This window comes from Rudanella paleaurantiibacter (assembly GCF_009184635.1).
Classification (GTDB): domain Bacteria; phylum Bacteroidota; class Bacteroidia; order Cytophagales; family Spirosomataceae; genus Rudanella; species Rudanella paleaurantiibacter.
In genome coordinates this window covers 1-182,834 of the sequence record NZ_WELI01000012.1, presented here as the reverse complement: position 1 = coordinate 182,834, position 182,834 = coordinate 1, and the positions used below count along the sequence as shown (strand labels likewise).

Sequence of the window (182,834 nt, the reverse complement as noted above, 5' to 3'; positions counted from 1 at the left end):
TGAAGGGCAGGTTCCTTACGCGTTACGCACCCGTTCGCCACTGCCATTGCTGGCCGTTCGACTTGCATGTATTAGGCCTGCCGCTAGCGTTCATCCTGAGCCAGGATCAAACTCTCCATCGTAAATAATTGTGTGGTAAGTAAACTTACCACGATGTGTTCAACTGGTCCTAAAAGACGCAGCCTATCACACGTTGTTTGCTGCTTGAACCGATCTGTCAAAGAACTCATCTGCCGTGCGAGTTGCCCCGGTTGGCATGGAAGAAAAACCCGTTGGTTTGTCTCGTGAAAGGCAGGCTGTCAGGCCGTTGCACTTTCTTTATGTTGTGTTCCCGTTGAATGGGAGTGCAAAATTAGTATTTCCGAGTGGCCTTGTCAAGTAATTTCGAAAATTTATTTTCATTTTATTTTCGAAGGCCGCTTCCCGCCTGAAGACTCGAAAACCCCGGTGGCAAGTGCCAGCCGGTGTGTTTTCCCTCATTTGGGACTGCAAAGGTACGCCATAAATTCACCCTTTGTCAAGGCCCGCTTAAAAGAATTTGTTGAACAAAATGAGTAGAAACGGGTAAGTCATAGCTATTCAATAACTTACCCGTTCAAAAAAGTTTAAACTTTTTTCAGAAGGTGGTTCTTCTTGCCCTTCGAAATAAGCAAATAGCGTCCCTGAAGCCACTCTATGGGCACGGGAGCCGCCGGATCGCTCACTTTATTTTTATTAATACTGACCGCATTTTGTGAGATAGCCCGCCGGGCCTCCCCTTTTGAAGCGTACACTTCGCCCCGCGTAGCCACCGATAGCAAGTCGGTCAGGTTCTGCGCCTGTTCCAGATCTTCGGCCGACAGTTCGGTTTGGGGAACTCCTTCAAAGATTACCTCGAACTCATCAGCCTGAATCTGCTGGAGCGTTTCGAGCGTTGCTTTACCATATAATACTTCCGACGCTTTCACCGCCAGGTCAAAACCAGCTTGCCCATGCACGCGAATGGTGACGTCTTGGGCTAAGGCTTTCTGAAGTATCCGCAAATGAGGTGCCTCGGCATGTTGACGCTCCAGTTCTTCGATCTCTTCCCTCGATAGTAAGGTAAATACCCGAATCAAACGGGGGGAGTCTTCGTCCGTTGCATTGAGCCAGAACTGATAGAACTGGTACGGGGACGTCATTTTAGAGTCCAGCCAAACATTACCCCCAGCCGATTTACCAAACTTGGTACCATCGGACTTCGTGATGAGGGGTGTAGTAAGGGCAAATGCCAGGTGTTCCTCCTGCGGGTCGGTTTGTCCGCTGTCTTTACGCCGGATCAGCTCAGTACCTGTTGTGATATTCCCCCACTGATCGGAACCGCCCATTTGCAGCCGAACCCCCTTGTTCTTGTATAACCAGTAAAAATCGTAGCCCTGAAGTAACTGGTACGAGAATTCCATGAACGACAATCCGGTTTCGAGCCGTTTCTTGACCGAATCTTTAGCCACCATATAATTGACGGTAAGATGCTGCCCAGCCTCGCGCAGAAAGTCGAGAAAAGTCATGTTCTTAAACCAGTCGTAATTATTGACCATCTCGGCAGCGTTAGCCCCTGACTCAAAGTCAAGGAAACGGGTCAACTGTGCCCGGATTCCTTCCTGATTACGACGCAGCGTTTCTTCGGACAGATAATCACGTTCGGTTGAACGGCCTGAAGGGTCACCAATCATACCCGTAGCGCCACCTACCAGCGCAAAAGGCTTGTGGCCTGCCCGTTGAAAATGAACCAGCAGCATGATGGTGGCTAAATTGCCAATATGCAACGACGATGCCGTAGGGTCGAAGCCGATATACCCAGCCGTCATCTCTTTGGTCAGCTGCTCTTCGGTTCCGGGAGTCATGTCGTGCAGCATGCCCCGCCAACGGAGTTCTTCAATGAAATTCATAAATAACATGGAGAGGGGAAACCGGAGACGGAAAAAAGGGAGGTAGTCTATTTACTTTCTCCCTTTTTCCGTCTCCTTACTCCTTTTTGCAAAATTAGGATTTATGGCAACAAGAGCGACGAATCGCCGTAGCTGAGAAAACGATACTCATTGTCGAGCGCTTCCTTATATATAGTACGCCAGTTATTACCCACCAGAGCGGCAATGAGCAGAATAAGCGTAGAGCCCGGCTGATGAAAATTGGTGATGATTCCCCGGCACATCTTCATCTGGTACCCCGGCGTGATATAAATAGCGGTATGGGCCACTACGGTATCGGTGCGGTGCGTATCCATATATTGAAGCATAGCCCCAACGGCCTCGGCAGCCGAGGGTTGCTCGTCGGGCGGAATGGCATACGCCATCTGCTGATCGAGCTGGAATGGGTTGGGCTCCTGCCGAAGCAGCTTCACCCCAAACCAGTACAAACTTTCGAGGCTCCGCATAGACGTAGTACCTACCGGCAACAGTCGGTCCAGATGCCGACGGATATTTTCCAGATTCTGACGGGTGTACACCACCTGCTCGGCGTGCATGGTGTGCTGCCGGGGATCGTCGGTTTTGATGGGCTGGAATGTACCGGCCCCTACATGCAGCGTCAGGTAATCGTGACCAATACCCCGTTCGGCGAGAGAGGCAAACACCGCATCGGTAAAGTGCAGGCCCGCTGTAGGAGCAGCTACGGCTCCTTCGTTACGGCTGTAGATGGTCTGGTACGTGTCGCGGTCAGCCTCTGTAACCTCACGCTTGAGATAGGGCGGTAACGGAATCTGCCCCGCCAGATGGATAATATGGGCAAATGCCTCGGAAGCCGGTTGCCAGCTGAACTCCACCACAGAGCGCTCATAATCGACATAAGCAACCGAGAGTGTCACGGGGCCATCGGGCGATTGGAGCGTAGTTTGCAGGGTTTCTTCAGGCTTCCAGCGTTTGCGGTTCCCGATCATACACTGCCATACCGACGAGCCCGTTTGCTCCATGGCTTCGAGCATGGGCGGGGGTGTGTCGCGCCCGTCGGTGGCTACGGGGTTCAACAGAAACAGCTCGATCAGGGCGCCCGTGCTCTTGTGAAACAACAGCCGGGCCGGTATAACCTTGGTGTTGTTAAAAATCAGGAAGCTGTCGGCGGGTACAAACTGAGCCAGTTGACGAAAGCCGGCGTGCCGAATCTGCCCCTGCTGGTACACCAGCAACCGCGAAGCATCGCGCTGCGCCAACGGAAACCGGGCAATCCGATCGTCGGGCAGGTCGTACTGAAATTCCTGTAGTGATAACGGAAGGTTCGAAGCCAAATCAGGCAAACTCATTGTTGCTGGAGGGTTTCATGAGAATGAGTCGAATCGGCAAGGCGATAATCACACTCGCCAGGATAAACACACTCAGGGGCAACAACCAGCCGTAGGTGTACCCGTCGACCTGAAAATCGGAGCGGTTGAGCATCGACAAAACGAACAGCGACAACGCCAGGATGGTATTCACAGCCGCCATAAGCGCGTGAAACCAGTTGACCAGCACCTCATTGAGGCCGTCGCGGTGTTGCGCCCATGCCGCTGCCACCGGAATTTTATCGGTAGGCAATTTCGGGATAAGCCGAGCTACGGAATTCATCAGGACGTTGTTGATCAGGAAAATAGCCACCGCTGCGTAAAACAGGGTTTCCCGGTCGAGGTACTGCGTAGCCAATCCTGCAGAGTTGAACATAACGGCTACCTGCGATGGATATGATATATAGCTGTTGATCAGAAGAAAAACTAATCCGAGGACGGAGATGATCCGCCACGCCCGGACGAAAAAAGTGCCAGTTCGCATGGTTACATTGGTCAATTGGGGTGCAAAGTTACGGCCGGTGGCGCGTGTTTAGACAGTATCTGCTTTATTAACTCCAATTTCGGAGCGGTCGTTTCGTTTTTTTCCGAGAGAAATGGCGCTCGCGTGGGCTTTATTGCCCATTTTTGGGAACACGAACAAAATGGGACAGAAACAACCCTCGTTATGAAGATTTATACCAAGACCGGCGATACGGGCCAAACATCGCTTATTAGTGGTCGCCGGGTGAGCAAGGCCGATATACGAATTGATGCCTACGGTACCGTCGACGAACTGAATGCCTGGATTGGGTTGGTGCGCGATCAGGCGATTAATGCGAGTCGGCGCGATTTGCTCAAAGAAGTTCAGGACCGCCTGTTTACGGTAGGTGCTACACTGGCAAGTGACCCAGAAAAAACGGTGCGGAAGCCGATACCGGATATTGACGAAGCCGACATCACGTTATTAGAGCAAGCGATGGACGGTATGGATGCCGAGCTACCCGAACTACGCGCTTTTGTGTTGCCGGGTGGTCACGAATCGGTATCGTATGCACACCTGGCTCGTACGGTATGCCGCCGGGCAGAGCGCCTGGTCATTGCTCTCAACGATGAGACTCCCGTAGACCCGCTCGTAATTCAATACCTGAACCGGCTGTCAGATTACCTGTTTGTCCTGAGTCGGAAAATGGCCCACGAACTCCAGGCCGAGGAGGTTGCCTGGAAACCGAGGGTCTAAACCCTCGCTCAGGCAGGTTTAGGGGTTTCTGGTTTATAGTTTGTAAGTGAATGAACATTGTAAAATGCATAATGAGTAATTGGGCTATCTACTGACAGTCAACTCTTTCCTTGTACATTTTACATTGTTCATTATACATTTAGTTCTACTTGACTACTTAGTTCATGGTTTTGAGTTTATGGTTTTAATTCAAAAGGAAACGCCAAAATGCCAGCTAGTTATGACTTATTAGGCTAACCAGAAACGATAAACCAAAAACCAAAAACTCTACATAATCACAGTTCAGACATTGAGCTTCGTAAATCCTTCTTTCCTGTTTGGTTTGGCGGCCCTGGCGGTACCTATTGCCATTCACCTGTTCAACTTTCGCCGGACGCGCCGGGTGTATTTCACCAATGTAGCGCTCCTGAAGACAGTACAGACCGAAACCAAATCGTTTCGGCGGCTCAAACACTGGCTTATTTTGCTGGCCCGGTGTCTGTTTCTGGCTTGTCTGGTGTTGGCATTTGCCCAACCGTTTATACCCAGCCAGAATAAACTGGGGCTGTCACGGCAGGGCGTAACGAGCCTTTACCTCGACAATTCGTACAGTATGCAGAACGAGCTGAACGAAAAGCGGTATCTGGACATCGCAACGGGTAAACTCGATGAGCTACTCACCTTGTTTCGGAACGCTACATCGCTCCAACTGCTCACCAACGACTTTTCGGCCGAGGAGCAACGGGCTGGTACGGCCGAGGCCGTGCGCGACCGGGTGACCAGTGTACGGTTTGCGCATACGCCCCGGACGCTCGAAGCCGTGTACCGGCGGCAACGCAACCTGTTGTCGTCCATGAATCCGGGAGGGCGCAATCAGCTGTTCTGGTTTTCCGATTTCCAGAAAAGCACCGTTGGCGACCTCAACAGGCTGCAAATTGACACGACCGACCGGGTTTTTATTGTACCGCTCGACGCCCAGCCTACCAAAAACATCTACGTGGATTCGGTGTGGTTGAGCACGCCCTTTATCCGGGAGATGCAGAATAACAGCGTAAACGTGACCCTCCGCAACGGCGGTCGCGAAACGGTACGCAACCTGCCCGTGCGGCTCTACCTCGACGATACCCAAACCTCAACGGCCTCGGCGAATGTAGAACCCGGTGGGGCCGCTACCGTATCGCTCAACTTCAACGTAACGTCGAAAGGGTTTCACCGGGGCCGGATTGTGTTTGAAGACTACCCGATCACGTTCGACAACGAATATTTCTTTGTGATAGAAGCGTCGCCCTCCATTCGGGTGATGCACCTGACCGGCCCCAGCCTGACCGCTGCCCGCCCGGTCGATTATATCCGAACGGTGTATTCGAACGACAGTCTGTTTCAGTTCAGGAGTTTCAGCGCCCAAAATTTTGATGTTGGATTGCTAAAAGAAACCGACCTCGTTGTGCTGGAGGGGGTTCCGGCCGTAAACGGCACGCTCCGTAGCGAACTGGACCGGTTTATACGGCAGGGGGGCAGCATCACGGTTATTCCCGATGCCAACCCGGATGCCACCTCGTATGCTTCGTTTCTGGGCGGTTTGGGCGTCAACGGCCTACAGGCTACTCCGCCAGCCCCCGGCAATACCCCCACCACCTTAGCCGACCCCGACCGCAACAGTCCATTCTTTAGCGATGTGTTTCAACGCAGTTTCCAGTCAGAGCCGCTCAACCTGCCAGGAGCAGTGCCGGTTTGGCGCTGGAGCGGTGGCAATCGGTTGCTGGCCCTTCGCGACGGACAAACGCTGTTGAGCCAGAACCGGGTTGGTAGCGGGTACGTGTACGTATTGGCAAACCCGCTCACGCCCAGCTACGGCAACCTGGCCGAGCACGCTCTGTTTGTGCCGGTCATGTACAAAATGGCGGCTCTGAGCGTACGTGCTCAACGCACGGCGTATTCGTTCGACGATAATTTGATTACGGTTCCGGTGTACAATCCGTCGGAGAAAACGGTGTACAAGCTAAAGCGCGACAAGCTCGATATTATTCCGGTGCAGCGCGTGGTGGGTAATCAGTTGCTGCTCGAAATGCCCAAAAGTAATGAACTGGCCAACGGGCAGAATGTAGAAGCGGGGTATTACGAGTTGCAGCTTTCTGACGGTGATGGCGGGGGCAAAACCGAGAGGCTGCTGGCCTTTAACCACGGCAACCGCGAATCGGCTATGGACTTTTACTCAGCTACGGAATTACGCCGGGCATTTGCCAATCAGCCTAACGTGGAGGTTTTCGACAGTATTCAGGACGGTGATTTTGTGCAGGTACTCGAACAGCAAAACTTAGGCAAGAGCCTCTGGAAGTATTTTCTGCTGGCGGCCTTGGGCTTTCTGCTGCTCGAAATTGGCCTGGTGCGGTTTATGAAAGGGGTTTAGGCACGTTGTAAATAACGTGAATTATGCATGATGGCTGACGCAAGGGCCTTCGACAGGCTCAGGCTGACAGTCCCGATAGGATAAAAATAAAGGGCTGACATCAAGCGATGATGTCAGCCCTTTATTTTTGGCTTCACCCCTACTCAACCCGAACCTTACCAGCGCCTGAGTAGCTACGCAACTCAGCATTGTACATGGCATCGGCCGAAGCAGGGCCCACCGTGAACGTACCCCGAGTAACGGCCCGCACGAGGTAATAGTACGTTTGGGTTTCGCCGGTAGCCGTTACGTAAAAGTTAATCCGGTCGTCGCGCACGTCGAAATGGTCGGGCGTAGCGGGTTTGGCCGCCCCCTCCATCCACTTCATATCGCGTTGCTCGCCCACCAACCGGGGGTTTTCAATCTCGAAACCAGCGGGCAGCAAGTCGGTCAGCACCACGTTGGGCACCTCCAGCCCGTTGGTACTGGCAAGGGTCAGTTTCACCACAATCAGGTCGTTCTGCCGGATGCTACCCACCCGATTGCCGTTTCGGTCGCGGTACTCCCGGCGCACCGTCAGCCCATTGTCTTCATCGGGCGTAGTGCCATCGGCCGGAATCCCTTCCGACTGGAGCAGATAATACAGGCTCCCGCTTCCGGCCGTACGGAGGCTGACCGACGTTTGGGGGACTCGTTTCAACAGCAGATCAGCACCGGTAAAATTGCCCAGCGACTTACCCCCGGCCGAAACCGTGGCTGTAACGGTAGCGCCGGCATTTTGGCGAGCCAGTTTACCCAAGGCCAAAAACGCAAAGGCCGACTCCTGCGTGTTCAGGTACGAAGCCTGCCGTACTGCACCCGACAATTGGCGGGCGAGGGTCGGAATCTGGAGATTGTCGCGGTCGGTAGCGATGAGGGCTTCGAGCACCAACGCCAGATTCCGAATGGGCGACGCGTAACTACCACCCGACAAACGGCCCCGCGAGGAATCAATAAACCGTTTAGGCAGCAAAGCCCCGTAACTGCGGGTATCACCCAGCCGGAAAAACGCAGCCGCCAGCAGGTAGCGGGCGTCGGTTGTAAGCACCGCCGAATTTTTGTAGTAGTTCATGCTCGGGCGGTTGGGCTTACCCGCCAACGCCAGCGCGTAGAGGGCGTAAATGTGCGTTCGGCTGGCTACTTTGCGCACCGAGTAAGACCCTGTCTCGTCGTACACAGCCTCGTCTTCGGTAGCGGGCGTGCTGGTGAGGGCCGTCAGATAGTCAAGGGCTTTACTCAGCGTAGCCCCACGCACCTCATAACCAGCCCGGTCGGCTTCGGTCAGGAAGTGCACCGCGTAGGCCGTCACCCAATCGTCGGGTTTAGCGGCATCGGTACCGCCGGGCCACATGCCAAAACCACCGTTGAACTGCTGACTCCCTTCGATTCGCTCCACGGCCGCCCGAACGTTGAAAGCCGGGTTGAGGTCCGAATCGCCGTTGCGCACAAAATACACATTGGCCGTTTGCCCGATGGTACGGGTCAGGTCGGCAAAATAAAGTTGCGGGAACGCTTTCGAGATGGTTTGTTCCAGGCAGCCGTGCGGGTACCCTAACAGGTACGACAGCTCACGGCCGTATTGCAGGACGGGCGAGCGGCTCAACACTAGGCTGGTACGAGCTGTGCCGGGCAGATAGGCCGTTGATGCCCCCCCGAGCGTTTGGGTACTCCCGCCAGCGACCACACCCGACTGCGACTGTTTAACCAACGAAGCCGCCGGGCGAATGGTAATGTCGGTTTGGTCGGTGAACGTCTCGCCCGAACGACCGTCGGTCAGGCTTTGCACCGCCACCCGAATGGCTCCCGCACCGGTAGCCTGCCGGGCCCGCACCCGAAACATAACCCGTCCCTCGCGGCCCGGTTGCAGAGTAAGCCGGGTGGCCGACGCCGATGCACTGTCCTGCACAATATCGAGCGGCCCATTAACCGCCAACCGAACCGATACGGGCATGGCTTTGCCCGTAGTATTGCTGAGGGTTACAGGCAAATTCAGCTCATCACCGGGCGACAGGAATCGGGGTACACCGGCACTAATCACAACCGGGTCGGCTACTTTCAGATTATGACTGGCCGAACCAAAAGCCTCACCTTTGTAGGCCACCGCCATCACCCGTAAATCGCCGGAAAACTGCGGAATATCAACCGTAAACTCGGCCTCCCCATCGAAGCCGGTTTCCAGAATACCGCTCCACTGCGCTACGAGTTTGGCCCGGCTGTTGGCGAGCGGATTCACCCGTTTTTCGAGGTTGTACCCATCCCCCCCGAAGCTCGACCGGTTGCTTTTGAGCGACAGTTCGGGGAAAAGCTGTGCGTATAAATCGTGGCTACTGACCTCCAACGCCCGCTTTTGGTAGAAAAAGCCGTGCGGGTTGGGCGTCTGGAAGTTTTTGAGCTGCAAAATCCCCTCATCAACCACGGCAATGGTCACTTGCGCGTTGGCCTTCGTTTTCACCCGAATGGTTTGTTTGGTCTTAGACCGCGACCCACTGACAGCCGCTATCTCGACGGGCAACTGCGTGCTTTTGTCCGACACCGTTACGGGCGCAAAACCATGCGCTACCGTCAACGGCAGGTTGGCCTCTACCCCATCCGGCGACTCCATGGCCCGGATGAGGGTAGCCGTCACGTACACATTAGGCAGATGGTCGTCGCCCAGCGGGAAGCTCCACTCGGCCGATTTATCGATAATATCGAGCCAGCGATGTTCGAGCACCCGATTGCGTTCAATCGTGACGAGCAACTTACCGTTGAACGGGCATTTAAACAGCACCTTAGCCCGGTCGCCGGTTTCATACGTTGCCTTGTCGAAGGTCATCAGTACCTGCCCTTCCTGGCTTACTTCAAACGACGAAGCCGTGGTACTGTTGAAGCCATATGCGTAGAATTTGGTTGTGGTGTAGCCGGTGGTAGTGGCTCCAGCCCGACGGATGCGAACCTCATACTCACCCGATACGGTGGGCACATACCGGAACGAAGCCCGCCCGCCATTGTACGTCAGGGCATTGGTGTACACCGGTTTTTCGCGACGGCTGGTGCGGTACTGAAGCACGCCGTTGGTATTTTTTTCAACCACGGTCTGGTAATCGTACCGGACAATCTGCACCGTCGACTGAGCACCCGGCCGCAACCGTCCTTCGCGGTCGAGGGCTACCGACTCAAACGCCAGCGGGGCATTGGTGGTCACGTAGGTGTCGGCGGCACGAACACCGAAAAAGACATCCTGCGTAAACACATCGAACCGCCGAAGCCGATTGACGGGCCGCCCGTTTTCGTCGAATACCGTGGTAAACAGCTTTCCTTCGAGCACGCCCATATCGGCAAATGTAGCGGCCACCGGAAACCGCTCAGTGGCCTGTCCGTTGGCGTTGGTTCGGCCCTGCCGGAGTTCTTTCACGATGGTACCGGCCGAGGCCCCCTCAGGCTTTTCAAGGGCATCCATACCGCCAATGGTGAATCCATACTCCTCAAACCCTTTGGCCACAAATGCCTTACGCTTGAGTTGAAGCTCCAATTCGTAAGCCCGGTCGGCAGCGGGTGGCCCAAACAAGTTGGTAGCCGTAGCCGACACCGTGATGGTTTGACCGCTTCGGTACACAGTGCGGTCGGTGAGCACGTCGACTTTGATGCGGTCGGGAATAAACTCCTCCACACTAATCGACTCGGAGGTAAGCAGCACGTTGTTGGCGTTGAGTACCTCCACGGTGTATGTGCCCGTAACGGCCGCCGGGTCGAGCGGAATATCCGTGGCTACAGCCCCCTCGCTATTGGTTTGCTTACGCAGGCTGCGGAACTCACGCCCATTGGGCAACAGCACCCGCACCGTAAGCGGAATAGCCCCCACGCTCTCCCAGCGAGCGTTGCGCACCACCGTGTTCATATGCATGGTTTCGCCGGGCCGGTAAATGTTACGGTCGCCGTACACGAAGGCTTCAAAGCCGGAGGTATTATCACGCTTGCCCTCCACTTCAAACCGCGACGTTTCGACTTCGGTATCGGCCAACGACAGAAAGTTGAAATCGCCATCGCCGTTGGTTGTTTCAAGAGTAGCGGTCACCATCGCCATGGTGAAGCCGGGCGCCCGCTCGTGTACATTTTCGAACCGGGCCAAGCCATCACCGTCGGTTTTGATGGTCATCACCGACTGGTTGTTGCTACTAATAAGCGACACCGACACGCCTTGTAGATTTTCGGCCGTTCGGATCGACTTGGCCCACACCAGCACGTCGGTTTTGGTCCGGCGGGCAATCAGGCCAATGTCCGACACCGAAACCAGCTGGCTCGCACTCAGGTACGCTTCATCGGCCGACCCCACCGAGATCAGGTACACCCCGCGCATGGGCCGCTCGCGGGTGCTGCCGGGGCTATCGGGTACGGCGATGTTGAGGGCCGAAACACCCCGCACTTTGGGCAGGTCGGTGGTTTCGACTGTCTTGTTAACGAGCACACTGCTATACTGCCCCTCTTCGTCGTTGACGTAAGTATAGGCCCCCGTGGGCGACCAGTTTCCGTCGGCTGTTTCGCCGTACTCCTCATAGCGCCCGCCTTTGAGGTAGTGCAGGATGTTGTTTTCGTACAGTTTGGCAATCTTGACCTGTACTTTCGGCACGTTGACAATCGACAGACCCACGTTGCGCGCACCCTTCGACGACAGGTACATGGCCTTTTTGTTGGCAAACTGAATACTGGCGGGCATTTTCCCGAAAAACAGATCACGGCTTACCGGCTCGGCCAGCTGCGTATTGAGTACCCCCCGAATCTGATCGGTGAGGGTGAGTACATAGGTATCGGTTTCGTTGAAATCGCCCCGGATAATGAAGCCGTTTTCGGTCAGTTCGGCCGTTGTTTCCACGGCGGGCTGAATCGTGTAATACTCCGACAAACGACCCGGTTGCAGCTCCTGCGTTGTAATAACGCGGGCAAATCCCTGCACACCGGCGGCTCCTTTCTTATCGAAGCCCGTTTGCACATCCACTACTTCTACGGCACGGCGGCTGGGCAGCGAAGCCCCCTGTTCAATCACCTCCTGGCTGGTGTAGCCAGTATTGGGCACCTTGATACCTTTGTCAATTTTGAGCGTTAGCGGCTGCTCGTTGTTCGATGCCGGTGCGTCGGGCAGGGTGAGGGCTACGGCGGTTTGCCCCTCTACAGCGGTTGGAGCCTGGGTGGTGAGGGCTTTGTCGGTTTCGGCGGTGATGTTCACTTTGCCAGCCACTTCACCCGCCGACACGGGATAGTTGAAATTGAGCCGAAGCTTGGCCACGGGCTGCCCCGTTTCGCGCGAGCGGGTCCACCAGCTTTCGGTGCCGGAGAGCTGAAGGTAGGGTGTATGAAACGCAATCTCCTCACCCGAAAGCGTCAGGTCTTTATCGGTTGCGTGGGTCAGCAGTTTGTCGGTTAATTCGGCGCGGTAATCGGTGGCAGGGTCGAAGGCCACGGCCGGAGAGAAAATCAGCTCATTTTCGGACACCCATTTGAACTTACCCCGCACGGCCGGCTTAAACCGCACGTACTCGGTAGAGTCCCACTCCTGAAGCCGACCGGCCGGAGCCACATTTTTATTGAAGGCAAAACTCAGATTTTGGGTTTGCTCCACTTCGTCCTCAAAATTTCGCCCCACCACCGACACCTCGTTGAACGATAGCCGAGAGCAATTGATAAGCAGAAGCGGAATAAAGAAAACGAAATAGGCAATGTAGTTACGTGTACGCTGGGGGGTAAGCATAGCTGATATGAAATCGTGACGATTAACGCGGAAATATGCCGAATTGGCAGCCAGCTTGCAAGAAGCGATGAGGGAAAGGTAAAATGTTCGAGGCTTTTTCGGCCTACTTTCAGAAGAAAATAACGGCATAGCTAAAGCCACAAAAATGGGCCTGCACAACTGGGTAGCAGGCAACGCTTCCGGGAGCTATCCAGTTGGTTCCAATACGCTATAAGCAACTGATAATGACATAATTTGAACTTGTTTTACAGAATTGGTGGATTAACTAAAATTTTTAGTGGACTATTCACTTGATATATCATAAAAAAATCTAGTTTTATCTACCCGATCATTCACTATCACACTCTTTCCTATGCCTTCTTTCTTTACCTGTTCCGCTACCCGAATCCAACAGCATCCGAATCTACAGATTGGTTTTCTTCGGCTTGTCAACTAGCCGTTCAATCGTACTGTCAGGCTGTCTCTGCCCCTGATTCTCATTCTCCAATGCTCTTCCTGTACCAGACACCAGACCCTGAACTCGGTTCGGTGTACTCGTTCCTGCTTTACCAATACTGGTCATCCGGCAAATCCTCAAGTAGCTTGTAGTAGCCCGGTCATGTACCCCATCCAGTACATTGGTTTTATGCCAAACATTGAATCTCCATTCTATTCACTATAAAACTTCTACCATGCACCTCAAACTTCTGCTATTCTCGCTGCTGATAGCCATCTTGCCACCTACTCTATCCTCAGCCCAAACCGTTAATTGGGCTACCCTCTTCAAGAACTCAAACGAGCAACAGCCAACAGCTATCGCTCGGGATGCAGGCGGAAACATTTATGTTAGTGGTTATTACAGGGATAACCTAACCTTCGGAGCTACCACCCTCCGTGGCAACACCTCCTCTTTTTACTCATTTGTTTGCAAAATGGCCTCTAACGGCACCGTGACCTGGGCTAAAAGTTTTACCTCAACATCGGGCGCAAATTTTACCAACGCTATTGCTGTCGACAATAATGGTGCAGTTTATGTAACAGGTTATTTCTCGAATACTATTGATCTGGACCCTGGGACACCTAGTGTACCCGCTACCACAGCAGGCAACAACGATGTGTTCGTGGTTAAACTGGATACCGACGGGAATTACGCGTGGAGTAAACAGTTTGGAAGTAGCCGGGCTGAAACCGGTACGGCAATAGCCGTCGATAATTCGGGCAATGTTTACGTAGGGGGCTCGTTCACAGGGGCTAACACAACCCCCGGTAGCAACATTATCACATTTGCACCCGGTATCACCACATTAAGCAATGACCAGCCGAGTAATGACATTTTTACGGTAAAGCTCAATGGTAGCGATGGCACGCCCCAATGGGCTATATCACTTGGCAAGTCGGTTGCCGGGCAAGGGGAGGCATTGGGAGGTATTGCCCTTGCGCCTGATGGATCAGCCATTTACCTAACAGGCTTGTTCATTGGTGAACTCGATTTTGATCCGAGCCAGAGTGGCGTAACCATGTTAACTGCTACTGCCACCAATGCCTCTCAGGTGGGGCAGGATGCCTTTGTGCTTAAGCTAGGTACGTCAAATGGCAGCTTTATCTGGGCGGCCGGTACCAGTGGGCAACCCGGCAACTTTGTTCAGATTTCGTATAGCACAGGTATAAAGGTGGCCCCCAGTGGAAATATATACGCTATCGGAAACTTCAACGGCATATTTGATTTCGACCCCAGTCCATCCGGCGTAACCAGTGTTTCATCGTCAATGAATGCTGCCGCAACTGCCCGCAGTATTGATAGTTACGTTTGGAAACTAAATCCCTCCGGTGGGTTGGTCTGGGTTAAAACCTACGGGGGTACCGGGGCAGAGGGTACCGATGGCATAGGCTTGGATGCCGACGAGAACGTGTACATCACGGGTTCTTTTTCGGGTGTCGTTGACTTTAACCCCAACCCTTCAGTTTCGAACACGCTGACATCTGCAGGCAACAACGATCCTTATGCCCTCAAGCTCAACGTCAACGGCGATTACGTACAAGCGATTCGATTCGGGGGCAGCACCCTTTTCGACCTGGGCGCGGGTATTGCCCCGGGCAGCACTACCGAAGCGACGATTGCTGGCTATGTTAACGGCACTTCAAGTGTTAGTTTTGGAACAATCAACCAAACACCCAGCGGGAGTCGCGATGTCTTTGTTACAAGCTTCAACTTTCCTAACCCGTGTGTTCCACCCGCCATCACCCAGGAGCCACCAGCTTCCGGAACGGTTTGTGCTGGAGGATCGGTCAATACACCCGTTACGGTTACAGGGGCAGTAACAAGTTATCAGTGGTTCAAAGACGGCGTATCGCTGGGAGCCTCCCAAAACACCTCTACGCTTTCTCTGACGAATACGCAGCCAGGCGATGCAGGCAGCTACGTGCTGGTGGCTACCGGCTCATGCAACAGCGCTACCTCCACAGCCTTCAGCCTGTCAGTGAATCAACCAGCATTTGCAGGAGCACCAGTGTTGTCGCAGAGCCTCGTTGCGGCCGGCCAGGCAATGACTGTAAACTTTCAGGCTAGCCAAATTAACTGCGGGTTTCCGCCCAGCGGACCTTTTGTGATAGAACTAGCTACGAGCCCAACCCCAACCACGTTGACGGTGAGTGGGATCAGCAGTCAATCATTGATTACAGTAACCCCCACTAGTTTACCGGCAGGATCGTACCAGCTTCGTATTGGATATAATAATCAGGTTTATAGCCCTTATACAACGTTGATTATTGATTCACCCCTGTCTATTTCAACCGTCCAGACTACCTTGTGCGTAGGGGGCACAGTCCGGCTGGAGGCCATCGGCTGCGAGGCTGGCGTGGTAGAGTGGAGCACGGGGCAAACCGGGCGTAGCATAGATGTTGCCCCCCAATCAACAACAACCATTTCGGCCTCGTGCGTCATTACGTCTGGCGTACAGGGTCAGTCGGCACTAGGTTTACAAAAGAAGACGGGCAAAGTTGATGGGTTTATAAACCGACCTAATCAGGATGCCTTAAAGCCCGACTGAACACCCGGTTCGTTTTACGCACACGTACTTCGAACGTTAAACTACAGCGGGAAAAGCTTTTCCCGCTGTAGTTATTTAACCCCTCAGCGCACCCTGAACAGGTCCACCAGTTTGGGTACGTAATCATCGTGGGTGTCGAGGGCGAGGTAATTAGCCTTGTACTGTTTGCACAAACGCTCAAGCCGGGCGCGGTTATCGTTAAACGTATTCTGAAGCCCCGCCCGAAACGCCCGCGACGAGGTATTCACCCAGTTAGTACGGCCCGTTTCGGCATCGTACACCGGAATAATGCCCAAAGGTGGCAGGTTGACTTCGCGCTGATCGTAAAAATGAATCACGACCAGATCGTGCTTGCGCGCCAGCGCTTTCAGACTCTGCTCGTACTGGGTGTCGATAAAATCAGACAGCAGAATAACCACGCTCCGCCGTTTGAGCACATTGAGGGTAAACAACAGAGCGTCGGACAGGCGTGTGCGAATCGACTGTGGCTGGAGCTTAAACAGGCTCATAATAAGCTGGTAGCCACTTTTCATACTATTGGCAGGCTTACTATACAGTTCTTTCTGGTCCGAAAAGCAGTACAGACCCACGTGGCTGGCCTCCCGAATAGCCGACATCGCCAGCACCCCGCACACCTCTTTGGTCACGTCGAGTTTGGTGCGTTCCTGCGAGCCTACCCGTTGCGAGGCACTCACATCGACCACGAAGAAAACGGTCTGATCTTTTTCTTCCCGGAAGACCTTCACAAACGTACCGTGCCCTTTCGACGACACGTTCCAGTCGATAGCCCGCACGTCGTCGCCGTACTGGTAGGTTCGCAGGTCGGCAAACTCAAGCCCCGACCCCTTGAATACCGACCGAAAGCTACCCCGCATCTGGCTATTCACCGCTTTACGGATACGGATTTCGATGTGTCGGAGCCGGGTAAGAAATTCATCCATGCGTTCGTTGCAGACAATGGGTGGTTATGGATATCCCAGGGCGCACCTATTGATGTTAATGTATGTTAGTAACTGATAATACTCAGTATTTGGTACGCATCCGAATTGTAGTTTCGCACCCGAAAGTTAATCGAAAATGAGTACGCACCGTATCGCCGGGGTCTTCCTGGCTCTTTTACTGTTGGTCACTGGCTGTTCGGACACCGACGGCGTTGAAAAACCCGACAAGCTGGTCGAAGCCGACAAAATGGCCCAGATTCTGACGCAGGTTCACCTGGCCGAAGCGCAGGTGGGTCGGTACACCCTCCGGTCGACCGATTCGTCGACCATTATTTTCAAGCGACTTCAAACGGGTATTCTCAAAAAATATGGGGTCGATACGTCGGCGTACCGCAAGAGTTATATCTATTACTCGGCACACCCCGACAAGCTGGAGGCTATTTACGCCAATGTAACAAAAGAGCTGCAAAAACTGAGCAACGTCTCTTCGGCATCGGCTACCGCACCCAGCACCGCTACAGCCACCCGCGCCACCGTTGGCTCGGGCACCCTTCAGCGACCCCAGTAAAACCACCAAGCCATGCATGTAGGCATTATCGGAGCGGGCATTTCGGGCCTGACGTTAGCATACGAACTCCAAAAGCGGGGAATTCCGTACCGGCTTTTCGAAGCCACCGACCGGGTTGGCGGCTATATCCAATCGGAGCGCGAGGGTGCCTACCTACGCGAAATTGGCCCGAACTCCCTGTTGGGCGGCTCCGAACTGCTCAACTGGCTCGACGAGCTGGGCCTGACCGGGCAAATCGAGATGGCCAAGCCCGTGAGCAAAGCCCGGTATATATTCCGTAACGGCCAATACCGCGAACTTCCTTCGGGCCCGCCCGCGCTTCTGCTGGGTTCGTATTTCAGCTGGAAAACGAAATGGGCCATTTTCAACGAGCGGAACAACAAAACAACGTCTCCGCCGGGCGAAACGCTGGGGCAGTTTTTCCGCCGTCGGTTTTCGAGCGAGATTGTCGACTACGCACTGGCTCCGTTTGTAGCGGGTATCTACGCCGGTGACCCTGAGCGGCTACTCGTATCCGAAACCTTTCCGGTATTGCTTCAGTACGAACGGGAATACGGCTCGGTACTCCGGGGCTTCATCAAAAACCGCTCGGGCGAACGGCGGCAGTCGTTCAGTTTTCACGACGGGATGCAGACCCTGCCCTACACACTGGCTACCAAACTGAGCCACCTGGCCTTGAACGATGCCGTAAGCCAGCTACAACCCCTCCCCGACGGGCGTTGGCAGGTTACGGCCACTTCGGGTACGTACTCGTTCGACAAGCTGGTTCTGTCGACACCCACCGGCCCGGCAGCTCACCTGCTGGCCGCTATTCAACCAGACTTGTCGGCGGCTCTGCGCCAGATTGAATACCCGCCCATGACGGCCGTGCATTCGGCCTACAAACGCGCTGATGTGGGCCACCCGCTTGATGGCTTTGGGGGGCTCAACCCCGCCAAAGAAGGTCGGTTTTGCGCGGGACATATCTGGAGTAGCTCGATTTTTGGGTGGCGCTGCCCCGACGACGAAGTGATGCTGACTACGTTTGTGGGTGGAAAGCAAGCCCCTGACAATGCCCGCAAGCCTGAGTCTGAGATTTTTGAGCAGGTGCACCGCGAACTGTCCGAAAGTCTGAACATTCGGGCGCAGGCACCGGTATGGCGTAAGCTGGTGCGTTGGGAACACGCCATTCCGCAGTACGACGCCAGTCTGGCGGCTGCCAAACCGCTCATTGCCGCTCTCGAAACAGACAACCTGTATGTGAGTGCTAACTGGTACGGCGGCATCTCCTTGCCCGACTGTATTCGGAAAAGTCAGGCATTAGCCGAGCAATTTGGCGTGCCGGTTTTGGGCGACTGATGTTCCGGTTTTTAGTGTATCGTTTTGGGTTCTTGTTGGTTGTATTGGAGAACAGGGTTGTTACCTAAAACACCACCGCCAGGGTCTTTCAGACTATACTTCTATTCAATAACAACCTTATCACTCAATATATATAGCAACTAACACTCCGGTTTTTCCGTATCGTTTTTGGGCGACCGGGGGGTACTATCAGGTCAAAATTGATCCGGCAAATAAGGTGTAAGACAAGTTTGCCAACCGTCCTTTTAACCACCCCCCGCCCCCTCCTTGAACTAAGGAGGGGGAGCAGAAAAGGTGCCTTTATTGGCTCCCCCTCCTGTTTTTAGGAGGGGGCCGGGGGGTGGTTGAAAACGCTAAACCGGCAGCGGATGGCTGGTAGGCACAAACTTGTCTTACACCTCGGCAAATTGGCCTGACAGCACTCTTTGCCGAACGCGGCCCACGCTCTTTATTCACCGTGACAATCTGTCAGATTGAACCGCTCTGGAACAACTTTTGGGGATAAACCGACATCACACGTATTCTCCAAACAGTTACCTAAATACTCATCCTTTATGGAAGCGGTACAGAACGAAAAAGAAGGGACCAAACGCGGGCAGATCTCGATCCATACCGAGAATATCTTCCCGATTATTAAGAAGTTTCTTTACTCAGACCACGAAATCTTCCTGCGCGAACTGGTTTCCAACGCGGTGGACGCGACGCAGAAACTCAAAAAACTGGCTTCGTACGGCGAATACAATGGCGAACTGGGCGACGACCTGAAGGTAACCGTGGCGTTCGACAAAGAAGCCAAAACGATCACGATCAGCGATCGGGGCATCGGGATGAGCGCCGACGAGATTCAGAAATACATCAATCAGATCGCGTTTTCGGGAGCCACCGAGTTTATCGAAAAATACAAGGATAAAAGCGGGCAGGTCGACGAGAAAGCCATTATCGGCCATTTCGGTTTAGGATTTTACTCGGCCTTCATGGTGGCTAAAGAGGTCGAAATTATTTCGAAATCATACCGCGACGAAGAGCCCATCAGCCGCTGGGTGTGCGACGGCTCGACCGAGTTTGAGATTGGCCCCGCCGAAAGCCGGGTGTCAGGCGGCACCGAACGCGGTACCGACGTGGTTCTGCACATTGCCGAAGATTCAGAAGAGTTTCTGGATGAGTACCGGTTGCGGGGTATTCTCGAAAAATACGGCAAGTTTCTGCCCATCCCGATTGAGTTTGACGGCAAAGTGGTGAATAATACCACGCCAATCTGGACCAAAGCACCCTCGGACCTCACCGACGACGATTACAAGAATTTCTACCGGGAGTTGTACCCCATGTCGGAGGAGCCCCTGTTCTGGATTCACCTCAACGTCGACTATCCGTTCAACCTGACGGGCGTTTTGTATTTCCCCAAACTGAAAGATGGTTTTCAGTTCAAGCGCGAAAAAATTCAGCTGTACAGCCGTCAGGTATTTATCACCGACGAGGTAAAAGACGTGGTGCCCGACTTCCTGATGCTGCTGCACGGGGTTATCGACTCGCCCGATATTCCGCTCAACGTGTCGCGCTCGTTCCTGCAGACCGACTCGAACGTGAAGAAGATCAACAGCTACATCACCCGCAAGGTAGCCGATAAGCTGAACGACCTTTTCAAAGCTGACCGGGCTGCCTACGAAGCCAAATTCGACGACATTGGTCTGTTTGTAAAGTACGGTATCCTGAGCGACGACAAGTTTTACGAGAAAGCCAAGGACTTTGTTCTGCTCAAAAATACCGAAGCGAATGGCACCCCCTCGCGCTACTTTACGCTCAACGAATACCGCGAGCACGTACAGGCCAACCAAACCGACAAGAGCGAAACGGTGGTAATGCTGTACGCAACCAACGCCCAGCAACAGCACGGCTACATTGAGTCGGCACACCGGCGCGGCTACGATGTACTGCTGATGGACACGCAAATTGACGCGCACTTCATCAATGCACTCGAATACAAGCTGGAGAAAACGTCGTTTAAGCGCGTAGATGCCGATACGCTCGATAAACTGATCGACAAGGGACTCAATACCGAAAGCGTACTGTCGGAAGAGGACCGGACGAAGCTGAAAGACCTGTTTGAGCAGACATTAGACAACAAATCACTGGCAATCAGTATAGAGTCGATGCCTGCCGATGAGCTTCCGGTAACGATTACGATGCCTGAGTTTATCCGCCGGATGAAAGATATGTCGGCGCTGTCGGGTGAGCAGTCGTTCTACGGCTCACTGCCCGTATCGTACAACGTGGCCGTAAATGCCAACCACCCGCTCACGAGCAAAATTCTGAGCACAACCGACGCTGAGGCCCAGAAAACCTTAGTGAAACAGGTGTACGACCTGGCGCTGTTGTCGCAAAATATGCTCACCGGCGCCGACCTCACGGCTTTTGTACGCCGGTCAGTAGCGCAGTTGTAAACAAAAGAGCCCTTTACCAAAAGGCGGCTGGTTTCCGAAACCAGCCGCCTTTTTTGCTTTAGCATTCAAGAAGTAGCAAAATGGCTTCCTCCGAAAGAGCTTCGAACTCGATTTGGGCATCTTGAACCCCTCGAAGAGCCAGGCCGTCTTTAGCTTCGAGCAGACGGTTAGCTACTTCAAAAGCGCCCTGCAACACCAAAACGAATACATTAGCCTGCGCATCGGTCAGGGAATACCGCCCCTCGGCACGCCCGTCGAACTGCCCGATCCAACAGGCCTGAGTTGCCGGGCTACCCAAAGGCAGCAGCTTGTTTCGGTGGCTTACATCAATCGCGAAGGGGCGAATTTTGGGCGTTCCCTGGGCCTCGTTAACCAGGCGCCAGCAGTGCAGTACGTTGATGTATTCGGTTTCGTAGGGATTCGTAACCGTGTACGATTCATCGGCCGCCAACGAGAGCCACGCGGCCCCACCCGGTTCCAGAAAATCAGATACAGCTCCGCAACCATACTCCAGCCCGCCAACGAGCGGCAACAGCAACACCTCGGTAGGCTGCTCAACCCGGAGCGACAGGCTCGCCCCCGGCCGTAGCACATCGTCGTTGAGCAATTGCAAGGCCCCAAACGGCTGACGGCCCTCCTGTCGGTAAGCCCCGAATTTGAAGGTATGGTAACTCCGAAACCCTTCGGATTCGGAACGGCCCCGTTCGGTAGCCAGAAAAATCTGTACGTCGGTTTGGGTATCCATGCATAGCCGCCCCATCGGGCGGGTTTCTCTATCAGGCTTTCACCACAATTGTATGCGTCAAAGTGTAGCCACCCGATACGCTCCCCGACACAGTAGCCAGTTCGGTAGTGAACCCATCGCTAAATACATTGTCGCGTTCATTGAGGGTATCCTGCGCACCTTTCGTGTAGCCATACGACTGCCCCGTTGTGTAGACCGTATTGGCAGAAGCATACGGGAACGCTATCTGAGTCACCAGCAGCGATTTTCCCGCCGAGTTATAAATGTGTACGTGAATATGCGGAGCCCGACCCGGATACCAGCCGGGAAAAATAGTGGTGAACCCTACGGCCCCGTTGGCGTCGGTCACCTGCCGCCCCCGCAAAAAATCGACCGTTGTGAAATTGGCACTCTGCATCCCCGTACCGCCGTACTCCGAATAGTAGCCATCTTTATCGCAATGCCACACATCAACCAGCGCCCCGGCCAGAGCTGCACAGCTCGCATTGGCATTTTTGATGGTGATATTCATCGTCATGGGGATACCCGTACGGCCATCCCGAATGTCTTTCCGTACAAAATTGGCCGGTACTTTCGTCGGGAACGGACCTTCTGTTTCAGTGGACGTTACGGTACAATCAGATGACGAACTACCGTTGGTGGAACCGCTTGCCGTGCTGCTGCCCGATGTCGACGTGGCCGCCGGGTCGACTTCGGTACCGCTACAGGCTGCCATCAGAGGCATAATGGCGCTCAGACTCAACAGACTACCAAAGCCGCGCGTCAAAAACTCTTTACGTTCCATACGAACGGGGTATTTTAAGGGGTTAAACGCTTTACCACCTTTACGGTATCAACCACCTTATTCGTTGCACAAACAGCCCGGACCATGCGTAAAAAAGCCAAATGTGCCGACGAACCCGCAAATCCTGACTACTTTCAATTGTATGAAACCATCGTTTGTTCAAAAGCTCCAGAGCGGTAAGCCCCTGCTCGGTACGCTTGTTTCGTTACCAACCCCTGAGATCGCCGAAATTCTGTCGTCGGTTGGGTTCGATTGGCTGTTTATCGACATGGAACACAGCACCCTGAGCCCGCTCGATGTACAACGTCAGCTACAGGCCATCCGGGGCGATTGCCACGGTCTAGTACGCGTTGCCGAAAACAATCCGGTCTGCCTCAAACAGGCACTCGACGTAGGAGCCGACGGTCTGATTATCCCCTCGGTCAACACCGCCGACGAGGCCCGGCAGGCCGTTGCCGGGGCAAAATACCCACCCGTGGGCACCCGTAGTGTGGGTATCGGGCGGGCGCATGGCTACGGAAGTCGCTTTGCCGAGTACGTACGCGAAGCCAACGCCCACACGGCGGTCATTATCCAGATTGAGCACATCCGGGCCGTCGAAAACCTCGACGCTATTCTGGCGGTCGAAGGAATTGATGGCGTTTTCATTGGCCCCTACGACTTATCGGGGAGTCTTAACCGCCTGGGCGAAGTGGGGCACTCGGATGTTCAGAATGCCATTCAGACCATAAAAAAAGGATGCCGACAACACGGCATCCCGGCAGGAATTTTCACACTACAGCCCGAATCGGTCAAAACCGAGCTTGAAAGTGGTACGCAGTTCGTAGCCGTTGGGACCGATGCCTCGTTTTTGTGGAAAAGTGGGCAGGTGCTTGTGGATACCTTTCGGGCCAGCCACGGGTGAAGTGAGTTTACGGTTTTTAGTTCTCCGTTTTGGGTTTATCGTTTGCCCTTGTTCTTTATCCTATTTTCAAGGAGGTAAACCCCGTTTTTGTTGGCTACCACGATGTCAGGTTTTCCGTCGCCGTTTATATCCTGTGCCACCACATTCAGGCCCGAGCCCGAGTCGTTGTCAATAATGTGTTCTTTGAAGTAGGGGGCTTTGCCGGGGGTAAACTCAAACCACATCAGAATAGCCGCGTCGCTATCGCCGGGGTCGCGGCCGTGGTGCGCCAGAAACCGCTTACCCGTAATGTAATCGGCCCGGCCATCACCGTTCAGGTCGGCCATAATCGACGAGTGTGTTTGGGCGGTGGTGTTGCTCATGAGGTGCGCCCGGAAATTGATTTTGCCCCCCTCATCCACTACCTGCTCGTGCCACCAAACCCCCAACGCATGGGCCGACGCGCTCACCACGTCGTTGCGCCCGTCGCCGTTCACGTCGAGCACCTGCATGTGCGAGCAGGGTTCGCCGAGGTTAGCGGGCCGAAATACCCAGTTGCCCGCCTGTTTGTCGGCCGTACCTTTGAACCAACCTTCGCGCACGACCACATCGTTCAAACCGTCGTTGTCAATATCGCCGTAGCCAATTCCGTGCGAAAACGGCTCAGTACCGGGCACATTTTCGGCCGTCAGGGCAAAGCGTTTCCAGGCGGTTTCGCCCGGCTTTGAGGGCGATTTGAGCCACACAATCTGCTTTTTGGCCCGGTCTCCGCACAAAATATCGAGCCGCCCGTCGCCGTCGATATCCACAAAATTGGGCGACTCATTGGCAATCCCAACCGAGTCGGCCAGGATGTGCTTCGTCCAGGCTACGGGCGTACCGGTCGACTTCTGTTTGGGATTCTCGAACCAGAAACCCGGTTTGCCCGGAAAGTCAACAATCACCACATCGTCCCAACCGTCCTGATTCACATCCATGCCCAGATTCAGAAACGAATTGCTGTACTCTTTGCGCGGGTCGAAGGTGCGCGAGGGGGCCATTTCGTGGCGGGTCCAGTTGGGAGCTTCAAACCAGTAATAACCCGCCACAATATCGAGCCGACCGTCTTTGTTCAGGTCGGCCACGGCTACCCCTTCCGACAGAAAATCGCCAGTCAGTTTGGTTTTTTTGAAGTTTCCGGCGGGTACTACCACCTTGGCCGGTGCCCGGTCGGGGGTATTGGCCGACTGCTGTTTCCGAACATCAAACAGCGTTTTCGATGGCTCCTGCGCGTGGGTGAGCGGGGCAGTCAGCAACAACAGCGCGGGCACCCAGTGGCATATATAGTTTCGGTTCATGCGTATTCGAGCGAAAAAAGGTTAGGCTTTTACTTCCGGGCTACTCATTCAGCACCTTGGCAATCAGGGTTTGTAACGCGTGTGCCTCGTGCGAATGCCCCATTTGCCCCACCCGGTCGTTTAGTTCTTTGAGGAGCTTTTTAGCGTCGTCGGTGCCGATAGCCGCAATTCGCTGCACCGTGTACGGCAGATGCTTCGGCATTTTCGACTTCTGCGCCAGGGCCAGGGCCCGCTTCATATCTACCTCCGCAAGCGGTTCCGACGCGTACCAGAGCATCAGCGGCAGGTTGTGGTCATCTTTGTCGGCCTCTTTCTGAACGAGGGCTTCGAGCACCTCCCACCGTTGCGTCGGGTCGAGCCGGAGCATGGCCGACGTGAGGTAAAGCCGCACCAGTGATGAGTTGTCCTGCTGTGCCAGTTGGACCATTCGTTTGAGGGTTTCGGGCGACACGGTCTTGTCTTCAGCCAGCAATTGAACGGCCCAACTACGGACGTATTCGTTTTCGTGGTCGAGCAACTGCGTCAGTTCGGTTTCGGTAAGGCCACCCGTCACGTGCAACGCCCAAAGAGCCCGGAGCTTGCGCGTAGGGTCGGGGTTCGTTTTCAGCATCTCTTTGAGCGCCTTGTGTACTTTCTTGTTGGGGCCGCGCTCCTGCAACAGCGTGCGGGCCTGCCGAACGTACCACTCGTTGGCGTGCAACTGATACCGCACCAGCTCGGCATCGGAGGCTTTCGCCAGGTCGAGCTGCACCCACTTATCGTTTTCGTGGGTGATTTTGAAAATCCGCCCCATCGTTTTGTCGTGCACGTCGGGGTTCGAGCTGTGGCACTGATTTTTATCGTACCAGTCAATCGCCCACACCGACCCGCTCGCGTCGTATTTCATATTGAGCCATTGCGACCAGGAGTCGTTCATGGCCAGAAAATCGGGCCGGTGATTCACCATGTAGCCCGAGCCCGCACGAGTGGGGTGGTCGCGGTTGAGCCGGGCACCGTTGATGTTGTTCATGAAAATATCATTGCGGTACTCCTGTGGCCAACTGCCGCCGAGGTAAATCATGGCCCCCGCGTGGGCATGACCGCCCCCGGCCGAGGCCGAGCGGAAATTGCCCGCGTGTGGCCCCCGCTCCCCTACCCAGTGCACATGGTCGGCATGGGTTTTAATATCGTCGTAGGTGTACGGGTTGAAATGCTTACCCGCCTGCCGCACATACCGCCCACCCTGAATCATGTGGTACATGTGCGGAATCACGCAGGCCGTGATAAAAGCATGGCCGTAATCGTTGAAATCAATACCCCAGGGGTTGCTTGTTCCCTCGGCAAACAGCTCAAACTGACCTGTTTTGGGGTGAAACCGCCAAACACCCGCATTCAACTTGGTCCGCTCCGAATCGGGCGTTCCGGGCTTACCAACCTTAGAATGCGTAAACACGCCATGATTGCCGTAGAGCCAGCCGTCGGGCCCCCAGCGCAGACTGTTGAGGGTTTCGTGGGTATCCTGCGTGCCCCAGCCATCAAGGAGTTTCTGCGGTGGGCCAGCCGGTTTGTCGGCTTTGAAATCGGCCGGGATAAATAACAGGTACGGAGCCGCCCCCAGCCACACGCCCCCCATACCTACCTCAATACCACTTACAAGGTTGAGCCCTTCCATAAACACCTTGCGGCTATCGAGGGTACCATCACCGTTGGTATCTTCTAAAATCAGGATGCGGTCGCGGCCCTGTCCTTCGGGAGCAGGCACCGGGTAGGTGTGCCCCTCTACCACCCACAAACGACCCCGCCAGTCGACGGTGAAGCAGATGGGCCGCACCACATCGGGCTCGGCAGCCGCCAGCGTCACCTTGAAGCCCTTGGGCAGGGTCATGGCTTTGGCTGCTTCTACGCCCGACAGGCCCGCGTTGAGAACGGGGTCGAGCGGGGGCAGAATAATGATGTCCTGCGGTTTCAACTCATTCGGAAACGAAGGCCGGGTCGGGTAAAACAGAAACTCATCGAAGTTGATGTGCGCCCACTTGTCGTTCGGAATGTAGGGAATTTGCGAAATGCCCGTCTCATTGTCGATGATTCGGATAAAGATTTCCTTGTTCAGATAGGATTGTAACGCCACCACAACCGGCTGCAAGGTGGCCCGCCCCTGCCCCGTACTGTGAAAAATAACCTTGTTCGTAGCGGCTTCTACCAGCTCGACGCGGGTATCCTGCAAGGCCCCGCCCGATACCCGAAATGCGGCAAACGGCTGTGTCACCAGAAAGGGCACCGATGTGAGGGTTCCGGTACGTTTGTAATTGGCCGTGCCGCCACTGCTCAAAAAGTACTTCCCGGCAAAATTGATGGCCATGTCTTTCTCGTGCACGGGTGAGGGGTCAGCATCGACAAGTGGGTTTGCGAAGGCATCACCCGTAGCGGTCCAGTCACCGAGCGACCCCGATTCAAAACCAAGGTTGAGCGGTTGACCGTTGCGGGTGGGCACCTGACCGGCAACAGTGGCCGTGTTGATAGCTCCCTCAACTACTTCAAACGCCCCTACCATGCCGGCAGTACGGTGTCCCGGCACGGTGCAATAGTAAGTATCGCTTTGGTCGGCCCGGAACGTGATACTCGTTTGGCTGCCTTTCTCCTGCAAGGTTTTACTCTTGAGACCGAGCTTCTCGAGGGCAATGTCGTGCGTCATCAACTCCCCGTTGGTGATTGTAATGCGCACCCGGTCGCCTTTGTTGGCCTTCAGGGTCGGGTTGCGCGAGCCATCTTTGGCAAAATAGCCCAGCATAGTGGCTTCGAGGGCGTAGTCTCGGTCAATTTTGGCGGTGTCGGCAGTAGGCCGGGCTTTGGCGGTTTGTGCCAGTGCCCCATCGGGCGATACCAGCAGCAACCCCGCCCAGAGCAGAGAGATGCGTACACAAAAACGGTTCATGGTTAAGGGGGTAATCGTTCAGGAACAAACGTGAATTAGGAGCTGGAAGTAAAAGGTGCCTATGCCCGGAATATACGGACTCCGCCCATAGCTATACGCTAAACTGACGGATTGGGCCACCGGGCGTTTACAACTCGGTGATGGTCAGGTCGCGAAACTCAACCTGAGCGATACCTCCGCTATGGATCTGCACGGCAATAACGCCACGGGCCGGTATCGTTGGGTCGGTTTCGGTGTAGTCGCAGGTTTTTACCCCGTTGATGTACAGCTCATGCCGGTTGCCCCGACAGCGGACAATATAGCTATTCCAGCCCTGCTTGTTCAGCACGTGCCGGAGCGTACGCAAATCGCCCCCGGCCAGCTTCCCTCGCCGGTGCTCATCGTAAATATCACCCCAGTAACCGTCGCCAATATCGGCCTGATACCCAATAATCTGCCCGTCTTTAAGCACCGACCGGTACTGAATACCACTGTTAATCATGCCCGTAGCCGGGTCGCCAGTGAGCCGGAACAGGCAGCGAAACTCAAAATCACCGTATTCTTTCTCGGTACGCAGGTAGGTATTTTCGGGGATCTTTTTCTGACCGTCGCCACTCCGGATGGCACTATCGGCCACAAACCAGAGCTTCGCATGGGCCGGATGGACCGGTTGCCAGCCCTTCAGGGTTTTTCCATCAAAAAGCGACACCGTTTTTTCGGGCGATTGGGCGCGCAAAACCGATGTGCAGAGCCAAAGCCCTAACAACAAAAGTTGCCCCGGCAGCAAGCGGGCCAACGGTTGATTCCAGTTCATACAGGAAGGGCACAATCGGCCCGGTTAAGGTGATTAGTAGTGAGTAAAGAGCCCCCACCTACTCCGGTTACTCACCTCAGCGCCACCGGTATGCCCATAAAAAACCCATTGCCGCCCCGGCTTCGGAACGGCAATGGGTTGATCATATTCAGCCAGTAAATTTAGCTCAGGCCACCGGGCTGCCGGCCACCGAACTGCCGGCCACCATCTTTTCAATGAGCAGGATAAACAGGTGAATCACTTTAATGTGGATTTCCTGAATCCGGTCGGCATAGCCGAAGTGGGGTACCCGGATTTCAACATCGGCCTGCCCCGCCAATTTGCCACCGTCTTTGCCCGTGAGCAGCACCACGCGCATCCCTTTGGCACGGGCCGCTTCGACCGCCTGAATCACGTTGCCCGAGTTGCCACTCGTACTGATACCCATCAGCACATCGCCCGCCTGACCGAGGCCCTCAATAAAGCGCGAGAACACAAAATCGTAGCCATAGTCATTGCCTACACAGGTGATGTGGCTTGAGTCAGAAATAGCAATAGCGGCCATTGAGGGGCGGTTTTCGCGGTAACGACCCGACAGCTCTTCGGCAAAGTGCATGGCGTCGCAGTGAGAACCGCCGTTGCCGCACGAGATAATTTTCCGGCCATCGTTCAGCGCATCGGCCATGAGCCGGGCCGCCTGCTCAATCTGCTGCAGGTGCAGCGGGTTATTCATAAACGACTCCAGCACAGCCTGTGCTTCGGCCAGTTCCTGTTTGATTAAATCAAGCATATTTTCAGAATCGTCGGGCCAGGGCCCCGACACGTTTAAAACAGTAAATTCCGGTATGCGTAATTCCAGCGAATACCAATCGACGCAAACTGATTGGTGTACTCCAGAGGCCGGAACTGACTCGACTGAAGCCGGTACGCATAGCGCCCTTCGATAAAGAAGTTGTGCCGCAGCATGTACGACGCCCGTGCATCCACGAAGGTCGTGATGGTGGTGCGGCCCTGCCCGATAAAGTTACCGTCTGTGCGGAAACGCGTCTCGTAATTTTTGGTGATGTTGCTGCCGTAGTTACGGCCCGGCGGGTCGGCACCGTACTCGGCTACCCGGAAAATACCCGTCAGAAACAGCTTGTTGTACTGATAGCGGGCAATGCCGATTGCCTCTTTAAAGTTGCCGCCCAGCGGGTGCGCCAACGGCTGATTGTAATGGGTATAGTTGGTTTGACCGCCTAAGTGCGCGTACATGTACGGGCGAGCCAGGTTGTACTCACCCTGCAAATCCAGGTTTGGCACTCCAAATGCGTCGATGTATTTGAGACCCAACTGCACGGCGTACTTGTTTGTCCAGGAGCCCCCGTTGTTCAGCAGGTCGTTGATCCGAAACTCATCGAACATGATCTGCCCGTAGGCCATGAAATGCTTCAGGAAGTTTGCTTTTGCGTCGAGACCGGCAAAGCTATTGTCGGCACTTCCCCGGTACGACTCTACAAACCGGTACAGAATCAGGGGGTTCATGTAGCCAATTTCGAGCCGGTCGCGGCTGTACACAATGGACTCAAAAATCCCGACGTTAACATGCTTCCCAATATTCACGCTCAGGTGGTGCATGGTCGAGTACTTGTTCGGAATCAGCTGCTCATTGCTGGTCAGTTCCACATTCTGTAGCTCCGTAAACAGGTTGGTGTACTGAATGTGCTTGCCGAAGCGGGTAGTCAGTTTCAGGAACAGGTACGGTGAGGCATTGTCGGACAGGAACATGGACCGGAAACCGTTGCCGAAAAAGTTACGGTCGTGCCCAAACTGTACGTTGATAATCTTGAGCAGATTGAAATTGAAACTCCCCCGTGCCGATATAAAGTCGGCCCCGATTCCGCCACCGGCCGGAAACCGCTTGGTGAAGCCTTCGCCGGGGGCAAACCCGTTGGCATCCGACAGGTCGGGTTTGCCGTACAACTGAGCGTATTCGCGCACGTACTTCGGGTAAAAAACCTGATTATCGGCGAAATACGAGTAAAAGCCCAACTTTTTACCGATAGTGCCGCGCACCTCCACCCCGCGTGTATTGGCATAGGTACTGGTGCGCTCAGGGTCGCTGCTGTCCAGATCAAAACTCAGGTTGATAACCGGATTCACGTGCAGGTCGAACTCGGGCGTCTGCACGCTGTAGAAGTCGGCTTTTTTCTTGTAGAAAACCTTCAGAAACGGTCGTCGGCTATCGCCGGGCGACATAGTGCCGTACTGCATATTGCGGATAATGGCGTTATCCGACGGAATTGAGTCGGTTCGGGGCATAACCCACTCCCAGCTATCGTTGCGCAGGTAAGCCAGATTGAAACGGTCGGCACTGGAGAGCCGATAATCCAGATTGGCCAGTACGCTGTCGGTCAGTTGCACAACGGCCTGCCGGGTGTACGGTTTGGTGGAGCTATGAAACCCCTCGGCCCAGCGACCCTGCCGGATTTCCATCCGGTCGATCAGGTGGTGATAATCGGCATTATACGGTAGATGTGGACTTTGCGCTTTCGCTAATAACGTTGATAAAAAAACCAGCAGTAATCCGTAAAGAACGTGTTTCATAAAAAGCATCGTACAACAAATGCTGGGCCAACCCCTCATTCCTGTTCATTTTGTGGGCAAAGTAAGTCAATCCGGGCGGAATACGTACCTGTTTTTACCGTAAACTTGCAAACCCAAACGGAAGCCCTCTTATGTTTGTTTTCGCCGATTTCAACTCCATAGCCAATCAATACATCGCCGAACTGCGCGACGTGACTATTCAGAAGGATCGGATGCGGTTCCGACGCAACCTCGAACGAATTGGCGAATTGATGGCCTACGAAATTTCCAAAACGCTGGCGTATCAGAACACAAACGTGCAGACACCCCTCGGCACGGCCAATGCTCCTCTGTTGCTACGTCAGCCCGTGATTGCTACCATCATGCGGGCCGGGTTGCCGTTCCATCAGGGATTTATGAACTACTTCGATCAGGCCGATAACGCCTTCGCGGGTGCGTACCGGGGTCATGTGCTGGGCACCGACGTAAACGAGTTCGAAGTAGCCCTCGACTATATTTCATCGCCCGATTTGGCGGGTCGTACGCTCATCATTGCCGACCCGATGCTGGCTACCGGGCGCTCTCTCGAAAAAGTGTATCATTCACTACTTCGGTACGGGATTCCGGCCCAAACGCATATTGCGGCCGTTATTGCCAGCCCCGAGGGCGTCGGCTATATGCAGGACCGGCTCCCGCAGTGCCACCTGTGGCTGGGTGCCGTGGATGCTTACCTCAACGACCACTACTACATTGTACCCGGCCTCGGCGACGCGGGCGACCTGGCTTTTGGCGAGAAAGTATAGCCATTTAGTAAATCACGTGCAGGGCACCTTCCTGCGGCTGGCGGCCCGGAGCCTTCACCAGATAACGGTACACACCGGCAGGCACTTTCTGGTTTTCATAGGTGCCATCCCAGGGGCGGCCGTCTTTGTCGGCATAGTACACAAGCCCCCCGTTTCGGTTGAACACAAACACCTCGGCCCCATCGAGGCTCGTCAGGTTTATTACCTGCCAGGTATCGTTGGTACCGTCGCCATTGGGTGTAAAGGCCGAGGGCATGAACAGTTTAATGTCGCGCACAATGTCAATCTCGTCTTCGGCCGGGCAGCGGCCGTCGGAGGTAGTAACGCGTAGTTTGTAGGTTCCCTCCCGCGCGGCAATCAGGCTACTACTACCGGGCGAAGTAGCCCCCCCGAACGTCCAGGCAAACCGATAGGTAGCCGGTTGCGGAACCGACCGCAGGGTAATTTGATCCCCCTCGAACAGGAGTTGGGTACGCTCCGTCAGGATTTTGGCGGAGGGCGGCACCGGGGGCAGCACCTTCAGCGGGTCTGAACTCGACTCATCGCCACAGCCGTACGGAAACTGTTTTTTTACGGTGTACGTCCCCTCGTCCGTCACCGATAGCGTCGAGCTGGTGGCCCCGGCAATATCTTTTCCATTGAGTTGCCACTGGTAGTTAAAGCCCGTTGCCGTGGCCGACGTGGCCAGCGTTACCGGCGATGCGTCGCAGCGTTCGAGGGCGGTAGTACTGCTGCCGTTGGTGGTAATCAGGGGTTTGTCGGACTTGTTCAGCTCGCAGTCGACCACCGGAATCTGGTACTCGCGCCGGGTTTGGCTAATGATGGTCCCGTTGCGTTTTTCGGTCACCATCACGGCAAACAGGTACAGGCCCACCCGCGAGGGCGTGAGCGTGAGCAAGCCGTTGCCATTGATCTGAAGCGGAAACACGCCCGGAATTGGGTTTTTTGTACCCGACCCTTGGGCCCATTGCACCGTTGGTACGTTGCTTACGGTCAAATCACCGGCGATATTGACAACCTGTGAAGGCTTGAGAAAACCCGCCAACGGGTCAACGAGTGAATACTCCAGTTGATCGCCATCGGCATCTTTGGCCGCAAAGCTGAGCGTGAATGCTTTTTCTTTGCAGGCATATTTGGCCTCAGGCACCGTAAACTCGGGTGTACTGTTCGGAGCCGCCGTTGGGAAAAAGTCGAGCCGCAAGGCCATCCCCGTCTGGCTCGGGTTCAGAATATTAGCCGGATTGGTCTCGCGGCAGCACCGCTCGAAATAGATAAAGTAGCCGCCGGGATCATTGTAAATCGCTTTCGACAGGGTAATATCCCGCTCAAACGTCCACTTCGTAATCAGCAGCGAAACCTGCTTGGCACAGGGGTTATTGGCTTCAAAGAGATTCGTATACTTTCCGGTGTCGAAGATGTTCCGGGATTCAATTTGTTTACCATCGCTTCGCCGGTAAATGTGGCAGGCAAACAGCCCATCCACTTTGGAGGCATTCGGTTTACTTCGGTCTACGTAGAGGTTCACCGTCAGGATGTACCCATCGGGCGTACCCGTTGCCCGTAGCGCCATATCGCCCCCAATCACCCCAATCAGCTCGAAGGCCTGGGCCGACACACTCAGGCATAAGGCAAACCCCAAAAAGCAGATAGTTCGTAATCCGTGTTTCATGCGCTCTCCTCGTTTTTATGGGCGGATTGATCTCAAAATTACAAAAACTTGCCTAATGTATACGAGCGTTTAGCATCCGGTAGTTTTGCCCTGAAACGAGAAAATCGCCAGTAAAGGGCAGCTCCCAAACCTGACTGGCTTGTTAGCATACCGTTTACTGGCGATTGTTTAGTAACGCGTGTTTTTACAACCTACGCGGCCCGACCTACGCGGCCCGACCGAACCCTTAGTTCAGCAGTTCGTCGAACGTCAGGCTTACGTAGTAGGTAGAGCCGATATACGGGCTACCAAACGCTTGCAGGTATGGCTTACCACCGAGGTTGGTAGCCCCCACTTTGATGATCGACTTGAGACCGGTCAGCTTGTAGTTCACCATCGCATCGAAGTTACGAATAGCCGGTACAATCGTGTTGGCATAGAGCGGTACCCCTACTTCGGTAGGCTGTCCGAAACCTTCCCACACAAACTCATCCTGCGCCCGGAACGTCACGCCAAAACCAAATTTCGAGTTACCCGTTGGGCGCTTCGAGAAACCGAGGTTATACCGGTTCTTAGGCGTGTTGAAACCAGCCGTTTGCAGCTCTTCCGACGGGGTAAAGTTATTCAGCTGGTTGTTGGCAATGTTACCCGAAATAACGTAGCCCTTCGGCAAAGAGTAGTTCAGACCAATAGCCCAGCCCGATGCGGTGATCCGCTCTGAGCTGTTAACCGGCATCGAGAAAGCCCGGCGTGTGCTGCCGCTGAATACACCAGAAGCTTCGGGCAGGATACCCGGTGCAATGGTAGCCGTTGGCTGAATCAGCACTACGCTACCGAGGAAGTCACGGTACACACTGTAGTAGTAATACGCATCAACAAACAGACGCTTGTTGAACACACCCCGATAACCGATTTCGTAGTTGGCTACTCGCTCGGGCTTGAACTCCCGGCGCTGGTAGGGTTTCAGACTACCCAAATTGGCCGCGACCGCCTGTGCCTGAATAAAGTTAGGCGCGTTGGCCGTTACCTGCGCGGTTACGTTCTGGGCAATCAGGCCCTGTACCTGTGGCGTTGCCAATTGAGCCGTTACACCCTGCTGAATAGCTGCTGCCGCTGCCGCTGCCGGAATCTGACCAGCCGCTACGGCCGCGTTGACCTGTGCCGTCACGCCGGCAGTTACCTGCCGCGTAACTTCCGCAATTACCTGTGGCTGTACAATAGCCGTAAGGGCCTGAATCTGGCGGGTACGGAAATCCTGGCTGGCGGCCGTAGTCTGGATAGCAGCACCAACCTGCGTCACGTTCGTCCGTGAGAATGAGTTCGCCAGATTGTAGCGGGTGTAAAACTCGGGCAAACCACCAATCAGGCGTGCCTGGGGGGTCAGCAGATCGATATACTGGTTTTGCGTAGTCGGAATCCGGAAACCTGTCTGGTACGATACCCGGAAGTTGTGATCACCAAACGTAGCTACCGCCGAGACACGGGGGGTAAACTGACCTTTGAAGTTTTCGTTCTTGTCGTAACGGGTCGAAGCCGTAATGGCCAGATGGTCGTTGAACAGGCTCTTTTTCACCTGCAGGAACGCGCCGTACTCATTAATGGGGATAGTACCGGTGCGGCCTTCGGCCAGATCGGCGAAGAGTGTACCAGCCGACCGCAGTTGATACTGGCGGAAGTTGGCCCCTACGAGTACATCAGCAAACTTGATCTGGTTCTTGAAATTGTACACCCCTTCGGCATGGTAGAGGTTGGTTTTGTCGGTAAACGCACCACCACCCTGTACAATCGGCGTATCCCGCACGCGGTCGCGCAGTTGCTCAAAAGCCGCCGTTCCTGGCAGTGGCCGACCCTGATCGGCAACAGCACGGGCCGCGAGATGCGCAGCGGCATCAGCCTGACCGGCCGCCCGAGCGCCCACATACGCACCAATGTACTGCGGGAACCAGGTAGTGCTGGGTTTCCAGCCCTCGTTCATAAACACAGCCGCTAAGCTCGACGCGTACGAGTCGCCCGAACGCTCCTGGGTTGTGTAAGCACGTAGGGTAAAATTGTCGCCCCGGAGTTCGAGTTTGGCCTGGGTCAGCGCAAAGTTACGCAGCGAGTAACGGCCCTGTGCCGTGTACACCGTGGTACCAAAACCGTAGTTGATCTGACCAACGGCTTCAATTTTTTCAGTAAGCCGGTAGTGCATAGCCGCGTTCAGCTTGAGGCTCTTGGTGTTGTAATCGACCAGGTCGCGCTCGCGCCAGCCCGTCCGGCTCACGTTCACGTTTGGAATCAAGCCGGCACCCAGGGCCGTCTGCAACTGCGTGCGCAGCGCTGCAGGGGTGTTTGGGTTCGCAATAATGCTGTTGGCTACGGCCTGCATGCCCTGCTGGTTTTCGTCGCCGTACACGTTCATCCCGTCGTAGTTCGGCAGGGTACCCGCGCCCCGGTCTGGGTCGAGCGTACCCGTAGCTGTACCGGCTGCGTTGAGGTTCGTGTAGTTAGTGGCCTGCCAGTCTTTTGCCTGCAAATACGAGGCATTGACCTTAAACGCCAACTTGTTGTTGAACGCCTTGGCGTACCGGATAGAGGCATCGTAGAACGGCGTGTTGACCACGTCGCGATTGCTGGCCGACATGATGCCGGTTTTCACGTTGGCGCTCAGTCCCTGATACAGGAACGGGCTCTTCGAGTTCATCAGAATCAAACCCTGAATAGCGTTGGGGCCGTACAGAGCCGAGGCTGCACCGGGCAGGATCTCAACGCTCTCCACGTCGAGTTCGGGAATACCCACGATATTGTCGATCGGAAAGTTCAGACCGGGGGCCGAGTTGTCCATCCCGTCGATCATCTGCACCGTACGGGGGTTACCGGTAGCACCAAATCCGCGCATGTTGATCGATTTGAACAGCAAGCCCTGCGTAGCCACGTCGATACCTTTGAAGTTGGCTAAACCTTCGTAAAAGTTAGAAGCGGGCGTCTGCTGAATAGCACGAATGTCCATTTTCTCAACAGAAACGGGCGATTTGAGCACGCTTTCTTCCACGCGGCTCGCCGACACAACCACTTCTTCGCCCACCGTTACCTGCTCAGACAGGACGATACTCAGGTCAGAAACGTTACCCGTTACGGTTTTTTCCTGAGTCTGAAAACCAACCGACGAGATCACAATCTGAAACGGTGGCGGGGTGTTCGTGCTGAACGAAAAGTTACCTTTTGTATCGGTAATTGTGCCAACTACCTTGCCCTTAACGGCAATGCTCACCCCGGCGAGGGGTTCAGTGGTGCTGGCGTCCGTTACTTTACCACTTACATTTACTTGAGCAAATGCACTGATACTCAGAAGCAAAAGCAGTAAGGGTAAAACACGTAATGAATTAGTAAGCGTTTTTAGCATAATCGAATGCAGTTTGATGGGTCTATTGTTTGTTGTCAACTACAAGCAAAGCTAATTAAATCATCCATTTTGTTCTAAAAAATCTTGCTTGATTGAAATTAAACGACCATTTACCGGACTCACGCCAGCCTCTACACATGATAAAATCGGTGTGTTTCGGGAAAACCAAACTACAGCCTAAGAAAATAAACCGGTTGACGTCTTTTTGCTGTTACTTTGTCGATATGTTGCCGGTCTCAGTAAGCAGCCGACAACCAATGACTGACGACTTTTTATCATGAACCATACATACGTCATTATCATGGCGGGTGGGGTCGGAACGCGTTTCTGGCCGTTCAGCCGTACCAACAATCCCAAGCAATTTCACGATGTACTCGGCACGGGCCGAACCATGCTCCAGCAAACGGTTGACCGTTTCGACGGTGTTTGCCCGCCCGAAAACATCTACATCGTAACGAGCGATAAATACAAGGAACTTTGTCAGCAGCAGATTCCGAGCCTCACCGACGACCAGATTCTGTGCGAGCCCATTGCGCGCAACACGGCCCCCTGCATTGCTTACGCCTGCTATAAAATAGCCCAACGCGACCCGCAGGCCAACATCGTGGTGTCGCCCGCCGATCACGTTATCCTGAAAGAAGAGGAGTTCCGGCGTACCATTGGCACGGCTTTGCAGGCTACGGCCGACCAGGATATTCTGGTGACGCTGGGCATTAAGCCAAGCCGCCCCGATACCGGCTATGGCTATATTCAGTACATTCCAGATGGCGATTCGGACGGTAAAAACGGGCGTCCACTGCGGGTAAAGACCTTTACTGAAAAGCCCCACCTCGAACTGGCGAAGCAATTTGTCGACAGTGGTGAGTTTGTCTGGAACGCGGGCATCTTTGTCTGGAATGTGCAGGCGATCATGGCCGCGTTCCGAAAATACCTCCCCGAAACGGCTGAGGTGTTTGAAGAAGGAACACCCCACTACACAACCGATAAGGAAACGTCGTTTATCGATAAGGCTTACTCACTCTGCAAGAGCATCTCCATCGACAACGGGATTATGGAGAAGGCCGACAATGTGTATGTCGTTCTGAGCGACTTCGGCTGGTCAGATCTGGGCACCTGGAAATCGTTGTACGAGGTATCGGGGAAAGACGAACATCAGAACGCCGTAGACGCCCATACCATGCTCTACGATACCCAAAATTGCATTATTAAAGCGCCGAAAGACCGCTTGGTGGTGGTTAATGGTCTCGACGGTTTCATTGTAGCCGAATACGATAACGTACTCATGATCTGCCGCAAAGACGACGAACAGAAGGTGAAACAGTTTGTGGCCGAGGCCAAAGAGCAAGGCGCAACGTTTGTGTAGCTACGTGAAGCAGAATTAGATTACGTTTTTGTCATCCCGACGCAGGAGGGATCTTACAGTCAGTCAATTAGAAAGATCCCTCCTGCGTCGGGATGACAAAAGCGTCTGTTTTAAGGGGGTGAGCATAAATTTTCGGGTAAATTGAAAACGAGTGTCAACTACAGCAATACGCTAGTTTGACCTGTTAAATGCGTTGAAAATACACCAGAATTTTTGCTCACCCCCTTAAAACCCCCAGGCTATGCCCCGGTGCCTCCCCAACCCTGAGCGCGCAGGCGGGTTTGCTGCCCGGCCCTGGTGGCCAGAATAGTCTGGGCAGGGTCGGCGGTGAGGTAACCAATTGCCGTGATGCGGGCGTGGTTTTTAAGGGCCTCGAACGCTTGCGGCCGAACCGTAAACAACAGCTCGTAGTCTTCGCCCCCGTTGAGGGCTGCCGTGAGCGCACTGATGCCAAATTCGGTAGCCGCCAGATGAGCCTGATCGTCGATCGGGATATTTTCGTCGAACAACACGACACCCGTACCCGACTGCCGACAGAGGTGCAATATCTCCGACGACAGCCCGTCCGAAATATCAATCATCGCCGTCGGTGTAATATCGAGGTCGCGGAGCTCGTGCACAATATCGGTGCGGGCGTCGGGCCGGAGTTGCCGCTGCATCAGATAGGCTCTTTCTTCCGAAAGCGACGGCTGCATGTCGGGGTTGGCCAGATACTCCTGCTTTTCGCGTTCGAGCAGTTGCAGACCCAGGTAAGCCGCCCCAAGGTCGCCGGTTACGCACACCACATCATTGGGTTGGGCGGTGTTACGGTACGTGATTCGGTCTTTGGGCACCGTACCCAATACCGAAACCGAAATGACCAGCCCTGAGCGCGAGGCCGTGGTGTCGCCCCCAACCAAATCCACTTTATAGGCCGCACAGGCCGCCCGAATACCCGCGTAAAGTTCGTCGACGGCTTCGACCGTAAACCGGCTGCTGAGCCCAAGGCTCACGGTAATCTGCGTAGGCAGGCCGTTCATGGCCGCAATATCCGACACATTAACCGCTACAGCTTTGTAGCCCAGGTGTTTAAGGGGAGTGTACGTCAGGTCGAAGTGAATACCTTCGAGCAGCATATCTGTCGAGATCAGGCCGTACTCCGTATCGTTCAGTGCAAAAACGGCGGCATCGTCGCCGATACCCCGAATAGTGCCCGGTTGCTGAGGTGTCTCAGTAGCCGTACGGATACGGTCGATGAGACCAAACTCGCCGATAGAATCGATTGTCGTCATGGATGAATGCAAAAAAGCCGCCCGGCTTTCGTCAGCAGAACGGCTTATAAAGCAACTAAGTTTTTTCGCTACGGGTTCTTCAGCGTGTACACATTCACGGTGCCGCCTGTTTTCTGGCTGGCTGTGGTACGCGTCAACACCACCTCTGTATCACCTAAGTTCGTGATGGTAAACTCAATGGTTCCGTTGGTTCCGGTAGGTTGGGGATTCAGGTTTTTCAGGATCAACCGGTTGTCGCCCTGTACTTCCCACTGCCCTGAAAATCGATTACCATCAAACTCTACCAGCGTCACATTGGGCGACTGGCTCAGGTCGAGCCGGAAGTTGGTATAACCGGGCCGCACATTGTTGGCACCACCTGCTGTAAACACGGTTGTGCTGTTTTCGTCGACCTTACGGGCTGTCCAGGCTTTGGCAATCCGCTCCGATACGGGGGCAGTTTTGGGTTTGCCACAGCCCGTCAGCAGGGTCACAAAAGCCAGCAGGCAAAAAAGAGCTGATAGAGAAGTCTTCTTCATATTCGGATATGCGTAAACTAAGTGGTTAAAGATACAGTAATTTTGTGATTCCATACAAAACCCAACCTATTGAACGTGACGCCCGGCGACTCAACCAACCGTTTGCCTACCTACACCCGCGCCCAGCTGGCCCTTCGGAACGGTTCGGACCGCGACGAAATCTGGTGCGCCTTTCGCGGGTTGATCTACGACGTTTCGGCCTCACGGCTGTGGCGCAACGGTAAACATTACGAGCACTGGGCGGGTCAGGATCTGACCGACGAACTCCCCGATGCCCCGCACGGCGACTGGGTTTTTCAGAAATTCCCGGCCGTTGGGCGGTTGGCGTAGGTTGTCCTTCTATTCTTTCACTATGATCACCCTCCTTGCCGATAGCGGCTCTACCAAGACCGACTGGCGCGTGCTCAGTTCCGGGCAAAAGACGTACCAGCTTACAACGAACGGCCTGAATCCATATTATCAGGATACCGACGCCATTTACCAGACCCTCACCGACCAGCTGGCCCCTCACCTGTTGCCTCAGGCAGTGCAGGCCGTGTATTTCTACGGGGCCGGCTGCGCCAATCCCGAATCCAACGCCGTGGTGGAAGGAGCCATTCGGCGGGCTTTCCCCAACAGTCAAACGGTTTTGGTAGCTTCAGACATGCTCGGAGCCGCGCGCGGGGCCGCCGGACACGAGCCCGGTATTGTGTGTATTCTGGGCACGGGGGCCAACGCCTGTTGTTACAACGGCCAAACCATCACCCGCACCATTCAGTCGCTTGGATTCTGGCTCGGCGATGAGGGCAGTGGCGGCTATCTGGGCAAAACCCTCGTCCGCGACTACTTCCAGCAACGGCTACCCGAACCGCTCCGGCAGGCTTTTACCGACCGGTATGCGCTCGACCGGGCCACGCTGCTCGACAATGCGTACAAAAAGCCGTTTCCGAACCGCTATTTCGCCGGTTTCACCCCGTTTCTGTCGGAACACATCAACCATCCATACGCAAACCGGCTCGTGACCGATGCATTTGTGCTGTTTTTAGAAACGTACGTGCGCCCTTTTCCAGAGCATGAGGCCTGGCCGATACACGTGGTGGGGTCGGTGGGTTATTATTTCGCCGAACAGCTTCGGCAGGCGGTGCAAGCCGTGGGTGGGCAAATGGGTCAGATCCTCAAAAGCCCCGGCGATGGCCTGGTGCAGTACCATCAAGGGATTTAATCAGCCACTCAATGCCAATTGAACGCGAAGGCAGATGTACGCCCATTTGCTTTATTAATCCGCGAAAATTGGCTCCATCCATGTCATCCGCGTACCAATTCCACAATACTATACAAATTACAAACCGTTGCCCCCTCCCGGTAGTTTACCTTCCAACCCCGTACCTTTGTATCTGAATACAACGCACAGGATCAACCATAATGGCTAATCGATTTTTCTTGAAAGTAAAGGACGTCATCCGCGAAACCCCCGATGCGGTAACGATCCAGTTCTGGCACCCCATCAGTCAGGAAGTACGCTACCAACCCGGTCAGTTTCTGACATTCCTCCTCAATATCAACAACCAGAAAGTACGCCGGTCGTACTCAATGTCGAGCTCACCGCACGTCGATGTCTCGCTGGCAGTAACGATCAAACGCTTGCCGGGTGGGCTGGTTTCCAATTATCTCTGCGACCGCATCCGGAAAGACGATGTGCTGGAGACCCTTGAGCCAATGGGTACGTTTGTGCCCCAACTCGACTCTACCAACCGACGAACCGTGGTGCTGATTGGCGCGGGTAGCGGCATTACACCGCTGTTTTCGATGGCTAAGTCGATTTTGCACAGCGAGCCCCACAGCCGGGTTTGGCTTATCTACGGTAATCGAAATCAGGAGTCGATTATTTTTAAAGCCCACCTCGATGCCATGGAGCAGGCCTATGGCAGTGCCCGGTTCCACACCACCCACGTACTGAGTCAGCCCACGTATGGCTACACCGGTACCGAGGGACGCCTGAACAGCCACACCATTATTAAACTGCTGGAAGAGTTGCCGCAGTCGGAGCGCGACAATGCCCATGTTTACCTCTGTGGCCCCGATGGTATGATGGACGAAGCCCGCAAGGCGCTGTCGCTCGTTGGCATCCCAACCGACCGCGTACACAAGGAAAGTTACGCCACAGCCACCACCGAATCGGCTGTGGGAGAGGTAGAAGAAGACCCCGCAGCGGCCGAATCGGCCGAAGGCGAAGTGACCATTCTGTACGAAGGCTCGGAATATAAGTTTGCCGTTGCGCCCCATCAGACTATTCTGGAAGCCGCTCTGGAGCAGGACATTGACCTCCCCTACTCGTGTCAGGCTGGTATGTGTACCGCCTGTCTGGGCAAGTGCGTATCAGGGCAGGTAAAGCTCGACGAAGAGGACGCCCTCTCCGACTCCGAACTGAAAGCCGGTTACATCCTCACCTGCGTGGCGCACCCGGTAGGCAAAGATGTAGTGATTGAAATTGACTAAGTTGTTCTAAATCAGAAGGGCTTAAAAACGACTCCTACGCCTGACTTGCAGGAGTAGATGATAAAAAACGGGTAAGGTTTTCGAAAACCTTACCCGTTTTTTATCATCTACTCCTCTGGCTCCCGTGGGGGCTTTGGCGCGGGGCTTGGAGCCTCAGCCGGAGCGGGCGCCGGGGCGGGTTGCAGAGCGGCCCGCCCCCGGATAACACGCGCTGGCCGGGGAGGGCGAGGCCTATGAGCAGGAGCACCGGGAACCTCCGGTACAGGAGCTATAGCCGCTGGAACCGGCAAGCCGGGCGGGGGCGGTACAGGGGCTACAGCCGCATGGGGCACCCGTGCCGGACGCGGCATCCGTGGCGTGCGGGGCGCTCTGGGGGCGCGGGGCTCCCGAATTGCGGGGGAAAATGGAGGCTCGGCTGGGCTCATCCCCCGCACTTCGCCCTCAACTCGCCGGAAAGCCTCTTCGGCCCGCCGATACGCTACCTCAGCCTGCCGATGTGCATCTTCCGCAATTTGTTCGCTCAGCTGAGCAATCTTCTCCGTCAGGGCAAAAGTCGGTTCGTACAAGGTGTTAATCGAGTCGCCGATAGTGGCCAAACGGTTGTAAAAAGGCTCCATACGCGTGTGCGCGGGTTCTACCTGTTCGCTTAGTTTCTCCATCTGCTTTTCGAGCCGCTCCATCTGCCCTTGTACTTGTCGGCTTTGTGCTTCTTTCTGCCGGATCAACGCGCGGGTCCTGGCGTCGTTTTGGGTACTCAACCGATTAAGTTCACGCTCTAACGGCCCAAGTTTCTGTGTTAGCGCACTGTGCTGCCGGGCCAGTTGACCCAACTGCCGGGTGAGCGGTTCGAGTTGCTTTTGCGACTGGCTATTTTTGCGGGTCAGTTCGGCCATTTCTTTCGACAGACGCTCGACGGTTGCCTGACGCCCACTCATCACCTCGTTCAGCTGCTTAGTCAGCAGTTCGAGTTCTTTTTGGGCCGCCCGCATTCGGGCCGTATCCTGAGCCGCAACAGGCGTAATTTGGGTAGCAATCTCCGTCTGGGGCATGGCTGCTTTAACCTCTCCTTTACGCACCGAGTCGACGCCGGACGTTTCGGGGCGGGTCATTGCTTGCCCAGCCGGGGCAGTACCCAAGCGCACCGCATCCGATCGCACCTGAGCGGCCTGCAACTGACTGGCCGCAAACACCCTCGCCATATCAGCCTGTCGCTTTTGGGTAGCGGCTACCGAAGCTGTTTCTTTCTGTTGTACGGCATAGACCGACACACTCACGCTCAGCAGGGTAATGAGCGTAAGTACCGCCAGTTGACTATTCGAAACAAGCGGTTGCGTAGGTACGCCCAGCATCCGCCGAACCCGTTGCAACAGTTGCTGCCGCCCACCGGCAAACGCCATCACAAGGGTGGGCGTCTCGGCCCCAGCCCGCTGCCACTCCTCCACCCGCGCCAATGCACGAGCCAGAATCCGGGCGTCGCCTACAACGGCTACGGCCACATCGTCGCAACAATGCTCGCGTTCTTCGCGAACCCGCGCCGAAAGCCACCACAGGGCCGGGTGAAAAAAGTAAAGAATCTCCACTACCGATTGCACCATGTTGAGGCCGTAGTCATACCGCCGGATGTGCGCCAGCTCGTGTGCCAGAATAGCCTCCACATCGGCCACACTCAGGCCCGACAGCAGACCCACGGGCCATAGCACCACTGGCTTAAACAAACCCACCACCACCGGGCTCGACACCTGTGCCGATACCCGCAACCGGGCCTGTACGGCCAGCCGTTGCGTGAGCTTATCCATGGTTTGACCCAGCAAAGCGGGTACGGGTAAGGTAGCCGCCTTCCGTAAACGTTGTACATATACCCAACCGCCCACCAATCGGAGCCCAAATACACCCACACCCACCAGCCACAGCCCCACCACCTGAGCCAGGTGCGCCGACAGAAACAACTGTAGCGCTGCCAGGCCCGTAGGCCGGGTTAACACGGGCGACTGCGCCCACCAGGCCAGTGCCGCGTTGCTTAACAGCAGATTGGGCGCCGTATTGGGCTCGTAGTAAAGGCCAAACGTAATGGCCGACGCCAGCAACTGGGCCAGCAACGCCAGCATACCCAACCGGTAGCGTAACACAGCCCGGCTCCGGCGCATCAGGTAAAAACAAACCGCTACGGGCAACACAAGCGCAAAGCCCTGCCAGAGCGCATGCAGGAGAGTCCAGCCGAGGGCCTCGGCCACCGGACTATTGAGCCAGTTCATTGGATTCATCGTCTTTCTGACCGCCCACGCGGTTGTTTAACAGTCGTTTGATCTCGTCTAACTCGTCGGCACTGGTCTTGTGCCGCCCTAATACCTGCATAACCAACTGCGAAGCCGACCCTTTGAAAGCCGTTTCCAGAAACCGGTCGAGCAGGCTCTGCTGGGCCTCCTGCTCGCTCAAAGCCGCCGTGTATACGTGCGACTTAGCCTCTTCCGAACGCGTCAGCAACCCTTTTTCGTACATAATCTGCATCAGCTTCAGGGTTGTGGTGTACCCAATTTCGCGTTGCTGACTCAGCTCATCGTTTACTTGCCGCACCGTGCGGGGACCATGTTTCCACAGCACGTGCAAAATCTCCAGTTCAGAATCCGTGGGACGCATAACCTATCTACGAATGATTTCGTAGCAAACATGTACGAAAGATTTCGTAATGTCAAATTTTTGAGAAATAAATCTTTTTTAAACCGTAAATCGTTCTGGATAGGAACGCGAGATAAGGTCACGCAAACGGCTCAACCACGGTTGCTGGCCACTAAGCCCGCGTTTGCGTCCAGAAGAATATGACCACAGAACTAACCATAGCCCGTCCGGCACGACCTTTCATTGGCGAAGACATGGACCTCAAAAGCTGGGAAGACGTAAAACCCCTTTTCGACGACCTGCTGAACCGCCCCCTACCCGATGCCGACGCCCTGCGGCAATGGCTCCACGACCGTAGCGAACTGGAGTCGTACCTCTCCGAAAATTTTGCCTGGCGCTATATTCGTATGACCTGCGACACGGCCGACGCCGGGCTGGTAGAACGCTTCAACTACTTCGTTGAAGAGATTCAGCCGCACCTGTCGACGTACGGCAACGAACTCGACAAACGCACCGTCGAGAGCCCGTTTATCGACCAACTGACGGCAGAACCTCAGTACGCCGTGATGATCCGGGGCATGAGAAAAGCCATCGAGATTTTCCGCGACGAAAACGTGCCGCTGCAAACCGAGCTGCAAACGCGCGAACGCGAATACGGAGCTACCGTGGGCGCCATGACCGTAACACTGCCCAACGAGGCCGGTGAGCCCGAAGAAATAACCCTGCCCAAGGCATCGGATCGGCTCTACCACGCCGACCGGGCCGCGCGCGAAGAAGCCTGGCGGGCTATCTGGCAACGACGGAACGACAGCCGCGAGACACTCGACACCCTCATGACCGACCTGGTTAAACTCCGGCACGAGGTGGCGCAGAATGCCGGGTTCGCCAATTTCCGCGACTACGCGTTTGCCGCCCTCGGCCGGTTCGACTATACCCCCGCCGACTGTTTTAACTTCCACGAGTCGGTAGCCGAAACGGTGGTGCCTTTGCTCGATAAGCTGGCGCAGGAACGACAGGCCGCTATGTCTTTAGACGAGCTACGTCCCTGGGACACAAAAGTCGATGTAGAGGGACGGCCCGCACTCGAACCGTTTCGGAGCGGTGAAGAACTGATTGACAAAACCATTCAGTGCTTCGATAAGCTCGACGGAGCCGGGCGATTGGCTAATTTCCTCCGTACCATGCGGGCCATGCACCACCTCGACCTCGAATCGCGGAAGGGCAAAGCGCCGGGTGGTTATAATTATCCGCTCGAAGAGATTGGCGTGCCGTTTATTTTCATGAACGCAACATCGAGCCTGCGCGATCTGGTCACGATGGTGCACGAAGGCGGCCATGCGGTCCATTCGTTTCTGACGCGCGATTTGCCGTTGAAGGGTTTCCGAAACCCGCCGATGGAGGTAGCCGAACTGGCCTCCATGGCTATGGAACTGCTGTCGATGGATCATTGGGATGTGTTTTTCGATAATCCCGAAGAACTCCGCCGGGCCAAGCTGCAACATCTCGAATCGATTATAGAAACGCTGCCTTGGATTGCCACCATCGACAAGTTTCAGCACTGGTTGTATGAAAACCCACCCGCCGGGCCGACAGACGAATACCTCGCCGAGCGGGAGGCTAACTGGCTACGCATCTACGATCAGTTTACCGATTCGGTCACCGACTGGTCGGGTCTGGAGCGGTACAAAGGCATCATCTGGCAACGGCAACTGCACTTGTTTGAGGTACCTTTCTATTATATTGAATACGGCATTGCGCAACTGGGGGCCATTGGCGTATGGCGCAACTACCGGCGTAACCCCGAAGCCGGCCTGCAAGGATACCTGAACGCACTTAGCCTCGGTTACAAAGACACGATTCCGAACATTTATGCAGCCGCTAACGTCCCGTTCGATTTCTCGAAGGAGCACATTAGTGAATTGATGGGTTTTGTTTGGGAAGAAATAGCGCGGCTTTCGGCCCCGGCAGCCTGATTGAAAGGCCAACATCGGCCGGGCTGTGCAAAAAACTCCCAACCGACGACTGACGACTGGCTACTCTTTTATAACTTTGCGCCAACGAATTCGCAACCAAGCAAATGAAAAGCACATTGACTAAACTTTCGCTGGTGATCGCCCTTGGTTTTGTGGCAACCGCCTGTGATTACCAGAAATACAATTCGATTCGTCAGAAAGACGTCCGCGAGAACGATGAGTATGTGTATGGCGTACACAAGGATTCAGCGGCTGTTCAGTCAAAAAATAAATACACGCCCCGCCCTGAACTGGAAGAGCGCACGCAGAAAATCCGCGAGAAGCTCTATGGTGCCGGCACGATTGGTGAAGGTGCGTAACCGACCTGATGTCCCATTTTACAACGGAGCGGTGCTCTGTTGAGCCCGGGTCTGTACTAACAGCCCAACCGGCCCAACAGGGTATCGCTCCGTTGGTCGTTTATCCTCTTAATCAGTTTTTAGCCAGCGGCATAGGGGGATATAACTTTTCTTCGTTACTTTGAGGCACAGAAAGAATCTGCCAATTGGATTTTTTCGCCATTCAACAACTCTATATAGCTGCTATTTGCTATGAATATTGCATTAGTTACAGGTTCAGCGGGTTTGATCGGTAGCGAGTCAGTTGCCTTTTTCTCAGATAAATTCGATCTGGTTGTTGGTATCGACAACAACATGCGGCAGTATTTCTTCGGCACCGACGGCTCTACCGAGTGGAACCGTAACCGGCTCGAAGATTCGTACTCGAACTATACGCACCGCTCTGCCGATATCCGGGAGGTTTCGGAACTGGACCCTATTTTCCGCGAGTTTGGCACCGATATTAAACTGATTGTGCACACGGCTGCACAGCCCTCGCACGATTGGGCCGCCCGCGAGCCATTCACTGATTTCAGCGTGAATGCCAACGGTACGCTCAACCTGCTCGAAATGACGCGGCAGCACTGCCCCGAGGCTGTGTTTATCTTTACCTCGACCAATAAGGTGTATGGCGACAACCCGAACTACCTGCCGCTGGTAGAGACCGAAACTCGCTGGGAGATTGACGAAAACCACCCGTATTTCAAGGACGGTATCGACGAGTACATGAGCCTCGACCACACCAAGCACTCGTTGTTTGGTGCCTCAAAAGTGGCCGCTGATATTCTGGTGCAGGAGTACGGCCGGTATTTCGGCATGAAAACGGGCGTGTTCCGCGGTGGCTGCCTCACGGGCCCCAACCATTCTGGTGCGCAGCTGCACGGCTTCCTGTCGTACCTCATGAAGTGTGCGATCACGGGCAACCAATACACTATTTTTGGCTATAAAGGCAAGCAGGTTCGTGACAACATCCACTCGTGGGATTTGGTGAACATGTTCTGGCATTTCTACCAGGCTCCCCGCGCTGGCGAGGTGTACAATGCTGGTGGTGGCCGGTACGCCAACTGCTCAATGCTCGAGGCTATTGCGTTGTGCGAAGAAATTTCGGGCAACAAAATGAACTACACGTACTCAGAAACCAACCGCATCGGTGACCACATCTGGTACGTATCGAACCTGAACAAATTTAAGGAGCACTACCCCGGCTGGAACTGGACCTACGATTTGAAAGAGACTATGTCTCAGATTCACGACAGCATGGTGGCGCGGCTTCAGTCGACCGGAGCCGTTGCGAAGTAAGTACGCTTTAAAGTTCGTCAACGGAGCCAGAAATCTGGCTCCGTTTTTTATGTTTACTCACCAACCATTCCCGGAACAGCATCTTGTTTACCTTGCTACACTATGCCCGGCTTTAATTTGTCGCCCACGTCCTATTTCACGCCTACCTACCTGATCTGCTGGCTTTTGCTGGGCTGGCTGGTGCTCAGGCCGAAATGGGGCAACCGGCTTTTTCTGCCATTTTCGCTCGTTCTGCTCTTTCTACTCCGACTACCCAGCATCTGTTTTAACAACGAAATTAACCCGGACGAAAGCCAGATGATTACGCAGGCGATGACCCTGGCGCAAGACCCGGTTTACTTCCGGTCAGTCGACGGAACAACGGGGGGGCCGCTAGATAGTTATGCACTGGTTGTTCCGAGTTGGGTGGGGCTCCCCTTCGACTATATCTCGGCCCACTTGCTGGCCTTTGGTCTGATCGCTCTTTTTCTCATTTTCACCTTCCGGGCCGCTCAGCTCTGGTTTGGCATTCAGTCGGCGCAACTAGCTCTTTTTCCGCTGGTTCTGTTGTTGGGTATGACCCAAAACGGCGATTTTCTGCACTACAATAGCGAACTGGTAGCTATTGTCCTGCTCGCACTGGCTACGTATCTGCTGGCCCGGCAACAACAATCAGTACCTGTCCGCCCGCAACTTTTCCTGATTGGCTTTTTGTTAGGTATGGTTCCTTTCGGAAAACTTCAGGGGGTTCCGCTGGCTGCGGTGGTAGGGCTGTTTACGGGCATTGATGTACTGAGACGACCCACATTCTCGGTACCGCAAAAAGCTGGGCAACTGGCTATTCTGGGGGTTGGCAGCTTACTTTTCCCGGCCCTGTTTGTGTTGTTCATGGCTGTGAGTGGCCAACTCGACAGCTTTGTCACATTTTACATTGAGGGCAACTTTAATTACGCTACTGGCGGCAATCAGCTCGATAATTTGTTGCACCTGCCTCGTTTTTTCGGCAAAGGCTCCGAGTTTGCGTGGCTCGTCAGCCTGACAATTGCGCTACTGGCTATCTGGTTCGCTGCCAGCCAGCTTACGCGACCTACCCAGAACGGGTTGGGCGTTTCGGCAATCTCTGCTGACCGGGCAAACAGGGCCGACCACCTGTTTTATACGGGTTTTCTGAGCCTGCTCACCCTCATTACATTTTACGCCATTACTCGTACCGGCTCAGAATACGTACACTATCTGTTTTTTCTGATGGGGCCACTCATGTTGTGGATGGCCTACATCTGGTCGGCACTGCTGGCGTATAACCAACCGGTTCAGTGGTTGGGGTTGGGCCTAGTGGCGGTTTACCTACTGAGTTTCGGTGTGCAGGCGCTGAGCCGTTACCAGCAGGGAACGCCCATGAACCCGTACCCATCCGATAATCAGGGCGGTTGGCATTTACCCAAGGCCGATATAGTGAAGGAGATTGTGAAGTACGCGCAGCCCGGCGAGAAACTGGTGGTTTGGGGCTGGCGGTGCGATTACTACGTGCAGGCCCAAATGCCACAGGGGGTGGCCGAAAACCATACCATCCGCAGTACATTCGCTCACCCCATGCTCGACATTTACCAGCGCCGGTACGTGGCCGATTTCAAACGGTCGTTTCCGCCCGTGTTTGTGGATGCGGTAGGCAGCCAAAACCTCTGGATGAACGACCGAAAAACGCAGGGCTTCGAAATTATCAGCCCGTTGGCCCAGTTTGTTTCAGCCAATTACCGCTACGTGGGTTTATTCAACGACGCCCGGCTTTACGTACGCAACGACCGATTCAACGCAAATAGATAAAATGGGCAGCTATAGTCTGCCCGATGTAAGCCATTTTTTACAGCATTATGTGGACCAAACAAGGACTCATCTATAAACCCGACGGCTCGATGCCGTTCAGTCAGACTCACGCGCAGGTTCCGTTCGGCTTTCCGATGAACGACCGGTTCCGGGTGTATTTTTCAACCCGAGACAAAGACGTACAATCAGCCACGTCATTTGTAGAACTCGACCCGAACGACCTGTCGAAAGTGGTGTATGTACACGACAAACCCTGCCTGACCAAAGGTGCGGTGGGTATGTTCGACGAGACGGGGGCCATGCCCTCGTGGTTTTTGCCCGTAGGCGACGAAATCTGGCTGTATTACACCGGCTGGAACCGTAGCGAAACGGCAGCTTACCGGCTCGGCATTGGTTTGGCCATCAGCCGCGACGGAGGCCTCACTTTCGAGCGCAAATTCACGGGCCCGCTGCTCGACCGGTACATTTTCGATCAGGTGTGGGTAGCTCAGCCCTGCGTGATTCGTGAACGCGACGACTACTGGCGCATGTGGTACCTGTCGTGCACAAAAATTGAGGTGATCAACGGGCAGCCGGAGCCTTTCTACGATGTGAAATACGCCGAATCGAAAGACGGGATTCACTGGGAACGCACGGGGCATGTTTGCGTAGGCTACGACGAGTTTACGGATGCCATTGGTCGGCCAACGGTGTATAAAGACGGCGACCTGTACAAAATGTACTTTTCGTACCGCAACGCCACCAACTACCGCACAGACGTGCAGCGTAGCTACCGGATTGGGTATGCCGAATCGACCGACGGAATCACGTGGGAGCGTAAAGACGAGAAAGCAGGTATTGAGCGTTCGGCCGATGGCTGGGACTCGCTCATGATGGACTACTGCCACATTGTACAGCATCAGAACCAATGGGTGATGTTTTACAACGGCAACGGATTTGGCGCATCGGGCTTCGGCTGGGCAACAGCGGAGGTGTAGGCAGGTTTACCACCCCCCAACCCCCTCCTGAAAAACAGGAGGGGGAGATGCGAGAGGGAAATCTGAACAGGAAGCGTACAACTTGTGAAGTCAATTGCCTTACGGCTCCCCCTCTTGTTTTTCAGCAGAGGTTAGACCAAAACCGAGTTAAGCGAGGGCTAACTGAACAAAATCAAGTTGCCTTACGGCTCCCCCTCTTGTTTTTCAGCAGAGGTTAGACCAAAACTGAGTTAGGCGAGGGCTAACTGAACAAAGTCAAGTTGCCTTACGGCTCCCCCTCCTGTTTTTCAGGAGGGGGCTGGGGGGTGGTAAACTTTCCAGGATAGCAGTCCTGTATTCCGAGGCTGGGGGGTGGTAAAAACCACACACGAATACACCTTGCATTTCCGGGCTCATAGCCGGACCTTTGTATAAATTTACTCCCGTTTGCGGTGTTGCGTATCTATGCAGAATAAGCCCAAAGTCAGCGTTTTAGTAATTACTTACAACCACAAGAACTTCATCCGCAAGGCCATCGACAGCGCCCTCGCGCAGGAAACCACGTTTCCGGTCGAAATTCTGGTGGGTGATGATTTTTCGACGGACGGCACCCGCGACATTGTGCAGAGCTACGAGCAAGAGTACCCCGGTCGGGTAAAGGCCGTGTTGCAACCCCGCAACTTAGGTATGAACGGGGGGCTCAACTGCCTTGAAACGCTCAAACTAGCTCAGGGTGAGTACTACGCCATTATGGATGGCGACGATTATTGGACCGACCCGCACAAACTCCAGAAACAGGCCGATTATCTGGACGCGCACCCCGATTACTCCGCCGTATTTCATAATGCACTGGTGACGTTTGAGGAAGAAGGTACGTCGTATCTGCTCAACGGGCCCGATATGAAGCCGTTTTACACCCTCGACGACCTTATCGGCGAAGACGAAATTTGGTTCATGGCTACGTCGAGTATTCTGTTTCGCAACAGTATCCCCGAATACCCGGAGTGGTTCAAACTGTCGACCAGTGGCGATATTCCGCGACTGGTGTTGAAAGCCAAGATGGGACCGATTGGCTACATGCCCGATGTAATGTCGGTGTACCGGAAAAACCGGGCGGGAGCCAGTTTCCACGATTACGTGTGGGACGAAAAGTTTCTCCGCAACCGGATTCAGATGTACAGCAACATCAACAAGGAACTCGACTATAAATACGACCGGGTACTGCGCAAAAACATTGCCCGGTACTACCGCATGATGCTCGATTCCAAACAGTACAAAGACCGCTATTTTTGGCGGGCCTTTTATGCCCTCAAATACCTGCACATGGCGCACCCCAAAAAGCAGATTGTGAAAGAGGTGGTGCGGGATTACGTAGTGCCCACGCCCTTGCGGAAAGTGTACAGCGCCATTCGTCTGTTGCCGTACCGATTATAAACGCGAATCAACTCCGGCCGACGGGGAAGCCGCATTAACTATGAACTCGACTCGTGGCGGAGCAGAGCCACAGCACACATTATGAAACTAAGCGTCGTTATTCCGGCCTACAACGAGGAAGAGTCTATTCCGCACACCCTCCGGACCCTGTACCAGACTCTGGCCAAACACGGTATCCCGCACGAGATCTGCGTGACCAACGATAACTCGAAAGACAACACGGCCGGGGTGCTCGAAGCCCTCAAAGCCGAAATACCAACGCTGGTGTATTATACCAACCCCGGCCCCAACGGATTCGGATACGCGGTGCGGTATGGTCTCGAACGCTTCACCGGCGACTGCGTGGCGGTATTCATGGCCGATATGTCTGACGACCCGGAAGACCTGGTTCGGTATTACAACAAGATGCTCGAAACCGATACCGACGCGGTATTTGGCTCGCGCTGGATCAAAGGCGGCAAGGTAATCGACTACCCGGAGGTCAAGAAATACATCAACCGTGTTGCTAACCTGATTGTGCGGGTGCTGATGGGCATCAAATACAACGATACCACCAACGCCTTCAAGCTGTACAAACGCGAAACTATCGAAGGCGTAAAGCCATTTCTGTCGCCCCACTTCAACCTCACTATTGAGCTGCCTCTCAAAGCCATAGTGCGGGGCTACACCTACGAGGTAGTACCCAACAGCTGGACAAACCGGAAATACGGTGAGTCGAAACTGAAAATCAAGGAAATGGGCAGCCGGTACTTTTTTATTCTGATGTACTGCCTGATTGAGAAGTTTTTCGCACGGGGCGACTTCAACAAGAAATCGACGGCCAAGCCCGCCAAAGCGGTCAGCCGGTAATGATCAGACCGGGCAAGCCTCTCCGCTTGCCCGGTTTTGTTTCTATCCGGATCGGGGCTATTTCGTAAATACGCCCGGCATCTGATACACCAGTAAGGTCTGAATCACAGCCCAGAATACGGCACTCGCCAGCATAGCCATAAACAACCGGGGACGCTCAACCCGAAACGAAACGGCCAACGCCGTACCGCCAATTGGGGTTAGCAACAGGGGGGTCAGAAAAGCGATGCCCAGCACCCCGGCTCGTTTCCAGATTTTTACGGCCAACCGGGTTTGGCGAGTGAACCGGCGGGGGGGCGTCCGGCGGAAGCGTTGACTCAGGCGAAACAACAGTTCACCGGCAAACGAAACAACGAGCACACTCAGCATCATTCCCAGCACGGTACAAACGGCCGTTTCGACCCAGCTCAGCTCAAAAGCAAGACCTGCCAATGGCCCCGCAAAAAATTTAAGGGTACTGGCTAAGATGACGGAAATATATTTGGCAAACTGCATAGTTGACGCGAATGATGGTGACAAAACAACACGCAGCGTATCGTTTTTGGTTTACCGTTTTTAGCGATAGATGGAGCGTGCCCAGAAGGAGCAAGCCCAAAGCACTGAACACCAAACCAAAAACTATAAACCCAAAACAATAAACCGTCCCCCAAATGCCTGTTGTTCAATCCGCTTACGCAGGACCTCCACGCTACCTGTACAATGCCCACTTACAAACCATCATCCCGAGCCTGACCCGCAAAGTGCCGGGCGTTGTGTACGAACGTGAGCGACTCACTCTCTCCGATGGCGATTTTGTAGACCTCGACTGGGTGGATGGCGGCAACCGGCTGCTTGTTGTGCTGACTCACGGCCTGGAAGGCGATAGCCAGCGGCATTACATCCGGGGTACGGCCCGTCTGTTTACGCAGGCCGGGTACGATGCATTGGCCTGGAACTGCCGCTCGTGCAGTGGCGAAATGAACCGCGCGTTCCGGCTGTACAACCACGGCGAAATTGGCGACTTTGGCGAGGTAATCGCCCACGCTCTCCGTACCAAACACTACGAAGAAGTCGTGCTCATTGGCTACAGCATGGGCGGCAACATCACGTTTAAATATCTGGGCGTACACGGCCATGAAGCCCCCGACGTAATCAGGCGGGCAGTGGCAGTCTCCGCTCCTACCGACCTGCTGGCTTCGGCCAAACTCCTCGACCTGCCCGCAAACCGATTCTACCGGAACCGATTCATGCGAAAGCTAACGGCCAAAATTAGCCAGAAAGCTGCCCTGTACCCCGGTCAGTTAGACATGAGCCGCCTGAAAGACGTAAAGATCTGGGAGGACTTCGATAATTTTTTCTCGGCGCCGGTCAATGGTTACCGCGACGCTCACGATTTCTACCAGCAAGCCTCGGCCGTTAATTACATGCCGGGTATTCAGATTCCGGTGCTACTCCTCAACGCCCAAAACGATCCCATCCTGTCGCCGGAGTGCAGCCCTGCCTGGCTCGCTCAGAAACGGTCGACCATTTACCTCGAAGTATCGGCTTTGGGCGGGCACGTCGGGTTTCTGCAACCGCGCGACCCGTTCACCTACGCCGAACGCCGGGCTCTGGCCTTTGCTTCCGAAAAATTATAGGGTATTGGGGGTATTTTGAACCCAAAAACGGCCCAACTGGGGTGTTTTTGCTATTTTCGTTGTCGGCCGTTTATCATCCGGCACACCCTCTATGTTACGTCCTCTATTCGTAGGCTTCATCACCCTATTTTCCAGTTTGGCGCTCGCTCAAGCGCCCAAATTGACTAAACGACCGCTCAATCATACCGACTACGACCGGTGGCAGAGCGTTCGGCTGGAGCAACTCTCCGACAACGGTCGCTGGATTTCGTACCAGATTGACCCGCAGGAAGGCGACGGTCTGTTGCTGGTCACAGGCGTCGGCTCCCCAGCCACCAAGTACAGCGTTCCACGCGGGTACGCAGCCCGCTTTTCGGCCGATAGCCGGTTTCTGGTCGCCCGAATCAAAGCCCCAATAGCCGATACACGCAAGGCCAAGCTGAAAAAGAAAAAAGCCGACGAGATGCCCAAAGACAGCCTCGTGGTGCTGAATCTGGGAACGGGCGCTACGCAGAAGTTTCCGAATGTCAAATCGTTTGCACTCGGTAAAGATGGCGGCTCATGGGTAGCCTTTTTGCAGGAACGCAAAGACGACAAAGCCCCGGCCCGCCCCGTAGCCACCCGCGACACCACCGCCAAAACCCCGGCTAATGCAACAGCCAGCCGTAAGCCTGCCCCCAAGAAGCCCAAAGGCGACGACCTGGTGCTGCTGAATATGGCCGATGGTTCGCGCCAGACAACCCGGTACGTATCGAACATGACCATGTCGGAAAATGGGCAGGCGGTTGTGTACACCCGCGAGTCTATCATCGACAGCCTCCAATCGGGCGACGCCCTCGTACCGGGCGTGTTTGCCTTTCGTACCGACACCAAACAAATCCGCGTGATCGACACCACCCGGCTGCATAAAGTGTACAAAGGACTCTCCGTCGACAAAACAGGCGGGCAGGTAGCCTGGATGGCTTCGGCCGACTCGGCCGGTGCCGACCAGAAATCATTCCGGCTTTATTACCAAAACCTCGCTGGTGCGGCAGCCAACGCCCCGGCGAGCAAAAAAGGACGCACGAAAACACCAACAGTTGCCGGGGCCAGTACCGGCCGGGTACTTATTGCCGACACCACCACAGGTGCCCTGCCAAAAGGCTGGTCGGTAAACGAGTTTGCACCCGTTCGGTTTTCGGAAGATGGTCAACGGCTGTACTTTGCCACCTCACCCGTGCCCCCGCTCATTCGGAAAGATACCCTCACGCCCGACGACGAGAAGGTGCGAATGGATGTCTGGACCTGGACTGACACGCGCTTGCAGCCCATGCAGCAAAAGCGACTTAAGGAGGAGAAAGAGCGTGGCTACACCACGGTGTACAATCCAGCGACCGGAAAAGTGGTTTTGCTCGCCAGCCGCGAAGTGCCCACGGTATCCGTCAATTACAAAAAAGATAGCCGGTACTTGCTGGGTATGAGCGATATGCCGTATCAGGTGATAAGCTCGTGGGACCCCGGCCATACCGACCTGTACCTGATTGATAGCCAATCGGGTCAGAAAACGAAAATTGCCAACGACGTTATGGCGTCGGAGATGCGCATTTCGCCCGAAGGCAAGTACGCCTACTGGTTCGACGAACGCGACACCCTTTGGCGGGCCTGGTCGATTACGGAGGGGAAACGCATTGATCTCACGCGCGGCCTCCCGGCTAAACTGTTCGACGAAGAGCACGATACCCCCAACCTACCGGGCAGCTACGGCGCTGCGGGCTGGACCACCAACGACGCCTATTTCTGGGTGTACGACCGCTACGACATCTGGCAGATTGACCCCACCGGCCGCGAAAAACCTCGCAACCTGACCAACGGCTGGGGCCGGGCCAATAAAGTGCGGCTGCGCCGGATAGAACTCGATAGCGACGACCGCCCCGCCGAACGGCCGGGTATTCAGCCCACCGCCGACCTGTACCTGACGGGATTCTGGGAGAGCGACAAACATACCGGCATTTTGCGGATTCGGCCGACAAAAGAGATGACATCTCTCGGAGTGGCATCTGCCAAAGCTCCCGAGGTTTTGGTAAGCAGCCCACACCGGTATTTCGGTATCAACAAGGCCAAAAACGCGCCGACCATGACCTTCTACCGGGGCAACTTCCAGGAGCCAATCAACCTCTTTGTAACCGACACTACGTTTGCCACCCAGCAACAACTGAGCCGGGTCAATGCGCAGCAGGACAGCATTCGCTGGGGCTCGGTTGAGCTGGTAAAATGGACAGGCACCAACGGCATAGCCCTTGAAGGACTTCTGTACAAGCCCGAAGATTTTGATCCGAACAAGAAGTACCCCATGCTGACGTACTTCTACGAGCGTAGCGCCGAAACCCTGCCCGATTACAAGTTTCCGGCTCCCAGCCGCTCTACCATCAATATTCCGTACTGCGTCTCAAACGGCTACCTCGTGTTTGTACCCGATATTGTGTACACCACAGGCAACCCCGGACAAAACGCTTACGATTGTATTGTGCCGGGCGTGCTGAGTCTGATAAACCGGGGCTTTGTCGACCGCAACCGCCTGGGCATTCAGGGGCAAAGCTGGGGTGGTTATCAAACGGCGTATATCATCACCCAAACGAATCTGTTCAAGGCTGCGATGGCGGGTGCCATTGTTGCCAACATGACCTCGGCTTACGGCGGTATCCGCTGGGGTACGGGTCTGGTACGCCAGTTTCAGTACGAAAAAACCCAGAGCCGCATTGGGGGTACACTGTGGGAAAAACCGATGCATTACATCGAGAACTCTCCGCTGTTTTACGCCGACCGCGTTCAGACGCCCCTCATGCTGATGCACAATGATGCCGATGGGTCTGTGCCCTGGTACCAGGGGATTGAAATGTTTACGGCTCTGCGCCGGTTGCAGAAACCAGTCTGGATGGTGGTGTATAATGGCGAAGACCACAATCTGGTCCAACGCCACAATGCCAAAGACCTGAGCATTCGGATGTACCAGTTCTTTGACCATTACCTGAAAGATGCGCCCATGCCCGTCTGGATGAAAGAAGGACGCAGCGCCGTGGAAAAAGACCGGGGCGAAATGAAATATTGAGAAGTAAGTAGGGCCATTCCCTCAAAGAATTGGGTATGAGTGAGTTTGATTCGTACGAATGCTTAGCTTTGGCCGCATTGTATTCTTAACTAAACTTCATGCCGCCGGTCTGCGTAGGCGCGTGCAGATACCCAACCCGGTATCTGCACGTACTGCCTCACTCTGCTTATTTGAATTCTTCTTGTTTTTCCGACCTCACCGTCGGTCATATTACCCCAATAGCCGAGCCTGTTAAGCACATACAGGCCGGCTATTTTTATATTCACAAGTAACGTTAACTGACATTTAATTTACGACAAGCACCTACACTTACACGCATGTACGTACTTGCGTTCCGATACAACCTAATCCATAAGTTGTGATGAAGCGAGTGCACGGCGGGTCTCTTTTGGGGGCCCGTCGTTGTTTTAAATCGCGGCCAGTTCAACGAAAAACGCAAAACCCTTCCCGCCTGAATGGTATGTAGCACCCCGTTTCCGCTTTACCTCAAGACACAACCAAACGCTTACATCATGCTTCATCGCTTATTGGCGGCAAGCCTTTTTAGCCTTCTGATTTCCCCCATCTGCGCCCAAACAACCAAGCCGACAAGCGCAGGCAATCCGGTGTTTCCGGGCTGGTACGCCGACCCTGAAGTAGCCGTTTTTGGCAATAAGTACTGGATATACCCCACTTTCTCAGCGCCGTACGAAAAGCAGGTGTTCATGGACGCTTTCTCATCGCCCGATTTGGTCAAGTGGACCAAGCACCCACGGATTATCGACACAACCGCCGTAAAATGGGCTCGCCGGGCTATGTGGGCCCCTTCGACCATTCAGAAAGACGGGAAATACTTTCTTTTCTTCGGGGCCAACGATGTGCACGAAGGGGAAGTGGGCGGTATCGGGGTAGCCGTAGCCGATAAGCCCGAAGGCCCCTTCCGCGATTATCTGGGCAAACCGCTCATTGGGCAGATCCACAACGGTGCCCAACCCATCGATCAATTTGTGTTTAAAGATAAAGACGGGCAGTACTACATGATTTACGGGGGGTGGCGGCACTGCAACATTGCCCGGCTCAACGCCGATTTCAAAGGGTTCTCGCCCTTCCCCGATGGTAAAACCTTCCGCGAAATCACACCCAAAGGGTACGTAGAAGGGCCTCTCATGTTTATGCGCAATGGCAAATACTACTTCATGTGGTCGGAAGGAGGCTGGACAGGCCCTGACTATTCGGTTGCCTACGCCATTGCCGATTCGCCGTTTGGTCCGTTTGAACGGGTCGGTAAAATTCTGCAACAAGACCCCAAAGTAGCCACGGGGGCGGGGCATCACTCTATGCTAAACATACCCGGCACCGACGAGTGGTACATTGTTTACCACCGGCGCCCGCTCACCGAAACAGACGGCAATCACCGCGAAACCTGCATCGACCGGCTCGAATTTGATGCCAACGGCGCCATTAAACCGGTACAGATTACGGTAGAAGGTGTAAAAGCACGTCCGCTGCGGTAGGGCATCCAGGGACCAGCCGACCCGGATTCAGGTTTATTCTCTTAATAAAATTTGGTGAATCAGCCCAAAGCCCAAAAATCGTGTTGAGAAAAACGGATTTGGACACCCGCCGTCGTTTTAACTCTGCCCATTTCGGTTATTTTTGCAGGAAACCCCAATTAGTAAACTGACCAAATTCAGCATGAAAAAACAAGGTATTTCGCTTGCTCTGTCCTTACTGGCCACTGGCGTGATGGCCCAGCAAGGTCCGATTCAGTTCACGGCCAAAAGTATTGTAGCCCTCTCAGATGCCGATATGGCCGCGTCGGCCATGGTTGACGGGAACCTGCTCAAAGACAAGTTCACCAAAGATGCCCTAACCACCATTGGTTTTCCGCTCGACCGGAGTGGCAGCAACATCAACACCTCAGTCATTTCGAACAGCATGGCCCTGTTCGATAAAGTACTCGCTGTATCGAACAACGGCCGCCTGGCATTTGTGGTCGAAGGCCGTGGCCAAACCGGCGACAGCCTTACCTCGCTTAAAGGTGGATTGAGCGGCCTGCCTGCCAGTACCAAAATGTTTACCGTTGACCTGAGCGCGGGCAAGCCCGCCCTGAAATACGGTTTTGCTGTGGGCCAAAACCCAACGGCCGTTACCATCAACCCAACCGGCAACGCCCTGATCGTAGCCTCGGCTGATCCTGGTAAAGAGCTGCGGATTGTAGAAGTAGACGGTACCGGCAAGCCAACACGGATCCTGACGGCAGCATCGCCGGTGCCCAACGCGGTCATTACCGATCTGGCCTGGCATCCGGGTGGGCAGTTTGTGTCCTACACCATTGCCGGCTCGCAGGAAGTGGGTCTGATGAAATACGCCCTTGATGCTACCAAAAAGCCAAACCTGGTTCCGCACGGCAAAACCATTAAGGTAGGTGCTATGCCCGGCACGGGTAAATTCAACGCCGACGGCAGCGTGTTTGTGCTCGTCGACGCTAAGAAAGCCGCCAATGCTTCGGGCACGGGGGCGGGCGAGGTGTTCGCCGTTCAGTTCAGCACCGACGATACGCCGGGCGAACACAAAATCCTGTCGCAGGCCGCTACGGGTGAAGGCCCCGAGAGCGTAGCCATTAGCCCCGACGGTTCGGTAGTAGTTGTGGTCAACGCTGGTCAGTCGTACCAGCCGTTTGGCAACGCAGCCGTAGCTAAAAGCTCCCTGACAGTGTACGCACTCGGCAAAGACGGCAAGCTGACCCAGTCGGCCGATTATCCGTTTGAAGGCATTGCTCCCCAGAGCGTTGACTTCGACCGCTCGGGCGATGCTATTGCCGTAGCCGTACCCGAATACCTCGACTACGGAATGCGGAATGGCGGTATTGAATTCTGGAAAGTAACCAAGGGCGACAAGCCGACCCTCACCAAGCAGGCCGGCCGGATCAGCCTGACCCGCGGTTGCCATGCTATCAAGGTAATTCCGTAAGCGTCACCGCACTAGTAATCGGGAATTAGCCCTTGCCGCACCCGGCTCCCTCTCAGGGGTCGGGTGCGGCTGTTTTATACAGGGCATTTATTCACGTTTGCCAGGCTACATTGCTTATTTTTGGCCAACCGGAGTACACTATACGCCGGGTGCGTACCAACCCGTTTGTTCATGCCTACAACCCTCACCATTGGCGCCGACATTGGCACTACCAACGTCAAAGCCATCGCCTACGAGCCCCATTCCGACCAGATTCTGGCTCACGCATCGCGGCCGTTGCATACCCTGCAACCTCAACCGGGTTATTCGGAGCAAGACCCGGAAGCTATCTGGCAGGCCTTTGGCGAGGTCATGCGCGAGCTGATGCAGGCCGTACAGCAGGCCGGCGCAACAGTCGGGGTAGTGGCATTTAGTGCTGCCATGCACAGTTTGATGGCCGTCGATGCTGCGGGAAAACCCCTCACCCATGCCCTGCTCTGGTCCGATAACCGGGCCGAGGCCGAAGCCCGCACGCTGCGTACGCATCAGGCCGCGCTGGGGCAGGCCATTTACGAGCAAACCGGTACGCCTATTCACCCAATGATTCCGCTGTGCAAACTCGCTTTCTGGCGGCACCATCAGCCCGATCTCATCCGGGATGCCGCCCGCTTTATCAGTATCAAAGAATTCTTGTGGGTTCGGCTGACGGGCGAGTACGACGTTGATTTTTCGATGGCTACCGCTACCGGCCTCTTCGACCAGGAACACCGGCAATGGAGCCCATTGGCTCTCTCGGTAGCAGGTATTGCCGATACGCAACTGTCGACACCCGTACCCACGATGCACATTCGCCCCTTGCTCGAGTCGAGTGCCGCCCATACAGGTCTGGAACCCGGTACCTCATTGCTTATTGGGGCCTCCGACGGTTGTCTGGCCAACCTGGGGGCCGGGGCCGTAGCACCGGGCATGACAACGCTCACCATTGGTACGAGCGGGGCCATTCGGCAAACCGTTCGGCAACCCCTACGCGACCCGCAGGGCCGGTTGTTCTGTTACCACCTGACCGAAGGCTACTATGTGGTGGGGGGGCCGACCAACAATGGGGCCAATGTGCTGCAATGGCTGGCCGAACAGTTTACACAGCAAACACCCGAGGCTGTACTGGCGCAGGCCGCCCAAATGGGTGCCGGGGCCGACGGGCTCTTGTTTTTGCCCTACTTACAAGGCGAGCGGGCTCCGCTCTGGGATGCGGCCGTTCGCGGGGCGTTTCACCACGTCGACTGGCTACATACGCAGGCTCATTTTGTCCGGGCTACCCTTGAGGGAGTCTTGTTCAACCTCTGGAGCATCAATCAACTCCTGGGCGACTATACCGGCCCAACGCACGTCATCCATGCTAACGGCGGATTTGCCCAGTCGGCATTCTGGGTGCAGATGCTGGCCGACATTGCCGGGGTACCCGTACGGCTCAACGCCAGCAACGAAAGCGGAGCCGTAGGGGCTATTTTGCTTGCTCTGACTGCTACGGGACATTACCCCTCACTCGATATAGCCGCAGGCAGTGTGAGCTTCGGTAAAACCTACGAACCAAATCCAGAGCACCACCGGGTTTACCAGGAAACGTTCGAGCGTTTCAGAGCTCTTCAGGCCGGGCTTGCCAGTAAGTAATTAAAAACAAAATTGGCGCAACGAACTTGCTGATTTTCACGTAAATTAGCTTAGCACATCCCCTCCCCCTGCTAAGCCTATGCGTCTGAAAATTTACGTTCTTTTGTGGTGCAGTCTGGGTTTGTTAGGCAGCAGCTTTGCTACGCATCAGGTAGGGGGGCATCTGGAAATGCGTGCGTTGGACACTTCGCCCGGCCGCTATCTGATTACAGTCACCAATTACCTGGAGAATAATGCGCGTGGCAACCAGCAGGGCGGTGGGCGGTTAGGCATTTACCGGAAACGCGATAATTTCCTGATGCTTATTTTCACCACCAGCCAGAGTGGTCCCCGGCAACCTCTGGTGTTTGCCAACGAGCGGTGTGCCGAGCAGCGAAATCTCAATTTTATCGTGGCTACGTTTAGTGCCGAAATCAACCTTGACCCGCTCACCTACAGCGACCCTCTTGGGTACTACATTTCGTACCAGACCCGCAACCGCAACGATGGTATCGATAACATCATGAACCCGGTAAACACGGGCTACACGTTTTATCTGGAATTTCCACCCCTGCTGCGCAACGGAAGCCCTTTTCTGAACAGTTCGCCCCGGTTTCCGGCAATCAACGGCGAATACATCTGCATCAATGACCCGTTTACGTTTGCCTTCGGAGGCACCGACCCCGACGGCGACCAACTACGCTACTCGCTCGTGTCGCCCCTGAACCAACTGGGGTCGGGCAACAACAATACCAACAACGTATCGGCCGGGCCCTACCCCGACGTCGTATGGGCACCGGGCTATGATTCTGACAATGCCATTCCGGGCAAACCCGCCTTACGAGTCAACCCAACCACCGGCGAACTAACCGTTACGGCCAGCTCGCAGGGGCTATTTGTGTTTGCGGTGAAGGTAGAGGAATACCGAAACGGGCAGCTTATTGGCGAGGTTCGGCGTGACTTTCAGTTTCTGGTGGTCGATTGCCCCCCTGTGAGTCTGCCCAAAGCTTTGGTTCGTGCTCAGAACAAACCGGCCACAGCTTCCTCGTTCACCATCTGCCCCAATACGGGGCTAACACTTCTGGCCAATACCGACCCTACCTGGTTTTACCAATGGCAGCGCGACGGCCTGAACCTGCCCGGCGATACCCTCCCGACGCTGGAAGCCCGAATGCCGGGCAGCTATATGGTGGTGGTATCGTCGAAAACAAGCTGTGTGCAGTCGAGCAAATCACAGGCGCTGACGGTCACGGTAGTGGATGTAGGCACCCAACTGAGTAGCAGCGGCCACCTGTGTCCCACTACAGGCACCATGAGTTTTAGCGTGCCGGCCAGCGACAACCAGACGTACCGATGGTTTGTGGACGGGCAAGTTCGGGCAGGAGCCGTACAACCTACCTTTACAACCGAACAGCCCGGCCGGTTTCAGGTAGAGGTAACCAACACGATCTACGGCTGCCGGGTTCGGTCAGAGGAGCGCACCGTGGCTCGGTCGGCGCCGGTGCAGGCTACTCTCAGCAGTTCGGCCTCAGCTATTTGCCCCGGCACCTCGCTTGCCCTCATCGCTGGGGGCGGAGTCAACTACCGATGGCAGCAAAACGGGCAGTCGCTGAGCCATTCGGCCGCTGCCTTCGACGCGCAAACGGCGGGAACATACAGCCTCACCGCCATTGACGAGTACGGTTGCGAAGGTACCTCAGCCCCATTGGCTATTGGGCAGGTCCCCCCCATTACCGTTACGCTGGAACCCGTTCCACCCAGTTGCGGCACTGTAGCCCCGGCCCTCAGGCTCACGGGCAAACCTGACGGAGGTGTATTTGCGGGTACGGGCATTGCCCCCTCAGACCCCGCTACAGGACAGTTTAGCCCTGCTGCGGCTGGGGTTGGGCTTCATGCGCTCACCTACACAGTACGGCCTGCGCCCTGGTGCGAGGGCGTGGCGGCCCGGCAGAATGCCCTCGTAGCCCCCATCCCAACCATTGGCCTGCCCGACACGATCAAAACCTGGCGGGGCAACACCTTTACCGTAGACCCCGAGCTGACTGGTTCGCCCAATCAGTTCTGGTGGGAACCCACCGCGTTCCTGGGTAACTCGCGTTCGGCCCAGCTCGACATTGTGGATATTCAGCACGACACGACGTACTATTTCAGAGTGCGCAATGAAGGATTGTGCGAAGCGCGCGACACGGTGCGGGTGCGGGTGTTTTCGCGCATCTGGATACCCGACGCGTTTTCGCCCAATCGCGACGGACAAAACGACGTCTGGGAACTGAAAGGCGTAGAAGGATTCACCAAAGCCGAACTGACAATTTTCAACCGATGGGGCGAGGTCGTGTACTGGTCGAACAACGGGTACCAGTCGCCATTTGATGGCACATTCCAGGGGCAACCCCTCCCCGAAGGCCCATACGTATTTGTACTGAAACCGGCCCCCGGCTACGAAACCATTCGCGGTAAAGTAGTTGTGCTGCGCTGAAAGCACAGGCTAATTCTCGCTAAAAACACCGATTACTGACTGTCTACAAGCGCCTGCTGTTGGCGCATCTGAGCAGCCGTCAACGAGCTGCCGTCGTGGCTCCAGCCCGGCGGGGCAAACAGGTACTTGAGCTTTTGAGTAAGTGGACCCGGCTTCCGCAGGTCATCGGCCAGCTTTTTCCATTCGTGGAAAACCAGATTGACGGGCGAATGATCGGTGATATTGGTGGTCAGCCCGTAGCGTACCGGCTCGGCGGGGTCTTCCTCGGCAAAGGTGCCAAAAAGCCGATCCCAGACAATCAGGAACATGCCCATATTCCGGTCCAGATACTGAAGGTTCGATGCATGATGCACCCGGTGATGCGAGGGAGTCACCAGAAACCATTCGAGAAAACCCAGCTTACCCACGTACTGCGTATGCACCAGAATCCCCCAGATTTGGGTAGCCGAATACATCACCAGAATATCTTCAGGCCGGAACCCCAATAGGGCGAGCGGAATAAAATACAGAAACCGGTACACAGGCTGAAACACCGACGACCGGAAACCGGTCGTCAGGTTAAACTCTTCGGATGAATGATGTGTGACGTGTACGGCCCAGAGTACCCGGCAAAAATGGTCGAATCGGTGCAGCCAGTAAAATACAAAGTCTTCGAGCAATAGCAGAGCCGTCCAGTACGCCCAGGGGTTGGTGAGTTGGCCAAGCCGGCGTTGATACACCCAGACCAGCAGGCCCACGTACAAACCCCGCAGCAGCAAATCGAGCGACCCATTGAGCAGAGTCAGGTACAGGTTCTGAAAAACACCCCGCCAGGAGTACAGGTTACGGTGCTGCCAGTGACTCAGCAGAATTTCAGCACCAATGACAAGTACATACAGAGGGGTTGCCCATACGATCAGCAGGGTTTCTGGAACGGCATTCATGATAGTTACGGTAATGGGCCGCAATATACAATATCATCATCTATCGTACCTGACCATCGCCAACCACTACCCATTTTTCAGTGACTAATTTTTCGAGGGCAAACGGCCCTCTCGCGTGTAATTTCTGGGTTGAGATACCAATTTCGGCCCCCAGACCAAACACGCCCCCGTCGGTGAAGCGGGTCGACGCGTTGGCGTAAACGGCCGCAGCATCCACCTCGTTCAGAAACCGGTTGATCGCCATCTGATCGGTGGCAACAATAGCCTCCGAATGGCGCGACGAGTACAATTGAATATGGGCCAGAGCCTCGTCGATGTCGGACACGACCCGCACCGCACATTTGTAGTCCAGAAACTCCCGGCCAAAGTCAGCCGGCTGTGCCCGTTGCAGATACGGGTAACCGGCCCGCTCCAGAATACCGAAGGCCGTTTCGTCGGCAAAAACCTCGACGTTGTACTCCGTAAAGCCGGGCTTGAGCATGGGCAAAAAGGCCTCTGCCACGGCGGCATCAACCACAATGCAATCGAGCGAGTTACACACCGACGGCCGGGTTACTTTCGCATTAACCACAATAGCCGTGGCTTTGGCCAGATCGGCCGTTTTGTGCACATACGTATGGCACACACCCGCCCCCGTTTCGATGGTAGGTACCAGTGAGTGCTTGCGCACAAACTGAATAAGCGACTCCGAACCCCGGGGAATAATAATATCTACGTAGCGGACGGCCGTCAGCAATTCATTGACCACCGCCCCGCGTTGCCCTTCGCCATCGAGCGGCAACAGGGTTACGGCTGCCTTCGGAATATCGAAAGCCTCCAGCGCCTGTTCAATAAGCCCCACCAGTGCCCGGTTCGAAAAATCAGCTTCTTTGCCACCTTTCAGGACACAGGCATTACCCGAGCGCAGGCACAGGGCCGCCACATCGACCGTTACATTGGGCCGCGACTCATAAATAGCCCCCACAACCCCCAATGGCACCGCCAGCTTGCGGAGTTGCAGGCCCTTCTCAATAGTTCGGTCGAGCAACACCTGCCCCGATGGGTCGGGTAAGTTGGCTACTTCGTTGAGGCTCCGGGCCAGATCAGCCACGCGGGCTTCGGTCAGTTTAAGCCGGTCTTTTTTAGGATCATCGTCCGGAATACGGGCCAGATCGAGCGCATTTTGGGCCAGAATCGAATCGGTATTGGCCAGTAGTAAATCAGCCAGATACGACAACAAAGCCGATTTTTGTTCGTCGGACAATTGACGAACGGCCGAAGCAGCCTGCTTAGCCTGCTGTAAAAGGGGGGTAATAGTGTTGGTCATCGGTAAGCTCGAAAAAGCCGTTGCCTGTGAAACTGCGTGCGCGTGTTATTCGGCAGTTTCTTCTAAAAGAGGCTGAACAGCCGGAGTTGGTTCCCGCAATGGAAAAGTTACCGTGATCGTTGTTCCTACCGATTCGACCGAAGCAACCTGTATATTTCCTTTGTGCAGATTGATGATACGCCGGGTCAGGGCCAGCCCAATACCATGTCCTTTTACGGTCATGATATTATCAGCGCGATAAAATGGCTCGAAAATATGGGGTAAATCAGCCGCCGGAATCCCCAACCCTTCATCCACGAAGCTAACCTGCACCTGATCGGGTGTAAACAGCAGGCTTACCGTTACGGCATGGTCCGACGAATACTTACAGCCGTTCTCCATCAGGTTTTGGAAGGCCGTGGTCAGCAGGTGGCTTTCGCCGAGCAGAATCAGGTCTTCTTCCTGCTCGGGCATATTCTCAAAATCGATCTCGATCAGATAATCGGGCTGTTTCAGCAACAGGGCGCTACGAGCTTGCCACAGCAACTCATCGACCCGCACGGGCTGATAATTGAGCGTGACCGAGTCGGAGTTGGCGCGCACCAGTTCGAGCAGGCCGTTTACCAGCCCCATCATGTTTTTAACCGAGTCGAGCAATTCACTCAATGAGGCTTCGTACTCAACCGTCGACCGCTGCTGCATAAGGGCCACATCGATCTGACTCATCATAACCGCCAGGGGTGTACGTAGTTCGTGCGACGCGTGCGACACGAAACTTTTCTGAGTCACAAAGGCTTCTTCGAGCCGTTGCAGCATTTCATTGAACGTGAGCGCCAGTTGCGCCAGTTCGTCGCGTTGACGGCCTACCCGCAGCCGTCGGTGAATATTTGTTCCCGAAATAGCCTTAGCCTGCTCAATCAGTTCGGATACAGGTCGCAGGGCATCACTGGAAAAAAGCCAGCCCGCCACCGCTACAACCATCAGACTAAACAGCCAGCCAAAAAACAGAATCTCGCGAAGCCGGTCAAGCTTGCTGAAACCAAACCGGTCGTACCCCGACGCCACCATGACATAGTCCTGCTTGTGCGTCAGCGAGTAGTAATGCATCACTACGGCTTCCAGCGTATCAACCCGAATCCGAATTGAACCGCCTTTACGGGCCTGCCGACGTACCTCCGGCGTAATCTCAAACACCGGGTTTGTCTGGTTACTCCGGTAAACTTCCTTATCCTGATTATTGTACACAGACACCTGCTCCGCGACCATCGTGGTCAGGTCATCTTTAGAGGTCTGACCCACGTCGTCCAGCAGCCGGGCGGCCGTCATGGCTTTATCCTCCAGACGTTGTTGAAATTCGTTTTCGCGAAATTGATTGTACAAATAGTAAATCGACAGCGAAAACAGCAGCATGATGGAAGCCACCAGCAACGTAAACAACAGCGTCAGACGGGTGCGGATGTTCATTCCTCTTTCAGCATGTAGCCCATCCCGATCACCGTATGAATCAGTTTGGGCGAGAATTCTTTATCCACTTTTTTACGAAGGAAATTGACATACACATCAATCACATTGGTGCCGGTATCGAAATGAATATCCCACACTTTCTCGGCAATGTCGACCCTTGACACTACCCGCCCCCGGTTACGCATCAGGTATTCCAGCAGCCCAAACTCTTTGGCTGTCAGCTCAATGCGCTTCCCCTGTCGGCGAGCTACCTTCTCGTTCAGATCGAGTTCAAGATCGGCCACTTTCAGTACGTTGGGCTGCGGACCGGTATCATGCCCCCGTTTGTACAAGGCTTTCAACCGCGCCATCAGCTCCCGAAACTCAAACGGCTTCACCAGGTAATCGTCGGCTCCTGATTCAAAGCCCGTGAGCTTATCATCAACCGACCCCATGGCTGTGAGCATGAGTACGGGCGTTTTGATGTCTTCCTGCCGAATGGACTGTACCACATCAAACCCATTCATTTTAGGCAGGTTCACATCCATAATGATCACGTCGTACGCATTACTCAGCGCCATCGTCCGACCGATTTGACCGTCGTATGCCATTTCGACTTCACACTGCTGCTCTTCTAATCCTTTCTTGACGAATGAGGCCAATTTTGGCTCGTCTTCTACTACAAGTACCTTCATAAACGAAACTTACGGGTCAAATAGGCTTTTTACAAGAAACGTTCGAACTACTTATTTACCGCTTCGTTCCGATATACTAATTATTCGCCATATTTCCGCAGTGGGCAACAAAAAAACCGTTGAAGAGTCTCCAACGGTTTTCCGCTTCTATCCACACCATTTCAAGGCTATCGCGCTAACGCGAGTAAACCTTGATGTTCAACCTTCCCTTTGTAAAGGATCTTTATGCTTACAGCAAATACTTATGTTTGAAACCGACTTTGTTGTTCTGTCTGGTTTGGTGATACAAAGATGATAGGGCCGGATTAAACGGGTGTTAAGCAGGCGTTAAAATTCATTTAATACTTAAGTAAAGGCCAAAAAAAAGCTATTCAGGATCTCCCAAATAGCTTTCCGACTATATCCACACCATTTAAAAACAGCCAAATAATTGACTGTTTGCCTTCGCGCCAGTTTCCTGGCACTAATATCTATGTAATGTCCAGCGCGTTGCTGACCTGTATTCTCTTTCTGTCCGCAAATATAATAAATCAGACTTAGTAAAAATTATTTCATTTCCGTACGGCCTGTAGTGATAATCGCAAATGAGCCGAAAGCGGGTGGATTACTTACGCGGTGTATAGCACTTGTACCTAACTAAGCAAAAACACTTACTCGATGGTCTGCACAGCCAGCCGGTATGCTTAAGTACATAAAGGCCGTCTATTTTTTGTGTTAGTTAGAAAAATCAACGCTGAAGGGCATCCTATAATTATTAAACGTTCGCTTTTTCTCCGTTTATATATACAAAAAGAAGATAAATACTTATTTGCATTTATAAAAATATTAAATTCCTGCTAAATCGTTGATTTAGGCAAGCCAATGCCCGATTTTTGGCCCCTGAGTTGTCCAACTTAATCTTTAACCAATTAAATTAATCATGAAACAAAATTACCCGAACGCAGGGCGTTGGCTATCTATGCTCACGCTTTGCGTTTTCTGCTGTTTTATGGCTGTCTCAGCGATAGCTCAGGACCGTAAAATTACTGGTCGAGTTACAGACGCGAGCGAAAACGCAGGGCTGCCCGGTGTGAACATTGTGGTTACAGGTACTCAAACGGGGGTAGTAACTGACGCTAATGGCGATTATACGCTCAACGTACCCGCCAACCGGGACCGGCTGACGGTATCTGCTATCGGTTTTGAATCGCAGGAGGTCAATATTGGCAATAAAACCCAGATTAATATTCAGCTGCGGCCCGATATTAAAACCCTGAGCGAGGTAGTTGTCACCGGCTATGGTGCCCAATCGAAGCGCGATATCACCGGGGCCGTTGCCACCGTCGATACAAAGCAGCTTTTGTCGGTACCCGCTACCAACCTCGGGCAGGCTCTACAGGGCCGGGTATCGGGGGTGCAGGTCGGTAACGATAACTCGCCGGGTGGTGGTGTGATGGTACGTATACGCGGGTTCGGTACCATCAACGACAACTCGCCCCTGTACGTAATTGATGGGGTGCCAACCAAAGGGAACCTGAATACCCTTAACCTGAACGATATTGAGTCGATGCAGATTCTGAAAGATGCATCGGCTTCATCGATCTACGGGTCGCGGGCCGGTAACGGGGTCGTGATTATCACCACCAAAAAAGGGAAGGCCGGTAAGCCCAAGTTTACCTACGACACCTACTACGGATCGCAGCGGCACGGTAAACTGCTCGATATGCTCAACACCAAAGAGTATGCCGATTTGGTCTGGGAGTCGCGGAAAAACGCCGGGGCAGTAGCCGCCAACGGTAACCCTGTTCACTCACAGTTTGGCAATGGCGCTACACCCGTTATTCCTGATTATGTATTCCCGAGCGGTGCCTTTGAAGGCGATCCTCGCGTAGCCCGCGATGCCAGCGGCAACTATATCAACTACGGTAACAACATCGACGGGGCTGACTTCAACAAGACCAAGTGGCTCATTACCAAGGCAAACAAAGAGGGGACCAACTGGCTCGAAGAAGTATTTGGCCGGGTAGCCCCGATTCAGAATCATCAGCTGGGGGTATCGGGCGGTAACGAATCGGGTCGGTACGCTATGGGGCTGAACTACTTCAACCAGCAGGGTATCATGCAGTACACCGGTTACAAGCGGTACTCACTGCGGGCCAACACCGAGTTTAACGTGACCAAGCGGGTGCGCGTGGGCGAAAACTTCCAGGTAGCCTACGGCGAGCGTATCGGGCAGCCCAATGGCAACAGCAACGAGAGTAACCCTATTTCGTTTGCTTACCGGATTCAACCCATTATTCCGGTGTACGACGTAACCGGGGCCTTTGCCGGTACACGCGGGGGCGACCTCGATAATGCCAACAACCCAATGGCACTGCTGTATCGGAACCGCAACAACGTCCAGAAGGAAATCCGGCTTTTCGGGAATGCCTTTGCCGAAGTTGATGTGGCCAAAAACCTGACCGCCCGTACCAGCTTCGGTATTGATTACAACATCTTCAACCTGCGCAACTACACGATTCGGGATATTGAATCGGCTGAGGCCCGGGGGTCGAACCTGCTCCAGACAAGCAACAACTACGACTGGACCTGGACCTGGTACAACACCCTGACCTACAACGTAGACCTGGGCAGCCTGCACCGGCTCAACATTATTGCCGGTACAGAGGCCATCAAGAGCTACTTCGAAACGTTCGACGCCAGCCGGACCAACTTTGCCGTCGATGATCTGGACAACCGCTACCTAAGCGCCGGTACCGGGGTTCAAACGAACAACGGAACAGCCTCGAACTGGAGCCTCGCGTCGGAGTTCGCGAAGGTCAACTACGCTTTCAACGACCGCTACCTACTCGACTTAACCCTGCGCCGTGACCGCTCGTCGCGTTTCGCCCGCGATTTCCGCACGGCTTATTTCCCGGCTGTCAGTGCTGGCTGGCGCTTCTCGCAGGAGGGTTTCCTAAAAGATGTATCGTGGCTCGATGATGCCAAGCTACGCATTGGCTACGGCCAAACCGGCAACCAGGAAATTGGTAACTACAACTCGTTTACCCAGTTTGGTACCAACCCAATCACGTCGTTTTATGACCTCAACGGCTCACGCACCAACGCCGTGCCGGGCTATGAGCTTACCCAATTCGGTAACGCAAACGCCAAGTGGGAAACCACAACCAGCACCAACATCGGTATTGATGCGTCGATGTTTAAAAACCGCCTAACGGTAGCCCTCGACTGGTACACCCGCCAAACAAGCGATATGCTGTTCCCGGTGGCGGCTCCGCTCACGCAGGGCGTAGCCTCGGTGCCGTTCCAGAACATTGGTAAGATGAGCAACAAGGGTATCGACCTCGCCATTACGTACAACGGTCGTACCGCACTCCGCGACCTGACCTACGACGTTTCGGCCAACTTCAGCACGTATCGTAACCAGGTAACCAAAACGAATGGAGACCCCAACACGCAGTATTTCGGCATCAACGATGAGCGGATTCAGAACTTCGTGGTAACCCAGCAGGGCCACCCCATTTCGTCGTTCTTCGGGTACGTTGTTGACGGTATCTTCCAGACCAATGAAGAAGCCAAGGCCCACCCGGTACAGTTTGGCAATGCCACCACCGAAAACGTAGCTGGTCGGTTCAAGTTCCGCGACGTGAACAACGACGGGGTAATCAATACTAAAGACCAGACCATTATTGGTAACCCGCACCCCGGCTTTACGTACGGCCTGAACCTGGGCGTCAACTACCGCACATTCTCGCTTACCCTGTTTGGGCAGGGCGTTCAGGGCAACCAGATTTTCAACTACACGAAATACTGGACCGACTTCCCGACGTTTGGCGGTAACCGCTCAACCCGGATGCTCTATCAATCGTGGCGGCCCGGTGCTACCGACGCCGTTCTGCCCCGCCTGACCTCAAGCGATCAGGTAAGTATTCAGCCCTCAACGTACTACCTCGAATCGGGCTCGTACTTCCGGCTGAAAAACATCCAGTTGACCTACCGGTTGCCACAGGCGCTGCTCAACAAGCTCCAGGTGGGTGGCCTATCGGTGTACATTCAGGGCCAGAACATGCTGACGTTCACCAAGTACTCAGGCATGGACCCCGAAATCAACCTGCGGAACTACTCAGCCGGCAACGACCGTCAGATCGGCGTCGACGGTGGTGCGTACCCGGTTGCTAAAACTGTATTACTCGGCCTTAACCTTTCTTTCTAAGATGAAACGTATTACCTCCATCCTATTCATATTCTGTCTGGTAGCGGCTTCGTCCTGCTCCGATAAGTTTTTAGATGTGCAGCCCAAAGCCGCCCTGTCGGCCACGGCGTTGCAAAACAAAGCGGGTGTCAACGCCCTGCTGACGGGTGCCTATGCCCTGCTCGACGGCTGGGCCACACCCGAAGGGGCCTACCGTTCGTATCAGGTTGGTGCCGACAACTGGGTGTACGGCAGCGTGGCTTCCGACGATGCCTATAAAGGAACCATTGCCGGCGACCAACCGCCCATTTCGCTTATTGAGCAGGCCAATATCCAGTCGGACAACATCTATTTCCGGGGTAAATGGCGGGGTATGTACGACGGCATTGCGCGGGTAAACGATGCCCTACAGGCATTGACTGGTGCCAAAGACATGACCGATGCCGAAAAAGCCCTTGTAACGGCCGAGGCCCGCTTTTTGCGCGGCCACTTCCACTTCGAGTTGAAAAAAATGTACAACAAGGTGGTGTACATCGACGAGAAGATGTACGACCCCAACAACCTCGAAAGTGCCAAGCTGACCAACACGGCCGACATCTGGCCCAAGGTTGTAGAAGACCTGAACGCGGCTTACACGGCTTTGCCTGCCAAGCAAACACAGGCAGGACGGCCTACCAAGTGGGCGGCTGCGGCTACGTTGGCCAAAGCGTACCTGTTCCAGAAAAAATACGCCGAAGCCAAAACCCTGCTCGAGGCTATTGTCGCCAGCAACCAGTACCGGCTCATGGATCGGTACCATGACAACTTCCGGGCCGTAACCAACAACAACGCGGAGTCGATTTTTGAAGTGCAGTACTCGGTTAACGACGGCGCATCGGGCGGTGAAAACGGCAACGCCGGTTCAACCCTGAACTACCCATATGGGGGCGGTGGGGTCACTACCTGCTGCGGCTTCTTCCAACCTTCGCAGAACCTCGTCAACGCCTTCAAAACCGACGCCAGTGGCCTGCCTCTGATCGATACGTTCAACGAAAACGACGTTAAAAGCGACCAGGGCATCGAGTCCACAGCTCCGTTTACGCCCGAAACCCGCACACTCGACCCCCGTCTCGACTGGACGGTAGGCCGCCGGGGAGTTCCGTATCTCGACTGGGGCGTTCATCCCGGCAAAGCCTACGTGCGCGACCAGGCGTACGGCGGCCCCTACTCGCCCAAGAAGCACGTTATGTACCGTTCGGATGTGGGTACCAACACGTTTGCGGGCAACCCCCGTCTGAACGCCAATAACTACCGCATGATCCGCTACAGCCACGTATTGCTGTGGCTGGCCGAAATCGAAGCCGAAATTGGCGATCTCGAAAAAGCACGGGATTACGTCAACCGGATTCGGAAGCGGGCCGCCAATCCCGACGGCTTTGTGAAGAACGCCGACGGAACGCCAGCCGCCAACTACCTCATTAAGGAGTACGCGACCGCCTGGACCGACCGCGCTGTGGCCCGCAAGGCGGTTCAGTTTGAGCAACGCCTGGAGTTTGCAATGGAAGGCCACCGCCGGTTCGACCTGGTGCGCTGGGGTATTGCCGACGAGGTGCTGAACAAATACTACGCGGCCGAGAGCGCCAAGCGGAGCTACCTCCGGGGGGTACAATTTGTAAAAGGCAAGCACGAGTACTTCCCGATTCCGTTGCAGGAAATCCTGAACAGCCAGAAAGACGGAAAGCCCACGCTGGAGCAAAATCCCGGCTATTAAGCCTACCCGTTACCAGATTCTGAAAGTCGGTCGGTGCATACCCTGTGTATGTACCGACCGACTTTCGGCATTTCATAACCGCCCCTTTCGCCCAGTGCCCTTGTCATTTCTGCGGGCCGTGGGTATAACCGGGCCGGGTGCGTACGGCCCGGAAAGTAACCGACCGGTCGGGTAGCAGCTTGAAAAATCGTATCTTCGTGACGTTATTAGGGATGCTATGACACTTCACTTCAAATCGCTGGACGAATTAGATGAGGTTGCCAACCTGCTGCTCAACGAGGCCGGGCCGCACCGGGTCTGGCTATTCGAGGGCGATATGGGAGCTGGGAAAACCACGCTCATCAAAGCCCTGTGCCGAGCCCTCCACGTAGTCAGTGTGGTACAGAGTCCCACGTTTGGGATCGTCAATGAATACACCACGCAGAGCGGAGACCCAATTTATCATTTCGATTGTTACCGGCTCCGCAATGAAGCCGAAGCCCTCGACATTGGGCTGGAAGAGTATTTTGATTCGGGTGACTATTGTTTTGTCGAATGGCCCGAACGCATTGAAGCTCTCTGGCCAACCCCGCATTTTCGGGTACAGTTGACCGCCGACCCCACCGGAAAACGCACCGTAAAGACACGTTAGAATAAGAATTTTCAGTACATAGTTTTCGGTTTATAGTTCTGCTACAGACCTATTTAATTGAGAACCGCACACTGAAAACTGTAAACTTCCCCAAAGTGACTGGATTCGAGGAATTAGCCAAGCAAACGGCTTTATACCCTAAAGAAGCCCCGGCGGCCGTCAGAACGGATAAACACAGCCTTCAGATCGGCCTGCCCAAAGAGGTTTCGTTTCAGGAAAACCGCATCGCCCTCACGCCCGAGGCCGTCGCGATTCTGGTACGCCATGGCCACCGGGTAGTGGTCGAAACAGCGGCCGGCACCGGGGCCAAATTCAGCGATAACGACTACAGCGAAGCCGGGGCGCAGATTGTATATTCGCCCGAAGAAGTGTTCGACTCGAACGTGATTCTGAAAGTAGAGCCGCTGGTCGATCATGAGTTTGCCTACCTCAAATCGGGCAGCACCCTCATTTCGGCCCTCAACCTACCCTCGCATGAGCGCCGGTATTTCGAGCGGCTCAACGAAAAACAGATTACCGGTATCGGCTACGAGTACATCGAAGACCCCGGCGGAGGGTTGCCCGTAATCCGAACCATGAGCGAAATTGCGGGGAGTACCGTGATGCTCATTGCGGGCGAATACCTCAGCAGTGTCAACGGACGGGGCGTCATTCTGGGCGGCATCACGGGCGTGCCCCCCACCAAAGTGGTGATTCTGGGGGCGGGGACTGTAGCCGAGTACGCGATTCGGGCGGCCCACGGGATGGGCGTCGACATTAAGGTTTTCGACCGGCACCTGTACAAGCTACAACGCCTGAAATACGCCGTTGGGCAGCCTATTTACACCGCCATTATCGACTCCGACACGCTGGCCGAGGCCATCGAACGGGCCGATGTGGTGATCGGGGCCATCCGGGGCGACGATGGGCACAGTCCTGTTGTGGTCACCGACGAGATGGTGTCGCGGATGCGGCCCGAAGCGGTCATTGTCGACGTAGCCATTGATCAGGGGGGCAACTTCGAGTCGTCGCGCATGACTTCGCACAAAAACCCGACCTTTCAGCACCACGGCATTATTCACTACTGCGTGCCCAACATTGCCTCGCGCGTGGCCCACACGGCGAGCATGGCCCTGAGCAATATCTTTTTACCGTTTTTACTCGAAACCGGCACCATCGGGGGCATCGAAGAAATGATGTACAAGAACCGTTGGTTCATGAAAGGTGTTTACTCTCATAAAGGCACATTGACTAATGCCTACATTGCCCGCAAGTTCAGTATGCGATTTAAGGATTTGCAGCTCTTGCTGGCCGCACGGTTTTAACAACAAAGTAGATAGGAGTGAGGAGCGAGGAGCGAGGAGTTGCTGACGCGTAAGCAGTATTCGTGCGTCAGCAACTCCTATCTCCTCGCTCCTCACTCCTCACTCCTCAACATGATACACCATAGTAACGAAAACGTCCTGCTGGACGACGCTAATTCGCCCGACATCAACAAACGCTTGATGGGGTTGATTTCAGCCGATTTTGTGCTGGTGGCCGATCAGCTCAAAGAGGCTTCGTACCAAATCCGGAAGCGTGGTTTTTCGGACTATCCTATTTTTGTGGCATCTCAACGCCCCCTGGAACTGGGGCAGTTGCTGATTGGGGCTAAAGAGCTCGCCAATGCCTGGGACTACAAAGCCACGTTTGTAGACGAGTTTGTCCAACGTCAGTTAATCGGCCCGGAGTCGGTCGAGTTGTTTAAGGAGCATTACAAAAACCCCGATGAATACTGCTGCTTATTTGTAGTGCATAACGAGTTTGCGGGGTTTGTGTATATTCCGTTTCCGGAAGACTGACCCCCTCTGTGCTTATACAATCGGTTGCAGGAAATTAATAAGATTTTTCCCAGAACGCCCACACAAATTCGACAACCAGCTTACCCAAATGTTTGTTGCTGGATTTGACAAGGTCGAAATGCGGCTAAAGACCACGTTTTAAGGGCAAAAACACGTTTTTGGACGTGGTTCTCTACAAGGACCACGTTTTTTTATGCATTCGGTCAATCTTGGAGCAGATCGTAGGAAATGACGGATATTTTTTGTATTTTTACCATCTGATAACGCCTATTTACAGCGTTTTTCCAGACCCCTGACAAAACCGATTCGCTGATATTCTACGAGCATACTATGACAAACGAATTGATCGAAACCGACGTTCTGACCAATACCGCCGACTCAGCCCCCCTGGGGGAGTACGGAGCCGACAACATCCAGGTTCTTGAAGGATTGGAGGCTGTGCGCAAGCGCCCGGCCATGTATATTGGCGACGTTGGGATCAAAGGATTACACCACCTGATTTGGGAGGTGGTTGATAACTCAATTGACGAGGCACTGGCCGGCTACTGCGACACCATACACGTCACGATCAACGCCGATAACTCCATCACGGTACGCGACAACGGCCGGGGTATCCCAACGGGTATCAATACCAAAATGGGCAAGTCGGCCCTCGAAATTGCGATGACCGTGCTTCATGCCGGTGGTAAGTTCGACAAAGACACCTACAAAGTGTCGGGTGGTTTGCACGGCGTGGGTGTATCCTGCGTGAATGCCCTCTCGACCGATGTGCGTGTGGAGGTTCACCGCGAAGGCAAAATCTTCGAACAGGAATATAAAATCGGGATTCCGCAGTACGACGTTCGCGTGATTGGCGAAGCTGATGATACAGGGACTATTACCCATTTCAAGCCCGATGGCAGCATCTTCACCGAAACCGTGTACCGGTACGACACCGTAGCGGGCCGTCTGCGCGAGTTGGCGTACCTCAACAAAGGCATCCGGATTTTCCTGAAGGATATGCGGGAACTGGACGAAACCGGTGAGCCTATCAACCAAACCGAATTTTACTCAGAAGGGGGCCTGGTTGAGTTTGTGAAATACCTCGACGAAACCCGGCCTTCGCTCGACGGTATGACGCCCGTGTACATGGAGAGCACCAAAGGCTCTACGCCTGTTCAGGTAGCACTGGTGTACAACTACGAGGCCTCGGAAAACGTATTGTCGTACGTGAACAACATCAATACCCACGAGGGCGGCACGCACGTGCAGGGCTTCCGCTCGGCTCTCACACGGGTATTGAAGCAATACGCCGACAAAAACGCCGATAAATTCAAAAATCTGGGTAAGCTCACCTTCACGGGCGAGGACTTCCGCAAGGGACTTACCGCCGTTATTTCGGTCAAGGTGCAGGAGCCTCAGTTTGAAGGGCAAACCAAAACCAAGCTGGGCAACCAGGAGGTAGTGAAAGCGGTAAGTCAGGCAATGGATGAACTGCTCGAAACCTGGTTGGAAGAAAACCCCAAAACGGCGCAGGGCATCGTGAAAAAAGTGCTTGTGTCGGCACAGGCCCGCATTGCCGCCGAACAGGCGTACAAGCGGATCATGGCCGACCGGAAAGACTTTATGGGAGGAGCCGGCCTGCCCGGTAAACTCGCCGACTGCTCGGATACCGACCCCGAACGCTGCGAACTGTACCTTGTGGAAGGGGACTCGGCCGGTGGAACCGCCAAACAAGGCCGTAACCGGGCGTTTCAGGCAATTTTGCCCCTCCGTGGTAAGATTCTGAACGTAGAGAAGGCCCTTGAGCACAAAATCTACGAAAACGAAGAAATCAAGAATATCTGGACGGCCCTCGGCGTTCGACTCGAAAAGAAAGACGACGAGACGGTGATGAACCTCGAAAAACTCCGGTATCATAAGGTCATCATCATGACCGATGCCGACGTCGACGGGTCGCACATCCGAACACTCATCCTGACGTTGTTCTACCGCAACATGAAGGCGCTCATCGACAACGGTTACGTGTACATTGCGCAGCCGCCCCTGTACCTCGTGAAAAAAGGGAAGGAAGAGCGCTACTGCTGGACCGAACAACAGCGCGAACAGGCCGTACGCGAACTGGCAGGCTCAGGCCGGGAAGAGAACGTAAACGTGCAGCGGTATAAAGGTCTGGGAGAAATGAACGCCGAACAGCTCTGGAGCACCACGATGGACCCCGAGCGCCGGAGCCTCAAAAAAGTAACGATTGAGTCGGCCGCCGACGCCGACCACGTCTTTTCAACGCTCATGGGCGATGAGGTGGCGCCCCGTCGAGAGTTTATCGAACGGAACGCTAAATACGCCCGAGTGGACGTTTAAGTATAAAACAGTTGAGAAAGCGGGCAGAACAGCCCGCTTTTTTGTTTTACTTTGACAGACAGCCCACACAAGAACGAACGGAACCCATGTTGAAACAATTCATCAATAAACTGACGAACCCTAAGCATTCCTCAGCGGGGGAACCAGGTCATATGGCTAAAGTCAGCGAAAAAGTAAGCAGTGTTATTGATCAGAGCGACTACCTCAGTCGCGATCTGAGTTGGTTGAAATTTAACGAACGGGTACTCGATCAGGCGCGCAGCCCCGAACGAACCCTGATGGAACGACTTAAGTTTCTGGCCATTACGGCGTCGAACCTGGATGAGTTTTTTACCATTCGGGTGGGTAGTCTGTACAATTATCTTGATTACCACAAACAGCGGGTCGATTATTCGGGTCTGCGCGAAATTCCGTTTCGCAAAGCCCTGTTCACGGCTATGCAGCAGTTTAGTCAGGAGCAACAGGCTGTATATCAGAACGAACTGCTGCCCCTATTTCAGAAAAACGAGCTGCGTATTGTTCAGATAGCCGACCTTACCCGGCACGAACAAAGTCAGGCCAACGATTATTTCGACCGGACGATTTACCCCACCCTGACCCCCATGATCTACGACTACACGCATACCTTTCCGGTATTGCTGGCCAAAGTCCTGATCTTCGGGGTGGTGACCCAAAACACCGACGTAGCCGACGGCCGCAAGATTCTGTCGGGCGATGAAGATGACCGGCAACGGCTCTCGTTCGTGCAGATTCCGGCCAACCTGCCCCGCTTCATGACGTTTGAGCGGCAAAGCGAAACCCTGTTCCTGCCCATCGAAGAAATTGTACGGCACAACATCAAAAAGCTGTACCGCAACGTCGAGATTCTGGCCGTGAACCTATTTCGGATTACCCGTAACGGTGATTTCACGCTCGAAGAAAGCGACGATGCCGAGGTCGATTTTATCGACGAGGTAAAACAGAAAATCAAGAACCGGCGGCTCGGGCGGGTGGTGCGCGTTGAAACCCAAACGGTCGATTACAGCGAGCCTAGCGTTGAGTGGATGATCAAGCTGGTGAAAAAACGGTGGGAAATCGACGATTATAACCTCTTCGAAGCGGCCTCCCTAATTGACTTTACCAGCCTGTGGCAAATCATTAAATATCCTGACTTTAAGGATGATATGCCCGTGCCGCACCCACCGGTGCCTCCGCTGGGCCTGAACCGCGAAAAAGTGGCCGATATTTTCGAGACCATTCGGGAGCGCGACCTGTTTCTGCACCATCCGTTCAACAATTTTGAGCCGGTGCTTCAGTTGCTCGAACAGGCCGCCGAAGATCCGACGGTGCTGGCCATCAAGCTGACTATTTACCGGTTGGCCAAGCATTCGCGCGTGACCGAGGCTCTGTTGAAAGCAGCCGAAAACGGTAAACACGTATCCGTACTATTCGAGGTAAAAGCGCGTTTCGACGAAGAAAACAACATTCGGGAGGCTCAGCGCCTGCAAAAAGCGGGCTGCTTTGTAATTTACGGTATCAGTAAGTTTAAAACCCATACCAAACTGCTGCTGGTAGTCCGTAACGAAGGCGACCGGGTAGTACAGTACGCCCACCTGTCGAGCGGCAACTACAACGAGGAGACCTCTAAAATGTACACCGACATTGGTCTGCTTACGGCCAATGAAATTATCACGCGCGACATTGCCGAGTTTTTCAACGTCATCACGGGGCACTCACTGCCCAACCGTTACCAGTACCTGATTACGGCCCCGCGCAACATGCGCAACCAGCTCATTGAACTGATTCAGGCCGAAGCCGAAAACGCCCGACAAGGCGTGCCAAGCGGAATCTGCATCAAAATCAATTCGCTCGAAGACAAGGCCGTGATCGATGAGCTATACCAGGCGTCACAGGCTGGTGTGCCTATCCGGCTCATTGTGCGGGGCATTTGCTGTTTGCGGCCAAAACGCGAGGGCTTAAGCGGGAATATTACCGTCCGTTCGGTTGTAGGCGATTACCTCGAACACACCCGGATTTTCTATTTCCACAACAACGGTAAACCCAAGGTTTACGGCGGCAGTGCCGACATTATGGTGCGCAGCCTCGACCGGCGCATCGAATCGCTGTTTCTACTGGCCGACGACCGGGTGAAACAACAGGCCATCCATATCCTGAGTTACAACCTGCGCGATAACGTGAATGCTTACGAATTGGCCGAAGACGGTACGTATCAGAAATGCCAGGTTGCCGAAGGCGAAGAACCGTTTAATCTTCACCAGCGCTTCTTCGATGTCAACTGGTCGGATGTAATGCAGGCCCGGCTCTTTGAGGGCGATCATCAGGATAAACCCGCTCCTGAAATTCATCTCGACGAAAGCGAGGAACACGCTATCGCCAACCTGTGAAGCAACTGTGGAATGGACAGTGTAGAATGAATAACGAGCAAGCTGATAACCAGCAGAATGAGTCATTATTCATTCACGTACAAGTTTCTGATTTATAGACAAAAGCAAACGGCCGGATCTATCGTTTTGATCCGGCCGTTTGCTCAAATGCTCCTTCCTTTTTAACATACTGCTCCCTGATACAATCGTTTGGCCCGCTCGCGCGAACGTTTCAGCCGCATTTTTACGGCACTATCGTTAATATTTAACTGACTGGCAATCTGCCGAATGTCCAGCCCTTCCTGGTATTTCAACCGTAGCAGCCGGGCCTCGTTATCAGGCATGGTTTTCATTACCTTCGAGAGCAGTTGCAGATTGTACTCGTACCCATCGGCCTCCTCGGTCGTGTACGAATGGTAGTCGGTTTGGCTATCCAGCGCCGTCAGCATCAACCGCTTATCGGCCCGGAGCTGATCAACGCAGTAATTGTACGCAATTGAATAGAGCCAGGTTGCAAAACTCGACCGCTCCTGAAACCGGTCGAGCCGGGCGAAGATGCGGATAAAAATGTCGTGCGTGTAATCCTGAGCCTTGTTTGTGTCTCGTATCACCGCCATACAGCGATGGTACACCTTGGTCGAATAGCGATTGTACAAAGCCTCCAGACAGCTATTTGTTCCAGAATGCAAATACTGCCGAATCAGCTCTTCATCGGTCATGAGGGTTCTCATACAGTTTGTTTTATCACATGGGTTTTGTCAGAATGAAAAGATCCCTCTCCCCTCTCTGGCCTGCAAAAATGTATATACTATAATTCATGGGTCTTTGGATTTCGATAAACTGCATTTTTTACACCTTTTTCGGTAATAACCACTTTTTAACATGTGTCTTTTATATGTTTTTCTATCTATATGTATAACTTTACGTACTTAACCTACCGGTTAGCTAAGTACGATGAAAGGACTTGTATTCACAGAATTCCTGGAAATGGTCGAAGAGCGATTTGGTTATGGCGTTGTTGATCAACTTCTTACCAAATCTGACCTACCTTCGAGAGGAATCTACACGGCTGTAGGCACCTACAACCACTGCGAAATGCTCACGCTCGTTGAGCAACTAAGCAGCTATACCCACCAAACAGTAGCCGAACTTCTGAGGGCGTACGGGCAGTACATGTTTAAAATATTTACCCGGAGCTACCGCCAGCTGTTAGACCGTAGTGATTCTGCGTTTAGTCTTTTTCATCTTATCCAGGAATACCATTCTGTAGAAGTACGCAAGCTCTACCCCGACGCTGAGCTGCCCCATTTCTTCGTTGAGCAGCCCGCCCCCGATCACCTGACTATGCATTACACATCGGAGCGTAAGCTTGCCGATTTTGCCCACGGGCTAATTGAGGGATGTCTGGAACATTTTGGCGAGCAGGCAACGGTGACCAAAACGAACCTCACCGACGATGGTAGCCAGGTCTTATTCGATATCGTAAAGCGCTAACCGTATGGACGATATCGAATTACTAAAACGACGGCTGGCCCGCGAACAGGCCGCCCGTCGGCAGGCCGAGGGTATTCTGGAGCAGAAGGCGCTCGAATTGTACGACGTCAACATCCGACTCCAACACCTGAACGAAAATCTGGAACTCGAAATCCAGAATAAACTAACCGAACTCCAGGAAAGTGAGCAGCGGTACCGCCAACTCATTGAGTCGATCGAGGATATTATCTACAAAATTTCGCCCGATGGCTATTTCACCTATATCAGCCCGGTAGCCGAAAAATTACTGGGGTACAAAGAGCACGAATTTGTTGGCAAACACGCCAGTTATTTTGTTGAACAGGGCTACAAGGGCGCGCTGATTACGTACTACCAGCGTGTACTGGAAGAACGTAAAAGCAGCACTTACTACGAGTTACCCATTATTGCCAAAGACGGCCGGACGGTCTGGATCGGGCAAACCGTTCGGATCATTGAGTCGAACAATGAAATAGTTGAAATGGTGGCCGTAGCCCGGGATGTGACCGCCCGAAAAACCACCGAACTGGCCCTACAAACCACTCAGATTCAGCTAACTGCCCTTATCTCCAGTTTACAGTCGGGCGTGATGCTCGAAACGCAGGACCGCCAGGTTATTTTGGCTAATGGCCTTTTTTGCGACCTCTTCGGCATATCGGTCAGTGCACAACAATTAACAGGCCTCAGCCATACTGACCTCGAAGCACTAACGGGCAACCCTGTGGATGACCCACAAGCCTTTAAGGCCCGAACAGACGAGCTGCTGGCTTGTCGGCAGGCATCAGTCGGGACCGAAGTTCGGCTAAGCAACGGACGTATTCTGGAACAGGACTACATTCCGATTTTGATTGATGGAATGTGCATGGGCCACCTGTGGCAGTACACCGACGTTACGAAGAAAAATACAACGCGGGAGCGTATTCGCCGGAGCGAAGAAAAATACCGGGGTATCATGAATAACATGGAACTCGGGTTGCTCGAAGTAGATAATGACCAGACAATTTTGCGGGCCTACGACCGGTTCTGCAAAATGATTGGATACCGCGAAGACGAGCTGATTGGTCAGAATGCAGCCAAAATGCTGGTGCCACCCGAGTTTATTCAAGTATTGAGTGAGCAGCAACAGCAACGCCGACTCGGCACGGCCGGTTCGTACGAATTGCAGTTGATGCGAAAAGATGGGTCACGGATCTGGGTGCTGGTCAGCGGGGTGCCTATTCAGGACGAACATGGCGCACAGGTAGGCTCCATGGGTATTCATTACGACCTCACCGCCCGCAAACAACTGGAACAGGAGCTGGCAACCGCCAAACACCTGGCCGACGAAGCCCGGCAGGCCGAAAAGCAGTTTCTGGCCAACATGAGCCACGAGATTCGGACCCCCCTGAATGCCATCATCGGCATGTCGCACTTGCTGTTTGATACCCGCCCCACGGCCCAGCAACAGGAGTACATCGAGATTTTGCAGACTTCCGCCGACTTTCTACACAGTCTGATTTCTGACTTGCTCGATATGACCAAAATTGAGGCCGGCCGCATTGAGGTTCAGTCGCGCCCGTTCGATCTGGCGGGTTTGATGCGGGGCACGCAGAAAGTATTCGAGATGAAACTGCAAGGGCGGCCCATCGACATCGACGTAATGCTCGACGCCCGTATCAATGGTGATTTCATCGGCGACGATGTGATGCTCAACCAGATTTTGACCAACCTGGTAGGCAATGCCGACAAGTTCACCGAAGAGGGGAGTATCCAGATTTCGGCCCGGATTCGGAAAGAAGAGCAGAACCAGTGCTGGATCGAATTTTCGGTGACTGACACGGGCGTGGGGATTCCGACCGAAAAACTTGGGCTGGTGTTCCAGAAGTTCAAACAGGTAAACCCGCAGGGCCACAAACACAAAGGCACTGGTTTGGGGCTGGCTATCACCAAAGAACTTGTTGAAATTCAAGGCGGTACAATTCAGGTCAAAAGCCGGGTTGGCGAGGGTAGTGTGTTTACATTTATCCTTCCTTTTACCCGTTCGGCTACGCAGTCGGCCCCGGTGCCGGTGCCCGAACTTAGCCCGGTACCGATGATGGAGTGGCGCCTGGGCCATGTGCTGGTTGTGGAAGACAACACCATGAACCAAAAGTACATTGGCAGCCTACTCAACAAATGGGGAATCTCGTACACCCTCGCCCCCGATGGCATGCAGGCCATTGAGGTGTGCAGGCAACATAAGTTCGACCTGATTCTGATGGATATTCAGATGCCCGTGCTCGACGGCTACGAGGCTACGGTGGCCATTCGGAGTACGCGTAACCCCAATCAGCACGTACCTATTATTGCGTTGACGGCCTCGGCCATGCTCGACCATAAAAATATTGCCCTGGCCGCCGGGATGGACGATTTTCTGACCAAGCCCTTCGATCCACCCAAGCTGCTCGCTTTGCTTCGGCAATATACCCCCGCTGAGCTGCCCGATGCTAACCCCTCTGTCCCGATTGCCCTTGGACTCGATTGGCGGCATCTGCACGATATGTACGGCCCCGACCTCAGCACCGCTTCCGAAATGTTCGAATTGTTTCTGAACGATATTGTTCCGGAAATCAACCGGCTCAACGATCTCTGCACCGCACATGACTGGGCAGAGGTGGCCCGCCTGGCCCATAAATTAAAGCCCACCTTCAGCATGGTTGGGCTGACGGAGCTGGAGGCCAAAATGGCGCAGATTGAGCGTAGTGCCAGTCAGAATAGCAACAGCGAACTGGTGGTCATTTACTGCAGTGATATTATTAAGCATACGAATGAGGCCATTCCACTGCTCAAAAACGAGCTGCAAAAGTTAGCGCAACCGTGAATAGTTGAGCGAGGAACAAGAGGTATTTATCACGCATCACACGACATCTACACATCCGCCATTTAATCCGATTTGAGTACGTATGTCTCTTACTTGTATTATTGTTGAAGACGAACTGATGTCCCGAAAATCGCTGCACCGATTTTGCGAACAGCATCAGTCTCTGGAGGTATTGGCTACGTTCGATAACGCCCGCAAGGCACTCGATTTTCTGGCCGAACAATCCGTCGACCTTATCTGGCTCGATGTTGAAATGCCCGGCCTCTCCGGCTTCGATCTGCTGGAGAAGCTCTCGTCGACCCCGTACGTGATTCTCACAACGAGCAAGACCGAGTACGCCTACGATGCCTTTCAGTATCAGGTGACCGACTACGTAAAAAAGCCTGTCACACTGCCACGCTTCAATCTGGCCGTCGAGAAAGTGCTTGATCTGGCCGCCCGGGCCAAAGCCAACCCAACGGCAGGGCCGGAGCGACAGGAAATTTACATCAAAACCGACGGGCGCTACATTCGCCTGCCCTTCGACGTCATCTCGTACATTGAAAATACCGGCGACTATGTAAAAATTTTTACGGCAACCCAAACCCACATTGTCTACGCAACCATGAAGTATCTGGAAGAAAAACTGGGTACGCAATTTATGCGGGTACACCGGTCGTATATCGTCCATCTCGACAAAATTGTCGATATCGAAGAGAATACGCTGGTAGTGGCCAACAAGGTTATTCCAATCAGCCGGGCCAACAAAGCTGAGTTGATGAACCGGCTAAATCTGCTGTGAGTCAGGTTACCCTACGCAGGTAGTGCATTAGTCGGGTTCAAGCTGTATCTTCGCGGGCTTTCGAGCCAAACCGTAATCAGAGATTCACCGCATGGAGCGTTTTACCGGGCTAATCGGGATAGTCCTTATTTTGGGCATTGCCTACGCAATGTCGAACAATCGTAAAGCCATCAATTACCGAACCGTTGGCGTTGGGTTGGCCCTTCAGTTTGGGCTGGCTGTGTTTGTCCTTAAAACCGAGCTTGGGCAGCAAATTTTCCAGACCATTGGGTACTATGTCGAGCGGCTGCTGGGCAAGGCAGGCAAAGGGGCTGAGTTTGTGTTTTCGCCCCTGGTTAAGCCCGACGTACTGAGTAAGGCGTTCGGGCCGGGCAATAACTTCATCTTCTTTTTCTCGATCATCCCGACCATCATTTTTGTGGCGGTGCTCGTCAACATTCTTTACCACTTGGGCATCATGCAGCGCGTAGTAGCCGTGATGGCCCGTGGCATGAAATGGCTGATGGGTGTGAGCGGGGCCGAAGCCCTCTCCAACGTTGCCAGTACGTTTGTGGGGCAGGTAGAAGCGCAGATCATGGTGAAGCCCTATCTCAAAAATATGACCAACTCCGAGCTGCTGGCTTCTATGTCGGGTAGCTTTGCCTGTATTGCGGGCGGGGTACTGGCCGTATATGTATCATTGGGTGTACCGGCCCCCTACCTGCTGGCAGCCAGTATCATGGCAGCTCCGGGCGCACTGGTCATCAGCAAAATTGTATTTCCCGAGACCGAGGTTTCAGAAACGCAGGGAACGGTAAAGCTCGACATCAAGAAAAGCCACGCTAACCTGCTCGACGCTATTGCCGCCGGGGCCAGCGAGGGCCTCAAAGTGGGCTTCAACGTGGTAGCCATGCTCATTGGCTTCATTGCCCTGATTGCCCTGCTCGACAGCATCCTGTTCCGCATTGGGTTTTACATCTTCGGCACATCGGAGCTGAGCCTTAACTACCTGTTGGGCGGCCTGTTTTCGGTGTTCGCCTGGGCTATGGGCGTTCCGACCAAAGATGTGCAGGCGGCCGGCGCCCTGATGGGTACCAAGATGGTAGTCAATGAGTTTGTCGCGTACCTTGACCTGGTGAAGGTAAAGGGCACCCTCGACCCTAAAACGGTGGCTATCGTGAGCTTTGCCCTCTGTGGGTTTGCCAATTTTTCATCCATTGCTATTCAGGTGGGTGGTATCAGTGAATTGGCCCCCAACCGCCGGAGCGACCTGGCCCGACTCGGCTTTAAAGCCCTGATTTGCGGCACGTTGGCGAGTTATATGTCGGCAACATTGGCCGGACTTTTGCTATAGATAGACGAACGTCAACAGTAGACATACGGGGGAGAAGGGCGGATAAACCAGACCTTCTCCCCTATTTTTTGTCATTTTTCTTTCGGCAATACCGAGGAAAGTAGGTGAAAGTTTTGCTTTACTGTCGACATACTTTTGATATACCGGACCGTTATACGTCCTTCTAATCCGTCTCTGACTCGACTCGTACCAGTATGCTTACCCAAGCCAACACCTATCAACCCTCATCGTTCAAACACGTGAGCTACCTTTGGGACGATGCCAAAGCTGCCGCGCTGGAAGGCGATGAAGTAGGGCTTCTTATTTACCGATCCAATCTGCTCGGGGCCGACCTCCGGCTGACCAACTACGGCGGGGGCAATACGTCGTGCAAAGTGACGTCGCCTGACCCACTCACCGGTGATCCAACCGAAGTCATGTGGGTGAAAGGCTCCGGGGGCGATATTGGTACGCTCAAGAAAAGCGGGCTGGCGGCTCTGTACCTCAACCGGCTCCATGCCCTCAAAAAGCGGTACCGCGGGCTGGCATTTGAAGATGAAATGGTTGAACTGTTCAACTACTGCATCTACGACCTCAACTCCAAAGCCCCCTCGATTGATACGCCCCTGCACGCCTTTCTGCCGTTCAAGCATGTCGATCACTTACACCCCGACGCAGCTATCGCAATCGCTGCCGCTAAAGACGGTAAGCGCATTACGCAGGAGCTGTTCAATGGACAAATCGGCTGGGTCGACTGGCAGCGGCCGGGCTTCGACCTGGGCCTGCAACTGGAGCAGTGCCTTGCCGACAATCCGGGTATCCGGGGCATCATGCTCGGATCGCACGGGTTGTTTACCTGGGGCGATACGGCTTACGAAAGCTACGTAAACACGCTCGAGGTCATTGAGCGTTGCGCCGAATACCTGGAAGATAATTTCGGTAAAAACCGGCCTGTGTTTGGCGGGGCCATCCGGCAGAGCTTACCCGCCGAGAACCGCACCGCCCAGGCAGCCGCGCTGGCCCCCGTTTTACGCGGCCTCTGCTCGGGTCATACCCGCATGATCGGTCATTTTACCGACGATGAGCGCGTGCTGGAGTTCACCAACTCTGCCGACCTCGACCGGCTCGCTCCGTTGGGCACCTCTTGCCCCGACCACTTCCTGCGCACCAAAATCAGCCCGCTCGTACTCGACCTCCCCGCCGATATTGACCTGAGCGACAGCGGGGCAATCAAGGCAGGCCTCGAACCGGCTTTTGCAGCCTACCGCGCCATGTATGCCGAGTACTACGAAAGCTGCAAGCACCCCAACAGCCCCGCCATGCGCGACCCCAACCCGGTGGTAATTCTGTGGCCGGGCGTGGGTATGTTTACGTTTGCCAAAGACAAGCAAACGGCACGAGTAGCGGCCGAGTTTTACATCAACGCCATCAACGTGATGAAGGGCGCCGAGGCTGTGTCGGAATACACCTCATTGCCCCGTCAGGAAGCATTCGATATTGAATACTGGCTGCTCGAAGAAGCCAAGCTTCAGCGGATGCCGAAGCCCAAACCGCTGTCGGGCAAAATTGCACTCGTCACGGGCAGCGCCGGTGGTATTGGCAAGGCCATTGCCCGGAAGTTTGCCAACGAGGGGGCCTGTGTGATTATCAACGACATGGACGCCGACCGCCTGAGCAGCGCCGATGCGGAGTTCAAAGCGCAGTACGGCCGCGACACCCATACCACGGCCCTGCTCGACGTAACCAGCGCCGATGCCATCCAGAAAGCATTTGAGAAAGCCGCTCTGGCGTTTGGCGGAGTCGACATTGTGGTTAATTGCGCGGGTCTGTCTATTTCAAAGCCCATCGAAGAGCATACCGAAAAAGACTGGGATCTGCTGTACGATGTGCTGGTAAAAGGGCAATTCCTGGTCACGCAGTACGGCGTAGCCATCATGCGTAAGCAGAACCTCGGTGGCGACGTGCTCAATATTGTGAGCAAAAATGCCCTCGTATCAGGGCCGAACAACGCCGGATACGGGTCAGCCAAAGCCGCGCAAATGCACCTGAGCCGCCTGAATGCCGCCGAACTCGGCAAAGACCGGATTCGGGTCAATGTAGTGAACCCCGATGCCGTTATCGCCGACTCCAAAATCTGGGCGGGCGAGTGGGCCGAGGGCCGCGCTAAAGCCTACGGGGTCAGCGTAGAAGAGCTACCCGCTTACTACGCCAAGCGCACCCTGCTCAATGAGGTCATTCTGCCCGACGACATTGCCAATGCCTGCTTCGCCTACGTAGGTGGCCTGCTCGACAAATCGACCGGCAACGTGCTGAACGTCGACGGCGGGGTAGCCATGGCTTTTGTTCGGTAAACTATTCAATCAGACGTATTGTAACCCATTGAAGAGGAACAAGGAAAGCTGCCCCATCAGTCCCTTGTTCCTTTTTTGCTTACTTCGTGTTCCAATCCCGTTAACCGTATGCTCCTAAACCCTCAATACATTGCCGACCACAATCAGCTCCGGTCCGATTCGCACCGGAGCAAGCTTTCTTACTGGGCCAATGAGGTCGAGAAAGCCGAGTTTGTGATTCAGAAGCTAATTGATTTCCAGATTGCCATTCCCAGTTGGGCACTCGGTACGGGCGGCACCCGGTTCGGGCGGTTTTCGGGGGGCGGAGAGCCCCGCAGTCTGGAAGAAAAAATTGATGATGTGGGTCTGTTGCACGCCCTAAACCGCAGCAGTGGGGCTATTTCACTGCATATTCCGTGGGATATTCCCAAGGATGTGGCGGCCATTCGGCAACAGGCCGGGAGTCACGGTCTGGCTTTCGACGCGGTTAACTCCAATACGTTTCAGGATCAATCAGATCAACCGCTGAGCTACAAATTTGGCTCCCTGCAACACGTTGACAAAGCGGTGCGGCAACAGGCCATCGACCACAACATTGAGGTAATCCGGCACGGTGAAGCCCTCGGCTCACAAGCCCTTACGGTTTGGCTTTCCGACGGCTCCTGCTTTCCGGGGCAGCTTAATTTCCGCAAAGCCTTTGAGCGCACGCTCGAAAGTCTGCACGAAATTTATGCCGCCCTCCCACCCGATAGCGACACGGCCCGCTGGAAAATGTTTGTCGAGTACAAGGCGTTTGAACCCAATTTTTATTCGATGACCGTGGGCGACTGGGGCAGTAGCTTCCTGTACGCCAGCAAGCTCGGCCCCAAAGCGTATACCCTTGTCGACCTGGGCCACCACCTGCCCAATGCCAACATTGAGCAGATTGTGGCGATTCTGTTGCAGGAAGGCAAACTGGGTGGTTTCCACTTCAATGACTCTAAATACGGCGACGACGACCTGACCGCCGGCAGTATCAAACCGTACCAGCTATTTCTGATTTTCAACGAGCTGGTCGATGGAATGGATGCCCACGGTATGAACCATGCCACGGATCTGGGTTGGATGATCGATGCCAGCCACAATGTGAAAGACCCCCTCGAAGACCTGTTGCAGAGCGTCGAAGCCATCCAGATTGCCTACGCCCAGGCGCTGCTCGTTGACCGGGTGGCCCTCGAAGAAGCCCGCGAAGCCAATGATGTAGTGCAGGCGCAGGAGCTGTTGCAGGATGTGTTCCGGTCCGATGTGCGCCCGCTCGTGGCCGAAGCCCGTCGGCGGGCCGGGGGCGCCCTCGATCCACTGGCCCTGTTCCGGCAACTCAACGTACGCGACAGCCTGATTCGGGAACGTGGCGCCAAAACCGTTGCCACTGGTCTCTAACTCATCTTTATTCCGATGCCTACTCCTGTTATCGCCATTTTTGACGTCGGCAAGACGAATAAAAAGGTCTTTCTGTTTGATGAACAATACCAGATCGTCTGGGAAACGTCGACTTCGATGGACGAAATTACCGACGAAGACGGCGACCCCTGCGAGGACCTGCACGCGCTGACCACCTGGCTTGCGCAGGCTTTAGAGGAAATCATGGCTCTACCCCAGTTCGAGATTAAGGCAATCAATTTTTCGGGGTACGGGGCCAGTCTGGTGAACATCGACGAACAGGGCAACCCCATCGGGCCATTGTCTAATTACCTAAAGCCCTACCCGGCTGATCTTCGCCAACAGTTTTACACCGACTACGGCCCCGAGGGAGCCCTTTCGGTACAAACAGCCTCACCCGCTCTCGACAGCCTGAACTCCGGCCTGCAACTTTACCGGCTCAAGTACGAGCATCCAGAGCGGTTGGCACAACTCAAATATGCCCTACACCTGCCTCAGTTTCTGAGCTTTCAGGTCAGTCGTCGGGCAGTAGCCGACCTCACCAGCGTAGGGTGCCACACCCTGCTCTGGGATTTTACCCAACAACAGTATCACCATTGGGTGATTCAGGAACAACTCGACCGGTATCAGGCTCCGCTTGTCCCTTCCGACTCAGCCCAGCCGGTACAGATCGGCCAGCGGTCGATACCCGTGGGCGTGGGCCTGCACGACAGCTCAGCGGCCCTCATTCCGTACCTCGCCAGCTTTGAGGAAGGTAGCGACCACCGGCCGTTTGTGCTCATTTCAACGGGTACCTGGTGCGTAAGCATGAATCCGTTTAACCACCAGCCCCTGACCGCCGAAGAGTTACAGTACGACTGCCTGTGCTACATGCACTACAAAGGACAACCGGTAAAAGCCAGTCGGCTCTTTGCGGGCTACGAGCACGAGTCACAGGTGAAACGACTGGCTACGCATTTCAACGTACCGGTGGGTTATTACAAACAGGTAGCGTACCGGGCCGACCTGATCCGTCAGTTGCAGGACGCTGATACAGGCACCGACCCAACGCCTGAGCGCGAAGGCGGCCTGCTAGCCCCCAAACTGTTGCCCTCACTTGCCGAAACCCGGTTCCGGCAACGGGATTTGGCCTTGTTTGCCACCTACGAAGAAGCATACCATCAACTGATGCTTGATCTGGTGGCTCAACAGCTCGTGTCAACGGCACTGGTGCTACCTACCGGCCAAACAGCGGGTGGGCCGGCGCTCAAGAACCTGTATGTCGATGGTGGCTTCGGGCAGAACCCCATTTACATGCACTTACTGGCTTCGGCCTTCCCCGATGTAGCGGTCTATGCCGCATCGGTACCGCAGGCAAGTGCGCTGGGGGCGGCTCTGGCCATTCATGCCTACTGGAATTCGCAACCTGTTCGGCCGGGACTGGTGTCGCTCCGACGCTATTTCCCCGAATCCAAATAAAGCGTTATCGAACGTCAGTAGTTTATCCGGCTCCTGACCATTTAGCCATGAGGGCCGGACAACTTTTTGTATGCTGAACCAGATTGCAATCAACGATTTTTCGAGCACGCCCAAATACCTGCAGATTGTTAATTCGATTATCGAGGGCATTGAGCAGAACGACATTCTCCCCGGCGACAAGCTGCCATCGATTTACGAAATGTGTGCGCATTTCGAGATTAGCAAACGCACCGTAGAGCGGGCCTACGAGGTTCTGAAAGAAAAAGAGCTGATTGGTGGGGTGCAGGGTAAGGGATTCTATATTCAGCACACCAAGTTTGGGCGCACTCAGAAGATTTTTCTGCTATTCAACAAGCTCAGTCCGCACAAAAAAATCATTTACGACGCCTTTGTGGAGCGATTAGGCTCCGACGTGGCCATCGATTTTTTCATTTACAACAACGATTTCCGGCTGTTCAAAAACCTGTTGCTTGGGCATGCACATGGCTATACGCATTACGTAATCATCCCGCATTTTCTGGATCAGAGCGAGCGGGCCGTCGACCTGATCAATCAGTTACCCAAACACAAACTGATTGTTCTCGACAAAGCCATTGACGGCCTTATGGGCCAATACGGATCGGTAGTGCAGAATTTCGAGAAAGACCTGACCCAGGCCCTTACCGACGCCCTGCCCCTACTCCGCAAGTACTCCACGCTCAACATCCTGTTTCCGGCCTATAGCTACTACGACAAAGGGATTCTGAACGGATTTTACGCCTTTTGCCATGCCTATGGGTTCAACGCGCGCGTGGTACACGAAGTGAACGACCTGGTGGTACAACCCGACTGCGCGTATATCAACCTGATGGAAGAAGACTTGGTCACGCTCATTAAAAAGACCAAGGATACGGCGTATCAGGTAGGCAAAGAAGTAGGTATTCTGTCGTACAACGAAAGCCCGCTCAAAGAGGTCCTGCTCGACGGAATCACCGTTATTTCGACCGATCATGCCCATATGGGCCGTACAGCCGCCGACCTCATTCTGAGCGACCGACACGAGCATATCGAAAACCCGTTTCGGCTCATTGTCCGCCGATCCCTGTAAACCAGTTACAGGCCAGCTAACGGCTGTGACCGGAAAAACGGCGTGAACAGTGCGACCGGCGCCCCATACTTTTGACGATTATTCTGTACTTAACCAAGCCCCAATACCCCGTATGTCTTCCATTTTAGGTGTTTTTTTTCACGCGCTGGGCGGGTACGCGTCCGGTAGTTTTTATATTCCGTTCCGCCGGGTACGCGAGTGGGCCTGGGAAAGTGCCTGGATTGTAGGCGGAGTGGCTTCCTGGATTCTAGTCCCTTGGCTCATGAGCTGGCTTACCGTCAGCAACCCACTCGAATCCATTACGGGTGCCAACCAGTCAACTCTTTGGTGGACGTATTTTTTTGGGGTATTGTGGGGTATTGGTGGACTCACCTTCGGCCTCAGTATGCGGTATCTGGGCATCTCGCTCGGTATGGCCGTAGCCCTGGGCTACTGCTCAGCTTTTGGCACCCTTGTTCCCCCAATTTGGGACGGTAAATTCAACGACCTTATCACTACGCGTACCGGGCAGTTTACGCTTGCGGGGGTGTTGGTGTGCCTTATTGGTATCGGAATCTGCGGCATTGCGGGCGTTCGGAAAGAGAAAGAGCTGAACCCCGAGGAGCAGAAAGCCACCGTGGCCGAGTTTAACCTGCGCAAAGGTATTGTGGTAGCCACTGTATCAGGGATTCTGAGCGCCTGTTTCAACTTTGGCCTTACCGCTGGTAAACCCATTGCCGAGCTTGCTCTGAAAGGCGGCACCAACCCACTCTTTCAGAATAACGCTGTGTACCCCGTACTGCTTCTGGGCGGCTTTACCACCAATTTTATCTGGTGCATGGCTCTAAACCGGCGTAACAAGAGCTTCGGCGACTACCTGGCCAAAGACAAACCCCTCGCCAACAATTACCTCTGGGCCATTTTAGCGGGCACCACCTGGTACTTTCAGTTCTTCTTCTACGGCATGGGCGATGCGTACCTCCCCGCTGAGTTCCGGTATGCCGGCTGGACTATGCACATGGCCTTCATCATCACGTTCAGCACCCTGTGGGGTTTATACCTCAACGAATGGAAAGGGGCCAGCCCGGCCACGTATCGAGTCGTGTACACCGGACTGGCCCTCATTGTGCTGTCTACGATTCTGATCGGAATGGGCAGTCAGCTCTAATCTTACGGATACATTTGCCGAACGGTGGCAATATCGGTTGGTGAGAGGCCATCGCGCTGAATCGAGAACAACGAACCATCTTTCCGCGTAATGGTGGGTTGCCCGTTCTTCGAGAACGTGTAAGGCCCGTACATCATGATCGAACCAAAATCGAGGGTAGGCCCAAAGTCAAACCCATCGTAGTTAGTCTGGATGTAGGTTTTGAAATCATTCTCGTAGCCCGCCTGAATATTCTGGGTGTTGATGGTAATGTGCGCATCGCGGTCGGCCCGGCTTTGCTCGTGCCACAAGCCCACCGTATGGCCAATTTCGTGGATGATGTTTCCAACCGAGCAAGATGACGATAACGTGATGTACTGAAGCGAACCAATCCGGCCTACGTTGGATGAGCAGCCACTCCCTCCACGGAACAGCACATAGGCGCGTTCGGTAGTCCGACGAACAAACCGGATGGGAGTAACAGCCTGCCAATGCGCAATGGCCTGATCAACCCACTGCGGATTAGGCACCGTCGGGTCTACCTGATAAACGATTGTATTGTTAGGCCACTTGGCCGTCGACCGGGTCCGCCCGGTCGATTCTGTTTGGGGTAGCCGCTCGGCTGACAGTTCGTCCGGGTGAATAACAATGTCACCGTCCACGATAGCCTCGCCGTTGACCGCCCGGTAACCAACCTCTTGCTGGTGCCAGTAGCCTTTTTTGGCGATCCCAATCTGACCAGGGTATGCCTGTTCAATCGCGACCGTTTCTTTGGGCGTGAGAAACATAGAGGTTGAGTCATCCTGCAGCGTACAGCTTGCCAGGAAACAGAGTGAAAAAAGTGCAGTTGAAGTAGAAAACGTCTTTCTCATATTAACAAATCAATTATGAGCCATATTTAATAAATAATCTCCTCTTTTAAAACTGGCTCCTCTGAATTTTGTGTGTCAACAGTTATTGAATGGAACTATGTAAATAAAAACAGATATTTACCCACAAAAATGCTGCCTTAGGACGCCCTAAATAGGTATAAGTAACCAGGTCAAATTCTGTACGTTTAGCGAACCACGTTGTCGTGATTCTGCGCTCACATAGCTGCTAACTGTCTTGGTATATTTTACGGAATTAGGATTAAGGCGGATTCCACATACTTACATTTTTTGAAGCAATTCTATCACTCATACAATTTTCCTCCTGTATTGCAACTTATTAAGTACACAATACGCAAAAGAAAAACACCTAAGAGATTTTGCTTTGTGATAAATGACCAGTGAGGACACGTACTTATGCACGTAGCAAACACAGGGCCAAACAAAAGTTCTTAGCCTAAAATCGTGTCGAGGAACGAGACAATTATATCTTCGCAAAAGACAATACGAATTCATCATGTCAACAACGAAACTAATACCGCGCACCTCCTCGGCTCAGGAGCCACCCTTATTGATAAAAACCCTGTTGGCGCAGTCGCTTAAGTACGAGCCCGGTCGTGAAATTGTGTACCGCGACCTATTCCGCATGAACTACCACACGTTCAACAGTCGGGTACGGCAACTGGCCAATCTACTGGGCAAGCTGGGTGTCGGAGCGGGCGATACGGTTGCCGTACTGGACTGGGATAGCCACCGGTATCTGGAGTGTTTCTTTGCCGTACCGGGTATCGGGGCCATTCTGCACACAATCAACATCCGGCTGTCGCCCGCTCAGATTCTGTACACCATGAATCATGCGGAGGATAAGATTGTGCTCGTGCATGAGGATTTCTTGCCCATTATTGATGCCCTCAAAGGGCAATTGAACACGGTTCAGACCTACGTTGTTATTTCCGACAAGGCTTACACTGACCCCTCGGCGATTACGGTCCCCGACGGTTTTGCGGGCGAGTACGAATCGCTGCTGGCGCAGGAATCAGACGCGTACGAGTTTCCCGACCTGGACGAAAACAGTTGGGCCACCACCTTCTACACCACCGGCACCACGGGCAACCCAAAGGGGGTTTACTTCTCGCAACGCCAGCTGTTTATGCACACTATGGGCCTGATGGCCTGCGTGTCGGCCTATGAGTTTGTGTCTTTCAAATCCGCGAAAGACGTGTACATGCCTATTACCCCCATGTTTCACGTCCATGCGTGGGGCTTCCCTTTCCTGGCAACGATGTTTTCGGCGAAGCAGGTTTACCCCGGCCGCTACGAGCCCGAAATGCTCTTGAAACTGTTACTGAAAGAAGGGGTCACATTCTCCCACTGCGTACCAACCATTATGACTATGCTCGTAAACAGCCCGGCCGCCCGGCAGTTTCAGGCGCAGCTAAGCCGGTGGCGGGTCATTATCGGCGGGTCGGCCTTGACCAAAGGACTGGCCAAAGCGGCAGCCGATCTGGGTATTGAGTTGTATCAGGGATATGGTATGTCGGAGACGGCCCCGATCATGAGCCTCACCTACCTCAACGAGCAGGAGCGGCAGTTACTGCCCGATGAACAAGTGGAGTTTCGGACGCGGGCGGGCCGTATTGCGCCCTTCGTGGAGATTCGGCTGATGGACGACGACGGTAACTTTGTGCCGCACGACGGGCAGTCGCTGGGCGAAGTAGTAGCGCGGGGGCCGTGGATGACCCAGGGTTACTACAAAGAACCAGAGCGAAGCGAGGAACTGTGGCGCGGGGGCTGGCTGCATACCGGCGACGTGGCCAGCATCACGCCCGACCATTGGCTGATGATTGCCGACCGGACGAAAGATGTGATCAAAACCGGGGGCGAATGGATTTCGTCGCTCGAAATCGAAGACCTGCTTTCGCAACAGGAGGGCGTAGGCGAGGCCGCCGTAGTAGGCTTACCCGATGAGAAATGGGGCGAGCGCCCGTACGCGCTGATTGTGGCCAAAGCCGGCATGAGCCCTTCCACCGATGCCATTCGGGAGGCTCTGCAAGCCAAAGCCGAACGGGGCGAGTTAAACAAATGGTATGTCCCCGACCGGATTGTGGTAGTCTCCGAAATTCCGAAAACGAGCGTCGGCAAAATTGATAAGAAACGGATTCGCTCGGAGATGAAAGACCTACTCATAGGCGGCTAACCAACCCAACTAATGACCCGTATTGGCTTACTCTCCGACACCCATAGTTATCTCGACGAGCAGGTGTTTACCCACTTCGATGCCTGCGACGAGGTATGGCATGCCGGTGATATCGGTTCACCCGACGTGATCGACCGGCTGCGGGCACGTTGGCCGGTGCGGCTCGTGTGCGGCAATATCGACAATGAATCGGTGGCGTGGCCCGCTAATCAGCGGTTCGAGCTGGAAGGGCTCACGATCTGGATGACGCACATTGGTGGCAAGCCTCCACGGTACAACCCGGCGGTACGGCCCACCCTGCAACGCAATCCGCCCGATATATTTATCTGCGGGCATTCGCACATCCTGAGCGTCATGCGCGACCCGACCCTGCGTGGGCACTCCACCGAGCGCCTACTGTACTTGAATCCGGGCGCTGCCGGCCGAACGGGCTTTCATCAGATACGTACCTGTCTGCGTTTCACGCTCGACAGTGGCTCCGTTCGCGATATGCAAGTTATTGAACTAGGTAAGCGCTGATGTACAGTTTGTGATTTTTAGTTTCTCGTTTTGGGTTTATTGCCTTGGGTAGAGTTCCTTTTTGATGTCTCGGCTTCTACATTTTCAACCTGAGTCATCAGCACTGGAACAGGATAAGCCCCAAACGAAGATCTGCCTACAACAAAAAAGCCCGCGGTTGCGGGCTTTTTTGTTATGTCTTCAGAGCAGACTTATGCTTTCTTTACGTTCTCTGCGCTCAATCCTTTGCGACCTTCTACTACGTCGAACGTTACGACGTCATTCTCATTGATCTGGTCAATCAGACCCGTAGCGTGTACGAACACGTCGGGGCCACCCGCATCAGGCTTGATAAAACCAAACCCTTTTGACTCATTGTAAAACTTAACTTTGCCGGTCTGTGCCATTAGAAATTAACTTGTTAATTAAAAAAACTTGTACGCTTCATTCTGTAACAGACCTAACGCCATTGCCGTTCACTACTGAACCAGTGCGACGAGAATTCCCTTATTAATCGGTTGTCAAAGACGCTGAAATAAGCTACTCTGCCTGTTTTTTTTGTAAAGTACTGATTTTTAAATGAAAAAATTTCAGTTTTCCTCAAAAAAGTTGCTAAACCTCCTGTATTAGAGCGGAATCTGCTCAAATTTTACCGCTGCTTGCCCCGTCGATTCGTTTTTGAAGGCCTCACGCGGCCGAATATTCAACGTCTGGAACAACTGCTGATCGGCATCGTCGCCGGGGTTGGGCGTGGTCAACAGTTTATCGCCCGCAAAAATCGAGTTAGCCCCGGCCAGAAAACACAGTGCCTGCTCCTCGGTACTCATACGTACGCGCCCTGCCGATAGCCGAACCATTGCTTTGGGCATGATGATACGCGCGGTGGCAATCATCCGAACCATTTCCCAAACCGATACCCGTTCCTGATCTTCGAGCGGGGTACCTTCTACCGGCACCAACGCATTGACCGGCACTGACTCCGGGTGCTCGGGCAGGGTAGCGAGGGTGTGCAACATCCCAACCCGGTCATTATGTGATTCCCCCATGCCGATGATTCCACCCGAGCAAACTGAAATGCCCGCCTGACGAACGTGGCCCAGCGTTTCGAGCCGGTCGTCGTACGTGCGGGTCGAAATAATATCACCGTAGTATTCTTCGCTCGTATCGAGGTTATGGTTGTAGGCATACAGGCCGGCATCTTTCAGCTTCTGCGCCTGACTATCGGTCAGCATTCCGAGGGTACAGCACACTTCCATCCCCATGGCATTAACGCCCCGCACCATATCGAGCACCTTGTCGAAGTCTTTGTTGTCACGCACTTCACGCCAGGCGGCCCCCATGCAAAAGCGCGAGCTACCCGAGGCTTTGGCCCGGCTGGCAGCTTCGAGCACTTCACCTACTTCGAGCAGCTTGTGTACCTTCACGTTGGTGTGGTACCGGGCTGCCTGCGGGCAATACGCGCAGTCTTCGGGGCATCCGCCCGTTTTAACCGACAACAAGGTGCAGACCTGTACTTCCTGCGGGTCATGATGCTGCCGGTGCACAGTAGCGGCCCGGTAAATCAGGTCCAGAACCGGGGAGTTGTAGATTGCACCAATCTCGTCGCGGGTCCAGTCATTGCGGAGTTCCTGAGCAACGTCAAGAGTCGGCAGGTTTGATGTCATAATGAATAAGCGAATGAATACCCAAAGATATAGAGTTTAGCGCCATTCCAATGCACAAACCCCCACGCCCGAATCGGCCGCGCCGTAATAAACCAGCACCGAGCCATTGGGTTGCGGTACCCATCCGTTAGAGAACACGACATTCGGAAAAAACCCGTTCCGCTCCCAGTCGAGCTCGGGCGTAAGCAACGGGGCCGCTGTCCGGTAAAGCACCCGCGAGGGGGTATCCAGATCGAGCAGGGCCAGCCCGAGTCCGTACCTATGTGTTGGGTCGGAGCCATGATAACACACCAGCCAGCCATCGGGTGTTTGCAAGGGCTCAGGACCGGCTCCAATCTTCATCGATTCCCAGCTGTGCGTACTGGGCCCAAATACAAACTGGTGGTTCCCCCAGTGTACACCATCAAGCGACTCGGCCAGCCATACCGAGGGTTTTCCAATTTCGGACACCATAGGCCGGTGCAGCATCTGGTATTTACCGTTGATACGTTCGGGAAACAGCACCACATCTTTATTAGGCGGTGGCAATACCAGCCCTACCCGTTCAACATGGACAAAATCGGTGGTTTTGGCCAAGCCCACCGCTGGTCCATGCGCCGACACAGCGGTGTAGGTGATCCAGTAAGTACCTTCCAGAAACGTGATGCGGGCGTCTTCGATACCGAATGCTTCATCGGCACGGGCCGGAAACAGAAACGGCTTCGGGTCGATCTGAAAATGAATTCCATCGCGGCTACGGGCTACGCGCAGGTGACTGATCGAGGTCAAATACACGGTTCCTTCTAGCGTCACTACACGCGGGTCGTACGGGGTAATAGGCTCACGAAACCGTTTGACCACCAGCTGTGGCACTCCATCGGTTTCTTCGAGGACGGGGATATGCAGCCAACCGGGTTCGATATGCCCGGCAGCGGGACCTTCAGCCACGCGCAGCAGCAAAATGATTTCATCGTTGAAACGGCAAGCCGCCGGGTTAAAAGCACCCAGCACCTGAAAGCCCGGCATAGAGGGCCGCACATCGGCCGTACGGATAATGGGCTGGTCAGAAAGTCGTCGTAAGGTGTAGTTTTTCATCGTTGGGCCATTCCCTCAGTTCTTGCAACGGGGCTCGATCAGCGGGGTTATTTGGCTACAAGCACACACGTACCCGTTTTGTTCAACAAAAACTAACAACGCAACATGAACTACCAACTCAATACCGAGGAGATTCTGGCCACAGCCCCCGAACAGGGCGGAGCCCCGTACGACGATCTGGGCTCAGGGTCGACGGCCGGGTATGGTGCTACTGACGCCGATGCTGTAGGTCGGGGCGACGATATGGACGACGACGAGCTTCTGGACGAGGAAGACGATGACAATACCGACCCGCTGGGCGACGAAATGGAGGAAGATTTTGACAACGACACGACCTCGACGGGTCGGTCAGATTACTAACCGGATACGTACCAAAGACGCTATCCAACGCTAAACAACACGTATGCAACCAAACGAACAAAATCAGCAGGACAATAACAACAGCACGGCACCCGACAGCGAAACGCAATCGTCGGCCGCCAGCTCATACGGCGATCGGACTACCGAGGAGGGCTCCAAAGCGCCAGATATGCCCGCCGAGGGGGAATGATGAATGTATAATGAAGAAGATGAATGTATAATGAAGAATGCGTAATGAATAATGGTAGGATAGACTCCTGTTTACCCCATTATTCATTACGCATTCTTCATTATACATTATTATACATTGCGTGCTTATTTCAGATTCATGTCGTCGATCACGCGCTGCACTTTTGCTTTGAGCGACGCGTACACGGCATCAAACTCGTCTTTGCTATTGAGCGGCTCATTTACCGAGACATAAAACTTGATTTTGGGCTCTGTGCCCGAGGGCCGGGCCGATATTTTAGTACCGTCGGCCGTGAAAAACTGCAACACGTTCGATGATTCGATACCCATCTTACCGGCCTCAATCGGGCTGGTCTGACCGTTTTCGGTCCGGGTCAGGGCTTTGTAATCATCAATCCGCACCACATCCGAACCGGCGATCTGCTTCGGCGGATTGGCCCGGAAATCGGCCATCATCTGCTGGATTTCTTCAGAACCCGATTTCCCTTTCTTGGTCAGCGACACGAGACCTTCGTAGTAGAAGCCGTTTTCCTGGTACATTTCCATCAGCATATCGAACAGGCTCAGACCCTGATCTTTAGCGTAGGCGGTTAGCTCGGCGATGATCGCGCAGGACGCAATGGCGTCTTTATCGCGCACGAAATCACCGATGAGGTATCCGTAGCTTTCTTCGCCCCCGCCAATAAACTGCTGCTGCCCTTCCAACTCCCGAATCACCTGGGCAATGTATTTGAAGCCCGTCAGTGTATTGTAGCAAGGCACCCCGGCCCGCTCGCACATGCGGTCGATGAGGTCGGTGGTTACGATGGTTTTAGCTACAAACTCTTTTCCGGTCAGCTTACCGGCATCTCGCCAGGCCCGCAGAAGGTAGAAAATAATGAGACTGGCCATCTGGTTGCCGTTGAGCAACTCAAACTCGCCATGATGGTTCCGGGCACCCGCCCCTACGCGGTCGGCATCGGGGTCGGTAGCCATCACCAGATCAGCGTTTTGCGACAGCGCCTGATCGAGCGCGAGTTGCATGGCCGCCCGCTCTTCGGGATTGGGCGACTTTACAGTCGGGAAGTTCCCATCGGGGGTTGCCTGGGCCTCTACGACGCTTACATTCTTGAACCCGAGGGCATCAAGCACGCGGGGCACGAGCGTGATACCGGTACCGTGAATCGGCGTAAACACAATATTCAGGTCCGACTGCCGGGCAATCACATCGGGGTTCACGGCATTGGTCTTGATACGCTCCACGTAGGGCGCATCCACCTCTTCGTCGATCAGCTTGATTTTGGCCGGGTCTCCGCCAAACTTGATGTCTTCTATCGACTGTACTTTTTCAACCTCGTCAATAATATTCTTGTCGTGTGGGGCTACCACCTGCGCACCGTCGTTCCAGTACACTTTATAGCCGTTGTACTCGGGCGGGTTGTGCGAAGCCGTTACCACAATACCGCTCTGGCACCCAAGCTGCCGAATGGCAAAAGAGAGTTCGGGCGTGGGGCGCAGGCTGCTGAACAAATAGACCGTGATGCCATTAGCAGCAAACACATCGGCCGCGAGCCGGGCAAACTCGGGGCTCATCCGGCGGCTATCGTGGGCAATGGCTACGCTCACATCCTGACCCGGAAAAGCGCCCGCGCCGGCGACCCGGTTTATATAGTTAGCCAGCCCCTGCGTAGCGGCCCCAACAGTGTAGCGATTCATGCGGTTAGACCCCACACCAATCACACCCCGCAACCCACCGGTACCAAACTCCAGCGAGCGGTAAAATGAGTCGGTCAGTTCGGTGGTGTTTCCCTCAGCCTGAAGCTGGCGGATAGCGGCTTTGGTGTCGTAGTCGTAGGGGCCGGTGAGCCAGCGGTCAATCTCGATTTGTGCGGCTGGGTCAATGGTTGCAGTGGTCATACCTAAATTCAGTCAGGGAATACTGTGATTTTTACTCGGCAAGATACGGTGTTGGGTTATGTAGTGCAATGCCTTCGGTAAATGCCAAAAAAAAGAGCCCTGGTCTCTGATTCGGATAAACCAGAGGCCGAAGCTGTAGAGGCTGAGCAAGATGGCTTTTCGCTAACCTGTAAGTCAGCCAGATTACACTTACCGGAATCGCTGAATGGTATAGCTTGAGGCTGTCAGGCTGGCCGGATTACCCGCCATGGCAGCGGCTCCTACCTCACCTATTCGGCCGTTAAGCGTGTAAATCTGCCCATTGAAGGCGGCATTGGTGGTAGCCCCCTCGTACCCGGCCTCATCCACCTTCACGGTGCTGGCCGTAGCCCAATTGTCGCTGCTACGGAGCTGGGTAACCCGGTTACGGTTGTTCACCACGTACAGGTCGGCGCCTATCAGGGTCATTCCATCGGCCCCGGTCAAGGTGGGCAATCCCGTAATTTCGGTGATAGCGTTGTTGCTGGCCAGATTAATCTTGTACAACTGCCCGGTAGCCGCTTTGGCAACAATCAGGAAATTACCGGGGTGGTACACAATACCGTTGAGCCCAAACTGTCCCGTGGGCGGAGCCAGCACCGGGTCATTGACCAGCACACTCGCCTGCCCGTCGGCCCCAACCCGATACACCACCGGCGCAAAGGAGTCGGTCACGTAGGCGACTCCCTGCGGGTCGAGGGCTACGTCGTTGGCAAAGTGTTGACTATTGGGGAGCAGAGCCGCCAGGTCGGTTCGGCGCTCAACCTGATTGGTAGCCAAGTTGTACACAAACAAACCGGCGGTTCGGAGCCGACTTTGGGCCGTGCTCTTACTCGAAACGCCCTGGTCACCGTTGCAAACGTAAATTTTGCCGCCAAATTCCTTGATACCAATGGCACTGATGAGCTGGGCGTCGGAAAAAAGATCCATGTACTCGCCATCATCGTCCACAGTACCTACTTTCCCCTGCGTGATCGACGTAACGAGGAATCGGTTGAGCACCGGCGAAAAGGTAATGCCCTCGGGATACTGACGGGCACTCATGAACGTGATCCGGTCGCCGAAATCGGGGGCCAGCAAATTGGGGTCGGGGTTGTTGCAGGCCGTTAATCCGAACCATGCACTCAATAGCAGGGCCGAAACCCGCCCGAGTCGGCAAACGAATGCATTCATTTTGATAGGGGTCTAGTCCTATCACTTATCTATTCTTTTTGCGAATTGTTTTATTTACTTATCCAAGTCCAACCCGGCTTCGGCCTTCGGCAGTCAGGGCACCTTTAGGGTCGCGCGTCATTTTTTTCACGAATCCAACCCTCCGGAATCGCAAGGCCGACCAATCGTTGTTGACCGCCACCATCCGAACCGGCTCAAAGCCAGCCGCGCCCATCGAGGCCCAACCGGTATCCCGATTAAACTCGCAGGTGTACGTTTTGGAGGACTGCTTCGGATACACGAGCCAGACTACCGCATCGCCCTTGGTATGGGCAGCCACCCAATTGGCCATCTGTTCCACTTGATTCAGTTGTTGAACAAAGGCCATTACAAATTGGGCGCTCTGGGTAGATTCAGGCTGTTGCCCGACCGACGTACGAGCCCCCAGAGCGGCCGTCAAGTCGGCGAGCTCGGGTGGAACATTAACCAACAGAGCGGATGCCTGATTGGTAAAATTGAGCTTTTTGATAAGGGCTTCCATACATTTGAGGCCGCTGCCGCGACTGGGAATGGGAACGCGGATTGAACAGATTTGGCGGATTTACACGAATTTTCCGACTCATTCCAATAGTCCAAAAACCGGTTTACCTCTGTCAAATCCGTTCAACCCGTGCGTCTATCAATCAAATCAAATACCGCTCAGTAACGCTGCGGGCCCGCTCGGCCGTTTCGATCAGCAACGGGTGCCGGGGCGTGGTCAACGCCGTATCGAGGTCGGCAATGGTATCCTTAAACAGCAGGTTTACCGGAATTTCGTACGTTTCAGCAGCACTTTTCTGGTACAGCAACACAGGCCGTTCGGCTCCGAACGCGGCCGTACGGTGGTACTCGGCACGGGCTTTGGTCCAGGCGTCGTCCGACGGGCCAAACGTAATGGTTTTTTCGGGAGCCGGGTTGGCTTTCCGCTCAGCAAGCCGGTCGTCGAGGTCGAGCAGGAGTTGCTTCAGCCGGAACGTATCTTTACCAGTACGGATGCGCTCCCGCAACGACTGCCGGATCAGGTACGTGAGCGAGTCGGTGAAGTTCATCCCAATCTCGGCCATCTGCTTGAAGATAAGCGAAGCGGGCGACATGCCCGGAATAGTATTCGGGTCATGCAGCAACACCCGATTATCGGGGGTCAGAAATCCGTCGATTCGCGAATACACATTGATGCCCAATCGCTTAAACACAGTCGCCACCGACTCCTGAATGAGCCGGTTATTTTCGAGCGATGTCCCTACCGGAATCCGCTTCCGGGCTACGTTGGTTTTGTATTTAGTCTGAAAGTCGAAAGCCTCGGTATTATAAATTTCGGTGGGCGGCAGGGCAATGGCCGTACCATCGTCGTCCTGAATAACACCACACGAAAACTCCTGCCCGGCAATAAATTCTTCAAACAAAAGGTCGTCTTCGGCATTGACCGAGGCAAACACCATGTTTGAGTCGGGGGCTTCTTCGGCCAGTGAGTCGAGCATACCCACCAGCTCCACCGGGCTCAGAATATAATCACCGGTGTCTTCGAGCACCAGCGGGTAACCAATTCCCGAATCCAGATTGGCAATATCCTGCGCGTATTTGTCCTTGTCTTTGTCGCTCATATCGAGCCACACGCCCGCGGGCATACATACCGTAAAGAAGCACTTATCAACGGCCTCACAGAATGCGTCCAGGTCATACGTTCGGATAATAGACACCCCAATTGACGAGCCCTGATGCGGGGCTTTGACCACGACGGGTAAGCCTAGATGCTCCACGAGTGAGGCAAAAAAGGCTCCTTTGTCGGTTTGCTCCCAGTCGTCGCGGCTGATGGTCGCCGTTTTCTTCTGCTGCCCCGTCACAAGGGCAATCAGCTCATTCTGCAAAATTTTGTTGATACCGATAGCCGAGCCAACCAGCCCCGGCCCGGTGTACGGAATTTTGTGCCACTCAAGCAAGCCCTGAATGGCGCCGTCTTCGCAGTCGGGGCCGTGCATAGCCAGAAACGCCATGTCGAAATGCTCTTCGAACCAGTCGGGCTCGATAGCCTCCATGCCGACCTCGGTGAAGATATCGTCTTCAAACGATTCGTCGTACACCGCAAACCCATCGAGGGTAGGCAGGCTGCTGCGAATCGACTCCTGCTGCAAAAAGTCGGGCTCTACTTTGTAAAACCGTCCCCAGCCGCTGACAAACACCAGCACGGGTTCGAACAACGACTTATCAATGCTTTCGTAGGCTGTACGGCCTCCCATAAATGACACCTCACGCTCGCGCGAGGGGCCACCGAAAAATATTCCGATTCTCACTGTATGGCTCTGGTTGTAACGGGAAAATGGGGTATCGGTTGATGGACCTGCGAACAAGGCCCACCTAAACTGACGCAAAGAAACAAAAAAGCCGCCTGTTGCGAACAAGCGGCTTTATCGGGATGGTTGCTAAAGTATTACCCACAACCGTTATGCAAACGCTGTGATGTTTACAGCTTCTACTTTCTTCACTTCGGGAACAGCCCGCAGAATGGCTTCTTCGAGGCCTCCTTTAAACGTCATGGCCGACATGGGGCACGAGCCGCACGAGCCCAGTAATTCAAGCCGGGCGAGGCCCTCATCGGTCACTTCCAGCACTTTCACGTTTCCGCCATCGGCTTCCAGATAGGGCCGCATAGCATCCAGTGCCCGCTCAACGCGTTCCTTCAGTTCATCATTGATGTTTGTCGCCGTCATTCGTTTGGTTCTCGTTGATAGGTAAAATTACGGGACATCGAAGAAAAAGCCAAAATTACGCCCGCTGAATCTCAACCCGCTGTGTTTGGTCGAGGCTCGCGTTCCGAATAGCCACCTGCTGCGCCAGGGCCTCGGCCGCCGACCGGAACGCTTCGGCCGCAATGGGCTCTCCGCTGATGACAACGGGCTGCCCTTCGTCGCCGGCTTCGCGGATACCCTGCACGAGCGGAATTTGCCCCAGCATCGGCACGCTGAATTTATCGGCCAATTGCTGTCCGCCCCCCTGTCCGAAAATCGGGTACCGGTGGGTAGGCAGTTCGGCCGGGGTAAACCAGGCCATATTTTCAACAACGCCCAGTACCGGTACATTAATTTGCGGCTGCCGGAACATAGCCAGACCTTTGATGGCGTCGGCAAGAGCTACCTTTTGCGGAGTGGTCACAATCACGGCCCCGGTTACGGGTACGGTTTGCACGAGCGTCAGGTGAATATCGCTGGTGCCGGGTGGCAGGTCGATGAGCAGGTAATCAAGGTCACCCCAGTTGGTATCGGCAAAAAACTGCCGCAACGCCTGACTCGCCATCGGACCGCGCCATACCACGGCGCTATCGGGTGGGGTCAGGAAACCAATCGACATGAGTTTCACGCCGTACTGCTGAATGGGTTGCAGCATATTTTTCCCGTCGATCTGCGAAACACCGGGCTGCAAATCTTCGGCGCCAAACATCACCGGCATCGATGGCCCGTAAATATCGGCATCGATAATACCGACTTTGGCCCCCGACCGATGCAGGGCAACAGCAAGGTTGGCCGTTACGGTCGATTTACCCACACCCCCTTTGCCCGAAGCCACGGCGATGATATTTTTCACACCCGGCAGCACGGGTGCGGCCATCCGGGTCGAAGTCACATCGGCAGTCATGTTGACCTTCACCTCAATGGTGGGGCCAATATGGGTATGAATGGCATCTTCGCACCGCTTCCGAATTACTTCTTTCAACGGGCAGGCGGGAGTGGTCAGTACGACCGTAAACATGACCTGGTCAACGCCCAGTTCAATATCTTTAACCATGTTCAGCGACACAATGTCGCGCTTCAGGTCTGGCTCTTCGACGTGGCCGAGAGCCTCCAACACGGATTCTTTAGATAGCTTGTAGTCAGACATGTTAGGCGAGATGAATGGTAGGTAATGAGCAACGAACCTGCCTGTCTTGCGGTTTACCGACAGACGGCCGCGCACGCTCAACACGCATTACTCATCGTTCATCACTCATCATTATGTGTTTTGTCAACCGCTCGCGTACGTCTGCAAGTTCCGCCGAGACGTCAATTCCTGCGGGGAGCGCCTGCAACCGGGCGAGGGTTTGCACCAAAAAATGCCGGTGAGCGTCGGTATAGCCCTGCAACGGCCGGTGAGCCAGTGCTTTCTGAATACCCGACCACTCCCCGATAAAGCGGCAAAGTTCCTCATCAAATGCGCTTTGGGCAAACTTTTCGTAGATGTAGGCCTGCGCCTGCGCATTAGGGTGAATCAGGTCGGCCTCGTAAAAGCGGTAATCGCGCAGGTCGTCCTGCATGATTTCATAACTCGGAAAATAATACACGTTTTCGTGCCAGACCGTCAGCTCGTGGGACAACAGCCGCAGGGTGGCCTTACTCACCGAATTGAGCGGCAGGGTATCACGGGTGTGCCGCACCGGGCTGACAGTAAGCAGCACTTTCAGCCGGGGGTTATGTTTCCTGAGGGTTTTCAGTAAGCGGTTGTATTCGGCCCGCAGGTGATCGAGCTGATACAGATACTTGTCGAATTGCGTACCGGGCACCTTATGGCAATTGGCCACTACCTGATCGGTAGCGCGGTGCCGGTACACCAAAGCCGAGCCAAACGTGAGAAATAGCCAATCAGCCTGCCGAAGGGCATCGGCGGTTTCGGCGAGCACCACCATCAGACGGTTTTTGAGCCCTTCGCGGGTAGTGGCCCAGTGGCTCGAGTGAAAATCGTGGTGCAACCAGATTCCATCGCGCTGCACGTACAGGGCCTCGTCGGGCATCTGATCCCGCAGGGCCATCGTCAGGAGCTTACTGATGGAAATAGGGTTGAAAACCGTACCAAACGGATTGTTGGTCACGGTCATTTTATGATCGGTCAGTTGCCCACCCATTACCTGCGCAAAACAGGAGCCAACGGTCACGATCCGGTCGTGAAGACCAATCGAAGCGGGCAGTTTATCGGGGGTAAGTTCTGTGTGAAAGTGCATACTTTTTAAACAAAAAAACGGCCTCTAAAAGTCCGTTTTTATCAATTATTTCACTTATATAACACCCTGACTTATAAATCTATAGCAGTCAAAAAGAGCTCCCAATTCACTGCCAGACGTTTGTATAATCAAGCGGTGCCAGTACGCCAGCCCGGTCGGTTGGGCGCTTCCATAAGTTGGTCTAACTGAAGAGAGGCCATATCGGCAGATGTATTTAAACAAATATACACAAAAAGCCCGGCTACCTGAGGGCAACCGGGCTCGTATCTATTGGTGTCGCGTAGGCGTATTGCTTATTCAGCAGCTACAACCTCAACGTTTACTTTGTGCTTCACCTCTTTGTGCAGGTCAAGCGACGCCTGGTATGTACCGAGCGTCTTCACATCGTCGATGGTAATTTTCTTCCGGTCGATGTCGAATCCTTTTTCGCGCAGGGCATCAGCAATCTGAATGCTTGTAACGCGACCAAAGATTTTACCGCTTTCACCCGCCTTAGCAGGAATCGTCAGTACGGTCTCGCCGATCTGATCAGCCAACGCCTGTGCGTCGCTCTTGATCTTTTCAGCCTTGTGAGCAGCCTGACGAATGTTTTCGGCGATCATCTTTTTGTTTGATTCACTCGCCATCATCGCATATCCCTGAGGAATCAGGTAGTTGCGGCCGTAGCCCGGCTTCACCGTCACGATGTCGTTCTTGTAGCCCAGGCCGGCAATATCGGTTTTGAGAATGATGTCCATTTTTCTAAGAGTTTATAGTTTTGGGTTTATGGTTTACGGCTTGTGTGTGCGGTTATGGCGCGCATCCAGGCCAGCAACTAAAAACTAAAAACTAAAAACCATAAACTTTTTATTTGAGTGAATCAGCTACGTACGGTAAGATGGCGATGTGGCGGGCCCGCTTTACGGCCTGACCCACTTTGCGCTGGTACTTCAGGCTGGTGCCTGTCAGACGCCGGGGCAGAATCTTGCCTTGCTCGTTGAGGAGCTTCAGCAGGAAGTTTGCGTCTTTGTAGTCGATGTACTTGATGCCTGACTTCTTGAAGCGGCAGTATTTTTTGCGGTTCTCGGTTTTCGAGACGGATTCGTTCTGTAAGCTCATGATTATTTGGCCTCCTCGGTTTCAGCTTGTTTTTTCTTACCTACTAAACCTTTGCGCTTGCGCTCGTTGTAATCAACAGCGTGCTTGTCGAGCGCAATTACTAAGTGACGCAGTACGCGCTCATCACGCAGATACTCGGTGTTCAGAGCAGCTACAATCGTACCGGGAGCCTTGAACTCAAACAGATAATAGTAACCCGTGTTCTTGTGCTGAATCGGGTAAGCCAGCTTACGCAGGCCCATGTTGTCTTCATGAACAAGTTCCGCCCCGTTATCGGTCAGCACTTTGCGGAACTTATCAACGGCGTCCTTCATCTGAGCTTCAGATAAAACGGGAGTTAAAATGAACACCGTTTCGTAGTTCTTTGGGAACATTATTGGTAAACAGTTTAAAATGAGGGTGCAAAGGTAAGGGAAAAAGGAGAATAAAAAAAGGAGATAGGAGAGAGAAGTGAGGAGATAGGAGTTGCTGACGCGTAAGCAATACTCATGCGTCAGCAACTCCTATCTCCTCCCCCACCACCCCCCCCCCCCCCCCCCCCCACCCCCCACCCCCCCCCCCCCCCCCCCCCCCACTTCTCTCTCCTATCTCCTCTCCCCCCTATTTCACCGTAAACTCGCCTTCCCCAATTTTGAAGCCCTCGGCATACACCTCTACCACGTGTCGACCTTCGTTGAAACGACTATTGGGCCGACCGTACACAAAATCGACCTGCTGACGGCTGTTGGTGAACTGGATTGATTGGGCAGCGGTGTAAATCATGCCCCTGCCATTGTAGGTAAACTCCCCCGAACCCGTTGCCATGTCGGACAGGATAGCCCCGCTGGGGTCGAGCACCCGGATGTAGATGGTTTTTTCGTTTTGCTGTGCCAGGCTGTTTTCGGCCAAGCGGAACGATACCTTGATTTTATCGAGCTGCCGGGCGCGGTAACTGCCACCGTCGCGCTCCTTACCCCGCGTATTGAGCGAGTTCACCGTGATATTCTCTGCCCTGAGGGCCGACGCAATGGTGACTTTCTGCTCCAGCTCACGGTTACGGACTGAGTACGTCGATACCGAATCCGACAGAGCAGCCCGTTCGCCACGCAGGCCCTCATTCTCTTCCGACAGGGTTCGGTTTTGAGCCGCCAACGCGCCGTTTTCCTCCCGGAGCCGGGCAATCTCCTGATCTTTCTGGGCCAGCAGCGACTCGTATTGACTTACCCGCTGCGCGTACTTTTTATTATCGAAGTTGTTGACGTTGCGGAGGTTCCGTTTGTCGGCCTCCAGCTGATCTTTCACCCGCAGGAGCGAATCCACATTACCTCCCAACCGCTGAATTTCCGTGATTTTCAGATCGAGCTGGGCCGAAATAGAATCCAGCTTAGTTTTCGTTGCCAACACCTCTTCGGTTTTGGCCGCAATGGTAACATCTTTTGTTTTTCCCATCTCCCGTTCCTGATACCAGAAATAGAGTTGGAGTACGTTGAGGGCCACCAGTACCAGTAAAGCAGCAATAAGATAATTCCGACCGTTGTTTCGTTTTTCGGAGCGAGCTTCCATAGGCGTTAAAAATAGCAACAGGGCGACTATCGGGCCCGGCACAAAGGTACAACCCCTAACCTGACCAACGACCTCTCCCGTATTCAATACAAACGTTTGACGCTGGATGTTTACCCTCTCCAACGCTCATTTTGGCGAAAAACTACTCGATTCGCTACACAACTCAAACCTATCTTTGCTAATTCTTCTTTGTAGAAGTAGGCTGCCGTATGTACGTACAGCCCCTGTCCGATGGATTTTGCCTTGTTCCGCTACTTCACTCATGACAACTATTCAGGATAACATCGCCCGGCTCGAACAAACCATCCGGGGACGAGCCCGGCTGATCGCCGTGACGAAAACAAAACCCGTTCCGATGCTCCAGGAAGCCTATGACGCGGGCTGCCGCGATTTTGGCGAGAACCGGGTGCAGGAGATGGTCGATAAGTATCCGCAGCTTCTGGCTGATATTCGGTGGCATCAGATCGGCCATCTCCAGAGTAATAAAGTGAAATACATTGCACCATTTGTGGCCCTGATTCACTCGGTCGATAGCCCGGCTTTGCTGAAAGAGATAGACAAACAAGCCCTTAAAAACAACCGGGTGATCGACTGCCTGCTCCAGATCTTTATTGCGCAGGAAGACACCAAATTCGGCCTCGACCCCGCCGAAGCCCGCGCCCTGCTACAAAGCCCTGAACTCGACGCCCTCACGCACGTGCGGGTAGTGGGCCTGATGGGACTGGCTACCAATACCGACAACGAAGAGCAGGTGCGCCAGGAGTTTCGAGGTCTGAAAATGCTGTACGACGAACTGGCCGCTATCCAACGGCCCAACGTGGCCTTTTCGGAACTGTCGATGGGTATGAGTGGTGATTACGAGCTGGCGATTGCCGAAGGCAGCACAATGGTTCGGGTGGGGAGTGCTATTTTTGGATCACGATGAAATTCTTTATTCAAACCGGGGCCCTGCTGGGCCTGCTGGGCGTGGGGCTGGGAGCCTTTGGCGCCCATGCGTTACGCAAAATGCTCGACGAAACGGGCCGGGCGGCTACGTTCGAAACGGCCGTTAAATATCAGTTTTATCACGCGTTGGCCTTAGTGCTGGTGGGCGTATTGATGCAGCTCATGAGCCAAAACCCAATGGCCTTAAAGTGGCTCAACTACGCCGGCTTGTCGTTTCTGGGCGGGGTACTTATTTTCTCCGGCTCACTGTATATTCTGTGCTTCACCGGAATTACCTGGTTGGGTGCCATCACGCCTATCGGTGGGGTACTCATGATTCTGGGCTGGGCACTGTTGTTCTGGGCCGTGAAATAAATGAGTGATTGAGTGAATGAGTGATTGAGCGAATAAATACCCCCGCCACATTCACTCATTCACCAATTCACTCATTGTTATCTCGTGAACATGCCCGCCCGGCGCGAGTCGAGCTTGAGGAAAATAAAGAGCAGAATAGAGAATGACCACAGCGACGAACCGCCGTAGCTGAAAAACGGCAACGGGATGCCAATCACGGGCATGAGGCCGATGGTCATACCGATATTGACCATAAAGTGAAAAAAGAAGATACCGGCCACGCAGTAGCCATACACCCGGTTGAACTTACTCCGCTGCTTTTCAGCCAGAATTACAATCCGCGACAACAGCCCCAGAAACAAGGCAATTACTACGGCACTCCCGATAAAGCCGTGTTCTTCACCAATTGTACAGAAAATAAAGTCGGTGCTTTGCTCGGGCACAAAGTCAAATTTGGTTTGGGTACCTTCCAGAAACCCCTTGCCCTGTAAACGCCCGGACCCGATGGCAATTTTGGCCTGTGTCACGTTCCAGCCTACCCCCAACGGATCGATGTTGGGGTTTACGAGCACCTTAATGCGGTTACGCTGGTGCTTCTGCAACACATTGTTTACGAAGAAATCAACACCCGTCACGAAGACCATCATCCCGGCAATCACAACCCCCATGCTGATAAAGTTGCGTGTGGTGCGGTTGTAACGGGGCATCAGAAACGCAAACGCTACAGCCACTGCCACCAGCCCGAAGAATATGTACAGCTTCGGGAAAACGAGTGCCAGCACAAACAGGGCCGCCAAAGCAATGCCAGCCGCCGGAATCCAGCCGGGCAATCCTTCGCGGTAGAGCATGATTACGAAGGCGGCAAATACAAGGGTAGAACCCGTTTCGTTGGAGGCAATAATCAGCAGGGCGGGCAAGCCAATAATCCCCGCAATAGGCAGCAAATCTTTGTAGCGACTCAGGTTAATACCCGGCACATCGAGGTACTTGGCCAACGCCAGGCTCGTGGCCACTTTGGTAAACTCGGCCGGCTGAATGGAAAATGCGCCGAATTTAAACCACGACCTCGACCCGTTGATGTTGGAGCCGGCAACGAGTACCAGCAGCAACATCAGAATCATGAAGCCGTAAAAAATGTAGGCAAATGAGTCGTAAAACTTGTGGTGAATGGCCAGCACACAGATCACCAGAATCACGGTGGTGCCAATCCACATAAGTTGCTTACCGGCATTTGTCGATAGGTCAAACAAGCTCGTCTGATCTTCGGGGCTGTACACCGCAGCGTACACATTGAACCAACCCATCATTACACAGCCTATGTACAGTGCAACGGTGAGCAAGTCTATATTTTGGGAAAACGGATCGTTACGGGGCATAATTACAGTAAGAAGTGGCAGTTGGCAGTGGCAGTAAGCAGTTGGGGCAGTTGGCAGTGGCAGTGGCAGTTGGCAGGAAAGCGAAAACTTGCGTCAGCACTGCCCACTGCTACTGCCTACTTACTGACCACTGCTACTCGCCACTATTGCTGGCCATCATAGGCTTGAGTTTTTCCACTTTGCGGCCGGTGTCTTTCTGCACCGGTTCGGGCTTACGAATCTGCGGAGCCTTTTTGGGACCCTTGTAGCCCGGCAGCATCGACACCGGCGGCAGCAGATACTGCTTTTTCACGTGTTCGTCGAGCTTGGTGGCTTCGGTTTTACGTTTCAGGTACCGCTCGGCAATGAGGGCTGCTACCGGGGCAGCCGCTGACCCACCCCAGCCGCCGTACTCCACAAATACGGCAATGGCAATTTTGGGGTTGTTCATGGGCGCAAATCCGATAAAAATAGAGTGGTCGTACTTGTGGCCAAACTTGTTGTTTTGGGCCGTACCGGTTTTGCCGCACAAGTCAATACCCGGAATATCGGCCATCTTGTTTACGGTACCGGCTGCAACCGCCATCCGCATTCCCTCGATCACGGGCAGGTAGTGCTGATAAGCAATATCAGTTTCGTGCCGTTTGAGGTATTCCTGCGGAATGCCCTCACCCACCCGGCCAATGCCTTTTACGTAGTGTGGCGTAATGTACCAGCCCCGGTTGGCAATAGTAGCCGCCAAATTCACGAGCTTAAGGGGGTTCACCAGCAACTCACCTTCACCGATACTGAGGGAGTAAATATTTGAAAACTTCCAGGTGTTTTTGCCCCGGTATAGCTTGTCGTAGGTTTCAACGTCGGGCAGGCTCCCTTTCAGCTCCGTAGGCAGATCGACACCCAGTTTCTGACCAATTCCAAACTTCTCCACGGCATCGTGCCACTGCCGCAAGCCAATCGCCGATGCTTTGAACGTGTTCGGATCGCCGTTGTGGTAGATCATTTTGCGGAACACGTTGTAGAAATACGGGTTACACGAAAACCGCACGGCCCCGCGCAGGTTGTTACCGCCATGACAGTGGCAGCGCATCGGTGAGCCACCGTGCCCGTACACCATATTGGGGGTAAGCGTACCCTGCTGTTGCGCAATGAGGGCCTGAATCAGCTTGAACGTAGAGCCCGGCCGGTAACTCGCCATAATCGGGCGGTTAATGAGCGGCTTGTACGGATCGCGCAGCAGCTTAACGTAATTTTTGGAAAAGTGTCGGCTCGACAGCAGGTTGGGGTCATAGGTTGGGGCAGATACCGAAACCAGAATTTCGCCGGTCGAGGGCTCCACCGCAATCACACTACCGATCCGGTTCTGCATGAGGCTGTCGGCGTATTTCTGCACCTCTACATCGATGCCGGTATAAAGGTTCTTACCCGCTACGGCGGCAGTATCGTACAGGCCATTTTTGAACGACCCTTTGGCCACCCCCCGCACATTCTGCATCACAAACTTGACGCCCCGACGACCACGCAGCACCTCTTCGTACTGCTCTTCAAGCCCATTATGACCAATATAATCGCCCTGCCGATAGTAGGGGATCTCCTGATTTTCGAGCTGCTTTTTGCTTATTTCCGACACATACCCGAGCGCATTCGACAAGGTACGGGCCGGGTATGTCCGCATGGAGCTCATGCGCGGCTCAAAGCCCCGGTAGTCGACGAGGGCATCCTGAATACGGGCAAAATCTTCTTTGGAGAGCTGACGAACAAACAGCGACGGCTTTACGGGCGAGTACTCCTTGGCCAGGTTCATGATGCTGTCGAACTCGGCACGCGTCATTTCCATCATCCGGCAAAAGGCCGTCGTGTCGGGAATGCGTACTTGCTTAGGCGTCACGTACAGGTCGTATACAGGCGTGTTGTACACAATGAGTTTCCCGTTTCGATCGTAAACCTGACCCCGGTACGGAATTTCAATGACCCGTTTGATGGAGTTGTTCGACGATTCGAGCGAGTAACTGTCGTCTAAAATCTGGAGATAAAACAAGCGGGACAGATATATCAGCCCGACGAGGCAGAAAGCGCCGATGATGATATACTTACGATTCTCTAACATGAGACAAAATTCCGGAAATCCAAACTACGCAATTCAAACCCACTACAAAGTTAGAGCATAAGATATGGATAAGGAAGAGTACGGAATGAATAATACGCAGTTTCCCACTTTCCTCCTCTCCTCCCTTCTCTTTATCACCACCCCCGTGCCGTGGTTCTGATCCGGCACAGATACCCGTCGGCGGTGATGTAGAGCGTACGCCCATCGGCATCACCCCAACCACAGTTGGCGGTAGCCTGTCCTGTATCAATTCGGCCCAGCAACGTACCGTCGGGGGCAATCACGAGCACCCCACCGGGCCCTGTGCTCCACACGTTGCCGTCGCGGTCGGTTTTGAGGCCGTCGGGCAGGCCGGGCAGGTTTTGTTTCAACAACGCCGAGGCATCGAAAAACACCCGCCCTTTCCCAACTGAGCCATCGGGTTGCATGGGATACGCCATAATAACAGGCCGGTTAGGGTCCGACTGGGCAATGTACAGGGTTTTCTCGTCGGGCGAGAACGTGATCCCGTTGGGGCGGGTCAGGTCGTCGATTAGTAACGACACCCGGCCGGGCTTACCCCCTTCGGCCAAGGTAGCCCGGTACACGCCAAACAGGGGCGTTTCGCGGGTGGGGTCTTTTTCTTTACCGGCCAAACCATAAGGCGGGTCGGTGAAGTAGTAGCTACCATTGCTATGCACCACTACATCGTTGGGGGCGTTGAATCGCTTGCCCTCGTAGTGGTCAGCTACGGTGCGTTTACCGCCCCCGCTCAGCGGCATCACCGACACCCGCCGGTCGCCGTGTTCGCAGAGCACGAGCCGCCCCTGCGCGTCGAGGGTTAGCCCGTTGGAGCCCGGTTCGTCGCTATACACGCCGGTGCCGGTATAACCCGACGGTTTCAGGAACGTCGATAAACCGTCTTTCTCCGACCACTTAAACACGGTATTCTGGGGTACATCGGAAAATAGCAAATAATTGCCCTGTTTCACCCAAATCGGCCCTTCGGCCCAGGTAAACCCACTCGCGAGTACGTCGATCTGCGCGTCTTTGGGCACGAGTTTATCCAGGCGGGGGTCTAACCGAACCACTTTACCAATAGTGGGCAACGGCTGGGCCTGCCCCGTAATCAGAACGCCCAGCAACAGGGCTATACTAAGCGATGTTTTCATGGTAGTAACATTTCATGCACAAGTTTACACAATTCATGCAGGAAACAGACAGGGGTGTAGAAGCGACACTTTTTCGTTACTTATTTTTGCGGCTCGCTTTGCAAACCGTATGGCTCACCGCTACCTCTACGTACTTCTTATTCTGTTTTTTACGGCCCCAACGCTGGCCCAAACCGACGCCCAGATTTTCGCCCCCGACTCGGTTCGGCGGCTTCTGAAAGCTACCCCGACTTCGGCACCGATCCGGGTCGATGGGCGGCTCGACGATGCTGCCTGGCAACGAGCCGCCCGCGCCAACAACTTTGTGATGGTAGAGCCGGTACAAGGCAACCGGGCTACGCATGATACCGAGGTACGGGTGCTGTTCAACGCGCAATACCTGTACGTGGGGGCTTTTTGCCGTGACTCATCGGGCAGACGCGGTATCCGGGCCACCGATTTCCGGCGCGACTTTAACCACCGGGCGCACGACTTTTTTGCTATCGCCATCGACGGGTTCAACGACCGGCGCAACGCTATGATGCTCGCTACCAACCCCTACGGCACGCAACGTGACCTGCTTTCGTTCGACGATTTGCTGTACGATACCGACTGGGATGGGCTGTGGCGCGTGCGAACCATGCGCACCGACTCGGGCTGGACCGCCGAATTTGCCATTCCGTGGCAAACCCTCCGCTACCCCAAATCTGCCGACTCGACCCAGACGTGGGGCATCAACTTTTTTCGGAACCGACGCATGACCAACGAGCAATCGGGCTGGTCGCGGTACCCGCGGGCTTTTTCGGGCCTGCGTATGGACTATGCCGGGCAGGTAGCGGGGCTTACCCCGCCCCCACCCGCCACCAACATTCGGGTACAACCGTATTTGCTCACCTCGTTTGACCGGTACCGCAGCACCGAAGCGGGCTCGGGTCAAAGCCGCACGTTACACGACGAGACCGTGAAGCTGGGGGGCGAAATCAAGTGGGCTATCAACCCCAATACTGTTCTCGACCTGACCGCAAACACCGACTTTGCCCAGGCCGACGCCGACCGGCAGGTAAACAACGTGACCCGGTTTTCGGTATTTTTCCCCGAACGGCGGCAGTTCTTTCTTGAAAACGCCAGCCTGTTCGGCACGGGTGTAGGTCCCGGCGACGACCTCTCGGGCGGGGCTATGCGGATTCAGCCCTTTTTCAGCCGCCGGATTGGTCTCGACGACGCGGGCAACCCCATTCCGATTGATGCCGGAGCCCGGCTCGTGTACCGCTCGCTCAAACGCAACTACGGGGGGCTGCTCATGCGGCAGCGCGGCACCGACCAAAGCCCCACCACGACCTTTGCCGTGGGCCGGTATTCGCAGAATATTGGCAAGCAAAGCCGGTTGGGCGGCCTGATGACCGTGAAGCAACAAAACGAACTGACCCTAAGCCCCGACTCGACCCGCCCCGGAGTGACGAATCTGGTGGGCGCATTCGATGGATTTTTTCGAATCAACGAATCACACTCGCTCAGTACGATGGTGATGCAGTCGGCCTCCACCGACGGGCGCGACCGGGGTATGGCGGCCTACGCGCAGTATTACTACACCACCAATCAGGTCAAATTCTGGTGGACTCAGTCGGTGGTCACCAAACACTTTAATCCGGGCGTGGGGTTTGTTTCGCGCAGCGATGTAATTGCCACTACACCGGGGGTATTCTGGTATTACCGGGGCAAGTACCTGCCCGCCCGGCGGCTCATTCGGGCGTTTGAGCCGGGTATCTGGGCCGAGTTTTACCATCAGGCCTCAACCGGGCGGCTCACCGAACGTCAGTTTGTGATCAATCCGGTCTGGTTTAATTTCCAGCGTGGAGGCTTTTTTGGGGTGGTGATTACCCCTACCCACCAAAACCTGACGGAAGAATTTGTCCCTCTTGGCGTGCGGATTGGGCCGGGCGTGTACAATTACACCCGCTACCAGATGTACCTCGGCAGCGATGCCTCGCGCAAACTGTCGGTATCGACCAACTACGAGCTGGGCCGCTATTACAACGGTCGGCTGGGTACGTTCGATCTGGCCGTGCGGTACGCTCCGCTTCCCAACCTGTCGCTGGCGGGCCGCTGGGTGGGCAACCGGTTCCATGAAGTCGGCGAAAGCCTGTCCAACACGGTGGTCGACCTATACTCGATAGAAGGGCGGCTGGCTTTGAATCCGCGGCTGCAACTGATTGGGTTTTATCAGCAAAACATCACCAACCGGCAGCGCCTGGGGGCCCGCGACACGTACAACATCCGGTTATCGTGGGAGTACCGGCCGTTGTCGTTTCTGTACGTGGTATTCAACCGGCGGGTGCAGGACGGCATCACGCGCCAGAACGAACAGCACGTAATTGCCAAACTGAGCTATCTAAAGCAGTTTTGAACCACAAACACAAAAGGGCCACTGCTCCATGCAGTGGCCCTTGTCATGATTGGTGAGATTGGGCACGCAAACCGCCGTAGCGGTTATTTTCAATAGCCCGGATACCCCGGCCGACGATACGGGCCGTTGCCCCGGTTGCCGTACTGATCCCGGTAGGGTTGCACCCGGTTGAGCACAATAGCCCGCTGACGGGGCGTCATCACACTCAGCATATCGCCGAATTTCTGCCGCTGCATCTGCCGGAAACGAGGGTCGCGCGGGCTAACCCGAAAGCGGTCGTAATAGGCGTCGATGCGTTCCATTTCGCGCCGTTGGGCCCGGCTCAGGTCCAGTTCATCGCGCCAATGTCCGCGCCAGAACTCGTGATCGAAGCGGTATTCATCGGGGCCGTATCCATCCCAGTTCCGCCGACGCCAATCGTCGCCGTAGTAGCCCCGGTCATAACCATAATCGCGGTCACGATCCCGGTAATCGGGTCGGCCATACGGGGGTTGTCCGTACGAATTGGGGTTGCGGTGATACGACTGCGCGGGGGCGTCAGTGGGGGTTTGGGCCGAAACGGTCGTGAGCGTAATCAGACCGAAAGCAAGTACCGAAAATAAGCGTGTGTAGTTCATGGCGGATTTGTTGTTTACTGGTCAAATCTGCCGGTTGGATAAGGCTTGCCCCGAAAGGTTTAACGGGGGGCAAAAAAGATATGCCCTCCCGATACTTCTTCTTACTCAACCCCTACTTCCGCTTTACTCGTCCCGACTTTGCCACTCAACGTAGTGCCTTCGGCTACGAGCCGGAGCTTCGTTTTAGCATCGGAGGCATAGAAAGTCACGCGCACTTTCCCATCGGGGCCGGTCTTTACCATTGGGGCCCAGTGCAGCGTCGCCCGGAAATCAGGACGTGCCGGGCCATCAACGGCCGATCGCGGCCCGGCCGCTTTATCATACCGGGGGGCGTAAAACTCCCGCACGGGGGTGTAGCCCATCAGGCGGGTAGCAAGCGTGCCGGGGGTTGGTGTTTGGCTGTAGTCATAATCGGGTGAGCCCCGCCGGGTCAGTACGTTGATAACCCCACCGGCCCCGTTGGAGCCCGCCATAATGGTGGCCCCTCCGCCCGTCAACACATCGACCGCTTCGATGTCTGAAACCGGAATATTAATCACCGCATCTTTGCTGATTGGCATACCGTCTAAGAAAAATGCGGGTTCAATGGGGCCGCCCATGTTTACCGCCCCCCGAATCTGCACGCGGGCATCGAACCCCGAACCCGTCACCTGCACGCCGGGCACCCGGCTCCGCACCACGTCCAGAAACGTCAGAGCCCCGCTCCGGTTCATATCGTCGAATTTCACCGTGCGGTCGGGGGTTGAGTACAGCATCCGGCGCGAATCAGGTTTCTCGCGTTTGGCCTTTACAGTTACGGCTTCGAGCAGCACCTCCTTGTTGCGCCGAATCTGCCGCTCAATCTCCAGATACTCATTGGTTCGTTTCAGAAACTCCTCAATGGCTTCAGGGCCGAGCAAAAACGGGTTGTAGGGCACCCTGGTGACCCGTACCGTAGGTTTAAGCACCTGATCGAGCGTAATCAGATACCCCCGGTTATTGCCTCGTTCGCCCAGAGCCTGAATAAACACACCGGTAGAGTCGTACAGATCAAGGTCGCCCGTTACGAAACGCCCCTTCTCGTCGGCCTGCCCCATCAGCACCTCGCGGGTACTGTCTTTTTTGGCGAGCATAAACATCAGGTTTGCCTTTTCGGCGGGTTTGCTGTTGGCACGGCTGATCTGCCCCGTCAGCGTAATCCCTTCTTCGAGCGGATAGCGAATGGGAGGAATCGTGCCCGCCAGCACATCGGTCCAGGTAAACCGACGCCAGCCCTGCGTCATCATGAGTTGATCGGCCTGCATAGCCCGGTCGGAGTTGGCGTCGTCGGTGTACAGGCCCGGCTCTTCCACCGTTCCCACCAGATCGGAGGTGAGCAGCAGGTGCGACACAATAGAGGCCGGGTGGCTGGCCATTGTGGGAGCCATGTTGAGGTCGGTAGCGGCCAGCGAGAGGGTGGCCTGGGCGGGCTTGCCCTCGGGGTCGGTCACGGTTACGTCGACTTCAATGGCCTCGCGGGGACGCACGGTGGCTTTGGCGGGGGTGAGTGCCACCCGCAGCCGGTCGCGCCGGTCAATGAAAATAAGCCGCTCGCTTACAGGCGTATTTTTCTCATCGAACAAGGTAAGTTGCGTAATCCCGTCGGGCAGTTTATCGCGCGGAATCTGAATCAGGAGCGACTTTCGGCTCAACGGCCCCTCAGCGGCATGAACCACCACGCCCCGGGTCTGGGCCACGAGCGTAATGCGCCCGGCAGCCGCATCGGCGGGGGCCGGTTTGTTGTGCTGCACAAACACCTTCACTACGTTGGGGTTGCTGAGGTTATCAACAGTCATCACAAACCCAACGGGTTGTACCGCGGGCAGCGGGTACGGGTAGTAGGTTTTGGCCGGATCGCCGGTGAGCCGTACAAAGGCCGTGTAGGTCTGATTAGGCTCGGGCTGCAGCGCGAAATTGCCCATGCCCCGGTGCAGGCTCGAAAACCCCATTACGGTATCCTTAGCGGTATTGAGCACGAAGCCCTCCACATCGAGCCCTTTGCCCGTTGTGCTGACCGCCTTGAAAGCCACCCGCCCCGACAGACCCAATACCAGATTGCCGCCTTCGGGCAAAAACTGCACATCAGGCTTAAGATTGGGGGGAGTCGCGTTGGCCGTCGGCTTGTTATCTGACCGGATCAGGGTCAGCGTTTTGGAGAAATAATACGCTTCCGGAAAATTGCGCATCCAGCTCGTGTAGGCGTGCAGGAGGTACGTTCCGGTCGGGAGCGAATCGGGCAGGGCCAGTTGGCCGGGAGCCTGCCCCTGCGTTGCCTTCAGCTTGATCTGTTGCACTACTTCGCTTTTCCGGGCATCAATCAGGTCGACGTACAGCACCCGGCTCACCGAGTCGACATTGTGCAGAATCCCGTCGAACAAATACCCCTTGAGCCAGATAGTCTCGCCGGGCACATACACGTCGCGGTCGGTTTGCAGATACACTTTTTCGCGCGGGTACTGCCCGTTGTACGCCTTCAGCTTTTCGATTAGGGTGTTCACAAAGGCTTCGTCGACCAGACGAAATGCCGTTACACTGACACAAATACAAAGAAAAATGACCCGAACAGGTAAAGTCCTAAACATGTGGATATAGAGTAGGTTTTAGGGGGAATGGGTTTGTATAAAAATTATCGCCTATAATTTAGCCAAAAAACAGTAACCCGATATGACTTCCTCTTCATCTAAAACAGCGTTAGTCATTGGGGCTACGGGGCTGATCGGTACTCACCTCACGCAACAACTCTGCCAGTCGGGCCATTACGAGCGCGTTAAAATCCTGGTTCGTAAGCCGTTCAGTTTCCAACACCCCCGTCTTCAGGAAATCCAATTTGATTTCGACCATCCGAACGGCTTGCTCACCCAGGCCGACGATATTTTTTGTTGCCTTGGCACCACCATGAAACAGGCAGGCTCGAAAGAGGCTTTCCGGCGGGTCGATTATGACTACCCCATGCGCATTGCCCGGCTCGGACGCGAACAGGGTGCCCGGCAGTTTTCTATCGTAACGGCAATGGGGTCCGATGTAAGCTCCCTGTTTTTTTACAACCGGGTCAAGGGTGAGGTTGAGCGCGACCTTGCCAAGCTAAACTACCCCACCCTACTCATTTACCGACCCTCACTCCTGCTCGGCGACCGTGCAGAAGCCCGGCTGGGTGAAAAAATTGGCGAGGGAATCATGAAGGTTCTCAACCCCCTGATTCCCTCGAAATATAAAGCCATTCCTGGCGAAAAAGTAGCCCGAGCCATGTGCACCACCGCCCAGCAGGGCCTCACGGGGCTGCACGTGTTCGACTCGGCGGCTATGCAGGCTTATTGAACCGGGCGAGCGGCTTTCCGCAGGGTATTTTCGAGCACCACCACGCCCGTCTGCGATTTGGCCCAGCTATCGGCCCAGTACACGGGCGTGGGCGACACCGACTTGTAGAACGACCCCAGCGCAATGTCGTCGTCGCCATCGCCGTCCATATCCCCGGCGTCCATTACGAGCCAACGGCCCGTATCGGCCCCGGTCCAGGTACGGGGTTTAAACGTCAGATTACCCGTATTTTCGAGGTACACAAACACCTGAGCGGGTTTCTTACCGGCATCGTCCATCACCGGAAAAAACGAAATAGCCGCCAAATCCACGTCGCCATCGCGGTCGAAATCGCGGGCTACCACCTGCTGAGCACCGGGCATCGGGTAAAACCAGGCCTCTTTTTTGAAACCAAATTTACCGTCGTTCAGATACACCCGGATACCGTGAAAGGGCTTGTCTATTTTCGAATAGTCGGCGTTATCGCCATTGGTACATACCAGATCGAGGTGCCCATCGCGGTTCATATCCACCAGTTCAAAGTACGACGACCCGTACACGGGTGGCAAACGCAACACGGTCTCTTTGCGGAACCGGCCGTTGCGGTCGTTGTAGAATACGGCAATCTGTTCGTCGCCCTGCGCGAGTAAGGCAACCACATCGGGCCAGCCATCTTTATCAACGTCGTGGACGAGTGTCCGGCGGGCACCGGGTACGGCATCGAGCACCACTTCACGGTATGTATTACCCTCATTGATATAGGCGCTTAACCGCCCCACGTTATGCCCAAACTCCGACACAATCCAGTCAGGCTTGCCGTTACGGTCGAGGTCGGCGGTGGTCAGCTGCACGGGTCGGCGGAGCGTATCCACCACGGCTTTACCCCCCATCCAGAGTTTACCCGCAGCCCGGTCGTTCGGGTCCATAATGCCCATGAGCAGATACGCATAGTCGGTCCGGCCGGGTACGCGCACCGCATCTGAAGGCGGGCTGGGCAGGTGCATGGAGTCGGTGCGGGCAAGGTTGCCACTCAGCGTAATGAGATCACCCCGGCGGTTACCCACCCGCAGCGAGCGGCTCGCCGAGTCGATACGGACAAACGTGGTAAAAGGCGGCAGGGGCTGCTTAGGCACTTTAGGCGTAAACAGGCTCAGCTCGGCCGGTGCCGCCGGGGCAGGCAGCGTCAGTTTGGCCGGGGCTTTGGTCAGGTAAAAGTTGACAATTTTAAGCCAGTTTTCGCGCGAGATGGTCGGCTGGGCGGGGTAATATCCCAACCGGATGCCCTCGTTCAGCTCCTCGACCTGCGCGCCGTAGCGGCCTACCGATGCCGTATCGGAGAGATAGCCCATTCGGAGAGCCATGCGGGGCAGTACGCCGTTTTGCCACGTATCTTTGTCCAGAACGCTCGGGTCGGTGTACAAATGGCAACTGCCGCAGTAGGCTACAGCCAGCTCTTCGCCGGTGGGTTGGGTACGGGTGCACCCGGCGGGCGCCCACACGAGCATGGCCGCCCCAACGAGCCAGAAACCAATTAGTTGGATCTTGAAACTTACCTTCATGTAAAAATTTGACAGTTTTTGGAGGTTTCGTCTGTCATCTTTAGTGGGCCAAAAACGGCAAACTACGCCCCAATTGGGTGGGTCTGTTAGGCGAAACTTTTTTGCACCACAAACCAAAAACGAAAAACCCTAAACCCCAAACTCTACCCCCTTCATGCCACTCATCAGCAAGAAAAAACCGGTGTATCGCGTCTGCGATGCCCTACGTGATTACCTCGTTCAATATAGCCGCGAACTGGCCCTCCCGATTCAGTATTCTGACCTGCTGCGCTACGACAACTCGATCTCGCTCTACGACCGCAGCGGTCACGATACCCTCTGGGAAACAGTTTTTTACCCAGCCTCCGACGTCGATGAGATTCTGCTGGCTCTTAAAACCATTTACGCCGAGCTGAAAGCCGACGGCGATATGTCGGTGACGGGCCACCTCACCATCGACCGGGTCGACCTCTGCACCTACGGCAATACTAAACCGTTTCGGATTCGGGTGCGTAATCAGGTAAACGACAACTTCGACTATTTCTACATCAAACGGGCCGATGCCTCGCGGGTGTACGGGCTAGAGCTGGAGCACATTCTATCGCCCAACCGTATCAGCTACCTCACCAGTAGCCAAACCCTAATTGAAGAACACATTGCCGGGATTCCGGGCGACGGCTTCTTCAACCGCGACCTGTACGACCCCGCCACCAACCCTATCCGACTCTGCAAGGAATTTGTGAAGTTCAACGAACGATGCTTTGTGCGGCTGCTGGGCGATATGCATTCGAGCAATTTTGTGGTCGACGTAACCCCCGACTTCGACGAGGTCTATTACCGGATTCGGGCCATCGACTTCGATCAGCAGTCGTACGAAGGGCGTAAATCGGTTTACCTACCGCAGTATTACATTCAGAACCGCCCCATTATTGAGCTGGGGATGAAGTACATGACCCCTGAGAGTGTGCGGCAGTACCAGATTGAGGAGCGGGCGCTGATTGCGGGGCGGCTGCGCGTGGAGAAAACCCGTTTCAACGACCTGATGACCGCCATGCGCCCCGATATGATTTCGACACCCGAAAACGTAAGTCAACTGCGGGAATCACTGGCGCGGCACCACCGCTCACGCGAGTTTTTGCGGGCGCAAACCATGGGTGATCTGGTCTGGACAAGCCTCGAAGTGGGAGGACTGCATTGAGGATTATTGGCTCTCATCAACAACGAAGCCAGCGCCAGGTCGTTTATTGATGGAACAACCCCACTCTGGGCCAGTTTCCCCCAAGTGGTTCAGAGTTATTCTGTACGGCATTACGAACCAACTCTATACCCAAATCAATAAGCTATTTGCTGCAACTATGCCTATCTATCGCGTTTTATTGTTTTGGGGCCTGTTTATGGCCTTTCTGACTACCGCCGACGCCCAGAACCGGCGCCGAAATAACCCGCAGCCAGGTGCCAACAACGGCCCGATTCCGGTGGTTACGGCTCCGCAAACGCGCATCATCGAGAGCATCAACTTCAACAGCACACTGCTCAATCAGGCCGTGCGCTACTCGGTGTATCTGCCACCCGATTATTACACCTCCAACCGGCGCTACCCGGTCGTGTACCTGCTACACGGGTATGGCGACGACGAAACGGGCTGGATTCAGTTTGGCGGTGTCGATCAGGTAGTCGACGCCGGGATTCGGTCGGGCGAGTTGCCGCCCATGATTATTGTCATGCCCAATGGCGGCAGTAGCTGGTACATCAACGATTACCAGAACAAGGTGCGCTACGAGGACATGTTTGTGCAGGAATTTATTGCCCATATTGACTCCACGTTCCGAACCCGCCCCAAACGCGATTTTCGGGGAATTGCGGGCCTCTCAATGGGTGGTCTGGGGGCACTGGTACTGGCCATGCACCACCCCGACCTGTTTGGTGCGAGCGCAGCCCTGAGCGCATCTGCCCGCACCGATGAGATGTTTACCGCCATCCCTGACGAACGCTATTCAACCGTGTTTGCCCCCGTATTTAGCGGACCCGCCACGGGGCAAGACCGCCTGACAACCACCTGGAAACGCAACAGCCCCATTACGCTGGCCCGGTCGGCACCGGAGGGCGACCTGAAACGGGTTCGGTGGTTTATTGATTGTGGCGACGACGACGCCCTGTCGGCCGGTAACGCCACGCTCCACATCGAGCTGACCAACCGGCAGATTCCGCACGAATACCGGGTTCGCAACGGGGGGCATACCTGGGAATACTGGCGGACGAGTTTGCCCGACGCGCTGAAATTTATTGCCGCCGGATTTGTGAATTAAGGCCCGATGGCACCGAAACAGCGAACAATTCTCCAAATTGCAGCGGGTTTTGGGCCGGGCAGTGGCTTCTGTCCCTTGCCAAACCCCACCCGGCTGGCCCACCAGCCGCTTTGAACAACCAGCTTCTACAGCAATGACTCTTGCGATCGACACGGGTAATACCGACGCCGTTTTCGGACTGTTTGAACACGATACGCTCCGGCATATCTGGCGGACGCCCGCGCAACCCGAAGCCTCGTCGGCGCATTTCGAAGCCAAGTTGCGCCTTTGGCTGCTGGAAGCGGACATTCCTCTGAGTGCGGTACGCCAAACGGTGCTATGCAGCGTGGTGCCGATGCTTACGCCCACCCTGCGCGATATGCTCACCGAGCTGTTTGGCATGGAACCCGTAGTGGTAGGCCCCACCATTTACCCGGCCCTGCCCCTCCAGATTCTGCGGCCGCACGAAATCGGGGCCGATCTGGTGGCCAACGCCCTGGCGGCCTATACCCGCTACGGCCGCAACTGCGTGGTAGTCGATTTTGGTACGGCCCTGACGTTTACCACCGTATCTGGCACGGGTCAGATGCTGGGCGTAGCTATTGCGCCGGGCCTCAAAACGGCCATCCGGGCCTTGTTTGCCAATACGGCTCAGTTGCCCGAAGTCCCGCTCGAACTACCGATGTCGGCCCTCGGCCAAAACACCACGCACGCTATTCAGGCCGGGGTGGTGCTGGGGTACGAAGGGCTCGTACGCTCAATGATTAACCGCATCCGAACCGAACTCAATGGAGACTGCCTGGCCATCGGGACGGGTGGGCTCGTGCGCGCCATCTCGACTTTACAAGCCGACTTCGACGATCTGGTACCGGGGCTCACGCTCACGGGCGTCAAGCTCGTGGGCGACACCGTGCGGGCCTACACCGGCACGCTCGTGCCAAGCAGCCGCTAACCGACCTGCGCCCCGGCCAGTTCGAGTATACCCAATACGCGCAGAAACTGAAGCGGAAACGCAGACGGAGCCAGCTTCCGCAAACAAGACGGCCAGTAGTCCCTCCACAATTAAAAAGTGAGGTTTGGAGGTGACAGTACGCTTCAACGACTACGAGAGTCTTCAACCACTGCCAGGGTCTTCAACCACTGCCAGGGTCTTCAACCACTGGCAGGGTTTGGGTTGCTCACTCCCTGCCAGTGGTCGAAGACCCTGGCAGTGGTTGGCCTATATACCGAAGAATCGGGAACCTCCGTCCTGAATTACAAGAGTACTATCTACCGATCACAAAAAACCATACGCTATAAACCCGGACCGCCAGCCGATTCGATGTCAGTCAGAATTTGGGTGAGCTGATTGAGGGGTTGCCGGAATCGGTACTTGTTTTCGTGCAGAATAGCCGCCGAAAAAGAGGTCAGCACAAGCCCGAACAAAATCAGGCCCGGCCATGGGTTCTGGCGCAGGTCGGGGAGCCAGCCAAACCGAACCGCCAACAAAACCAGCAGCCCCCCCGTGAGCGGCACGGCGACCGCTTCGAACCACTGCTTGAACCGGAAAAACGAATAGATAATCCGGTACTGACGACGGACATAGGCAGCCAACGGTTGCCCCGACGGGTCGGGCGGGTACGAACGAGATACCGTGTACTGCTTGAATTTGGTAAAAAACAGGTAACTGAACGGCAGGTAGAGCAACACACCCGCCAAACACAGGCGGGGCAGCACCGGATCGTGCCAGAACCGGACCGTCAGGTGAATAAGCGTGATGTAGATCATCAGCTGCCACACGCCCGACGCCCAAATGTACTTCCCCACCGACCGTTGCTCGGTCCGAATCCGGCCCTGAATCAGGCGTTGCACCTCGGCCTTGTCGGCGGGGGGAACGGAGGGCGCGCCCGTTTGCCGCCATGCGTTGCGAAAGTTTTCGAGAGAGTCGGTCATCGATAGAGGTGAGCCCCTGGCTCGTTTAGTTGTTTTTCCAATCGTTTGCGCACCCGAACCAGCCGCACGCTGACATTCGTGACCGTCAGACCGGTGATGTCGGCAATCTGTTCGTACGACTGCTCTTCCAGATACAGCAGCGTAATGGCCTTATCGACGGGCGACAACCCATCAATGGCCCGATACAACAGTCCCACCAACTCGTCATCGGCCGTGCTGTCGGGAGGGGCCGCGAGCCCCAGGGCCTGTTCTGTCAGCGGTTCGGGCCGGAGCGTGCGTCCCCGTTTGCGGACGTAGGTGACAGCCGTGTTGAGGGCAATCCGGTACATCCAGGTCGACAGGCTGGCCTCTGCCCGGAACCCCGGATAGGCTTTCCAAAGCTGGTACGTGATTTCGCCCAACAAGTCCTGACGGTCGTCGGGGTCGGGGCAATGCACCCGGCAAAGCCGATACAAAAACGGCCGACTGCGGTTATAATGCCCTAAAAATTCGGTTTCCTGCGCGGCCGTCATGGGTTCTGGCTTGGTTCGGTTTACTTCATTAGTCGCCCGCGAAGCGAGAAAACTACACGCTCGGCTTATTCTTTTTTCGGTATCGGTCAGGGGGCTTCAAAATGGCACAATTGCCCCGCCATAATGCCCTGTTCACCCCCCATCCGGGCAGACCAAAGACCGTACTTTTAGGCAATAAAACAGACCAAACAACACGTACTTATGAAAAAGACAACCATTGCGTACTGGGTATTTACGGGCCTTTTCTGCTTCGTCATGGCAGGCTCAGCCATTCCAAACATCATGGCCGATACCGTTTCGCTCAACGGATTTGCCGAACTGGGCTACCCGGCGTATCTGGTGCCGTTTCTGGGCTGGGCCAAGCTACTCGGGGTTATTGCCCTGCTGATTCCGGGCTACCCGCGTTTGAAAGAGTGGGCTTACGCCGGGCTTATGTTCGACATTCTGGGCGCGATTTACTCCATTGCGGCCGTGGGTAAGCCCCTCAGTCTCTGGCTGCCCATGTTTGTGCTGCCGCTCGTCGGGATGCTGTCGTATGTGTATCATCACAAACGGCTCAACGTACAGGCTACCAAACAAACCCGCGCAGCAAGCCCGGTGCTGGGTTAACGTAGCCCGACCCGTACAGAAAAGCGGCCCATCCTGCGCAGGATGGGCCGCTTTTCTGTGTAAGCAGCAAACGTTGTCGGCCGCATCCGTTGGGTGCGACCGACAAGCTTCCGTTAATCAATCTTGAGCAGACGAATCGTATGCGACCGGGTTTCGGTAGCGGCCCGCAAGAGGAGCGTACCACCCGGCTGTCGACTCACATCGAACCGGAATCGTTCTTCGGATTGCCCCCGTTCGCGTCGCTGCTGACCAATAATCTGGCCTTTCGAGTCGGTGAGCAGCACCTGAACCGGTTCGCCCGCAATGCCCGTTACCGCTACCTCGACGATCCCGTTGCTGACAGGGTTGCCACCCACTGCCGTGATACCAATCGGGTTGAGGTCGACCGTTGCCAAACGACCCGAGGCCGACGAAGCACTGATGGTAATGGTAACGGTTCCACTCGCCGACTGCCCCACGGTACTTGTGCCCCCTGTAGCCGTACCCGACGTAGCCGTACCACTCGTGCCGGTGCCGCTCGTACCACTGCTACTACTACCGGTAGACGCGACAATGACCACCGTGTTGCTACCAGCCGCCGTGGGTGTACCCGATATGGTACCCGTAGCGGCATTGATACTCAGCCCTGCCGGGAGTCCGGTAGCCGCGTATGTTAGGGTCTGACTGCCGCCCGCCGTGAACGTGCCCGTGGGCAACGTATAGCTGAACGCACGTCCAACAACACCCGTAGCCGACACCAACGACCCGCTAAATACAGGAGCTGTACCGCTTGTGCCGGTCCCGCTGGTACCCGTGGTGCTGGTGCCACTCGTTACCGAACTACTGATGGTAATACCCAACGTACCGCTTGCCGACTGCCCGACGGTAGCCGTGCCACTCGTGCCGGTGCCGCTGGTACCACTTGTACTACTACCCGGTGTCGCCCTGATAACCACGGTATTACTACCAGCCGCTGTGGGTGTACCGGATATGGCTCCCGTGGCCCCGTTTATGGTTAGCCCCGCCGGAAGACCCGTTGCCGCGTAACTCACCGACTGACCACCCGTAAACGTTCCCGTGGGTAGTGTGTAGCTGAAGGCCTGCCCAACCGTACCCGTGACGGAGGTCAGCGGCCCGTTGAAGACAATCCCCGTACCACTCGTACCGGTTCCGCTCGTACCCGTGGTGCTGGTGCCACTCGTGACTGAACTGTTGATCACAATACCGAGTGTACCACTTGCCGACCCACCCACGGTAGCCGTACCACTTGTGCCGGTGCCACTGGTACCACTCGTACTGCTGGCCGAGCTGGTAGCCGTAATCACAACCGTATTGCTACCGGCCGTTGTGGGCGTACCCGTAATGGCCCCGGTACCCGGACTGATGGTCAGGCCCGCAGGCAGACCTGTAGCCGCGTAGGTAAGCGACTGTCCCGTGGTGGCCGTAAACGAGCCCGTCGGGATCGTGTAGCTGAACGATTGGCCCACCGTACCGGTGGCTGAACCCAGCGTACCGACAAAAGCGGTTCCGCTCGTACCGGTGGTACTGGTGCCCGGATTCACGGTTATACCCAGCAGCGCACTCGCCGATTGCCCACTCGGGTTCGTCGCGAAAATGACCACCGCACTATTACCCGCCTGGGTTGGCGTCCCGGATATGGCTCCGGTAGCCGCATTGACACTCAACCCCAACGGAACCCCCGATGCGTTGTAGGTCAGCGATTGACCCGTAGGCGAGGTAAAGGCTCCTGTAGGTAAAGTATAGGTAAACGCCTGCCCGACCGTTGCAGTAGCCGAGGCCAACGTACCACTGAACACCGGTGCGGTGCCCGTACCGCTCGTAACCGAGCTGTTGATCAGAATACCCAGTGTACCGCTAAACGATTGACCCGTGGTAGCCGTGCCGCTTGTACCCGTCCCGCTGGTGCCGGTGGTACTGGTCCCCGAACTGACCGTGGTACTCGTACCGGAGGTAATGGCCGTGATGATTACGGTATTACTACCCGCCGTAGTGGGTGTACCTGTAATGGCCCCTGTTCCGGTATTGATAGTCAGTCCGGGTGGTAGCCCACTGGCCGAATACGTCAGCGACTGCCCCGCCGTGGCCGAGAATGATCCGCTCGGGATGGTGTAACTAAAGGATTGCCCCACCGTACCCGTTGCCGAACCCAACGTGCCGACAAATGCCGTACCCGTGGTTCCTGTGCCGCTTGTACCCGTACCGCTTGTCACAGATGCATTGATCAGAATCCCCAGCGTACCGCTAAATGATTGGCCTACCGTAGCGGTACCGCTCGTACCCGTCCCGCTGGTGCCGGTGGTACTGGTCCCCGAACTGACTGTGGTGCTGGTGGCCGAACTGGTGGCTGTGATAATCACCGTATTGCTACCCGCTGTCGTGGGTGTACCGGTAATGGCTCCTGTGTTTCGGTTAATGGCCAATCCGGGGGGTAGCCCACTGGCCGCATACGTGAGTGACTGCCCCGCTGTAGCCGAGAACGACCCATTCGGGATCGTGTAGCTAAACGACTGCCCAACTGTACCCGTTGCCGAGCCTAACGTACCCGCGAAGGCTGTTCCGCCCGAAGTACCAGTGCCACTGGTGCCCGTTGTGCTCGTGCCACTTGTTACCGAGCTACTAATCACAATTCCCAGGCTCGCCGTAGCCGATTGGCCCACCGTAGCCGTGCCCGAAGTACCGGTGCCACTGGTACCCGTCGTGCTCGTGCCCGAACTAACTGTGGTGCTGGTGGCCGAGCTGGTAGCCGTAATCACAACCGTATTGCTACCCGCTGTCGTGGGCGTACCGGTGATAGCCCCCGTATTTCGGTTGATGGTTAGGCCGCCCGGTAAGCCACTGGCCGCATACGTCAGCGACTGACCCGCCGTGGCCGAAAACGACCCGTTCGGAATGGTGTAGCTGAACGACTGCCCAACTGTACCCGTAGTAGAGCCTAATGTACCACTAAAGGCCGGAGGGGGCGTAACCGGACCTCCACCCGCACAGAACGAGGCAATATCGAAAACGTACGTAGCAATAGCCCCACCCTGTGTAGCCGTGATGATAATCGGCTTTGGGTCGGCCCGGAGCCCCGGTTCTACCGTGCCGGTTGCCGAGCCAGGATCATTGCGTGTAATACCCGGTGCAGTATAGGTAATAGGCCCGCCATTGCTTCCCGTGGTATTAAACGTAATGGCCCCCGTAGAACAATTGTACGTAGGCTGAGCCAGGGCAAACGTGCTACCCGCCGGATTAACGCCCAGCACAAATTGCGCCCTCGCCGACTGCCCGCGTGGGTCGGTGGCAATGATGGTGATAAGGCTGAAACCGGGCGACGTAGCTGTGCCGTAAACCGTGCCGGTGGTCGGTTCTACAACCACACCCTCGGGCATGCCGGTCCCCGAGTAGGTCAGGGTTTCGCCTTCGGGGTCGACAAAAGCCCCGGTCGGGATGTAGTAGTAAAGCGTGCGCCCCACGGTACCCGAGCCTACGGGTAGGCTGCCATTGAACACGGGCGGACGGTTAGACGGCGTAGCGCAGAACGACGCCAGATCAAAGGCGTAGCTGGTCGACATGCCGCTCTGCGTAGCTGTGATGACAATCGGTTTAGGGTCGGCCCGGAGCCCTGCTTCTACGGTGCCGTTGTTGCTGCCTGCGTCACTCCGGCTGATGCCGGCTGCCGAGTACGTGATGGGTGTACCATTACCCCCTGTTGTGTTGAAGGTAATTGCCCCTGTGGCGCAATTGTACGTGGGTTGTGTTAGGGTAAGCCCCGTTTGAGCGGCAACTGTGTGTCCTAACTGGGCCAACACATACAACGCCCATGCACACAGCCACAGCCGCGCGGTTGGTAATCGGAATAACCTGAGCATACTAGTTGAGTAAAAAAGTTGGAATACCGTTTGTGGATTAAGTGAGAAACCAATCGGCAAGCCGAGAACACAGCCCGTAGCTGCGTTACGTAGAGACAGACGATCGACCCCGTGAACGAGCGCATCGTTCGGGGTCCCAACCCAAATCGCTGTAAATGAAGCATACACCCCCTCGCCGGGAGTGACCGAAGTGCGGCACCCTTGAGATTACTATTTATCCCAGCAATCAAATAGCCTTTTCGAAGGCAAGGTCATTACGGATAAGAATATTTCAAGTATGAATGTTATCGAAAGGGTATTAAAGTGTTTGTGTGGACCCCAAACCCTATGAAAAAAGCCGCCACCGACGGGTGCGTCGGTGGCGGCTAAGGTCTTGTTTATATGTCTTTTAACGGTCTACTCCTCAAAAATCTCTTCCAGCTTCACTTCGACTCCTGAGGTGGCATCAATAACGGTGTCGTTACCCGAAAAAAAGCGGTATTTACCAAACTCCGAGTACACCGAAATCGCCTGGAAGCTGGGCATCACTAGCCAGCAACTTTTTACGCCTGCCTTGAAGTACCGCTCAAACTTAGCCAAAATCTCCGTGTCCGATTGGGAGGGAGACACAATCTCAACAACCGTCAGGGGCATTTCGGTCATCGACGTCACATCGTGCAGAAAATCAATGCGTAGCTTCGGATAAATGGCAATATCGGGCACTGTATCCGGGCGCTCGGGCATGGTTAGATTAAGTTCCGATAAAACTGTGTGCGTTTTTCGGTAACGATAATCTAAACTAACCAGCAGATTTTTCTGCACATAAGCATGATTGAGTGTAGGCACGGGCTTTCCTCGTTCGAGTTCGTATTCCGATAGCTGTTCGAGTGTAGCTTCCATAAGCGCAGAGATTTTCTCAAATATAACAAACTACTGTTCCAGTTCAAACCCGCCTTTTTTCTTGGTGGCCTGCCGGAATCGGCACTTACATCCGACTGGGGTTGAGCCATTTTAGCGATTTGATATTATCGAAATCACGCTCATTATCAGTCACTACAACAAATCCATAAGCAAGGGCAGTAGCAGCAATAATAGCATCCGGTGTTTTCAGTCGATGCTTTCGCCGAAGCCGTATCGTCTCTACCACAATCCGTTCAGACAAGTTATAAACTATCGAATCCTCTACAAAGACAGCTACTTTTTCCTCAAGATTAGCGTCAGCAGGGTTCCAGGTTAGCAACTCAATTTTGGTAATAACCGAGATATTACTTTCCGTTTCAAACACTGAATCCATGAAAGCTAACCCATCTTCGGGAAACCGCCCTTCAAGGTATTTACTAACCGCCGAACTATCGATCAGGTAGCGCCTTACCATTCGTTGCGAATTGCTTTCAGATGCGCTTCCAGACTATCGGCGGCTACACCGTTGATGCTGCCCCGTAACGACCGAATACGGTTGGGCCTTGCAGCCGGACGCTCAGGCTCATCGGCTGGTAAGATAATAAGCTGAACTCGACGCGCTTCAAAACCATCTGGGAGGGTATAATGCAGCGTAGGGCCATCTAATTCTATGATTTCGCTAATTGCTTGCATACGTTTCCCCCATTTTGTGCTTAATACTGCAAGATAAACAAAATCGGCGGGTACAACATTCCTGTCGTAACGCCTTTACTGCTCCAACTCAAACCCACCTTTTTTCTTGGTGGCCTGCCGGAATCGGTAGCTGATTGTCAGGTTAATTTGCCGGAGCCGCCCCTGTCCAATGCTCGACGTGTAAAAGTTGGCCCCCTCCGTGATTGACCGGTACTTGCGCGAGTTGAACACGTCGATTACGTTAAGTGTCATGGTGCCGTTTTTGTTGAAAATCTCACGGCTAACGGCCAAATCGAGCGCGGCTAAGGCTTTCTGGCGCCCCTGCGGTAGTTGCTGTGGGGCATCGTAATTGCCCCGCAGTTGCAGGTCGGTACCTTTCACCACCGTAAACCGCGAGCTAAGCCGGGTAAACCAGGCGTAGGTATCGCTCTGGAAATCGGAATCGAGGTTGGCCCCGTCGGTCATGGCCCGGAAAAAGTTGAAGTTACCATCAAGTTTCCACCACTTTGCCAACGCGTACGACCCGGCAAACTCAATGCCGTAGGCGTTTTCGGTCGCGAGGTTTTCGGGCCGGGTAGTTGCCATACCCTGCGCATCGACCCGCCGAATCCGTAGAATTTTGCCGGTTGTGTAGCGGTAGTACGCCGACGAGCTAATGGAGCCTTTTTCGAAGTATTTGATATGGCCCAGCTCGTAAGCATCCGTAAACTCAGGGTTCAGGTCGGGGTTGCCGCTGAAGAAGTTACGGGCATCGCTGAAGGTCATGAACGGGCTCAGGTCGTTGTACGTGGGCCGACGCACCCGACGGCTGTAGCTGATTTGCAGGGCATGCTGCCGGGGTAAATCGTAGGTCATGTGGACACTCGGAAACAGGTTGGCATACGCCCGCGGGTTCACCTCGTTGGTTTGTTTGAGGGTCGTTTTCACGTCGGTCCATTCAGCACGCACACCGGCCTGATACGAGAGCCGCCCGTTTTTATTACCCACAATACCGTACAACGCGTTGATTTTCTCTTCGTACACAAAGTTGTTGGTCAGACCCGGCAGCGGCACGTACACGCCTGCGTTGTTCTGTTGCGTCACCGAATAGTCATTGGTCATGTCGCGGTCGCTGCTCCGCACCCCGGCCTCAAACTTGCCCTGCTTGGCAAACGGGTGTACGTAGTCAATTTGCAACAGCAACTGCTTTTCGCCTTCATCATTGACGGAGCGTTGACGGTTGAGCGGAATAGCGGGCGTACGGCCGTCGGGCTTAAACAACTGCTGGGTAAACAACTGATCGGAGCTTTCCCAGTTGTCGAGCAGCCGAATATCGGCCGACAGTTCGTGGCCTTTCCGCAGAAACGAGCGTTTGTACGTGATGGCGTATTCTGAGTTTGGCTCGGTTTCGGTTTCGTCCTGTGTGCGGTAGGTCACACCGAGGGGGTTGGCCGTCGAGTTCACGAAATCACGGTAATAAATGTCGGCATAACGCTTGCCTTTGCTACCCCGGTACGTGTACGAGCCCGTCAGGATATTGCGCTCGTTGAAAAAGTAATCGATACCGGCCTGAATATTGTTGTTCATGACCCGCTGCCGAAAATCACCGTTTTGCTGGCTAATCAGGGTCGAATCGTTGCGGTACACTTCCTGATACAGTGAGTTGCGACCCGGCCGCCGACGGTACGCTATCGTATAATTGACAAAGAAGTTGAGGTTTTTCTTGCGGTAGTTGAGGTTGGTAGCCACCCCCAAATTGGCCGGATACCCCGTAATCAGGTCGACCGAGCTGTTGAAACCCTCCTGCCGTTCTTTTTTAAGCACAATGTTGATTACCCCACCCATACCTTCGGCTTCGTACCGGGCCGATGGGTTGGTAATTACTTCGACGCGCTCAATCTGACTTCCCTGCAACTGTTGCAGGCCCGCGCCCCCTTTGAAACTCACCAATCCCGACGGCTTTCCGTCGATCAGGATTCGGACGCTACCACTGCCGCGCAGGCTGATATTACCCTCCACATCGACCGCTACCGATGGGATATTACGCATCACGTCGATGGCCGTACCGCCCGCATTGGCGAGGTCTTTCCCAACATTGAAAATCTTTTTGTCTAAGGCCAGTTCCATTTGGCTCTTTTCGCCCTGCACCACCACCTCGGCCAACCGCTGCGCCGACGTTTTGAGCACAACGGTACCTATTTGTACGTCGGCATTGGTCACCCGCACGGGCGATATTACCTTGCTCAGGTACGCTACTGAAGATATTTTGAGGTAATACTGCCCGGTTGAGGCCGGAATAGCAAAGGTACCAGCTTCGTTGGCGGTAGCGCCGGCTACCAGCGTCGAGTCGGCGCTCCGGTGCAGCGCCACCGTAGTAAAGGGCACGGGGGCATTCTGCTCGTCGACGAGGGTGCCGCGAACGGATACGGGCGTTTGGGCAAAAACGGATGAACCTAAGCAACCAACCAACAACAAAAGGTATAAATTCTTCATACCTGTAGAAGAGACCGACCGGGTTGCTTTACTGTAAACGGGTGGATTTTAGGGGCAGGAGGAGGTAGGTTTAACGAATCCCGTTGTGTATTTTGAGTACTATCAACCTCCCAGAATGCACAACGGGGCGGCAAACCATATGGTCTGCCGCCCCGATTCGTGTTTGTATTGTCCGAAATAGCCTTAGTTCGGATAACCCGGGTTCTGCGTTTTCAGGTTCGGGTTGTTAAGCATTTCAGGACGGGGCAGGGGCAGCAACAGGTGCTTCTGCTCCAGAGCCTTGTTAGTGCTCAGGTTCACGTGACCCACAAAGTTGTCAAACCCTTTGGTAGTCTCGTTGAACACTTTCCGCAAACGAACCATATCGAACCAGGTAATCTGCTCGTAGCAGAACTCATACCAGCGCTCGCGCCATACGGCCTCGCGGAAGCTGTTCTGCGTGAACGTACCCAGTGCGGGGGTGTTCAGCTTAGCCCGGTCGCGGATACGCTTCAGAGCTTCAACCGTAGCCGCCGTTGGGCCACCTACTTCGTTTTGCGCTTCAGCAAAAATCAGCAGTGTTTCGGCAAACCGGATCTGTGGCACGTTCAGGTTGTTGTTCCGCGTACCAGCTACACCCTGCGTACCGTTCGAAGTCCGGTTGAAGTGCTTGAACACGTACGGACGGCCCAACTCAAACCGGGCACCGGTTCCGTTGGTGAAGTACGTCGTGTAGAAGTATCCTTCCTGATCCTTCGTGCGGAGGTCGCCTGTCTCATACGAGTTGTAGAACGACAGCGTCGGAATAGAGCTACCGGTACCCGTTGGGCCGTTGAAGTTGATCGGCTTAAAGTTTCCGTAGAAGTTATCCATCGGGTTACCTGCTACCACGGCGTTGTACTGAAGCTGGAACAGGTGCTCCGTCCGGTTTTTCAGGCTTTCGCGGTGTACATCTTCAAACGTCGGGAACAAGTTGATCGTACCGGGGTTCGCATTGGCGTACGTGATTACCTCCAGGGCCTTGTCGGCAGCCAGCTTGTAGTGCGTAGCTCCTTTCGCCAGCGGGAAGCCCGCCATCGTCAGGTACACTTTAGCCAGCTGGGTTTTCACAGCCGCCAGGTTTACCCGGCCGCTTGCGTCCATCCAGGGCAAACCAGCCGCTTCAGCCGCTTTCAGGTCTTCTACAATCAGGTTGTAAACGTTTTCCTGCGGAGCACGAGCAGGCAGGAAGTCTTCCGAAGTAGCCGTTTGGGGCTTCGTAATGAGCGGAATATCGCCCCACAACCGTACAGCCGTAAAGTACGCCCATGCCCGCAGGAAGCGAGCTTCGCCCAGAATTTTGGCCTTTTGGGCGTCGGGCATCGGCGTGATAGCCGGTACACGATCGAGCACGAGGTTGGCGTTGGCAATTACCCGATACAGACCGTTCCAATAGTTAACGACGTGTGCCGTATTACCATCGTGCGAGAGGCTGTAGAGGTTGTTCAGGTCCGAGTTCTGCGCCGTTTCGGTGGTTGAGGTACCTGTCATGGCCTCCAGCAACTGCCAGTTCGACGAGAAAATACCCGCACCACCTCCGAAGAAGCGCGTATCGGCGTAAACAGCCGCCAAGCCCGCTTCAGCATGATCAGGAATGGTAAAGAAATTGTCAGGCTGGAGGTTCGATGGCGGTTGTTCGTCGAGGAAATCAGAACAACCAACAGGGCCAAGCAGAACGGTTCCGCAGAGCAATGCTTTGGTTATGGATTTTGCAATGGAATATCGCATGGTAGCTTCAAAAGTTTGGAATAGGGTTTACAAAGTAAGCTGCAGACCCAGCATGTAAGTTGTTGGCTTCGGATAGTTGTGCCAGATCATACCTTGTGAGAAGGCACTGTTACCACCACCCTGGTTAGTCGGCGTCACTTCAGGATCACCCACGATTGGATCATCAACCAGCAGGAAGAAGTTCTGAACCGTGGTGTAGAAGCGCAGGCGGCTTACTTTCATGCGGCTTGCCACTTGTGAAGGCAGCGTGTAACCGAACAACAGGTTACGGCCCCGCAGGAACGATCCGTCTTTGATCCAGTGGCTGTCTACGTTGGTTACGTAGCCGGCACGCGTTTCCCGAACCTCGGCAATCGGCGTGTTCTGGTTCTGTGGTGTCCAGGCGTTCAGTACCGACTTGTAGCTGTTAGCCAGTGCCTGACGGTCTTCGCTGGCGTGCAGGTTCATCATCATTACGTCGTTGCCGTACATGAACTGCAATTCGAGCGTAGCGTCGAAGTTGCCAAACTTGAACTGGTTCGTCAGAGCGCCCCAGCCTTTCGGGCTACCATTACCGATAATGCTCCGGTCAGCGTCGTTGATTACCTTGTCGCCGTTCACGTCGAGGTACTTGATGTCACCCGGCAGAATGGTCAGGTTGTTCCGGTAGCTCGTAAACTTAGCAGCTTCTTCACGCTCCGCTTCGCTCCAAATACCCAGGCGAGTCAGACCCCAGAATGAACCAACTGGCGCACCTACCCGGATAATGTTGGTTGGGTTGGTGAAGTTCGGGCCACCTACGTTGAAGATGTCGGCAGGCGTAGCCAGCGTCAGTACCTTGTTGCGGTTGAGCGACAGGTTGAACGAGGTATTCCACGAGAAACCACCCCGGCTTACGTTCACCGTATTCAAACCAAATTCAAACCCTTTGTTCTCCATCGAACCTACGTTCCGGCGGATCGTAGCGTAACCACTCGACTGCGGTACGGGGGCATCGAGGAGCATGTCGGTCGTCAAACGATAGTAGTAGTCAGCCTCCAGGTTAACACGACCGTTGAACAGGCTCACTTCCAGACCTACGTCCGACTGAGCCGTTTTTTCCCAACGCAGGTCGGGGTTGGCCAGACGGTTGATACCCGTTCCGCTCACCCGCGTATCGTTGTAAACGGCTGCGTAAGTAGAGCTGAGTGTTGCAAGCGACTGGTAGGTCGGAATTTCGGAGTTACCCGTCTGACCATAGCTGGCGCGCAGCTTCAGGTTCGATACAATCGGGTTGCCTTTGAGGAAATCCTCTTCAGATACCCGCCATGCCACAGCCGCCGATGGGAAGAAGGCAAACTTGTGGTTATCACCGAATCGCGACGATCCGTCGGCCCGGCCCGTAAGGGTCAACAGGTACTTCTCTTTGTAACCGTAGTTAACCCGGCCAAAGTATGAGTTGAAGGCAAACCGCGATGCGTTTGAACCAACCTGTGGGTTGGTAGCACCAGCACCCAGGTTATTGAAACCGAAGTAGTCGGTAGCAAAGTTGTTTACCTGAGCGTTCATTGAGAAGAAGTCATTCTCCTGCCATGAAACCCCCAACAGACCTTGGATTGAGTGATCGGTACCGATTTGACGGTTGTACGTCAACAGGTTTTCCAATGACCAGAAGGTTTCTCTCTGGTTGTACGTCCGGGCGTTACCGTTACCACCGATGTTGAGCGTACGAGTCTGCGATTCGTTGTTCTCCTGCGTTACGATGTTGGTACCCAAAATGGTTTTGAACTCCAGACCTTTCGCCAGGTTGAGGTTGGCGTACAGGCTACCAAGTACCGTTTGGGTGTTCAGGATGTACTTACGACCCATCAGACGGTGTACCGAGCTCATGGTACCTTCGGCGCTGGGGTAATCCCGGTTGTTGGCAAACTGACCGTTGGCATAGCGTACCGGCAGGAACGGGAAGTCTTCCACAATCTGCCGCGCTACGGCGTCATTGATGTCGACCAGGTTCTCTGACTGGTTGTTGTAGCTCAGCGTACCACCAATCTTGAGCCATTTCTTCACCTGATCGTCGATGGTAAAGCGGCCTGAGTAGCGCTTCATGTACGACGTTTTGATGAGGCCCTGATCGTCGCGGTAACCCAGCGAGAGCGAGTACTGCGTGCGCTCGCTACCACCGCTGAAGCCCAACTGATGGTTTTGCGACAGTTTGTTCTGCGTAGTCTCCTTAAACCAGTCGGTATCGTACAGCGGGTTCAGATTTTCGTCGAACACACCGGGGAAGTTGGCACTGTATGCTTTCCGACGGGCAATGGGGTCGAGGTACGTGTACTGACCAGCCGCCCAGCCTTTGGGGTCATACTTGGCGATGTTTTTGTACGCCAGTTCTTCCGTAGCCAGATACTCACGGGCGTTGAGCACCTGCGGACGGTTGGGTCCGATAGTGTTCACGCTGAAATCGGCGTTGTACGTTACGGTACCTTCGCCCGCTTTTCCTTTCTTAGTGGTTACGAGGATAACCCCGTTGGCACCCCGTGCTCCGTAAATAGCCGTCGACGAAGCATCTTTCAGTACCTCGATCGACACGATGTCGTTCGGGTTGATGTAGTCGATAGCCGAGCTGAACTGGTTCTGGTTACCTTGTGGCAACAGTACCCCGTCGACTACGTACAGCGGGTTGTTCGACGAGTTGATCGAGCTGAAACCACGGATACGCACCGTAGTACGACCACCCGGACGACCCGAGTTCGTGTTAACCTGTACACCCGGCATACGACCCGACAGTGCCTGGTTGAGCGATGGTGCCGGACGCTCCATGATCTGATCGGCTTTCACACCCGCTACCGAACCCGTCAAATCGGATTTACGGACAGTACCGTAACCGATTACCACGACTTCGTTCAGTTGCTTGTTGTCGGCTTGCAGCGTCAGGTTAATGGTAGTCTGGTTCGTGACCGCTACCTCTTGGGCAGTGTAACCCACAAACGAGAACACCAGCGTTGCGCCCGCATCGGGTACCTCCAGCCGGAACCGGCCATCGGCATCAGTCACAGTCCCGCGTGTAGTGCCTTTCATCACCACACTTACGCCGGGCAGGGCAGAGTTGGCATCATCTACCACCCGGCCGGTAATGACCCGCTCAACGGCCTTCGTATCCGTTGCGATGTGCTCTTCAATCGCCAGGCGATCCTTAGCGACCGCGCCATACGTCAGACTGGTGCACGAGATTGCCATGAACACCTGTAGTGCGGCAACCCCCATCCATCTGCGTGGCCCAATTAAGGTTGGTATAGATTTACTCATACATTTTTCTGACTCTGCTAAGAGTCGTTAGGAAAAATTAAAGTTAAAAGTGGACAAATACCGTCATCAAAAAGAGTAGACCAACGGGCCAACTACTCCTGAATTAGGAGAAATAATTTTTAAAAAATTTTAACATATCTCTTTCCGGCACGAATGGCTACATAATTAAGGAGTTACGGGGTTAGGGTTTACCAGATAGGGTTTTTACCTGAACCAATTGGTAGACCATCTAACTCCGTCTAACGCCCTCCACCGACCGATGCAGGCCGGTTCATGGCTTCGGTCAAGGAGGCCAGTTTATTGCTCAGGGTAGTGATTGCCTTGCGGTAGCGGGTTTCCAGATCGGGCAGGTTTTTGGTCGATTTGAGCGAGGCTTCGTACAGAAAACCCGGCAGCATCCAGGAGGCATACCCACTGTACGGGTCCGACGATGCATACAGCGACCGGTACCAGTTGCCAAACGCCATCCCTTTCGGGTCGATAAACGATTGTTCGAGCTGTCGCAGCGTTTGGTTCAGAAGGCCCAGTTTGTCGGTCTTGTTGGTCTGAAGGTACGCCCGACGGGCGCTCTCGGCGGCTTCGGCGTTTTTCTTCAACATAGCCACATCAGCCAGCAGCGGCTCAATGCTGTAGGTGGGGGCATAGGCCCGGATGGCTTTCTCGGCAGCCCGCAAGTGGGTTTCCAGATCAGTCGCATACCGCACCACATCAAAGGGCAACAAATCAGCGTTGGCCAGCCGGGTGGTCAGGGTACCTACTACCTGCTCCATCATGGGGCCCATTTTATAGGTAGAGTCGGTGAATTTGTTGTAGAAGTACAGATCGTCGTATTGCGAATGGTAGAGCGTGGGTCCCTCCATACCGGCGCTCAGTGCGGGCATACCTACGTGCATATACGGGCCAATGTGGTCAGAGCCTCCGCCGAGGTTGCCAATGGTTGGCTCACCACTCACCACCGCCGGGGCCGACGAGCCCGTCACGCGGGCGGGGCCGACGGGGGCTTTCTGATCGAGCCAATGCTGGTACACAGTTTTGTTGGAATCGGGGTACTGCACCGATTTGGTAGCCTCAATCAATAATCCTTTCAACGAGGGCGACGCGCTGCCCCCAAATTTCCGGCCCGACACGGCCGCATCGAAGTTCATGTAGGCAACAGCTTTTTGCACCAGCTCATCGCGAAACTGTTCGCTCCACTCCGCCGAGCCAATCACGCCAAACTCTTCGGCGTCCCAGTGGGCAATCTTGATTGTTCGGCGGGGGCGTTGCCCGGCTTTTGCCTGTTTTCCGAGTGTTTCGGCCATGCTCAGCAACATGGATGTTCCCGAGTTAGGGTCGGTAGCCCCGAACGCCCAGGCATCGTAGTGGCAACCCGCAATGACCCACTCGTCGGGAAACTCGCTACCCACCAGCGTACCCACCACCTGATACACCCGCTGAATGGCTTTTTCCTGTTGCACCTTCAGGCGCACCGTTAGGTCAGGGCCTCCTTCGAGCCGGTACGTAAATGGCAAGCCACCCTGCCAGCCAGCCGGTACAGCCCGCGGGCCAGTCATGCGTTTCAGAATCTCAACGGCCGATCCGTACGGCAAGGGCGTTACCGGAATTTTGTGCAGGGCCACGTCTTTCAAATCCAGGCGTTTTACCTTGGTGGGACCGTCCAGGGGCAGGGCGGGTTCGCCGGGTGTGAGGGGATCGCCGGTGTACGGCACCGTGAGCAGCGACCCGCGCTGAATGACGCTTTCGCTGTAAAACGGCCCTTCAGGAAAGGTGAGGCCGCGCACGTAGCCCGCGTCGGCTGGGTCGGTGAAAATCAGCAGCCCGATGGCCCCGGCAGCCTCGGCATGTTGCGCTTTATACCCGCGAAAGTTGCCGCCGTACCGCGCCAGCACAATTTTACCCGCCACCGAAATACCCATAGCTTTGAGCGCTTCAAAGTCTTCTTTACGACCATAGTTGGCATACACCACAGGGGCCGTTACGTCGCCATTACCGGAGTAAGCATTCCAGCCGGGCATAATGCGGGGATCACCCGAGTACTTGTCTTCCCGAAATACAAACTCTTTGGTGTTGATAGGAACCCGTGTGGGCGTTACTACCTCAACTTCAATGGTACCGGGGCCCTTGGGCAGATAAACGTCGTGCGGGTAAATATCAACTTTCCAGCCAGCCTTCCGCATGGTCTCGGCAATGTAGTCGCGCACTTTCTCGTTTTCGGGCGAACCCGCTACGTGCGGCACACTGCACAGGCGTTCGAGGTGTTGTCTGAAACGGGCGGGGTCTTGCTGCGCCTTAAAGTCGGCTTCGATTTTGAGCTGTAGCGCCTGCCGGTCGGGCGAAAAGCCGGTCAGGGTAGCCGGGGTGTTTTGCGCCAGGGCGGTCAGCGTCAGGCCCGACAAGAGCAGGGTATGCCCTACCCGCTTTCGCAAATGCGTGGGTTGGCAGAGTAACGTTTGTAATGGAGTGATCATCGCGTTTCGGTTGTAGGAAAACGCGTTCAAAGTAGGTAAACCACCGCACGTTCACAAACCGGCGCGGCTATCAGTCCGACTCTTCGTCGCGGCTACTCGCCGAATTAGCCCCCGAATTGGGTCTACTTTTCCGCTTCCGCAGAGCCTCACTCAAGATATACTCAATTTGCCCGTTCACACTCCGAAACTCGTCCTGCGCCCAGCGTTCGAGTTCCTTCAGCGTGTCGGGATTAATCCGAAGAACAAATGCTTTTTTTTCGGTAGCCATAATTGTAAAGGAATGAGGAGTGAGGAGATAGGAGTGAGGAGGGCTAACGCACGATTATTTTCGCGCCGTCCCTCCTCACTCCTATCTCCTCACTCCTCAATACTTTAATTGTAAAGCGTTCCGGCGTTGACCACCGGGCTCACGTTTTTCTCTCCACAAAGCACCACGAGCAGGTTGCTGACCATGGCGGCTTTGCGCTCCTCGTCCAGATGCACCACGTTTTTCTGGGCCAGTCGTTCCAACGCCATCTCGACCATACCCACGGCTCCGTCCACAATCTGTTTCCGGGCAGCTACCACGGCCGACGCCTGCTGACGCTGTAGCATGGCCCCCGCAATTTCGGGGGCATAGGCCAGGTGACTGATCCGGGCCTCGATGATGGTGACACCCGCCCGCGACAGCCGCTCGTTCAGCTCGGCCTCCAGCACGTCGTTGATGCGGCCCGAATTGTCGCGCAGGGTGATTTCGGCGCTTTCGTCTTCGGTATTGTCGTAAGCGTGTGAGTTGGCTAAGTGCCGCACGGCCGCTTCCGACTGAATCTGTACAAACAGGGTGTAATCGTCTACCTCAAACAGCGCTTTGGCGGTATCGGTCACCTGCCACACCACCACGGCGGCAATATCGATGGGATTACCCATTTTGTCGTTCACCTTCAGGGTTTGCCCGTTCAGGTTGCGGGCGCGGAGGCTGATTTTCTTCTTCGAATAAAAGGGGTTCACCCATCGCAGACCATTCTGCCGCATGGTTCCGGTATAATCGCCAAAGAAAGTGGTCACTACGGCCTCGTTGGGGTTGATAACCGATAGGCCTGTCAGCAGAATAATGCCTGTCAGAAATACCAAAACCGCCAGCGTAATAAACAGCACCGGACTACTCGACTGGACGCCCGAGACAAAAATAAAGACAGGCAGAACCAGTAACAACAGGCCAACGGCCAGCAGGACATAGCCTGAAATGGAGGATAGACTTTTTTCGTTCATGGTTTAGAATTGATAGCATTTTGATAGCACAATAGTATAACACAAACAAAAACCATCGGGCGGGTTTCGGATGGGCGGCCGGGGCAAAGGGCAAGCGGTTATTAGCCTATATTTCTATTGAGTGATTAATGTTCTTGGATTGGATTATAATTTTAACCACTGCCAGTGGTCGAAGACCCTGGCAGTGGTTGATCATAAGAATCAGAAAAAGCAGTAACCATATCAGCCAATAGATATATTTTCTACACCTGCTCCAGAAATTGGCGTAGCTCCGAGTTGCGCTCCTGTGCCTCAACTACCGCCTGTTCGACATCTGCTTTGATTTGTTTAATCACAACCACCAGCCGTTGTTCCAGCGTCCGGGCGTCCTGATTGGCCTGCTCAATACGCCGTTGCACCGACCAGTCGGTCAGGAAGTTATCGAAGAAAATATCCACAAACCGAGTCAGGTTATCATCAAATTGCCAGTCGGCCTCCATAGTCCGATGCACATCGGCGTACTCGGCCTGAAACCGTTGTAGTGCCAGATTCACCCAACGCGATTGCTGCCGAACGGCGTCGAGTTTCTGGTGTTTCACCATCGACGACATAACCGAACCGGCCCACATGTCCCAATTCCCCCAACTCAGGGCTTCGTCGAGCAACTTACGCAGTTGCAGTACCTCTTCCAGCGCTTTCAAGCCGGCCGAATGAGCTTCCCGCATCTCCTGCACGTGCTTATCGGCCTGCTCAAGTGCCAACAAATGCCCTTTGTACTGCTCATAGACAGCCCCTTGCTGAACGAGTAGGAAACCTGTTTTTTGCTCGATTAGCTTGTCGTAACCCGTTTCCAGGTGCGCAAACGGTTCCAGTTTTTGGGTCAACTCATTTATGCAGCCTTTCAGATCTGTCACGTATTCACACACCGATTCATACTGACTCAGGGCCGCTTCGGCTTCGGCCTGTTCTTTGGTCAGTTGAGCCTCCCGGCGGTTGAGCAGATCGTAGTAGAGTTTGGCCCAGCTGAACCGCTGAAGCCGATCTACATCGCCCTCTTCTTTCAACAGTGTTTCGTACAGCGTACTTTGCTGCGCCTGGCGCTGCTGGAGGTCTGTTTGCAGAAGCTGAAGCTGCTTTTGCAGTACATCGCGCTCGTTACGTTGCTGAATCAGAGCGAGTAAGGCAGCTTGGTGGCTGTCGGTCCAGATCATGGTGTTGCATTGGTTAGACCTCAAAGAAACCAGCCACCTATTTGCCACAAACGGGTTTTAGGATAAGAGGTCGTTTTCGGATTTGTGTACCCCGTTTTTCTATTTCACGCGTCCTTTCCCATAATCCATTAATTTCCCCTCCTCAATACCCGTCCGACTTCCTAACTTGTCACGTCATGGAACAGACTTTACCCGACAATTATATTCAGCTTCTGGACGAACTGAAGACCGAAATACGGCAGGCCCGCTTACGAGCCACAGTGGCTGCCAACGCCGAACTATTGCGGCTTTACTGGCATATTGGCAACGCAATTCTAACTCGTCAGGACAAGGCGAAATGGGGCGACAGAGTTACTGCTCAAATCGCTACTGACTTGCAGCGTGAATTCCCAGAAATGCAGGGATTATCCCACCGCAACATTAAATACATGCGTCAGTTTGCGGCTGCCTATCCTGATTTCACAATTGGGCAACGGCCCGTTGCCCAATTGCCGTGGTCGCATCACTTAATCCTTCTGGAGAAGATAAAACAGCCAGAAACACGCCTGTTCTACATGGCAAAAGCCTCCGAACACGGCTGGTCACGGGATGTACTAAGCTTGCAAATCAAGTCGGGCCTGCACGAGCGGCAGGGCAAGGCAATTACCAATTTCGAGCATCGGTTGCCAGCCCCGCAGTCAGATTTAGCCCAGCAGTTGATTAAAGACCCGTACATATTCGATTTTCTGACCTTGCGAGAAGACTTTCAGGAGCGGGAGCTGGAAGATGCCCTCACGGGCCACATCACCCGGTTTCTACTGGAACTTGGAGCGGGGTTTGCCTATGTTGGCAAGCAATACCATCTGGAAGTGGGCGATCAGGATTTTTACCTCGACCTTCTCTTTTACCATCTGAAATTGCGCTGCTACGTTGTCATCGAATTGAAACGCGGCAAGTTCCAGCCGGAATATGCCGGAAAGCTTAACTTCTATCTGTCGGTGGTGGACGCTCAACTCAAAACCGAAGCCGATCAGCCCAGCATTGGCCTGTTAATTTGTCAGGATAAAGACCGGGTAATCGCCGAGTACGCGTTGAAAGACATCAATAAACCGATTGGCATTTCGGCCTATCAACTGACCGAAAGCATCCCGAAGAACCTGAAAGGCACGTTGCCAACCATTGAAGAGTTGGAGCGTGAGCTTCAATCAACCAGTGTTGCCACCCGAAAAAAAGGAGAGTAACACGGCAACCCTATTTTCTATTTCACGCGTCCTTTCCCATAATCCATTAATTTTGCAACTTCATTTACAGGGACATCAGGAAAATCCTGTAAATCATGGTTCATGATTTTAAGCGAACAAGAAATCCTCCGCCGAAATAAGCGCGAAGAACTGATGCGGATGGGCATTGACCCCTACCCCGCCGAACTCTTCGACGTTACACACACAACGCAGCAACTCCGCGACGCCTTCGCCAACCGCACCGGTGCCGAAACCCAGGGCGGCTACGAATCGCACCTCGATTTTTCGGACGACGCTACCTACGGGCAAATCCGTTTGGCCGGTCGGTTGATGGGCTTCCGAATTATGGGCAACGCGTCCTTCGCCGAAATGCAGGACTCGGCCGGTCGGCTTCAGCTGTACTTCCGGCGCGATGACCTCTGCCCCGGCGACGATAAAACGCTGTACAACACGGTCTTCAAAAAGCTGCTCGACATTGGCGACATTATCGGCATCGAGGGGCACGTGTTTACGACCCAAACGGGCGAGCTGTCGGTGTATGTGAAGCAGTTTAAGTTGCTGACCAAATCGCTGCGGCCTTTGCCCGTAGTGAAAGAGGTAGTGAACGAAAAAACCGGCGAGAAAGAAACGTACGATGCCTTCACCGATCCCGAACTACGCTACCGGCAGCGGTACGTGGACCTGATCGTGAATCCGCAAGTACGCGACACCTTCATCAAGCGGAGCAAACTGGTCAACTCCATCCGGCAGTACCTGACCGACAAAGGCTATCTGGAAGTGGAAACGCCTATTTTGCAGCCTATTCACGGGGGAGCTGCCGCCCGGCCGTTCATTACTCACCACAACACGCTGGACATGACGCTCTATCTGCGCATTGCCAACGAGCTGTACCTGAAGCGGTTAATCGTGGGCGGTTACGACGGTGTGTTTGAGTTTGCCAAAGACTTCCGCAACGAAGGCATGGACCGGACACACAATCCCGAGTTCACGCAGGTGGAGTTTTATGTGGCCTACAAAGACTACAATTGGATGATGGACACCATCGAAGAGATGGTGGAAAAAGTGGCTATCGACGTGACCGGTACCACCAAAGTCCCTGTTGGCCCGAACGTAATCGACTTTAAGCGCCCCTGGAAACGCCTGACCATGTTCGAGGCCATTAACGAGTTTACGGGCGTGGATGTGTCGGAGATGGACGAAGACGCCCTGCGGCAGGTAGCCGAGAGCCGGGGCATCAAAACAGATTCGTCGATGGGTAAGTCGAAGCTGATCGACGAGATTTTTGGGGAAGCCTGCGAACCAAACCTCATCCAGCCGACCTTCATCACGGATTACCCCGTCGAGATGTCGCCCCTCACCAAGAAGCACCGGAGCAAACCGGGTCTGGTGGAGCGTTTCGAGGCTATTTGCAACGGCAAAGAGATTGCCAATGCCTATTCCGAGTTGAACGACCCGCTCGATCAGCGCGCCCGTTTTGAAGAGCAACTCGAACTGGCCAAACGGGGCGACGACGAAGCGATGGCGATGGACGAGGACTTCCTGCGTGCCCTCGAATACGGGATGCCCCCCACCGCGGGCGTCGGGCTGGGTATCGACCGGCTCACGATGATTATGACCAATCAGCCGAGTATTCAGGAGGTTCTGTTCTTCCCGCAGATGCGCCCCGAAAAGAAAGCTGAGGTATCGACCGAAGCCGACTTCATCGCGGCTGGCGTACCTGCCGAATGGGTGCCTGCCATTCAGCAGCTCGGTTTCCTGACCGTAGCCCAACTGAAAGCGGCCAACCCCAACAAGCTCTTCAACGACCTGGGTGGTGCCCGCAAAAAGCTCAAAATGACCGACGTGCCAATGCCCAAAGCCGAAGAGGTAAAGACGTGGGTAGAAACAAATTGAGTGATTGAGTGAATGACTGAATGAGCGAATGAGTGATTGTTTACGATAGAAAAATTCAATCACTCATTCGCTCAATCACTCATTCACTCAATATCACCGTACCGCATTCGCTACAGGGTGCGCACTCGAAGCCCGGCGGTCAGAGAGCGAGTTGGGCGCGTTCAGATTAGCACCGTCGTCTACACCAACGCCCAGCCGGTCGACCAATTCACCCCCAAGCCAGCCCGTAACGCCCGCAATAGCAAAGGCCACAAACGACAGGCCCAAGGCCAGCATTGAAGGCAAATAACCGGGGTCATCGCGCCGGAACAGCCAACTGCCTGCAAACAGCAGCAGCACTACCACATTGCCCAGACCGTGGGCCAGCCCTACCCGCTTGGCACGGGTACCCGCCGGAATAGCTGACCAATCGATCCAGCCCGGTACAGCCGCCACCAGGCCGCCAAGCAAGCCGCCCACCAACGTCCAGAACGACACCAGCGCAAACGAAGCCGTGTCGGTGAGCAGGTACACAATATCAAAAATTACCGAGGCCGCCAGTAGCCCCAGCGGAAAAACGATCAGAATCGGATGGATGGGGTGTCCCAATACTTTTGCCTTGCTTTCCATAGTTGTTGAGTGCGTTTATGTAGCTCGATAACAGGCCCGAAGGCCGTTTGTTCGATTAACCCGCCTGCCAGTAACGGAGTGGCCAACCATTTACCCGTCCCGGTGTTTTGAGGGTAACACCCCCTATCAGGTAGTTTGCAGCTACCCGAATTGTGTCACAACGTATGAAACGCTTTTCTCAAATTCTGCCGCTTCTGAGCTTCCTGGCGCTGGCCGAGGCCTGTACCTCGTCGGGGCCCGCCGGTGGTATTTTCAAATCGACCTCACCCCACGATCAGTACGCTCGTTCGCTCACCGAAGCCCGGCTCAACCGGACTGCCCTCGGCCGCGATTGGGTAGCCGTGGGCGAACGTGCCCTGCGTGATTCACTCCGAATATCGGTGCCCTACCGCGAAAGCGGCTATTTCTCGGCCAATCGTCCGTTTGCCGTAGGGTATCAGATCAATGCCCAGCGCGGAGATCGGCTTATTATTCGGGTTGAGGTGCAGGGACAGCCCGATACGCAGGTGTTTATCGACGTATTTAGCCTCGACGAGCAGAAACGACCCGACCGGGCGGTATCAGCCAAGGCCGACACTAACGTGCTGACGTGGGAGCCCCGCCGTACTCGCCCGCACCTGATTCGAATCCAGCCCGAACTACTCCGGTCGGGGCGATACACGATTTCGGTCACGCGCGAGCCAGTGCTCAGTTTTCCGGTGCAGGGCCGCGACAGCCGACAGATCAGCAGCTATTTTGGCGTACCGCGCGACGGTGGCCGACGGCGGCACGAGGGAGTGGATATTTTCGCCCCCAGAGGTACCCCCGTTTTGGCCGGGTCTGATGGGCTTATCACGCGGGTAGGGGTCAACCAGCTGGGGGGAAACATCGTATTCCTGTCCGACGATGCCCGCAATCAGAATCTGTACTATGCCCACCTCGACCGTCCCAACGTGACCGACGGGCAACGTGTGTCAGTGGGCGATACCGTCGGGTTTGTGGGGAATACCGGCAACGCCCGCACCACGGCTCCGCACCTGCACTTCGGTATTTATACGTTTGGCGAAGGAGCCGTGGACCCGCTCCCGTATATCCGGCGGGGCACCGGCGCAGCCCGGCAAGCCTTGCTCAACCCCGACCGTCTGGGCGACTCTGTACGGGTGGGTGTCACGCGTGCGCTGGTCCGTACCAGCCCCAAACCCGACGCAGCGGTGGTCGAAGAACTCACCCGCTCGGCCCTGCTGACTCTGCTCGGCGGCACCACCGAATGGCTCCGGGTCGAACTGCCCGACAACCGGGTGGGGTACGTAGCCAACAGCACAATTGAGCGGGCGGCTAAACCGTTGCGCCGACTCACCCTACCCCGCCCCGCTCCCCTCCTCGACCGGGCGCATCCGCAGGGCGCTGTCATTGTGGAGCTGGCCAACAATACCGTAGTTGACGTACTCGGACTAACCGACACTCATCAGCTTGTCAGGCTCAGCGGGGGCCTTACAGGCTGGATCGAACGGTTCTGAACGACCTGATTAAACTACATAAAATGGCTTTTTGGCTACTTCAATGTATTTTCCAGGAAATGAAGTGTTGTGAAATGGCCTGATTTTTGCGAAACCCCTGCTCTCTTTCTCGGGTGGAGCTCTGGCCGTGACAAAAAGAATACCAGCTACCGCAAGGCCGTGTCGGGGCGGGTTTCCCAACTGGTATCAGGTGGGCTGGGCATTTGCCGGATCTGACTTCGCAGGATCTGCAATTGATTATCCTTATCGGCTAACTTCTGCCTAAGGTCCTGAATTTCGCCCTGATACTGCTGATCGCGGTTATAGGACACGTACAACAGCCCCATCAATCCCAGCAAAAGGACGATAATTGCCATTAGTAACGACCATACAACTCCACGATTACCTGATGCCATTTGGGCTTAATAAGTATGCAAGATAATGAAACCACAAGGCACAAAAAATCCCCGGTTCGGATCAACCAGGGATTCTCACAATTGGTGTTCCAAACTAAACAGAGCCATTAATACTTGAATGATTGTTCAGATTTTTCTGACCACGTATTCAAGTATTTCCACTTATCGTTGGGCTCCGTAATCTTGTCCGGCGCTCTCCGGGAAATTTTTCATGATGCTGGTCACCGTTTCGCGGAAGGCGGCATCGCGCTCACGCTCTTTCCGGCGGTTATTCAGCTGACCGGTTGCCCAGCCCTGCCAGATAATATCGTTGGTACGGGCGTCATACACATTGACCACAACCCGGTTTTCTTCATACTGGCGCGAATACACCTGGTTAGGGTAGCCCCAACCACCCCAGCCAAAACCCCAAGGACTCATGGTGTTGTTAGACTGAATCTGCTGCCGGTCGCGCGAGTCGGTAAAGAACCGCACCACCAGATCGGCCTCTCCACTTTCAACGGGTTTGTACCCGCGGCCCTTCAGCGACTGGTCGAGCGCGTCGGCAATACGACGCTGGTTGAGGTTGCTGCCCACAATGGGATCGGCGTTACGCTGCCGGTCGGCCTCAATGCGGTAGGTAGCAAACTGGCGAACGTTCACTTTGGGGTCATAATCGTAACGAACGGTAACGGCGGGTGCACAGGCAACCATCGTTCCGGCTACGAACAGACTGGCAATTATGGCTTTGATTTTCATGTTATAAACAACTTTGCTGGGTCATTAACCAACTACAAAACGAAGAAAAAGGCTCTTGTTGTATAGGTTACTTCAATAACGAAATCGGTGTTGCAGAAGTTCGGTTTTGAGGCCTAAACGCGCAAGCCTTTCAGGCCAGCAAAGTACTAACAACCAGATAATTAACTACCAGCACACAAAACACAAATTTGCACGGCTGTTAAGGGCGGCCCACTACCGGCACCGGAAACAACACCTGAAACGTGGCCCCCTCGCCCGTAACCCCTTTAGCTCTGACGTAACCGTGATGATTCTCGATTACCTTCTGCACAATAGCCAGCCCGATACCGGTACCCTCGTAGCTCGACCGGCTGTGTAATCGCTGAAATACCTGAAATATCCGGTCGGCGTGCTGCGTATCGAAACCAATCCCGTTATCGCTTACCTCAATGAGGTAATACAGGCGGTTGGCATCGGCTACAGGGGCCAAACCGTCGGTATCGCGCCCGACCACCTGATGGGCTGTAATCCGCACCACCGGCATGCCATTTGCCTTGGTGAATTTGAGCGCGTTGGCAATCAGATTCTGGAAAAGCTGCCGCAACTGTGCGGCATCGCCGTGAAGAGTCGGGAGTGGGTCGACGTGCACCGTGGCTTTTTTCTCGTCAAGTGCTCGTTCAAGGTCGCCCAACACCCCCTCAACCAGCAGATTCAGGTCGACGGGTTCGGTGGTTTCGCGTTTGGTAGCCAGCCGCGAATAGGTCAGCACATCTTTGATAAGTACCTGCATTCGGGCGGCCGCCGACTGCATCCGCCGAATCAGGTCGGCTCCGTTTTCGCCCAGTTGATCGGCATACTGAGCCTGAACAATATCACCGAAACCAACAATTTTCCGCAGCGGCTCCTGCAAATCGTGACTGGCCACATAGGCAAACTGCTCCAGATTCTGGTTTGAGCGCTGCAAGTCGCCCACCAGAGTTTCGAGTTGCTGCTGCAACTGCTTGAGCGGGGTGTAATCCGCAAAGGTTACGAGCACATCGTCGCCCGCTTTAGTGGCCATAATGTCAAACCAGGCATCAATACCATCGGTCTCGTAGTGGAAATCAAAGCGCTCCTGAAGGCCGGTTTCGTAGACACGCTGATAGGCATCAAACAAACCATTTTTCTGGTAGCCAGGAAACCACTCACTTCCGAGGCCCCCAATAAGAATGTCTGGCTCCTGTCCGATGTACGACGCCAGACGCCGATTGGCAATTCTGAACCGGAAATCGATCAGCTCATCCGCATCGTTGCGCACGGGGCTAAACAGGAAAATACCCGTTTGCGACGTATCAATCACGGTTTGTAGCTCCGCTGCGGCTTCTTCAATCCGAAGTTCCGCCTGTTTACGGCTGCTGATATCCCGCACTGATACCACTACCCCATCGCTCAGTTTAACGGCCGTAACATCGAACCATCTGTCAACCTGATCGGTCTGATGACGAACCTCCTGATGGAAAGGCTCACCGGTTTCGATGACCCGGCAGTATTGACTAAAAAGGTTCGTGCGGGCATTGGGGTACCGTTGCAGATACGTAGTCTGGTTGATGCTATAAGCCGGACTGCCAAACATTCCGTGCGCGGTTGAATTGACATGGGTGTAGCGCAGATCACAGATGGCGCCATCGGGCTCCCGAATGGCTTCAAATACCAGAATAGCGTCCTGCGATGCGTTCAGAACACCGTCGAGGAGGGTAGTCTGCCGATCTTTTTCAAGGGCTGCCTGCTTGCGTTGGGTGATATTGATGCCGGTTACCACACATCCATCGTCCAGCTTGGCCACCGCCGTTTCGTACCAGACTTGTACATCCGGGTAATAATGTTCGGTTCGGACAGGTTGCCCTGTTTCGATTACCTGAGCATACACATTGAACTGCCCGGTTGTTCGTGAGGTGGGCAAAAACTCCAGTAGTGTTTTACCAACCGGGTCGGTATCGTACGCATTCAGAACATCGCGCTGAGCGGCCGCGTTGGCCATCTTTAGCCGCAGATCGATAATCCCACCGGCATCGTCGCGTATGGCTTCGTACACAAACACGTTGTTGAGCGAATTATCGAGCACGCTCTGGAGCAGGCTTTTCTGACGCGCCACCTCGGTGTTGGCCTGTTGAATCTGGCTTATATCGTTGAACGTCGTGACAAACCCATCGTCGAATTTAGCCACCCCCACATCAAACCAGCCACCCTGCACCGGCAACTGAACCTGTAAACGCTCGGATACGCCCGTTTCGGTAACCCGACGGTACACCGCAAACAGGCCCGCTTCAACCAGGCCGGGTACGTTTGGGAGCAGCCGCTGCCCACACATATCGTGGGTAAAGCCGAATACGCGGGCGGCTTCGGAGTTGTAGCGCACGAGTGTATAATCGACAATCTCGCCCTCCTCACGGATAGCCTCGAACGCAGCCACCCCACTGAGCGACGCGTTCATGATACTGTCGAGCTGTAGCCGCTGTTGCTCGTTGAGCAAGGCGCTTTCTTTACCCTCCGTAATGTCGTTGAATGTAATCACGAAGCCGTTACCCAGCTTCACCACCACCATATCGTACCAAAACAGCCGGTCGCCCGCCGGAAAAGGCGTCTCGAACCGAATGGGCTGCCCGGTTTCCACCACCCGCACAAACTTGTCGAACAGTCCCGATTCTTTCACGCCCGGAATCTGCTCGATCATGGGCTTCCCCACCACGTTTTCCGACAAACTGAGCATCTGCCGGGCCGCGTTGTTGAGCCGCACAAACCGGAAATCGGTGATGGTGCCCTGTTCATCTGTCATGGCCTCGTAGGTGATTATACCATTGAGCGAGGCCTCCAGAATACCGCTGAGCAGATCGGTGAGGCTGAGCGATTGGCCGGGGCCGGTTTGCGCCACCTCTTTGATCAATACCAGCACCCCGTCGCCCAGGCGGCTTCGGGTAACCCGCACAATCTGATGAAGGCCCGGATGCAGCAAATCGAACTCTTCTACCTCACCCGTTTGCAAAAGGGACGCGTGCTGTCGAAATAAGGCCTGAAACGTAGCCTGCCGCACCGGCTCGTCGCCCAGCAGTTGCGACCCCCATTCGGCCTGAAACAAGCCTTCTGCGATTAATTTACCTCCCTTTTCATTACCCGCCGTTATCCGAAAATCGAGCAGTTGGTGTCCGCCATCCCGAACGGCTTCCAGGTACACGGCAGCGTCGGAGATGGCATCAAAAAATTGGGTAAGCAGCAAACGGGCGGGCAGGTTAGGCGTCATCGGTTGAGTAGAACTGGCGGTAAAGGAACCCTAAATTACGATAAAACAGGTAAGGACACGGTAAGCTACCGGTATTAGGTTACTTCTGGTAGCGTTAGTCAGCGTCGATGATCATGCGGCATCAACCGTCAGCCGGTGCGATTGCCCGCCCGAATCACTACTTTTGTCCCGAAAGACGACTCCCAATCGGGTACGAGTAACCACTACCGATCGGTGCTTACCATTTGCCAATGGCCAAAAAACCAAAATTTTATGTTGTCTGGCGCGGACGACAAACCGGCGTTTTCGATTCGTGGGACGAGTGTAAGGCGCAAACCCACGGCTTCGATAAAGCGCTGTACAAATCGTTTGACAGCAAAGCCGAAGCCCTGAAAGCCTTTCGCGATAAACCCCACGAACACATTGGGGCAAGCCCCGGTACGGCCAAAAAGACCCCGAACCGTCTGTTTGTGGGCGAGCCCAACGCCGATAGCCTCGTGGTGGATGCGGCCTGGAACACCGCCACCGGCGACATGGAATATCAGGGCATTTACCTGGCCACCCGCCAACGGCTGTTTCTGATGGGCCCCTACGCCAACGGCACCAACAACATCGGTGAGTTTCTGGCCATTGTGCATGCGTTGGCCCTGCTTCATCAGAAAGGCAGCAACATTCCGGTTTACTCCGACTCGCGCACGGCCATCAGCTGGGTTCAGAAGAAAAAAGCAAATACCAAGCTCGATCCTACTCCGCATAATGCCGTTCTGTTTGAGCTGATCCGCCGGGCCGAAACCTGGTTAAAAACACATGTCTTTGCCAATCCGATTCTGAAATGGGAAACGCAGTACTGGGGCGAAAACCCCGCCGATTTTGGCCGCAAATAAGCCGGTGGACGGGGTATCTGCTGTATGCACTGACTCCGCTTGTGGCAGTCGGCCACGGGTCTGCGGCCCCCTTGTTACCTACTTCGTCCGTGTCTGATTCGCTCACCCAATACATCCAGAGCCTACCCGCTTCGGTGCGGGTGAGTGTGGCGCTTGAAACCCTCGCCGATAGCAGCGTGCGCCTGTACCACCGGGCCGACGAGCGGGTGCCCGCAGCCAGCCTGATCAAAGTACCGATTATGGTTGAAGCGATGGTAGCCGAAATTGAGGGCCGCATCAATCTCGACGAGATACACATTCTGCTCGATTCGGAAAAAGTAGGCGGGTCGGGCGTGTTGAAAGACTACCCCAACCGGAGCCGAATCAGCTACCGCGACCTGGTGCGGCTGATGATTACCAGCAGTGATAATACCGCCACCAATATTCTGATTGGCGACCTGAGCCCCGAAGCGATCAACGCTCGTATGCGCGCCCTCGGCCTGCCCCAAACCGGACTTAACCGGGTCATGATGGATACCCTTGCAGCCAGGCAAGGCCGCGAGAATGTGGTTACAGCCCGCGAGATGAACCATCTGCTCATCCAGATTTACCGGCATCGGGTGGCGACTCCCGCTTTGTGTGAGCAAATGCTCGATTTTCTGAAAGCCAACGAAGACACGCTCACTATACCCAGTCGGCTGCCTCGTCAACCGGGTGGCCGGCCATTAGTGGTGGCCCACAAAACAGGCACATTATCCTACGTTAGGGCCGATATGGGTATCGTTTATGGACCTCGCCCGTTTGTGCTATCAGTTTTAGTCGAGGGGGCAGACTCCGAAGCCGCTGGCGAAGCCATTATTGCCCAAATAGCTCGATTAGCCTATTCAACAATTCACAATAATTAGTTATAAGTACTCATTTAATATAGTTATTTTTGACTATAAATGACATTATTTTGAGAATATTGCCACTTTACGCCTTTGTTTGCACAAATGAATTTCTAATCTGAATTTAATTCTATTACATTTATAACGTAAATCTGTTTAGGTCCTATATCCATAGGCTTTATCTGATATATTCTTTTATTCATAGTTACAGGCATATGGCACTAAATACCAACGTTCTGGTTAGAAACAATGTCCAGATCAAAGGGAACGTAGCGGCTGATCGTACATTGGTGTTTGCACATGGTTTTGGCACCGATCAGTCTGCCTGGAGCGGTGTTTGGCCAGCCTTTGCCGATACCCATCGTATTGTTCTGTTCGACTATGTAGGTGCCAATGAGACCACAGTAGCTCAGTTTAAGCCTGAACGCTATAAAACACTCTACGCATTTGCCGACGACCTCCTCGATATTCTCGAGGCACTCAACCTGACCCAGGTCGATCTGATTGGGCATTCAGTAGGTGGCACTACCGGTATGCTGGCCGCCATTCAGGAACCCGAACGGTTTAGCCGACTGGTACTGATGGGGTCGTCGCCCCGATACCTCAACGATGAGGGCTATACGGGTGGGTTCACGGAACAGGATCTCAATGCTTTGTTTGCCCAGATGAAGGGCAACTATTACGGGTGGGTGAGTGGCTTCGCGCCGTTTATTGCCCGAAATCCGGATAACCCCCACGTGGCTGACCAGTTTGCGCAAACTCTGGCAGCCATGCGCCCCGATGTGGGCCTTTCTATTGCCCGGACTATTTTCGAGTCAGATTATCGGGCCGTATTGGCCAATGTGCCACACCCGGTGCTAGTTATTCAGCCTGAGCACGACTCTGCCGTTCCTAAGCCCGTGGGGGAGTACTTTGCTCAACGCTTGCCCAACGCACAGCTTATTGTTTTACCCACAGAAGGACATTTGCCACACTTAAGCCATCCCGAGCTGGTTGTGAATGCTATTCGTCCCTTCCTCCAACACGTTCCTGTTGATGGATTGGAGCCTGTTTAACCGCTTTCAGGAAGTAGCCTCCCACGAGATTGGGCCACGGTTATTACCAGCATTAGCCGAGGTAATTGTCGATTACCTCCAGGCCGACGGCTGCTGTATTGTTCAGGAACGCGACGAGTCGATGGCGACTTCGTTACTGGAATACCCGACAGCATCGGGGGCAATTCTGTTCGATCCCGACCAACTGAGCAGCCTGACCCAGGAAAAACCGTTCTTTTTTCAGAGCCAATTCACGGCCCGGCGGCCGTTACGCCCATTGTTGGGTAAATTCGGACAGATTGCGGGCCTCCGGCTCGACAATTATAGTCTCAAAGGCTGGATTGTTATCGGCTGGTGTACAACCCGTTCACTCGATGGCATACCGCTTGAAGCCTCGCTTCAGTTATTTGCGGACAAAGTACTGGTCAACTACCTGTCGTTGCAGCGAATAGCCCTCGAACAACAGTACCGGTTTCTGTTTGCCACCGTGCCGCAGGCTATTGTCCGCATCAACGAAAACGACAATACAAGCTGGGTAAATCCGGCCGCCCTCGATTTACTTCAGCTCGACCCCGACAACCTGTACCCCTCGGCTGCCGAAGTCTCGCAGGGTATGATGCGGCTCCGCAGTGAAGCCATTAACCAGCAGGAGGTAAACCGCCGGGCGGGTGAGCTGATCCAAAACCCAAACGCCGAAATCTCAAACTGGCTATGGGCCTTTCCTGACCGGGCCCTGAGCGTGTTGTCGCGCCCGATTCGTTCGCCCTACTTTAATGGGCGTATCTGGCTATTCAACGACGTTTCGGAACTATACCGCTCGAACCTCCAACTAGCCGACCAGCAAAACGAACTTCTGTCGAAAAACGACCAGTTGCAGGCCGCCAACCGCGAAATCGAAAGTCTTATCAGCGTAATTGCGCACGACCTGAAATCGCCCCTGGCTACGCTCAGTTTTGTGCTCAATTTCATTACCATGTCGGGCGAGCTGAACGAGCAGCAACTCGAAAACGTACAGTACGGCCAGAAAACCGTTACGAAGGGCATGAACCTGATCGAGAGCATTGTGTACTACAACCGGCTTATCAGCCGCGATGAGGACGTGCAACTGATGGAGGTAGAGCTGAATGATCTGCTGGCTATTGTCGTCGACGGTTTCCGGGGGGCGGCTATTCAGAAGAACATCGAACTGGCACTGAACACCCCCTCCTCATCGCCAGTGCTCCGCACCGACCCCGAATCGCTGGTGCGCGTGCTGGACAACCTCATCAGCAATGCGTTGAAGTTTTCAGACTTTGGCAAAAAGGTGCAGGTCGACGCATACGCCCACCATGAGAGCCTGATTGTGAGTATTCAGGATCAGGGGCCCGGTATTTCGCCCGAAGACCGCCCCAAGCTCTTTAAACGATTCCAGCGGCTAACGGCGCAGCCCACCAACAACGAAAACTCGTCGGGTTTGGGGTTGTCAATCGTCAAAGCTCTCACAGAAAAAATTGGCGCGCAAATCGCCGTAGAAAGCGAATTAGGTCAGGGTACAACCTTCCAGATCGTTTTCCCGGCGCACCTGTTCAGCCTGTTGCCCACGCCTGAGTCGGCCGAGCGGCACACGTAGACGGTTGGATTACTGACGCGTAAGCGTGATAATGTACGTTGTTTTTTCGGGGGCCCCACCCGGATTAATGTCACGTTGCGCTCTTAACTGCATGGAACCTCCCAGGGTGGTTTTGGTAGCCACTGTCTGCGTGTTAGTGGCATCGGTCAGGGTAACGGTCGTACCGGTCTCGGTGTATTTGGCACCGGCAAACAACAACTGCAACACCTGCTGCGAGATGGGGGCCGACGCGCAGGAAGCCGGGCGGTCGTACGAGATTGTACCATCGGTTTTAAACGACACCACAATATCGGCCAGACAGGTTTCGCCCAGAAACTTCAGCGCAGCCGCCAGGTCAGTCACACCCTGAAACGCCGGATCCACACTTAGTCCGGCTATTTTCCAGTTTCCCTGAATAGTGGCGGAGGTAAGTTCGGGTTCAGGTTTGGCTTTCTGGCAACTATCGAGGCCAACGATACCAACTGACAAGAGAATAACCCAAAGGAAGCGGGAGAAGCGAATCATACGTAAAATACAAAACCGTGTTTGTGTCCAAACGCCCAAACGGGCAGCAATCGTGTGGGCGTGGGTGTTTCTCTGCGCAACCGGGCTACCCAATTACGCGGGGCCCCTGCCGGTTGATTTCCGATACGTAGGCCTCGCTTGTGATGCCTACCGCCAGAAACGCCTGCTGCATGGCCTGCCCTACGCGCTCGGCCGTGGCCAAATCGCGGCACAGGGCAAACATCGACGGCCCCGAACCCGAAATGCTGCACCCCAGCGCACCGCTGTCGAGCGCGGCCTGTTTGACTTCGCCAAACTGCGGAATCAGAATCGACCGTACGGGCTCAATAATCACGTCGACCATCGACCGGCTAATCAGGTCATAATCCGGTTTGAGCAAACCGGCCACCAGCCCAGCTACGTTGCCCATCTGGGTAATCGCGTTTTTGAGCGACACTTCGTTTTTCAGAATAAACCGGGCGTCTTTGGTATTGACCTCAATATCAGGGTGTACGAGCGTAGCAAACATACCCGCCGGGGTATCGAGCTTGATAACGTCCAGCGGGCTATAACTCCGCACTACCACAAACCCACCCAGCAGCGACGGCCCTACGTTGTCGGCATGAGCCGACCCGCAGGCAATCCGTTCGCCTTCCATGGCAAATGGCAGCAGCTCGATAGTCTGCAACGGCCGGCCCAGTAGTTCGTTGATGGCAAACACCCCCGCCACGGCCGAGGCCGCGCTGGAGCCCAGCCCACTCCCCAGCGGCATTTGCTTGGTGAGTAGTACATCCACCCCTATGTCGGTGCGGTCGATGTGCTGCAGGAAACGCTGGATTGAAATACCGGCTGTGTTACGGGCGGCTTCGCGAGGCAGCCGGCCCCCATCGCCAATAATATCGGTAATGCGAACACCGGGCGTATCGCGCCGGGTTAGTTCAACCACATCGCCGGGGCTGTCCACAGCAAACCCGAAAATATCGAAACCACAGGCCACATTGGCCACCGTTGCAGGGGCAAAAACGCTGATTTTTTCCACGTTGTAAGCAAAAAGGAGGAAAGGGAGAAGGCAGGAAAGGGAGAAGGCTTCAACACTTCTCGTTTCTCACTCCTCTCTCCTACCTTCTAAATTATATTCATCGTTTGTTCTTTGATCTTTTCCAGCTCGTCTTTCATCTGAACGACCAGCCGCTGAATGGCCGAATCATTGGCTTTAGAGCCAATGGTGTTGATTTCACGACCAATTTCCTGTGCGATGAAGTTTAATTTTTTGCCGTTGGCCTCCTCGGTGTTCAGCACTTCCATGAAGTACTGCAAGTGGTTTTTCAGCCGGACTTTTTCTTCCGAAATGTCGAATTTCTCGACGTAATAGACCAGTTCCTGCTCAAAGCGGTTCCGGTCGAACTCTTCATTACCCAACAGCTCAACCACCGAGGCCCGCATGCGTTCGCGGACGGCCGGAATTCGGCGACCATCCTGCTCCTCCACCTCCGCCAGCCGGGCCGTGATAGACCCGATATATTCGTTGAACTTACCTTCGAGCGAGGCTCCCTCCTGCCGCCGAAACGCATCGCACTTCTGGATGGCCTGACTAATGGCCTGCTGCACCAGCAGCCAATCGCTGGCTCCAGCTTCGGGGTCGGGCAGTTCGGCCGTGTAGGCATTGGGTTGCGACAGGGCCAGCTTCAGTACATCGGCATCGGGTACGCTCATGAGCATACTGTTGGCCGTTTCCCGAATGTCCTGCGCATACGCCCCTACCAGCGTCCGGTTGATTACCATGCCCGACCGAACTTCGCCGGTGCGGGTGTAGTTGATCGACAGCTCCACTTTCCCCCGTTCCAGTTGTTGCGTCAGCTGGTTTCGGATTTCAATTTCTTTGTCCGAAAACTGGCGGGGTAACCGACAGAATATGTCCAGAAACTTAGAATTGAGGGTTTTTACTTCGGCGGTTACTGTCAGATTATTGCTTTCGACGGTAGCATTGCCGAAGCCAGTCATGGATTTGAGCATAAAAAAGAGTTTGCAGTTTAGAGTTTACAGTTTAGAGTTTTGCCTTACTAGTTCACCACTTTAGGTGGCTCAACCACGCAGCGGTAATCGCTGAAAACAGAAAACTGCCAACTGTAAACCTTATTTTTTTAACGCGTTAGCTTCGGTTTCTTTGTATTCTTTGCGTCGGCGGGCTACGTCGCAGGCCAGGTAAATGGCCTGAATCATCGATGTTTCGTCGGCAATGTTCTTACCAGCAATATCGTAGGCCGTACCGTGATCGGGCGAGGTGCGCACAATAGGCAGCCCGGCCGTAAAGTTGACCCCTTCTTCAAACGCAATGGCCTTGAACGGAATCAGACCCTGATCGTGGTACATGGCCAGCACAGCGTCGTATTTGCGGTAGCTGCGGGTACCGAAAAACCCGTCGGCCGGGAACGGGCCATACACCAGTTCCCCTTTTTTACGCCAGTCTTCAATCACGGGGCTGATGGTCTCGGTTTCTTCATTCCCGAGCAGGCCGTTTTCGCCCGCGTGTGGGTTGAGTCCCAGCACCGCAATGCGCGGCTTGGCAATACCAAAGTCCTGCCGCAACGACTGCATCATCATGGTCAGTTTCTGGCTGATGGCATTACGAGTCACGTTCTGGCGTACTCGTCCGAGCGGCACGTGGCCCGTAACGACACCAACCCGCAGCGACTCGCCCACCATAAACATCAGATCGTCGGGCACGCCAAAGGCTTCGGCCAGATATTCGGTATGGCCGGGGAATTTAAAAGCCTCCGACTGCATGTTGTGCTTGTTGATCGGCCCGGTAACGAGGGCATCGAGCTTACCCGCTTTCAGGTCGTCGACAGCCCGCTGCAAACAGGCAAAAGCCGCCTGTCCGGCTTCGGGCGTCACCTTACCGGGCTGAATTTCGTACACAGCCGGAGCCCCGGAGGGTACCGGGGTAGGTGCGGGTGCAGCTTCGACCTGTACCACCGTTACCACATCGGCCGTTGCCACGTCGGCCGTTACGCCTTCTGTAGAGGTCTCTCCACCGGGCGTTGCATTCTCGGCTACGGCGGCCTGCTCATTGGTAACCGAAACGGGCTGCTCACTGGCAGGTGCTTCGGGAGCCGGGCCAGCTTGCGGAGCCGGGTTTGGCCGACCACTGTCGTTCCAGCACGTAATAACGTTGGTCATTTTATGGCTTGCCTGCCCTACATGCTGAATCCCGTTGAGGTTCCAGTCTTTCAGGTTCAGCAGGTTGCGGTACCGGTTCAGCACCCGCATAGAGCCGTAAATCACCACCGTACACAGACGCTGCATCTGATTGTATTTCAGCGCCTTCAGGATTACTTCCGGGCCAATGCCGTTGTAGTCGCCGAGAGAGATACCCACCACCAGTCGGTCTTCGGGTGCCACATCGGCCCCGCGCCCAGCCAGGTCACTGATTTTACGCTCGCCAAGGCGCGATTCGCCCGGACGCAGATCGCTGGGGCGGAGCTCGTCTTCACGGGTCCACTCCTGAATGAGGGGTTCTTCCCGCGAGGGGCGCTCCCGCTCAGGCTCGCGCTGCTCCCGATCCCGGTCACGATTTCGATCCCGATCGCGGTTCCGATCCCGGTCGCGGCCATTAGGTTGTTGCTGCTGCTGGCGGCCCTCCTGACGGCCACCTTCAGCACGGTTTTCGTTGTCGCGGCCTCCACCATTTTGTCGGCCCGCGTCAGGGCGGCCCGCGTCAGATCGACCACCTTCGGAGCGGTTGCCTTCAGAGCGGCCTGTATCCTGGCGATTATCCTGGCGATTGCTTTCCTGACGGCCGCCTTCCGAGCGATTTCCTTCGGAGCGGCCTGCATCCTGGCGGTCGTTCTGCCGCTGATTGCGGTTGCCCTCCTGCCGATTGTTGGGGCGCTCGGGGCGGGGATTTTCAGGACGGGGAGCCGGGGTGGTTTCGGTTTCTCCGGCTGGCGTACGGTTAACGGGCCCGGTGGTGTTATCCTCAGGCTCGTCGTCTACATACGCCATAATTTCTTCGGGCTTAGTCGATGGGGTGCGGTCTTCTCGCGGCCCACCCGACCGGTTGCCCCGGTTACGGTGGCGGTTTCGGTTCCGGCGGTCGTTATGTCTATCGTTGCGCTTTTCAGGCTGACGCTCTTCCATAGTTGGAATCAGTTAAGAGCGGGCGGGCCGGTTTCCAGTGCACAGAGGGGGCATGGGCCGTGCTTCTTATACGCTCCAGGCTCAATGAACCCTGAATTTTTTGCAACGGGGCTCTTCCGGGCGAACGTTGCGCTTCATTCATTGTTCATTAGGCAGTGTCCATTAATTTTCCTGCAAGTTACGATAATCTACGGATGTCTGAGACCCAGCCCTCGATTCTGATTGCCGACGAAATGCACCCGTCGCTGTTCCCGATGCTCACCGAAGCCGGTTTCCGATTTGATTACCAACCCACCATCAGCCGCGCCCAACTGCTCGACCAACTGGCCCCCTTCGATGGGCTCATTATCCGCAGTAAAACCACTGTCGATGAGGCAATGCTTCAACAAGCCCCTAACCTACGGTTTATTGGCCGCGCCGGGGCTGGCCTCGACCTGCTCGATCTGGATGCCGTAGCACAACGGGGCATTGCTGTGTTTCATGCCGGAACCGGCAACCGCGACGCCGTAGGCGAACAGGCTGTAGGCATGTTACTGGCCTTGGTGACCAACCTGGTACGGGCCGATGCGGAGGTCCGGCAGGGAGTCTGGGACCGCGAAGGAAACCGGGGTTACGAACTGGGCTCGCTGACAGTGGGGCTGATTGGCTATGGCAACAACGGACAGGCCACTGCCCGCCGACTGAGTGGTTTCGGGTGCCGGGTGCTGTGTTACGATAAGTACCGCACCGATTATTCCGACGCCTACGCCACCGAAGCGTCAGTCGAAACAATAGTGGCTCAGGCCGATGTACTGAGCCTGCATATTCCGCTCACGGGCGAAACCCGAATGCTGATTAACGACGACTGGATTGAGCGAATGGCCAAACCATTTTATTTAATGAACGTAGCCCGGGGCGAAATTGTCGAGCTGGCGGCCGTGGTACGGGGGTTGGAGTCGGGTAAGGTGCGCGGAGCCGCCCTCGACGTGCTTGAAAACGAGAAGTTAGGTAAACTCACCCCCGATCAGCAGACAACATTCGATTACCTGCGCGGGTCGGACCGGGTGATTCTGACCCCGCACATAGCGGGCTGGACACACGAAAGCTACGTGCGTATCAACCGCGTACTGGTCGATCAGTTTGTGCAGGCGGGGATTAATACGCCATTGTCTCGGGCATGACCAACTGACGGTCGAGGCCCTGTTCGCGCCGGGGTTGCAAGCCGAGGAGCATACCCGCCAGATGTTCAGAAATTTGAAAGTTCTGTAAGCAATCGAGCCACATAAACTCCCCCGCCGAATTGATTTCAATAAAATAATGGTCGCCCTGGGGCGTCACAATCATGTCGATAGCGCCATAGTTGAGGCCGTAGAGGTCCATGAATGTGTGTAGGCTTTGCGCTACGCTCTGAGGTAGGTCGTAGGGTTTCCAGTCACTCACGGTCGCAACTCCATTCTTGCGCCAGTCGTTTTGGGAGATTTCCGAAGCCTGCGAATTAATCGAAAACGCCCAGATCCGGTGCCCGGCAACGGTAATGCGCAGTTCGATTTCTTTTTCAATAGCCTGCTGAAACATCAGAGGGGTAGCCTGTAGGTCGTCGAGCGCGTCCATGTCGTCGGTTGTCAGACGGTTGGTAAACATTACCATCGTTTGCCCGTCGTCCTGAATCGCGTAACTCGCCTGCGACTTCACAATCACATCGGCTGGCTGTTGCGCCTGCACAAACCGCCGAGCCTCGGCTGGCGAATTGGTCACGCAGGTGTTTGGAACGAGCAAACCAGCCCGGCGAGCCACCCGCATTTGTTCTTCGCGGCTTGCCAGTCGGCGGTGTACGCTCGGGCGGCCGAGTACAAACCCGTCGAAACCTTCGATTAACCCCTTGAGCGTTGCCTCCACCTGAGCCTCAAACGCAGGCAGAAGTTTGGCACCGTACTGCTCAACAAACGCTTTTTTATTCAGCTCGAACCGCCGGAACCAGAGCGAATCGCAGGTATGGATAGCCTCTCGTCCACCGGGCGTGTCGAGCCAGATTTCAATACCCGCATCGGTGTCGAGGTAGGTCAGCTGATACTCGAACGGATACCGGTCGACGGGAAATACGATAGCCCGCCCACCGAAGTCTTCAATAGCTTTTACAACCATAGGTGTAGTAGCTTGCAGATCGAACGAACGGGTAATGATAAGTACGGTTTTCATGTATTATTGGTAAGATAGTCGGTGGGCAATCGCCTGCGCAATCGGAAGGTGGAGATCGCGCTGTAGCATGCCCCACTCGCCTTGTGGGTTCACTTCCAGAAAAACAGGTGTACCGTCGGGTTGCACCATCAGGTCGATAGCCCCAAACAGTAACCCCAACCGACGCATGAGGGCTGTCAGCTGCGCCCGAACGGTATCGGGCAAGGTGTAGGATTTCCAACCTGTTGACACATCTGCGGCATAGCGCCAGTCGGTTGGGCTGCTGAGCGAGCCACGGGTGTCGATGCTTCCGGTAAAGCATTGCCCATCGACATACGCCACCCGGAGTTCGGTTTGAGCCTGAACTCGTTCCTGAAAAATCATAGGGCAAGCCATCAGGGCTGTATCGTCGGTAAGGTCGTTCGCTGAGAGAGGGGTAGTTGGAAACACTGGCCCGCTACCAGACATGCCATAGGTCAGGGTATCGTACAATTTGGCCACTACCTCGCCCCGGCATCGCTCAAAAAAAGCCCGAATCTGGGTCGGATCGTTACTAAAAAGGGTTTTAGGGATCGCCAGACCCGCTTCCTGAGCCGCTTCCAGCTGGCCCATCTTGTTGTTTTGCACGGTAGTGTCGGCCGTAAAGTCATTCATCCATAACCGCCCCGGCAAACACCCAAACAGTGCCATCTGCACCCGGCTAAACGCCTGCAGGGTAGCTCGCCGATAGGCCTCGGGCAAGTCGGTCGGGGGCGTGATGGCCCAGAGTTTCCGGTACCAAACGGCCGTTATGTCGCGGGTGTCGAAGGCTAAACCCGGTCCTTCGCACCGGGCTGATCGGGTTGTCAGATCGACGCTTATCTGACTGTGTGCTATCTGGTCGGTATTCAATCTGACCGACTGGAAGCCCCGTACCCTGAGCGTTTGTTGAACCAGATCGATAGTGTACTCGTCGCGGCTATGGGTTAGGCAAAGAATCATGGAAAACAGCATGAACTGGGTATGCTCGTGCGAGCACACCCAGTCACCCAACTACTTGTAAATGTCATCTATCTCAGGGTAGGTCACCTCGTCAAGATCCGATGGATACTTCATCGTCGGGTAAGGAAGTGGAGCGGGTTTGCCAGGGCCGCGGTCGGCACCAACAGATTGCTCACCCGAAATGTCCTGCCCTTCGAGGAAGCGGGCGAAAAAGGGTTTTTTTGTGGTTTGTTCCATGGTAATCAGAAATTTGATTGGTTGCATGTATCCCGGCCGTTTACTCCGCCGAGCAAGGGCAAACATAGGAGACCGGGCAGGGGTTTGAGTAGGGCATTTTACCAAAGACGGGTTTGGTTTTGTGAACGCCCCGGTTCATATCGAACGGAACGCCGAACTTGCAGCCGTAAAAATCAACTCCCCTGAGAACCATGCGTTTTATGGTTACCCGCCAGTACGACGCGGCCGACTGCGGCCCTACCTGCCTGTGGATGGTGGCCCGCCATTACGGGCAAACGCTGCCACGCCCGTGGCTTCGACAACTGGCTGGTCAGTACCGGGGAGGAGCTTCATTACGAAGCCTGACCGTTGCCGCTCAGAAACTGGGGTTCGAAACCCGTACCATGCAACTACGGTGGTCGGTTTTCCGGGAAGCCCCGTTGCCTGCTATTGTCCATTTGCCGCAGCGGCAACATTTTGTGGTTGTGTACGCCCTCACGCTCAACCACGTACACGTAGCCGATCCCGCCCTGGGGCGGGTACGGGTTTCAACGGCCGACTTCTGTGCGCAATGGGCTACCGACGAACAACCAGACCCCACCGGCACCGCCCTGTTTCTGTCGCCAACGCACACATTTCATACCCTCAGTCCACCTCAGCCCGCCCGCCCGCTCAACCAGCTTTGGCAAGCCCGCCGGTATTTGCTACAACACCCCAGACTACTCCTATCGTTATTGGCAGTACTGGGTGTATTGGCGGCTATTCAGGCGGTGTTACCGGGCCTCTCGCAGCGTATTGTCGACGAAGCCGTGCAACCTCGCCGGGCCGATGTGCTGCACTGGTTTTTAGTTAGTCAACTGGGGCTGACAGCTGGTCTTTTGGTGGGTAGCTGGACGCAAAGCTGGCTCCTAACCCAGCTCAGCAACCGACTGAGCTTTGCTATACTGGACGAGTTCCTGCGCAAGCTACTCCGATTGCCACTGGCCTTTTTCGACCAGAAACGCTTCGGCGACATTGCACAGCGCATTGCCGACCACGAGCGCATCGACCAGTTTTTGAGTCAGTTTAGCGTACAGCTTATCACACTCGCGGTGGCGGTGCTGATTAACGGGGGGTTGCTTCTGCACTACAGCCCGGCGGCTTTCGGGTTGTTTGTGTGCGGTACAGCCCTGCACCTTATCTGGACATTCGGGTTTATGCGCCACCGGGCCGCGCTCGATCAGGAGCTGTTTGGCACAGCAGCCCAGAGCCAGTCGCGCACGCTCGAACTGATTGAAGGCATCCCCGACGTGAAGCTGGCCCATGCCGAAGAACAAGTCCGTACGGCCTGGCTCAGTGTGCAACAGCAACGCTACCACCTCCGGTTACAGGCCCAGAAACTCGCCATTGGGCAGTCAGGCGGGGCTAGTGTTCTGTTTATGCTCACGAACCTGTTTATTAGTTACGTTGTAGCCAGCAGCGTTATTGCGGGCAACACCTCGCTCGGTGTACTGCTGGCGGTGCAGGTGGTGGTGGGGCAGTTAGCTACTCCGCTGAGTCAGGCTGTTTTTCTGGTCCAACAAGCCCAGGATACCCAGCTCGCACTCGCCCGCATCGGCGAACTTCACGATGAACCCGACGAGCGGGTAGGTCACCAAATAACCTTCCCTAGCTCACCCACAGCCCTGCGGCTGGAGCGCGTATGGTTTGCGTATCCAGGCACCGAAGAGGCCGTCTTGCGAAATCTCTCCCTCACCATTCCAGTTGGTAAAACCACAGCGATTGTAGGAGCCAGCGGCAGCGGCAAAACGACCCTGCTGCAACTACTATTGGGCACGCACGACCCGACCCACGGCCGAATCTGGCTTGGAGAAAATCACTTGCTAGCCGATGCCAACCCGACCGTTTGGCGTCAGCGTTGCGGAGTAGTTTGGCAAACCGGCTATATTTTCTCCGATACCATAGCTGCCAATGTGGCTCTGGGCAACTCGGCCCCCGACCCCGCGCGGGTGTGGCAGGCACTGCAAACAGCCGCATTGGATTCGTTTGTGGCTGAGCTTCCCCTCGGTATTCATACCCGAGTTGGTAAGGATGGGCTGGGTCTGAGTCAGGGACAGCGGCAACGGCTTCTTATTGCCCGGGCCGTTTACAAAAATCCCGATTACCTGTTTTTTGATGAAGCCACCAACGCACTCGACACCGCCACCGAGCGGCAGATCATCGAAAACCTGAGTCAGTTTGGGCAGGGCCGCACGGTAGTGGTGGTAGCCCACCGACTTAGCACAGTTCGGCAGGCCCATCAGATTGTGGTGCTTCAGGCAGGGCAGATTGCCGAACAGGGTACCCACGAGCGTCTTCTGGCCGAACGGAAGCTGTACTGGCAGCTCGTGCACAATCAGTTGGAGTTGAACACGCCGGTTCCTAATCTTGTAGTTTAATCCATTCGGTCTTCATGCGCGCGCTGCTTATTCTCCTGCTTTTGTGGTGTAGTCACCGGCTGGCGGCTCAGCAGGTCAGTTACCAGCGGCTCGACAAGGCGAGTGGCCTACCCTCCAACACAATCTATGATCTCATACAGGATCAGCAGGGGTTTATCTGGCTGGCGACCGATAAAGGCTTGTACCGGTACGACGGGGTGCTGTATCAGCCCTACCGCAACCACAGCCAGAACGACAAGGGGTTGAGTAATCTCATGCTCGACGGAGCCGGGCGGATTTGGTGTCAGAACTTTTCGGGCCAGTTTTTTTACGTCGAAGCCGATAGCCTCCGGTACTGCGCCGTTGTAGAACCTCTGGGCTCGTATTACCCGGCCGTTATGCTCAACCGCTTTTCGCTCGTCAACTTCGGCCCTCACTCGTTACGGGTGCTGGACACCCGCACGCTGCGCCTGACCAACTCTCTACCGCTGAGCTACGTGCATTATTCGCCCTACGCGTTTTCCGACGGACAGGCTATTTACCTCTTTGCCGGTGGTCAGCAGCGGGCGGTGCGCGTGCCCATGCAGGGGCCACCTACCTACATCCCTAATGAACCCGGCCTGGCTACATTTTATGTGGTGAAGGTACGAAAACACACCTTTCTGATTCCGAAGGCCGATGCGTCGCGGCTGGTGGTACAACGCCCCGACGGCGGGCGACAGGTGATTGAACTGGGGCATACAGGGCTCATCCAGAACGTTCGGGTCATCAACGACCGGTACCTCGGCTTGTTCTGTTCGGCGGGTTTTTACCTGCTCGACATGAACAATCCCCTACCCCAAAGGCTATCCGTTCAGTTGCCCGATAAAAACTGTACGGGCCTGATGCTGGATAACGAAGGCAATTTCTGGCTCGCCACCATCAACAGCGGCCTGTTGCTCATTCCATCCATGCAGGTCAACGTTATTGCACCGGGGCGACCGTTTACGCGGTTGCAGGCACTCCCCCAAAAACGTCAGATGTATTTGGGTACCGCCACCGGCGAGTTGGCCCGGCTCGACCTCCAGGCGTCGGCTATTACTCCGCTTTACGAAGGCACCAGCAACACCGAGGTTATCTCACTTCATTACGACACCACCGCCCGACAGCTATTTTTCAGCTCAGACCTGTTTCGCCGGTGGAACAATGGCCAGACCGATTTTGCGCAAATGCTCTCAGTAAAAGACATTGCCCCGTTCGACCAGAACCGGCTGGCCATTGCCGCTACGGGATTTCTGGGTGTGGTGTCGCGTCATAAACCCGAAGCCACGTACGAAATTAATTTAAGTACCGCCCGCAACCGTGCCGTGGTGGTTCACCCAATAACCCGAACCCTGTATGCCGCCACCTCACAAGGTTTCTGGCAATACCCGAGCGGTAGTCCAGGGTCTGAAATCAAGGCCGACAACAAATCATTGTCACTCTCCGACCTGACTCTGACCGATGGGCCGGCTCCGCTCGTGTTTGCCGCCAGCACTAACGATGGTATCTACGCCTTCGATGGCCCCCGGCAAACGCTCCACCTTACCGAAAAAGACGGTTTGGCCGACAATGCCGTGTACCGCATTCAAGCGTATAAAAACCAGATATGGTGGCTCACAGAAAAAGCGGTGCAGAGCTTCGACCTGCGTACACGCACCATCCGCACATACGACCGCACCGACGGCCTACCCGATACCGACCTGAAAGACCTGGCTTTTGTGGACCACATGGTGTACGTAGCCACGCTATCGGGTCTGGTGCGTTTTCCGCGAAACCTACCTGCCACCAACACCCACCGTCCCCGGCTAGTTGTGACGGGCCTTTTGTGCAACAAGCAAGCCTTTTCACTCGATAAGAAACCCCGCTTTGCCTACGACCAAAACAACGTTGAGATTCATTTCTCGGTGCTGTCGTTTCGGAGTCAGGGCGATGTGCGGGTCAACTACCGCATCAACGGGCAGGCCTGGGTTACCCTCGATCCCGGCGTGCGGATGCTCAGCCTGCCCTCCCTCGCCCCCGATGACTACGTGGTCGAGATTCGGGTGGAAAATGAAGATGGAATCAGCAGCCCGCAGACCCTGACGGTTAAGTTTTTGGTACAGAGCCCGTTCTGGCTCAGTTACCCCTTTCTGGGCGCTCTTATGCTGGCCATTGCGGGGCTGGTGTACGGCAGTAATCAGCGACGCCTGTCGCGGCAAAAACGCGAGTCGGCTTTGCAGGCCGAAAAAGCGGCTCTGCAACAGGAATTGCAGAAATCCCGACTGACGGCTATCAAGTCGCAAATGAATCCACACTTTATTTTCAATGCCCTGAATACTATTCAGTTGTACATATACCTCAACGAGAAGCAGCAGGCATCCAGTTACCTGGTCAAGTTCAGCGAACTAACGCGCATGATTCTGGATATGAGCAACGACGAAACCGTGGCGCTGGCTCACGAGCTGAAGGCGATTCGGCTGTACCTGGAACTGGAACAAATGCGGTTTGAAGACTCGCTGCATTGCCAGCTGGTGGTGGCCAATGAGCTGGACACTGACCATATCCGTATTCCATCGATGCTGATTCAGCCCTACATCGAAAACGCCATTAAGCACGGACTGATGCACAAGAAGCACGACCGTAACCTGCTGGTCGATTTCCGGCAAACAGGCCCCTGGCTGGAAGTGACCATTGATGACGACGGGGTGGGCCGCCAGAAATCGTCGGAAATAAACCAGCAACGCGCCCGCCGACACGAATCCTTTGCCACTCAGGCCAACCAAAAACGGCTGGAATTGCTCAACGATGGCGACCATTCGCACATTGGTATCCGAATCATCGACAAATACGACATTTTCCATAAACCAGCCGGAACAACCGTTATTCTGCATATTCCGGTGTTAACGTAACCACCTGCGTGAATGGACAATGAATGAGGTATAATGAACAATTCCCCCATTGATTATCAGCCTCTTCACCATTCATTTTACCCTATACAGTATACATTTGATTTTGACTCAGTTATGCCAACCGCCCTCATTATCGACGATGAACAGAAAGCTCGCCAATTGCTAAAAGCAATGCTCGCCGACTGCGCCCCCGGCCTGACCGTTCTGGCCGATTGCGACGACCTTCCCAGTGGGGTGAAAGCCATCAAGAAACTCAAACCGGACCTGGTGTTCCTCGACATTGAGATGCCGCACTACAGCGGCCTGGAGCTGATGGACTTTTTCAACGAAGACGAAATTGACTTTTATGTCATTTTCACCACGGCCTACAGTCAGTACGCTATTCAGGCATTTCGGTTTTCGGCCATCGATTATCTGCTCAAACCACTCAACATCGACCTGCTGCGGGAGGCTATCGAGCGGTTTCGGCTCAAAAAAGTGCGGGAAGCGCAAAATCTGTTTACTCTTAAACACAACCTGAGTCCACATACCTCCAAACGAATTGCCCTGCCCCAAACAAGCGGGTTTCGGTTTGTCGACAGCGCCGAGATTCTGTACGCCAAGGGCGATGGAGCCTACACGGACATTTTTCTGCGTTCGGGCGACAAACTGCTCATCAGCCGGAGCCTAAAATACCTCGAGACCTTACTCGAAGGCCTCGACGGGTTTGTCCGTTGTCACAAATCGTATGTGGTCAATACGCAGTACGTAGCGTCGTACAGCCGTCAGGACGGCGGCTATATCACCCTGCATAACCAGACCCAGATCAGCGTTTCGCCCGACAAAGTGGGGGCGGTGCTAAAAGCCTGCTGTTAACTATGAAAACCATTCGACTGATTCTGGCGGGGGGCTTACTGTTTTGGCTGGGTTACCGGTTTGTTCGTATTCAGTTGGCCACACCCCGCCCGGTGCCTGTTGTACAAACAAAAACCCCCTGAACGGGTTTATACGTTGTTAACGCTAACAACTCAACGACCATGAAAAAGATAATGATGACGCTCGCCCTGGCTGCGATGACCCTTACGTTTGCCTCCGCTCAGGAAGTAAAGCAGGAAGCCAAAGAAACCGCCAATCAGGCTGGTGAAACCGCCAAAGCTGCCGGCCGTAAGGTAAACCGCGAAACCCGTCAGGCAAGCCGCGAACTAAAGCGCGAAGCCCGCAAAACCGGCGACGCCATCGACCGGGCCGCTACCAACACCAAGCAAGACGTAAAACGGGGCACCAACAAGGCGCTGAACAAGACGGAGCGGGGTCTGAAAAAGGCGGAACGCAAGCTGGACGACTCGAAATAACAACATCACGTATACCGTAAGCCGTTGGGGGTTTGCCAAACACGCGTTTGTGTTTGGCAAACCCCCAACGGCTTATTTTTGGTTACTTCGACCGGATGGCAATTACCGGATCGAGCCGGGCGGCTGAGATAGCCGGTAAAATTCCCGCCAGTACCCCAATCAGGCTCGACGTACCCAGACCAAGGGCAATGTTACCCGCCGTGAGCACCACATCGAGATTACCCAACGGTATAAACGAGAGCAGATATACCAGAAACACCCCGACTAGCCCCCCCACCAGCGAGAGCATAACCGACTCGAACAGAAACTGGAACAGGATAAAGTAATTCTTAGCACCCAGCGATTTCTGAATACCGATAATGTTGATCCGCTCTTTGACCGACACAAACATGATGTTGGCAATACCAAACCCGCCTACCAGAATGGAGAAGCTACCGATTACCCAACCCGCAATGGTGAGTACGGCAAACACTCCGCCAATAGCTTTGGCAATGGCTTCGGGCCGGTTAATGGCAAAATTGTCGTCCTGTGTGGGTTTGAGGCTTCGGCGGGCCCGCATGAGCCCCCGAATTTCGCCTTCCAGATTTTGTAACCCTTCGTCTTCTGGATAGCCTTTCACGGCAATGGTCACGCTGGGCCGAATCGACTGGAATAGCTTGGCGAAGGTACCGTACGGAATCAGACACCGCCGGTCGGGGTTGCCCCCAATTTCGAGTACGCCGGAGCCTTTCTTTTCCTGAACGGCAATGACCTGAAAGTTCAGCCCGTTGATCTTCATAATCTTACCCACGGCGTACTGATTCGGGAAGAGGGTCTCGGCCACTTCGGAGCCGATAATGACTACGTTGCGCGCCGACTCCTGCTCCTGCGGGGCAAAATAGCGGCCCTCGCCAATGGGTACCTCCGAAATCTGGTTGTAGTCCATCGTGACACCCGAGATCCGAACGGGCAGACTGTTGTTCCCGTTTTTCACGATCACATTACCCCGCCCCCCCATGGCGCAGATAGCCTCGGCATTCTCCAGCCGTTCGGCCAGAGCCCGGTAATCGTTGTAGGTCGGTTCTGGCCACTGAAAATACTTCCACCAGCGGTACTCTGACCCAAACTCAAACGGCCACTTCTGTACGTACACCACGCGGTCGCCCAGAAAGTTCAGACTCTCCTTCACGTTACGTTCGAGCGAGTCGACCATCGTAAATACCGCAATGATGGCGAAGATACCGATGGTTACGCCCAGCAACGAGAGCGTGGTACGCAGCAGGTTAGACCGCAGCGCCTGCCAGGCAAAGCGAAAGCTTTCGAGTATTTGTCGGATAAATTTCAATTGAGTGATTGAGTGATTGAGTGATTGAGTGATTGAGTGATTGAGTGACAAGCCAGCCCGAATGCTTTCTAATCACAGAACTACCTGCTCACACACTTAGTCCACGAGTAAAGTTAATCGCTCAATCGCTCAATCGCTCAATGACTCAATGGTCTTTTACACCAACGCCCGCTGTGGCGGATAATCGGTTGCTATTCGATGATCACGGCCGTGCCATTGGCGCTTACCATGAGCATGGAACCGTTGCCCCCGATGGTCTGGTAATCCAGATCAACGCCCACAATGGCGTTGGCACCCAGCCGATGGGCCTGATCCATCATGTCTTTGATCGCGATACTCTTGGCCTCACGGAGCCCCTGCTCGTAGGCTCCCGAGCGCCCGCCTACGATATCGCTGATGTTGGCAAAAAAGTCTTTAACCAGATTGGCCCCGATAATGGCCTCACCGTTGACCAGCCCAATGTACCGGGTAATCCGTTTACCTTCGAGGGTTGGGGTAGTTGTGATAATCATATAGTGTATACTGGAGTCGATGGCCCGGTTAAGAAACGGCGCAAAGAACGGACCCGTTGCGCGTTTTGCAAAAAAACCGCCTGTGTGGTTGTATGAGCGGTTTACAGACTGGCTGTAAGGGTCGAAAACGAGGTTCAACGCCGACCCTAAAACGCAATACTTAGCGTACGAGTAAACTTTTAGGCCGTTTGTTTGTCAAAGGATAAACGTAAACCACGCAGTAGGTTGCGTTTTTGTCCTAACAACGTGAGTTATGAAAAACAAAGCCTATATCTTGTTGGGATGGCTATTAGTAGCTACACCCATGGCCACCTACGCTCAGAGCGTGGGGCAGGCCGTTATGGAAGGTTTAGCCTCCATAACCCTCTCTGATCAGCAGGTAGCCCAGCTCTCGCGGCAGGCTGTTCAACAAATGGATACCCAGAATCCGGTGGCGGGTCCCAGCGACCCCTACACGCAGCGTCTGAACCGGATTGTCCGTCGGCACCGCACCGTGAGCGGTATCCCGATCAACTATAAAGTGTACAAGGTAAAAGACGTGAACGCCTTTGCTACGGCCGATGGTAGCGTGCGGGTATTTCAGGGCCTCATGGATATCATGTCCGACAGCGAGCTGCTGGCCATTATGGGCCACGAAATTGGCCACGTAGTGAACAAAGACACCCGCGACGCCATGAAGAGCGCCCTGCGCCGGTCGGCGTTTATCAATCTGGGCGCTTCGCAGGGCGGGGCCATCGGGGCACTGTCGCGGTCGCAGGCCACGGCGTTGGCCAATGGCCTTTACAGTGCATCGTTTAGCCGTCGGCAGGAAACCGAAGCCGACGATTATAGCTACACGTTTCTGCGCAAGAACGGCTACAACGTACTGGCGTTGGCCTCTTCGTTCGAGAAACTGGCCAAGCTAAGCGGAGGCAGTGGGGGCGGCCGCGTCGCCGAGATCGTATCGAGCCACCCCGATAGTCAGAAGCGAGCCCAACGGATTCGGGACCGGGCGCGCCGTGACGGTGTAAGACGATAACGCACCGAACTATAAAACCGGAGCTGCCGACCATTGGGTTTGCGGCTCCGGTTTTTATCTGTCTAAGGCCCACTACCTAACAAATTTTAAGCCCTATGACGCGGGCAGGGTCAATCTTAGAGTGTGTGGACAATCAGAGCAACAAAATCATACTTGAAGCCAGATGAACCATCGCCAAGAAGCTGCTGGCTGTTTTTTCGTAGCGAGTTGCTACCCGGCGATACTGTTTCAAGCGGTTAAAATA

General features: G+C 54.7%; 137 protein-coding genes, 1 rRNA gene and 1 pseudogene. 66 read left to right on the top strand and 73 right to left on the bottom strand.

Translation table 11 applies throughout. From position 1 onward, the window contains the following. From F5984_RS23175 to F5984_RS23160, 4 genes are all read right to left on the bottom strand, one after another. Positions 1 to 122: ribosomal RNA gene (locus tag F5984_RS23175) — 16S ribosomal RNA — on the bottom strand; the annotation flags it as partial. Between the two features lie 483 nt (positions 123 to 605). Beyond that, on the bottom strand, positions 606 to 1,907 hold the full coding sequence (gene tyrS / locus F5984_RS23170) for a tyrosine--tRNA ligase (protein WP_152126597.1): 1,302 nt from the start codon (positions 1,905 to 1,907) through the stop codon (positions 606 to 608). 101 nt (positions 1,908 to 2,008) lie between these two features. Next, complete coding sequence (locus F5984_RS23165) at positions 2,009 to 3,253, bottom strand: S-adenosylmethionine:tRNA ribosyltransferase-isomerase (RefSeq protein ID WP_152126596.1); 1,245 nt, start codon at positions 3,251 to 3,253, stop codon at positions 2,009 to 2,011. Next, the gene (locus F5984_RS23160) at positions 3,240 to 3,647 is read right to left on the bottom strand and encodes a hypothetical protein (RefSeq protein ID WP_246169303.1); all 408 of its coding nucleotides are present in this window, start codon (positions 3,645 to 3,647) and stop codon (positions 3,240 to 3,242) included. The genes F5984_RS23165 and F5984_RS23160 overlap by 14 nt, the downstream gene beginning before the upstream one ends. 291 nt (positions 3,648 to 3,938) lie before the next feature. Here F5984_RS23160 and F5984_RS23155 point away from each other — a divergent pair, with 291 nt between their 5' ends. Together F5984_RS23155 and F5984_RS23150 are read left to right on the top strand one after the other, a co-directional pair. Next, entirely contained in the window at positions 3,939 to 4,490 is a 552-nt protein-coding gene (locus F5984_RS23155) for a cob(I)yrinic acid a,c-diamide adenosyltransferase (RefSeq protein ID WP_152126594.1), read from the top strand. Between the two features lie 289 nt (positions 4,491 to 4,779). Then, a complete protein-coding gene (locus F5984_RS23150; RefSeq protein ID WP_152126593.1) occupies positions 4,780 to 6,876 on the top strand; it encodes a BatA domain-containing protein in 2,097 nt (698 codons plus the stop codon). A gap of 139 nt (positions 6,877 to 7,015) precedes the next feature. Here the strand turns inward: F5984_RS23150 and F5984_RS23145 are convergent, their stop codons facing one another. Next, entirely contained in the window at positions 7,016 to 12,616 is a 5,601-nt protein-coding gene (locus tag F5984_RS23145) for an alpha-2-macroglobulin family protein (protein WP_152126592.1), read from the bottom strand. A gap of 671 nt (positions 12,617 to 13,287) precedes the next feature. Between F5984_RS23145 and F5984_RS23140 the strand changes: the two genes are divergently transcribed. Continuing rightward, positions 13,288 to 15,642: an SBBP repeat-containing protein gene (locus F5984_RS23140; RefSeq protein ID WP_152126591.1), complete on the top strand. Its 2,355-nt coding sequence runs from the start codon at positions 13,288 to 13,290 to the stop codon at positions 15,640 to 15,642. A gap of 83 nt (positions 15,643 to 15,725) precedes the next feature. On the opposite strand, the gene F5984_RS23135 is transcribed toward F5984_RS23140, so the two are convergent. After that, on the bottom strand, positions 15,726 to 16,583 hold the full coding sequence (locus F5984_RS23135; RefSeq protein ID WP_152126590.1) for a DUF58 domain-containing protein: 858 nt from the start codon (positions 16,581 to 16,583) through the stop codon (positions 15,726 to 15,728). A gap of 136 nt (positions 16,584 to 16,719) precedes the next feature. Between F5984_RS23135 and F5984_RS23130 the strand changes: the two genes are divergently transcribed. The 3 genes from F5984_RS23130 to htpG all read left to right on the top strand — a co-directional run bounded on the left by F5984_RS23130 (position 16,720) and on the right by htpG (position 20,927). Then, positions 16,720 to 17,151 (top strand): DUF4296 domain-containing protein, encoded by a 432-nt coding sequence (locus F5984_RS23130; RefSeq protein ID WP_152126589.1) that lies wholly within the window; start codon positions 16,720 to 16,722, stop codon positions 17,149 to 17,151. Between the two features lie 12 nt (positions 17,152 to 17,163). Next, positions 17,164 to 18,489, top strand: coding sequence for a protoporphyrinogen oxidase (gene hemG, locus F5984_RS23125; protein ID WP_152126588.1), 1,326 nt, complete (start codon positions 17,164 to 17,166; stop codon positions 18,487 to 18,489). 554 nt (positions 18,490 to 19,043) lie between these two features. Further along, positions 19,044 to 20,927 (top strand): molecular chaperone HtpG, encoded by a 1,884-nt coding sequence (gene htpG / locus F5984_RS23120; protein WP_152126587.1) that lies wholly within the window; start codon positions 19,044 to 19,046, stop codon positions 20,925 to 20,927. 58 nt (positions 20,928 to 20,985) lie between these two features. On the opposite strand, the gene F5984_RS23115 is transcribed toward htpG, so the two are convergent. Together F5984_RS23115 and F5984_RS23110 are read right to left on the bottom strand one after the other, a co-directional pair. Further along, positions 20,986 to 21,672, bottom strand: a complete 687-nt coding sequence (locus F5984_RS23115; RefSeq protein WP_152126586.1) for a pirin family protein — start codon at positions 21,670 to 21,672, stop codon at positions 20,986 to 20,988. Positions 21,673 to 21,703: 31 nt separating this feature from the next. Then, positions 21,704 to 22,456 (bottom strand): dioxygenase family protein, encoded by a 753-nt coding sequence (locus F5984_RS23110; RefSeq protein ID WP_152126585.1) that lies wholly within the window; start codon positions 22,454 to 22,456, stop codon positions 21,704 to 21,706. Between the two features lie 142 nt (positions 22,457 to 22,598). Here F5984_RS23110 and F5984_RS23105 point away from each other — a divergent pair, with 142 nt between their 5' ends. After that, positions 22,599 to 23,360 carry an HpcH/HpaI aldolase family protein gene (locus F5984_RS23105; protein WP_152126584.1) on the top strand — a complete coding sequence of 254 codons (762 nt, stop codon included), beginning with the start codon at positions 22,599 to 22,601 and terminating at the stop codon, positions 23,358 to 23,360. A 35-nt stretch (positions 23,361 to 23,395) separates the two neighbouring features. Here the strand turns inward: F5984_RS23105 and F5984_RS23100 are convergent, their stop codons facing one another. The 5 genes from F5984_RS23100 to F5984_RS23080 all read right to left on the bottom strand — a co-directional run bounded on the left by F5984_RS23100 (position 23,396) and on the right by F5984_RS23080 (position 30,945). Beyond that, positions 23,396 to 24,676: an FG-GAP repeat domain-containing protein gene (locus tag F5984_RS23100; RefSeq protein ID WP_152126583.1), complete on the bottom strand. Its 1,281-nt coding sequence runs from the start codon at positions 24,674 to 24,676 to the stop codon at positions 23,396 to 23,398. Positions 24,677 to 24,716: 40 nt separating this feature from the next. Next, positions 24,717 to 27,587: a PVC-type heme-binding CxxCH protein gene (locus tag F5984_RS23095; protein ID WP_152126582.1), complete on the bottom strand. Its 2,871-nt coding sequence runs from the start codon at positions 27,585 to 27,587 to the stop codon at positions 24,717 to 24,719. A 127-nt stretch (positions 27,588 to 27,714) separates the two neighbouring features. Then, positions 27,715 to 28,380, bottom strand: a complete 666-nt coding sequence (locus F5984_RS23090) for a 3-keto-disaccharide hydrolase (protein WP_152126581.1) — start codon at positions 28,378 to 28,380, stop codon at positions 27,715 to 27,717. Between the two features lie 166 nt (positions 28,381 to 28,546). Next, the gene (gene lpcA, locus F5984_RS23085) at positions 28,547 to 29,149 is read right to left on the bottom strand and encodes a D-sedoheptulose 7-phosphate isomerase (protein WP_152126580.1); all 603 of its coding nucleotides are present in this window, start codon (positions 29,147 to 29,149) and stop codon (positions 28,547 to 28,549) included. Positions 29,150 to 29,184: 35 nt separating this feature from the next. Then, the gene (locus F5984_RS23080; RefSeq protein ID WP_317163138.1) at positions 29,185 to 30,945 is read right to left on the bottom strand and encodes a hypothetical protein; all 1,761 of its coding nucleotides are present in this window, start codon (positions 30,943 to 30,945) and stop codon (positions 29,185 to 29,187) included. Positions 30,946 to 31,076: 131 nt separating this feature from the next. Here F5984_RS23080 and upp point away from each other — a divergent pair, with 131 nt between their 5' ends. Then, positions 31,077 to 31,727 (top strand): uracil phosphoribosyltransferase, encoded by a 651-nt coding sequence (gene upp / locus F5984_RS23075; RefSeq protein ID WP_152126578.1) that lies wholly within the window; start codon positions 31,077 to 31,079, stop codon positions 31,725 to 31,727. Between the two features lie 4 nt (positions 31,728 to 31,731). Here upp and F5984_RS23070 read toward each other — a convergent pair whose 3' ends face one another. Then, the gene (locus F5984_RS23070; RefSeq protein ID WP_152126577.1) at positions 31,732 to 33,396 is read right to left on the bottom strand and encodes a gliding motility-associated C-terminal domain-containing protein; all 1,665 of its coding nucleotides are present in this window, start codon (positions 33,394 to 33,396) and stop codon (positions 31,732 to 31,734) included. Positions 33,397 to 33,622: 226 nt separating this feature from the next. Next, positions 33,623 to 36,757, bottom strand: coding sequence for a carboxypeptidase-like regulatory domain-containing protein (locus tag F5984_RS23065; protein WP_152126576.1), 3,135 nt, complete (start codon positions 36,755 to 36,757; stop codon positions 33,623 to 33,625). Between the two features lie 277 nt (positions 36,758 to 37,034). Here F5984_RS23065 and F5984_RS23060 point away from each other — a divergent pair, with 277 nt between their 5' ends. Beyond that, positions 37,035 to 38,120, top strand: coding sequence for a mannose-1-phosphate guanylyltransferase (locus F5984_RS23060; RefSeq protein WP_152126575.1), 1,086 nt, complete (start codon positions 37,035 to 37,037; stop codon positions 38,118 to 38,120). Between the two features lie 239 nt (positions 38,121 to 38,359). Here the strand turns inward: F5984_RS23060 and thiL are convergent, their stop codons facing one another. Beyond that, on the bottom strand, positions 38,360 to 39,391 hold the full coding sequence (gene thiL, locus F5984_RS23055) for a thiamine-phosphate kinase (RefSeq protein WP_152126574.1): 1,032 nt from the start codon (positions 39,389 to 39,391) through the stop codon (positions 38,360 to 38,362). 68 nt (positions 39,392 to 39,459) lie between these two features. Continuing rightward, on the bottom strand, positions 39,460 to 39,909 hold the full coding sequence (locus F5984_RS23050) for a hypothetical protein (protein WP_152126573.1): 450 nt from the start codon (positions 39,907 to 39,909) through the stop codon (positions 39,460 to 39,462). A gap of 69 nt (positions 39,910 to 39,978) precedes the next feature. Here F5984_RS23050 and F5984_RS23045 point away from each other — a divergent pair, with 69 nt between their 5' ends. The 3 genes from F5984_RS23045 to F5984_RS23035 all read left to right on the top strand — a co-directional run bounded on the left by F5984_RS23045 (position 39,979) and on the right by F5984_RS23035 (position 42,384). Beyond that, a complete protein-coding gene (locus F5984_RS23045) occupies positions 39,979 to 40,239 on the top strand; it encodes a cytochrome b5 domain-containing protein (protein ID WP_152126572.1) in 261 nt (86 codons plus the stop codon). A gap of 22 nt (positions 40,240 to 40,261) precedes the next feature. After that, positions 40,262 to 41,110: an N-acetylglucosamine kinase gene (locus tag F5984_RS23040; protein ID WP_152126571.1), complete on the top strand. Its 849-nt coding sequence runs from the start codon at positions 40,262 to 40,264 to the stop codon at positions 41,108 to 41,110. Positions 41,111 to 41,310: 200 nt separating this feature from the next. Further along, a complete protein-coding gene (locus F5984_RS23035) occupies positions 41,311 to 42,384 on the top strand; it encodes a ferredoxin--NADP reductase (RefSeq protein ID WP_152126570.1) in 1,074 nt (357 codons plus the stop codon). 107 nt (positions 42,385 to 42,491) lie between these two features. Here F5984_RS23035 and F5984_RS23030 read toward each other — a convergent pair whose 3' ends face one another. Then, positions 42,492 to 44,636 carry a M56 family metallopeptidase gene (locus F5984_RS23030; RefSeq protein ID WP_185155624.1) on the bottom strand — a complete coding sequence of 715 codons (2,145 nt, stop codon included), beginning with the start codon at positions 44,634 to 44,636 and terminating at the stop codon, positions 42,492 to 42,494. Beyond that, positions 44,620 to 45,018 (bottom strand): BlaI/MecI/CopY family transcriptional regulator, encoded by a 399-nt coding sequence (locus tag F5984_RS23025; protein ID WP_152126568.1) that lies wholly within the window; start codon positions 45,016 to 45,018, stop codon positions 44,620 to 44,622. The genes F5984_RS23030 and F5984_RS23025 overlap by 17 nt, the downstream gene beginning before the upstream one ends. A 179-nt stretch (positions 45,019 to 45,197) precedes the next feature. On the opposite strand from F5984_RS23025, the gene F5984_RS23020 reads away from it, so the two are divergent. From F5984_RS23020 to F5984_RS22990, 7 genes are all read left to right on the top strand, one after another. Continuing rightward, positions 45,198 to 46,970 carry a M3 family oligoendopeptidase gene (locus F5984_RS23020; protein WP_152126567.1) on the top strand — a complete coding sequence of 591 codons (1,773 nt, stop codon included), beginning with the start codon at positions 45,198 to 45,200 and terminating at the stop codon, positions 46,968 to 46,970. A gap of 104 nt (positions 46,971 to 47,074) precedes the next feature. Beyond that, positions 47,075 to 47,329 carry a hypothetical protein gene (locus F5984_RS23015; RefSeq protein WP_152126566.1) on the top strand — a complete coding sequence of 85 codons (255 nt, stop codon included), beginning with the start codon at positions 47,075 to 47,077 and terminating at the stop codon, positions 47,327 to 47,329. Positions 47,330 to 47,560: 231 nt separating this feature from the next. Next, positions 47,561 to 48,646, top strand: coding sequence for an NAD-dependent epimerase/dehydratase family protein (locus F5984_RS23010; protein ID WP_019988212.1), 1,086 nt, complete (start codon positions 47,561 to 47,563; stop codon positions 48,644 to 48,646). A gap of 102 nt (positions 48,647 to 48,748) precedes the next feature. Beyond that, on the top strand, positions 48,749 to 50,446 hold the full coding sequence (locus tag F5984_RS23005; RefSeq protein WP_152126565.1) for a hypothetical protein: 1,698 nt from the start codon (positions 48,749 to 48,751) through the stop codon (positions 50,444 to 50,446). 47 nt (positions 50,447 to 50,493) lie between these two features. Beyond that, the gene (locus tag F5984_RS23000; RefSeq protein WP_152126564.1) at positions 50,494 to 51,423 is read left to right on the top strand and encodes a glycoside hydrolase family protein; all 930 of its coding nucleotides are present in this window, start codon (positions 50,494 to 50,496) and stop codon (positions 51,421 to 51,423) included. A gap of 444 nt (positions 51,424 to 51,867) precedes the next feature. Further along, positions 51,868 to 52,836 (top strand): glycosyltransferase family 2 protein, encoded by a 969-nt coding sequence (locus F5984_RS22995; protein WP_152126563.1) that lies wholly within the window; start codon positions 51,868 to 51,870, stop codon positions 52,834 to 52,836. An 81-nt stretch (positions 52,837 to 52,917) separates the two neighbouring features. Further along, complete coding sequence (locus tag F5984_RS22990) at positions 52,918 to 53,685, top strand: glycosyltransferase family 2 protein (RefSeq protein ID WP_152126562.1); 768 nt, start codon at positions 52,918 to 52,920, stop codon at positions 53,683 to 53,685. Positions 53,686 to 53,742: 57 nt separating this feature from the next. On the opposite strand, the gene F5984_RS22985 is transcribed toward F5984_RS22990, so the two are convergent. Next, a complete protein-coding gene (locus F5984_RS22985; RefSeq protein ID WP_152126561.1) occupies positions 53,743 to 54,180 on the bottom strand; it encodes a hypothetical protein in 438 nt (145 codons plus the stop codon). 155 nt (positions 54,181 to 54,335) lie between these two features. Between F5984_RS22985 and F5984_RS22980 the strand changes: the two genes are divergently transcribed. The 6 genes from F5984_RS22980 to F5984_RS22955 all read left to right on the top strand — a co-directional run bounded on the left by F5984_RS22980 (position 54,336) and on the right by F5984_RS22955 (position 65,419). Further along, entirely contained in the window at positions 54,336 to 55,301 is a 966-nt protein-coding gene (locus tag F5984_RS22980) for a YheT family hydrolase (protein ID WP_152126560.1), read from the top strand. Positions 55,302 to 55,392: 91 nt separating this feature from the next. Then, positions 55,393 to 58,365 carry a S9 family peptidase gene (locus F5984_RS22975; RefSeq protein ID WP_246169300.1) on the top strand — a complete coding sequence of 991 codons (2,973 nt, stop codon included), beginning with the start codon at positions 55,393 to 55,395 and terminating at the stop codon, positions 58,363 to 58,365. A gap of 512 nt (positions 58,366 to 58,877) precedes the next feature. Beyond that, positions 58,878 to 59,858, top strand: a complete 981-nt coding sequence (locus F5984_RS22970; RefSeq protein ID WP_152126559.1) for a glycoside hydrolase family 43 protein — start codon at positions 58,878 to 58,880, stop codon at positions 59,856 to 59,858. A 181-nt stretch (positions 59,859 to 60,039) separates the two neighbouring features. Next, positions 60,040 to 61,317 (top strand): beta-propeller fold lactonase family protein, encoded by a 1,278-nt coding sequence (locus tag F5984_RS22965; RefSeq protein WP_246169298.1) that lies wholly within the window; start codon positions 60,040 to 60,042, stop codon positions 61,315 to 61,317. Positions 61,318 to 61,488: 171 nt separating this feature from the next. Beyond that, positions 61,489 to 62,964 carry a gluconokinase gene (locus F5984_RS22960; protein ID WP_152126557.1) on the top strand — a complete coding sequence of 492 codons (1,476 nt, stop codon included), beginning with the start codon at positions 61,489 to 61,491 and terminating at the stop codon, positions 62,962 to 62,964. 79 nt (positions 62,965 to 63,043) lie between these two features. After that, positions 63,044 to 65,419, top strand: a complete 2,376-nt coding sequence (locus tag F5984_RS22955) for a gliding motility-associated C-terminal domain-containing protein (RefSeq protein WP_152126556.1) — start codon at positions 63,044 to 63,046, stop codon at positions 65,417 to 65,419. Between the two features lie 32 nt (positions 65,420 to 65,451). On the opposite strand, the gene F5984_RS22950 is transcribed toward F5984_RS22955, so the two are convergent. From F5984_RS22950 to F5984_RS22935, 4 genes are read right to left on the bottom strand one after another with little or no spacing between them, the layout of a single operon-like run. After that, positions 65,452 to 66,342 (bottom strand): sterol desaturase family protein, encoded by an 891-nt coding sequence (locus F5984_RS22950; RefSeq protein ID WP_152126555.1) that lies wholly within the window; start codon positions 66,340 to 66,342, stop codon positions 65,452 to 65,454. Positions 66,343 to 66,382: 40 nt separating this feature from the next. Continuing rightward, positions 66,383 to 67,648, bottom strand: a complete 1,266-nt coding sequence (locus F5984_RS22945; RefSeq protein ID WP_152126554.1) for a glutamate-5-semialdehyde dehydrogenase — start codon at positions 67,646 to 67,648, stop codon at positions 66,383 to 66,385. A gap of 45 nt (positions 67,649 to 67,693) precedes the next feature. After that, positions 67,694 to 69,091: a HAMP domain-containing sensor histidine kinase gene (locus F5984_RS22940; protein ID WP_152126553.1), complete on the bottom strand. Its 1,398-nt coding sequence runs from the start codon at positions 69,089 to 69,091 to the stop codon at positions 67,694 to 67,696. After that, entirely contained in the window at positions 69,088 to 69,765 is a 678-nt protein-coding gene (locus tag F5984_RS22935; protein WP_152126552.1) for a response regulator, read from the bottom strand. Before F5984_RS22935 ends, F5984_RS22940 begins: the two co-directional genes overlap by 4 nt. A 919-nt stretch (positions 69,766 to 70,684) precedes the next feature. On the opposite strand from F5984_RS22935, the gene F5984_RS22930 reads away from it, so the two are divergent. The 7 genes from F5984_RS22930 to ppk1 all read left to right on the top strand — a co-directional run bounded on the left by F5984_RS22930 (position 70,685) and on the right by ppk1 (position 82,861). Then, a complete protein-coding gene (locus tag F5984_RS22930) occupies positions 70,685 to 73,957 on the top strand; it encodes a SusC/RagA family TonB-linked outer membrane protein (protein WP_394367448.1) in 3,273 nt (1,090 codons plus the stop codon). Between the two features lies 1 nt (position 73,958). Then, positions 73,959 to 75,686, top strand: a complete 1,728-nt coding sequence (locus F5984_RS22925) for a RagB/SusD family nutrient uptake outer membrane protein (RefSeq protein ID WP_152126551.1) — start codon at positions 73,959 to 73,961, stop codon at positions 75,684 to 75,686. Between the two features lie 217 nt (positions 75,687 to 75,903). Continuing rightward, on the top strand, positions 75,904 to 76,317 hold the full coding sequence (gene tsaE / locus F5984_RS22920) for a tRNA (adenosine(37)-N6)-threonylcarbamoyltransferase complex ATPase subunit type 1 TsaE (protein ID WP_152126550.1): 414 nt from the start codon (positions 75,904 to 75,906) through the stop codon (positions 76,315 to 76,317). A gap of 95 nt (positions 76,318 to 76,412) precedes the next feature. Next, a complete protein-coding gene (locus tag F5984_RS22915; protein ID WP_027302926.1) occupies positions 76,413 to 77,621 on the top strand; it encodes an alanine dehydrogenase in 1,209 nt (402 codons plus the stop codon). A gap of 111 nt (positions 77,622 to 77,732) precedes the next feature. After that, positions 77,733 to 78,137 (top strand): hypothetical protein, encoded by a 405-nt coding sequence (locus F5984_RS22910; RefSeq protein WP_152126549.1) that lies wholly within the window; start codon positions 77,733 to 77,735, stop codon positions 78,135 to 78,137. A gap of 330 nt (positions 78,138 to 78,467) precedes the next feature. Then, positions 78,468 to 80,477, top strand: coding sequence for a DNA topoisomerase (ATP-hydrolyzing) subunit B (gene gyrB, locus F5984_RS22905; RefSeq protein WP_152126548.1), 2,010 nt, complete (start codon positions 78,468 to 78,470; stop codon positions 80,475 to 80,477). 152 nt (positions 80,478 to 80,629) lie between these two features. Then, on the top strand, positions 80,630 to 82,861 hold the full coding sequence (gene ppk1 / locus F5984_RS22900) for a polyphosphate kinase 1 (protein WP_152126547.1): 2,232 nt from the start codon (positions 80,630 to 80,632) through the stop codon (positions 82,859 to 82,861). A gap of 161 nt (positions 82,862 to 83,022) precedes the next feature. Here ppk1 and F5984_RS22895 read toward each other — a convergent pair whose 3' ends face one another. Then, positions 83,023 to 83,571 (bottom strand): RNA polymerase sigma factor, encoded by a 549-nt coding sequence (locus tag F5984_RS22895; RefSeq protein ID WP_246169293.1) that lies wholly within the window; start codon positions 83,569 to 83,571, stop codon positions 83,023 to 83,025. A 223-nt stretch (positions 83,572 to 83,794) separates the two neighbouring features. Between F5984_RS22895 and F5984_RS22890 the strand changes: the two genes are divergently transcribed. From F5984_RS22890 to rhaT, 9 genes are all read left to right on the top strand, one after another. Continuing rightward, on the top strand, positions 83,795 to 84,334 hold the full coding sequence (locus F5984_RS22890; protein ID WP_152126546.1) for a heme NO-binding domain-containing protein: 540 nt from the start codon (positions 83,795 to 83,797) through the stop codon (positions 84,332 to 84,334). A gap of 4 nt (positions 84,335 to 84,338) precedes the next feature. Further along, a complete protein-coding gene (locus F5984_RS22885) occupies positions 84,339 to 87,191 on the top strand; it encodes a PAS domain S-box protein (protein WP_152126545.1) in 2,853 nt (950 codons plus the stop codon). Positions 87,192 to 87,273: 82 nt separating this feature from the next. After that, positions 87,274 to 87,972: a LytR/AlgR family response regulator transcription factor gene (locus F5984_RS22880; RefSeq protein ID WP_152126544.1), complete on the top strand. Its 699-nt coding sequence runs from the start codon at positions 87,274 to 87,276 to the stop codon at positions 87,970 to 87,972. Positions 87,973 to 88,063: 91 nt separating this feature from the next. Then, entirely contained in the window at positions 88,064 to 89,305 is a 1,242-nt protein-coding gene (locus F5984_RS22875) for a NupC/NupG family nucleoside CNT transporter (RefSeq protein WP_152126543.1), read from the top strand. Between the two features lie 194 nt (positions 89,306 to 89,499). After that, positions 89,500 to 91,635: a bifunctional aldolase/short-chain dehydrogenase gene (locus F5984_RS22870; RefSeq protein ID WP_152126542.1), complete on the top strand. Its 2,136-nt coding sequence runs from the start codon at positions 89,500 to 89,502 to the stop codon at positions 91,633 to 91,635. Positions 91,636 to 91,743: 108 nt separating this feature from the next. Next, on the top strand, positions 91,744 to 93,033 hold the full coding sequence (locus F5984_RS22865) for a sugar isomerase (protein ID WP_152126541.1): 1,290 nt from the start codon (positions 91,744 to 91,746) through the stop codon (positions 93,031 to 93,033). Positions 93,034 to 93,048: 15 nt separating this feature from the next. After that, entirely contained in the window at positions 93,049 to 94,491 is a 1,443-nt protein-coding gene (locus F5984_RS22860) for an FGGY-family carbohydrate kinase (protein WP_152126540.1), read from the top strand. A gap of 70 nt (positions 94,492 to 94,561) precedes the next feature. Then, positions 94,562 to 95,578, top strand: a complete 1,017-nt coding sequence (locus tag F5984_RS22855) for a GntR family transcriptional regulator (protein ID WP_152126539.1) — start codon at positions 94,562 to 94,564, stop codon at positions 95,576 to 95,578. A 112-nt stretch (positions 95,579 to 95,690) separates the two neighbouring features. After that, complete coding sequence (rhaT, locus tag F5984_RS22850) at positions 95,691 to 96,725, top strand: L-rhamnose/proton symporter RhaT (RefSeq protein WP_152126538.1); 1,035 nt, start codon at positions 95,691 to 95,693, stop codon at positions 96,723 to 96,725. Between the two features lie 2 nt (positions 96,726 to 96,727). Here the strand turns inward: rhaT and F5984_RS22845 are convergent, their stop codons facing one another. Beyond that, on the bottom strand, positions 96,728 to 97,492 hold the full coding sequence (locus F5984_RS22845) for a M12 family metallopeptidase (protein ID WP_152126537.1): 765 nt from the start codon (positions 97,490 to 97,492) through the stop codon (positions 96,728 to 96,730). 598 nt (positions 97,493 to 98,090) lie between these two features. On the opposite strand from F5984_RS22845, the gene F5984_RS22840 reads away from it, so the two are divergent. Both F5984_RS22840 and F5984_RS22835 read left to right on the top strand, forming a co-directional pair. Further along, complete coding sequence (locus F5984_RS22840; RefSeq protein WP_152126536.1) at positions 98,091 to 99,770, top strand: fatty acid--CoA ligase; 1,680 nt, start codon at positions 98,091 to 98,093, stop codon at positions 99,768 to 99,770. 12 nt (positions 99,771 to 99,782) lie between these two features. Then, positions 99,783 to 100,289, top strand: a complete 507-nt coding sequence (locus tag F5984_RS22835; protein ID WP_152126535.1) for a metallophosphoesterase family protein — start codon at positions 99,783 to 99,785, stop codon at positions 100,287 to 100,289. A 191-nt stretch (positions 100,290 to 100,480) separates the two neighbouring features. Here the strand turns inward: F5984_RS22835 and F5984_RS22830 are convergent, their stop codons facing one another. The 3 genes from F5984_RS22830 to F5984_RS22820 all read right to left on the bottom strand — a co-directional run bounded on the left by F5984_RS22830 (position 100,481) and on the right by F5984_RS22820 (position 103,006). Further along, entirely contained in the window at positions 100,481 to 100,675 is a 195-nt protein-coding gene (locus tag F5984_RS22830) for a cold-shock protein (RefSeq protein ID WP_019988248.1), read from the bottom strand. Between the two features lie 219 nt (positions 100,676 to 100,894). Beyond that, complete coding sequence (bioB, locus tag F5984_RS22825) at positions 100,895 to 101,932, bottom strand: biotin synthase BioB (RefSeq protein WP_152126534.1); 1,038 nt, start codon at positions 101,930 to 101,932, stop codon at positions 100,895 to 100,897. Between the two features lie 36 nt (positions 101,933 to 101,968). Beyond that, positions 101,969 to 103,006 carry a glycoside hydrolase family 130 protein gene (locus F5984_RS22820; RefSeq protein ID WP_152126533.1) on the bottom strand — a complete coding sequence of 346 codons (1,038 nt, stop codon included), beginning with the start codon at positions 103,004 to 103,006 and terminating at the stop codon, positions 101,969 to 101,971. A gap of 105 nt (positions 103,007 to 103,111) precedes the next feature. Between F5984_RS22820 and F5984_RS22815 the strand changes: the two genes are divergently transcribed. Both F5984_RS22815 and F5984_RS26630 read left to right on the top strand, forming a co-directional pair. Further along, entirely contained in the window at positions 103,112 to 103,366 is a 255-nt protein-coding gene (locus F5984_RS22815; RefSeq protein ID WP_152126532.1) for an adhesin, read from the top strand. A 43-nt stretch (positions 103,367 to 103,409) separates the two neighbouring features. After that, the gene (locus F5984_RS26630; RefSeq protein ID WP_019988252.1) at positions 103,410 to 103,556 is read left to right on the top strand and encodes a hypothetical protein; all 147 of its coding nucleotides are present in this window, start codon (positions 103,410 to 103,412) and stop codon (positions 103,554 to 103,556) included. 125 nt (positions 103,557 to 103,681) lie between these two features. On the opposite strand, the gene F5984_RS22810 is transcribed toward F5984_RS26630, so the two are convergent. From F5984_RS22810 to F5984_RS22760, 11 genes are all read right to left on the bottom strand, one after another. Further along, positions 103,682 to 105,451, bottom strand: a complete 1,770-nt coding sequence (locus tag F5984_RS22810) for a phospho-sugar mutase (RefSeq protein ID WP_152126531.1) — start codon at positions 105,449 to 105,451, stop codon at positions 103,682 to 103,684. A gap of 189 nt (positions 105,452 to 105,640) precedes the next feature. Next, positions 105,641 to 106,642 (bottom strand): gluconolaconase, encoded by a 1,002-nt coding sequence (locus F5984_RS22805; protein WP_152126530.1) that lies wholly within the window; start codon positions 106,640 to 106,642, stop codon positions 105,641 to 105,643. Between the two features lie 58 nt (positions 106,643 to 106,700). After that, positions 106,701 to 107,162 (bottom strand): hypothetical protein, encoded by a 462-nt coding sequence (locus F5984_RS22800; RefSeq protein WP_152126529.1) that lies wholly within the window; start codon positions 107,160 to 107,162, stop codon positions 106,701 to 106,703. 142 nt (positions 107,163 to 107,304) lie between these two features. After that, entirely contained in the window at positions 107,305 to 108,948 is a 1,644-nt protein-coding gene (locus F5984_RS22795) for a D-alanine--D-alanine ligase family protein (protein ID WP_152126528.1), read from the bottom strand. 150 nt (positions 108,949 to 109,098) lie between these two features. After that, positions 109,099 to 109,365: a NifU family protein gene (locus F5984_RS22790; protein WP_152126527.1), complete on the bottom strand. Its 267-nt coding sequence runs from the start codon at positions 109,363 to 109,365 to the stop codon at positions 109,099 to 109,101. Between the two features lie 55 nt (positions 109,366 to 109,420). Continuing rightward, entirely contained in the window at positions 109,421 to 110,530 is a 1,110-nt protein-coding gene (locus tag F5984_RS22785; protein WP_152126526.1) for an Mrp/NBP35 family ATP-binding protein, read from the bottom strand. Positions 110,531 to 110,621: 91 nt separating this feature from the next. After that, positions 110,622 to 111,623, bottom strand: a complete 1,002-nt coding sequence (locus tag F5984_RS22780) for a GSCFA domain-containing protein (protein WP_152126525.1) — start codon at positions 111,621 to 111,623, stop codon at positions 110,622 to 110,624. A gap of 293 nt (positions 111,624 to 111,916) precedes the next feature. Beyond that, complete coding sequence (gene rplI / locus F5984_RS22775) at positions 111,917 to 112,360, bottom strand: 50S ribosomal protein L9 (protein WP_152126524.1); 444 nt, start codon at positions 112,358 to 112,360, stop codon at positions 111,917 to 111,919. Between the two features lie 109 nt (positions 112,361 to 112,469). Continuing rightward, complete coding sequence (gene rpsR / locus F5984_RS22770) at positions 112,470 to 112,721, bottom strand: 30S ribosomal protein S18 (RefSeq protein ID WP_019988264.1); 252 nt, start codon at positions 112,719 to 112,721, stop codon at positions 112,470 to 112,472. 2 nt (positions 112,722 to 112,723) lie between these two features. Further along, entirely contained in the window at positions 112,724 to 113,095 is a 372-nt protein-coding gene (rpsF, locus tag F5984_RS22765) for a 30S ribosomal protein S6 (protein WP_019988265.1), read from the bottom strand. A gap of 226 nt (positions 113,096 to 113,321) precedes the next feature. Continuing rightward, positions 113,322 to 114,263 (bottom strand): TMF family protein, encoded by a 942-nt coding sequence (locus F5984_RS22760; RefSeq protein WP_152126523.1) that lies wholly within the window; start codon positions 114,261 to 114,263, stop codon positions 113,322 to 113,324. A 262-nt stretch (positions 114,264 to 114,525) separates the two neighbouring features. On the opposite strand from F5984_RS22760, the gene F5984_RS22755 reads away from it, so the two are divergent. Both F5984_RS22755 and F5984_RS22750 read left to right on the top strand, forming a co-directional pair. Continuing rightward, positions 114,526 to 115,188, top strand: a complete 663-nt coding sequence (locus F5984_RS22755) for a YggS family pyridoxal phosphate-dependent enzyme (RefSeq protein ID WP_152126522.1) — start codon at positions 114,526 to 114,528, stop codon at positions 115,186 to 115,188. Then, the gene (locus F5984_RS22750) at positions 115,185 to 115,562 is read left to right on the top strand and encodes a DUF423 domain-containing protein (RefSeq protein WP_152126521.1); all 378 of its coding nucleotides are present in this window, start codon (positions 115,185 to 115,187) and stop codon (positions 115,560 to 115,562) included. The genes F5984_RS22755 and F5984_RS22750 overlap by 4 nt, the downstream gene beginning before the upstream one ends. A gap of 77 nt (positions 115,563 to 115,639) precedes the next feature. Here the strand turns inward: F5984_RS22750 and rodA are convergent, their stop codons facing one another. From rodA to F5984_RS22735, 3 genes are all read right to left on the bottom strand, one after another. Next, a complete protein-coding gene (gene rodA, locus F5984_RS22745) occupies positions 115,640 to 116,917 on the bottom strand; it encodes a rod shape-determining protein RodA (protein WP_152126520.1) in 1,278 nt (425 codons plus the stop codon). Between the two features lie 133 nt (positions 116,918 to 117,050). Then, positions 117,051 to 119,000, bottom strand: a complete 1,950-nt coding sequence (locus F5984_RS22740) for a penicillin-binding transpeptidase domain-containing protein (protein WP_152126519.1) — start codon at positions 118,998 to 119,000, stop codon at positions 117,051 to 117,053. 134 nt (positions 119,001 to 119,134) lie between these two features. Then, on the bottom strand, positions 119,135 to 120,151 hold the full coding sequence (locus tag F5984_RS22735; RefSeq protein ID WP_185155623.1) for an SMP-30/gluconolactonase/LRE family protein: 1,017 nt from the start codon (positions 120,149 to 120,151) through the stop codon (positions 119,135 to 119,137). 109 nt (positions 120,152 to 120,260) lie between these two features. On the opposite strand from F5984_RS22735, the gene F5984_RS22730 reads away from it, so the two are divergent. Beyond that, entirely contained in the window at positions 120,261 to 122,534 is a 2,274-nt protein-coding gene (locus tag F5984_RS22730; protein ID WP_152126518.1) for a carbohydrate binding family 9 domain-containing protein, read from the top strand. Between the two features lie 89 nt (positions 122,535 to 122,623). On the opposite strand, the gene F5984_RS22725 is transcribed toward F5984_RS22730, so the two are convergent. After that, entirely contained in the window at positions 122,624 to 123,151 is a 528-nt protein-coding gene (locus tag F5984_RS22725; protein WP_152126517.1) for a hypothetical protein, read from the bottom strand. A 101-nt stretch (positions 123,152 to 123,252) separates the two neighbouring features. Next, positions 123,253 to 125,751, bottom strand: a complete 2,499-nt coding sequence (locus tag F5984_RS22720) for a TonB-dependent receptor plug domain-containing protein (RefSeq protein WP_152126516.1) — start codon at positions 125,749 to 125,751, stop codon at positions 123,253 to 123,255. An 82-nt stretch (positions 125,752 to 125,833) separates the two neighbouring features. Between F5984_RS22720 and F5984_RS22715 the strand changes: the two genes are divergently transcribed. Next, a complete protein-coding gene (locus F5984_RS22715; RefSeq protein ID WP_152126515.1) occupies positions 125,834 to 126,484 on the top strand; it encodes an oxidoreductase in 651 nt (216 codons plus the stop codon). Here F5984_RS22715 and F5984_RS22710 read toward each other — a convergent pair. Further along, positions 126,478 to 128,022 carry an FG-GAP repeat domain-containing protein gene (locus tag F5984_RS22710; protein WP_152126514.1) on the bottom strand — a complete coding sequence of 515 codons (1,545 nt, stop codon included), beginning with the start codon at positions 128,020 to 128,022 and terminating at the stop codon, positions 126,478 to 126,480. The two genes, F5984_RS22715 and F5984_RS22710, sit on opposite strands and share 7 nt — an antisense overlap. Before the next feature lie 154 nt (positions 128,023 to 128,176). Between F5984_RS22710 and F5984_RS22705 the strand changes: the two genes are divergently transcribed. From F5984_RS22705 to F5984_RS22695, 3 genes are all read left to right on the top strand, one after another. Then, a complete protein-coding gene (locus F5984_RS22705; protein WP_152126513.1) occupies positions 128,177 to 129,199 on the top strand; it encodes a hypothetical protein in 1,023 nt (340 codons plus the stop codon). A gap of 157 nt (positions 129,200 to 129,356) precedes the next feature. After that, positions 129,357 to 130,307 carry an alpha/beta hydrolase gene (locus F5984_RS22700; protein WP_152126512.1) on the top strand — a complete coding sequence of 317 codons (951 nt, stop codon included), beginning with the start codon at positions 129,357 to 129,359 and terminating at the stop codon, positions 130,305 to 130,307. A 133-nt stretch (positions 130,308 to 130,440) separates the two neighbouring features. Continuing rightward, the gene (locus tag F5984_RS22695) at positions 130,441 to 131,238 is read left to right on the top strand and encodes a type III pantothenate kinase (RefSeq protein ID WP_152126511.1); all 798 of its coding nucleotides are present in this window, start codon (positions 130,441 to 130,443) and stop codon (positions 131,236 to 131,238) included. A 341-nt stretch (positions 131,239 to 131,579) separates the two neighbouring features. Here the strand turns inward: F5984_RS22695 and F5984_RS22690 are convergent, their stop codons facing one another. Both F5984_RS22690 and F5984_RS22685 read right to left on the bottom strand, forming a co-directional pair. Beyond that, a complete protein-coding gene (locus F5984_RS22690) occupies positions 131,580 to 132,218 on the bottom strand; it encodes a hypothetical protein (RefSeq protein ID WP_152126510.1) in 639 nt (212 codons plus the stop codon). Then, entirely contained in the window at positions 132,215 to 132,730 is a 516-nt protein-coding gene (locus F5984_RS22685) for an RNA polymerase sigma factor (protein WP_152126509.1), read from the bottom strand. Before F5984_RS22685 ends, F5984_RS22690 begins: the two co-directional genes overlap by 4 nt. A gap of 201 nt (positions 132,731 to 132,931) precedes the next feature. Here F5984_RS22685 and F5984_RS22680 point away from each other — a divergent pair, with 201 nt between their 5' ends. After that, entirely contained in the window at positions 132,932 to 133,339 is a 408-nt protein-coding gene (locus F5984_RS22680; RefSeq protein ID WP_152126508.1) for a DoxX family protein, read from the top strand. A gap of 113 nt (positions 133,340 to 133,452) precedes the next feature. On the opposite strand, the gene F5984_RS22675 is transcribed toward F5984_RS22680, so the two are convergent. The 11 genes from F5984_RS22675 to F5984_RS22625 form a co-directional block, all read right to left on the bottom strand. Next, positions 133,453 to 137,190, bottom strand: a complete 3,738-nt coding sequence (locus F5984_RS22675) for a beta strand repeat-containing protein (protein ID WP_152126507.1) — start codon at positions 137,188 to 137,190, stop codon at positions 133,453 to 133,455. 396 nt (positions 137,191 to 137,586) lie between these two features. After that, on the bottom strand, positions 137,587 to 138,069 hold the full coding sequence (locus F5984_RS22670) for a Uma2 family endonuclease (RefSeq protein ID WP_152126506.1): 483 nt from the start codon (positions 138,067 to 138,069) through the stop codon (positions 137,587 to 137,589). An 85-nt stretch (positions 138,070 to 138,154) separates the two neighbouring features. Then, positions 138,155 to 138,544: a type II toxin-antitoxin system VapC family toxin gene (locus F5984_RS22665; RefSeq protein ID WP_152126505.1), complete on the bottom strand. Its 390-nt coding sequence runs from the start codon at positions 138,542 to 138,544 to the stop codon at positions 138,155 to 138,157. Then, complete coding sequence (locus F5984_RS22660; protein ID WP_152126504.1) at positions 138,538 to 138,762, bottom strand: hypothetical protein; 225 nt, start codon at positions 138,760 to 138,762, stop codon at positions 138,538 to 138,540. Before F5984_RS22660 ends, F5984_RS22665 begins: the two co-directional genes overlap by 7 nt. 75 nt (positions 138,763 to 138,837) lie before the next feature. Beyond that, positions 138,838 to 141,234, bottom strand: coding sequence for an outer membrane beta-barrel family protein (locus F5984_RS22655; protein ID WP_152126503.1), 2,397 nt, complete (start codon positions 141,232 to 141,234; stop codon positions 138,838 to 138,840). A 183-nt stretch (positions 141,235 to 141,417) separates the two neighbouring features. Further along, positions 141,418 to 142,980, bottom strand: coding sequence for a RagB/SusD family nutrient uptake outer membrane protein (locus tag F5984_RS22650; protein WP_152126502.1), 1,563 nt, complete (start codon positions 142,978 to 142,980; stop codon positions 141,418 to 141,420). 27 nt (positions 142,981 to 143,007) lie between these two features. After that, the gene (locus F5984_RS22645; protein ID WP_394367447.1) at positions 143,008 to 146,175 is read right to left on the bottom strand and encodes a SusC/RagA family TonB-linked outer membrane protein; all 3,168 of its coding nucleotides are present in this window, start codon (positions 146,173 to 146,175) and stop codon (positions 143,008 to 143,010) included. A 308-nt stretch (positions 146,176 to 146,483) separates the two neighbouring features. Further along, entirely contained in the window at positions 146,484 to 148,712 is a 2,229-nt protein-coding gene (locus F5984_RS22640; RefSeq protein ID WP_246169289.1) for a M28 family peptidase, read from the bottom strand. A 70-nt stretch (positions 148,713 to 148,782) separates the two neighbouring features. Continuing rightward, complete coding sequence (locus F5984_RS22635; protein WP_152126501.1) at positions 148,783 to 148,980, bottom strand: ribbon-helix-helix domain-containing protein; 198 nt, start codon at positions 148,978 to 148,980, stop codon at positions 148,783 to 148,785. A 104-nt stretch (positions 148,981 to 149,084) separates the two neighbouring features. Continuing rightward, on the bottom strand, positions 149,085 to 149,960 hold the full coding sequence (locus F5984_RS22630) for an SPFH domain-containing protein (protein ID WP_152126500.1): 876 nt from the start codon (positions 149,958 to 149,960) through the stop codon (positions 149,085 to 149,087). 242 nt (positions 149,961 to 150,202) lie between these two features. After that, a complete protein-coding gene (locus F5984_RS22625; protein WP_152126499.1) occupies positions 150,203 to 151,150 on the bottom strand; it encodes a hypothetical protein in 948 nt (315 codons plus the stop codon). Positions 151,151 to 151,326: 176 nt separating this feature from the next. Here F5984_RS22625 and F5984_RS22620 point away from each other — a divergent pair, with 176 nt between their 5' ends. Next, positions 151,327 to 152,370, top strand: coding sequence for a PDDEXK nuclease domain-containing protein (locus F5984_RS22620; protein ID WP_152126498.1), 1,044 nt, complete (start codon positions 151,327 to 151,329; stop codon positions 152,368 to 152,370). Between the two features lie 102 nt (positions 152,371 to 152,472). Then, entirely contained in the window at positions 152,473 to 154,263 is a 1,791-nt protein-coding gene (gene lysS, locus F5984_RS22615) for a lysine--tRNA ligase (RefSeq protein WP_152126497.1), read from the top strand. 93 nt (positions 154,264 to 154,356) lie between these two features. Here the strand turns inward: lysS and F5984_RS22610 are convergent, their stop codons facing one another. Then, entirely contained in the window at positions 154,357 to 154,872 is a 516-nt protein-coding gene (locus tag F5984_RS22610; RefSeq protein ID WP_152126496.1) for a DUF2231 domain-containing protein, read from the bottom strand. Positions 154,873 to 155,036: 164 nt separating this feature from the next. Here F5984_RS22610 and F5984_RS22605 point away from each other — a divergent pair, with 164 nt between their 5' ends. Next, a complete protein-coding gene (locus F5984_RS22605) occupies positions 155,037 to 156,368 on the top strand; it encodes a M23 family metallopeptidase (protein ID WP_152126495.1) in 1,332 nt (443 codons plus the stop codon). 146 nt (positions 156,369 to 156,514) lie between these two features. Here F5984_RS22605 and F5984_RS22600 read toward each other — a convergent pair whose 3' ends face one another. The 3 genes from F5984_RS22600 to F5984_RS22590 form a co-directional block, all read right to left on the bottom strand. After that, entirely contained in the window at positions 156,515 to 156,724 is a 210-nt protein-coding gene (locus tag F5984_RS22600) for a hypothetical protein (RefSeq protein WP_152126494.1), read from the bottom strand. A 201-nt stretch (positions 156,725 to 156,925) separates the two neighbouring features. Next, positions 156,926 to 157,501 carry a DUF4136 domain-containing protein gene (locus F5984_RS22595; protein ID WP_019988297.1) on the bottom strand — a complete coding sequence of 192 codons (576 nt, stop codon included), beginning with the start codon at positions 157,499 to 157,501 and terminating at the stop codon, positions 156,926 to 156,928. 199 nt (positions 157,502 to 157,700) lie between these two features. Further along, positions 157,701 to 160,754, bottom strand: coding sequence for a PAS domain-containing sensor histidine kinase (locus tag F5984_RS22590; RefSeq protein ID WP_152126493.1), 3,054 nt, complete (start codon positions 160,752 to 160,754; stop codon positions 157,701 to 157,703). A 230-nt stretch (positions 160,755 to 160,984) separates the two neighbouring features. Between F5984_RS22590 and F5984_RS22585 the strand changes: the two genes are divergently transcribed. From F5984_RS22585 to F5984_RS22570, 4 genes are all read left to right on the top strand, one after another. After that, a complete protein-coding gene (locus tag F5984_RS22585) occupies positions 160,985 to 161,617 on the top strand; it encodes a ribonuclease H1 domain-containing protein (RefSeq protein WP_152126492.1) in 633 nt (210 codons plus the stop codon). Beyond that, a complete protein-coding gene (locus F5984_RS22580; protein ID WP_246169287.1) occupies positions 161,566 to 162,501 on the top strand; it encodes a serine hydrolase in 936 nt (311 codons plus the stop codon). Before F5984_RS22585 ends, F5984_RS22580 begins: the two co-directional genes overlap by 52 nt. A gap of 197 nt (positions 162,502 to 162,698) precedes the next feature. Next, positions 162,699 to 163,538, top strand: coding sequence for an alpha/beta fold hydrolase (locus tag F5984_RS22575; RefSeq protein ID WP_246169284.1), 840 nt, complete (start codon positions 162,699 to 162,701; stop codon positions 163,536 to 163,538). Then, complete coding sequence (locus F5984_RS22570) at positions 163,483 to 165,126, top strand: sensor histidine kinase (RefSeq protein WP_152126490.1); 1,644 nt, start codon at positions 163,483 to 163,485, stop codon at positions 165,124 to 165,126. The genes F5984_RS22575 and F5984_RS22570 overlap by 56 nt, the downstream gene beginning before the upstream one ends. 9 nt (positions 165,127 to 165,135) lie before the next feature. On the opposite strand, the gene F5984_RS22565 is transcribed toward F5984_RS22570, so the two are convergent. The 4 genes from F5984_RS22565 to pdxA all read right to left on the bottom strand — a co-directional run bounded on the left by F5984_RS22565 (position 165,136) and on the right by pdxA (position 169,749). Further along, positions 165,136 to 165,630, bottom strand: coding sequence for a hypothetical protein (locus tag F5984_RS22565; protein ID WP_152126489.1), 495 nt, complete (start codon positions 165,628 to 165,630; stop codon positions 165,136 to 165,138). 85 nt (positions 165,631 to 165,715) lie between these two features. After that, positions 165,716 to 166,648: a homoserine kinase gene (locus F5984_RS22560; protein ID WP_152126488.1), complete on the bottom strand. Its 933-nt coding sequence runs from the start codon at positions 166,646 to 166,648 to the stop codon at positions 165,716 to 165,718. Between the two features lie 86 nt (positions 166,649 to 166,734). Continuing rightward, positions 166,735 to 167,622 (bottom strand): YicC/YloC family endoribonuclease, encoded by an 888-nt coding sequence (locus F5984_RS22555; protein ID WP_152126487.1) that lies wholly within the window; start codon positions 167,620 to 167,622, stop codon positions 166,735 to 166,737. Between the two features lie 120 nt (positions 167,623 to 167,742). Next, a complete protein-coding gene (gene pdxA / locus F5984_RS26985) occupies positions 167,743 to 169,749 on the bottom strand; it encodes a 4-hydroxythreonine-4-phosphate dehydrogenase PdxA (protein WP_152126486.1) in 2,007 nt (668 codons plus the stop codon). A gap of 194 nt (positions 169,750 to 169,943) precedes the next feature. Here pdxA and F5984_RS22545 point away from each other — a divergent pair, with 194 nt between their 5' ends. Beyond that, a complete protein-coding gene (locus F5984_RS22545) occupies positions 169,944 to 170,909 on the top strand; it encodes a 2-hydroxyacid dehydrogenase (RefSeq protein ID WP_152126485.1) in 966 nt (321 codons plus the stop codon). On the opposite strand, the gene F5984_RS22540 is transcribed toward F5984_RS22545, so the two are convergent. The 3 genes from F5984_RS22540 to F5984_RS22530 are packed head-to-tail and all read right to left on the bottom strand — an operon-like array spanning position 170,884 to position 173,148. After that, the gene (locus F5984_RS22540; protein WP_152126484.1) at positions 170,884 to 171,924 is read right to left on the bottom strand and encodes an ATP-grasp domain-containing protein; all 1,041 of its coding nucleotides are present in this window, start codon (positions 171,922 to 171,924) and stop codon (positions 170,884 to 170,886) included. The two genes, F5984_RS22545 and F5984_RS22540, sit on opposite strands and share 26 nt — an antisense overlap. Positions 171,925 to 171,927: 3 nt before the next feature. Then, complete coding sequence (locus F5984_RS22535; RefSeq protein ID WP_152126483.1) at positions 171,928 to 172,884, bottom strand: MvdC/MvdD family ATP grasp protein; 957 nt, start codon at positions 172,882 to 172,884, stop codon at positions 171,928 to 171,930. A gap of 51 nt (positions 172,885 to 172,935) precedes the next feature. Next, positions 172,936 to 173,148 (bottom strand): microviridin/marinostatin family tricyclic proteinase inhibitor, encoded by a 213-nt coding sequence (locus F5984_RS22530; RefSeq protein WP_185155621.1) that lies wholly within the window; start codon positions 173,146 to 173,148, stop codon positions 172,936 to 172,938. A gap of 164 nt (positions 173,149 to 173,312) precedes the next feature. Here F5984_RS22530 and F5984_RS22525 point away from each other — a divergent pair, with 164 nt between their 5' ends. The 4 genes from F5984_RS22525 (at position 173,313) to F5984_RS22510 (ending at position 179,736) form a co-directional block, all read left to right on the top strand. Next, complete coding sequence (locus F5984_RS22525) at positions 173,313 to 175,517, top strand: peptidase domain-containing ABC transporter (RefSeq protein WP_152126481.1); 2,205 nt, start codon at positions 173,313 to 173,315, stop codon at positions 175,515 to 175,517. A gap of 14 nt (positions 175,518 to 175,531) precedes the next feature. Continuing rightward, positions 175,532 to 178,405, top strand: coding sequence for a sensor histidine kinase (locus F5984_RS22520; protein WP_152126480.1), 2,874 nt, complete (start codon positions 175,532 to 175,534; stop codon positions 178,403 to 178,405). A gap of 114 nt (positions 178,406 to 178,519) precedes the next feature. After that, a complete protein-coding gene (locus F5984_RS22515) occupies positions 178,520 to 179,260 on the top strand; it encodes a LytR/AlgR family response regulator transcription factor (protein WP_185155620.1) in 741 nt (246 codons plus the stop codon). Between the two features lie 161 nt (positions 179,261 to 179,421). Next, positions 179,422 to 179,736, top strand: coding sequence for a hypothetical protein (locus F5984_RS22510; RefSeq protein WP_152126478.1), 315 nt, complete (start codon positions 179,422 to 179,424; stop codon positions 179,734 to 179,736). An 82-nt stretch (positions 179,737 to 179,818) separates the two neighbouring features. On the opposite strand, the gene F5984_RS22505 is transcribed toward F5984_RS22510, so the two are convergent. After that, positions 179,819 to 181,060, bottom strand: coding sequence for an ABC transporter permease (locus F5984_RS22505; protein ID WP_152126477.1), 1,242 nt, complete (start codon positions 181,058 to 181,060; stop codon positions 179,819 to 179,821). A 191-nt stretch (positions 181,061 to 181,251) separates the two neighbouring features. After that, positions 181,252 to 181,572 (bottom strand): heavy metal-binding domain-containing protein, encoded by a 321-nt coding sequence (locus F5984_RS22500; RefSeq protein ID WP_152126476.1) that lies wholly within the window; start codon positions 181,570 to 181,572, stop codon positions 181,252 to 181,254. Positions 181,573 to 181,825: 253 nt separating this feature from the next. On the opposite strand from F5984_RS22500, the gene F5984_RS22495 reads away from it, so the two are divergent. After that, positions 181,826 to 182,590 carry a M48 family metallopeptidase gene (locus F5984_RS22495; RefSeq protein WP_152126475.1) on the top strand — a complete coding sequence of 255 codons (765 nt, stop codon included), beginning with the start codon at positions 181,826 to 181,828 and terminating at the stop codon, positions 182,588 to 182,590. A 133-nt stretch (positions 182,591 to 182,723) separates the two neighbouring features. On the opposite strand, the pseudogene F5984_RS26805 reads toward F5984_RS22495, so the two are convergent. Next, positions 182,724 to 182,834: pseudogene (locus F5984_RS26805) on the bottom strand (IS5-like element ISMra2 family transposase); the annotation flags it as partial.

What these genes read in the sequence shown, in the direction of transcription:
- tyrS (WP_152126597.1), bottom strand. Translation starts at nt 1,907, where the DNA reads ATGAATTTCATTGAAGAACTCCGTTGGCGGGGCATGCTGCACGACATG.
- F5984_RS23165 (WP_152126596.1), bottom strand. Translation starts at nt 3,253, where the DNA reads ATGAGTTTGCCTGATTTGGCTTCGAACCTTCCGTTATCACTACAGGAA.
- F5984_RS23160 (WP_246169303.1), bottom strand. Translation starts at nt 3,647, where the DNA reads ATGTTCAACTCTGCAGGATTGGCTACGCAGTACCTCGACCGGGAAACC.
- F5984_RS23155 (WP_152126594.1), top strand. Translation starts at nt 3,939, where the DNA reads ATGAAGATTTATACCAAGACCGGCGATACGGGCCAAACATCGCTTATT.
- F5984_RS23145 (WP_152126592.1), bottom strand. Translation starts at nt 12,616, where the DNA reads ATGCTTACCCCCCAGCGTACACGTAACTACATTGCCTATTTCGTTTTC.
- F5984_RS23140 (WP_152126591.1), top strand. Translation starts at nt 13,288, where the DNA reads ATGCACCTCAAACTTCTGCTATTCTCGCTGCTGATAGCCATCTTGCCA.
- F5984_RS23135 (WP_152126590.1), bottom strand. Translation starts at nt 16,583, where the DNA reads ATGGATGAATTTCTTACCCGGCTCCGACACATCGAAATCCGTATCCGT.
- F5984_RS23130 (WP_152126589.1), top strand. Translation starts at nt 16,720, where the DNA reads ATGAGTACGCACCGTATCGCCGGGGTCTTCCTGGCTCTTTTACTGTTG.
- hemG (WP_152126588.1), top strand. Translation starts at nt 17,164, where the DNA reads ATGCATGTAGGCATTATCGGAGCGGGCATTTCGGGCCTGACGTTAGCA.
- htpG (WP_152126587.1), top strand. Translation starts at nt 19,044, where the DNA reads ATGGAAGCGGTACAGAACGAAAAAGAAGGGACCAAACGCGGGCAGATC.
- F5984_RS23115 (WP_152126586.1), bottom strand. Translation starts at nt 21,672, where the DNA reads ATGGATACCCAAACCGACGTACAGATTTTTCTGGCTACCGAACGGGGC.
- F5984_RS23110 (WP_152126585.1), bottom strand. Translation starts at nt 22,456, where the DNA reads ATGGAACGTAAAGAGTTTTTGACGCGCGGCTTTGGTAGTCTGTTGAGT.
- F5984_RS23105 (WP_152126584.1), top strand. Translation starts at nt 22,599, where the DNA reads ATGAAACCATCGTTTGTTCAAAAGCTCCAGAGCGGTAAGCCCCTGCTC.
- F5984_RS23100 (WP_152126583.1), bottom strand. Translation starts at nt 24,676, where the DNA reads ATGAACCGAAACTATATATGCCACTGGGTGCCCGCGCTGTTGTTGCTG.
- F5984_RS23095 (WP_152126582.1), bottom strand. Translation starts at nt 27,587, where the DNA reads ATGAACCGTTTTTGTGTACGCATCTCTCTGCTCTGGGCGGGGTTGCTG.
- F5984_RS23090 (WP_152126581.1), bottom strand. Translation starts at nt 28,380, where the DNA reads ATGAACTGGAATCAACCGTTGGCCCGCTTGCTGCCGGGGCAACTTTTG.
- lpcA (WP_152126580.1), bottom strand. Translation starts at nt 29,149, where the DNA reads ATGCTTGATTTAATCAAACAGGAACTGGCCGAAGCACAGGCTGTGCTG.
- F5984_RS23080 (WP_317163138.1), bottom strand. Translation starts at nt 30,945, where the DNA reads ATGAAACACGTTCTTTACGGATTACTGCTGGTTTTTTTATCAACGTTA.
- upp (WP_152126578.1), top strand. Translation starts at nt 31,077, where the DNA reads ATGTTTGTTTTCGCCGATTTCAACTCCATAGCCAATCAATACATCGCC.
- F5984_RS23070 (WP_152126577.1), bottom strand. Translation starts at nt 33,396, where the DNA reads ATGAAACACGGATTACGAACTATCTGCTTTTTGGGGTTTGCCTTATGC.
- F5984_RS23065 (WP_152126576.1), bottom strand. Translation starts at nt 36,757, where the DNA reads ATGCTAAAAACGCTTACTAATTCATTACGTGTTTTACCCTTACTGCTT.
- F5984_RS23060 (WP_152126575.1), top strand. Translation starts at nt 37,035, where the DNA reads ATGAACCATACATACGTCATTATCATGGCGGGTGGGGTCGGAACGCGT.
- thiL (WP_152126574.1), bottom strand. Translation starts at nt 39,391, where the DNA reads ATGACGACAATCGATTCTATCGGCGAGTTTGGTCTCATCGACCGTATC.
- F5984_RS23050 (WP_152126573.1), bottom strand. Translation starts at nt 39,909, where the DNA reads ATGAAGAAGACTTCTCTATCAGCTCTTTTTTGCCTGCTGGCTTTTGTG.
- F5984_RS23040 (WP_152126571.1), top strand. Translation starts at nt 40,262, where the DNA reads ATGATCACCCTCCTTGCCGATAGCGGCTCTACCAAGACCGACTGGCGC.
- F5984_RS23035 (WP_152126570.1), top strand. Translation starts at nt 41,311, where the DNA reads ATGGCTAATCGATTTTTCTTGAAAGTAAAGGACGTCATCCGCGAAACC.
- F5984_RS23030 (WP_185155624.1), bottom strand. Translation starts at nt 44,636, where the DNA reads ATGAACTGGCTCAATAGTCCGGTGGCCGAGGCCCTCGGCTGGACTCTC.
- F5984_RS23025 (WP_152126568.1), bottom strand. Translation starts at nt 45,018, where the DNA reads ATGCGTCCCACGGATTCTGAACTGGAGATTTTGCACGTGCTGTGGAAA.
- F5984_RS23020 (WP_152126567.1), top strand. Translation starts at nt 45,198, where the DNA reads ATGACCACAGAACTAACCATAGCCCGTCCGGCACGACCTTTCATTGGC.
- F5984_RS23015 (WP_152126566.1), top strand. Translation starts at nt 47,075, where the DNA reads ATGAAAAGCACATTGACTAAACTTTCGCTGGTGATCGCCCTTGGTTTT.
- F5984_RS23010 (WP_019988212.1), top strand. Translation starts at nt 47,561, where the DNA reads ATGAATATTGCATTAGTTACAGGTTCAGCGGGTTTGATCGGTAGCGAG.
- F5984_RS23005 (WP_152126565.1), top strand. Translation starts at nt 48,749, where the DNA reads ATGCCCGGCTTTAATTTGTCGCCCACGTCCTATTTCACGCCTACCTAC.
- F5984_RS23000 (WP_152126564.1), top strand. Translation starts at nt 50,494, where the DNA reads ATGTGGACCAAACAAGGACTCATCTATAAACCCGACGGCTCGATGCCG.
- F5984_RS22995 (WP_152126563.1), top strand. Translation starts at nt 51,868, where the DNA reads ATGCAGAATAAGCCCAAAGTCAGCGTTTTAGTAATTACTTACAACCAC.
- F5984_RS22990 (WP_152126562.1), top strand. Translation starts at nt 52,918, where the DNA reads ATGAAACTAAGCGTCGTTATTCCGGCCTACAACGAGGAAGAGTCTATT.
- F5984_RS22985 (WP_152126561.1), bottom strand. Translation starts at nt 54,180, where the DNA reads ATGCAGTTTGCCAAATATATTTCCGTCATCTTAGCCAGTACCCTTAAA.
- F5984_RS22980 (WP_152126560.1), top strand. Translation starts at nt 54,336, where the DNA reads ATGCCTGTTGTTCAATCCGCTTACGCAGGACCTCCACGCTACCTGTAC.
- F5984_RS22975 (WP_246169300.1), top strand. Translation starts at nt 55,393, where the DNA reads ATGTTACGTCCTCTATTCGTAGGCTTCATCACCCTATTTTCCAGTTTG.
- F5984_RS22970 (WP_152126559.1), top strand. Translation starts at nt 58,878, where the DNA reads ATGCTTCATCGCTTATTGGCGGCAAGCCTTTTTAGCCTTCTGATTTCC.
- F5984_RS22965 (WP_246169298.1), top strand. Translation starts at nt 60,040, where the DNA reads ATGAAAAAACAAGGTATTTCGCTTGCTCTGTCCTTACTGGCCACTGGC.
- F5984_RS22960 (WP_152126557.1), top strand. Translation starts at nt 61,489, where the DNA reads ATGCCTACAACCCTCACCATTGGCGCCGACATTGGCACTACCAACGTC.
- F5984_RS22955 (WP_152126556.1), top strand. Translation starts at nt 63,044, where the DNA reads ATGCGTCTGAAAATTTACGTTCTTTTGTGGTGCAGTCTGGGTTTGTTA.
- F5984_RS22950 (WP_152126555.1), bottom strand. Translation starts at nt 66,342, where the DNA reads ATGAATGCCGTTCCAGAAACCCTGCTGATCGTATGGGCAACCCCTCTG.
- F5984_RS22945 (WP_152126554.1), bottom strand. Translation starts at nt 67,648, where the DNA reads ATGACCAACACTATTACCCCCCTTTTACAGCAGGCTAAGCAGGCTGCT.
- F5984_RS22940 (WP_152126553.1), bottom strand. Translation starts at nt 69,091, where the DNA reads ATGAACATCCGCACCCGTCTGACGCTGTTGTTTACGTTGCTGGTGGCT.
- F5984_RS22935 (WP_152126552.1), bottom strand. Translation starts at nt 69,765, where the DNA reads ATGAAGGTACTTGTAGTAGAAGACGAGCCAAAATTGGCCTCATTCGTC.
- F5984_RS22930 (WP_394367448.1), top strand. Translation starts at nt 70,685, where the DNA reads ATGAAACAAAATTACCCGAACGCAGGGCGTTGGCTATCTATGCTCACG.
- F5984_RS22925 (WP_152126551.1), top strand. Translation starts at nt 73,959, where the DNA reads ATGAAACGTATTACCTCCATCCTATTCATATTCTGTCTGGTAGCGGCT.
- tsaE (WP_152126550.1), top strand. Translation starts at nt 75,904, where the DNA reads ATGACACTTCACTTCAAATCGCTGGACGAATTAGATGAGGTTGCCAAC.
- F5984_RS22910 (WP_152126549.1), top strand. Translation starts at nt 77,733, where the DNA reads ATGATACACCATAGTAACGAAAACGTCCTGCTGGACGACGCTAATTCG.
- gyrB (WP_152126548.1), top strand. Translation starts at nt 78,468, where the DNA reads ATGACAAACGAATTGATCGAAACCGACGTTCTGACCAATACCGCCGAC.
- ppk1 (WP_152126547.1), top strand. Translation starts at nt 80,630, where the DNA reads ATGGCTAAAGTCAGCGAAAAAGTAAGCAGTGTTATTGATCAGAGCGAC.
- F5984_RS22895 (WP_246169293.1), bottom strand. Translation starts at nt 83,571, where the DNA reads ATGAGAACCCTCATGACCGATGAAGAGCTGATTCGGCAGTATTTGCAT.
- F5984_RS22890 (WP_152126546.1), top strand. Translation starts at nt 83,795, where the DNA reads ATGAAAGGACTTGTATTCACAGAATTCCTGGAAATGGTCGAAGAGCGA.
- F5984_RS22885 (WP_152126545.1), top strand. Translation starts at nt 84,339, where the DNA reads ATGGACGATATCGAATTACTAAAACGACGGCTGGCCCGCGAACAGGCC.
- F5984_RS22880 (WP_152126544.1), top strand. Translation starts at nt 87,274, where the DNA reads ATGTCTCTTACTTGTATTATTGTTGAAGACGAACTGATGTCCCGAAAA.
- F5984_RS22875 (WP_152126543.1), top strand. Translation starts at nt 88,064, where the DNA reads ATGGAGCGTTTTACCGGGCTAATCGGGATAGTCCTTATTTTGGGCATT.
- F5984_RS22870 (WP_152126542.1), top strand. Translation starts at nt 89,500, where the DNA reads ATGCTTACCCAAGCCAACACCTATCAACCCTCATCGTTCAAACACGTG.
- F5984_RS22865 (WP_152126541.1), top strand. Translation starts at nt 91,744, where the DNA reads ATGCTCCTAAACCCTCAATACATTGCCGACCACAATCAGCTCCGGTCC.
- F5984_RS22860 (WP_152126540.1), top strand. Translation starts at nt 93,049, where the DNA reads ATGCCTACTCCTGTTATCGCCATTTTTGACGTCGGCAAGACGAATAAA.
- F5984_RS22855 (WP_152126539.1), top strand. Translation starts at nt 94,562, where the DNA reads ATGCTGAACCAGATTGCAATCAACGATTTTTCGAGCACGCCCAAATAC.
- rhaT (WP_152126538.1), top strand. Translation starts at nt 95,691, where the DNA reads ATGTCTTCCATTTTAGGTGTTTTTTTTCACGCGCTGGGCGGGTACGCG.
- F5984_RS22845 (WP_152126537.1), bottom strand. Translation starts at nt 97,492, where the DNA reads ATGTTTCTCACGCCCAAAGAAACGGTCGCGATTGAACAGGCATACCCT.
- F5984_RS22840 (WP_152126536.1), top strand. Translation starts at nt 98,091, where the DNA reads ATGTCAACAACGAAACTAATACCGCGCACCTCCTCGGCTCAGGAGCCA.
- F5984_RS22835 (WP_152126535.1), top strand. Translation starts at nt 99,783, where the DNA reads ATGACCCGTATTGGCTTACTCTCCGACACCCATAGTTATCTCGACGAG.
- F5984_RS22830 (WP_019988248.1), bottom strand. Translation starts at nt 100,675, where the DNA reads ATGGCACAGACCGGCAAAGTTAAGTTTTACAATGAGTCAAAAGGGTTT.
- bioB (WP_152126534.1), bottom strand. Translation starts at nt 101,932, where the DNA reads ATGACATCAAACCTGCCGACTCTTGACGTTGCTCAGGAACTCCGCAAT.
- F5984_RS22820 (WP_152126533.1), bottom strand. Translation starts at nt 103,006, where the DNA reads ATGAAAAACTACACCTTACGACGACTTTCTGACCAGCCCATTATCCGT.
- F5984_RS22815 (WP_152126532.1), top strand. Translation starts at nt 103,112, where the DNA reads ATGAACTACCAACTCAATACCGAGGAGATTCTGGCCACAGCCCCCGAA.
- F5984_RS26630 (WP_019988252.1), top strand. Translation starts at nt 103,410, where the DNA reads ATGCAACCAAACGAACAAAATCAGCAGGACAATAACAACAGCACGGCA.
- F5984_RS22810 (WP_152126531.1), bottom strand. Translation starts at nt 105,451, where the DNA reads ATGACCACTGCAACCATTGACCCAGCCGCACAAATCGAGATTGACCGC.
- F5984_RS22805 (WP_152126530.1), bottom strand. Translation starts at nt 106,642, where the DNA reads ATGAATGCATTCGTTTGCCGACTCGGGCGGGTTTCGGCCCTGCTATTG.
- F5984_RS22800 (WP_152126529.1), bottom strand. Translation starts at nt 107,162, where the DNA reads ATGGAAGCCCTTATCAAAAAGCTCAATTTTACCAATCAGGCATCCGCT.
- F5984_RS22790 (WP_152126527.1), bottom strand. Translation starts at nt 109,365, where the DNA reads ATGACGGCGACAAACATCAATGATGAACTGAAGGAACGCGTTGAGCGG.
- F5984_RS22785 (WP_152126526.1), bottom strand. Translation starts at nt 110,530, where the DNA reads ATGTCTGACTACAAGCTATCTAAAGAATCCGTGTTGGAGGCTCTCGGC.
- F5984_RS22780 (WP_152126525.1), bottom strand. Translation starts at nt 111,623, where the DNA reads ATGCACTTTCACACAGAACTTACCCCCGATAAACTGCCCGCTTCGATT.
- rplI (WP_152126524.1), bottom strand. Translation starts at nt 112,360, where the DNA reads ATGGACATCATTCTCAAAACCGATATTGCCGGCCTGGGCTACAAGAAC.
- rpsR (WP_019988264.1), bottom strand. Translation starts at nt 112,721, where the DNA reads ATGAGCTTACAGAACGAATCCGTCTCGAAAACCGAGAACCGCAAAAAA.
- rpsF (WP_019988265.1), bottom strand. Translation starts at nt 113,095, where the DNA reads ATGTTCCCAAAGAACTACGAAACGGTGTTCATTTTAACTCCCGTTTTA.
- F5984_RS22760 (WP_152126523.1), bottom strand. Translation starts at nt 114,263, where the DNA reads ATGGAAGCTCGCTCCGAAAAACGAAACAACGGTCGGAATTATCTTATT.
- F5984_RS22755 (WP_152126522.1), top strand. Translation starts at nt 114,526, where the DNA reads ATGACAACTATTCAGGATAACATCGCCCGGCTCGAACAAACCATCCGG.
- F5984_RS22750 (WP_152126521.1), top strand. Translation starts at nt 115,185, where the DNA reads ATGAAATTCTTTATTCAAACCGGGGCCCTGCTGGGCCTGCTGGGCGTG.
- rodA (WP_152126520.1), bottom strand. Translation starts at nt 116,917, where the DNA reads ATGCCCCGTAACGATCCGTTTTCCCAAAATATAGACTTGCTCACCGTT.
- F5984_RS22740 (WP_152126519.1), bottom strand. Translation starts at nt 119,000, where the DNA reads ATGTTAGAGAATCGTAAGTATATCATCATCGGCGCTTTCTGCCTCGTC.
- F5984_RS22735 (WP_185155623.1), bottom strand. Translation starts at nt 120,151, where the DNA reads ATGAAAACATCGCTTAGTATAGCCCTGTTGCTGGGCGTTCTGATTACG.
- F5984_RS22730 (WP_152126518.1), top strand. Translation starts at nt 120,261, where the DNA reads ATGGCTCACCGCTACCTCTACGTACTTCTTATTCTGTTTTTTACGGCC.
- F5984_RS22725 (WP_152126517.1), bottom strand. Translation starts at nt 123,151, where the DNA reads ATGAACTACACACGCTTATTTTCGGTACTTGCTTTCGGTCTGATTACG.
- F5984_RS22720 (WP_152126516.1), bottom strand. Translation starts at nt 125,751, where the DNA reads ATGTTTAGGACTTTACCTGTTCGGGTCATTTTTCTTTGTATTTGTGTC.
- F5984_RS22715 (WP_152126515.1), top strand. Translation starts at nt 125,834, where the DNA reads ATGACTTCCTCTTCATCTAAAACAGCGTTAGTCATTGGGGCTACGGGG.
- F5984_RS22710 (WP_152126514.1), bottom strand. Translation starts at nt 128,022, where the DNA reads ATGAAGGTAAGTTTCAAGATCCAACTAATTGGTTTCTGGCTCGTTGGG.
- F5984_RS22705 (WP_152126513.1), top strand. Translation starts at nt 128,177, where the DNA reads ATGCCACTCATCAGCAAGAAAAAACCGGTGTATCGCGTCTGCGATGCC.
- F5984_RS22700 (WP_152126512.1), top strand. Translation starts at nt 129,357, where the DNA reads ATGCCTATCTATCGCGTTTTATTGTTTTGGGGCCTGTTTATGGCCTTT.
- F5984_RS22695 (WP_152126511.1), top strand. Translation starts at nt 130,441, where the DNA reads ATGACTCTTGCGATCGACACGGGTAATACCGACGCCGTTTTCGGACTG.
- F5984_RS22690 (WP_152126510.1), bottom strand. Translation starts at nt 132,218, where the DNA reads ATGACCGACTCTCTCGAAAACTTTCGCAACGCATGGCGGCAAACGGGC.
- F5984_RS22685 (WP_152126509.1), bottom strand. Translation starts at nt 132,730, where the DNA reads ATGACGGCCGCGCAGGAAACCGAATTTTTAGGGCATTATAACCGCAGT.
- F5984_RS22680 (WP_152126508.1), top strand. Translation starts at nt 132,932, where the DNA reads ATGAAAAAGACAACCATTGCGTACTGGGTATTTACGGGCCTTTTCTGC.
- F5984_RS22675 (WP_152126507.1), bottom strand. Translation starts at nt 137,190, where the DNA reads ATGCTCAGGTTATTCCGATTACCAACCGCGCGGCTGTGGCTGTGTGCA.
- F5984_RS22670 (WP_152126506.1), bottom strand. Translation starts at nt 138,069, where the DNA reads ATGGAAGCTACACTCGAACAGCTATCGGAATACGAACTCGAACGAGGA.
- F5984_RS22665 (WP_152126505.1), bottom strand. Translation starts at nt 138,544, where the DNA reads ATGGTAAGGCGCTACCTGATCGATAGTTCGGCGGTTAGTAAATACCTT.
- F5984_RS22660 (WP_152126504.1), bottom strand. Translation starts at nt 138,762, where the DNA reads ATGCAAGCAATTAGCGAAATCATAGAATTAGATGGCCCTACGCTGCAT.
- F5984_RS22655 (WP_152126503.1), bottom strand. Translation starts at nt 141,234, where the DNA reads ATGAAGAATTTATACCTTTTGTTGTTGGTTGGTTGCTTAGGTTCATCC.
- F5984_RS22650 (WP_152126502.1), bottom strand. Translation starts at nt 142,980, where the DNA reads ATGCGATATTCCATTGCAAAATCCATAACCAAAGCATTGCTCTGCGGA.
- F5984_RS22645 (WP_394367447.1), bottom strand. Translation starts at nt 146,175, where the DNA reads ATGGCAATCTCGTGCACCAGTCTGACGTATGGCGCGGTCGCTAAGGAT.
- F5984_RS22640 (WP_246169289.1), bottom strand. Translation starts at nt 148,712, where the DNA reads ATGATCACTCCATTACAAACGTTACTCTGCCAACCCACGCATTTGCGA.
- F5984_RS22635 (WP_152126501.1), bottom strand. Translation starts at nt 148,980, where the DNA reads ATGGCTACCGAAAAAAAAGCATTTGTTCTTCGGATTAATCCCGACACG.
- F5984_RS22630 (WP_152126500.1), bottom strand. Translation starts at nt 149,960, where the DNA reads ATGAACGAAAAAAGTCTATCCTCCATTTCAGGCTATGTCCTGCTGGCC.
- F5984_RS22625 (WP_152126499.1), bottom strand. Translation starts at nt 151,150, where the DNA reads ATGATCTGGACCGACAGCCACCAAGCTGCCTTACTCGCTCTGATTCAG.
- F5984_RS22620 (WP_152126498.1), top strand. Translation starts at nt 151,327, where the DNA reads ATGGAACAGACTTTACCCGACAATTATATTCAGCTTCTGGACGAACTG.
- lysS (WP_152126497.1), top strand. Translation starts at nt 152,473, where the DNA reads ATGATTTTAAGCGAACAAGAAATCCTCCGCCGAAATAAGCGCGAAGAA.
- F5984_RS22610 (WP_152126496.1), bottom strand. Translation starts at nt 154,872, where the DNA reads ATGGAAAGCAAGGCAAAAGTATTGGGACACCCCATCCATCCGATTCTG.
- F5984_RS22605 (WP_152126495.1), top strand. Translation starts at nt 155,037, where the DNA reads ATGAAACGCTTTTCTCAAATTCTGCCGCTTCTGAGCTTCCTGGCGCTG.
- F5984_RS22600 (WP_152126494.1), bottom strand. Translation starts at nt 156,724, where the DNA reads ATGGCAATTATCGTCCTTTTGCTGGGATTGATGGGGCTGTTGTACGTG.
- F5984_RS22595 (WP_019988297.1), bottom strand. Translation starts at nt 157,501, where the DNA reads ATGAAAATCAAAGCCATAATTGCCAGTCTGTTCGTAGCCGGAACGATG.
- F5984_RS22590 (WP_152126493.1), bottom strand. Translation starts at nt 160,754, where the DNA reads ATGACGCCTAACCTGCCCGCCCGTTTGCTGCTTACCCAATTTTTTGAT.
- F5984_RS22585 (WP_152126492.1), top strand. Translation starts at nt 160,985, where the DNA reads ATGGCCAAAAAACCAAAATTTTATGTTGTCTGGCGCGGACGACAAACC.
- F5984_RS22580 (WP_246169287.1), top strand. Translation starts at nt 161,566, where the DNA reads ATGGGAAACGCAGTACTGGGGCGAAAACCCCGCCGATTTTGGCCGCAA.
- F5984_RS22575 (WP_246169284.1), top strand. Translation starts at nt 162,699, where the DNA reads ATGGCACTAAATACCAACGTTCTGGTTAGAAACAATGTCCAGATCAAA.
- F5984_RS22570 (WP_152126490.1), top strand. Translation starts at nt 163,483, where the DNA reads ATGCTATTCGTCCCTTCCTCCAACACGTTCCTGTTGATGGATTGGAGC.
- F5984_RS22565 (WP_152126489.1), bottom strand. Translation starts at nt 165,630, where the DNA reads ATGATTCGCTTCTCCCGCTTCCTTTGGGTTATTCTCTTGTCAGTTGGT.
- F5984_RS22555 (WP_152126487.1), bottom strand. Translation starts at nt 167,622, where the DNA reads ATGCTCAAATCCATGACTGGCTTCGGCAATGCTACCGTCGAAAGCAAT.
- pdxA (WP_152126486.1), bottom strand. Translation starts at nt 169,749, where the DNA reads ATGGAAGAGCGTCAGCCTGAAAAGCGCAACGATAGACATAACGACCGC.
- F5984_RS22545 (WP_152126485.1), top strand. Translation starts at nt 169,944, where the DNA reads ATGTCTGAGACCCAGCCCTCGATTCTGATTGCCGACGAAATGCACCCG.
- F5984_RS22540 (WP_152126484.1), bottom strand. Translation starts at nt 171,924, where the DNA reads ATGAAAACCGTACTTATCATTACCCGTTCGTTCGATCTGCAAGCTACT.
- F5984_RS22535 (WP_152126483.1), bottom strand. Translation starts at nt 172,884, where the DNA reads ATGATTCTTTGCCTAACCCATAGCCGCGACGAGTACACTATCGATCTG.
- F5984_RS22530 (WP_185155621.1), bottom strand. Translation starts at nt 173,148, where the DNA reads ATGCAACCAATCAAATTTCTGATTACCATGGAACAAACCACAAAAAAA.
- F5984_RS22525 (WP_152126481.1), top strand. Translation starts at nt 173,313, where the DNA reads ATGCGTTTTATGGTTACCCGCCAGTACGACGCGGCCGACTGCGGCCCT.
- F5984_RS22520 (WP_152126480.1), top strand. Translation starts at nt 175,532, where the DNA reads ATGCGCGCGCTGCTTATTCTCCTGCTTTTGTGGTGTAGTCACCGGCTG.
- F5984_RS22515 (WP_185155620.1), top strand. Translation starts at nt 178,520, where the DNA reads ATGCCAACCGCCCTCATTATCGACGATGAACAGAAAGCTCGCCAATTG.
- F5984_RS22510 (WP_152126478.1), top strand. Translation starts at nt 179,422, where the DNA reads ATGAAAAAGATAATGATGACGCTCGCCCTGGCTGCGATGACCCTTACG.
- F5984_RS22500 (WP_152126476.1), bottom strand. Translation starts at nt 181,572, where the DNA reads ATGATTATCACAACTACCCCAACCCTCGAAGGTAAACGGATTACCCGG.
- F5984_RS22495 (WP_152126475.1), top strand. Translation starts at nt 181,826, where the DNA reads ATGAAAAACAAAGCCTATATCTTGTTGGGATGGCTATTAGTAGCTACA.